The sequence below is a fragment of the Acinetobacter seifertii genome, from assembly GCF_016064815.1.
Lineage (GTDB): Bacteria > Pseudomonadota > Gammaproteobacteria > Pseudomonadales > Moraxellaceae > Acinetobacter > Acinetobacter seifertii.
In genome coordinates this window covers 3,690,972-3,921,657 of sequence record NZ_CP065820.1, presented here as the reverse complement: position 1 = coordinate 3,921,657, position 230,686 = coordinate 3,690,972, and the positions used below count along the sequence as shown (strand labels likewise).

Sequence of the window (230,686 nt, the reverse complement as noted above, 5' to 3'; positions counted from 1 at the left end):
AAAAATTTACAGGTTGCTAGGAGAAATTAGGGCTCAATTTAGACTTTGTTAATCTTGTATTGATTTGGGCATAAATGAACTGTTCCCAGAACAGGCTGTCGATTTTCTTCCCGATTAATGATCCAGTCACATCAAATCCAATATCTGTACCAGATACATCAACGATCATGATATTGCTTCTCGGCAGGCCAATTCGTTTTAAGCTAGCGGACCCATTTTGCTCAATGAATACCCAGTCCCATCCAGTACTTAAAGCAGGGGTCTTTAGTGTTGCCCATTCAGTAAAACCGTAATAGAAAATTTGTGAATCTTCGATTTGTATTGATTCAACAATGGATAAGATGTGTCGGAGAGGGTGGTTCATAAGCTGGTTTTCATTCATCCGAATAAAACCATCTGCTGAGATTGGAAAATGAGTGGGTATGCTGACCATGCTACCTGTTTAAGTAACCTAAAATGGAATTCTACTGATAAATAACATAAATTATTGCCAATGAAATACTGTCATATTTAACAGGTTAAAGATAGTTCCATGGCCTATATCGTTAAGCTGACCTTATTAGAGGGGTGCTTGGATATTAAGATTTACTTATATGAGAATAGAGTAACTTTAGTTCTTTAGTCGAAAATAACTTGTTGAAAACTACGAAATCATACGACCGATGATGAACTTTATATGGATTATCTATTCTCATTATTGAAAGATAATCATAAGCAATACAGATTATGATGTAATTATTTGATTTTTTAAATTATTGTAGATGTTTTTAGTTTCTATATATAATAAATGGTAAAATTTCATAATTTTAGGTGTTGTTGGAAGTTATTATTAAATTAAATTAATAAAAATATCTCGTTGATAATAAGTAGTAAAGTCTTAGTATTTATTTAAAAATAATTATTTTTTGGAATAAAATGCATCCTATAAAAATTTTTTTTCAAGCATAATCTGCACCTGAAATATAACAACCTTAAAAGCTTTTAGAAATTTAGTTTATCTGAAGAATTTGCACCCATTTAGGCTTAAAAGTGTTGTTAATTGAATGATGAATTCAAAATCTGCAATTGAGAAATCAATAAAAGAGGAATAGGTGTTCAAAATATTTTAGTACCTAAAAATCTTTTAGATTCTCGCAGAGCTTTATTGGAATAAGGGTAAAAGATAAGGCCTATACTTCAATTTGATTGCTTGAATTCATAAGATGAAACTGAACAAAAAATGATTTTTGGCCGGAGTCTAATGAGAGCAAATGGAAAGTTGGCAAGAGGATTTATTATCAGCATTTTTGATCGTGCAAGATGAATACCAATTATTTGAAGTCGTCAAATCGACAGCATCAAAGCTTGGATTTGATTATTGTGCTTATGGTATGCAGTCACCATTATCTATTGCTGAACCAAAAACAATTATGCTGAATAATTATCCTCAAGCATGGCAGCAACGCTATGTGGAACAGCAGTATGTTAAGGTCGACCCAACTGTTCAGCACTGTATGGTTTCACTGAAACCTCTTGTCTGGTCAAGTCAATACACTCATACACAAGCAGAGAAAGACTTCTGGGAGGAAGCGCGTTCTTATGGTTTAAATGTTGGTTGGGCACAGTCAAGTCGTGATTTCATTGGGACACGTGGAATGCTAACTTTGGCAAGATCCAGCGACCAATTATCTGAAAAAGAACAAAAGGCACAATATACAAATATGTATTGGCTAACTCAAACTGTACATTCCAGCATTGCTAAAATTGTAAATGATGTTGAGTTCTCTCAGTTTAATCTATATTTAACGAACCGAGAAAAAGAGGTTCTACGTTGGACGGCTGAGGGTAAAACGTCAGCTGAGATTGCACAGATTCTTGGAGTAAGTGAAAGAACCATAAATTTCCATCTGAGTAATTCAATGCAAAAACTAAATGTGAATAATAAAATTTCAGCAGCAATTCGTGCTGTAATGTTAGGACTATTGTAAAACTAAGTTTATAATAAAAATAATATTAAATTTAAATAGTTGTGATGTGTATTTTAAATTAAATTTAAAAAATTATTTATCTTTATTAAAATATAATAATTATCAAAATTAAAAATTTTCTTTTTAATATATTTAATTCTAATTTAACTTTTTATTTTTTATGGTCGGAAAGTAAGATGAATTTCACAACTTATGTATATATTTAGTTTTAAGTATTTAATCAAAGCTTAAGTATAATTAAATTAAGATTTTTATTAAAAAATAAAAGTTGTGGAGTTAAATATAATTTTTAGTTAGATTACATGTAACCATTAAAATCATAAATTTTATCTAAAATACGAACCTAAAGTTAAGAAAAAATGAAAATTCGAACTCAGTATGTTTTTGTGGTTTAGATAAAATTAACAATATTAGCTTGATATATTCTAAATCGAGGCTATTAGGATAGCTTTTTAAGTTTAATTAATTACAATAATTTGTAATCTTTAACTGAATAAAAATAATTATAAAAGAGAACTAAGCTCTTAATTTTAAATAAAAGTTGCCTAACCTGTTAACACTTACAGGTGTAATAAAAAACACCCGCACATAAAATATAATGTGAATTTATATTTTAAACAAAAGTATATTCATTTTTATTAAAACCCCCAGCTAGAAGTTGAATTTCTGAAACAACAGGTTTCTTTGAAGGGTTAATTATAATTAATCGGAGTAAGTTATGGCTGTAATGTGTACGGATAATATCATTGCAACTTTGGAATCCCACGCGAAATTAAATGGAGCTAAGACCGCTTTCGAGTATTTGGGACGCCAATCGGGTGGTATTCAAGCTTTGACGTATGCAGATCTGAACGAGCGAGTTCAATATCAAGCTCAGATATTACTAAACCTTGTAAATAGTGGCGATCGTGCAGTATTGCTATTTGAACCTGGTCTAGACTTTATCGTTTCGTTCTTTGCTTGTCTAAAAGCTAAAATCATCGCAGTACCAGTCAGCTTACCGTTTAATCGTAATGGTTTTTCTAATATTTTGAATATTATGAATGACTGTGAGCCAAAGATAGTACTCACAACAAAAAAGATTCTTGAGCTATCAGGTCTGATCACATTAAAGGCTCAAAATGAAAGCTTAATATTACATGCAGTTGATGCCCAATTGCAGCGTGATGTAGTGGAAAAAGATTTTCCGCTTATTGATGAAGATGATGTTTGTTTCCTTCAGTACACTTCAGGATCAACAGGTTGGCCTAAAGGGGTGATCGTTACCCATAAAAATATTATGGCAAATGAGGTCATGATTGCCGAAGCCTTTTGTACGCAGCCGGATGATATTGGCCTGACATGGTTGCCTGTTTATCACGACATGGGATTAATTGGCTCAGTTTTACAGACCGTTTATGTGGGACTGACCTGTTATGTTATGTCGCCGCTGGACTTCATTCGAAAACCCCTGAAATGGCTACAATTCATTAGCGAAAAAGGCGTCACGATCAGTGGTGGGCCAAACTTTGCTTATGAGTTGTGCTTGCATCGTATCTCTGATGAGGACGCTGCAGCACTTGATCTGAGTCGCGTTCGTGTAATGTTTAATGGTGCTGAGCCAATCAAAGCTCACGTTATGCAGCGCTTCATGGAGAAATTTAATACTCAGTCGAAATTGAAGCTGGATACTTTCTTGCCATGTTATGGCTTGGCAGAAGTCACGCTTTTAGTCAGTGGTGTAACTGGCCCTCTGAATGCTATTTCACTTGATCGTGACAAATTAAATGCCCACTTGGTAGAAATCAGTCAAGACCAGAATGCTGTACAAGTGGTGAGCTGTGGCAAGATCTCTGCACACATCGATTGCCGTATCGTCAATCCGCATACCCATCAAGAAGTAGCTGCTCATGAAGTTGGTGAAATCTGGTTGGCAGGTGAGAGTGTTACAGCCGGCTATTGGCAGAAGCCAGAGGTCAATCAGGAAACTTTTGCCGCGACTATTGTCGATGAAGCGGGTCAGCCTAGCCAATTGCATTACTTAAGAACGGGGGATATGGGCTTTGTCAAAGATGGAGACCTATATGTGACTGGTCGCCTTAAGGATGTGATTATCATTCGTGGCAAGAACTATTATCCACAAGATATCGAGTGCTCTGTTGAAATGGCGCATCCTGCTGTTCGTAAAGGTTGTGTTGCAGCAGTGAATGTTGCTGATTCTGACGGTGTTACGGTTGTACTTGAAATCAAGAAGAAGTCACTAGACAAGACTCTCAATTTTGAAGCTATTAGAACTCAGGTCAAGGAACAAGTGACATCTGAGATTGGCTTGCCTGTAGAAGGTGTCTTTTTACTGCATCAAGGCCGAATAAATAAGACCACGAGCGGCAAAATTAGAAGAAGAAAAATTAAAGAGCAGATCGAACGCGGTCAATTGGTCTGTTTAACCCATCCAAACCGTAGAACGGTGATTGCTCGAAACTATGTCAAGAACGGTTTAGAAGTCATCCGTGATCGTGAGCAGCGGGGGCAGCTGATTCGTTATAGCTCCAATCTACTCAACTCAATGATCAAGGAACGTGAAGTGCGCAAGCTGATTTTTAATCGTCTGAAAAGTGCTTTGTTTTAAACCCTTACCCTTTAATCATTTGAGTGAAAATTCATGTCACTTACGTCCAATTTGCGGCAGTTTCAATCTGCTGCTCGTCTGGAGCAAATTTTAGGCTCCGTACATGATACTAACAACGACTTTTCTTGGTCTGCTGCCATCGAACGTGATGAGAAAGAACAGTACCCTCAGCGTGCTGTTGATTTTCTGAATGCGGTAGGTATGAACCGTTTCTATGTACCTTCAGAGCTTGGAGGTCGTATGGAAATTGGTGAAGAATTGCTATATCTACATCGCGTGCTGGCACGACGTGATCTAACTATCAACTCGACCTATAGTACGAATGCTTGGTCTGTGATTGTCTGGATCGGCGGTAATGCGAATCAATGCCAAAACATTGCTAGTCGAATTTTGAGTGGTGCTGCTCCAGCGCTGGCTTATAGCGAGAAAGCCCATGGCGCCGACCTGCTATCGAGTGAAGTGACAGCGCAATCTACCGAGAGTAAATATGTTTTAAATGGCGAAAAATGGTCAATTAACCGTGCCACTTTAGGAGACTCTTTAAGTCTGATCGCTAAAACATCAGACGATCGTGGACCACGTAGCCTAAGCGCATTCTGGCTCGATAAGCGTCATATGGCCTCAAAAGAAACATATAGCCTGAACCGACTACCAACAGTGGGTATGCGTGGTCTAGATATCAGCGGTATTGGTTTTAACAACGCTGAAATTCACAAAGATGCCCTGATCGGTGAAGAAGGCCAAGGCCTAGAGCTTGGGCTTAAGACGCTACAGGTAACACGTGCATATTGCAGTAGCTTCTCTCTAGGTGCTGGCGATACGATGCTACGCATTGCGACCGAGTTTGCTATTGAACGCGAGTTATATAATAAAAAAGTAATCAGTATTCCGTTGGTACGTGAGCAGCTCGCTACAGCTTATGCCTACCTTTTAGCGGCTGAGGTGTTATCACTTGTTGGTGCGCGTGGTTTGCACGTATGTATCAATCAGTTCAGTACATGGTCACCAATCGTCAAGGTGCTGGTACCTGAGTATGTAGAATCACTTGCCAAGATCACTTCTTCAGTACTTGGGTCACGCTTTTTCTTAAGAAATGCGTATGCGGATGGAATGTATCAGAAAGCATTCAGAGACCATCTGATTGTTAGTGTGTTTGACGGTAGTAGCACCGTTTGCCTAGACAGTCTGAGTTTTCAGCTCAAATCTGCCAATAAAGGTCGTAGCAAAAAAGCCGACCATCTCAATCAATCAGAAGCTAAAGCACGCTATCGCCAGTTGTATGACTTGCAGGTAGAGACAGGCGCTATTGATTTCCGCGAGCTTGAGATTTTCAACCGAGATGGTGATTTGGTGATGGAATCACTCGAAACAATCATCGAAATGCTCAACGATGCCGATGTCACAGCAGGATTGTCTGCTAAGACACTTACTACGCTACGTGAACAAGCAGGCCAACTTCTGGTTGAACAACGTTCTTTAGATCAAAAAATTCAGGATTACTTCTCAAATTCTGAGCAGAGCAAAGAGTTTGAAACGTTGCGCTTTAATCTTGCTCGTAGCTACGCCGAGTTATTTGCTCGTATTGCCGTGTTGGGTTTCTGGGTTTTTAACCGTAAGGCCCTAAGACCAGCTTTACAGGATGGTGCATGGCTGATCATTTTCTTAAATGCCGCTGAAGGACAGACAGCTCCTCCTATGACGTCATTGCGTGAAAGTACATTGGCAGATTTGCTAGACCGAATTTCAACTAACCATATGTTATCCGTCATCGATTTTGCACTGGCACCACGTGATGCCAAACCGGTTAAAGAGGAGATTACCCCATGAATAAAGATAAAGCTTACTGGAGCGCAATTATTCGTACGCTAGTAGCCAAAGAAATGCGCGTAGAGCCTGAGACGATTGATCCAGATCAAAAATTTACCAGTTATGGTCTTGATTCGATCGTTGCTTTGTCTGTATCTGGGGACTTAGAAGATCTGACAAAACTGGAGCTTGAGCCGACCCTCTTATGGGATTACCCAACAATCAATGCGTTGGCCGAATATCTTGTTTCTGAGTTGCAACAGGGAGTTGCTTCATGAACAACCTTGCACGACTAGAACCGGAAGTTCTGTCGCGTCATGCGATTTCTGCGGAACAGCTTGGTATTTGGTACATCCAGCGTCTTGAGCCAACTTGCAGTGCCTACAATATGGTGGTGGCCTTTGATGTGAAGGTCAATCAACCATTAGGCAACAAGCCGATGGAGATTCTGGAAGCGATAATGCATGATTATCCGCTGTTGCGTGTCAGCATGCCTGCCAATGATCAGGGGATTGAGCAACTCATCTGGGATCGTGTCTATCCGAATATCATCTTTTCTGATGCTCGTCATATTGAAGCTTCTGATTTGACGCAATTGGTTGAGCAAGACACCAAGCAGCCGTTTGACCTGACTCAGCCACCATTGTGGCGTGTTCATTGTTATGAGCGTGGACAAAATCACTATGTGATTGCCGTTGTGATTCATCATGCGCTCATGGATTTTTGGTCAATTGGTCTGTTGCTGCGAGACGTCAGCAAACGTTTTGGACTCGTTGCAGAGGCGGATACAGTGAACGGAATTGAGTTTGCACAGTATGCCGATAAGCAGCAGAGCAGCGTAATCGATGATACTGATGAAAGTTTACTTTTCTGGAAAAATACACTGAAACATGCACCACATGTGCATAGCATTCCGCTTGATTATCCTCGTCCAGCTGTACAGCAGCATAAGGGTAGCTCACTGGCTTTCCGTGTACCTGAATCAGTGTCATCTGGTCTTGTAAACTTGGCGAAAGATTATGAGATCACATTGTTCGGACTTGTGCTATCTGGTTTCTATATCCTGCTGCACAAACTCTCTAATGAAAATAATCTAGTTATTGCCACACCTGTAGCTGGTCGACTTGAACGCTCTTTGCGTAATGCATTGGGGCAGTTCGTCAACACAATAGCTATCCAGATGGACATCGATGCTGATTTGACTTTACGTCAATTTACCCAGCAAGTTCAGGAACAATTAAGACAGAGCCTTAAGCATCAAAAAGTTGCTTTTTCTAGAGTAGTTGAGGCTGTTTCACCAAAGCGTGATGGCAGTATTAACCCATTGGCTCAGGTAGGAATGTTCTGGGAACGTCTAGGCGGTATGGATGAGTTTAAAGAACTACTTCTGCCAATCCAAACCCCAGCTACTTTGGTTGGTCAAGATTTAACTTTAGGAAGTTTTCCAGTTCGCCAGCAAGAAGGACAGTTGGATATTACGCTAGAAATGGGCGGTGAATATCAGGGTGAACTTGTTGGTGTATTGAAATATAACACTGAGTTATTTTTTGCACAGTCTGCTGAGAATATGGTGCAACTGCTGCAAGCTGTACTATCTGAGATAGTGGCTCATCCTGAACGTAAGATTGTTGAATTAAATATCGCACCTGATTATAAAGATGGCATTCAGTTCGAGGCTCTTCGTGGAAAGGCGACTGATTATGCTCAGCATGATCTATTCGCAATGATTTTAAAGCAGATTGATGAGCGCGGTGATCATTATGCTTTGACCTCGAACGATCATGCGGTTAGCTACCGTGAGTTAGGTCAACATATTGCTGGTATTGCTGAATATTTGCGTGCACACGGTATTACACGTGGCGATCGTGTAGGTCTCATGTTAGACCGCACAGCGTTATTGCCAGCAGCAATACTTGGAATCTGGGCGGCAGGGGCAGCTTATGTGCCACTGGATCCTAACTTCCCAACTGAACGTCTACAAAACATCATTGAAGATGCCGAACCTAAAGTCATCTTGACTCAAACCGAGTTAATGGATGCTCTTAACAGTTCTGTGCCTCACTTAGATATCAATCAAGCTGGTGTTGTGGCACTTGAGAAAGTGCGCGAGACGCTTGCCTTTGGTGACATAGCTTATGTGATGTACACATCAGGTTCGACAGGTAAGCCTAAAGGTGTTCGTATTGGGCATCCTTCAATTATCAATTTCTTGCTATCTATGAATGATAGACTGCAAGTAACGACTGAAACTCAGTTGTTAGCAATCACCACGTATGCATTTGATATTTCAATTCTTGAATTACTCATTCCGCTTATGTACGGCGGTGTGGTGCATGTATGCCCACGTGAAGTATCACAAGATGGTAATCAGCTCGTAGATTATCTAAATGCTAAGTCTATCAATGTGTTACAGGCTACACCGGCTTCTTGGAAAATGCTCTTAGATAGCGAGTGGAGCGGCAATGCAGGGTTGACTGCACTCTGTGGAGGTGAAGCGCTAGATACTATTCTTGCAGAAAAACTGCTGGATAAAGTTGGTTGTCTATGGAATGTCTATGGCCCGACTGAAACTACAGTGTGGTCTAGTGCAGCTCGTATCACCGATGCAAAGTATATTGATTTAGGTGAACCACTGGCGAATACCCAGCTTTATGTCCTTGATGAGCAGCAGCGTTTGGTTCCACCAGGCGTTATGGGTGAGCTTTGGATTGGTGGTGATGGTCTGGCAGTTGATTACTGGCATCGACCTGAACTCACAGATGCACAATTTAGAACATTGCCATCTCTACCAAATGCTGGTCGACTCTACCGAACAGGGGATAAAGTCTGCCTGCGTACAGATGGACGTTTGACTCATCATGGACGTCTAGATTTCCAAGTTAAAATCCGTGGATTCCGTATTGAACTAGGTGAAATCGAGAATGTTCTCAAACAGATCGACGGTATCACAGATGCAGTAGTGCTGGTTAAGACCACAGCTGACAGCGACCAGAAACTGGTGGCGTATGTAACTGGACAAGAGCTTGATATTGCTGGTTTAAAAAAGACCCTGCAAATCCATCTTCCAGCTTATATGGTGCCAAGTGCGTTTATCCGATTGGATGAATTTCCAATGACGGCCAACAATAAGTTGGATCGTAAGGCATTTCCTGAGCCGATCTTTGAGCAGAGCAATGATTATGTTGCACCGCGTGATCCGATCGAAATCGAATTGTGTACTACCTTTGAACAGATCTTGTCAGTCAAGCGAGTTGGTATACATGATGATTTCTTCGAACTAGGTGGGCATTCTTTATTAGCTGTGAAGCTTGTCAACCATCTCAAAAAGGCTTTCGGTACCGAACTGTCAGTTGCTTTGTTGGCTCAATATTCCACTGTGGCGAGTCTGAGTGAGATCATTCGCGAAAATAAAGAAATTAAGCCATCTATCGTAATTGAACTACGCCGTGGAACTTATGAACAACCGCTGTGGCTGTTCCATCCAATTGGTGGCAGTACCTTCTGTTATATGGAGCTTTCGCGTCACCTCAACCCGAATCGTACCTTACGTGCTATTCAATCTCCTGGACTGATTGAAGCCGATGCTGCGGAAGTGGCGATTGAAGAAATGGCGACGCTCTATATTGCTGAAATGCAAAAGATGCAGCCTCAAGGCCCTTATTTCCTCGGTGGCTGGTGTTTCGGTGGGGCGATTGCTTATGAGATCAGTCGTCAGTTGCGTCAAATGGGGCAACAGGTCACAGGTATTGTCATGATCGATACTCGTGCTCCAATTCCAGAAAATGTGCCTGAAGATGCCGACGATGCCATGCTTTTGTCTTGGTTCGCCCGTGATTTAGCTGCACCTTATGGCAAAAAGTTAACGATCCCAGCGCAATACTTGCGTGAATTGAGTCCAGATCAAATGTTTGATCATGTACTTAAAGAAGCTAAGGCCATCAATGTTCTACCGTTAGATGCTGATCCATCAGATTTCCGACTTTACTTTGATACCTATTTGGCGAATGGCATCGCACTCCAGACCTATTTCCCAGATCCTGAAGATTTTCCAATTCTATTGGTCAAGGCCAAAGATGAGCAGGAAGACTTCGGAGAAAGTCTAGGTTGGGATCAACTGGTCAAAGAAACATTTACACAAGTGGATTTGCCTGGTGACCATTCATCAATTATGTACGCTGAGAATGTCGTGGCTGTGGCCCAGACCATTGATCAGATGTATCCAATTCCTGCATAAGAAATACAAGAAGGTAGAACCACTATGGTGACCATAGAACATGCTTTCCTCATACCGGCCGAGATTGACAAGGTTTTTAACTACCTTGCAAACCCGGCCAATGATGCAGGTTGGCAATTGTCGTGTAAGCATTCTGAACTGCTAGACAGTACTCCGCGTGTGGGCAGTAAGTACGAGATTGGTTTTAGCTTTATTGGTCGTGAAATGTCCTTTAAAGGTGAAATTACACATCTAGTACCGAATGAATTGTATGCGTTTAAAGTAGTGGAAGGACCCTTTCACTACACAGGTACTTACCGTTTCAAACCACATCCGGAAGGTACGTGGATTGAATGGATGTTTGAGGCAGAACCGGGTAGCTTTTTTGGTGTATTGCCGCCAGCGCTGCTAAAAAAGATGGTACTCGCTCAGTTCAAAAAAGATGTTGATAATCTTCAAGCATTGGCTCAAAGGGGTGAAGCCTATGAGTCGGTTGGCAATGAAAATAAACCAACTATCGAGACCAGTAAACCACCTCGTAAGACTCAACAAGTAATGGAGAAATACGCGCGTTGGATTCTTAGCCATCGCCGTATTGTTTTGACTGTGGTGATGCTCTTAACACTTGCTCTAGCGTATCTGGCATCTGGTGTAAAAATTATTATTGACCCAGATGCACTTGCGCCTAAGGGGCATCCTTATATTACCTCGACCAAGCTGATTGAAAAGAAATTCGGCTCCAAATATATGGTCGTGATCGGTATTACACCGAAGCAGGGTGATATTTATCAGCCGCAGGTGTTGGAGAAAGTCAAACGCATTACCGAAGAAGTGGATAATGCACCTGGTGTAGTTCGCTCAACTATGATGAGTCTGGCTGCACGTCAGGCGAAAGGAATCGAGGCGAATGCAGAAGGCTTCGATGCCAAGAAACTATTACCAAGCAGTTCAGTGACTCAGGAGGATATCGATCACCTGAAAAAACTACTGGCACTGAATCCAACCTATATGAATTCAGTGGTATCGAAAGATCAAAGAACTGCTGCGATTTTGCTTGAGCTTGAGGAAAGTCCAGAGGGCTTCCAAAAGATGATGGGCCCAATCAACAAAATTGTAGAGAGTGAACAATCTAAAGATATGACCATCAGTGTCGGTGGTAATCCTGTGTATCTGGATAAAGCTGAAGATTACTCTAAACGTATCAATATCTTGTTCCCGATTGCCGTATTGGTGATTGGTTTATTGCACTTTGAAGCATTCCGCAGCAAGCAAGGTTTGATTCTGCCACTCGTTACAGCTTTGTTGGCTGTGGCATGGGGTATGGGCATGATGGGCTTGTTCAAACAGCCAATGGATATCTTTAACTCGCCTACGCCGATTCTGATTTTAGCTATTGCGGCAGGGCACGCCGTGCAGTTGCTCAAGCGCTACTATGAAGATTTTGATCGCCTGATTGCTCAAGGGATGGAACCTAAAGCTGCCAATAGCGAAGCTGTAGTGCAGTCTTTGGTTCGTGTGGGTCCAGTTATGGTATTGGCTGGTGGTATTGCAGCGGCTGGTTTCTTCTCATTGTTGACCTTCAACATTCCCACTATTCGTTCATTCGGTATTTTTACAGGAATCGGGATCATCAGTACGCTGGTGATTGAGATGACTTTTATTCCGGCACTTCGCTCAATGTTGCCACCGCCTTCAGTTGTGAAGGTCAAACGCAAAGGCTTGCCGATCTGGGATTGGATTCCAAACCGTATTGGTGATGTCATTTTATCAGTTCGTCCACGAATGATGTTAATGACTGCGATTGCGGCAATGGGCGTCTTTCTTGCTATTGGCACGAGCCGTATTGTGGTAGACAACGATAGCCGTAATTTCTTCGCTCGCGACTTACCAATGCAACAAGACGACAGATTCTTGAATCAGTCTCTTGGTGGCACAAACAGCCTTTATATTATGGTTGATACGAAGGTTCGTGATGGTATTGAAAACCCTGAAATCCTAAAAGCGATTGATAATACAGAAAAGTTCGCAAACTCAATTCCAGAGGTCGGTAAAACCATCTCTATCGTGGACTATATCAAACGAATGAATCAGGCAATGAATGCTGATCAGCCACAGGCATTTCAGGTTCCTGCAACCAAAGATGTCGTTGCTCAGTATCTGCTGTTGTATTCAATGTCTGGTGAGCCGACTGATTTTGATTCATACATTGATACCACTCAGCGTTATGCCAAGATCACTGTTCTTCTGAAAACAGGCAGTAATCATCGCATTAAAGAAATCCTTGAGTCGCTAAAAACCTATATGGCGGGTCAATTGGGTGATAAAGCTGTAGTAAGTTTTGGTGGTGATGTGACGCAGACCATTGCCTTAACTGAAACAATGGTTCACGGCAAGCTCATGAACATTTTACAAATTTCATTTGCCGTATTCTTTATTTCAGCATTGGTTTTCCGTTCGATTTCAGCTGGACTGATTGTTCTTACACCACTTCTGTTCTCAATTCTTGCCATATTTGGTGTGATGGGATGGCTCGACATTCCGCTCAATATTCCAAACTCACTCATCTCGGCCATGGCTGTAGGTATTGGTGCGGATTATGCCATTTACTTCCTCTACCGCTTGCGTGAAATCTTGCGCGAAGAAGGCGGCGATATCAAAGACGCTATTCGTAAAACTTTAAGTACTGCTGGTAAGGCATCTCTTTTTGTCGCGACTGCGGTTGCCGGTGGGTATGGCGTATTGTCCTTATCACAAGGCTTCCACGTTCATCAATGGCTCGCAATGTTTATTGTGATTGCGATGCTGTTCAGTGTATTTGCAACCTTAATTATGGTACCTACAATGATTCTGATGTTGAAACCTCGTTTTATCTTTTCTTCAAATAAGAAGAGCATTCCTGTTGCACAAACAGTTGTGACAAGCCTTTTGTTGGGTACAGCACTCACTTTTTCATTACCTAAAACATCTCATGCAGATGAGGTTCAAGACATTGTTAATCGTAGTGATGATGCCTCTAAGTTCTTGTCTTCAACCGCTAGCGCTAAATTTATTTTGACCTCTAAAAATGGCGAGCAACGTGTACGTTTAACTAAAAACATGACCAAGCTTGCTGGAAATACTCAGAACAACATGCGTTTGACTGAGTTCATCTCGCCAGCAGATGTTCAAGGAACCACGACGTTGTTAATTGAAAATGCGAAAGGCAGCGATAGCATGTTTGTCTATTTGCCTGCATTGAAAAAAGTACGCCGTCTTGCATCAGCGAATAAAGGTGATGCTTTTATTGGTACGGACTTTAGTTATGGTGATGTGCTTGGTTATAAGCTCAGTGACTGGAAGTATACGAAACTTGCAGATGGCAAATTTAATGGCAAAGATTGCTACATGATTGAAGCAACACCAATTAACAATACTGTGAAGAGTGACTTTGGTTATAGTAAACGTCGCATGTGCATACTCAAAGACAACTTTGTTACAGCAACCATCGACATTTGGGATACTGCAGGTAAGCCTTTAAAACACATTGAATTCACCGATATCCGTCCTTACGGCAAAGTGAAACCAAGATGGCAGGCCATGAAATCTATGGCGAAAAATCTGCAAACTCAACATATGACGCAAGTGATCGTCAATGATTTTGTGGCAGAAAAAACTTTATCCGATAAGCTTTTCTCACCGCAGAGCCTTGAAAAATGACGCAAGGTGCCTATTGGGTGTTTGCATGCTGCAGTAGCTTTATGCTACTGCAGCATGCTTATGCAGATGACAGTGAAATTAGTTTTGTGAGCCAGAACTCAGCCAGACTCGATGTATGGTCATCAGATCGTGATTTAAGTTCATTAAAAAACATTGGACAGGCAAGTTTCTGGTCCAATGGTACGCTCAAGTTTAACCCTGCATTTAAGCTGCATTACGACATAGTGGTTGGAGACGAAACGGACCATACTGTGAATCCAGATCAAGTGAGTAAGGTAAATCGTAACTTACGTGAGTTATATGCCTCTTATAACTGGGATCAGACCGTTTATGTTGATGTTGGTCGTCAGATTGTCATCTGGGGAAGGGCTGATGGGATTAACCCAACGGATAATCTCTCGCCTCGTGACTATACGCGTCTAGTACCAGATGAGACAGATCAACGTCTTGGAAATGATGCACTCAAATTGACGTATATTCCTGAATCTGGAACCAATAAATGGACCGCATTGTGGTATCCGCGTAGTCGTTCAGATGTGATTCCATTGCGTCAGATTGCTGGTGTTCAGTATGACATAGACCGTAAGAGCCGTCCTATGTTTGCAGTACGTTGGGATTATTCTGTAGATGGTCTAGATGTCGGGGCATCGTATTTTTCAGGTTTGGATCACATGCCTGATTTGTCACTACAGTCGTTATCTCCAGCAGGGGCAACATTACAGCTGAAAAATAATCCTATGTCTGTCTATGGAGTAGATTTCAGTTATAACCATAACGATATCGTATGGAGAGGTGAAGCTGCTTATATAAAGACTGACTCGGATGGCAGTGAAGATCTTACACACAAAAAAAATAATTTAACTGTTGTCGTGGGGCCAGAATTATCATTAAAAAATTCCACGCTGAGTTTAATGGGCGTGTACAAACATACGGAGGATGTAAGGTCTGCCGATAGCTTAACAGATCCATTATTGAGAGAAGTTTATCGTTATCAACAAACCATCAGTGACCAGTATCAACAGAATCAGTATGGGGCTATGCTGCGTTATGCACTTAACCTAATGAATGACAACCTAAAGCTAGAGTTTACAGGGTTTTATTTTGCACCAGAGCCGAATGAGTTATTGAGAGTGCGTATTAACTACAACCTCAATGATCACTGGCAGTTGAATGCAGGTGGAGATCGTTTCTGGGGCAAAAATGATACGGTGTTAGGACAATTTAGAGATAACAGTCTGGTATATGCCCAGATCCGATATAATTTTTAAGATAATTCGCTCCAAAACAATGCTGGATTGCCCAGCCCTAATAAGGTGACTTATGGATAATTTAAAGAAAGCAAAAAAAGATAATTTTTCACGGAAGACCATATTAGTAACAGGTGCAGCAGGTTTTATTGGCAGCAGACTAGTCGTTGATCTTTTGCGTGAGGGTCATCAGGTCATTGCTGCGCTACGTAATGCTGCAACTAAGAAAGATAAGCTGTTAGGTTTCATTGCAACAGAAGGGCTTGCTGATCCATCTATTTCATTTGTTGAATATGATTTGAGCCGTGATTTTAAGCTGGACTCTCTGCTAGCGGATGCTCAGGCAAAGATCCATGTAATTTATCATCTTGCAGCGTCATTTAATTGGGGGATTAGCAAAGCTGAAGCTGAGCGTACAAATGTTAAGTCAGGACTCGCCTTAATTGAATGGGCCGCAACATTGAAGCAGCTTGAGCGATTTATCTGGATTGGTGGATATCGTGTGGCTGCTCCGCCACAAGAGTCGGCTGATGAGTTGTATTGCAAACATGGTGGCTATGAAGCTTCAAAAATTTTGGGTTATCAAGCTTTCATTGAGGCTTGTAAGCGTTTAAATGTGCCATGGACTGCAATAAATCCAGCTACAGTTATTGATGGTTTCTATAAGTATGGCGATATGCAATATATCGGTATTGCGGACATGATTGATAAGCTCTATCAGGGACGTCTACTGGCATTGCCAGGTGGCCGTGACACATTCCTGCCACTATGTAATATGCAGTATATCGTGAGCTTTTTAATCCGAACGATGTCTTATCCTGAGACCATTGCTCAGGAGTATATGCTGCTTGATCCTAAGACACCGAAATTTCATCGCCTCGTTCACCTCGCTGCCGAGCATTTAGGGGTTAGCTCACCACATTTACAGCTACCTAAAGGTCTATTAGAAAAACTACCTGAAGTATTACTTGACGGTTCTAAAGAACAACTCTCTTTCATTTCTACTGAGCACTATCATGTTGATGGGGCAGAGGCGATGGCAGTGAAGATGGGCATCGCGGACTTGATTAATATCACTCCATATTTCTCTCGTTGGATTGATCGTCTGGTGCTTACACGCTTTGGTCGTATGCAAGTTTCAATACCTAATTCTTTTAGTTATCAAAACCGATATTGGACAGAAATTTATACTAAACAGTCGGTTGGTTCGGAAAAATCTTCTGCATTATTTTTACACGGTATTCCATTTGATAGTGCATGTTGGTCTCCAATTATCAATAAAATTACATACGATCAGGTCGCTATGATGGACTTACCCGGACTTGGGCGTTCGGGTAGTTATGAGGTGATTGAAGATAACAATCATCAGTTTATCGATACTGCTGCAAAGCTTTTAGCGCCAAATAGTGTTGTGATTGCCCACTCGTTAGGATGTCTCTTTGCATTGAACCTTGCAAAGAAACATCCAGATAAAGTTGCACGTCTTATTCTCATATCGCCTTATTTTGTTCAGGCACAGGCTGCTAAAATGTTTCAGATACAAGCGGTATCTAATCTGATTTTCCGTTTTGTGCCAAAAGATATGATTGCTAAAGACTTACATCCAGAGGGGCAAAAAAATCCATCTGTTGGTTATGCGATGGATTCATTACGCCGGGTGTCGGTAGCCAAGCATATTAGTGAGTATATGCACCGTATTAGTTTGCCTCAGCAGCGAGCATCTCAAACAGCTTTGTTAAACGAGCTTAGCTCTAAAGTTGAAATCATTGTTGGAGAGAAGGACCCACTTGTTACTACAATCAGTCCTAATATTCCTGTACATAGCATTGCTGGTGCAGGTCATAATCCGCATGTGACCCATGTAGAAGCAGTTTATGATTATCTCACACCAGTTCTAACTAAATACATCAGTACTACAGCACAGCTTAGTGATGTCTAATATAGCCCAAGTAAAAGTTTTTGTTTGCCCAGTTTCACGGGTACCACAAGATCATGTGATATTGAGTCATTATCTCAGCTTTCTCAATGCAGCAGAAAAGTTGAGATATGATCAATATCTTCCTCAAGCAGCGCTTCTTTTCTTGATTTCTCGTGTCTTAACGAAGTCTATTTTAGCAGATAAGCTGGGTATTTCACCCCATCAAGTCAATATTCAATTACAACCGAACGGCAAACCTTTTGTACAAGACGGTAAGACTATTTATTTTAATCTTAGCCACTCAGCGGATGTTATTGTCCTTGCTGTGACTGGAGAAGGAGAAATAGGCGTCGATGTTGAACGAGTGAATCGAGAGTTCGAATGGAGGCGTGTCGACAGTGTATTAGCGCTGAGTGAAATAGACTGGATTCAGGAAAATGAAAGTACTGATCCATTCAGTGTATATCAGCGGTTTTTTCAAATATGGACCTTAAAGGAATCCTATATTAAATGTACTGGTCATGGAATGAGCAGCCATTTAAAGAAGCTTAATTTCCATGTCTTTTCTGAACATATACAGTTTTTTGATGCAACTCATGATGCTCAAAACACAGAACAATATCATTTTCAAAGTTATATCTATGATTGCAATTTTATCTTTTCCATATGTTTACAGCAGAGCCACAATATAGAACGCTTTAATATGGAATGTTTCCAATTACTGCCGTGTATATCTATGCATCCAATGAAGCCGACACCTTGCGAATATACCTAAATTAAATGAAGACAACTGCAATTTAAAAAAGTGAATCTGGTAGAAGGTAGAAAATCTTTCTTTGGAGTTGAGTTCTTTTTCAGTAAGTTCTGCTGTGAATAGATTGAGTACAAAATAAGAATCGATAAAAAGAAAAAAGCCCCAGTCTTTCGACTAGGGCCTTTTAAATTTGGAGCGGGAAACGAGACTCGAACTCGCGACCCCAACCTTGGCAAGGTTATGCTCTACCAACTGAGCTATTCCCGCATATATGAGCAGTTTTTACTAAAACTTTCTCAAAAAAAACCAATTTGGAGCGGGAAACGAGACTCGAACTCGCGACCCCAACCTTGGCAAGGTTATGCTCTACCAACTGAGCTATTCCCGCGTGCCGCTTATAATACATTAAGCAAAACAAGGGTCAACAACTTTATGCAAATAATTATGCTGATTGCATAAAATAAAAACAGAAATGAGCATTTAGAGTTATTTTATTGATAAGTTGCCGAATAAATAGACATTTTATTCGAGGTCAAGGCATACAAGAGCAACTTTTGTTTGTCCGTAGACAGGGTATACTAGGTCCAAATATACGAATAATCGTAAAAGGAAAAGCTATGAGCCTTGAACAACAGTTGATTGAACGGTTACAAACCCTTGCACCTAGCCATTTGGAAGTTATTAATGAGTCTGCTGGACACGGTGGTTATTTCCCAGGTAAAGAATCACATTTTAAAGTGATTGTGGTAAGTGAAGAGTTTAACGGCTTGCGTTTGGTTCAACGTCATCAAAAAGTGTATGCGTTGGCTTCTGATTTAATGAATCCAGGTCAAATCCATGCTTTAGCAATTCATGCTTATTTGCCAAGTGAGTGGCAAGGTCAAGCGCCAGCAAGCCCAGAATGTGCACATGCACCTAAAAGCTAAGGGTTAACTTTCATGGATGCACATTTAATCACTAAGATTATTCATATGACTGCGGTGGCGGCTGCACTTATGGTATTTGTTTTACGCGCTTCTACACTATTCATTGGTGTTCAGGGGCAACAACCTAATCCAGCAGGCCGTAAAGTATTAGTTGCTTTGCAGCATTTGTCATTTACTGTGATTTTTATTACTGGTGCAATTTTACTGGTGATGAAGAATTTTCAGGTTCAACCATGGTTTTACGCGAAAATTATCTTATTTTTAGTGCTGTTATCATCACTAATGAAGGCTTTTAAAAAGGATGACACTATTTTATTGGCACAGCGCCGTGCAGGTTTAGCTATTAGTGCAGTCGCATTTATTGCCATTATTATTTTGGTGATTGTGAAACCAGTTTTTGCTTAATTGTTCTACATTCTTTGCCTTTTTGCTTAGGCTCTAGGTTAAACTGCATACAATAAAAAAATATGCAGAGGGAAACATGTTAACTCGTGTGGTATTTAACCAAAAAGGCGGTGTAGGGAAATCAAGTATTACTGTAAATTTGGCTGCGATTAGTGCCAAACATGGCTTTAGGACCTTGGTTATCGATCTGGATCCTCAAGCCAACTCTAGCCAATATCTTTTAGGCGAAGAAGCAACATACGCTGCTGATAAAGCCGTTTTAGAACCAAATATTGAAAACTTCTTTGAAGATGTGCTGGGGAACAATCAACAAAAAGGTCTAATTGGTAATGCATTAGGCTCAATTTTAAAAGCCCCTCGGAACAAAGACCTCGACAGTTTTGTGCACTCGACATCCTTTGATAAATTAGATGTACTTCCAGCAAGCCCTACGCTTGGTGCACTTGAGCATGCACTTGAAAGCAAGCATAAAATTTATAAATTGCGAGATTCTATTCAAAGCTTAATTGGGCGCTATGACCGTATTTATATCGATACACCACCGGCTTTTAACTTTTTCACGTTGTCTGCCTTAATTGCAGCAGATAAAGTCCTGATTCCTTTCGACTGTGATGTCTTTTCAAAGCGTGCGTTACAAACATTGATTGAAAATGTTCTCGAAACGCAAGATGATCATAATGATCGCTTGGAAATTGAAGGAATTGTGGTGAACCAGTTCCAATCCCAAGCAAAACTACCTCGGGAAGTGGTCCAGCAGTTGAAAGATGAAGGGTTACCTGTGCTCAATAGCATGTTACCGCCTTCAATTTTAATGAAAGAATCGCATCAGAAAAATTTACCTTTGGCCCATTTGGCACCAGAACATAAATTGACTCAGGCTTATGAGACATTATTTGGTGAGATTGAGCCAAAACGATAAGAGAAAAATGATGAAAGGCTTATATATTGCGCCTTTGGTGGCAGCCACGTTACTTCTTGGCGCTTGTGCTACAACGGTAAAACCGACTTATGTGTCTCCGACACAGTATCAATCTTTGAGTTGCCAACAACTGCAAAGTGAATATAACCGTATTCAACAATATATCGATAATGGCGTACAAACTCCGAAAAGTACAGGTATGGGTGTTGGGCTTGGACTTGGTGGTGGCTGGGGACGAGGCGGTTGGGGATTCGGTCCATCCATCTCTGTTAATATGGGGCAATCTTCTTCAACCAAGAACACCGAACTTTCACGTGTTTTAGGCCAACAAGAAGCAATTGTTCAGGCAGCTCAGTTTAAAAATTGTCCAATAATTGTCCGTAAAAAGGCGAATTAATAGTCATCTTTGCATCACAATATGCTAATAGAAGCATATTGTGATGATTAAAGTTTAGCAAAATGTTTCATAATAAAATAAATATAAATCAACATCTTAGTTTAATATGGTTAAAATGATACTTGTATTTTTTCTCGTCAAGTTATGCTCTTAACTTGCTATATTTTGTCTATTTCGTTTAAGGTGGCCCCATCTTTACCAATGTGGAAACTTTATGATTGAAAGCTGGTTTTTTGTATTAGCAATGTTGGCTGTTTTGCTTATCCCTGGGCCGACAAACGCACTACTTGCAACCGCCGCTCACTCACAAGGTTTATCTAAAACATTCTGGCTTATTCCAATGCAATGGTTAGGTTATGCCTATGGGATTAGCTTTTGGGCTGTCTTTATTCATTTAGCAGCTCCAGTTTGGCCTGCGTTACTGCTCATTTTGCATATTACGAGCGTGTTATATGTGTTCTGGATGGCATTTCGTTTATGGAAAACTACACATTTACAGCAGTTTAGTCAGAACCACCGTAATATTCGCCCACGTCAGTTATTCTTCTCTACTTTAAAAAATCCTAAGTCCTTACTGTTTGCAGCTGGTATTTTTCCTGCCGAAACATGGAATACGCCTGAAAATTTTCTCATGGTCTTTGCGACTTTTACATTGACGCTTATTCCTGCGGCGAGTTTCTGGATGGTTTTTGGACGTGCTTTATTAACAGGTTCAATGCAAAAAATAAAAGCCGATCATTTATATAAAGGATCGGCCATGTTGCTCATTTTATGTATGCTTCCGGTGGTATTTCGTTTCTTCTAAATGAAGCTTTAAACGTTGGCTTTACGGTTTTTTAACTTCTCACGTATAAAGCCGATAATACCCGGTAGAACACTAATAATAATGATGCCGAAAATAAGGTGGGTAAAGTTATCTTTAACGATTGGCATATTTCCAAATAGATAACCTAAGGTTACAAAAGAAGCTACCCAACAGAATGCTCCAATTAAGTTATATGTCAGGAAAAACTTATAATTCATGCTACCAGCACCTGCCACAAAAGGAGCGAATGTGCGGGCAAATGGAATGAATCGAGCAAAAATAATCGTTTTGCCACCATGGCGGGCAAAGAATTCTTGAGTTTTGGTTAAGTGCTGCTTATTAATGAATCTAGAGTTCATTTCAAACACACGTGGACCGATAAAACGTCCAATATGATAGTTAACTGTGTCACCTAGAACTGCAGCAATAAAGAGCAGAGTACCTAGCAACCATGGATCCATCTTACCTGTAGACGCAGCCAAAGCTCCTGCTGCAAATAATAAACTATCGCCCGGTAAGAACGGCATGACCACTAAACCGGTTTCGACAAAAATAATTAAAAATAATATGCCATAAATCCAGACTCCGTAATTTGTAATAAATTCGGCGAGATGCTGGTCAACGTGTAGAATAAAATCAAGAAGTTCCATGAGATAGCTAAGTGATAAACCGTGCTCAAATCCTAGCAGTGAGCCTATAGAAAGTCAGTATAGAACATCAAAAAGATACAAATTAATCATCCTATTTGTGCAACGATATATATGGATTTTGAGTATTTAATTATCAATGTCCCAAACCTAGAATGAGTTCATCAACAAATAAGCATTTAAATAAAGGTGGCTGTATGTTTAATCCAAATGTGGTGGTCAAAAATATCGTAACGCAAACAGGTGCGGACAGTTTTATTAGTCTGGTTGCTCGTGTACTTATTGCGTATATCTTCCTTGTTGCTGGCTGGGGAAAAATCACTGGTTACGCAGCAACAGCAGGTTATATGGAAGCTATGGGGGTTCCTGGTGGAATTCTACCATTAGTCATTTTGGTTGAGTTTGGTGGTGGTTTAGCTTTGTTATTTGGTTTCCAAGCACGTTTTGCAGCTTTTGGTCTTGGAATCTTTAGTATTTTGACTGCGTTCTTGTTCCACCAAGGTGGGGCTGATGCAGCAGCGCAATATAATAATAGCATCCACTTTATGAAAAATTTTGCAATGGCAGGGGGATTATTCTTCCTAATGCTTCACGGTGCTGGACGTATTAGCCTAGATCATGTAATTGAAAAATAATATTCAAGATAAAATAAAAAACCGGATGAGCAATTCATCCGGTTTTTTCATCTCTGGGTTTTTAAAGTTAGAGCATGAATTGGATTTGTAATTCCCCAACAACAAAACCAAGTACGGCGCCTACTGCAATGAGTGCCCACTCATCTTCTTTGAACGCTGGACGCAACATCCCTTCAAATTCGGATGGTGTTAATTTTTGCATACGTTCAATTAAAGTACTGCGAATATTCATCGCATCTTCTGCATAAGACTCAACATATTTCATGGTCTCTGGCAGCTGTTGCATAATACGTTCTGCAACTTGTGTTTTCATATTCTGGTATTTTTCTCCACCAATTGCGTATACAACAAGTGGACGAATGACACCTGCCTGCATATCAATTTCCTGTTTAACATGGCGGTTCACCAAATCAATCACGCGTGCAGAGTGAGTGCCGGAAAATAGCTCTTCCATCATATGACGTGAAGTTAAAAGCTGTTTGGAAATCAAGGCTGCATAGTCAGCTGCTACTTCATTTTGACGTTTAATAAATAAACCTTGCCATGTATAGCCCAATATCTTTTTAGGATAGAGTGGTCTAAACATCATTTGTAGCGCAATCCAGTCACTGAAAAATCCTACAAATCCGCCAAACATCGGCAACATCCAAGGATATTTACCTTGCGTGATAATCCAGCACAACATTTGGATTACACCAATACCAAAACCGAATACAAAGCCAACGTTACTGAAAAATTTAAATTCTTGTTTGCCGACACGTTTAAAAATATTGTTGAGTAAACGCTTATCTTTAAGCAAATTACTAATCACCAAATGCTTAATATCAAAATATCGATTTACGTCACGTTGCACTTCACTCATGATGTGCTCGACAATTTCAGGCGCTTTGGATTGAACTCTGCGGATCAGTCTTTGACGGGCAAACTCAGGCATGCCTTCCCATAAACCGGGTTGATACTCTTGCGCAACTTCACGCGTAATATCTTCTGCTGCTGCCATTAATGGTTTTTCAATTTCTTTGGCAATACGCTTTGGGTCAAGACGAGCAAAAATTTCTTCGGGCTTAATAAGCTTGGCTGTCATGAGTTCAACAGCAATGGTTGCCATTTTTTCAGCTTTACGAGGCACAATACCTTGCCAGCCAAAAAATGGTTTAATACCTTTAAATTCAAGTGGTGAGAACATCATTTGAATGGCAATCACTTTAGTGACATAGCCAATTAAACCACTCATGAAAGGAATAGAGACATACAACCAAAAATGTTGCTGGAAATCTGCAATCATAGTTTGAAGCATTGTTGTTCCTTAGATTTCTATTGATTTTGATATGGGGCAACAAGCCATAAAAAACGGATCACTGTTTAAGGACAGACAAATATCGCTTAATGGTATTTACCTTTCCATGGTAATGCCTGTTTTATCGGGTCATCTTAACATCAAATTCATGAGGATGTTGCATAGAATGTGATGAATTTATCAATGTGTATGAAGATTTTAAGCGGTATACAGTACATTGATAAATATCAATAAATTTGTATTTATATCAATCAATCTAAATATCAAAATGATTATGATATGAAAAAAACAAGATATATGATGATTTGCGGTGCGCCGAAGCGTGAAAAATGTTAAAATGGCGCGCTTAATTCTTTTGCCATTTAGTGGTTTGTCATGACTACCAATACTCAAATTACTGAAGATCGTATCCTGATTCTGGATTTCGGCTCTCAATATAGTCAGCTCATTGCACGTCGTGTACGTGAAGCTGGTGTTTACTCTGAAATGTATGCCTTTGATATGTCTGAAGAAGACATTCGTGCTTTTAATCCAAACGGTATTATTTTGTCAGGTGGACCTGAGAGTGTGCATGAAGAGGGCAGCCCACGAGCACCACAGGTGGTGTTTGAGTTAGGCGTTCCAGTATTGGGTATTTGCTATGGTTTACAAACCATGTCTGAACAGTTAGGCGGTAAAGTTGAGCCGGGTACTGTACATGAGTTTGGTTATGCCGAAGTTGATATCGTTAAACGTGACCAACTTATTGGTAACTTACAAGACCGTGAAAACCAACTTCATGTTTGGATGAGCCACGGCGATAAAGTGAGCCAGATTCCAGAAGGTTTTACGATTACTGCAAGCACACCAAGCTGTCCAGTTGCTGCTGTAAGTGATGAAGCGCGTCGTTTCTATGGCGTGCAGTTCCACCCAGAAGTAACGCACACGGCAAAAGGTGAAGAGTTACTTGCAAACTTCGTTCATAAAATTTGTGGATGTGGTGGCCTTTGGACACCTGAACACATTATCGATTTACGTGTAGAACAATTACGTCAGCAAATCGGTGATGAAAAAGTTCTTTTAGGTCTTTCTGGTGGTGTTGACTCATCTGTTGTTGCTGCGCTTTTACACAAAGCAATTGGCGACCAGTTAACATGTGTATTTGTTGATAATGGCTTACTTCGTTTAAACGAAGGTGACCAAGTAATGCAAATGTTTGCTGAAAACATGGGTATCCGTGTGATTCGTGCAGATGCTGAACAACGTTTCTTAACTGCATTGGCTGGTGAAGTTGATCCAGAGAAAAAACGTAAAATCATTGGTCGTGAATTCATCGAAGTATTTGCTGAAGAAGCACGTAAACTTGATGGCGTGAAATTCTTAGCACAAGGTACGATTTACCCAGACGTAATCGAATCTGCTGCAAGCAAACAAGGTAAAGCACACGTTATTAAATCTCACCACAACGTGGGTGGTTTACCTGACGATTTAGAGTTTGAATTGGTTGAACCTTTACGTGACTTGTTTAAAGACGAAGTACGTAAGTTAGGTACTACACTTGGCTTGCCACACAGCATGATTTACCGTCATCCATTCCCGGGCCCTGGTTTAGGTGTTCGTATTTTGGGTGAAGTTAAAAAAGAATATGCAGATATTCTTCGTCTTGCTGATGACATCTTTATGCAAGAGCTTCGCGACAGCGGTTGGTACGACAAAACTGCTCAAGCATTTGCTGTATTCCAACCAGTTAAGTCAGTTGGTGTAGTAGGTGATGGTCGTCGTTATGCATGGGTAATCGCACTTCGTGCAGTTGAAACGGTTGACTTTATGACAGCTCGTTTTGCGCATTTACCATATGAATTAGTTGATAAAATCTCAACGCGTATTATGAATGAAATTAAAGATGTATCACGTGTGGTATACGACGTGTCATCTAAACCACCAGCAACGATTGAGTGGGAATAAGCAAATGAAAAGGCAGGATTTAATCCTGCCTTTTTTATGTCTATTGATAAAAGCATTATTTATGTTTATCGATATACTGGTGACTAGTAATAAAAAAAATACTTTGATTTGAACCAAAACGTTTTACTGATTTCTCAAAAACCATTCCAACACGTTCTAGTAATTTGATTGATGCTTTGTTCTGTGTTTGAGTCTCAGCTGTTACTTTCTTAAGATTTAACTCATTAAATGAATAATTTAAAACAAATTCAAGTGCTTGAGTTGCATATCCATATCCCATATATTCTGGCAGCAATTCATATGATACTTCGATATCTGAACCGTCATGATGAGTATCCAGAGATATAATTCCTAAAAAATTATGATCAGTAGAAGATCGAATTGCCCAAATAGGTAATTTACTTGGAGTATTAATATCAGCATGTGCTCGCGTTTGAGCTAGAGATACTTCCAATGGGCCACCTAAATACTTTCTAGTCGTATCATTTGTATAAAGTCTAACTAAATTAGACGCATCTGCTAATGTTAAATCGCTTACATAACACAAGTGCATATTATTTATGATTAAAGAGAAAAATTAACATATTACATTTTATAAGAAATTCATCATAAATATTCTTTTCTTTCGTCAGCTTAAATTTCTTCTCAGGAAACTACCTAGTAAGGTGCTTAAGCACTCTTTTTTATTGCTTAACTTTTAAAGATAAAAATTAATCTTAATAACTATCAATACAATAGATCATATATTATTACTTATACTTGATAAAAGATATATTAAGATATATCTTAATATGCATAAATTAAACATGTTAGAGAATCTTCAAAGATGAAACAACAATCAGAACATCATCATACTGAGCACAATGAACATCACCACGGCCATCACCGTTCGGGGCGTCGTGGAAGACTTTTTGAAGCTGGACGAATGAAACTTTTAGTCCTTCACCTTATTCAGCAAAGTCCTAAGCATGGTTATGAAATTATTAAAGAAATAAGTGATTTAGTCGGTGATGGCTATACGCCTAGTGCAGGAACAATTTATCCGACTTTAACCAGTCTGGAAGAAATGAACCTAATTAACTTGTTAGATATAGAGCGTAAGCAATATCAAATTACGGAGTTTGGTGAGGCTTATTTAACTGAACAAAAAGATAAGTTAAGTGCACTGTTAGAAAAATTACGCTTAAGACGTGAAATTCACAGTAATGATCAATTAATTGAAATTCACCGCGCCATGGAAAATTTGAAAACAGCCTTACGTTTGAAATTGAATACTACTGACATAAAGCAAGAGCAGATCTATCAAATTGCCGAAAAAATTGATCAGGCTGCGGTTGCAATCGGGCGTCTATAAGTTGAGATACAACATGTTAGAGCTACAGCAAAAAATCAAAGAAGCGGGCCTAAAAGTCACTCATCCAAGACTTATAGTTCTGTCTTTAATTCAACAGCAAGCAGAAGATCTAACGGTTAAACAGATTTATCAAAAGCTATATACCCAAAAACAGAAGTTGAGTTTAGCAACAGTTTATCGGGTGGTCAGTGATTTGGTAGGAGCAGGCCTAATTTCAAATACTCAATTCCAACGAGGTGAAGCCAAATTTAACTTATCAGACTTAGCCAACAATCAACTTCTACAGATTCATTGTGCAGAACTGACTGAAGCTAAACAAGAACAATTTCAAGTTGATTTGAAGCAGGTTGAAATTATTCAAAATCATTAATTTTTAATAGAGAATTTATATATGAAACAACATCAATATCACGTTACTGTACAACATTTAAAAGATGCCAAAGGTGAAGTTTCTACCTATACGGAAAGACTTGAGTTCTATAGCGGTAACCATGACGATATTTTTGAGATTGTTGAAAAGCTAAAGAATGCGGAATTTTTCGATGATCAAACTACAAAGTCTTTTGCTGTTGGTCTAAAGTTATTTAGTGAAGTCATGCTGGAAAATCGAGATCATGCATTGTTTCAAGAGTTCTTTCCGCAGTTCGGACAATTTATGAAAAATCTAAAACAGCTCGTTAAAACTCAGTCATCTTAAGCTGCTGAATGCAGCTTTATTTATTTTTATAACTAAAAAAAGGATTGTCTCATTCATAACACCCTGTGTATTACTAAAAGACTATATTGAATAATGAGTGTATTGTTAAGATCAGTATAACAACTCATTGCAAAAGCATAGGTAAAAGAGAGTAATATCATGAGCAATAATAATGATTACGATATTTCTGATTCAAAAGATTGTGAGAAATTTGCCAATCAATTTATTCAGGAATTTCCAATTCGTTCTGCTGAAATTGGACAGGGGACAGTCATTAAGCGGGCTTTACCTAGCCGTCAAAAGCGAATGATTGGTGCGTGGTGTTTCCTAGATCATGCAGGCCCAGTAACTTTTCCAGCTGGTGATGGTCTAGATGTTGGTCCTCATCCTCACATTGGTTTGCAAACCTTCACGTGGATGATTGAAGGCACCATGATGCATACTGATAGTTTAGGTTCAAAGCAATTGATCCGTCCTAAACAAGTAAACCTGATGACAGCAGGTCATGGTATCTCTCATACAGAAGTTGCCCCTGATACAGAAACTCAAATGCATGCTGCCCAGCTTTGGATCGCATTGCCTGACCATAAGCGCAATATGGATCCTAAATTTGAACACTACCCAGAACTACCTGTTGTTGAAAAGGATGGTTTAGAGTTTACCGTCCTTGTGGGTGAATACTTGGCAACTACTTCCCCAGTTGCAGTGCATACGCCGTTAGTAGGTGTTGATTTAATTGCTACCGAAGATACTAAAACACGTATTCCACTAAATCCTGAGTTTGAATATGGTTTTATGGCATTAGATGGGGTTGCCCATGTGAATGGCCATGAACTCACTGCCGACAACATGGTTGTATTAGATACGGGTTTAAGTGAAATTGAAATTGAAGTAAAGAAAGGGAACCGTGTGCTGTTAGTAGGTGGTGAACCGTTTGAAACTCCAATTTTACTATGGTGGAACTTTGTTGCACGTACAATGGATGATTTAAAAGAAGCGCGGGAGCAGTGGATTAATCATGATGTGCGTTTTGGTGAAATTCCAGACTACGTGGGTGCGCGTTTAGAAGCGCCAGTTCTTCCAGATCAAATGAGAGCATCAAAATGACAGCAGTAATCGCAAGCAGTAAAGCAAAGCCTCTTGCTGAGCAGTGGAAGGGCGAAATCACCAGTGGTCGTCATCAATATTTTTGTGACGAACCAGAGAAGTTAGAAGGGCATGACCAAGGTCCAGCCCCTTATGATTTACTTACCGGGAGTCTGGCAGCTTGTACACTTATTACTTTAAGAATGTATGCAAAGCATAAAGATTATGACTTTGGTGAGTTCTCAGTTGAAATTGATTTTCATACCAATCGTGAGCATGAAGAACATATTGAACGTCGTATTGTTTTTAAAGAGTTACCAAGCGAAGAACTACAGCAAAAAATATTAACAGTGTGTGGTAAAACGCCTGTTACTAAAACTTTGTTACGTAGTTTAGACATTCATACTGTGCTTGTTACAGTGTAAAAATGCTATTTTGTTGAGGTGGATGATTTTATATCCATCCCACAAATGGAATAAAACAGCATGTTCACATGCTGTTTTTTATGTAAAAAAGAAAAATAAAAGTAGGCAATAGCATGATTAGTGTACACCACCTGGAATGTTCGCGATCGTTTCGGATTTTATGGGCTTTAGAAGAGTTAGGTTTGGATTATGATATTCATTATTATCAACGTCTTCCCAACTATTCTGCGCCAGAAACACTGAAATGTATTCATCCCCTCGGCAAAGCCCCAATTTTGACAGACGATGAACAAGTCATTGCAGAGTCAGCGGTCATTTTGGAGTATTTACAGCAGCGTTACGATCAAAATCAGCAATTTAAACCTAAGCAATCTCAGGATTTACAGCAATATATTTACTGGATGCACTATGCTGAAGGTTCACTTATGCCTTTATTGGTCATGACTTTAGTTATGAATAGTGTAAACAAACACGTGCCATGGTTAATCCAACCTGTAGCAAAAAAAATCACAGAAGGGGTTAAAGCAAGTTTTGTTCGTCCACGTATGAAAGATCATATTAGTTTTTTAGAAAACTACTTATCTGAACATGAATATTTTGCAGGGAATTTTTCATTTGCTGATATTCAAATGAGCTTTCCACTAGAAGCTCTTCAGTCGCGTTTACAAGGTAAATATCCGCATATTCAAGCCTTTTTACATCGTATTCAGCAACGGCCAGCTTTTCAAAAGGCAAAACAAAAGAGTTTGGGTTCAAACGAAAGAAATTGTGCTGACATATAAAAGAAAAGGAACAAATATTTGTTCCTTTTTTATCACTCTTGCTTTATTTGCGTTTAATTACGATAGAGTCAATACCACTATGTTGTAATGTTTGCTGGGCTGCAAGCGCAGCATCTTGAGTATCATATGGACCAGAAATAACTCGATACCAAGTCTTACCATTTTCAGAACTTTTGACTACATCGGCAGATAAGCCATTTAAAATAATTTCTGCACGACGAGCATCTGCTTGATCGGGATCTGTATAGCTACGGACTTGTAAAATGTAATTTGGTTGTTGAGGGGCAGCAGCTGTAGAGTCATCGCTATCAGTAGTAGCAACAGACTCAGATGCAGCAGGTTGTGCTGTACTAGGCGCCTCTACAATCATTGCTGTACCCTGATTTTTACTTTCAGGGATTGCTTGTTCCGGAATAGGGGTTACTTGTTGCTGAGGCAATAGATCATAAAAGCGATAGTCTTTATTGGTCTCTTCTTCTTTATAGTGATCAGACGTAATCTGATTTTTTGAAGAAACAGGTTGCCACGGTTTCCACAGCATGAGCATTACCGCAATGCATAAGACGACTAAAATAGCGACAAGTGTCCCTAGCCATTTAGGGATTAAAGGCTTTTTAGGCTTATTAGGTCTTTCAGATACACCGCGTTGCGTTTTGCCAAACACGTGGATTATTCCTCTGTCTTTTGATTGTTTTCTTTCGAGTTTACTTTAAAACATCGCTCTGTAAGGTTTATATCATCACAAAGCGATGTCTTTTACAGCATGGCTGAATATGTAGTTCTACCAAATATCCAGCATTTATTTACATGGCTTCAGGTGCAGAAACACCAAGTAATTCTAAGCCATTACGCAATACTTGTTGTACATTGATTGAAAGTAATAAGCGTGCTTGTGTAAGTTCAGCATCATCACTTAAAACTTTGTGTTCATTGTACCAACCGTGGAATAGCGCAGCTAATTCCTTTAAGTAGTTACCTACTTGGTGTGGTTCATACGCATTAGCAGCACGTAATACAACGTCTGGATATGCAGCAAGTTTAGCAAGAATTTCAGTTTCTGCATCAAGTGATAAACGTGCAGCATGCGAACGAGCAGCATCCACTTCAAACTGTAAGCCAGTGCTTGCTGCTTTTTCTAACATACGGCAGATACGTGCATGAGCGTATTGAATATAATAAACCGCATTGTCTTTGCTTTGTGATACAGCAAGATCTAAGTCAAAGTCAATGTGTTGTTCGCTTTTACGCATTACATAGTAAAAACGAGCAGCATCGTTCCCAACTTCTTTACGTAAGTCGCGTAAAGTCACGAATTGACCTGAACGAGATGACATTTGAACCATCTCACCACCGCGCCACAAACTTACGAACTGAACTAAAAGAACAGTCAATTTTTTCGAGTCATAACCCATCGCATCAATAGCAGCTTTTACGCGAGAGATATAGCCGTGGTGGTCAGAACCCCAAATATCAACAAGGTCAGTATAACCACGTTGTAATTTATTTAAGTGGTAAGCAATGTCAGAGGCAAAGTAAGTCGTTTGACCATTACGGCGCTTAACAACACGGTCTTTTTCATCGCCAAACTCAGTCGATTTAAACCAGATGTTGCCATCTTTTTCATAAAGGAAGCCACGTTGATCAAGTGTTTCTAAAGCTTCATCAATTTTTGCGCTAAGAGATGCTTCACTGAACCATTGATTGAAAGTTACGCCAAAGTCGGCAAGGTCATCTTTAATGTCATCTAAAATCGCATGAAGAGCTGCTTGATGGAAAACACGGTAGCCTTCACCTAATAATTGTTGTGAGTTGGCAATAAGACCATCAATGTGTTTTTCTTTGTCACCAGACAATACAACTTTATTGCCTTCGCTATCGAGTTCATCTGCATATTGCACGTCTTCTGGCACATCTTTATAGACGTCTGCTACATCACGAACATATGCATTGTTATCTTTGTCGATAATGCTTTGGGCAATCTCTTTAACGTAGTCGCCTTGATAAGCATTTTTTGGAAATACAAGGTCTTGGCCCAATAATTCTAAATAACGTAAATAGGTAGAAGTCGCCAAAATATCCATTTGACGGCCAGCATCATTTACATAGTATTCGCGATCAACTTTAGCACCTGTTGCTTCAAGCAAGTTCGCAACAGTCATACCATAAGCAGCACCACGGCCATGACCTACGTGTAGGCTAGATGTCGGGTTTGCAGAAACGAATTCAACTTGAATCTTTTTCGCTGCATTTGATTGGCTACGGCCAAAGATTTCTTTTTGAGCTTGAATTTGATCAAGAATCGCAAAACGTTGGTCTGCATTTAAGAAGAAATTGATAAAACCAGGACCTGCGATTTCAGCTTTACTGATATCTGCAACTTCTGGTAGAGCCGCAAGAATTTTTTCAGCTAAATCACGTGGTTTCATACCAGCAGCTTTAGAGCCGATCATGGCAATATTAGAAGCAAAGTCGCCATGGCTTCGGTCTTTGGTGCGCGTTAAATTGCTTGAATTATTCCAATCCGAAGGAAGCACGCCTTCTTGCTGAAGGGTTTGCACTGCATGGTCGAGAGCTGCTTGTATTGCCGTATTCATATCAATCGAAAATAGATGTCGCAGAAAAACGTCAAATATAGCAAATTTCCTATGAGTTGGGGGAGTGCATTTAACGCTTTCACTGAATTTCTTTCTTTTCGTTCCCTACAACTATTTTTTTTGTAAATATTGGAAAATAAGCCTAAGAAAACTCTCAAAGCACGTAAATATAGGCTTTTTAGACAATATTTTCTAAATTATAAGCTAGTAAAACACTTGGTATTTCTTGTAAAAATGTAAGAGGCTGAAAAACTATAAGCTTCTAAGCCAAGTATAGTGTTAATAAAGAATGATTTTAAAAAACTTGTAAATCATAAGTAATTAATTTTTAATATTTATTTTATATTATATATTTACTAAATAGTCTTCAATTTTAATATCACAGTTTAAAATACCTATTTCGTCTCAAATAGTCTTAAGCTTACGCATACAACGAGCTTTAGAGAGTGCTGAAACTGTACTTTTCTGAGTTCTAAGCTGGAAAATGAGATAGGCAATGATATCAGGACACCCAAGTAAACACCCACTTTATATCCCTTATGCAGGCTATACACTTTTAGAGTTACCCCTTTTAAATAAAGGATCTGCTTTCACTCAAGAAGAAAGAAGTAACTTTAACTTACACGGGTTACTTCCATATATTATTGAAACTATTGAAGAGCAAAGCCAACGCTCTTATCAGCAATATTGTGCTTTTAATGATGATATAAATAAGCATATCTATTTACGCAATATCCAAGATACCAACGAAACTCTTTTTTATCACTTAATCGAAAATCATCTTGAAGAAATGATGCCGATTATTTACACCCCAACTGTGGGTGAGGCGTGCCAGCGTTTTTCTGATATCTATCGCCGTCATCGTGGTATTTTTATTTCATATCCAGATCGTGATGTGATTGATGATATTTTACAAAACGTTAATAAAAACAATGTTAAAGTCATCGTAATTACTGATGGTGAGCGTATCTTGGGTCTTGGTGACCAAGGTATTGGTGGTATGGGTATTCCAATTGGGAAACTCTCACTTTATACCGCATGTGGTGGTATTAGTCCTGCTTACACATTGCCAATCACAATTGATGTAGGGACGAATAACCCTCAATTATTAAATGACCCGATTTATATGGGATGGCGTCAACCACGTATTAGTGGTGATGAGTATTATGACTTTGTAGATATGGTGATTGAAGCCGTAAAACGTCGTTGGCCAAAAGCACTCATTCAGTTTGAAGATTTCGCACAAAAAAATGCGATGCCATTATTAGAAAAATATCGCGACAAGATTTGTTGTTTTAACGATGATATTCAAGGAACAGCAGCGGTATCTGTCGGTAGTTTGATTGCTGCAAGCCGTGCAGCAGGTAAACAGTTAAAAGACCAAACAATTGCTTTCTTAGGTGCAGGTTCAGCTGGCTGTGGTATTGCAGAGCAAATCGTTGCACAAATGATTGCAGAAGGTCTAACCGATGCTGAAGCGCGTGCTCGCGTGTACATGGTAGACCGCTTTGGTTTGATCACTGAAAATCAGCCAAACCTATTAGACTTCCAACGTAAGTTAGCTCAAAAAGCTGAAGTGGTAGACCAATGGGGCAACATTGAAGAAGTGATTTCACTACTTGATGTTGTTAAGAATGCTAAACCTACAGTGTTAATTGGTGTTTCTGGCCAACCAGGTCTATTCACTGAAGAAATTATTAAGACTATGGCTGCTAATTGTGAGCGACCAATTGTGATGCCGTTATCTAACCCTACTTCACGTGTTGAAGCTGTACCAGCTGATATTGTGGAATGGACTGAAGGTAAAGCATTAATTGCAACGGGTAGTCCGTTTGCACCTGTAAATCATCATGGCAAACTTTACAATATTTCGCAGTGTAACAACTCATACATCTTCCCAGGTATTGGTTTGGGTGTAGTTGCATCAGGTGCTAAACGTGTTACAGAAAACATGCTTATGGCATCAAGTAGTGCATTAGCAGACTGTTCACCATTGTTGAAAGATCCACAAGCTGACTTGTTGCCACCTTTGGGCGAAATTCAACAAGTGTCTAAAGTGATTGCATTTGAAGTGGCAAAAGCTGCAATGGCAGATGGTGTGGCTGTAACTATTAGCGATGATTTACTTAAACAGAAGATTGAACAATCATTCTGGAAACCAGAATACCGTAAATATAAGCGAATTCCTTTCTAAAATATTAGACGTCTAAAAAAGGGAGTAAAGTACTCCCTTTTTTATTAACTTAATTTGGCTACAGAGGCTTTTAAATCTTCTAAAAATAAAATAGATGATTCACTTTTAGAAAATATTACTAATCTAAAATGATAAGTTATTTGTAAGTTTTGCTTCAGTTAATATTAGATATACTTGCTAGGTAATGGCTTTAATTAAGATCAGTTTTTAAATAACACATAATTATGAGCACTTTTTCATGAAAAATATTTATATTTTAATTTTTATAGGCGCTTTAATGGCTTGTAGCGATAAAAGTCCAGATAGAACCCAACATGATGCTGATCATAATTCGAATGTGGTGCAGATCGATAAAAATCAATCAGGTCCTGCTGTAAGTCAAAAGAAAGAGAGTACGGATAAAGCAGTTAAAGCCGCTGATCAAGTAGAGGAAATCTCTTGTTCAAATACAAATATTACGCGATGGTATGGTTTTAATGACAATATTATTGAGTCTAAATGTGAAGTCGTAAAAAACTTTCAACTGTCAGCTTATAAATGTGATATTTCTAAAAATGCCTTTGGTGAAAATAAAGATGCCATTTTGCTAGAAAATCAAGATAAACGAATTTTTGTTTATTCAACTTCTAAAGACTGTAATGAAGTGGTTGAAATAAGAAATGCGAATGGGCCTTAAGTTTATATTTAACAGTGATTTTTATTAATTTATAAAGGTAAAGATAATATCTTTGTAAAATATCAAAGTCCTTGTTTTTTGGTTTTAAATAAAAAAGTAGCTACCGTGGCGATAGCTACTTTTTAAAAAACTTAATCCTCTAAAACTTCTTCTAGTAACTCTTCACTTGGTGCAAAGTAATATGCGCCGTCTAGAGGTGTTACAAAATGCAATAGGCGGTCATGAATGCCATCGCCACTTGTGCCAAACATACGCTTCAACATAGCATCAATAATGTTCAGGTCTTTAGTGTAAGCAATGAAGAATAAGCCTTGATCACCTTTACCATCGCCATAAGGTAAGCTATGGCGTAAGATTTCCATTTCTTCGCCTTCATCATCTTCAACGACAGTACGAGCAACGTGAGCATTGTCTGGCTTAACGTCATCATCTAATTCAATAGATTCAAGTTTAGTACGTCCCATGACATTTTCTTGTGCATCGACTTTAAGTTTTTTCCATTTTTCCAAATCATGTGCATAGCGCTGTGCAAATATGAAACTACCATCTGCAAATACTCCAGCACTTTCTGGAAGCAGAGCTGTTTCTGCGCGGTCGTCTGGAAATTGAGGGTTTTCGGTACCATCTATAAAGCCAGTAATATCGCGACCATCGAAATAACGGAAGCAAACACGTTCATCCAGAACTTCAACTTTATCTTTAATACCTTCAAAAAATGCTTGGCTTAATGCAAAACAAATATCTGAACGCATACTGGCAATGTGAATAAGCACATCAGCTGGTACGACAGGCATATTGAATGCACCATTTTCTGGTTCAAGTTGTTTAAAGCCCGCAGGAGATTGACTGTAAAGCTGTTTCCAGAGTTCTGGACCAAAAGCGACTGCTGTTTTGATTTGCGCGTCTGAATGCTGAGTAATGAGACGGTCACGTGTTTCGAATAAAGCTTCGAGTTGTTCTTTTAATTCAGCAATTGTTAGATCTTTTAAGCGAAGAACAATAAAACGGGCATGATCAGATGGTAATGGCAAAATGACAGATTGAGCAGTCATTGGAAGGTATCTCCTCAATTATAATTTAGTATGAGCTTCAATTATTGTGCCTGATGCGAAGAGCTGTTAGTAGTCTATTTATTGATTTTATTGTTTGAATTATCGCCGCGATAGTTTTATAAAACGGTATAATTCCACTTTTATTGTTTATTTCACTATGTCTTTGCAAATTTGGTTTGCTTATATGCTGGCCTGTTGGGTTATTAGTATTTCTCCTGGAGCGGGCGCGATTGCTTCTATGTCGAGTGGTCTAAACTATGGTTTTAGACATGGTTACTGGAATGCGATTGGTTTGCAAATTGCCTTGTTAATTCAAATCATGATTGTAGCGGCGGGCGTAGGCGTTTTATTCGCGACAACACCGTTGGCTTTTCAGATGGTTAAATGGTTTGGGGTTGCTTATTTATTGTATTTGGCCTATTTGCAGTGGACTGCACCTATAAAAGACATTGAAATTCAGCATGAAAAAAAGAATAAATCTATTTCAGCGCTGCTGTTGAATGGCTTTGTGGTCAATATCAGTAACCCAAAAGCGATTGTATTTTTATTGGCGGTTTTGCCTCAGTTCTTAGATTTAAGCAAACCTCAATGGATACAATATCTGATTATGGCTGCTACTATGATTACCATTGATTTAATTGTAATGGCTGGATATACAGGGCTGGCGTCAAAGGTTTTAAGATTACTTCGCTCACCTAAACAACAAAAATATTTAAATCGTGGTTTTGCTGTCATGTTTAGTTGCGCGGCGTTATTACTCAGTACAGTTCATCAAGCAGCCTGATTTAGGCCGCTTGAGTTTGGTTTTTGATTTTTTGAACCATGAAAATAAGAGCAAAACCCAAAGCCATACATAAAACAATACTGAGGCCAGTTGAGATATTTAGTGCTGCGCTTGACCATAGGCCGACACTGACACCAAGTTGAGCTAAAACAAAAGCCCAAACAACCATTTGCTTTGGTGAATGAGCGAGTAGTCGAGCGCTCAATGCTGGAATAACCAGTAAAGCACCCATTAAAAGTGAACCTACTGCTCGTAAAGCTAACACTGTAAATAACGCTAGCAGTAACATAAAAATGAGACGCTGCCATTTCGCATTTACCCCTTCACTAATCGCAATGTCTGGATCAATGGCAATTTGGATTTGAGATTGCCAAAAGCGATAAAGAATTGCCAGTGATACGGCAATAATTAATGTGAAAACAGGTAAATCGTGCCAGTCGATACTGAGTAAATCACCGAATAAATAACTTAAAAGCTCTGGTCTTAAACTTGGAACATGTTGAATAAATAGAAGACCACTACATAGTAATGTTGCGGAGCATAAAGCTAGTAGAGCATCGTTTGGTAAACGATTGTCATGCAGTGCCCATAAAATAGCGACTAATAAAATGGCAGTACCTGCCACGCCAAGCCACAAAGGAAGGCTTAAAGCACCAGCAATTGCTACCCCAAGTAAGGTTCCGTGTGCCATGGTGTCTGCAAAAAAAGACATACGTCTCCATAACATGAGACAACCAAGTGGTGCGGTCAAAAAGACCAATAAGGTTCCCATAATCCATGCGGGCAACAATAATTGTAACCATTCCATCATGGCTTAAGCTTCCGGTTCTGGGTGAATGTGAGGTCGACTATTGTGAGGGCAGGGGTGTGCTGCATCACCATGCGCACAGTGGTCATGATGGTGTTGATAAAAAACTCGCTGGGTACCAAATATTGCCTGATACTCAGGATGCTGTTGAATATTTTCAGGTAAACCGCTGCAACATATATGTTTATTTAAACAAACAACTCTATGCGTCCCTTGCATAACCCACTGTAAATCGTGGGAAACAATTAAAATGGCACATCCATAACGCTCCGGCAGACTACGCACATACTCATAAAGCTCAGCTTCAGATTGAATATCTAGACCTTGCATCGGTTCATCAAGAACGAGAATGTCTGGCTTTCTAAGTAAAGCACGTGCGAGCAGCACACGTTGGCGCTCTCCACCAGAAAGCTGCTGTACTTTCGATTGTTGTAGCTTTGCAATGCCAGTGTCTTGAATAATTTCTTGGCGAAGGGCAGGGCTACATTTTTCAAGATCTAATAAATCTTGAACACGTAAAGGAAGACTATGAGAAGGGTTAAACTTTTGAGGGACATAAGCCATTTTTAGTTTTTTGTCGCTTATGACACGTCCGCTACTTGGTTTTAAAATTCCAAGTAGAACTTTAATTAAAGTCGACTTACCCGCACCATTTGGACCAATTAAGGTCACAATTTCATTTTGATGCAGATCAAAATCGACTTTTTTTAATATATCCCGATCATCACGGTGAACAGAAACCTGTTCAAGTTGAATCAATACAGGATTTAGCGAGCTGTGCGGCACTGCTGGCATTTCCCCGAAATTTCAATAATGCTGTGTTGTGCTGTGAAATCATCTAAAGCTGCAAGTTGGTCGAGTTGTTGAGTCAGACCTTGTGAAGATGCTTCTTTAACAGTGTGACATTCGGTGCAAATTAAGAATGCAGCTTGATGTCCTTCACGTGGATGACAGCATGGAATATAAGCATTAATAGATGTTAATCGATGAATTAGACCTTTTTCTAATAAGAAGTCTAAAGTTCTATAAACAGTAGGAGGAGCGGCAGGACGATCAGTTTGACTTTTAATACGTGCTAATAAGTCATACGCACCCATTGGACCTGAAGCATTTAAAATGAGTTCAAGAACTTCTTTACGTAAAGGCGTAAGACGTGCACCAACCGCAGAACATAAAGTTTCTGCTTCAGCTAAACGACTTGCGACATTATGGTGATCATGTACACCATGCAAAGAATCATGATGTTCATGCGTGCAAGAACTCATAGACATAACCTCAAATTTTTAATGGAATATTAGCATGAAGCGATGCTTCATTCGATTAATCTTAGGTATTTTTGTAACTTTGTTATATTATAACATGCTTCGAGCTATTACTAATTGATGGTCTGTCATGTTCCGCGTTTTTGTTTTCAGTATGTTCTCTCTAATGAGTACGCTAGGTTGGAGTCAGGGTTTGGTTGTCTCTACACACCCAATCTATTTGATTGCAAAAGAAATTACTAAAGGTGTTGAAGAACCTCAGTTATTGCTGCAAGGGCAAAGTGGGCATGACGTTCAATTGACCCCAGCACATCGTAAAGCAATCAATGATGCTTCTTTGGTAATTTGGTTAGGAAAAGCTCATGAAGCTCCTTTAAACAAATTGCTGAGTAACAATAAGAAAGCAATTTCTTTATTAGACAGTGGTATTCTTACTGTTTTGCCACAGCGTAATACGCGTGGCGTTGCTTTACCAAATACTGTAGATACACATGTCTGGTTAGAACCAAACAATGCAGTGCGGATTGGCTTTTTTATTGCGGCTTTGCGTTCGCAGCAGCATCCTGAAAGTAAAGCGAAATATTGGAATAATGCTAATGCATTTGCTCGGAATATGTTGCAGGCAGGTCAAGCTTACGATAGCTCAAGTAATGGTAAACCTTACTGGTCTTATCATGATGCTTATCAGTATTTGGAACGCTCGCTTAATTTAAAGTTTGCAGGTGCTTTAACGGATGACCCGCATGTTGCGCCTACAGCGGCTCAAATTAAGTATCTTAATGATAATCGACCAAAACCTCAGATGTGTTTACTTGCAGAAAGTTTCACAACAAAAGGTCAATATCAGAAACTGGGCAGTATTACCTTCCAACCCGTTGATGAAAGTATGAATAATGAGGACGATTTTGTAACAGCATGGAAGAAACTGGCTATAAAAACCGATAAATGCGTATTAAATACGCAAAAGTAAGATAAAAAGTAAACAAAGGCTGACTGTAGCGTCAGCACCACCTGTCACGAAAAACCCCGACTAAAGTCGGGAAAAGATTGCATGTTCAGGGGTGTAACTCTATAATGCCTGCGATTAAAAGCGATCATCAGCTAAACTTGTCAAGCATTTATGCTGTGAGTGGATAAATAATGAGCCAAACTAGTCGCTTGATTGACCGACGATTAGCAAAAGCTTTGGTCTTCTTACAAGCATGCATGATCCCTGTTTCCGCACTTGTGGCGTGGAGCATAAAAGACATGACAGCAGCATTAAGTGCGGCACTTGGTGCATTGGTCTGCTGGCTTGCTACCAGTTATTTTGCGTGGCAATCCTTCAGAACAGCAGGTGCGAGAGCATCGAAACAAGTGCTGTCTAACATGTATAGGGGCATGTTAGGCAAATTTGCAATCATGATCGTTGGATTTATTTTGATTTTGAGCAATGTTAAACCTTTATCACCGTTAGCATTGCTGTTTGGTTTTATCCTCGTTCAAATGATGTCGTGGGTTGCTCCTTTTTGGGTTTCACGTCTACAAAAACGAGTATAGAAACAAGAAGAATTGAAGATTTTTTGGAGGGTGGCGAGATATCGACAGTACGCCGATGTTCGTTTCCCTTCTTTTTAGTAATTGACATTGACCAGGTGTGATTTATGGCTGCTGAAGAACATGCCCTCACTTCGACAGAGTATATCAAGCATCACTTGACCAATATGACCTATGGCAAAATGCCAGATGGTACATGGAAATTGGCTGAGACTGCTGAAGAAGCTCATTCGATGGGGTTCACTGCAATTCACTTGGATTCAATGGGTTGGTCAATTGGCCTTGGTGTGATTTTCTGTTTGTTATTTTGGATGGTTGCGAAAACTGCGAAAGCTGGTGTTCCAACAAAATTCCAATCTGCAATTGAAATGATCATTGAGTTTGTTGACTCAAGTGTCCGTGATACTTTTCATGGCAAATCACGTTTAATCGCTCCACTTGCACTCACTATTTTCGTGTGGATTTTCCTCATGAACTTAATGGACTTGATCCCAGTTGACTGGATTCCTCAAGTAGCTGCATTTATTGGTGCTAACGTATTTGGTATGAACCCTCACCACGTTTACTTCAAGATCGTTCCATCTACAGATCCAAACATTACCCTTGGTATGTCTTTATCTGTATTTGTACTTATCTTGTTCTACAGCATCCGCGAGAAGGGTGTTGGCGGTTTCGTAGGCGAGTTGGCACTTAACCCATTTAACCCAAGTAATCCAGTTGCAAAAGCGTTGCTTATTCCAGTGAACTTGATTTTGGAATTGGTAACATTCCTTGCTCGTCCTATTTCATTGGCTCTCCGACTGTTCGGTAACATGTATGCCGGTGAGTTAATCTTTATCCTGATTGCATTATTGCCGTTTTGGATTCAATGGGCGTTATCTGTGCCTTGGGCGATCTTCCACATTCTTGTAATCACGTTGCAGGCATTCATCTTTATGATGCTTACCATCGTTTACTTGAGCATGGCAAGCGAAAAACATTAATGGTATTGCCTAACTATCAAATGATGGTTGGGCTGAATTTTTTTAATTTAATTTGGTAATAACCTAACCTCTGAGGAATTTTTCATGGAACTCACTTTAGGTCTAGTTGCAATTGCATCTGCTATCTTGATCGCTTTCGGTGCTTTGGGTACTGCGATTGGTTTTGGTCTTTTGGGTGGTCGCTTTTTAGAAGCTGTAGCTCGTCAACCAGAATTAGCTCCACAACTTCAAACTCGTATGTTCTTAATCGCGGGTCTTCTTGATGCTGTGCCTATGATCGGTGTTGGTATTGGCTTGTTCTTCATCTTCGCTAATCCATTTGTAGGTTAATCATCTTAATTCCTAAATCCACTATTTGAGGAATTGCAATGAATATCAACCTCACATTGATTGGTCAAGCGATTGCGTTTGCGTTTTTTGTCGCATTCTGCATGAAGTTTGTTTGGCCACCACTAATCAATGCGATTAGTGAGCGTCAGCGTAAAATCGCTGATGGCTTAAATGCAGCAGAAAAAGCGAAAGCTGACCTTGCCGATGCACAAGCGCAAGTGAAGCAAGAACTTGATGCAGCTAAAGCACAAGCGGCTCAATTGATCGAACAAGCGAACCGTCGTGCAGCGCAATTGATCGAAGAAGCTCGTACTCAAGCTGCGGCTGAAGGTGAGCGTATTCGTCAACAAGCTAAAGAAGTTGTTGATCAAGAGATCAATTCTGCTCGCGAAGAATTACGTCAACAAGTAGCTGCCTTGGCAGTAACTGGTGCAGAAAAGATCCTGAACCAACAAGTTGATGCAGAAGCTCATAACGCCATGCTGTCTCAGCTGGCTGCTAAACTTTAAGCGAGGCGAATTATGGCTGAACTCTTGACGTTGGCACGTCCGTATGCCAAAGCAGCATTTGCTTATGCTTCTGAGCAAGGTGCAACAGACAATTGGTCGAATGCGTTACAAGTGCTCAGTGCTGCGGTGCAAGACGAAGCATTTTCCGCTTATTTAAATCGCCCTGAACTTACTCCTGCGGAGCAAGTGAAGCTTTTTGCTAAAGTTTTAGGTGAAGATCAATCTCAAGCAGTGTCTAACTTTTTGACACTTCTTGCAGATAACGATCGATTAGTGTTGTTACCTGAAATTGCAGCAGAATATGAACAGCTTAAATCACAGAATAACAATACGGTTGATGTCGTGATTGAATCGGCGTTTCCGTTAACTTCTGTTCAGGAACAATTGCTTGCACACGCGTTAGAAAAACGCTTCAAGGCAGCAGTTAATGTTTCTGTAGAAGTTAATCCTGCTTTGATTGCAGGTGTGGTTATTCGTGCAGGCGATCAAGTGATAGATGATTCTGCGCTTAACAAGCTTGAAAAAATGCGTACTCGTCTTCTTGCATAATGCAAATGATGAAGACTGAACTAATAAAAGATTGAGGAATAGCGCAATGCAACAACTGAATCCATCCGAGATCAGTGCGCTCATTAAACAGCGTATCGGAGATCTGGACACCAGCGCGACCGCTAAAAACGAAGGTACCATTGTTATGGTATCCGACGGTATCGTGCGTATTCACGGTCTTGCTGATGCAATGTACGGTGAAATGATCGAATTCGACGGCGGCTTATTTGGTATGGCACTGAACCTAGAACAGGATTCAGTGGGTGCCGTTGTTTTAGGTAACTACCTAAGCCTTCAAGAAGGTCAAAAAGCTCGTTGTACAGGTCGTGTTTTAGAAGTTCCAGTTGGTCCTGAACTTCTTGGCCGTGTAGTAGATGCTTTGGGTAACCCAATTGATGGTAAAGGCCCAATTGATGCAAAATTAACTGATGCTGTTGAAAAAGTAGCACCAGGCGTAATTTGGCGTCAATCTGTAGACGAGCCTGTTCAAACTGGTTATAAATCAGTTGATACCATGATTCCTGTGGGTCGTGGTCAGCGTGAGTTGATTATTGGTGACCGTCAAACTGGTAAAACAGCAATGGCGATCGATGCGATCATCGCTCAGAAAAACTCTGGCATTAAATGTGTATACGTTGCGATTGGTCAAAAACAATCAACAATTGCAAACGTTGTACGTAAGCTAGAAGAAACTGGCGCTATGGCGTATACAACTGTTGTCGCTGCTGCGGCTGCTGATCCTGCTGCAATGCAGTATTTAGCTCCGTACTCTGGCTGTACAATGGGTGAATACTTCCGTGACCGCGGTGAAGACGCTCTTATCATTTATGATGATTTGTCTAAGCAAGCTGTTGCTTACCGTCAAATTTCATTGCTTTTACGTCGTCCACCAGGTCGTGAAGCGTATCCGGGTGACGTATTCTATCTTCACTCACGTCTTCTTGAACGTGCTTCACGTGTATCTGCTGACTACGTTGAGAAATTCACTAATGGCGCAGTAACTGGTCAAACTGGTTCTTTAACTGCATTGCCAATTATTGAAACTCAAGCGGGTGACGTATCTGCATTCGTACCAACGAACGTAATTTCGATTACTGACGGTCAGATCTTCTTAGAAACATCATTATTCAACGCAGGTATCCGTCCTGCTGTGAACGCGGGTATCTCTGTATCTCGTGTTGGTGGTTCTGCTCAAACTAAGATCATCAAAAAATTGTCTGGTGGTATCCGTACCGCTTTAGCACAATACCGTGAATTGGCTGCGTTTGCTCAGTTCGCTTCTGACCTTGATGAAGCAACTCGTAAGCAACTTGAACATGGTCAACGTGTAACTGAGTTAATGAAGCAAAAACAATATGCTCCTTACTCAATTGCTGACCAAGCTGTTTCTGTTTATGCATCTAACGAAGGCTATATGGCTGATGTAGAAGTTAAGAAAATCGTAGACTTTGATGCTGCGTTAATTGCTTACTTCCGTTCTGAATATGCTCCGTTGATGAAACAAATCGATGAAACTGGTGATTACAACAAAGACATCGAAGCAGCAATCAAAGCAGGTATTGAAAGCTTTAAAGCGACTCAAACTTACTAAGTTCAGTTTTAGTTAAGTTTGGTTCACGGATCAACCTTCGGAAGCTCGAAAGGGCTTTCGAATACTAGGTTAAGCGTATGGCAAATTTAAAAGAAATTCGCGCCAAAGTAGCTAGTATCAAGAGCACGCAAAAGATTACTCGCGCGATGCAAATGGTAGCTGCTTCTAAAATGCGTCGTGCGCAAGAGCGCATGGCTCAGGGCCGTCCGTATGCCGATAATATGCGCCGTGTAATTGCTCACTTGGTACAAGCAAACCCTGAATACAAACACCGTTATATGGTTGACCGCCCAGTTAAGCGTGTTGGCTATATCGTAGTGTCTTCAGATCGTGGTTTGGCAGGTGGCTTGAACATTAACTTGTTCAAGAAAGTTGTGCAGCATGTCAAAGCACAACAACAGCAGTCAATTGAAGTTGAATTTGCTTTAATTGGTCAAAAAGCGGTTTCGTTTTTTAAGAATTACGGCGGTAAAGTGCTTGGTGCAACTACCCAACTTGGCGATGCGCCGAGTTTGGAACAGTTAACTGGCTCAGTGCAAGTTATGCTTGATGCATTTGATAAAGGCGAATTAGATCGTATCTACCTCGTATCAAATGGCTTCGTTAATGCAATGACTCAGCAGCCTAAAGTAGAACAACTTGTTCCTTTAGCACCAGCAGAAGAAGGCGATGATCTCAACCGTACTTATGGTTGGGACTATATCTACGAACCAGAAGCAGAAGAATTGTTAAATGGTTTGTTGGTTCGCTATATCGAGTCTATGGTTTATCAAGGTGTGATTGAGAACGTTGCATGTGAGCAGTCAGCTCGTATGGTCGCGATGAAAGCAGCGACAGACAACGCAGGACAATTGATTAAAGACCTACAACTCATTTACAACAAGCTGCGTCAAGCCGCGATTACTCAGGAAATTTCCGAGATCGTTGGCGGTGCCGCTGCCGTTTAACATTATTAAGTTTGAATTGAGGAGACAGCAATGAGTAGCGGTCGTATCATTCAGATCATCGGCGCGGTTATCGACGTCGAGTTTGAGCGCACAAGCGTTCCTAAGATCTATGACGCTCTCCAAGTTGACGGTACTGAAACTACTTTAGAAGTTCAGCAACAACTTGGTGATGGTGTTGTTCGTACCATCGCAATGGGTTCTACAGAAGGTCTTAAACGTGGCCTTAATGTAACTAGCACAAACGCACCGATCTCTGTTCCAGTGGGTCCAGCTACGCTTGGCCGTATCATGGACGTTTTGGGTCGTCCTATCGATGAAGCAGGTCCTGTTGCGACTGAAGAACGTTTGCCGATTCACCGTCAAGCGCCTTCTTATGCTGAACAAGCAGCTTCTACTGACCTTTTAGAAACTGGTATTAAAGTAATTGACTTACTTTGCCCGTTTGCAAAAGGTGGTAAAGTTGGTTTATTCGGTGGTGCCGGTGTTGGTAAAACCGTTAACATGATGGAATTGATCAACAACATCGCAAAAGCACACTCAGGTTTATCTGTGTTTGCTGGTGTTGGTGAGCGTACTCGTGAAGGTAACGACTTCTATCACGAAATGAAAGATTCTAACGTTCTTGACAAAGTAGCAATGGTCTACGGTCAGATGAACGAGCCACCAGGTAACCGTTTACGCGTAGCGTTAACTGGTTTGACTATGGCTGAATACTTCCGTGATCAAAAAGACGAAAATGGTAAAGGTCGTGACGTATTATTATTCGTCGACAACATCTACCGTTATACACTTGCGGGTACTGAAGTATCAGCATTGTTAGGTCGTATGCCATCTGCGGTAGGTTACCAACCTACACTTGCAGAAGAAATGGGTGTTCTTCAAGAGCGTATTACATCTACTAAATCTGGTTCGATCACATCGATCCAAGCAGTATATGTACCTGCCGATGACTTAACAGACCCATCGCCTGCAACTACATTTGCTCACTTAGATGCAACAGTAGTATTGAGCCGTGACATCGCATCTTCTGGTATTTACCCAGCGATCGATCCACTTGACTCAACTTCACGTCAGTTAGACCCATTAGTTGTTGGTCAAGAGCACTATGAAATTGCGCGCGCAGTACAAAACGTATTGCAACGCTATAAAGAGCTTAAAGACATCATCGCAATCTTGGGTATGGATGAATTGGCAGAAGAAGATAAATTGGTTGTTTACCGTGCGCGTAAAATCCAACGTTTCTTCTCTCAACCATTCCACGTAGCTGAAGTATTTACTGGTGCTCCTGGTAAATTAGTACCACTTAAAGAAACGATTCGTGGCTTTAAAGGTCTATTAGCTGGTGAATACGATCACATCCCAGAACAAGCGTTCTATATGGTTGGTGGTATTGACGAAGTGATTGCTAAAGCTGAGAAACTCTAATTTAAGGAGATCATCTCATGGCGACTATGCAATGTGATATCGTAAGTGTTAAAGAGTCTATTTACTCTGGCGCAGTATCGATGTTAATCGCGAAAGGTGCAGGTGGTGAGCTTGGTATTTTGCCAGGACACGCTCCACTTGTTACTTTGCTTCAACCGGGCCCGATTCGTGTTCAGTTGGAAAATGGTACAGAAGAAATCGTCTATGTATCTGGCGGTGTTTTAGAAGTTCAACCTCATGTTGTAACGGTTCTTGCAGATACTGCTATCCGTGCTGACAATTTGGATGAAGCAGCAATTTTAGAAGCACGTAAAAATGCTGAACAATTGCTTGCAAACCAAAAGAGTGATTTGGACTCAGCTGCTGCTTTAGCATCTCTTTCAGAGATTGCAGGTCAGCTTGAAACAATCCGTAAAATCAAAAACCGCGCTCAATAAGACGCGGTTTGAGATTGAAAAAGCCACCTTACGGTGGCTTTTTTTATTGCTAAAAAGAAAATTAAGAATCAGTTTTTGAATCTGATTTGTCATCTCCTGCCACAATTAGTGCAGCAAGTTTGACCATATCCATTTGGATTGTATTGAGCTGTTTCTCAATTTGGTCGAAATCGATTTGTTCTAATTTTCCATTTAATAAAGGCATGCTTAAAACTTGTTGATTTGCTTGTAATAAGTTTTGACGAATATTTTCAACTTCCTGACTTTTAATATCTAAACTAAGTAGTGCTTGATTTAAGCCTTTTAACTGCTGTTTTAGTGTCGTTACAGTTGTTTTTAGCTCTTGCTGATCTTTATCTTGAATGGCTTGCTCAACATCAAGTTGAGTGTCCTTAAGCTTTTCAATATAGTCACCGGCTTTGAGCTGTAAGTTCGCAGCATCTCGAACAATATAAAAAACATTCCCATTTTTTAATTCATTTTTATTATTTTTAGGCAGAGTTTCTTCTTGAGAATTATCAGTTTGATCTAGTGTTTGTTCAGTAGCTTGAGCAGAGTCTTGATCTTTTGCACGATCTTGTGCCTGATCACATCCAAGTAATAGCATACCTGAAGCAAAAATCACAAAAGGAAGAAATGCACCTTGTAAAACTTTTTTCATAACTACAAACAATACCAACTAAAGCAAGTGCGTACTATATGCATAAAATATGTAGAAATAAGGTATTGTTGCAAATGAACAACATTTTGACCAGACAATAAAAAAGAGTGCTACAGCACTCTTTTTTATTAAATCGCTATAAAAATTATTTAGCGAGTTCTGCTTCAACTGCTTTTACAATTTGTTCGTCGTCTGCTGTTAAGTTTGGTGCAAAACGAGCAACAACTTCACCATTTTTATTCACTAAGAATTTTTCAAAGTTCCATAAAACTTCTGGTGCTGGGTTAGTTGGAATACCTAGGCCTTCTAAACGCTCGCGGAAAGGACCTTCACCAACGCGTTCTGGTTGAGCTGTTGTGAGTGCTTGATAAAGCGGGTGTTTATCTTCACCTGCTACAGAAATTTTAGAAAAAAGTGGGAAATGAACATCGTAGTTTAATGAACAGAATTGTTGAATTTCTTCATCTGAACCAGGTTCTTGTTCTTTAAAGTTGTTTGCAGGAAAACCTAAGATTTCAAGACCTTGATCTTTCTTTGCTTGATAAAGCTTCTCTAAGCCTTCGTATTGTGGAGTTAAACCACATTTAGATGCTGTGTTTACGATTAATAAAACCTTACCTTTATATTGGTCAAGGTCAACCGCTTCGCCTGAAATGGCTTTTACTGGAATGTGATATACAGATTGAGTCATGAGTCTTTCCTAAAGATTGTAATTGATATCAAGTAACGCATTTGTTTTAACTGCTATTCTTGAGGAGTGCAATAATATTCGTGTTCAAAAAATAAAAAGAGAAGAAAAAGCAGACTGTGAGCTAATTATTTCTGATTTGAACAGGTGTCTGGCCTGTATACCTTTTAAAAAATTCAATAAAACTAGAACTATGCTGATAACCTAAATCGTATGCTAAACGTTTAATCGGCATGCCTTGTCGAATTTGATGAATGGCGTAAACAATTTTGGCTCGATTACGCCATTCTGATAATGAAAGTTGTAACTCTTGTTGGCTTAGACGCAATAAATGACGATCACTGACTGAAAAATTCTGAAGTAATTGCTGTAAAGAGTGATTAAAAAACAATGGGTCTGAAAGCTTTTCCAAAATTGGTAGTAAAACTGGATGACGTGTTTGAGGTAAGTAATGAGAATATGCTGTGGCTTGTTGTAACTGATCAAATAGAACTTGCAAAAGATGTTCTAAATATTCAGGTTTTCCATTTTGTTTTTGCTGTTCCACAATTTGTAAAACGAGGATTCGAAAGAAAGGCTGAATACTAAAACATTTACAGACATCACCTAAAATAGAACAGAGGCTAGGGTGTAGTCGAATACAGATATAGTGAATTTCATGATCGATATGAGTAGATTGATGAACCGTTTGAGGTGGAATCCAAAGTCCATAGCTTGGAGGAGATAAGTAGATTTGTTCTTCTACCTGCATTTCCAAAATACCATTCAAACTGAAATTAAAATCTCCCCAAAGTGAAGCATGAGGACGAACAATATCTTCTTTTTCATATAGAAACTCATGAACTTCTATATGGTTCAATAAGGAAAATTGTTGGCCCTCATTTTTCATCTATTTACTCTAAGTAATATTTAATTTTCACAAGTTACTTTAGGATTATTTAAGCCTTTGGCAAAGGTAAATGTACTAATTAATGCTAAAGCAACGAAGCTTAATACACCATAAATTAAAGTATTTTCATTGAAATGATCAACTACATAACCACCTAATAATGAACCTGTAGCAATCATGACTTGGAACATGCCAACAAAAAGCGGCATACCTTTTTCTACAGCATGAGGCGCATGTACAAACATCCAAATATTGGCAGAGGTAGGAAAGGCACCGAATGCAAAGCCCCATAGTGCAGTAAGAACGATGGCACCAAATTCATGAATAGCAAAGATGGGAAAGCCGAAAAACACGATTGCAAAACATGTTCCAACGAAGGCTAGAGTGTAACGGACATTTAAGTTACCGCTATATCCTGCAAACGCGTTTCCAAAAATACCAGCAATTCCGTAAAGCAATAATAATGAACTAATGGTGGTACCGTTAAATCCTGCAATATTCTTAAAGAAAGGCGCCAAATAACTATAAGCGCAGAAGTGAGCAAGACCAATTAATAGGACAATTAGCATCCCGCTACGTGCTTTAGGTGTGCGCAATAACGCAGGTAAATCACGAATATGAATTGCTGAGTCTGGTATAAGTTTTGGTAGGAAAATCAGTTGAAGTATGAGTACAACAAGACCGATCGCAGCGGTAATACCAAATGCACTACGCCAGCCATAAAACTCACTTAACCAAGTTCCAATTGGTACCCCTAATACAGTCGCAAAGGTTACACCAGCCATAACTACGGCAGTGGCTTTAGCAATAGGCAAATGTGCAGGTGCGAGCTTACCGCTTAATGCAATAGCTGTGGCCCAAAAGCCACCGATTGAGATACCTAAAATTAAGCGGCTCAGTAATAAAACATGGAAGTTTTCTGCAAAAGCAGTAATGGTATTGGCAATGACCATAATTGCAGTGAGTAAAATAAGCACATAACGACGGTCAAGTTGTTTGACTGAAACAGGTAATAGCGGAGCTGCAATCGCTGCCATAATGCCGGGCACAGTAATGATAAGACCAGCTGTACCTACAGAAATATGCAAATCAGCCGCAACGCTATTTAAAACACCGACTGGTAAAAATTCACTTGTTACTAATGCAAATGCTGCAATTGCAACGGCCAAAATGGCAAACCAGCTCCCTTGAGTGGAGGTCGTGGGTCGCGCTTTAGAAGTAGTAGATTGTTCCATAAGAAATCCTGACTTGGCTAAATTCAAAGTGAAGAAAGACAAATTTTTAATTAACTAACGATCATTATGAAAATAAAATAGTTGATAAAAAATCGAACGTCAATTAATTTAATAACGATTGTTATAAAAATAGATGTGATCTTTATGACAAATAGGCATGAAACAGATCTTGTTGTTAATGAAGAAACGCTGAAAAAGAAGCGTGGACGCCCTAAATGCTTTGATGAGCAGCAAGTATTAGAGAAGTCAATGTTACTTTTTTGGGAACATGGCTATGAAGCAACGTCGATTAGTGACTTAACGCAGGCTTTAGAAATTACAGCACCAAGCTTATACAGTACTTTTGGTGATAAGGCAGGCTTGTTTTATAAGAGTATTGATTACTACTTAGCTCATGAAGCATGTCCTATAGAAACAATTTTTTTAGAAGCCAAAACAGCAAAAATTGCTTTTGAATTATATCTTTATGACAATGTAAAAAGATTGGTTCAACCTAATAAGCCAGCAGGTTGTATGTTGGTAGTTGCAGCTATGAATTGTTCTGATGCAACGCAAGACGTACAGCAAAATTTATTAGATAAGAGAATAAAGACCAAAGAAAAGTTATTAAAACGTCTAGAACAGGGTGTCGAACAGGGTGATTTAGCTGCCGATGCACCTCTTCAAGAAATGACAGATTTCTATGCCACAGTTATTCAAGGGCTGACGATTCAAGCGAGAGATGGCGCGAGTACCGAGCAACTACACAAAGTGGTAGAGCATGCCATGAAAGCTTGGGCATTATTTTAAAAAAATTAGTAATGTCCTAAGTTCAATATCAATGTCGGAAATGCGATATTTCAATTTATTAAGACATTCTCCAAAATAAAATCTCTTTTGTAGAGGGTGTATTACTATGAGTCAGGTCATGAAATATCACAGATGGGCATTTATTTTCCCCATTTTGGCAGTATTGATTTGGTCTTTAAATATTGTAGTCACTCGATACGTCTCGGATTATATCTCTCCGGTGAGCATTAGTTTTTATCGATGGCTAATTGCTTTTATCATTTTGACTCCATTTATGATTGTGTCAGTTTGGAGACAGAGACAGTTAGTAAAACCATATTTGCCTAAGCTTGCTGTGCTAAGTGCATTTGGAATGGTGCTCTATCAAGGTCTTGCTTACACAGCAGCTCACTATACCACTGCAACTAACATGGGGATTGTGAACGCATTCATTCCTATCTTTACTATTTTTGTTTCTCTTGCGATTTTAAAAGATGTGCCTAATCGATTTGCAGTTTTTGGCAGTATTTTATCTTTCGCAGGTTTGCTATATGTCATGTCCCAAGGAGATATTCATAAGCTGTTAAGTGATGGTGGACATCTTGGTGATGCATTAATGATTATTGCCGTGTTCTTCTACGCATTTTATGGAGTCTTCCTTAAAAAATGGCAGCTTCCACTTCCAATCATGACAAGCTTATATGTGCAGATTGGGTTTTCAGTGATATTTCATCTGCCTTTAATTTTCTGGTTTGGTCTTGATGGCTTGAATGCGGCAAATGCGCCAAGTGCAATTTATGCTGGAGTATTTGCCTCTTTAATTGCGCCGTTAGTTTGGATGCTGGCCGTACAACAACTTGGCCCAAATAGAACCAGCATCTTCATGAACTTGGTTCCTGTGTTTACGGCAGTCATTGCAAGCGTTTGGTTATCTGAACAGTGGACCATTTACCATACCTTAGGTGGCATCGTGATCTTAATTGGTATCATTATGGCTCAAAAAAAGGTCATTGTTAAAAAACCAGACTTAATCCAAGAGCAAAACTAAAGTCATTAAAAAAACTATGGCATATTTTAGAAAAAACTGATGAAAATATGCCATTTTTTTCTTAGTTAAAGTTTTTCTATATGATTTATAAATAGATTATAAAAACAAGTTGAAATATAAATATTAAAAAAGACGAGTAAAAATATTAATATAATTTTAACTTATAAGCGAAAAAATCTAAATTCCCTACACTTTTCATGCTTTTTTTAGAGAAATTATATATTTCTCTACTATAGTCTCTTACCACATAATAGCGTCCACTACGAAAGACGCTATTTTAAGCAATTTTTCTTTCGTTCCAGAGATATCCAAACCCTCTGGATGCGGTATATACCCATCCTTTTTTATGCTCAGTTATCCCTATATAACTGAGCTTTTTTTTGTCTACAATTAAGGACGAATGACTTCACCAGTTAATGCATTAATGATTCGGCTTGGTTGCTGACTTTGCCCTAAGTCGCCATTGAGATAGTTTAATTGTGAACCAAAGTATTGGCAGGCATCTTGTAGTGAATGAGCAGGTTCTTGTCCACTAGGATTGGCACTCGTCGACACAATAAAACCATGAAAAGCGTTGCACAATGCCACACATAAAGGATGTGTTGTTACTCGTACAGCTACAAGGGGATGTTCGCCCTTAATCCATGAAGGTATATGTTGATCAGCTGGCAATAACCAAGTCGTAGCTCTTTCTGATGGTTGATGATTAGACCAGCAGTCAATAATCTCTTGTTGAGTTGTTTGCGATAAAGAAGTCAGCAAATGCTCGACTTGACTAATGTGCCCAGCTAATAAAATGACACCTTTTTCGATAGGACGCTGCTTCAATTCAAGAATTTTTTGAAAAGCTTGCTCATTAAACGGGTCACAGCCTAGTCCCCAGACTGCCTCAGTTGGATATGCCAAAACTTGACCTTGTTGTAAACATTCGGCTGCTTCGGTCACTGAGGTCGTAATCATGGTAATACTTTCCTTTCAATCAAACAGAGTCGTTATTGTGCGCTCTAATATTAAGAACGACAACGTAAATACAATCCTGATTGTTGCATACATAAACCGAGTAGTTCTAGTTCCATCAATGATGAGGTGAGTTCAGAAACAGGTTGTGAATGATGCAAAACAAGCTGGTCAATATTTTGGCCTACCCAGTCTAAAGACTGATAAAGATTAATCAAATGCTCTGGAATTTCTGGGGTGCAAGAAACGATTGCCTCCTCTGTTGAGTTTTGTTGGCTCTGCCATTGGGTGGGTAGGGCGAGGTCTTCAATAATTTGTTCAGGGTGATCGACTAAAATTGCACCTTCACGAATAAGTTGATGGCAACCTTGATGAAATTCACTGTAAATATGACCGGGAATGGCAAATACGATTTTGCCTTGCTCAGCTGCTTTATTGGCAGTAATGAGGGAGCCACTTTTTAAAGTCGCTTCTACAACTAATACGCCTAAACTCAGACCGCTAACAATTCGGTTTCTACGTGGAAAATGCTGCTGTAGTGGTGGTGTTCCCGGTAAAAACTCACTAATGATGGCGCCGTTTTGAGCCAAAATATGTTCTGCCAATTTTTTATTTTGAGCTGGATAGGTACTGTCTAAACCTGTACCTGTCACCGCTATCGTACGTTGATGAACAGATGCACCTTGATGAGCTGCTTCATCAATGCCATATGCCAAGCCGCTACTTACATAAAAACCTTTTTCACTTAAATAATAGGCAAAATCATAAGCCACCTGACGACCATGTGGGCTAGGTTTTCGGCTACCGACAATCGCAATTTGCGGTTGTAATAATGCTTGTGCCTGACCTTTTCCAAAAATAACAGGTGGATGATCTGTATAAGGGAGTAATTGAGTTGGATAGCCAGCATCATCTGGCGTTAAAATAAAATCAGTATGTTGCTGAACTTGTTGTATAAGTCGTTCAAACTCGGTTTGACCTTGCGCCGTTTGAAACTCGTTTAGACGCTTTAAGTGATTAGCATGTAAGCCAAGAGATTGCCACTTTGCTAAACCATCAGGTTGAGTGGCTTTTTCACAGTCTCCAAAATAATCAATAATTTTTTTGAAGCTAACTAACGAGTGTTGCACCAAATACCACACTTTAAGTGTGTGGTAATGGTGTGAAGAAAGTTGGGTAAGCATTGTAAATGGTACATCCAGCACTAATCAGTAAAACGAGGTGGCTGAATGCTTGAACCGACTTTAATTGGTAAGTTGCTTTCTAGAACATAAGCATAGCTCAGCTGATCAAAAGTTCTAAAGACCATTAAACTACCAATTTGTTGACCAGGGAGCTGAATTGGTTCTTTTGTTTTTGGATCGCGAATGGTCTCGCCTTGTTGATCTATATCAAAAACTTGACCAACCTGAACACCTTGTGCTGTACCGCGGTCTAAAGTCACTACACTATTTTTTGCAGCTCTACCAATTGATCCCATGACCCGAATAATTTTGCCGCCATCAGTCACTTGTTTAGCATCTACGGGGTAAAATAATGTTGGTAAATTAGCTTGTTCTTCAGGCATAACACGGTCGCCACGACGTACTTCACCATCATAGCTATCGGTAAGTTCTAATGTGGTAATGTCTTTTTCAGTAGACATCGCAACACCAGAAGCAACCTGTGACAGCTCTATGCCTAAACTATGCTTTTTACCTTTACTGTCTGTGAAATAGTAAGGTTCGCCTTCGCGATAAACAGCATAGCGCTGACCTTCAACTAGACCTTTTCCTCTTGCATAAATAGTTTGGCCTTTTCCTGCAAGTACACGTTGATCTGCTGTCCCAACAATGTAAGGTGTGTTGGCAATTGAATCGGCTGGTAAAATAGTACTGTGCTCTAACCACTGTTTAATATGTTCAAGTGGAATAACCGGTACACTATTATTTAATGCTTCGACACGAACTTGTGGTTGCAAGTTTGTGGTTTGGCCTGTGTAACGACGAATAATACCTACACAGCCATCTCCTTCATCTTTACCTACCAATGGTCGTCCATCTAAGCTACACAGTAGTAATCTGTCACCTGGATAAATCCAGTGCGGATTTTTCACATGTTGATTGCTTGCCCAGATTTCAGGCCAACGCCATGGTTTATTTAGAAAATGACCGGAAATATCCCATAAGGTATCTCCACGTTTTACAACATACACATTGGGTGCATTGCTTTTAAGAGAAGGCGGATTATGATTCGGACTGGCAGCATGAACCTCTGCTACCGTACCAAATGCAACCCCTGTACAGAGTGCTAAAGCAAGTAAATGCTTTTTTATCCCCAAAGCATGAAATTGAACCATGCCGTCAAAAACCTTTTTCATTATGATAATTCCTAAAAATTATGCGTGCAGATGCGTTATAATAGGCGGCTAACACACAATTTTTCGATGAAGTATTTCCTTCATTTGGTTTTTTAATCAATGGCATAAGTGAGGACGTCAGTATGGCCTTATTACCTATTTTAAGTTTTCCTGATCCCCGTCTTCGTACCATTGCTAAGCCTGTTGAAGAAGTTACTGATGAAATTCGTCAACTTGCAGCAGATATGCTTGAAACCATGTATGCGGCACCAGGTATTGGTTTAGCAGCTTCTCAGGTCGATCGTCATATTCAGCTTATCGTCATAGATTTGTCTGAATCTAAAGATGAACCTTTGGTTTTCATTAACCCCAAAATAACTCCACTGACTGAAGAGACGCAGCCGTACGAAGAAGGCTGTCTATCAGTGCCACAAATATACGACAAAGTTGATCGCCCGTCACGTGTGAAAATCGAGGCAATTAACCTTGAAGGTCAAGCATTTGAGATAGAAGCTGACGGACTTCTCGCTGTTTGTATCCAACATGAAATGGATCACTTAAAAGGCAAATTGTTTGTGGATTATTTGTCGCCACTTAAACGTCAGCGCGCACGTGAAAAAGTCGAAAAGATTGTTCGTCAACGCGAGCGTGAAAAAGTTGCGGTGAAACGTTAAAAGTTTTTTCAAACATTATAGTGTGGATGTGATTTTTGGTTTTTCGTAGTGGTCTGTTGCTCGCATGTGCAGCAGTGTTTTTACAGATTGCGGTATTTCTACAGCCGCTATTACCGAAGCAATATCAAATTGCTCCGGTCTGTGAAACTATTACCCGTGCTTTGCTTAAACCCAAGGCACAGACGGAAACCATGTCACATACCATGCATCATTCACATCACGAACACCATATCGAACAGGCACAAGTACCTGAACATCATGACCACCATGATGCAAATCACCAGTGCCAATATTGTACCGTCTATGCCAATCTCGTTTTACCACCTGAATTTGGCGTAAAAGAGGTACTTGTTCGTATACAAGTTCGCTTAGTCGCCTATCAACAAGCATTTCGACATGTTTATTTTGCACTACAGCGACTCTTCTTACTCCCGCAAGGGCGTGCACCGCCTCTATTTGCATAAATAAAAGCAATTTTTTGTTGGGGTCTTCATTGATTTCAATATCACTTTATTTATGTTTTAGAGCGTATAAAAAATGCCACATTCTAAATTCTTATTACAGCCTTTATGGGTTGCGATGCTTGCTGTCTCTCATTCGGGTTTCGCTTTTGCCGATTCAGAAAAAAATGATGCCGACTCAAAATCGCTTCATTCATTAGCACCTATTGTTGTTACAGCACAGCAAGGCAATGATGCAAACGGTCTGATTGTACATGCCGACCCGAAACAACCAATTCAGCCAGTACCTGCTACAGATGGGGCAGACTATCTACAAAGTATTATGGGTTTCAACTCAATACAAAGTGGTGGAACAAATGGTGACGTGACATTCCGAGGCATGTTTGGTTCACGCATCAAAATTTTGACAGATGGAACGGAAAACCTAGGTGCATGTCCAAACCGTATGGATGCTCCAACTTCTTATATCTCTCCAGAAAGTTATGACCGTATTTCTGTCATTAAAGGTCCGCAAACTGTTCAATATGCCAATACAGGTTCGGCAGCAACAGTCCTGTTTGAACGTCAGCCTGAGAAACTCACCTCTGAAAAACCTTATCGTGGACAAGCGAGTGTCCTGCTAGGTTCATATGGACGTATTGACCATAATGTTGAAGCGGCAATTGGCGATGAAAAAAAATATATTCGTTTAAATGCCAACCGTTCAGAGTCTAATAGTTATCAAGATGGTGACGGCAATACCGTACCTTCAGCATGGAAGAAGTGGAATGCTGATGTAGCACTTGGCTTTACTCCAGATGAAAACACGTGGATCGAGCTCACGGGTGGGAAATCGGATGGTGAATCGCTTTATGCTGGGCGTTCTATGGATGGTTCTCAGTTTGCACGTGAAAGCTTAGGGCTACGTTTTGAAAAGAAAAATATCACTGATGTCATTAAGAAAATTGAAGGGCAGGTGAACTACAGCTATAACGACCATATCATGGATAACTTTAGCTTACGTACTCCGCCATTAGTTGAAATGAATCATGGTGGTATGACCATGCTCATGCCAAACGCGATGGCAATGGAAGTGACACGCCGTACACTAAACTCGCGCTTGGCCATGACCTCTGAATGGAATAAGTGGAGCCTAATCACAGGTGTAGATTCTCAATTTAATAAACATGGCGGTAGCATGTTATCGCCAAATATGCCTTCAATGAATATTCCATATCGTCAAGATATGCGTTTTCAATCATACGGTGCTTTTGGTGAACTTGGTTATCAATCGAACGATCTCAATAAACTAGTTACAGGTGTGCGTTTAGATCGAGTCACAGTTGAAGATGAACGTGCCGACTCTAAAGCACAAGGCTTTAATACAAAGCTTGAAAAGACGTTACCGAGTGCATTCGTCCGTTGGGAAAATCAACATCCTGAGCATGACTTAAAAAGCTATATTGGTTTAGGTTATGTAGAGCGTATGCCTGATTATTGGGAGCTTTTCTCCCCTAAACATGGTAACGCTGGCTCAACCAATACCTTTAACGGTGTCAACCCTGAGAAAACATTGCAGTTGGATCTAGGCTTCCAGCAACAACGTGGAGCTTTAAATACATGGGCTTCAGCTTATGCAGGTTTAGTAGATGACTACATCTTAATGAGTTACCACCATCACCCAAGTATGGGAATGGGTGGGCATGATATGAGCAATGATATTACTGCGGGTGCCAAAAATGTTGACGCGACTATTGCTGGTGCAGAGGCGGGTATTGGATACCAATTTACTGACCATATTCAAGCAGATTTGAGTGCGATGTATGCATGGGGTAAAAACACTACAGATGACAAGCCGCTACCTCAAATTTCACCTTTAGAAGGTCGCCTAAATATTCGCTATGTAGCTGATAAGTATAACTTGGGTCTGTTGTGGCGAGCGGTTGCTGAGCAAAACCGTGTGAGTCTACATCAAGGTAATATCGTGGGATATGATCTAAAACCAAGTAAAGGTTTCTCAACACTTTCTTTAAACGGAAGTTATAACCTTCGTAAAGATATTGATGTCTCTGTTGGCATCGATAACGTATTAGATAAGACCTACACAGAACACTTAAATAAAGCGGGTAGTGCAGGCTTTGGATTTGCGAGCGAAGAGCAGTTCAATAATATCGGAAGAAATTATTGGGTTCGTATGAGCATGAAGTTTTAATCAGCTTAAGAATTAAATGAACTGAAAGAATTAATTTAAAGAGAGAAATGAAATGACAAATAAATTATCGCCTGAACAATCTTGGTGGGGATGGAAGTTACTTATTGTAGCTTCTATCTTAGCCTTACTATTTATGCTTATTTTCTACTGGGCAATTAATAATGAGCCAGACTATATGCCAAGTCAAAAGAATAAGCAGATGATGGAGTCACATGAGCAAATGAATCACGCAGAAATGCACAGTTCATCAGCTCAATAGGCTCCTTAATATTTAAAAATGGAAGTCCGGATAACGGGCTTCCACTTTTTATTTTTAGGTTTTAAAAACTATTGATGCATATTCGCTAAGGTTTTTGCCTTGCCTTGATTTTCATAAAGACGTAGGCCAAGTTTCTGTAGATTACGACCTGATTGAGTTAAAAAATTTTCAACTTTTGGTGAAATTTTTGCGCCGTTAAAAAGTACTGAATTACGTAAAATCAGATAATAAGCAAACCATGGAGCAGACTGTTGAGGCAATCCAAGTAATTTCATCCGTTTCTTACCAATAAAAAATTGGGTAAGTTCTAAATGTTGTCGATAAGCAAGCTTCTGCTGCAAAGAACTCAGATGCAGATATTTTCTTTCAAAAGGTTCTCTTGATAAGCTTGATCCTAACTCAACACTGCTGTGATCGGAGTGAGGATGAGCAAACTGCATCCAGTAAAGTAATCGCCAGCCTTCAGTTTCAGATTGAATAAGCCATTTTTCATCAATACCCATTAACCATCCGACATAACGCCAAAAATGCAAAAAACTCTTGGCTTCTTGTTTGGTTGGCCAGATACCTAAAGCTCTCATACCAAGTAAAACTACACTGCTAAAAGCCAAATTAGTTATGGCTAAATCAAACTGATTAAGAGGAATTCCCCAAACGTCACTATTCCAACGATCAGACTTTTTTAATTGTCGGCGAACAAGAGCATGAATAAAACGAACATAAATCGTTGAAGTAAAACCTGAGCTTAAACGATCAAGTCCTTGAGGTTCAGTAATATCAACCCACCATTTTGTAGTTTCTGCTAAACGAGTACCTGCCTGTTTCTTTAGCGCGCCTGTTAAAATTAATGGTTGATTAAATCCAGGATATAAATATCCCGCCATTAAAGATAAATCTCTAAGAATAAAACCATTATTTATTCCTAAACGATGAGTAAATTTAACAGCCGCATCAATTTGGCGCTGATCTAACCACTCAGGCTTTTGTTCAGTGTAATTAAAGAAATTTTCTAACTCATTAGGTATAGGCTCGAATAGGTCATTACGGCCTTGAAATAATATCTTTTCAAAAATCATGCGATGATCTTTGGGATTTTGCATAACCCAATCAATCACCTTATCCATTACAACGTCCCCTTCACAAAGAGCACGTTGTAAAGATAGATATTCTGTATAGTTGGGTTGTACGGGTTTTTCACAACAGATATTTAAAAACTGAGTAAAGAAATTACTGTCTTGCATATCATTAAAAGAAGCAAGTCGAGTCGGGCTAATCATTTGCATATCGTTACTTACTTATTGATCTGAATAATAAATAGGCTAATATGAATAATTATTCGCATTCAATTCGCATTTAACGAATAAAAAAACGATGAGAAAAGTCCCACAGCAACAGCGTTCAAAAGTTATTGTTGACCATATCTTAGAGGCAACACAGCACTGTATTGCCCAATATGGATTGCTTCATACAACGACTCCTAAAATTGCAGAGAAATCTGGAGTGAGTGTAGGCTCGATTTACCAATACTTTGAGAATAAAGATCAAATCATAGAAGAACTATTACGCCGTAAAAGCGAACTATTAGGACAACAACTCAAAGAATTAGTTATGCATCAAGGAAATATTCCTTTAGATATTCTTATTCCCTTGGCGATAGAGCTAGGATTTAATGCATTAAAAGCCGATCACGGATTTTTTATAGAAGTACTGAAACATTGGCATGACTATAGTCATTCGCAAGCTGCTCAGATTTTAGAGAAGCATTTTTTTGAAGTGGGGCTATATACATTTAGTAGAAATCCTCATCAGTGGGACTTCGAACAAGTGAAACATAAATCCTTTGTAATTATTAATAGTACGCTTTTTACGATGATGCGTTACGTGAGTCAGAATAATTTTCTCATATCAGAACAACAACTTAAGCAAGAATTATCCATGATGATACTGGCTTATTTGGGTCAAAAATAAATATTTAAAATAATTATTAATATAAAACAACAACTTAATCTAATAATTGATTTAAAAGTGAACGCTCAAGTCATAAGTTTTTAATTTTCGCTTGCAACTGGTTCTTAATCCTCTATAATGCACATCCATCGGCGGTGATGCAGATAGAAACTTGTTGAAAAACAGTTACTTGTGATTAAGTTGGTTGCTTTAAGTGATGAATTTGATGATAAGTTGGTTTGGAAAATAAGTTTTAAAAAATATCAAAATTACCTGTTGACTTTTAAGAGATTAAGAGTAATATAGCCGACCTAGCTTGCTGGTGACGAACCAGGAAGAAGATCATTAAGAGAATTGAAGAACAACTTGTGTGGATTTTTACTGATTGATTAATCGAAATAATTTTCATTGATTGATTGGTTTAAATTACTCGAAGTTTATTTGAGCGAAATTTAAGTCAGTAATTGATGAGCCAGAATTGGCACCTTGTCTTTAAATAAGGTGCAAAATGATTTTAACTGAAGAGTTTGATCATGGCTCAGATTGAACGCTGGCGGCAGGCTTAACACATGCAAGTCGAGCGGAGAGAGGTAGCTTGCTACTGATCTTAGCGGCGGACGGGTGAGTAATGCTTAGGAATCTGCCTATTAGTGGGGGACAACATCTCGAAAGGGATGCTAATACCGCATACGTCCTACGGGAGAAAGCAGGGGATCTTCGGACCTTGCGCTAATAGATGAGCCTAAGTCGGATTAGCTAGTTGGTGGGGTAAAGGCCTACCAAGGCGACGATCTGTAGCGGGTCTGAGAGGATGATCCGCCACACTGGGACTGAGACACGGCCCAGACTCCTACGGGAGGCAGCAGTGGGGAATATTGGACAATGGGGGGAACCCTGATCCAGCCATGCCGCGTGTGTGAAGAAGGCCTTATGGTTGTAAAGCACTTTAAGCGAGGAGGAGGCTACTTTAGTTAATACCTAGAGATAGTGGACGTTACTCGCAGAATAAGCACCGGCTAACTCTGTGCCAGCAGCCGCGGTAATACAGAGGGTGCAAGCGTTAATCGGATTTACTGGGCGTAAAGCGCGCGTAGGCGGCTAATTAAGTCAAATGTGAAATCCCCGAGCTTAACTTGGGAATTGCATTCGATACTGGTTAGCTAGAGTGTGGGAGAGGATGGTAGAATTCCAGGTGTAGCGGTGAAATGCGTAGAGATCTGGAGGAATACCGATGGCGAAGGCAGCCATCTGGCCTAACACTGACGCTGAGGTGCGAAAGCATGGGGAGCAAACAGGATTAGATACCCTGGTAGTCCATGCCGTAAACGATGTCTACTAGCCGTTGGGGCCTTTGAGGCTTTAGTGGCGCAGCTAACGCGATAAGTAGACCGCCTGGGGAGTACGGTCGCAAGACTAAAACTCAAATGAATTGACGGGGGCCCGCACAAGCGGTGGAGCATGTGGTTTAATTCGATGCAACGCGAAGAACCTTACCTGGCCTTGACATAGTAAGAACTTTCCAGAGATGGATTGGTGCCTTCGGGAACTTACATACAGGTGCTGCATGGCTGTCGTCAGCTCGTGTCGTGAGATGTTGGGTTAAGTCCCGCAACGAGCGCAACCCTTTTCCTTATTTGCCAGCGAGTAATGTCGGGAACTTTAAGGATACTGCCAGTGACAAACTGGAGGAAGGCGGGGACGACGTCAAGTCATCATGGCCCTTACGGCCAGGGCTACACACGTGCTACAATGGTCGGTACAAAGGGTTGCTACACAGCGATGTGATGCTAATCTCAAAAAGCCGATCGTAGTCCGGATTGGAGTCTGCAACTCGACTCCATGAAGTCGGAATCGCTAGTAATCGCGGATCAGAATGCCGCGGTGAATACGTTCCCGGGCCTTGTACACACCGCCCGTCACACCATGGGAGTTTGTTGCACCAGAAGTAGCTAGCCTAACTGCAAAGAGGGCGGTTACCACGGTGTGGCCGATGACTGGGGTGAAGTCGTAACAAGGTAGCCGTAGGGGAACCTGCGGCTGGATCACCTCCTTAACGAAAGATTGACGATTGGTAAGAATCCACAACAAGTTGTTCTTCATAGATGTATCTGAGGGTCTGTAGCTCAGTTGGTTAGAGCACACGCTTGATAAGCGTGGGGTCACAAGTTCAAGTCTTGTCAGACCCACCATGACTTTGACTGGTTGAAGTTATAGATAAAAGATACATAACTGATGATGTAAGCTGGGGACTTAGCTTAGTTGGTAGAGCGCCTGCTTTGCACGCAGGAGGTCAGGAGTTCGACTCTCCTAGTCTCCACCAGAACTTAAGAGAAGTTCGGATTACAGAAATTAGTAAATAGAGATTTCGGTCTTAGTTTATTAACTTCTGTGATTTAAGTATCACGGTATTAAGCATGACCTGACGAAGGCGTGTTTATTCATTAACAGATTGGCAAAATTGAGTCTGAAATAAATTGTTCACTCAAGAGTTTAGATTAAGCAATTAATCTGAATGAATTGAGAACTAGCAAATTAACTGAATCAAGCGTTTTGGTATATGAATTTAGATTGAAGCTGTACAGTGTTTAAGTGCACAGTACTCTAAACTGAAATGTTGAAGTTACTAACTTGTAGGTAACATCGACTGTTTGGGGTTGTATAGTCAAGTAATTAAGTGCATGTGGTGGATGCCTTGGCAGTCAGAGGCGATGAAAGACGTGATAGCCTGCGAAAAGCTCCGGGGAGGCGGCAAATATCCTGTGATCCGGAGATTTCTGAATGGGGGAACCCACCTACTTTAAGGTAGGTATTGCAACATGAATACATAGTGTTGCAAAGCGAACGAGGGGAAGTGAAACATCTCAGTACCCTTAGGAAAAGAAATCAATTGAGATTCCCTCAGTAGCGGCGAGCGAACGGGGATCAGCCCATTAAGTTATGTGTGTTTTAGTGGAACGCTCTGGGAAGTGCGAACGTAGAGGGTGATATTCCCGTACACGAAAGGGCACACATAATGATGACGAGTAGGGCGAGGCACGTGAAACCTTGTCTGAATATGGGGGGACCATCCTCCAAGGCTAAATACTCCTGACTGACCGATAGTGAACCAGTACCGTGAGGGAAAGGCGAAAAGAACCCCTGTGAGGGGAGTGAAATAGATCCTGAAACCGCATGCATACAAGCAGTGGGAGCCGACTTGTTCGGTGACTGCGTACCTTTTGTATAATGGGTCAGCGACTTATATTCAGTAGCGAGGTTAACCGTATAGGGGAGCCGTAGAGAAATCGAGTCTTAATAGGGCGTTTAGTTGCTGGGTATAGACCCGAAACCAGGCGATCTATCCATGAGCAGGTTGAAGGTTGGGTAACACTAACTGGAGGACCGAACCCACTGTCGTTGAAAAGCCAGGGGATGACTTGTGGATAGGGGTGAAAGGCTAATCAAGCCTGGTGATAGCTGGTTCTCCCCGAAAGCTATTTAGGTAGCGCCTCGGACGAATACCATAGGGGGTAGAGCACTGTTTCGGCTAGGGGGTCATCCCGACTTACCAAACCGATGCAAACTCCGAATACCTATGAGTACTATCCGGGAGACAGACTGCGGGTGCTAACGTCCGTAGTCAAGAGGAAAACAATCCAGACCGCCAGCTAAGGCCCCAAAATCATAGTTAAGTGGGAAACGATGTGGGAAGGCATAGACAGCTAGGAGGTTGGCTTAGAAGCAGCCACCCTTTAAAGAAAGCGTAATAGCTCACTAGTCGAGTCGGCCTGCGCGGAAGATGTAACGGGGCTAAAACTATGTGCCGAAGCTGCGGATTTGACATTAGTCAAGTGGTAGGGGAGCGTTCTGTAAGCCGATGAAGGTGTATTGAGAAGTATGCTGGAGGTATCAGAAGTGCGAATGCTGACGTGAGTAACGACAAAACGGGTGAAAAACCCGTTCGCCGAAAGACCAAGGGTTCCAGTCCAACGTTAATCGGGGCTGGGTGAGTCGACCCCTAAGGCGAGGCCGAAAGGCGTAGTCGATGGGAAATTGGTTAATATTCCAATACTTCTGTGTAATGCGATGAGAGGACGGAGAAGGTTAAGTCAGCCTGGCGTTGGTTGTCCAGGTGGAAGGATGTAGGTATGTATCTTAGGCAAATCCGGGGTACTCTATACTGAGATCCGATAGCAAGCTGTACTTGTACAGTGAAGTGGCTGATACCATGCTTCCAGGAAAAGTCTCTAAGCTTCAGTTACACAGGAATCGTACCCGAAACCGACACAGGTGGTCAGGTCGAGTAGACCAAGGCGCTTGAGAGAACTCTGCTGAAGGAACTAGGCAAAATGGTACCGTAACTTCGGGAGAAGGTACGCTGTTGTTGGTGATGGAACTTGCTTCCTGAGCTGATGACAGCCGCAGAAACCAGGCCGCTGCAACTGTTTATTAAAAACATAGCACTCTGCAAACACGAAAGTGGACGTATAGGGTGTGATGCCTGCCCGGTGCTGGAAGGTTAATTGATGGGGTTAGCGTAAGCGAAGCTCTTGATCGAAGCCCCAGTAAACGGCGGCCGTAACTATAACGGTCCTAAGGTAGCGAAATTCCTTGTCGGGTAAGTTCCGACCTGCACGAATGGCATAATGATGGCGGCGCTGTCTCCAGCAGAGGCTCAGTGAAATCGAAATCGCTGTGAAGATGCAGTGTACCCGCGGCTAGACGGAAAGACCCCGTGAACCTTTACTGCAGCTTGACACTGAACTTTGACCTTACTTGTGTAGGATAGGTGGGAGGCTTTGAAGTTGGAACGCTAGTTCCAATGGAGCCGTCCTTGAAATACCACCCTGGTAATGTTGAGGTTCTAACTCTGTCCCGTTATCCGGGACGAGGACCGTGTCTGGTGGGTAGTTTGACTGGGGCGGTCTCCTCCTAAAGAGTAACGGAGGAGTACGAAGGTGCGCTCAGCGTGGTCGGAAATCACGCGTAGAGTATAAAGGCAAAAGCGCGCTTAACTGCGAGACCCACAAGTCGAGCAGGTACGAAAGTAGGTCTTAGTGATCCGGTGGTTCTGTATGGAAGGGCCATCGCTCAACGGATAAAAGGTACTCTGGGGATAACAGGCTGATACCGCCCAAGAGTTCATATCGACGGCGGTGTTTGGCACCTCGATGTCGGCTCATCTCATCCTGGGGCTGAAGCAGGTCCCAAGGGTATGGCTGTTCGCCATTTAAAGAGGTACGCGAGCTGGGTTTAGAACGTCGTGAGACAGTTCGGTCCCTATCTACCGTGGGCGCTGGAAATTTGAGAGGATCTGCTCCTAGTACGAGAGGACCAGAGTGGACGAACCTCTGGTGTACCGGTTGTGACGCCAGTCGCATCGCCGGGTAGCTATGTTCGGAAGGGATAACCGCTGAAAGCATCTAAGCGGGAAGCCTACCTCAAGATAAGATTTCCCTAGGAATTTATTCCTCTAAAGAGCCGTTCGAGACTAGGACGTTGATAGGTTGGATGTGGAAGCATAGTGATATGTGAAGCTGACCAATACTAATTGCTCGTGAGGCTTGACTATACAACACCCAAGCAGTTGTATATAAAGCATCAATCGATTCATAAATCGACAAACAAACTTGATTTAGTTATTCCTCTAGATAAAATGAACAACTAAAGTCAGATTCAATCAGCCCAATCTGTAAAGATTTGGAAAACGCTTCGGCAATCAATAAGACCAAAGCAAGTATCCATAAACAGTTGTGCTGGCGACCATAGCAAGAGTGAACCACCTGATCCCTTCCCGAACTCAGAAGTGAAACCTCTTAGCGCTGATGGTAGTGTGGGGTTACCCATGTGAGAGTAAGTCATCGCCAGCTCATTATTCCAAACACCCCGGTCTCGAAAGAAACCGGGGTGTTTTTTTATGGCTAAAATTAAAATGAAGATAAAAACTCTAAAAGAACATTTGTACAGCCGCTCTGATTCACAGATATAGTGTCTTAATTCAATTAAATTGCCTTGTAATAAAAAAACATTTCATAATATTCCAATATTTGCTTACTCTATAAATAGTTAAACTTGAGTTTTCATCTATGCAGTTCAAAATTATCGCAGCCCAAGATCTAGATAAAAATCAACGTCATCAGATTGCTGAGTTATGTTTTTCTGCTTTTGATGAAGATCCATGGAGCCAATATGCTTTCATGCAAAAAGCGATTCATGTCGTTGGTATATTGGACAATCAAATTGTCTCACATGCCTTATGGACGGATAGAGCTTTTACCATAAATGGTAGTTCCGATGTAAAAACAGCTTATGTAGAGTATGTGACCACTGATTACACGATGAGAGGTAAGGGGCTTGCATCACAATTACTAAAATATTTAGTTGAAGCATTAACTGATTTGGAATATGAACTTGCTGCATTACAACCAGAAGATGAAGCGTTTTATAAAAAATTAGGTTGGACTACTTGGTGGGGGGATTTGTACATCAAACAAGATACATCTACTTATCTAACCGATGACTATGAAATTATGCTATATCCTTTGAGTATCCATATGAAAGATCTACTCTCACACAGTTCAGAGGGCGATAGTATTTGCGCAGAATGGCGAGAGGGTGAAGTTTGGTAGTTCTAATGATCTAATAAATTCATTTTTTTATTCTGTCTAAAATAGATGTAGCTGTCATTTTTTCATATTACTTAACTTTTTCTACTTTCCTGTTTATTAGACAAGCCTATAATGATTCAGAATCATTCCAAATCTAATAAGGATATAACATGTCTACCGACCAGCAATTTCCAACTCCCAACAATTTAGGTATCGCGGTATATTCAAATAATGCCGAAGCCATTGGTAATACACCTTTAGTACGTATTAACCGATTGATTAAAACAGGTGCAACCGTATTAGCAAAAGTGGAAAGCCGTAACCCTGCATTTTCTGTGAAATGCCGCATCGGAGCGGCACTTATTGCAGATGCGGAAAAGCGTGGTGTATTAAAAGAAGGTATGCATATTGTTGAGCCAACCAGTGGTAATACTGGTATTGCATTGGCGTTTGTTGCTGCGGCAAAAGGTTATCCAATTATTCTAACTATGCCTGCAAGTATGAGCCTTGAGCGCAGAAAAGTACTAAAAGCTTTAGGTGCTAATTTGGTATTAACTGAACCCGCAAAAGGAATGAAAGGTGCAGTTGATGAGGCTGTACGATTAGCAACTGAACAGCCAGATCTTTATTTCTTGCCACAACAATTTGAAAACCCAGCGAATCCACAAATTCATGTAGACACAACTGGTCCTGAAATTTGGCAAGCTACAGGTGGGCAAGTCGATATTTTAGTTGCGGGCGTCGGTACTGGCGGTACGATTACGGGTATTTCTCGTTATTTTGAACAGGTTCAAAATAAACCTTTGTATTCAGTAGCAGTTGAACCTGCTGAGTCTCCAATTATTACTCAAACTAAAAATGGTGAGAACATTACACCTGCACCGCATAAAATTCAGGGAATTGGTGCGAACTTTATTCCAAAGAATCTTGATTTGGACCTTGTAGATGAAGTCTTACCCGTGACTAGCGAAGAAGCAATTCAATGGGCGAGAAACTGTGCAACTCAAGAAGGTATTTTAGTGGGTATTTCAAGTGGAGCTGCATTAGCAGCCGCTGCAAAAATTGCAGAGCGTCCTGAAAATGCTGGTAAAACCATCGTTGTTATTCTGCCAGATAGTGGGGAACGTTATCTGTCTTCTGTGTTATTTGAAGGTTTATTTGACGAATAAAATTAACCGCATAAAAAAGCCCATCGATTGATGGGCTTTTGTTTAAGCTTATTTATAAAGCACTTTTTAAATTTTTTTGATGGTGCTTAATAGATCGAGCATATTTTTTCGCTTTGTGACGGGTCCAGAAGCTTCGCTCATATCCTGTAGGCCCAACATTATAATAGGCCGTGGCTTTAAACCAGCTATCTGCGGTTTGATAGTAATGATTTAAAATATAAGCACCACATTGGATATTTGTAGATTCATCATACAAATTACCAGCACAAGTTTGTTGCCAATAGCTTGGAATAATTTGAGTTAAACCAACAGCCCCAGTCGGAGAGCGGGCATTACTATTATAGTTCGACTCTTGTCTGATAACTGCCGCGAGTAAAAGGGGAGGAACATTATATTTGTCAGCACTTTGAATAATCAAAGGAGACAATCGATTCGCTGTACTCGGTGGAACGGAATAAGCTTTTTGTAAACCAGATGATAGCTTATTTGAACGCCAAGTAAATGAGCCACTATTAGGGCCTAAGCTTGTACATCCTGTCATTATGATCATCAAGAAAATTATGAAAAATTTGAGACTAAGGATGTGTAATTGTGATGGTTCAAAACGATTTTGGGTTAAAGATGAGGTAAGCAAAATACAAAACCAATCATGAAGTTTCAAATGAAATAATCGTATTTAGCCGTACTTATCGGATCAATATTAGTTCTGTTGCTTAGCACATGTAAAAAGTAAGAATTTTGTATAATTGAAATGAAAAAACCTCGACATCCTGTCGAGGCTCCTTCGTATTCAGCTTTATGTAGCTAACTCCTGTCAACTACCGCTTCCTGCGTTCTTATTCTTCTTCAATGAGACATCCTGTCTCTCTATGATTCATATATTATGAAATAATACTAAAGCTGAATATCCGCAAATCACCGCAATTTTTGTACGTTTTAACTTACAGATCAACTTACTTAAATACAATGTCGACTAGTTTCTGGGCGATAGGAGCACAAATCAATACACTTGGAAAAGCTAATATTCATGCAATAATCCAAGCTGATACCCACAATGAAACGAAGTGATGATTTAGTCCTACTACTTTAAAAGTTGAAACACCTGAAACGATAAAAGACATCATTCCCGATAAAATGAAGAGGAATAAAAGTTTCTGTGCTTTCATGGATTTATATTCCTTGATAAGCACTTAAGGTCAATGCAAAATTTTCTCCAAATTGTTGAGCAGTTTTAACATCTCCTTTATCAAACCTATTGGCATTACTGCCATGTTCAGCCTGAGCCATTAAGCCTGACCATGAACCGAGACGGTTGGCTGCTTGAGTATAAGGAATACCTTGGTGTTGCTCAGGCATAATCGGGTTGCCGATCCATAACATGCCGTGTTGCATACAAAAGGTAAAAATTGAAATTAGTGTCGATTGTTTATCACCTGCGGGAAGAGAGGAAACGGTAAATCCAGCTGTTAGCTTTCCTTTAAAACTCTGTTTTTTCCATAATGGCCCCGTCGCATCCATGAGTTGTTTTAACTTGGAAGACACGCCACCTAAATAAGTAGGAGATCCCCAAATTAAACCATCATATTGGATAAGAATGTCTGGAGTGTTGATAAGATCTTCGGCATTGAGTAAATCTACTTCAATATCTTGATGGCGCAAAATACCAGTTTGAATTTGATGAGCGATAAATTGGGTATGCCCTTGGCGACTATAGTAAATAATGGCAACAGTTTTCATGGATAGTTTCCTTTTTATTTAAATTTGAAATAGTTTTGCAGTGAGATATAAACCACAGCCAAAAAAGCTATGGTTCAGTAAACTTTTTAGACAGTTCAAAAAAGGATGAGGTGTTTTTGATGAAGCAAAACCACTACCCATGGCCGGTTGCATAATAAAAAAGGGAATGAGAACAGTGACTACACCAAATACTAGTGCTGAGAAAAACTGAGGATGACTAAGCCAAGTTGAGCCAACAATGAAAAGAAAGCTAAATGAAAAGATTAGCCCGACACTATAGTGAGCAATCCAACCCAATAAATATTCACCCTTAATTTGAGGGCTTTTTGCAATAGATTGATGGATAAGTTTCCCTTGAAATATCCAACCAACCCAGCGGCCGAGGAAGGCAAAATTTAAGGTTGGGATCTTAAATATTTTTAATATGAACAGCCAGATATCCATAATAATTGTTGCGCCAATGCCAAGACATAAAGCTTGAAAGAACAACGTAGAGGTATTCATTTTTACACCTTGCTTTTATACGTATGAAACGTGATAAATTTATTGTGCAAGTTCAAGTTCACTTGAAGTCAAGAGGATGTTTATGGATATTGGTGAAGTTTCTAAGAAGGCAAAAGTCACAACCGCTACACTACGTTTTTATGAAGAGAAGGGGCTAATTAAATCGATAGGGCGGCAAGGTTTACGTCGGCAGTATGGTAAGCAGGTGCTTGATCAACTGGCACTTATTGCTTTAGGACGTGCTGCGGGTTTTTCTTTAAATGAGATCGCTACAATGTTTGGGCAAGATGGTAAGCCTGATCTTGATCGGCAAAAACTAAAAGATAAAGCTGAACAACTAGAGCAAATGGCAAAGCGATTACATTTTATTAGTCAAGGATTACAACATGCTGCTGTGTGTCCTGCTGAAAATCATATGGAATGCCCAACTTTTCAGAACTTTTTGAAAGCAGCCATTGCTGGAGAGTATCAGCCAACAAAACTTTAATTTTTTTGATGAAGTCATTTAGTTTGTGTCTGTATTGAACAGTTGGGTTTGTTATATTTTCGCCATAAAGATTTCATCTTTTTGAAGTAAAAACTTCATATAAGCTTGATTAAATTTGCTTAATTTTTTACCAAATGTATAAAACCATGAGCAAAAAAACTTTAGTCGCATTATTATGCTGTGCCAGTTTAGGATTGACGGCATGTAATGATAATAACGATCAAGATCAAACATCACCTACTGAAAATGTTACCGAACCAACTTTAATTTCTTTTGCCAAGTTGCCTGTAGAAACCTATGCTGCTGGCCCAGACTCTGGTGCATATGTAAAAGGTGCAAATGGAATTTATCCTCCATTTAAAGGCCAGCCTGTACAAGGTTTTTCTGCTGCATTAAAAAATGAAGATGGCAGCTATATGGCAATGGCCGATAATGGCTTTGGTACCCAAGATAATTCAGCAGACTTTTTACTTCGTATTTATAAATTAAAACCTGATTTCAAAACTAAAACCAAAGGTACAGGGCAGGTTACGGTACAAAGCTTTATTCAATTGCGTGATCCAAACAAGTTAATTCCTTTTAATATCGTGAACGGTAATACGCCTGAGCGTTTATTAACGGGTGCTGATTTTGACCCAGAGTCAATGCAACGTACTAGCGATGGCACTTATTGGATTGGGGATGAGTTTGGACCTTATTTACTTCATTTTTCAGCGGATGGTGTGTTGTTAGATGCACCGATTGCTTTACCAAATCCATTAAATCCGACTCAAGAGTTACGTTCACCACAAAATCAGTTTAATAAAGCACAAATTAATTTTGTGGAGCCTCTGGTTCAGCAAAGTGGTGGCTTTGAAGGAATGGCAATTTCACCAGATGGGCAATATCTTTATACGCTTATAGAAAAGCCAATTAAATCGATTCGGGAAACCGAAAGACAACTACTGATTTCTCAATTCGATATTAAGAAAAAAGCGTATACAGGGAAATATTATTGGTTCCAGCTAGACAGTAAAGCTACCAATATTGGTGACTTCCAACTCTTTAATGATAAAGAAGGTATTATTATTGAGCGTGATGCGACTCAGAATAATTTAGGCGGATATAAAAAATTAATTCGTATTAAATTGAATGAGTCATGCCAGCTAGTAAGCCGTGAAGATTTAGTCGATTTAATTAAAATTGCTAACCCGGATATGTTGTATGGCACAGCTAGAGCGGGGGATATTGGTACGGGACAAGTTTTTGCTTTCCCGTTTGAAACCATTGAAGATGTGATTATTGAAAATGGCACAACGCTCACGGTACTAAATGACAATAACTTTCCTGGTTCAACAGGACGCAACGCAAAACTGGCTGATGATAACGAGATTATTCAAATTCGTTTACCAAAAGCTTTGTTCTAATGCTTATAAATAAATTGTGTTAAGACTACGGCGGATTTTATTCCGCCGTATTTATTCCGAGAATAAAATATTGGATAAACTTTAATCAAATTAATTTCTATATTATTGTTTTCGTATGTTTTATAAACAGGGAAAATGAATGGAATTCATGTTAAAATGATCAGCTTTCATCTTTAGATGTCTCTCCTTCATCTGCTAGCCGAGATTCGCAAGCCATGTCTACCGCTTATACCATGCAAACTGCGCCAAAAGCGTTGTTTGATTACGACAAATATTGGGCGTCGTGTTTTGAACCAGCGCCATTTTTGCCGATGTCACGAGAAGAAATGGACCAACTCGGCTGGGATGCGTGTGACTTTATTTTAGTCTGTGGTGATGCTTATATTGACCACCCATCATTTGTATCGGGTGTGATTGGACGTGTACTTGAAGCACAAGGTTTCCGTGTCGGAATTATTGCGCAGCCCGACTGGACCAACGTTGAAAGCTTCCGTGTTTTAGGTAAGCCAACGATTGCTTGGGGTGTAACCGCAGGTAATATGGATTCGATGATTAACCGTTATACGGCAGATCGTAAAATCCGTTCGGATGATGCTTATTCCCCAAATAATGAACCGAACAAACGTCCTGACCGTGCTGCAACAGTATATTGCCAACGTTGTCGTGAAGCATTCCCAGATGTACCTGTACTATTAGGTGGTATTGAGGGCAGTTTACGTCGTATCGCGCACTATGATTATTGGTCAGATAAAGTGCGTCGTTCGATTCTGATGGACTCAAAAGCCGATTTGCTGATGTATGGTAATGGTGAGCGTGCCATTATTGATGTGATGCATCGTTTGGCTAAAGGTGAAAAAATCCACGAGATTACAGATGTTCGTGGTACGGCATTTATTATTAATAAACACAACAAAGCATCAAAAGCGAAGTTTGTTGAAGTTGCGAGTAATGATGTAGATACGGTTGGGCGTGTTGACCCAATTATTAACCCATATGTCATGACAGAAGATATTGATGGCTGTGAGGTTGAAAAAGAAAAGGGTAACTCTTTAGCTCAGTACCAAAATTTCCAAAAAGAGATTGTTGCAAATCCGATTGTACGTGAAGGCGACAAACTCGATGACGATACTCAAATTGTTCAATTAAAGCCAGCACCGTCAAAAGCAATTAAACACAAATTACCACCACGAGAGTTGGCAGTAATTCGCTTGCCTTCTTTTGAAGAAGTGGCAAATGATCAAGTGCTTTACGCACATGCAAACCGTATTTTGCACCTTGAAACCAACCCTGGTAATGCCCGTGCTTTGGTTCAACGCCATGGTGAGCGTGATGTGTGGATTAATCCACCTCCCATTCCTCTGACTACTGAGGAAATGGACTATGTGTTTGATTTACCATATGCACGTTTGCCACATCCTACTTATGGTGATGCGCGTTTCCCTGCATTTGATATGATCAAATTCTCGGTCAATATTATGCGTGGCTGTTTTGGCGGCTGTACATTCTGTTCAATTACAGAGCATGAAGGACGTATTATTCAAAACCGTTCGGAAGATTCGATCTTACGTGAGATTGAAAAAATTCGTGATACAGCACCAAATTTTACCGGCATTATTTCTGATTTAGGTGGTCCAACGGCAAACATGTACCGTTTGCATTGTAAGGACCCAGAAATTGAAAAGAACTGTCGTAAACCTTCTTGTGTTTATCCAGGCGTTTGTCAAAACTTGCATACCGATCATGCGCCATTAGTACAGCTTTACCGTAAAGCACGTGCAATTAAAGGTGTGAAGAAGATTCTGATTGGTTCAGGTTTACGTTATGACCTTGCAGTATTGAACCCTGAATATGTCAAAGAGCTGGTGCAACACCACGTGGGTGGTTATTTAAAAATTGCGCCTGAACATACCGAGCAAGGCCCGTTATCTAAGATGATGAAACCGGGTATTGGTACGTATGATCGTTTTAAACAAATGTTTGACCGTTTCAGTAAAGAAGCAGGAAAAGAGCAGTATCTCATTCCTTACTTTATTGCTGCGCATCCGGGTACTTCAGATTATGACATGATGCACCTTGCTATTTGGTTGAAAAAGAATGGTTTCCGTGCCGATCAGGTACAGACGTTCTATCCATCACCAATGGCAACTGCAACCACCATGTATTATTCGGGCAAAAACCCGCTTGCTAAAGTCGCTCGCTATACTGAAAAGGTTGATATTGTAAAAGGTGAAAAACGCCGTCGTTTACATAAAGCATTCTTGCGTTACCATGATCCAAACAACTGGCCATTACTTCGTGAAGCTTTAAAAGAAATGGGTCGTGCCGATTTGATTGGTAATTCAAAGCAGCATTTAATTCCGACTTATCAGCCAAAAGGGACTGAAGGGGAATATAAATCTGCCCGTAAGAAAAACTCGTCTACGGCAGGAGATTCGGTTAAACGAAATAACCAGCAAACAAGTAATCATTCAAATCAGAAGCGTCCACAAAAAGGTCAGGTACTAACGCAACATACTGGTTTGCCTCCTCGTGAAACAGGTGAGAAGAGACCGTTTGGTGGGAAAAGTAAAGCAAAGTCAAAAGCACGTGGATAATGATAAAAAAGGCTCTTAAACAGAGCCTTTTTTGTTTTTCATGAGGTTATTTAAATCGTATAGTGAGATTTTTGCAGATTTAAAGTACAAAAAACGTAACGAATAATGATAAATATCCAAAATCTGACGAGCTGCACTTGATTGTTGTTGACTCTATGATTATAAATAATGTTGAGGGTGGCTAAATTTAAGCCAAGCTTGATAACTACAAGTGAAATTACTAAGTGAACCTTTTAAAAAACGGCTGTGTCGTTATCAATTAAAACAAAGCGTGATCTAGCAAAATCATTATAAAAAACTTAAAGGATTAGACCCATGTACTATTTAATTACGATCTTACTACTCTTTTTGACTGTCATTATGGCGGCGAAGAGCCTCTCAAGAAAACACCAACAAGACAGTGCTTTAAAGCGCCGTGCTGTATTAAGTAGTCATGAGCAAATGACTCTTACTCGTTTACAAACAGTATTTCCTAAATTTACTGTATTAGCTCATGTCTCATTTGATGCTTTATTAACAACTAAATATGCTCACACCCGTCGAAAATATCAAAATATGACGGCTGACTTTGTGGTACTTGATCAAAATTACCAAGTTTTTGTGGTGGTTATGCTTGAAGAAAATGGTTTACGTCGTGCACATCAGCAGTATGAACGCCGTTTATTACAACTTGCTGGTTACCGTGTACTACGCTACAGCAGTGTGCCTGATTATAATGATTTAAGAAGAGATTTATTGACCCCTGAATCAGAGATGGCAACTTTACATGCCACACCGCAGTTAGAGCGAATCTCAAATGCTTTTGTGAAGTCTTAACAAGTAGACATTATAAAATTTTGATTTTAGGGTTTATTAAAGACGATTTGAATAAAATACTTATATTAGAATTTTTTGAACTATAAAAATGAGCAATATTACTATAAATATTGCTCATTTTTTTATTGATTAAAACCAATAAGAACTATGGAAGTACCGCAACGACAGTCATTTCTACTAGTACATTAGGTGCGTAAAGTTTAGACTCCACACAAGTACGAGCAGGTGGATTTTCTTTGCTAATCCATGCATCCCATACAGCATTCATGGCTGCATAGTCTGTTTCAATATCTTTTAGAAAAATCATGACTGAAAGAATATGATTTTTGTCTGTACCAGCTTCAGCAAGTAAGCGATCAATATTGTCTAAAGTTTGTTGAGTCTGTGCCGTAATGTCTACACTGGTGTCATCAGCGAGTTGGCCTGCTAAATGGACTAAATTACCTGAAATCGCAACTTCACAGTAGCGTGAAGTCACGTGTAAACGCTTTACAGACATAACCTTTACCTTATTTAGAAACAATAGAAATGATTGTACTTGATACAATTCTAACGCAGTATAAATTTGGTTAAATTAGGCAGAAAAAGATTCTATTTCCATTAATTTACGCTGTTTAAAAATAAGAATAGAGTGATATTGTGGGCAAATAATAATATTACCTAGATTTAAAAATTGGATTTGGGTTTGTCGAAGCTGATTCAAGCAAGTTGCAATTGAACTCTGGTTTGGACACAATTTTTTGAGTTGGCTTAAAGCTGATTTGGTCTGTTGGTGCATAGTACAATCCTCATTTTACTATAAAAATTGAGCGAGGATTTGATCTCGCCCGATAGATTTAGATGCGCTGTTGTTCGGACTGATACCAATTAACATGGCGTGTGATGTACATGACACATGCAATTAGTATGAACGAAAGAATAGAGCCAAAAAGGAAGGTCTTGCCGCTGGATTGTAGTAGTAAATACATCATTCCATAAAGGATGCTTAGTAAAACACCAAATAGCAGAGCAGCTTTAAAACCCTGAACAACGAAGTATAAATACCAAGTAATTAAACCAATACAGGCAACTGCTGCAGCGAGATAGGCTAGTACAAAAGCATAATATTCACTTATAGATAGGAGCAAAACAAAGAATATACCTTGTGCCATAGCTACCAGAGCGTACTGAACAGGATGAATTTTAAGATTTTTCAAAACCTCAAATAAGAAGAAGCAACCAAAGGTAATAATGATCACCATGATGCCATATTTGATGGCACGATCCGTTTGAGTATAAATATTTACAGGTTCTAAAAATTGCGTAGAAATACCTGAAATGTTGTTTGAAGTTGCATTTGAAACAGCATAGGCAGCTTCAGCACTTATCGGATTGTTTTGAGTATTTAAAGCTTGATAAAAGCATTGACTGTTTTCACAAGTCGAAAGTCGATCTAGATTGCGTTTACCTAAAGCAATATTTTTCCAGTCAGCTTCAAAAAATTGTTTTTTATTCAGTTTCTTAAAAGGCAAACTTTGACCATCGTATTTAACATCCCCCCAATTGCCTTTAGCTTGATAGGTCATCTCGTAACTAGTTGGAACAAAGGAAAATTCGCTTAAACCTTCTAAATCAAATTGCAGACTAAAACTAAAACCTTGTTGTAATTTTGGGATTAGATCTGGATATTGCTTGCTTGTGATATGAAGAAGATCAAAGCCATGTTGACCTTGGCTTTGAGTAGAAAAGTCAAATTTATAATTTTTTCCATCAATATTAAATATTGGTTTAGCATTTAGACCGCGTGCATCTTGAATAGGAAAAATGATTTCAGCTTGATCCCAAAGATAGTTGCGTTGTGATTCAAGCATTGTGCCTTTAAATACACCTTTACCTAACATGTGATTTTGATAGCTAATTGCTTTATACATATTGCGTTTGTAGGTGCTATCAGAAACTTTAAATTGAGCTTTCCAGTCAGTTGTTTCCGCACCTATGGTGACAAATAATGTTTGTATACATGCGTAAGTTTTCTTTTGCTCATCGGTACATATGGTTTGAACTTGATAAGGTAGTTTTAAATATGGTGCGACCACTTGTTGTGGGCGAATTTGTTCTTTTGCAATGTCTTGAATTACTTGTTGTTGATAGCTTTGGCGTTCATCTACCAAATTTGAAATAAAAAAGAGGCCAATATAAAAAATTAAAATTAAGAATAAGATCGCTCCTATTTTAAGATTAATAGAGTTTCTACGCATGATGGATTCCATTGTCATTCTGATATGACAAGTCTGTCGAATGGATATGCGTTCTAAATGAGTTGTAGTTGAAGCTTATGTGAAGTTTTGATGAAGTAAAATTTTTACCAATACTCCTGATCTGTGCTGTTCTAAAAAATCCAGATAATTTTCAGGGATATTTTGAATCGTGATGTGACCTTGGTGCTGTTGAATAATTTGCTGCACAATACTTAGACCGATACCTGTACTTCGTTGCTGGTTATGCGGACGTGGCAATGAAAAATAGGTTTCGTAGATACGATTTAAAGCATATTCAGGAATAGCTTCACCTTCATTGAATAGCAGAATTTCAAGACAATTCGTGATGCTGTTTTTCCGAAGTTGGATGGCGATAAGGCCATACTCAGAACAAAAGTCTCTTGCATTATCTAAGAGATTATTGATGGCTTGTTTAAGCCAAAAGGGATCAGCATAAATTGTGCAATCTTCAGGGAGATTCAGCTTTATTTGGATTTGTTTAATTTGAAAAGTACTGTGTTGTTGTATCAAACAATCTCGAATCAATTTTGATAAATCAATATTTTGAAACTCTAAAACATGCTGATTCTTCTCTAAACGTGTGAGCAGCAGCATACGTTCAATTAAAGATTGTAAGCGGTGACTTTGCTCAACAATATGTATAGCAAATTGTTGTTGATCTTCTAAGGGCAGATCATCTTGTAATAGTTCTGCACTGGCTTGAATCGCCGTGAGTGGACTTTTCAACTCATGGGTTAAAGTGTTGACATAATTTTCGACATAAGCACGATCTTCAAGTTGCTCGCGCATTTCACTTAATGCCTGTGTTACTTGGTTGAGCTCTTTGGCAGAATAGAAAAAAGGAGCTTGATTGACAGGTGCTAGTGCTTGAGCATAACGACGCACTTTATCAATACTGTGTCTTAACCAATACGCCACAATGCTTGCGAGTAATAAACTCAGTGTAGCGATCCATAATGCTTGATGAATCAGTTGACGTTCTGCACGTGTGATATACGGTTGCACGGATTGATTTGGTTTACCAATGCTGACTACACCTATTAATTGCTGATTGTAGATAATCGGCGCAGCAATATACATCACACTGCTGTTTCGGTCATAAGGAGTAGTTGAAGTAGAACGTGCACCGTACTTACCTTGTAGGGTTAAATAAACATCATTCCATTTTGAATAATCTTGTCCAATGGCTTGACCTTCTGAGTCATAGATTACTATGCCATGCTGATCTGTTATATAAAGTTGTTGATTAATTTCATCTTTTTTATGCTGCCAAATTGTGGCATTCAGTTGGCGAGATAATGCTGCTTGAATTTTTTGATCAAATTCGGGCGTACTAACTTGTTTTTGCGCTACATCTTCGGCAATCAGTTGGGCAATGATATTGGCATTTTCAGCAAGCGTATCTTCAACTACTTGACGGACATTTGGTTTGACCTGTTGATTCAACGTATAGGCAATAAAACTCAGACTCAGTACCACCACTAAGCTAAAGAAAAACCAAATACGGATGAAGATGGACATTGATTAATCCAACTTCACTAGACTATATCCAAATCCTCGATGAGTCCGAATGGGATCATCATTTTGGGTAATTTGTTTTAGTTTTTGCCTTAAACTTTTGATATGCGTATCGACTGTGCGTTCTAAACTATGTTCAGGATGTTCCCAAATATGATCCATTAATTGTTGACGGCTAAAGACTTGTTCAGGATGCTGAATTAGTAAAAATAACAATCGATATTCATAACGTGTCAGTTGTAGTAATTTTCCATGGTATTGGATTTGCAGAGATTGTGGATTGCACGACCATATCGAGGAGGAAGTAATTATTTCCGCCTGAGAGACTGGATTTTGATTTGAATTACTTGCTATAGGCACTTCCATTCTACGCCAAATGGCTTTAATTCTAGCCACAATTTCCCGCGCACTAAAAGGTTTTGTACAATAATCATCTGCGCCAATTTCTAGACCGACAACCCGGTCAATTTCATCATCTCGTGCAGTAAGAAATAATAAAGGTGTTTGAGATTTTTGGCGTAGTTGTTTGCAGACTTCGAAACCATTGAGATCAGGTAAACCTACATCCAAAATAATAAAATCAAAAACTTGTTCTGAAAGATATTGTAATGCTTGAGTCCCCGTATTTGCCCAACTGACTCTCCAGCCTTCACGTTCAAGTGCATAACGTAGAGGAAGGACAATAGCCGCTTCATCTTCAATACATAGAATTTGTTTTGGACTCATCATGATTAACTAATTAATATATTCTAATTTTATTGAGTTAGTTTAACGGAAGATGCTGTAGAGAAAAGCCATTATATTAATTTTTATAATTTTTTATAAGACAGAGGGCACATTTGTGCCCTGTAATATTCGGATTTGGTCGTCACGCCAATCACAGGACGATATGCCTAAAGTAAAGGTTGCTTTGGCATGTTGCAAATACATGGGTAATGAATATGCGCTAATTAGATTACTGTAATTTTTGATCAAAAGGTAACTGTTTTTGTCTAAAACTTGTTCTTTTGAATAAAAAAACATCAATTATAATAATGAAAGTTGGAAGTCGTCAGCTTTGGTCTGTAACTGATAAACACCAATCCCAATAAGACGAAATTGAAAATTTTCGGGAATATGCATTTCATTTAAAAGTAAGAATAAAACTTGAATCAAATCTTGTTGAGAATGGATTGGAGTTTTAAAACTTTTACTGTGTTGTAAAGTCTGAAAATTTTTAAGTTTGAGTTTAATATTTACACCACGCGCATGGAGTTGTTTTTTCTCTAAACTTTGCCAGACTTTTTCGGCTAAGCCATGCCAATAAGGTTGGCACTGAGTTAGGGTTAAATCACTATCAAATGTAGTTTCTTTCGAAATTTGTTGACGAGCACGTTCAGCTTGAACAGGGCGGTTATCAATACCTTTGGCGTATAAATAAAGCTGTTGCCCATATTTCCCAAAGTGATGAACTAAAACCGCTTCTTCAATTTTTTGCAAGTCGCCTAGTGTGTGCAATTCAAGCTGTTGGAGTTTTTCTTGGGTAACTTTGCCCACGCCAGGAATCTTTTTTAGCGGAAGGTCTTGAATAAAAGTAGCAACTTGAGATGGTTTTATTACACATAAACCATTCGGTTTATTCCAGTCAGACGCGACTTTTGCCAAAAATTTATTTGGTGCTACACCAGCCGAGGCAGTCAGTCCTGTTAGTCTAAAAATATCTTCCCGAATATGCATAGCCACTTCGGTTGCACTCGCGATTTGTTTTAAATTCTCAGTGACATCTAAATATGCTTCATCAAGCGATAAAGGTTCAATCAGAAGAGTATACTGCTGAAAGATTGAATGGATTTGAGCCGAGACTGTACGATATTTTTCAAAATTAGGTTCGATAATAACAACTTGAGGGCATAGTTTTCTTGCTTGGCTCATAGACATGGCAGAGCGTAAACCGAATTCACGGGCAGGATAAGAAGCTGCCGCAATTACAGCGCGCGGATGATGTGAAGAGATAACGACAGGAAGATGCTTTAGATCAGGACGCTCTCGCAATTCGACCGATGCATAAAAGGCATCCATATCGATATGAATGATTTTGCGCATATTATTGTGCTTTCACGACGCCTTGTTGCTGTAAAAATTGATGCCACTCTTTGACTGAACCCTCATAAACATTTAAGTCTACTGGCTTTGTCATGCCTTCAATTTTACCTTGATTACTATGCTGCCAAAAGAGCCATTTTCTTTTGTCTTTCAGTTCAGGTTTTCCTTCATAATCTCTAACCCAAAGCGGGGTATTAGGGAAATTTCCTATTAACACAATATGGTAAAAAGTTTTGGAGATATAAAAGATAGGTTGTTTGCCATAATGTTGTTTTAAGCGGTCATGCATAATGCCTATTTCTTTAAGTAATTGTTCTTTGGTGTGTGCATTAATACAGTTGCTGTCATATTCGAGATCGATAACAGGTGGAAGCGCATCGATTTTTTTTGGAACAGTTGCAATAAAATTTTCAGCTTGTGTTTTACCATCACGACATAGACGATAAAAATGATAAGCCCCTACATGAAATCCATGTTCGCGTGCTTTTAACCAGTTTTCTTGAAATTTTGGATCTTTATAATCACCACCTTCAGTCGCTTTTAAATAGACGAACTGGAATTTTTGGGGTGATATTTTTTTCCAGTTAATCTCTTCTTGATGATGAGAAACATCAAAGCCTTGAACTGGATAATCTTGAGCAATTGCTTTTTGTTGATAGAACAGACCGAAGTAAGTGAGAACCCCCATGACACAAGCTAAAACAATACCGATTACGGTGTTGTAGCGTGGTGCAGAAAAGGTTTTTGCCAGCTTGGTCATGCAAAACTCAGTATCAAGATGAAGCTCACATCATAGCGTGATTTACGAAAGAGAAACCATGCTAAAAATGCAACTGCTTACACAGGTGTATTTTTTGGAATTTGCCAAAAGATAAGCGCAGTAATGATGTTAATACAGCCTAAACAGACCAGAGTGACATGAAACGCTGTTGTGACATGGGCTGTACCATAGTAATTGGTAAATACATTAATGAGTGTACCTGCCAATGCAACACCGATACTCATAGACAGCATCATAATCATTGATAGGAAACTATTCCCACTACTTGCATCTTGTTGAGGCAAGTCTTTTAAAGTCAGCGTATTCATTCCAACAAACTGTAATGAGTTTAATGTACCAAACAAGAAAAAGTGTAGGGCCCTAAACCAAGTAGGCGTGTCGACAGTCATAATCGCAAAAGACGCAATACATAGACCCACTAATGTGGTGTTAATTAACAAAAAACGGCGATATCCCATTTTTTGAATAATAGGTCTAACAATTGGCTTAGAAAAAAGTGAACCTAGTACTAGTGGAATCATCATTAAACCCGCAATAAATGGTTCAAATCCAAAAGCCACTTGCAACATGAGTGGTATGACGAAAGGTAAAGCGTTACCACCAAAGCGAGCGAAGAAATTACCTAAAATCCCAATTGCGAAAATTTTATTTTTAAATAATCGGCTACGGAATAATGCATTTTGATGAGTATGGGAATGATAGGCATACCAAAGCGTTGCAATTACGCCGACTATTAATAAAGAAATACTGAACCATTTGGAATATTCAGGAGAGGCAAGATGTTCAATACCTAAAGACCAGCCAATCATTGCAATCACCAAGAGTACAAACCCCATAAGATCAAAGGTTTTAACTGTAGGTTCTTTTACATTTGGCATGACCTTTAATGTCATTAATATACCGAGTACACCCATAGGAATATTAATAAGAAAAATCCAGTGCCAAGTTGCCACTTCAACTAACCAGCCCCCTAATGTTGGGCCTGCGAGAGGGCCAAGTAAACCTGCCAGACTCATGAGGCTCATAGCAGCTAGGAATTGAGTTCGGGGAATAATTTTTAAAAGTGATAAACGGCCAACGGGGAGTAATAGTGCTCCTCCCACACCCTGAATGACACGGAAAAATAAAAGTTCATTCAGATTTTGAGACAGGCCACACCCCAAAGACGCTAAAGTAAAAATAATAATTGCTGATAAAAATGTATTTCTGACGCCAAACCGATCGGCTAACCATCCACTTAAAGGAATGCAGGCAGCAACCGACAAAACATAAGCCACCACTACGCTATGCATACGTAATGGGTCTTCATTTAAATGGTGTGCCATTGCAGGAATAGCAGTATTTACAATTGTGGTATCTAATGCCTGCATAAAAAAGCCAATAGACACCAAAAGTACGAGTAAGCGATATTCAGGTTGCAAGGCTTGGTGAGTCGGCGTGGCATTCATAACATTTGAAAGTTAACGTTTTGGTCTAGTTTAAAACAAATTGAAAGTAAAAAAAGTAAGACAATGTTGAGTACCCCTTTACTAAATCTAATTGCTCTTGCAGGCAACGGTGAAAATAGTGAAAACAAAAAAAGCGGAAGAACCGCTTTTTTATTGGGAGAGGAGAGTTTACACAACAAATCTCTTTGGCATTTTTAAGTTTCGGATGACGTTGTAAATTTGATCGATTTCTTCACATACAATTAATTTTGCTCGGTGTTGAAGGGGAAGGAAACCCTCTTGAACCGCATGATCTAGCTGGGCAATTAATGCATTATAAAAACCATTTACGTTATATAAAATCATGGGTTTTTGGTGCTGATTGAGTTGGCCCCAAGTCGCAATTTCCAAAATTTCTTCGAATGTTCCTAAACCACCAGGTAATGCAATAAATGCAGTTGCACGCTCTGCCATCATGGCTTTACGCTCATGCATGGTTTCGACCACATGCAATTCGGTTAGTCCTGCATGTGCGACTTCATAATCAAGCATAAATTCAGGAATGACTCCTACAGCTTCTCCACCATGTGCAAGTACACTTTCAGCGACTTGACCCATTAAACCAATGCTGGCACCGCCGTAGACTAAACCAAAACCTTGTTCAGCTATTCCGCTGGCTAATTCAATTGCCTTTTCTCGATAAATTGGCTTATTTCCTGCTCGTGAGCCACAATATAATGCAATAAGAGGTTGTGTTGTTTTTACAGATGTTATTGGTGAATCGTTTACTGCCATTGTTAATACGCTATTCATTGCTTTATTTTCACCTTATCACGTTCATATTTCTTGTCTACACTAAGCAAAAAATATGACAACTTTATAAGCAGTTTTATAGGAAAGACCCATGTTTTGTATGGGTTTGGTGAATACATATAATGATCAAATAAAAATGATGAATTTATGTTAAATCTTGCCTATACTGAAAATTCGTTTAACAACATATGAACAAATATGGGTAGTGGTTGTAGTCGCTCCGTTTTAATTTCTTGTCCTAAAAAAACATTATTCCCCCTTTGTCTAGGTACGCCTGTTGCGTTGCCCAATAAAGATAAAATCCACCCAGCACAGGAGCAGGATCAATGATCTTTGAATGGATGTCTGATCCGTCTGCTTGGGTAGGCTTAGCTACATTAATTGTTCTTGAAATCGTACTGGGGATCGATAACCTCGTCTTTATTGCTATTTTGGCCGAAAAACTGCCGCCAGAGCAGCGAGCTAAAGCACGTATAATTGGTTTAATACTCGCCTTAGGAATGCGGCTAATACTTTTAGCTTCGATTGCTTGGGTTGTGACACTCACCCAACCGCTTTTCCATATTTTTGATCATCCATTCTCTGGTCGTGATTTGATTTTATTATTCGGTGGTGTGTTCTTGCTTTTTAAAGGCACCATGGAATTGCATGAGCGAATGGAAGGTAAACAGCTTCATAAAGAAGATAACCCTGTCCATGCCGCGTTCTGGATGGTTATTGTCCAGATTGTTGTGCTTGATGCCGTATTCTCATTAGACAGCGTAATTACTGCGGTGGGTATGGTCAAAGAGCTGTCAGTGATGATGGTTGCTGTTGTGATTGCTGTGGGTATCATGTTGTGGGCTTCGAGACCACTCATGGACTTTGTAAATAAGCACCCAACAGTCGTTATTCTGTGTCTTGGCTTCTTAATGATGATTGGTTTCTCTTTGGTGGTGGAAGGTTTTGGTTTCCATATTCCGAAGGGTTACTTATATGCTGCGATTGGTTTCTCGATTTTAGTCGAAATGATCAACCAAACCATGCGCCGCAATCAAGAAAAGCTAGTCACTACTACAGATTTACGTTATCGCACAGCATCTGCAGTTTTACGCATGTTAGGCAGTAAAAATAGCAGTTCTACTTCCGATGCTCAAACGGCTGATAACGAAGATGTATTAGCTACACAAGCTTTTGCCGATGAAGTTTTTGACGAAGAAAACGGTGTTTACCATAGTGTGCTTGTACAAGGTGTACTTGGGTTATCTGAACGTCCAGTAAAGTCGGTGATGACTCCACGACCTGAACTTGAATGGATTGATTTAGACGACGAACCGGAAGTTTTGAAAGAACGTTTAATGTCGATGACACATTCACGTTTAATTGTCGCTCGTGGTGAGCTTGATAATATTGAAGGGATCGCGCTTACGCATAAAGTTTTAAATAACTTTATTGAAACGGGTGTTGTTGATTTCCAAAAGCACTTACGTGAACCAGTCATTGTGCATGAAAATGCTCAAGTGCTTATGGTGATGGAGCAGTTACGTCAGGCTCCTTTACAAATGGCGATTGTTTTAAATGAGTATGGTTCAATTGAAGGTATTGCGACACCAATTGATATTTTAGAAGCAATTGCAGGTGAGTTCCCTGATGAAGACGAACTAGATGCAGCAGCTGAAAGCTTAGAAGATGGTTCTTTAATACTTGAAGGTTCAACCGACATTCGCCACGTATCTCTTTTACTTGGTCGTGACTTAGTAGATGAAAGTGAACAATATTCTACTTTATCTGGTTATTTGTTATTCCATTTAGGTCGTTTACCTGAAAATGGTGAAACTGTGGAAGCGGATGGTTATCGCTTTGAAGTTGTAACTATGGAAGGTCACAAGATCGAGAAAGTTCATATTGTTTCTATCGAACAAGATGAATCAAAAGATTAATTTTTAATACAATTAAAGAGTTATTTTGCCATACAGCCTCATAAGGTGATTTAGACTCGATTAAGTTTGATTAGGCAAACCTCCTTACTTTTCAAAGATGAAAAGTAACAAAAATCTTTGTTGGTCAGAGGGTACATCCGTGTAACCCCTGACCAACAGGCGACATCCATGTCGCCGTCCATCTAGCCAAAATTTGGTAAATCTTTTTTCTGAGAAACTTAATGACAGAACAAATTTGTCCATGTGGAAAGGGCAGTTATGCAGAATGTTGTGAGCCTTTACATTTAGGTACAGCAAAAGCCCTGACTGCGGAGCAGCTTATGCGTTCCCGTTATAGTGCTTTTGCATTACAACAAATTGATTATATTGTTAAAACCACAGCACTAGGACAGCAATCTGCTCTTGATAAAGAAGCTATTGCAGATTGGAGTAAACAAAATCAATGGTTGGGTTTAGAAGTCATCCAAGCCAAAGAAAAGTTGGATAAGACTCATGCACAGGTGGAGTTCAAAGCTCATTATCATGATGGAAAAAGTGCTCAAATCCACCATGAAGTTTCACATTTTGTGTATCACCAGCAGCAATGGTTTTTCCTTGATCCAACGGTCGATATGCAAGTCACTATGAAACAGCCTTGTATCTGCGGTTCAGGAAAAAAATTTAAACAATGCTGTGCACAATTCCTATAAGTTTATCTTAAAATACGCCCACCGTTTGGCCTGAAGGAAAGGGCAATGTTACTCACCGTTATTTATATTATTGCGATTACTGCCGAAGCCATGACTGGAGCATTGTCTGCTGGGCGACGGAGTATGGACTGGTTCGGTGTTGTACTGATTGCCTGTGTAACGGCCTTAGGTGGTGGTTCTGTCCGTGATGTACTACTTGGGCACTATCCTTTAACGTGGGTGAAGCATCCTGAATATTTAGTTTTAACGTGTTGCGCTGCCTTTGTTACCATCATTATTGCCAAATGGATGCGCCATTTACATAACATTTTCTTGGTACTTGATGCTTTAGGTTTGATTGGCTTTACCATTATTGGTTGTCAGATTGCCTTACAAATGGGGCATGGCTTTGTCGTTTCAGCCGTAGCAGGTGTTTTGACTGGGGTTTCGGGTGGTATTTTACGTGATATTTTATGTAACGATGTGCCATTTGTTTTCCGCCGTGAACTCTACGCGAGCATTTCTTTTGTGGCAGTGATCTGTTATTGGGTCTGTCAGGATATAGGATTAAGTCTAGAGTTAACTGTTATTTCGACCCTAATTTTCGGCTTTACTTTACGTTTGATTGCCATTTATTTTGGTTTGGAAATGCCTAAATTTATTTATAAAGATGATGACGCAGAGTCGGCTTCTTCTACCGACGAACATTAATCATTCAGAACTTCATGTGGGCATGATATAACAATTCTATATATGGTCTTGCTCACTTAATCTTTCCAGTAGAGTTAATCCTATGGATCTGGTTTCACGTATACAAAATCTTCCAATTGGCAAATTTCACTACACGCTTTTATGGGTAGTAGGGCTGGGATGGATGTTTGATGCGATGGATACCGGCATTATTGCTTTTATTATGACAACCCTTGTTAAAGACTGGTTATTAACACCGGCTGAAAGTGGTTGGATTGTCAGTATCGGCTTTGTGGGCATGGCTATCGGTGCAGTTTGTTCTGGTGCCTTAGCAGATCGTTTTGGCCGTAAAACGGTATTTGCGATTACGATGGCCATTTATAGTATTGCTACAGCTTTATGTGCTTTTGCTCCTGATCTAAAGTGGCTATTAATTTTTCGGTTTATTGTTGGGCTAGGACTAGGTGGTCAGTTACCTGTAGCAGTCACACTGGTCAGTGAGTATGTGCCTGCCCATGTTCGTGGCCGATTTATTGTTCTGCTTGAAAGTTTTTGGGGACTAGGGTGGCTGGTTGCAGCGCTCATTTCTTATTTTATTATTCCTAAATTTGGCTGGCATATCGCCTTTCTTATGGGCGGCCTACCACTTCTTTATATTTTAGTGATTTGGAAAAAAGTCCCTGAGTCGATACCTTACCTGATTAACCGTGGACGTATTGAAGAAGCGCATGCACTGGTACAAAAACTAGAAGCCGAAGCATGCGTGCAAATAGTTCACCATATTGAAGTCGTGCCTGTGGCGATGCGACAAAAAGTTTCATTTAAACAGCTCTGGAGTGGTCAATTTGCTCGTAGAAGTTTAATGCTCTGGCTGATCTGGTTTGGAATTGTGTATTCCTATTACGGGATCTTTACTTGGTTACCAAGTCTATTGGTGAAACAAGGCTACGATGTTGTTAAATCATTTGAATATGTATTGCTTATGATTTTGGCGCAGCTACCGGGCTACTTAGCGGCTGCTTGGTTTGTTGAACGTTTAGGTCGAAAAATTACGCTCGCGGCATTTATCGGTTTTTGTGCCTTATCTGCATATTTCTTTGGACAAGCCGACAGCGTAAATAGCATTATGTTTTGGGGTTGTCTCATGTCATTCTTTAATTTGGGTGCATGGGGAGTGTTATATACCTATACACCAGAACAATATCCGGCCAACATTCGTGCCTTTGGTTCGGGTTGGGCATCGGCAATGGGGCGTATTGGTGGCATTGTCGCGCCAATCGTCGTGACTCATATGATGGTCGCTAAAAACGGGTTTAATCACGTTTTTATGATGTTTACTGTTGTTTTACTTGCTGTGGCATTGGTTATTTTGATATTAGGTGAAGAGACTCAAGGTAAAAGACTAGAGTCGATCGGGCTATAGTTTTGCCTAACTTTATAGCAAGTAACTAAAAATATTGAGAGATAAGACATAATTTGACGCTCAGGTGACAGAGTCCCTCTTGTGTCTGTAACATAGCCCACTTAGCATAATACACACTTAAAATAACGACTGATTTGGAAGATAAGCTGACTATGACCAGCCTTGCGCATCATGCGACAGAAAACCGCTCTGTAGCCGAATTTACTGAACAGGCTTACTTGAATTATGCCATGTACGTCATTATGGACCGTGCATTGCCGCATATCAGTGATGGCTTAAAGCCTGTACAGCGCCGTATTGTCTATGCCATGAGCGAACTAGGCTTAAAAAATAGTGGTAAGCCTAAAAAATCAGCGCGTACAGTGGGTGATGTACTTGGTAAATATCATCCACATGGTGACTCGGCTTGTTATGAAGCCATGGTCTTAATGGCTCAGCCTTTCAGTTATCGTTATCCCTTAATCGAAGGTCAAGGTAACTGGGGAGCACCAGATGATCCTAAGTCATTTGCTGCAATGCGTTATACAGAAGCCAAACTTTCGGCTTATAGTGAGTTGTTGTTAAATGAGTTAGGTCAGGGCACAACTGAATGGCAAGATAACTTTGATGGTTCACTAAAAGAACCGATTACATTGCCAGCGCGTATTCCGAATATTCTACTCAATGGTACAACTGGTATTGCTGTGGGTATGGCAACCGATATTCCACCGCATAATTTACGTGAAGTGATTAAAGGAACGATTGCCTTAATTCGTAACCCACAAACTTCAGATGAGAAATTAGCTGAATATATTCCAGCTCCAGATTTACCAACCAAAGCTGAAATTATTACTCCGCCAGAAGAGTTGCTTAAAATCCAGACAACTGGTCGTGGTAGTTATCGCATGCGTGCGGTTTATACCGTTGAAAAGCATGAAATCGTGATCACCGAGTTACCGTATCAAGTATCTGGCTCTAAAGTGATTACTCAAATTGCCGATCAGATGCAGGCTAAAAAGCTACCATTGGTAGTGGACATACGTGATGAGTCTGATCATGAAAACCCAACACGACTGGTGATTGTGCTGCGTTCTAACCGTATTGATGCGGAAGCAGTGATGAGCCACTTATTTGCGACCACTGATTTAGAGTCAAGCTATCGTGTCAATTTGAACATGATTGGTGAAGATGGTCGTCCTCAAGTTAAATCGATTCGCCGTATCTTGCTTGAATGGATCGAAATCCGTAAAAAAACGGTAACTCGCCGTTTGCAATATCATTTAAATCGTATTGAAAAGCGCCTGCATATTTTGGCGGGTTTGTTAATTGCTTATCTTGATATTGATACAGTGATTCGTATTATTCGTGAAGAAGATCAGCCTAAGCCAGTATTGATGGAACATTTCAATATTGATGAAATACAAGCAGAAGCGATTTTAGAGCTGAAATTACGTCATTTGGCAAAGCTTGAAGAGATGGAAATCCGTCACGAACAAGATGAGCTCGCTACAAAAGCTGCCATTATTCGTGAACAATTGGAAAATCCTGAGTCTTTGAAAAATCTAATTATTGGCGAATTAAAAGAAGACGCGAAAAAGTTTGGTGACGAACGTCGTTCTCCAATTGTTGCGCGTGCTGAAGCTGTTCAAATTAAAGAACAAGATTTAATGCCAGCTGAAGCAGTAACAGTCGTTTTATCAGAAGCGGGTTGGGTTCGTGCAGCAAAAGGAGCAGATGTTGATGCTGAAAACCTAAACTACCGTGCAGGGGATCAATATTTAAGCCATGCAGTAGGTAAAACCAATCAACGAGTTTACTTCCTTGATGAAACAGGGCGTAGTTATGCTTTACCAATTAGTAGCTTACCTTCAGCCAGAGGCTTAGGTGATCCATTAAGTTCGAAACTCTCTCCAGCAAGTGGGGTAGCATTTATTCAGGCTTATTTAGATGATGATGAATCTGAACTAATTGCTGCAAGTTCAGCGGGTTATGGTTTTAAAACTCAAGTTAAACAGTTAGATACAAATGCCAAAGCTGGTAAGACATTCTTAACAGTGCCTGATAAGGCAAAAGCTTTACCGCTTATCTCTGCACAAAACATGACACATTTGGCTGTGCTCAGCTCAGCAGGGCGTTTGTTAATTTTAGATTTGGCAGAATTACCAAATTTAAATAAAGGTAAAGGTAATAAGTTGATACAACTTGAAGCGAAAGAGCAGATTTTATCCATGACAACCTTGAACCTAGATGAAATAATTCAGGTGGTTGCAGGTCAACAACATCTGAAATTAAAAGGTGATGATCTACAAAAATACATGGGTAAACGTGCTTCGAAAGGTCAGCTCTTACCACGTGGATATCAAAAAGCAAATAAACTGTTGATTCAGAGATAAAGCTAGCGTCTGGCAACATAAATACGCTATATATGGCAACAAGTTCAAGCAGTGAACTGAACTTGTTGGTATTGAATAATGATTAAAAGGGCAGCAATTTGGAGTACGTAATTTGTACTCCATGCAAAAAATTTGACAGGGACAAATTGTCAAAACTTCTGTCTCATAATCTTGTTCGAAAGTGTCATGAATGTGCCAATAAGTTTTAAATATGTTCTGGCACCAAGAAGCTAAAGAATAGCTGGGGCATTGAATAACAGTTATTACTAAGGATTACGAATCGGAGATAATGGCATTATGGAAAAGATTTGGTTTGCAGAATACCAAAAGACAGGGATACCAGAAACAGTAGCATTGCCTGCAGAAAATACCTCAATTGTTGATATTTTTGAGCGTAATTTCCAGAAATTTGGTTCTCGTGATGCCTTTATCTTTATGGATAAAGCCATGTCATTTAACGAGTTGGAGCTTGCAAGCCGTAAATTCGCGACCTATTTGCAAAATTTGGGGTTAGCAAAAGGAACTCGCGTGGCAGTGATGATGCCAAACGTATTGCAGTATCCTGTAGTGGCTTTGGCGGTTTTCCGTGCTGGTTTAATTTTAGTGAATGTTAACCCACTATATACTGCACGTGAGCTTGAGCATCAGTTAAATGACTCAGGTGCTGAAGTTCTTGTCATTATCGAGAACTTTGCAAGCGTTTACCAAAGTATTTTAGGTAAAACTCCAGTCAAGCATGTTGTAGTTGCTTCTGTTGGAGACATGTTAGGTACACTTAAGGGTACTTTAGTCAATTTTGTTTTGCGTAAAGTGCGCAAACAAATTCCAGCTTGGAACATTCCGGGCCATGTTAAATTTAATAGCGCATTAAATAAAGAAAATCCAAGCAATTACAAACGTCCGAATTTAACTTTAAGCGATACAGCCGTGCTTCAATATACGGGTGGTACAACGGGCGTTTCAAAGGGTGCTGAGCTGACTCACCGTAATTTGGTTGCTAACCTTTTACAGTGTGATGGTATTTTCCAAAGTAAATTTGGTGCAAATGATGGGGCGAAAGGTGACCGTATTGTTTGTGCATTACCGCTTTACCATATTTTTGCATTCATGGTTTGTGCGATGTACGGTATGTACAAAGGACAGGCAAATATCTTAATTCCAAACCCTCGTGATTTACCTGCCGTAATTAATGAGTTGCGCAAATATCAACCATCATTTTTCCCAGCAGTAAATACATTATTTAATGCTTTAGTAAATAATGAAGAGTTTAAGCAACTCGACCATAGCAATTTAAAAATGGCGATGGGCGGTGGTATGGCAGTTTTACCTTCTACAGCAGAAGCTTGGAAGAAAATTACGGGTACAACCATTATCGAAGGTTATGGTTTATCAGAAACTTCGCCAGTTGCAACTGCGAATCCACCGACATCGACTGAATTTAGCGGTACGATTGGTATTCCATTACCGTTAACCGATGTTGCAATTTTGGATGATGATGGAAAAGAAGTACCTTTAGGTGAACAAGGCGAAATCTCAATCCGTGGTCCTCAGGTCATGAAAGGATATTGGAACCGTCCGGATGAGACCGCTAAAGTGATGACAGCCGACGGCTTCTTCCGTACTGGTGATATCGGTATTATGGACAGCCGCGGATATACAAAAATTGTAGACCGTAAAAAAGATATGATTTTGGTTTCTGGCTTTAACGTTTATCCGAGTGAAATTGAAGAAGTTATTGCTAAACATCCAAAAGTATTGGAAGTTGCAGCAATTGGTGTTCCAGATGAAAAATCAGGTGAAGTGCCAAAACTCTTTATTGTGAAAAAAGATCCAAGTTTAACAACTGAAGAAATTTTGAACTTTGCTAAAGAAAACTTAACAGGCTACAAACGCCCTCGTTATGTTGAGTTTATGGATGAATTACCAAAATCAAATGTAGGTAAAATTTTACGTAAAGATTTACGTAAGCCTGCATAATTCTTGAATCATAAAAAAGCGCCATAGGGCGCTTTTTTATGATTAACGGTTTTTCATAAACCAGCGGTCTACATAAGGGCGGCCGATTCCAACCATACCTACAAAAACAAGCATAGTGCCAAGTTGTAAACGTAGGTGAGTTAAATCAAGCTGACCATAACTCAGGTAATTATCTGCGAGGCAATATAAGCTAATTACAATCAGCCAATGCCATAAGGTAAGCCTTTTAATACCTACAGCAATAAAGGCAATCGTTAAAATCACAAAGGTACTCAGTGTCGACTGCCAATTTAAATTTGCACAAATTACACTCAGTAAAAAAGCGACGATAGGTAATACAATTTTAAATATGAGGTCTACCTGAAGCTGATTCTTCTTTTGCTTTTCTAAGACATCAAACAATTCTTTTTGATCAGGTTGTTGCATACATAGCCCTATAAATCAGTGATGACATGCGATTGCATAAAATTTCAGGTAAAAGCGATCAGTTATGATAGCATGATCAACAGTATTTTCAGTGATGGATGGCACTATGCACGGCATCAGCAGCATTATCTATATTATTTTAGTGGCATGTTTGCTGCCATACGCATTTACCGTAATTGCAAAATTTAAAGGCGGTTTTCAACCCGTCGATAATCAGAACCCAAGAGATTTTCTTGCTAATACAAAGGGTATCGCTGCTCGGGCAAATGCAGTACAACAAAATAGTTTTGAAAGTTTACCTTTATTTTTAACAGCTATTTTGATGGCTGAATATATGGTCGTTCCTGAATACTTTATTTTGAGATTGGGTTGGGCATATATTATTTTACGTGTCATTTATGGCATCTGTTATTTATGTAATTGGGCAACTTTACGTTCGATTGTCTGGTTTTTATCATTGTTATGTCCAATATTTTTGTTGATCGTGACAATTAAGCTGACTTGAGTGTCATTCTGTCACCATTCATATCAACTTTCGCGTGTGCGCATTGTATAATCGGCATCATTTTGATGATATCCACGTTATAATCGAGTGGATTTTACATCTGACTTCATAACGAAAGAGTATTGATATGAGTTACAGCAATATCCCAGCAGGTAAAGATGCCCCAAATGACATCTATGTCATCATTGAAATTCCTGCAAATGCAGCGCCAATTAAATATGAAATTGACAAAGATTCTGATGCATTGTTTGTAGACCGTTTCATGGGCACAGCAATGTTCTATCCAGCAAACTATGGTTATGTACCAAATACTTTATCTGAAGATGGCGACCCATTAGACGTACTTGTTGTAACTCCACATCCTGTTGCTGCTGGTTCTGTAATTCGTTGCCGTCCAGTTGGTAAATTAAACATGGAAGATGACGGTGGTATCGATGCGAAATTAATCGCAGTTCCACACGAGAAATTATCTCCACTTTACAAAGACGTGAAGGAATATACAGATCTTCCTCCATTGTTAATTAGTCAAGTTGAGCATTTCTTCAGCCACTACAAAGATTTAGAACCTGGCAAATGGGTAAAAATCAGCGGTTGGGAAGGTGCTGACGTTGCTAAAGCTGAAGTATTGAAAGCTATCGAAGCTGCTAAATAAACTCTGATTTTATGAGCCTAGAGTGTCTTAATTGATATTCTAGGCTCAATAAAAAACCTACCTGTAGACAGGTAGGTTTTTTTATGCTTGATAGATCTATGAATTAGAATAATTTCACAGGAATATCAAGGAAGATACGCCATTCGTTTGTATCACCGATGTACGCACCTTGGTAAGCATCGCTCGCACGGTAATAAGAGTTACGGACACGAAGACTTGCATCTTTAGCAAAACCACTTTGAACTGTGTATTTTACTTGGTTGAAGAATTCGCGCTCTTGAGCATCGTCAGTTACATTGCGAACTTTGATGTCCCAACCGTATACAAATGCAGTTGTCCAGTTCAAACCAGGTAATACACCTAATTTACCGAAATCAACATTGTATTGAATTTGTGCAGATTTCTCGTGGTTACCGATGAAATCAGACATATAAGAGTTTGGTAAATAAATACTTTGGAAGCCGTCAGCATTTTGACCATAGTCATAACCAACATTACCAGTATTTTGTTGGTAAGCAAGCATAACACTGTGTGGACCAGTGTTATAAGTGGTAGAGAATGCCCAAATGTTGTTGGTTTTTTCTTCGCCAGCTACACCAGTGTCACCATAATTAGGTGCTACTGTTCCAGTTGCTGAATAAGTATGTGCATTAGCATCAAACTTAGTGTGGTAGCCACTGAAGTCATAAGTTAATGAGCTGCCATTTGTTAAAGGCTGTTTAAAGTTCACATTAGCATAATGGCGTTCAAGCGCATTTTTGCTGTCTAAACCATAGTAAGAGGCATTTAAGTTATCATTGAACTTATATTTACCACCCCAAACGATTGCACGATCAAGGCCTCTGCCGTTTACATCAGCATCAGTATTGATTTGGTCAGACATTTGGTCTTTAGTGAATTTACCAGCAACTAATTCAAGATTTTTGATTTCATGGCTTGTTAATAAAGTACCTGTAAAATATTCAGGAACCATACGGCCAGTGTTACTTGCTAAAACTGGTAAATCAAGTACTTGAGTACCGTAGCGTACAGTCGTATTTGAGAAACGAGCTTTAACGCTACCGCCACCACGACCCCAATGGTCATAAGCTGAACCATCATTGTTTTTAGGAATCATTTGGTTGCCGGCATTTTTATTTTCACCGATTTTAAATGAACCATCACCAACAACGCCAACACCGAAACCAACGATACCAGGGGTAAAGCCAGATTCAAGATTTACAATTGCCGATTGAGCAACTGAGCTAGTATCTTTCGCGCCTTGTTTCTTGTCGCGAGTTAGATAACCTGTACGGAAGAGAATAGAACCGTTCGCATCTTCAACAAATCCTTTTGCCTCACTTTGCTCGCTTGCCTGAGCTGAGGAAATTATTGCCGCAGAAATGAGAACTGCTAATGTAAGTTTTTGTGCATTTAGCATATTTAAAGAACCTCATAAAAACGATAAATCCTGTGCCTTGTTATAATTCAGGGCCTAGGATTTCCATCAATTGTATAAGTAATCTATAAAAAAGATATATTTTTGTTGATTTTATTTTATATATGCTATGCAGAAATTGATTAATGTGGTACTAGATGTTTAGTAAATTTACTCATAGTGTTTTATACTTAATGTATTGTTTAAAATAAAAAAAGTAATTTATTTTTTAGTTGATTTTTACCATTTATTTTATATTCAAACTTTAAAAAATAGTTGATTCTTGTGTTCGTTTTTTGCTCTTTTTTGCTGGATATGTTTACTTTTTAACCTTGCTTTAAGTTGATTTTTTCGACGATTCATTTTAAACACTATTTGAATTGTTATAATGTAACGTTATTTTAAAAGTGCAATATATTAAGAATAGGTGTTATAAAAAGCCAATAATGATTTAGTTGAGCTGATCAAAAATAGTGCAATATTTTGCGTAAGTTTTGTGCAGTATCCTTTTTGTTTATATTGTCGCTTAAAAAAGATCCAAAATAGTTCATTGACTTTAACTCATAAATAAATAAATTAACCAAATATGCTCACTCACAGAACATTACTAGGATCGCCTTCAATAATTTACATACTTTTTATATCTGGTCTTTAAATCTAAATAGAAAATTTACGTGCATAAAATGAATACTTCCAACCTCGGTAATAATTTCCGACAAGGGGTTTTTCTATGTTGAGCATTTTTAGCTTTGTAATAATTTCTTTTTATTGGATTGTTTTTTATAAATATATTTCTATGAGCGTTAGGCGATATTTTCATTTTAAAAAGAAATTGATTTCAAAACTCATGCAGCGCAGCGATATCAAATATGAACTTGGCACAGCAATTGCTAAAGCTTAAGTAACAAAATTTGTTTAATTCAATTAAATCGTGCGTTCATTGTGGGGGAGATCAAAATGATGAAATTTGCACTTAAAGTAGTAACATTCGGCGTACTCACGGCAGGTTCAACCATGGTTATGGCTGAAAATGCTCCATCATCTTTTTACGGCATCACGACAACTGGAAGTGTAGCAGCGACCACAGACTATCGCTTCCGTGGTGTTACCCAATCCTCAAATAACCCTGCCATTCAAGGTGGTTTCACTTTTTCTCATAAATCAGGGGCTTATTTATCGCTTTGGGGCTCAAGTGTTGATTTTGGCGTAACAGGTAACTCAACTGAGACAGATGTGGCTTTGGGTTATACCAATACTTTAAAGTTATCCGATAAGCTTGCACCTACTTATGATGTTGGTGTAATTCATTATGGTTACATTGGTTCGGGCCATAGTTTCGACCGTAACGGTGTCGGTTATGATGGTAAAAATGGATTAGATTTTAATGAAGTTTACGGTAAATTAACGTTTGCTGATTCTTTACTTAAAGGTGATGCACTCAGTGTAGGCGTCAACTATTCAAATGACTATTGGGCAAACTCTAAACAGTTCTGGTATTTTAACGTTGGTTATTCTGCACCAATTGCAAACACTGGATTTACTGGACTTGCATCAGTTGGCTATAACAAATTTAAAAATAAAGAAGCTTTAGCTGTAGTTGCTGGTGGTCCTGGAACAGACGACAGCTATATCGATTACAAAGTTGGTATCAACCGTAATATTTTAGGTGTTTTGGCTGAGTTAGATGTAGTGGGTACTGATGTCAGTACTTCTGGTATGACTGATGCTCAGAAAAAACTTTACGACGCTGGCTTAGTATTTAGTTTAACTAAAACTTTCTAAGTTTATGCTGTAAAAAAGCGGGTTATTTACCCGCTTTTTTTATTAGTTTTCTATTTCAGAAAGTAGTTGTTTTAAATGGTTAAGCTCAGTATTTGTGGCCTTCGATAAAGGTTTACGTGGTGAGCCTGCAGAGACACCTTTTAGTTCTAAGCCTGCTTTAATCGTTTTGGGTAAACCACCATTTACAATAAAACGTAGTAAAGGAAGTTGTTGGTAAAATGACTTTTGTGCCTGACTTAAATCACTATTTTTTACATATTCAATGAGCTGTTGAGGTCGTTGGCCTAATAAGTTCGGTGCTGCTGTACACCAACCGCTTGCTCCTGCACATAAAGCTTCTAAAGCTAGAGGGTTACAGCCGTTATAAAATGGAAGTTCACCTTTTGAGAGTTCCTGAATTTTATGCATGCGCTGAATATCACCGCTACTTTCTTTCACCATCGTAATATTTGCAATGTTATTAAACATACGCACAATTAACTCTGGAGACATATCAACACCACTGGTTGCAGGGTTGTTATACACCATAATCGGTAAAGTCGTTGCCTGGGCAATCGCTTGGTAATATTCAAAAATCTCTTGGTCTGTGAGCTTCCAGTACGATACAGGAATCACCATAAGTGCATCTGCACCATAGCTTTGCGCGATTTGCGCCTTTTTGATGGCTTGCTCAGTGGTGAGTTCTGAAATCCCAATAATGACAGGTAAGCGTTTATTAATGCTTTCAATTGAAGTTTTAGCGACTAAACACCACTCATCCCATTCAAGATAAGCGCTTTCACCTGTACTGCCTAAAGGTGCAATCGCATCGCAGCCATTTTCAATAAGCAAGTCGAGCATTTGTTTTAAAACAGGAATGTTAATGGTGTTGTCATCAGAAAATGGCGTAACAGGGTAGCCAATAATGCCGTGTAGTTTCATGGTCGAAATCTCTTTTTAAATACAGTCAGAATGTTTTTTCAAAGCTTTACGTGCGTAGTAAGCAAAGTTCACTTTGTTACGTTTATCGGTCGATACCCAGTTATGTGCTTCTGTGGCTAAATCGTGTGGGATCGGCTGAATTTGCCCAGCAGACATGGCTAGTAGTTGCAGTTGAGCTGCGCGTTCAATTAAAAGAGCCAAGTTACATGCTTCTTCAATGTTTTTTCCTGTAACCAGTTGACCGTGGTGAGACAACAAAACAGCGCGGTTTTTACCAAGAGCAGAGGAAATCAAAATACCTTCTTCATTACCCACAGGAACACCCGGCCAATGGCCTACAAATGAGCAATCTTCGTAAAGTGCACAGACATCCATTTGAGAAATCATGAGCGGAATTTGAAGCATGGAAAGAGCCGCGACATGCGTAGGATGTGTATGGATAATGCAGTTCACCTCTGGGTGTTCTTTATAAATCCATGTGTGAAAACGGTTGGCTGGGTTTGCCATTCCTTCTTGATGGATGGGTTCTAAATCTTGGTTCACTTCAAGTAAGTTTGAAGCAGTAATTTCATCAAAACCTAAACCGAAACGTTGGGTAATAAAGGTTTCTTTATTTTCACTACGGCATGTAATTTGACCTGCCAAACCAGCATCATGGCCATGGTCAAATAAAATACGACAAGTGAGTGCAAGCTTTTGGCGGTCAGTTAAATCTGAGTCGCTAATCCACTTTTGCATGTCTTGCTGTGCGTGTTGCATCAGGTCTTGTTTATTTACAGAAGCAGTCTTCATCTCTTCTCCAGTCCAAGTTGACCAAATTAAGTAGGTGAAGGCAGAATAGAAAACAACTGGATCAATAAATACATCCAGTTTTCATAAGTTATATGGTCCAGATGGGGCGAATATGCTAAGACCTTGGCAAGTACATTTTCGTATCGATGAAAGAGAAGAAAAAACGGTTTTCCTAAAACTGACTAACTTGATTAGTCAGGAAATTTTAAGTGGCCGTTTAGGGCAGGGGACTATGTTGCCGGGGTCTCGTAGCTTGTCAAAAGAACTAGGAATTAATCGGAAAACCGTGCAGGCAGTTTATGAAGAACTAGAGGCACAAGGATGGTTGGTGACTCGTCCCCGAAAAGGCACATTTGTGGCAGATATTTTGCCTGAAAGTTCAATTGAGATAGAGCCAGCCTTTGAGCAAATAGAACAAGAGAAATCTCTAATTCAAAGCACTGCTGTCTATCCACATAACGATGGTGTGCCAGATCCACGACTTATTCCCTACGAACTATTTTCACGCGCCTATCGCCATGCACTGATTAAAATTACGCAAAACCAGTACATGGGCTATGGCGACCCGCGGGGAATGATCGAGCTAAGACAAGCCTTACAACAAATGCTCTCGATGGAACGCTTTATGAATGTTGCCGCAGATGAGATTTGTATTGTACGTGGTAGCCAGATGGGAATTTTTCTTGCCTCTCGGACATTACCTAATCGGCAGGGTGTTATTGTCGTTGAAGAGCTTTACTACCCATCTGCTGTTAAAGCATTCCAATCAAATGATTTTCAGGTCGTTTCTGTCAAACTAGATGAACAAGGTATTATTATTGAAGATCTAGAACGAATTTTAAAAGAACACTCGGTTGCTGCCATTTATACAACTCCGCATCATCAATATCCTACCACTGTCACGATGCCAATGAATCGCCGTCTTCAACTCTTAGAGCTTTCAAAAAAATGGGGCTTTTATATTATTGAAGATGACTATGACCATGAATTTCACTATGACAGTCGACCTATGCCGCCCTTAGCAAGTTTGCCTCATTCTGAATTGGTTATTCATGTGGGTTCATTGTCTAAAGTTTTTGCACCCGGTATTCGTTTGGGTTACATCGTGGCATCTTCACCAGTTATTCAATCGATTACTGAAGATATTTTACTGATTGATCGTCAAGGTAATAGTATTACTGAACTTGCCTTAGCAGATTTAATGCATCGAGGGGAGATCAAACGGCATATCCGTAAAATGAAAAAAATATATCAACTACGCCGTGACCATGCCTTAGCTGAGTTTCAACGAGTTTTTGCTGAGACTGTTCAGATACAACCACCTGCGGGCGGAATGGCCTTATGGGCGAAATTCCAGAAACCATTTACTCAAGATCAGCTTATACAGTTAAAAGATCTTAACATTGATACAGAGCATAAGTTTAAACAAAACGAGTCTTCTAATCGTTGTATTCGCTTGGGTTTTGCCGCTTTATCAGAGAAAGAAATCACTGCTTTAATCGAGAAGCTAAATGAGATTCTTAATAAAAGAACAGTGAACTCATAATCTGTTATTTCATTTTAAGAAAGCTCACTCTAATTGGTCTTTATACTTTTGAATTTCTGAGACAAAGCTAAGCAGGAACGGTGTGATTTGTGACTTATATTCTTCAGTATGTAGCATTTCAAAAATTTGTTCGGGAGATTTACTGAGAAGAGAGAAGCGTAAAAATAAATCTTCAAAAAAGTTGCTGCTCACTGTCGAAAGTACTCTTCTTAAAGAAACTAGCATGTCGTCACCGCGACTAGATGCATGAACTAGAATAATCGGCTTGTCTATAATTTCGGTACGGGAAACCATCCAATCAATTGCATTTTTAAGACCGCCCGGAATACAACGAATATATTCAGGACTTGAAATAATAATTCCATCTGCATCAGAAACAGATTTGATGAAATCTTCCACTACAGTAGGCGTTTTTTCTCCTTCATTATCTGGAGAAAAGATAGGCAGATTATTAATTTGATCAAAAACTGTAAACTCAATACTGGACGGTGCTATATCCCTCATTGCTTTTAATAGCGCCGTATTGGTAGATACTTTTCTTGCACTACCCGATATAGCCAAAATTTTCATAGCGTCCTCTTTTGTGCCTTTTTATATAGGCTTTAACAAATTCTCTAATGAACAACTCATATACATATTAAAAAAGCGGATACACGATCCGCTGTTTTATCTTAAGAATGATTGCCTCGATAAGAGAGCGCTTCTGTAAGATGAGGACTTTGAATCATCTCACTTTGAGCTAAATCGGCAATGGTCCGCGCTACTCGTAAAACACGATGATAAGCACGAGCCGATAAATTTAAACGTTGCTGAGCCATTTCAATCATTCGCTGTGATGTTTCATCTAAGACAGCGAATTGTTCTAATTGTTTCGGTGAAAGCGCTTGATTTAAACAATTTTGTCTTTGTATTTGTTGTTCATAAGCATAAATCACACGTTGTCGCACAGTTGTAGAATCTTCAGCAGGCGTTGGGTCTTGCAGTTCATGAGCTTTTAAAGGTGGCACATCAATATGTAAATCGATGCGGTCAAGTAACGGGCCCGATATACGGTTCTGATAACGTTTAATACTCTCGGGTGAACACTGACAACGACTGTCTTGATTAAATGCATAACCACATGGGCAGGGGTTCATGGCTGCAATCAGTTGGAAGTTGGCAGGATAGGTAATTTGCCGTGCTGCCCGTGAAATAATAATTTCTTTTGACTCAAGTGGCTGGCGTAAAACTTCTAATACTTTACGATCAAACTCGGGCAATTCATCTAAGAATAGAACACCTAAATGAGATAAGGTAATTTCACCCGGTTTAGGATGTGAGCCGCCCCCAACTAGTGCAATTGCGGATGCAGTATGATGTGGTGCACGAAAAGGACGCTGTCCAAAAGTATGTGGCGTATTTGAAATAGAATAAATACTAGCAACTTCAAGCGTTTCTTGAGTAGATAGTGGCGGTAAAATTGAAGGAAGGCGTGAGGCGAGTAAAGTCTTACCTGTACCAGGTGGTCCTTTAAAGAGCAAGGAGTGCCCTCCAGCGGCAGCGATTTCTAGTGCACGGCGCGGGCGTAGCTGGCCTTTTACATCTGCAAGGTCAAATTTATACGGCATGGCATTTGAGCGGGAAGATGATTGCACCTGAGATAGCTTAGTATTTCCTAAAAAGTGTTCACAAACTTCTTTTAAATGGCTCACCGGATAACACTCAAGATTTGGTAAGTGACTAATATCCTGACTATTATCTTGGGGTAAAACAATTTTATGCTGAGCTTGCTGGCATGCCATTGCCAAAGTTAAAGCGCCTGAAACTGGTCTTACATGACCATCTAGTGCTAACTCTCCAATAAATTCAAAGTCTTCAGTGCAGTTCTCTGGAAGCTGACCTGAGGCAATTAATATCCCTAATGCAATCGGTAAATCTAAACGTGAACCATCTTTGGGCAAATCTGCGGGAGCAAGATTAATAGTCAGCCGTTTAGTCGGAAACTGAAATCCACTATTAATAATGGCTGAGCGAACCCTGTCCTTACTCTCCCTAACTGCTGCTTCAGCAAGCCCTACAATCGTTAGAGAAGGTAAGCCTTGACTCACGTGCACCTCTACTTCTATGAGAGGTGCATGCAATCCTAAAAGTCCCCGAGTATAAATTTTAGAAAAAGACATCTTATTGTTCCATTATGGTGCTTCATTTTTAATCGTTGTAAAGTATAAGTGCGCTACGTTGGTGCTTATTTTTTATTCTTTAAAGTTTCTTCTAACAGACTTACTTGTTTTTGTAGCTCTTCTAAACGTTGGTTGGCTAAATGAAGGGCGGTTTTCTGTCTTTCGATTTCTTGTTTCGATACGAGGTCTAATTTCTCGACAGTTTCATTTAATAATGCACGTAAATTTTTTTCTAAATCTTTTTTAGGCTCGTCAATTTGTTCCAAAATGGCCTGTAATAGAGTTTCTAACATGAGATATCCAAAATGTTGTATTCACTTTACTTGTCAGTTTAACACTGCTTGAAGCTCGGATATAGGCTTCTTGGCTTTCCGATATTGCATAACAATAAATTGAAATAAAAACAGGACTGCAAATTCATTTTATTTTTAGTAGCTCATCTACATCTTGATAACTAAATAGGTTATAAAGAAAGCTCATGCAAAAGATTCATCTCCTCCAACCTTTGAAATATTGGCATGAAAATTGAACATAAAACCTTACTGGTGAAAAGAAGCCGAAGGAAACAAACATGAAGCTTGTAACTGCAATTGTAAAACCGTTTAAATTGGATGATGTGCGAGAAGCACTCTCTGACATTGGTGTACAAGGGATTACCGTAACTGAAGTTAAAGGTTTTGGTCGTCAAAAAGGGCATACAGAACTTTACCGCGGCGCGGAGTATGTGGTTGATTTCTTACCTAAAGTAAAAATCGAAATTGCGATTAGCGATGAAATGGTCGACGCAGTAATTGAGTCAATTACTCGTGTGGCAAGTACTGGGAAAATCGGCGACGGTAAGATTTTTGTGACTAACCTGGAACAAGTCATCCGTATCCGTACGGGTGAAACAGGACCAGATGCTGTCTAAATTGGCACAAAGCTTGCTGAGCAATAAATAGCTCGCAAATGAGGTTGGGGGACACGAATGAAAAAAATGCTTATGGCGCTGAGTCTAACAGGCGCACTTTTGGGTGGTACTGCCGCTTGGGCAGAAGAGACTGTAACAACACCGACATCTGAGGTTACAGCAACATCAACATCTGCAGCTCCTGCAACAACTGCAGCAGCACCAGCCGCCGCAGCAACTCCGGCAGCTCCAGCACCGACACCAAAACTCGATACAGGCGATACATCTTGGATTTTAGTTTCAACAGCTTTAGTACTGTTGATGACGATTCCTGGCTTGGCATTGTTCTACGGCGGTATGGTCCGTAAGAAAAACGTCTTAAGCACCATGATGTTCAGCCTTTCTGCTGCAATTTTGGTAAGTTTAATTTGGGTGATTGCTGGTTATTCACTCGCGTTCTCTGGCACAGGTGCATACTTTGGTGACTTGTCTAAAGCGATGCTCAACGGCGTAGGCTTTAATGCACTAAGTGGAACAATTCCTGAAAGCTTGTTTGTTATTTTCCAAATGACTTTTGCCATCATTACTGTCGCAATTTTGAGTGGTTCGATTGCTGACCGTATGAAATATTCAGCTTTCATGGCCTTTATTACTATTTGGGTACTCGTAGTTTATGCGCCAATTACTCACTGGGTGTGGGCAACAGATGGTTGGTTATTTAAAGCAGGCGCGTTAGATTTTGCTGGTGGTACAGTTGTACATATCAACTCTGGTGTTGCAGGTTTAGTCGCAGCTTACATGCTTGGTAAACGTATTGGCCTTGGCCGTGAATCTATGGCACCGCATAACCTAACTTTAACTGTAATCGGTGCAAGCTTGCTTTGGGTGGGTTGGTTTGGCTTCAACGGTGGTAGTGCGTTAGGCGCTGGTGCTCGTGCAAGTATGGCAATTTTAGTAACTCAAGTTGCTGCCGCTGCTGCTGCGTTCTCTTGGTTAGTTGTAGAGCGTATGATTCGTGGTAAAGCTTCTGTATTAGGTGGTGCATCTGGTGCTGTAGCTGGTTTGGTTGTGATTACACCAGCAGCAGGTTTCGTCGGTGTAGGCGGAGCTCTAGTGATGGGCTTAATCGGTGGTGTTGTTTGCTTCTGGGGTATTACAGCACTTAAACGCTTACTTAAAGCAGATGATGCATTGGATGCCTTTGGTTTACATGCAGTAGGTGGTATTGTCGGCGCAATTTTAACTGGCGTGTTTTACAGCGATGAAATCATCAAAGCGGCTAGTGTGACTTTAGCACCAACATTTGCGGGCCAATTGTGGGTACAAGTTGAAGGTGTACTTGCAACTATGGTTTACAGTGGTATTGCAACCTTCATTATCCTTAAAGTGATTGATGTGGTGATTGGTCTGCGTGTTAATGCTGATGATGAACGCATGGGTCTGGATTTAAGCCAACATGGCGAACGTATTGAATAATTCGTAATATATCTGCTGTATTAAAAACAGTCTTGCGCTGTGATCAAAGTGATGCTTTGATCTGGCTCAGGACTGTTTTTTTGTCTCATAGAATGCTGGTTCAGTAAGTGTAGAAATTTTGCTACACTAGGTCAAAGTAATTGATCCTATTAAGTCCGCTATGCATTGTCCATTTTGCAACGCCGCAGATAGTAAAGTCATCGATTCTCGGCTAGCCGCAGAAGGCTGTCAGATTCGTCGACGTCGTGAGTGTGTAGTTTGCGGTGAACGTTTTACCACTTTTGAAAGCTATGAAGTGGTGATGCCCCGTGTGATCAAATCGAATGGAAAAAATGAACCGTTCGATGAAGCTAAGCTACGTCGTTCGCTTATGCATGCTTTACAAAAGCGTCCAGTGACACAAGAGCAGATCGAAACGGTTCTAAGCGATATTCAATTGCAGATTCGCCGTTTAGGTGAGCGTGATGTTAAGTCTAGAACAATTGGTGAAATTGTCATGCAATCTTTATTTGCACTTGACCACGTTGCCTATGTTCGTTTTGCTTCGGTTTATCAGGACTTTCAGGATGTTGAAGCATTTCGTCGTCAAATTGAGCAAATGCAACAACGTGAGCAATAATCATTTGAGATGTATATGTCTGAGTTGAAACAAGATCAGTACTGGATGCAGCAAGCGATTGAACTTGCTAAACGAGGACTTTATTCGACAAAACCAAATCCAAATGTTGGGTGTGTGATTGTCAAAGATAATCAGGTCATTGGTGAAGGCTTTCACCCAAAAGCTGGTCAACCCCATGCTGAAGTTTTTGCATTACGTGAAGCTGGTGAGCAAGCACAAGGTGCAACCGCTTATGTAACACTTGAACCATGTGCTCATTATGGACGAACACCTCCGTGTGCTGAGGCACTCGTGAAGGCGCAGGTCAAAAAAGTGGTTGTGGCATGTCCCGATCCAAACCCGCTTGTTGCGGGTAAAGGGGTTCAGATTTTAAAAAATGCTGGTATTGAAGTAGAAATCGGTATTTGTGAAGATTCAGCAGCCAAACTTAATCAAGGCTTTTTAAAAGCGATGTCTACGGGCATGCCATATGTACGTTTAAAAGTTGCCTCTAGCTTAGATGGGCGTACTGCAATGGCATCTGGTGAGTCAAAGTGGATTACGGGTTCTGCTGCTCGTCAAGATGTGCAGCATTGGCGTGCGATTTCAGGTGCCGTGATTACAGGTATTGATACTGTGATTGCTGATGACTGTCAGCTTAATGTACGCTCACTCAATAATATTGATATCGAGACAGTTGCTCAACCAAAACGGGTAATTCTAGATCGGAGAGGGCGCTTACCGCTCACCGCTAAAATTTTAGAAAATCCTCAAACTGTCATGGTGATGGGGCCATATCGTCAGGAACTCGCTGACTTAGGCGTGATACAATTAGAAATTCAGCCTTTAAAAACACTATTACAGACCTTATCTAAGCAATACCAAATTTATGATGTGTTGGTTGAAGCTGGCGCAACTTTGTCTACCGTCTTTTTACAAGAAGGTTTGGTAGATGAAATGATTAGTTATATTGCCCCGACTTTATTGGGGCAAAGTGCCAGAGCCATGTTCAATGCAGAATTTGAATATATGGTGCAGCAACTTCGTTTTAAACTTCTTGATGTAGTACAACTTGATCAAGATATACGCTTAAGGTTAATCCCTACGCAAGAGAAAGTATGAATTCAGAGCCTTCGGTTTACCACAAACGTCGCCATGCAGCCCGCACGACCGACGAATATCTTTTTCATCAGCTTGTACCCTACTTGGGCAACAAGCGCCGATTGCTCCACTTGATTTTAGAAGCCCTAGAAATTACAGGGACGCTGAACAGCAAGAAAAAGAATCCTCCGATTTTTGCCGACTTTTTTGCGGGTAGTGGTGTGGTATCTCGTTTGGCACGTCAAAATGGTTACCGTGTCATTGCCAATGATTGGGAACCTTATAGCCATGCCCTAAATCATGCGATTTTAGCCTGTGTCGATGCGCCTGCTTTTAAAGAGCTTGGCGGATATCAAAAAGCCATCGATTATTTAAATAGATTGCCTGAGGTTAAGGGTTGGGTTACACATAACCTTTGTCCTCGTAACGATGATGTATACGATCCAACCCGTGACCGTTTGTTCTTTAAACGCCGTAATGGTATGCGCATCGATGCGATTCGCCAGCAAATTGCAACATGGCAGGCACAAGGTGCAATTAATGATGTAGAGATGAGTGCTTTACTTGCACCATTGCTCTATTCAGCTAGCTTCGTGAGCAATACAAGTGGCGTATTTAAAAGCTTTCACCAAGGGTGGGGCGGACGTACACAAACGGCTTTAGAGCGTATTGAATCATTACTTTGGTTAACACCGAGCCGTTTCTGTGAGATTGGTGATCGTAAACGTCCAGCCGCTGAAATGTGGTGTGTAGATTCACAACATTTAGCAAATCAGATGAGTGGTTTTGAAGTAGATGTTGCTTATCTTGACCCACCATATAACCAGCATGCTTATAGTAGTAATTACCATGTTTTAAATGCATTAACTTTATGGGATCAGGTTGATTTACCTTCACCAGATACCAAAGGTTATAAGAGCGGTATTGATCGTGCATGGCGTAAAGAGCGTCCAAGTCCATATAACTCTTCTAAACATGCAAAAGATGCGTATGAAAAATTACTTTCAACTATCAATGCACGTTATATTCTGACCAGTTATTCGACCGATGGTAACATTGAGCCAAAGGATTTACTTATGGCCAATCTGGAGCGCGGAAAAGTCACTTTACTGACTCAAGATGTTCCACGTTATCGTGTAAGTAAACAACGTCAGTCAGAACGTGCACGCGTGCTCGAGTTTATTGTGATTACAGATACACATGCCAAACCAGGACCACCGTTACGCCAATTGTTAGGCCAGCTTTACCACTTTGCCGAGCTAGGTGGTGTAGATACTTCAGGTAATAGTACGCAACTTGCACTTTGGTAAGCGCTGCAACTTAAGCAGTGTGAAAGATTTGGAGATTGAGCCATGTTTACAGGCATTATTGAAAGTTTAGGTAAAGTAGAAAGCCTGCAAAGTGTAGGTGGCGATGTGCGTTTACGTATTCAAACCGATTTGGATATGTCGGATGTACATTTGGGTGACTCAATTGCAACCAATGGAATCTGTCTCACCGTCATTGAGTGGGGTGATAACTGGTATGCGGCTGATGTGTCTCGCGAAAGTTTAAACCGTACCACTTTGGGTAACTGGAAAGTTGGTCAACGTGTCAATGTTGAAAAAGCGATGCTACCAACAACTCGTTTTGGTGGTCATATTGTAAGTGGTCACGTTGATGGTGTAGGTGAAATTACCGTAGTGCGTGAAGATGCTCGTTCCGTCTATTATGAAGTGACAGCACCTGTAGAACTTGCTAAATATTTAGCAGAGAAAGGCTCTGTAACTGTAGATGGTATTAGTTTAACCATTAACCATTTGCGCGGTAATATTTTAAGTTTGAATTTGATTCCGCATACCGCAGAACGTACCAATATTGGAACGTGGCAAGTAGGTAGCAAAGTTAACCTTGAGGTAGATGTCTTAGCGCGTTATATCGAGCGTTTATTGCTAGGTGATAAAGCTGCTGAACAGAAAACTGAGTCAAATATTAGTATGGCTTTTTTAGCTGAAAATGGTTTTTTAAAATAAATTTTAAATCGCCAAAATAAAAAAACCGGACATATGTTCCGGTTTTTTTATTTTAAAAAATTAATGCTTGGTGAGAGTAACCGAATGTGTGCCAACCCATGGTTTATTATGCTGGGTGCGTGTAATTGAAAATTGCCCTTTTTCTGACGCTCGTGTCAGCAAAATAGAAAGTGAATTAAAGTCGTTATGACTCATATAAAGTTCTTGTGCTGAAAATGTCCATTGCTCACCCTGATTAAGCTGCTCAAGTTGCGTTGAAATCTGATGCGGAATGTCCATTTTTTACTCTCTTTAATTTTGATAAATAACCATGCGTTATTCTAATAATTATTTGAACTAAAAGAATATTATGCATGACTATTTTGTGACAATTAAATGTCATTTTGATGACAAAGAGCATTTTACAAACTTTACTTTTCTATTTTTTCATCAGAAAACTTAGAATTATTTAATATGTATTCAATTTCTTCTTGAGCTGCCGCCTCTAGTTTGGCACGGAAAGCCGTTACAGAATGTTCAATTAAGTTTTCAGCTTCAAGTTCTAAACGAATTCGTAAACTTTCAAGCTCCGATAAGATTTGATCATCGGTAATGCTAAGTTTTACACCAGAAGAATAGTCTACAGCAGGTGTTTCAGGGTTTTTTTGATAACGCGCAGTTTGTTCAGCAACTTCCTGTTCTAAATGACTGCAGAAAGCTTGTAGAGCTTGGGTTTGTTCATCAAACTTACGAGTTTCATCGGCTTGCAATTCAGCAGCATAGGCTGCTTCAACTGCACGCTTATCTGCAAGAGATTTTTCTAAAGCAAGCTGACGGCGAATGCGTGCTTGTTCGATTAACTCTGCTTTGAGGTCTGCATAAGCCTGTTCAATGTTTTTTTGCGATTCTAGTTGGGCTTTCTCGTCATTGAGTACCCAAAGTTGAATAGGCGTCTGAGGCTCTAATAAATCGCAAATACGTGCCAAATCCTGTTGATAGGCATGACGGACAGCTTCAGGCGCATTTAACCATCTTTTTTTAAAATCTTGCCCGACATTTAATGCCACCACAGTTCTCCTTTACTCAACAGTCTCAACATTTTAGCGCGTTATAATTTAAAGGTTCGAGGTTCTATACCCAAACGACGATACATTTTAAATTTTTCTCGGCCAATTTGCTTGGCTGCTTCATTATTTTCAACAATTTCTATAATGTGGCTAAAATGATTCACTTGTTCAAGTGCATGATTGTTAAAATTAAATGCCAACCAACCCTGTTCAGTAGGTTGTTTAGCCGAAATACATACTGCTGCGTCTGCCTGATCAATACCATGAGCAATGAAGCTGGCCGGATCAAAGCTCCAAAGTTTTTCATCAAGTGTTTGTTGTAACTGCACATCTGTGCAGTACCACCAGATGTGTGAGTGCTTCAGTAGAATCTTTCGGCACAAACGGCAAGCACTATCGACTTGCCGTTCTTCACTCGTTTCAAACAAATAAAAGCTAACTTTAGCCATTCGTATTTACACGGTTGGCTAAGAATTGCATAAGTAACGGTACTGGACGACCAGTTGCACCTTTTGCTGCACCTGATAACCAAGCTGTACCGGCTACATCTAAGTGAGCCCAGCGATAATCACGTGTGAAACGTTCAAGGAAGCAGGCCGCTGTAATCGCACCGCCATGTGGACCACCAATGTTGGCTATATCTGCAAAAGGTGAGTCTAGTAGTTCTTGATAGTCATCAATCACTGGCATACGCCATACTCGGTCAAATGATTGTTCACCCGCTTGTTGAAGCTCAGTTGCCAAAGCATCGTCAGGAGAGAATAAGCCGCTTAACACTTTACCTAGTGCAACTACACAAGCACCGGTTAAAGTTGCGATATCAATGACCACTGACGGATTGAAGCGTTTGATATACGTTAACGTATCGCAAAGAACCAAACGGCCTTCTGCATCAGTATTTAAAATTTCAACAGTTTGACCACTCATAGTCGTTACGATATCGCCCGGTCGAGTTGCTTTTCCTGAAGGCATATTTTCTGCTGCAGCAATCGCACCCACCACATGGATTGGAAGGCGTGCTTCACATAATGCGCGGATTGTACCAAGCACAGAAGCTGCACCACACATATCGAATTTCATTTCATCCATGCCAAGGCCTGGTTTTAAAGAAATACCACCTGTGTCAAAAGTAACGCCTTTACCTACAAGTACCACAGGAGCTTGTTCAAGGTTTGCTTGGTATTCAAGAGTGACAATACGACCCGGACGCTCAGATCCTTTACTTACAGCTAGGAATGCATACATGCCTAAATCAGCCATTTGCTGCTCATTTAAGACAGTCACTTTAAGTAAGTCTGGGAATTCTGCAGCTAAAGCTAATGCCTGTTCAGCTAAATATTCAGGGAAACAGATATTACCTGGACGGTTTCCTAAGTCACGAGCATAAGACTGACCAGATTGTACGGCATGCACCAAGGCAAGTTGGCTTTCATCAAGATTGGTTTGTGAACTAATTAAATCAACTTGTTGTAACACAAATTCATTTTTTTTCGATTTAAACTCATCATAACCATAAGCTGCTTGAGTTAAGCTTAATGCAAATAAATAATGATATTCGACAGGTAACGCAGCAATATCAATTGCGATATGCTTAAATTTATTTTGTGTCGATTTGATAATGGTTTGTGCCAATTTTGCTAACTTAACTGCTTGAAGTTCAGCTGCTTTTCCTAAACCAAGTAATTGGGTATGAGCTTGATGAGTAAGCTGACCAAACAATGGCAATGTTTCGTTGAAGTTAGCTTTAAATTGAGTCGCTGTAAGAATGTTTTCTATGTTATTGATTTGATATGTGTTGAGGTTGGTTTGTAGCTGTTCTGAATCAACTAAAACCCACAAAGATTCATTAGATGTTTGTTCAGGGAAAGTTGTATAAGTTGTAAATTTCATGGCTGCCGTGATTGCCTATAGAAAGTTATGTTGGATTAAAACATTGAAACACTTTCAAGCATAGCGTTGCAATGTGCGGTTTTATATTTTTAACATTCGGGTAAACTAGCGTTCGTCCCGTTTAGCCTTTTGGAAGTATTAATTTGATTATTCGGCGTTATCTCGTCAAGCAAGTTGTCTCTACCTCATTGGTGGTCATTGCATTATTGACCTTAATCATGATGGGTGGTCGTCTGATCAAATACTTTGGTGTGGCGGCGCAGGGACGTTTAGATGCTAGTATTTTATTTAGCATCGTAGGATATCGTTTACCCGAATTCCTTACCCTTATTTTACCACTAGGTTTTTTTATTGGCTTAATGCTGGTGTTTGGTCGCTTATATGTTGACCATGAAATGGCCGTACTCAATGGTAGTGGAGTAAGTCGTCATCAGTTAGCACGCTTACTCATTCCAATGACACTGGTTTACATGGTTTGTCAGTCTGTGCTCATGTTATGGATGACGCCGTGGGGACTACGTGAATTTGAAAAACTAACGACAACCCAAGCTGTACGGACTGGTTTTGATTTGGTTCGGCCAAGAGAGTTTATTTCTTCAGGGCCTTATACGATTTATGCAGGCTCACTGTCGGAAGACCGTAAAAACCTCAAGGATATTTTCTTTTATCAACGCGCTACTAAAGAAGATAAGCCAGATGTCATGATTTTGGCAAAAGAGGCAACACGTGTTGAGATGGCTAATGATACAGCCAATGTTGTCGATCTGGTTCAAGGTCGCCGTTATGAAATATATCCGGGACAACCGAAATATACGCAAGCAGAGTTCCAGTCTTATCGTCTGCGCTTAGAAAATGATAAGGATGTTAAGTTTGAGAGTAGTGATGTAGGAGCACTTCCAACCTCTAAACTATTGGATAAAAGTAATGATCCTGTCATTAGAAGTGAGTTGGGTTGGCGTTTATTTGGTCCGTTTACAATCATTGTTGCCCTCATGATGTCAGTTGCATTGTCTGAGGTAAATCCACGACAGGGCCGTTATTATCGTCTTATTCCATCTATTTTTATTTTCGCGAGTCTGATTGTACTTATGATTGCGATTAAGACTCGTATCAGTAGAGGAGAGCTGGACATTTGGGCTTATCCAGCAGCTTTATTGGTTTATGCAATTGCAGCTGCCTTATTTTCACGTAAACAGAAATTAGGGCCGAAAATCAAGAAACAGATCAAGCGGGTGAAATTATAATGTTAGCACGTCGAATAGTCGCCAAATATGTGACGAAAACCACTGCGCTTGCAATGTTTGGTACCACCATTGTTTTATCTGTTTTACAGGTCTTGTTTACTTATTTGGGTGAATTGGGTGAGTTAAAACCTGACTATAATGCATGGCAAGCTTTCATCTATGTGTTATGGGGTGCCCCTCGCTATCTATATGAGATTTTACCTATTTCGGCCTTAATTGGGGCTGTGATTGGATTAGGGGCTTTAGCATCCAACAGCGAGCTGATTGTAATGCGGTCAGTTGGTATTAGCTTATGGCGTATTGTAGGTTGGGTAATGCGCTCAGCTTTGCTGCTTATTGTTTTATCTTTTGCGCTCAGTGAGTGGGTTGTTCCTTATACAAATGAGCAAGCACAAAGTGTCAAAAGTCACCGTTCAGCAGCTGCTTTAGGTGAAGTGAAAGGCTATTGGTCACGAGAAGGACAGCGTTTTATCTATATTGACTATGCAAACTCGCAAGGAAATTTAAGAGACATTCAAGTTGTAGACTTTGACAAAGATTACCGTTTGCAATCTCTAATTAATGCAGAGCAAGGTAAGTTTATCAAAGATGGTCAATGGTCTTTACAGAAAGCTAGCCAGACCGACATTCTTACAGATGGTAATTCAATACAAAACAATCATGAACAGCAGTCTTTAGGATTGGCTTTACAACCTAAATACGTACACATGGTGACTTTAGATCCTGAAGACTTATCTCCAAGTCAGTTGGTTAGCTTCATGCGTTATATGGATGAATATAGCCAAGTCCCTAAAACCTACCAATTAGCTTTTTGGCAAAAAGTTGCCTCTCCATTTTCTCTCATTACCTTGGTGTTAGTCGCTTGTTCTTTTATTTTTGGGCCACTACGTCAACAGTCAATGGGTTTCAGATTGGTGATCGCACTCTTTATTGGTTTGGGTTTTTATTACTTACAAGATTTCTTGGGTTACGCAAGTTTGGTATACGCACCTTCACCTGCTTGGTTTGTACTTGCACCTATTGCTTTGTTATTCGGTGCAGGTAGTTATTTACTTTACCGCGCCCGTTAATTCAAAAGAATATGAATGGCTTTCTCAATGATAGGCATTGGTGAAAGCTATAGGAAAAATTAGAGTCTTCACCGAAAATTCGGTAAGATATTGCGATGAAATTGTAGACAAAAGAGAAATTGATTATGACGGATGCAACTGCTGGCAAAATCCCTCACGTTCTGGTCATTATGGATGGTGTTGGACACCGTGAAGCGATTGAAGATAATGCTTTTCTTGCAGCAAAAACCCCGAATTTAACTGCAATGAAAGCAAAGCATCCAAATAGTCTCATTTCTGGTTCTGGTGAAGATGTAGGTTTGCCTGATGGACAAATGGGTAACTCTGAAGTTGGCCATATGAACCTTGGTGCAGGCCGTGTGTTGTATCAAGATTTTACCCGTATTACTAAAGACATTCGTACTGGCGATTTTTTCAAACATGAAGTATTGATTGACGCTGTTGAAAAAGCCAAAGCTGCTGGTGGTGCAGTTCATATTATGGGCTTACTTTCTGAAGGTGGTGTTCATTCACACGAAGATCATATTGTGGCGATGTGTGAGCTTGCATTAAAACGTGGTGCAAAAGTTTATCTTCATGCATTCCTTGATGGTCGTGATACTCCTCCACGTAGTGCGCAACCTTCATTAGAAAAATTAGATGCTCTATTTGCTCAATATCCGGGTCAAGGTCGTATAGCAACTATGATTGGCCGTTACTTTGCAATGGATCGTGATAACCGTTGGGACCGTGTAGAACAGGCTTACCGTTTATTGACTGAAGGTGAAGCACTTCGTACTGCACAAACGGCAGTAGAAGGTTTAGAGCTTGCGTATGCTGCAAATGAAAATGACGAGTTTGTAAAAGCAACTCGTATTGGTGATGTGGCTAAAGTTCAAGATGGCGATAGCGTTGTTTTCATGAACTTCCGTGCTGACCGTGCTCGTGAAATTACTCGTGCGTTTGTTGAAAAAGACTTCGCTGGTTTTGAGCGTAAAGTTGTGCCGAACCTTTCTAAATTTGTCATGTTGACGCGTTATCAAGCAAGTATTGATGCACCTGTGGCATATATGCCTGAAGAGTTGAAAAACTCACTTGGTGAATATTTATCTTCTCTTGGCAAAACGCAATTACGTATTGCTGAAACAGAAAAATATGCCCATGTGACATTCTTCTTTAGTGGTGGTCGTGAAGATGAATACCCAGGTGAGAAGCGTATTCTCATTCCATCACCAAACGTTGCAACATATGACCTAAAGCCGGAAATGAGTGCTTATGAAGTAACTGATGAGCTCGTTAAGGCAATTAACTCAGGTGAGTATGATTTATTGGTTGTGAACTTTGCCAATGGTGATATGGTAGGTCATACAGGCGTATTTGATGCTGCGGTTAAGGCTGTTGAAGCAGTTGATAGATGTTTAGGTCGTGTATACGAAGCTGTGATGGCGAAAAAAGGCCACATGCTGATTACTGCTGACCATGGTAATGTCGAGCAAATGCAGGACTATGAAAGTGGTCAGGTTCATACTCAACATACAACAGAGCTTGTACCATTTATTTATGTTGGTCCAACTCAAGCGACAATTGCAGAAGGTGGTGTACTTGCAGATGTTGCACCGACCATCCTTAATCTAATGCAGATTCCAGTTCCTGCTGAAATGCAAGGTCGTAATCTGATTACATTATCTGCATAAGCAATAGGTGACTAAATGCTGCAACACAATATATATAAAGCTTTTTTGGGTAGTGTATTAATGTGTTGCAGCTACCTCGCTCTTGCTGCTCCTGTTGTAAAAGAAAAATTATCGCCGCAGCATGCTGATCCAGCAGAATCAGAAGAAAGTTATGCAGAAGTCCCTATTGATTCGATTCAGCAGTTTGTACAAATTTATGGGATTGTTCGGGATAACTATGTCGATGAAAAGTCGGACGATGCTTTATTTTTACAAGCAATTAAAGGATTAGTCAGCGGTTTAGATCGTTATTCACGCTATTTGTCTCCTGAAGAATACCGTCAACTCATTCAATATACCGAAGGTGATCTAGCCTCGGTTGATTTTGCATTAAGTCCAGAAGCACATATTCATAAATGGATGATTCGCGACCTTAAGACAGGTTCAGATTCATATAAACTAGGCTTAAGAAATGGCCAGACAATTCTAAAAATTGATAATCAAGAACTTAAGAATCTGACGCAAGATCAAATATCTGGTTTGCTGTATGGTTCAATAGGATCAACACTTCAAGTACAGACCGAGGAGTCAAATACTCCAATCAGTTTAGTTCGTAATAAAAAGATTGAAACTGACATCGAACCTGTCATGTTACACAATCAGGTATTGGTACTAAAAATTAGAGTGTTCCAGCAAGATACTGCTAATGAAATTAAGCGTTTGATTGAAGAAAATAGTTCTTCGCGTTTAAAAGCGGTATTAATTGATTTACGAAATAACCCAGGTGGGTTGCTATCTGCTGCTGTTGAGTCAGCCGATTTATTTTTAAATCATGGCATTATTGTTTCTACAAAAAGTCGTTCAGAAGGTAATCAGCAATTTCAGGCTTTACCGGGCAATGATTTTCAAAATATAAAGGTCGGTATTTTAATTAATCACCGATCTGCGTCAGCAGCAGAAGTTTTTACTGCAGCAATGAAAGAGCATCAGCGTGCTTGGGTCATTGGCGAAAAAAGTTATGGAAAAGGCGTTGTACAAAAGCTTTTCCCTCTGCCTAGTGGGGCAGCCTTGCAAATGACGGTCTCACATTACTACACACCAAATGGTAATATGATTGAAGGGCAAGGTATTCAACCTAATCAGACCTATCCCTTACCGCCAGAAATGAAAGAAGATATTTATTTGGAGCGTGTTGCCGATTTACTTCTAAAAAGGAAGTAAGGTTTATACTTCCTGTTCAGTCTCGGTGTCTAAGCCAAATTTTTTCAAACGATAACGTAAAGAACGAAACGTCATTCCTAGTTTTTTTGCTGCTAAAGTTCTGTTCCAATGGGTCATATTGAGTGCATTGAGCAGAATATCTTTTTCAATGTTCTCTAAATAACGCTCCAATCCTTCAGTTGGCAATTTTTTTACAACTTGAGGCGTTGTAACGTTATTTTGTATAGTCTGAGATACCAATGGTACTGAGCTAGAGATATTTGCTCTTAATGGCGCTGGATGTAAGTGTGGTACATCAATTTGAGCATCGTCACTTAGGGTGATTGCTCGCTCAATCATGTTTCTTAATTCGCGAACATTGCCAGGAAAGTGTTGCTGTAAGAGATAAGTCTCGGCTGCGTCGCTTAATTGTTTGGGTGGTGTTTCCCACTCCATACAAATTTTTTGAATAAAGTGATTTGCAAGTAAAAGGACATCTTCGCCACGTTCTCGTAGCGGTGGTAACATCAAATCCATAACATGGATACGGAAAAACAGATCTTGACGGAATTTGCCTTGTCTAACCAATAAATCCAAGTCTTGATGGCTCGCACTAATTACACGGAAATCAACATCAATTTCCTGATCGGAACCGAGAGGACGGATCTTTTTTTCCTGTACCGCACGCAGTAGTTTGACTTGCATGCTGAGTGGTAATTCGGCAATTTCATCTAAAAATAAACTACCGCCGTGAGCCGATAAAATCAGACCCTGTTTATCTTGAGTTGCTCCAGTAAAACTGCCTTTTTTATGTCCAAACAGCTCACTTTCCATGAGTTCAGTTGGAATGGCACCGCAGTTAATTGCAATAAAAGGACCTTCACTACGGTTACTCAACCGATGAACTAGGTTGGCAACTACTTCTTTACCTGTTCCTGACTCACCTGTAACAAATACAGGTGCTTGAGAGCGAGCAATTTTTTTAATTGCAATGCGTAATTGTTGAATGGGTAGAGAACGGCCGATTAATAATTTATTTTCTAGCGCTGTTTCTGCAAAGTCTTGATCTGTTTGTTGCCGATTGAGCGCCTTTTGCAATAACTGATCTAAATGGACTTGGTTAATAGGTTTATTCACAAAATCAAAAGCACCTGCTTTTAATGCAGCAATTGCAATATCCATATTGCCGTATGCAGTTAAAACTGCAATTGGGGTGTTGGGGTAGTTTTGATAGACATGTTTGACTAAGTCTAACCCGCTACCATCAGGTAGATTCAAATCGGTTAAGCATGCGTCATAATGAAACTGAGTGAAGAGTTGTTTGGCCTGTTCAACCCGATAAGCAAGATGTGTTTTAATCCCCATTCGTGCAAGTGTCATTTGCATTAAAAGGCACAAATCTTCTTCATCGTCTACAAGCAAAACTAGTGGTTGCTGTTCTGCCATTTCCCCAAAAACCTAATAAAAAAAATCAATATATTATTGGGCACTCTATTCTGAAGCATGCCCCTTGTTTTTGCTCTACATAAGTGAGCTTTGCATGGTTTGCCTCACAGAAACTATGAGACAAGTATAATCCTAAACCAGTTCCATTAATTTCGGTACTAAAAAATGGTTTAAATAGTTGAGATATATCACGTTTTGAGACACCTTCACCGTAATCGATCACATCAATATAAATTTTATTTGCTTGTGAATGAATATTGATCGTGACATCAGGTGAATCAGGTGCATTATGCCGTAAAGCATTTCGCACCAAATTGATCATAACTTGTCGTAATTGTTTTTCGTCAAATAAAAATTTTAGATAATTATCAGATATTTCGAGTCTGATAGAGTGCTTAACGTCTGATAAATCTTCTTCGAATAAACTTGTTATAAAATGACTTAAGTCAATCTGAATAGGATGAGTTCTTTCACTACGTGCAAGCCCCAAAGTATCTTGAACAATACTGTCAATACGTTTGGCTTGTTTACCAATCATATGTCGCAAAGTATTTTGTTGTTCTGGATCGCTATCTTTAAGTAGCTCATTTGCTTGTACAATTGCAGCCAAAGGGTTGCGGATTTCATGTGCAATACTTGCTGAAAGTTGTCCTAAAGCAGCAAGTTTGAGCTGTTGTGCTTGCTGATTAATTTGCTGAGCATCTTGTAAAATGAGCAGTGTCAGTGCTTGTTGTGGGACCAAAAGGTGCTGCACTTTAATATTAATGGAATAAGTCGATAGGCGAGACTCAAAAATAAATCGGTCACCTTCTTGTAAGTCACCAAACTTAAGAATCTCATATAAGTCGGTATGCCACTTGGCTAAAGGATATTTTTCGTTGGCAAATTGAGGTGGAATACCGAGCAGTGAGCAAGCAGCTGGATTGCTGAGCACAATGTCGTAGTCTTCATCTAAGACTAAATAGCCTTCTTCAATTTGTTCTAAAATATAACGGTTAATATTTTGAAGTTGATAAAGTTCAACTGACTGGTGAAAGGTCAAAGCTTCAAGTAATTTAAAGCGTTGAACCGCAATTTGACCAATACCATGAACGACAAAAAATAAGAAAGCGAGTAGGGCACTATTCCCGATCGTGTTTAGATTGTTGTAGTCGAACAAACTACCCACGAAGCGTTGGTAAATTACTGCAATGATCGCAAGCAAGGTAATGATTAAAGACATTCTTGCGCTGAGTAAAATTGCCGAGGTAAAGATTGCAATTACATAAAGTAGACTAAGCTGTAAATTTGGTTCACCAACAGAAAAAGTCAGTAAACTCAAACAAATAACATCGACAATAAAAAATAAAGCAAGCTGGCGTGTTGCCTGAGTTGCGATAAATTTAAAGCCTAACAATTGAACAAGACTGACAATTGAGTAGCCTAGCAGCGTATAAAAATATAAAGATGGTTGCTGCAAACTATTGTCGGCTTGAGCATTGGTTGAAACCAAAATAATAGTCAGGCTAACCGCAATAATAAGACGGTATAAACCATACCAAGTGCCCAAACGAAAAATCGTATGGGACAGGGATGAATTTAAAGGAGAGTGCATGTAAGCCTGATTATGGTTTAATCAGACCGTAGCGAATCGCAAGATGTGTAAGTTTTACATCGCTATCAATTGCTAACTTTTCAAAAATACGATAACGGTAAGTATTTACAGTTTTCACGCTCACAAAAAGTTTATCGGCAATTTCTTGTGCGCTAATACAGTTGACAACCATCATGGCAACTTGCATTTCACGTTCCGATAACGAATCAAAAGGGGATTGTTGGGTGTCGGATAAATATGAGCTTGCTAGTTGTTCGGCAATATCAGCACTAAAATATTTACCACCTTGCATCACTTTATTAATTGCACGAACCATCTCGGCAATTGGTGCACCCTTGGTGATATAACCTTTTGCACCGGCTTTTAGCAATAAAGACGGGTAGGGTTCTTCGGCAAGGCCGCTCACAGCAATGACTTTAGTCTCTGGAGCTGTTTGTAATAAACGACGAGTTGTTTCTACGCCACCGATGCCCGGCATGTTGACATCAAGTAGTACGACTTGCGGATGTTGTTGGCGAACGATAGCAATTGCTTCTTCCCCAGATTCGGCTTGTCCAATTACCTCAACATCTGCATGATCTTCTAACATACGGCAAATACCCGTACGTACCAGTTCATGGTCATCGACAACTAAAACTGTAATCAAGAAGACCTCCTTTCTTTCAAAAAACAAGTTTTTTGTTACATAAAGCAAAATAAGCTTGCAATGGAATGACAAAATTAGCAATCCTATTCTTCTATAGTGAGCGAATAGTTGTGCACAATTGTGTCGGTAAACCTTTATACCTTATATCTCAAATGTAAGGCATAATGATATTAAGCGCAAATGTGTGTCACCCTGAGTCGAGTATTGTGCCGTGAAAAATTCTAAAAAGTCTTTAATGCATGTGCTAAGCATGTCTATTTTGCTTAGTTTGAGTTCAACAAGCTTTGCAGAACTCGTCAATAACCCGTCCTCAGGGAGTACTGGTACTGCAAGTTTAAATTGGTCGGCAGCGGATGCTAGTCAACTTTTAAATGATGAAGATGATGAACCAACTCCGCAAGGTTCAACATCTGTAACTACAACTTTGCGTGGCAGTAATGCACCGAAAGTTATTAGTTCTACACCTAGAGTTGCTCCAATTCGCGATACTGGGGGTTTTAATGCCCAGCCGAGTGTAAGTGCACGTGCTGCACTTGTCATGGATGCGCAAACAGGTGAGGTTCTTTATAGTAAAAATACCAATGCATCGGTACCGATTGCGTCTATTACCAAATTAATGACAGCAGTTGTAACGGCAGATGCGCGTTTAAACATGTCAGAAGAAATTACACTTGAGCAAATTGATTTTGCTGGTGCAAATGGTAAAAACTCAAGCTCAACCTTACGTGTTGGCGACAAGATGAACCGTGCAGAAGTTCTTCTGTTTGCTTTAATGAAATCTGAAAACCCAGCGGCAGCAGCTTTAGCGCGTACTTATCCGGGTGGTCGTCCTGCATTCGTAGCAGCGATGAATGCTAAAGCACGTTCTTTGGGTATGAGTGCAACTCATTATTATGAATCGACTGGTTTAGACCCACGCAATGTCTCTTCTGCACGTGATTTAGGAATTTTGGCGAGTACAGCATCTCAGTATGGCTTGATCCGTCAATTCTCAACTACACCGACTTATGATTTTAACTTGGGTTATCGCGTGTTGAAATCTAACAATACTAATGCGCTAGTGCGTAATGGTGGTTGGAATATCAACTTGTCAAAAACTGGTTATATCAATGAAGCCGGTCGCTGTGTCGTGATGCATACGACTGTAAACTCACGTCCAGCAGTGATTGTATTGCTTGGTGAGCCAAGTACACAGGCACGTAATAACGATGCAACTAACTTATTGGGTTGGTTGAGTAATTTGCCAAAACGTATTTAAGTTCAATATTTAAAAAACGCTTCTATCAAGAAGCGTTTTTTTATGGATATAAAAAAGACATAAAAAACGGCCGTATTAAACAGCCGTTTCTTATAAAAACTCAGATCTTACATATTAGATAAAATCGAATCTTTTACTTGGTCCATTGTTGCATCAATTGACAACATCACTGCATCAGCACATTGTTTGATTGCAGTGTCAGGATCTTTCAAGCCATTACCAGTTACTGTACATACGATGACAGAACCTTCAGCAATTTTACCCGCTTTAATGTCACGGATTGCACCGCCGATAGAAGCAGCAGATGCTGGTTCAACAAATACACCTTCATACATAGAAAGTAAGCGTTGAGCTTCTAAAATCTCACTGTCTTGAAGTTCATCAAACCAGCCTTTAGAGTCACGTACCACAGCTTTTGCATGGTTCCAGCTTTGTGGATTACCAATACGAATTGCAGTTGCAACAGTTTCAGGGCTTTCAACAGGAGCACCACGTAAGAATGGAGCTGCGCCAGAAGCTTGGTAACCTACCATTGTTGGTAAGCCTTCTGGTTTAGGGCCAGTGAATTGATCAGTCGCAGCATCGTAAACAACTTGTTCGAACTGATCAGCAGGTTGGTTTGCTACAGCTTCTGTATAACCCATCCAGTGAGCGGTGATGTTACCTGCGTTACCTACTGGCAAGCAATGATAATCAGGCGCACGGCCTAATGCTTCAACGATTTCATAAGCAATGGTTTTTTGACCTTGCAAACGGTAAGGGTTGATTGAGTTTACAATCGTTACAGGAGCTTGATCAGCCACTTCTTTTACTAGACGCATACCATCATCGAAGTTACCACGAATTTGCATAGTGATCGCACCATACATCATCGCTTGCGCCATTTTACCCATCGCAATTTTGCCTTCCGGAATCAAAACAAATGCTTTGATACCAGCGCGAGCAGCGTATGCAGCAGCAGCAGCAGAAGTGTTACCAGTAGATGCACAGATAATCGCTTTAGAGCCTTCTTCAACCGCTTTGGTTACAGCCATGGTCATACCACGGTCTTTAAATGAACCAGTTGGGTTTAAACCCTCATATTTCACATAAATTTCAACATCTTTGCCAATAATACGTGGAATATTCTCAAGTTTAATGAGTGGGGTGTTGCCCTCACCCAAAGAGATAGCACGAGTAGTTGCCGAAACTGGCAAACGGTCACGATAACGATCTACAAGACCAGTATAACGATTGGCATTAGACATGATGGTGTTCCAATTAGAGGTGAAGCGGGAGAGGGAATCTTTCCCTCAACCTGATTAACTATCGAGCGATTCTAAACGAATTCTTACGATTTCGCCACGAATAGCAGGTAATGCTTGAATTTGCGCAAGAGCGTCATCCATTTTTGATTCAACGATTGGATCGGTCAAAATCACGATTGGAATAAGGTCTTTTAAGCGGGATTGTTGCATGATGGCATCAATACTGATTCCAGCACGGCTTAAGATGGTCGTTACATCAGCAAGTACACCAGTCTGATCTTCAGCATTTAAGCGGATGTAATAACCTGTAGTCATTTCTTCGCGGCTTAAAATTGGCACATTTGTTAATGCTTCAAAAGCCAGCTGAGGAATTGTTCCTGCGCCATCTTCGGTATAAGAGATGTCACGAACAATATCAATCACGTCGGCAACAACAGCGGAAGCTGTTGGGCCAGCACCAGCACCAGCGCCGTAATAAAGCGTTGGACCTACTGCATTTGCTTGAACTAATACAGCATTTTTAACACCGTTCACATTGGCAATAAGCTGCTCATCTGGAATAAGTGTTGGGTGAACACGTAGCTCAATCCCTTTTTCAGCACGGCGTGCAATACCTAAATGCTTGATGCGGAAACCAAGCTCTTCAGCATATTTCACATCTTGTGCAGTGATTTTGCTGATACCTTCGGTATAGACTTTATCGAACTGAAGAGGGATACCAAACGCACAAGACGCTAAAATTGTAAGCTTGTGCGCAGCATCAATACCTTCAACGTCAAAAGTTGGGTCTGCTTCTGCATAACCGAGTTCTTGAGCTTCTTTTAATACATTATCAAATGCACGACCTTTCTCACGCATTTCAGTCAGAATAAAGTTACCTGTACCATTAATAATGCCTGCTAACCATTCAATATGGTTTGCAGCAAGGCCTTCACGAATCACTTTAATAATTGGAATACCGCCAGCTACTGCTGCTTCATAAGCAATTTGCACGGCATTGTCTTCAGCTGCTTTAAATAATTCATTTCCATGTTCAGCGAGTAAGGCTTTATTTGCAGTCACGACTTGTTTGCCGTGTTTAATCGCTTCCATGATGACTTCGTAAGCAGGGTGGATCCCACCCATCACTTCTACAACCACATCAACGTCTGGTTGACGAACGATGTCAAGTAAGTCCGCGCTTTGTTTAATCCCTTCCAATTCAAGATCTGGACGAGGGCGGCGTGTTCCAACGTGGGTAATTTGAATTTCTCGACCGGTGCGACGTTTAATTTCAGCGGCATTTTCTTGTAGTAGTTTAAGGGCTCCTCCACCTACGGTTCCTAAACCGAGTATTGCCAGGCGAACTGGTTTCACGTCACACTCCATATCATCATTTAATCATTTAGTTGAAGCTAGATCATAGCTAAAAAAAACGCCAGACTCTAGCGCTTTTCGTGCCTGTTCAATCAATTAGAGTGCGATGTTCGGAAAAGCAGAGTAGATCAGTCTTTAAACACTGGCATGTAAAGAACTATTTATTGAAAAAACAAAGCGCTGCAATAAGAGCAGCGCTTTGTGTACAAGATAACTGGTGAACTATTCATCAAAATTGAGAATATTATTTATCCAGACGTTTAACTAACTCATCTGGTGTTAAGTAGCCACCGAGATATTGTCCGTCAACGTTGTAGATGGCTGGAGTACCATTCACACCCATGTTTAAACCAAGTTGATATTGTTCGCGAACAGGGTTTTTGCATTGAGCAGGTGGAATACTAATGCCTTGTACAGCTTGATTAAATGCAGCTTTACGGTCTGCACTACACCAAACGGCTTCCATCGTTGGCATAAATTGTTCGCCGCGCGGCCACGCAATGTAACGAACCTCAATGCCTTTCTCATTAATCTCGGCTAAATGCTCATGTAGTTTGTGGCAATAAGGACAACTTGCATCGGTAAACACATAAATTACATGTTTAGCTTTACCACCCTTAGCTGGGTAAACAATCAAATCTTCATTTTTTAAAGCAGCAAGATGCTTTTTATTTTCTGAAGCTTGCAGGTTATCACCAATATTATGCAGCTCTTTGCCACCTAAACGAATGACATCACCCTGAATCAGGTATTTACCATCACTGGTTGTATAAATTGATGTCATTCCTTCGAGATTTACCCAATATAAATTAGGAACTTCTGTCGGCTTGATATCTAAAATTTTGGCGTTGATATTTGCATTCTTAAATTGTTTTTGCAAAGTTTCAATTAAACGCTGTTTAGCATTACGTTCAATGATGGTTGACGCTTCCCCAGTAGCAGGTGCAGTCGCTGTGAGCGCATCTTCTTTTTGTGGTTTGTTTTCTTTAGAACAAGCACTGAACAGCAAGCTAGAAGCCAAAGCACAGGCAAGAAAAAGTTGAGATCGGGTAAAAGACATAGATAACCCTTATTTCATCAGTATTTATAGTCAGAAGCTGCTAAGCATAACAAAAAATCTAGTGTGTATTGTTAAAACTTTCTTAACCTTTGTGAACGAAATCAAACGATTGTTTGATGAATTTCAAATCATTCGCTTAAAAACTTTTATCCTCTAGGATGATGTTTTTCATGTAATTGTTGCATTCTCACTTGTGCCACATGGGTATAGATTTGGGTGGTAGATAAGTCGCTATGACCCAATAACATTTGTACTACGCGTAAGTCAGCACCGTGATTGAGCAAATGTGTTGCAAAGGCGTGGCGTAAGGTATGAGGCGATAGTTCAGCTTGAATATTGGCTTGCAAGGCGTAACGTTTAATCGCATACCAAAAATTCTGACGGCTCATGATTCCGCCATGTTGAGTTAAAAATAAATAGTCAGTCGAGCTTTTATAAAGTTGAGGGCGTGCATCACTTAAGTAGCGCTCTACCCAATCACAAGCATATTGGCCTAACGGTACCAAACGTTCTTTATTGCCTTTACCCGTAATACGTAAATAGCCTTGTTTTAAATTGATTAGCTCCAAGCGTAGGTTGATTAGCTCAGAAACGCGTAAACCACATGCATAAAGCACTTCAAACATCGCTCGGTCACGTAACCCCAAAGCTGTTGTAATGTCAGGCGCTTGAATAAGTGCTTCTACATCTTCTTCTGATAAATCTTTGGGTAAAGCTCGGCCAATTTTGGGTGAGTGATGTGTCGCTACTGGGTTATCACTTCGTAATTTTTGTTCACGTAAAAATTTGTAAAACTGGCGTAGGGCAGATAAGCAGCGTGCGATTGAGCGTGGACTTTTTCCTATTTTGGTAAGTTCAATTAAGACATCAGAAATGTCATCACTCGACCATTTCGGCAAGCTATTTTTTTTATGAAGTTCAGCACATTGAATCAGGTCAGATAAATAAGCATTACGAGTATGTGGACTCACTGTTTGAGCAACCAAATAGTCACGAAAACCTTGTAAAAAGCTCAAATGTTCAGGAATTTGAACAGGGCTTGGAATACGCGGTTTTTTACTTATCATAAACAATATCCTCTAAACCACTGTACTTTAAAAGAAACTTTAAGATTTGTCGATTAAAGTAGGTGAGAATTGAAATTTAACCTTATTTGGTAATTATTCTCATTTATATGTATACTAGAAAAAAAGGTTTTAGGATCGGATGCGGTGCGTTTATCAGCGTTGAAAGTGAAGCAAGCGGCTACCATCACCAAAGTAGATCGGATGACACAAACGTCCGAGCAAGAAGATTTGGTCGCAATTCGTTTGGAAAGTCTGGGCTTTGTGCCAGGTACTCGAATAGAAGTGATTACCAAGGGTATTTTTGGTGGTGATCCGATCTTAATCCAAATTGGCTTTACTCGTTTCGCTTTACGTAAGGCGGAAGCGGAAAAAATCGAGATCCAGTTAGAAGGAGTACCCGCATGAGTGATGCGCTACGTATTGCCCTTGTTGGGAATCCAAACTGTGGTAAAACTTCGCTGTTTAACCACCTAACTGGAACACGACAAAAAGTTGCTAACTATGCGGGTGTAACCGTAGAGCGTAAAGTCGGTAACTTTCAGTTACCTTCTGGCCGTGCCGTTCGTGTACTAGATTTGCCGGGTACCTATAGTCTGCAGGCAACTAGTCCCGATGAAGAAATTACTCGTGATGTCTGCCAAGGTAAAATTGCCGAAGAAGGGCAGCAAGATGCTTTTTTATGTATTGTTGATGCGACAAACTTAAAACTGCACTTGGGTTTGGTGCTTGAAATTATTGAATTAGGGCGCCCAATTCTGGTTGTATTGAATATGATGGATGAAGCGCGTCGTCGCGGTATTCAAATCAATACACAGAAGTTGTCTGAGCGTTTAGGTGTTCCAGTTGTTGAAACGGTTGCCGTACGTAACTCAGGCATTGAAAACTTATTGCATGCGCTTGACCAAGAAAAATATACCGTACCGCATACAGAGCTAAGTGGTTTAAGTGGTGGACATCATCAAAAAATCGAAATGATTTTTAAAGATGTGGTTCATTTTGTTGATCATGATGATAAACGTACTGATTTTCTAGATCGAATTTTCTTACATCCTGTGTTGGGTTTACTCAGCTTGGCAGTGATGATGTTTATTGTCTTTCAGGCAGTATTTGCTTGGGCTGAACCGTTTAAAGCTTTAATCGAAGATGGTGTCATTCCATGGTTAGGTGAATGGTTAAATGGAGCTATTCATCAACCTGTGCTACGCAGTTTGGTCGTAGATGGTGTTCTGGCGGGAGCGGGCACAGTATTGGCATTCTTGCCACAAATTTTGATTCTCTTCTTCTTTATTTTGGTACTCGAAGAATCAGGTTATTTACCGCGTGCAGCGTTCTTGCTCGATAAATTAATGTTTAAGGCGGGCTTAAGTGGCCGTTCTTTCATTCCATTATTATCGAGTTTTGCATGTGCCATTCCCGGCATTATGGCAACTCGAAGTATCAGTGATTCGCGTGATCGTTTTACCACGATCATGGTTGCACCTCTCATGACATGTTCGGCACGTTTGCCTGTCTATGCCTTGTTAATTGGTGCATTTATTCCAAGTCAAACTGTTTTAGGGATCTTTAACTTACAAGGTCTGGTGCTGTTTGGTTTATACATGGCGGGTATTTTAAGTGCGCTTTGTGTTGCCTTTGTGATGAAGTTCTTGCGTAAAGACAAATCACAACATGCTCTGTTAATGGAGTTACCAAGTTATCGTTTTCCTGACCCAAAAAGTATTGCTATTGGGCTGATGGAACGCGCAAAGATTTTCTTACGTCGTGTTGGTGGGATTATTGTTGCATTAACCATTATTCTTTGGTTCTTGTGTACTTTCCCTCAAGCGCCAGAAGGCGCAACGCTACCAGCAATTGATTATAGTTTTGCGGGTATGGCAGGGCACTTTATTCAGCCTTTATTTGCACCGCTTGGCTTTAACTGGCAAATCGTGGTGGCATTAATTCCTGCGATGGCTGCTCGAGAAGTTGTGGTTGCAGCATTAGGTACGGTATATGCGTTATCTGGTGCTGATGATAATGCGGTTGCACAAGGGCTTGCTCATTTGATTAGTGCAAACGGCACAGGTTGGTCATTGGCTACAGGCTTGTCTTTATTGGTGTGGTTTGTTTATGCACCACATTGTTTAGCAACCTTGGCAACGGTACGCCGTGAGACAGGTTCATGGAAACATGTGGCAGTCATGACGGCTTATCTCTTTGGTTTGGCTTATCTCATGTCATTTTTAACCTACCAAATTGCATCACGCATTTGGGGTTAATAGGAGGCGCTTATGTTTGATTACCTTATTGTTGCTGTATTGGTGTTGTGGAGTGCCATTGTTGTCTTTAAAAAGGTATTTCCTCAAACGTCCGCTTCAGTATTTCGTGTGCTATCAACCCAGTGTCAAAAGTTGGGCTGGCAGCGTTTGGCGGCATGGCTGAAGCCTAAACAGGCTGCTGGTTGTGGCGGCAATTGTGGCTGTTCTACGGATGATGCCCCTGCACAAAAGTCCGCTCCTGTGCAAACGGTGAAGTGGCGCTAATTTTTCTGTATAAAAAGCCATCGAATGATGGCTTTTTTACGCACTGACACAAAAAAAGTAGAATAAAAGTCAAACTGAAAAAGTATTCAAAACAGCAAAGTGCTAACATTTTTGCCATTCTGTCGATTGATAAATTGTGGGGCAAAAATGTTAATACAACGTGGTGGGTTAAAAGTTGTAGCAGGCTTGGGTATATCAGGTGTTTCTGCTGTAAATTTCCTGCATGAACAAGGCTACCAAGTTGCAGTAACAGACTCTCGTCCCACACCTCCCGGCCATGATCAAATTCCTGCAGAAGTAAAGACCAGTTTTGGTCAGCTTGATCAAGAATTATTATTACAAGCAGAAGAAATTATTTTAAGCCCGGGCCTTGCACCACAATTACCAGAGATTCAGGCAGCCATTGCTCAAGGTATTTCTGTAGTAGGTGATATTCAGCTACTTCGCCGTGCAACAGATGTGCCGATTGTCGCGATTACAGGCTCTAATGCGAAGAGTACTGTTACTACTCTAATGGGCTTAATGGCCAAAGATGCAGGTAAGAAAGTTGCTGTTGGTGGCAATCTTGGTCGTCCAGCTCTAGATTTATTAAAAGATCAACCAGAGTTATTGGTACTTGAGTTATCAAGCTTCCAGTTAGAAACCACATCTCACTTAAATGCTGAGGTCGCTGTAGTCCTTAACATGAGTGAAGATCACTTGGATCGTCACGGAAACATGTTGGGTTATCACAAGGCAAAACACCGTATTTTCCAAGGTACCAAGAAAGTTGTATTTAACCGTGATGATGCTTTAAGCCGTCCTCTTGTACCTGATACAACCCCTATGCAAAGCTTTGGACTAAATGCACCTGACTTAAACCAGTATGGCGTTTTAAGAGATGCTGACGGGACACTTTGGCTTGCTCGTGGCTTGCAGCGTTTAATTAAAAGCTCAGACTTATATATTCAAGGTATGCATAACGTAGCCAATGCTTTAGCGTGTTTAGCATTAGGTGAAGCAATTGGCCTACCTATGGAGTCTATGCTTGAAACTTTAAAACATTTTAAAGGCTTAGAGCATCGCTGTGAGTATGTAAAAACCGTGCATGATGTACGTTATTACAATGACTCTAAAGGAACCAATGTTGGCGCTACACTTGCAGCAATTGATGGTTTAGGTGCTGCGATTGAAGTGAAGAAAGGTAAGGTAGCCCTAATTTTGGGTGGGCAAGGTAAAGGCCAAGACTTTGCTCCGTTACGTTCTTCTATCGAAAAGTATGCCAAAGTTGTGGTATTGATTGGTGAAGATGCTCCAGTCATTGAGCAGTCTATTCAAGGTGCAACTAAAATTTTACATGCAGCAACGCTTAAAGAAGCTGTAGAGCTGTGTCAACGTGAAACGCATGCTGAAGACGTGGTGTTGCTATCACCAGCGTGTGCAAGTTTTGATATGTTTAAAAGTTATAATGACCGTGGTCAGCAGTTTGTTGCCTGCGTCAATTCGTTGGTTTAAAGAAGTATTATGATTAGGAATGTAGTATGGCAGGCTTAGCTCAGACCACAATCCAGAAAATCAATCAGTGGTATGAACGGATATTGCCTAAATGGCCAGCGGAAGTGACACCACGTAATGTTCTGATTTTCTGTGTCGTTGCATTGTTATGTATCGGATCGGTGATGGTTGCGTCTGCTTCCATGCCTTATGCTGAATATATGCATGAGAACCCGTTTCACTATGTCATCCGCCATGCAATTTCTATTGCGGTTGCTGGGGTAGTGGCGTATTTGACTTACCGAATCTCACTGAATACATGGTTTAAAAACACTTTCCCGCTGTGGTTATTAACCATGGTGCTGTTACTTGCTGCTCTGGCGGTAGGTTCGGAAGTCAATGGTTCTACTCGTTGGATTAAAATCGGTGGTTTTACCTTGCAGCCTACAGAGGTTGCTAAAGTCATGATGGCAATCTTTACAGCAGACTATGTGGTACGCCGTGCTAAAGAGGTTCGTACGCACTGGAAAGGCTTGCTACGTCTAAGTGGTGTGATGGCAATTACGGTTGGTTTGATTATTGCTGAGCCTGACTTGGGGGCAACGATCGTTATTGTCATGATGATGGTTGGGGTATTCTTTTTAGCTGGTGCACCACCAACACAGTTCTTAATCATGCTAGGTGCGATTGTCACCGGTATTGTGTTCTTAATCTTATTTGAGCCTTACCGTTTTCAACGTTTGATTTCATTTACTGACCCATGGGCAGACCCATTAGGTGTGGGTTATCAGTTATCAAACGCACTCATGGCATTTGGTCGTGGTGAATGGTTTGGAACAGGTTTGGGACATAGTGTTCAAAAACTATCTTATTTACCTGAAGCACATACTGACTTTATGTTGGCCGTGTTAGGTGAAGAGTTTGGCTTCTTTGGTATTTCGATTGTCATTGGCTTGTCTTTCTTGATGTTGGCTTGTTGTATCAAAATTGGTCACCGTGCTTTGAAACATCATTATCTTCGCGCGGGCTATTTAGCTTATGGCATTAGTATTATTTTCTTACTCCAGATTTTGGTAAATGCGGGTATGAATATGGGCTTAATGCCAACCAAAGGTTTGACTCTGCCATTTATTAGTTATGGTGGTACGTCTTTAATGATGTGTGCAGCCATGATTAGTTTGATCTTAAAGATTGATGCATCAACTCAAGAAGTGAATCCTGAAAGAGAAGAATCAAATTTCTAAATCATTTCAATCGTTATAAAAAAGCCCGATATCAAATCGGGCTTTTTTATTTATAAATATGTTCCGCTGAGCTCTTGTTTATGAGGAATTAAATCTACATTCCACTGCGCTAAAGCTTGCTTGAGCATCACTTCAGGGCGATCTAAATCAACCTTTGGTTGGCCTAGTGCTTGTATAGCTTGTTGTAGTAATTGAGGTGCCTTGGTTAAATCAAGCGCATGAGCAAGGTTTTGTTTAGAAAGTTTTTGCCCTTGGTCATTCATAGCTAAAGGAAGATGCATATAGCTGAGGTTAGGATAACCGAGCAGTTGACCTAGCCAGATTTGACGTTCGGTATTATCTAAGAGGTCTGCACCACGAACAACGTGAGTAATGCCTTGTAGATAATCATCTACAACTACAGCAAGTTGATAGTTAATAATGCCATCGCGCCGTTTAAGAACAAAGTCTCCAAGGTCATATTGCAGATTAGAGCAATGGTATCCTTGTAGGCGGTCATCGAAACAAATTTGCTGATCTTGAACTTTTACCCGAATTGCTTGATCTTGAAAGTCGAGATGTAAATCACGGCAAGTGCCTGCATAGATTGCATTTGAACCGAGCATTTTACGGGTACACTGACAAGCATAAACCAGACCTTCTTTTTTAAGCTGGTCTAATACGCTTTCATAAATGTCTAGGCGGTCTTTTTGAAAGATAATCTCGGCATCGGGATCGAACTGAAAAGCTTCAATTGATGCAAGTATATGGTCTTCACTACCGGGATAGATACGTGGAATGTCGGTGTCTTCAACACGAACGAACCATCGCCCTTGATGAGCTCTGGCATCACAATAACTGGCAACAGCAGTAATTAGTGATCCGAAATGTAAAGGGCCGGTTGGCGAGGGCGCAAACCGACCTGAGTACGAAAAGCTGGGCTTTTCTTGAGTAGCTACAGCGGTCATATTAACCGTTATTTTGCTTCTCTTTAATTTCTGCCAAAGTTTTGCAGTCAATACATAACGTTGCAGTTGGACGTGCTTCTAAGCGACGTAAACCGATTTCGATACCACAAGTTTCACAGAAACCGTAGTCTTCGTTTTTAATCGCTTCCATAGATTGTTCAATTTTACGAATTAATTTACGTTCACGGTCGCGTGTACGTAATTCAATTGCAAATTCTTCTTCTTGGGTAGCACGGTCGTTTACATCTGGCAGTGCAGTTGATTCGTCTTGCATCGTATTTAAAGTACGATCAACTTCAGACATTAATTCAGCTTTCCATGCTTGCAGAATTTGTCGGAAATGCTCGAGCTGTCCTTCAGACATGTACTCTTCATTTTTCTTAGGTTGATAAGGTGCAATACCAAATAAACTTGCAGTTGTGCCTATGTCAGAAGTTTTAGGTTTCACTTTACGTGCACGTTTTGCAGAAGCTTTATCACCTTCTACTACAACTTCTGTATGTTCATCCAAAACTTGGTTGTGGTTGTCATTCGCCATAATAGGGCATTCCTCATCATACACGTATTATCTATACGCAAAAAATATGGTGATATGCAAGTGTTTTTATAGAAAACCATCGATGGGATTTTCCCATCGGGTCGTCATCATATAGATTTTTCCTGCAAGATGATAGTCATTCTGACCCGTAAATATTTTCAAAACGTGTTTACCCCAGTCATAATTCTATATAAGCATATAAAAAATAGGTTTAATAGCCTGAAATATCAGTATTTATAAGGGTTTTAAAATTTTCAAGTCGAAATACTTTTGTTTCAAAAGTGCCGTCATTATTCAGACGAATGTAACGATAACCCGGTGCATTTTGGTCGAGCGCAAAATCTTTACTAAACGGTTTAAATTGCACACTAGTTGAAGGTGTGGAGAAAAACTCGATACCTTGCCAAATATTAAGAGAGTCTTGATGGACATGTCCGCAGACCAATGCCTTTACATTTTTAAACGGGCTTAACGTATCTAGAAGGGCATTTGAGTTTTGAAGCTTATGATGATCAATCCATTTTGATTTCATGGCAAATGGATGATGATGACAAGCCAGCAAAACTGGGTGATCTGCGAATTGTTCAAGCAAGTTCGCTAGATTTTTTAATTGTTCTGAAGACAAATGACCATCTATTTTTCCTTTTACGGCACTGTTGAGCATAATGATGCGCCAGTTGCCTAAACCTACAACCACAGGTTCCTGATGATTTTCGTTATGCAATGGAAAGTGGTCCACATTGTCATGGTTACCTAGCGTATGAAAAAAAGGTAAACCCAAGGTTTGCATAAAGTTTATATAACGCTTGTAGGTAAGCGGTGTCGGTGCTTGTGCGAGGTCTCCAGTATGAATAATCGCGTCTGCTTCAGGATGTTGCTTTAATATCTGTTTGATAATGGCATGGAAACTTTCTTCAGGATTCATCCCGACAAATTCTAGCTGTGGATACTCCAATAAATGTGTATCGGTAATTTGTATGATGACATGATTTTTTTGTGAAAGTGTTGAGACTTGAAAAGTCACCGTCCTACCTCTTCGGATTTATTATCGTTTTGCTGTGTTGAGCCAGCCATTGCAATGCCATAATAACAGGGGCATTTCTTAAACGTCCGCTGTCGAGTAGTGTTTGAATTTCACTATAACTAAACAAATGTAGCTGAATATTTTCACCCTCATCATCTACCCCAAAAATACCGCCTTCATCGGGTAAATTGGTTTCGGCAACATACAGGTGAAATAGCTCGGAACATGCGCCTGCTGATGGGTAAAAACTAAATAGATGTTCTAAATCCTGAACTTCACAACCTGATTCTTCAAGGCTTTCACGTCGAATACAGTTTTCTGGTGATTCATTGCCATCTAATACCCCAGCAATAACTTCAAGCTGCCATGGTGATTGTGAATCACCTAAAGCACCCACACGAAACTGTTCAATCAGTGCAAACTGTTGTTTTTGGTCATTGTAGAGAAGAACACCAGCCGCTTCAGGCCGATGTACAAGTTCGCGCTGCAATACAGGAGTATATTCAGACTGATTAAATAGACGATGTCGAAGGCTAACTTTTTCAACTTGAATAAAACCACGGAACAGAGATTCACGTGATGTTACTTCGACATCTTTAGATGTATAACTTGGACGCTCGACAATACTCATGATTCGATCAGGACGAAATCTATTTATTTCATCCTAACCGAGAATCATGTCTAGGCAAGTGTTTTTTTTGAATATTTACACTTTGTGATACAGTTTTTGACCTTGCTCTTGATAAACCTCTTTCATCGCTTTGAGGCCTTCTTCAACCTCTGAATCGTTATTGGTGAGATTGTTGGCATAGTCACGTACATTCTGGGTGATTTTCATTGAACAGAATTTCGGACCACACATTGAACAAAAGTGAGCAGATTTATGAGCCTCTTTTGGTAAGGTTTCATCATGCATGCTACGTGCTGTGTCAGGGTCTAAACTTAAGTTGAACTGATCATCCCAACGGAATTCAAAACGAGCTTTTGACAAGGCATTATCGCGAACTTGAGCACCCGGATGTCCTTTAGCAAGGTCAGCAGCATGTGCCGCAAGCTTGTAGGTAATAATTCCGTCTTTAACATCTTTTTTGTTTGGTAAGCCCAAATGCTCTTTTGGCGTCACATAACAAAGCATTGCTGTACCGTACCAACCAATCATAGCTGCGCCAATTGCAGAAGTAATGTGGTCATAACCCGGTGCGATGTCAGTTGTTAATGGCCCAAGCGTATAGAATGGCGCTTCTTTACATACTTCTAACTGCAAGTCCATGTTCTCTTTAATCATGTGCATCGGTACATGGCCTGGTCCTTCAATCATGACTTGAACATCATGTTCCCACGCACGGTGAGTCAGTTCACCTAATGTTTTAAGTTCGCTGAACTGTGCTTCGTCATTGGCATCTTGAATACAACCCGGACGTAAGCCATCACCTAAGCTAAATGAAACATCATAAGCTTTCATAATTTCACAGATTTCATCGAAATGTGTGTATAAGAAGTTTTCTTCATGGTGTGCTAGACACCACTGAGCCATGATTGAACCACCACGAGACACAATACCCGTTAAACGGTTTGCTGTAAGCGGCACATAGCGAAGCAATACACCTGCGTGAATCGTGAAATAGTCAACACCTTGTTCTGCTTGTTCAATCAGTGTGTCTTTAAAGATTTCCCAAGTTAGGTCTTCTGCAACACCATCCACTTTTTCAAGGGCTTGATAGATTGGCACGGTACCGATTGGAACAGGTGAGTTACGAATAATCCATTCACGTGTTTCATGGATGTTCTTACCTGTCGACAAATCCATAATCGTATCAGCACCCCAACGAGTTGCCCAAGTCATTTTTGCAACTTCTTCATCAATTGAAGAGCCAAGAGCTGAGTTACCAATGTTGGCATTAATTTTAACCAAGAAGTTACGACCAATAATCATTGGTTCAAGTTCTGGATGGTTAATGTTGGCAGGAATAATTGCGCGACCTTCAGCAACTTCTTGGCGAACAAACTCAGGTGTAATTTCTTTTAAGTTTTTTGCACCAAAATTCTGTCCAGCATGCTGGCGCATATCAACACCTTCACGCTGGCGTTGATTTTCACGAATTGCAATATATTCCATTTCAGGTGTGATAATACCTTGCTTGGCATAGTGCATTTGAGTGACATTTTTACCTGCTTTAGCGCGGCGTGGGTTTTGAATATGAGCAAAACGAATGTCAGCGGTACGAATGTCTTTTAAACGTTCCTGACCAAACTTTGAAGTTAAGCCATCAAGTACATCGGTATCATTACGTTCTTCAATCCAGTTTTGGCGAATTGAAGGTAAACCTTTGTTTAAATCAATTTGAACATTCGGATCTGTATAAACACCTGACGTGTCATAGACCATAACAGGTGGATTATGTTCACCACCAAGTCCAGTAGGGGTATCTGTTAAAGAAATTTCCCGCATTGGAACCTGAATATCAGGGCGAGAGCCTTCAATATAAACTTTTTTTGAAGCGGGCAAGATGCGGGTTAAATCTTTTGCATCTTGTTCATGTTGTGCTGAAATTTCAGCAGAAGAAAGATTCGTTAACTGGTTCATCACATGATCCTTATGAATAACATCAACGAATCAAGCACGACCAAAAACGATGGCGGATTTATCTTTAGTAGATAAATTTAAGGCTGTAAGTTTTTAGATGGCTTGATTCCTACGCAGGTCTTAACCTGATCAGGTTCAACGGTACTTGTGATCAAACTTGTGTTGCGATAACACGGAATTTACACAATCTCAGCGAGCTATTACTCGCGCTCCGTCAAGCAATTTAAAGACTAACATGTTTTAGGTTGGCTGGCATTGTCAATTTGTATCTATACAAACTGCATCCATGTGGCAGTCACGGTAGCTTTGAGTATTCCATGGTGACTCTAGTTTTAATAACTGCTCAAGCTGTTCATGGACAAGCTGATAGTTTGATTTTTCCTGTCCATTTTCATCCATTAAATCTAGGTTAAATTGCTTATTTCGCTCTTCAACTGGAGTGGCAATAAATTTAAGAAACTCTTGCGCAGGTTTCGCTAAACTCGACTGTTTTTGTGTAGATAAAAATTGAATTTGTTGTAAAGCATCTTTATCAATCCATGTGTTTGGAGCAAACTCATCGGACACAGGCGTATTATCTAAGCCAAAGAAAATAAAGTATCGGTACTCATTAAATAATAATTTTACATCGCTAATAAAATAACTCTTTGGATATTTTTGAATAAATTTCTCCCAAAATAATGCACGCTCAGTAAGCTCTTTCCATGAGATAGCCAAAGCGCCGTCGTCATAGAAAATCTCTTTATTGTCTTTTGCCATACGCGTTAAGAACTCTTTTTGGTCCGCGGGTAGGGCTTTAGCAAAAACATCAACTAAATAGTTTGGCTGACGTCGATACGTAAACATGCCTTCACCTTGATAGAGAAGTTCGATATAGGCTTGGCCCTCATGTTGAATCAGATATTGATCACGAGCACTAAGCTGATCGAATAACTTTTTCTTGGTTTTCATTGTTTTTTTAGCATCTAATGGTTCTTTTTCTAAAATGGCATAGCCAAATGCCTCAAAAGCTTTCGCTGTTTTTTCATTATCGTCTTGTTTAAGGAAACGTTGATACATGGCGGTTGAAGCATTCATTAGCTTAATTTGTTCCTCATTTTTTAATGATGAAACACAGGTTTTGAGTTTTTCATTAATTTGGTTTAAGTCTTCTATTTTGCTGTTTTGATTAATTTTTTGCATTGCAGTCATGATTTGTGTGCAGCTACTTTCTTTTTTTTTGGTAGCTTCTTGTTCAGTAGGTTTTTGTTTTTTAGATACAACTTGATCTTGCTGTGAGGTTTTATTGCAACCAGCTAAAAGTAGTGCACTGCACATACTCATCATTAAAACTTTTTTCATGATTGTATTTTTATCAAAGTAAATATTGCTCAAATTATAACTCGGAAAAAGATTGCATCATTGTTAGAAATCTTTATTATTAGGTAGGTCGGTCTACTTAAATTAAAGCTATGAATGATAAAACAGCAAGACAGAAAATTCTCGATGCCGCTTCAACTTTGTTTTATAACGATGGCATTACTGCAACTGGTATTAACTCAGTTACGACTAAAGCAGATGTAGCCAAGATGTCGCTTTATAATAATTTTTCTTCAAAAGGTGAGTTGGTCGATGCCTATATTGCTGCACGGCATCAAGAGTGGCTTGATCTTTATCAAAACCGTTTAGCAACAACAAAAACAGCTAAAGAAGCTATTTTGGCCGTATTTGATGCCTATCAAGACCATGCAGAATTTGCCTATGAAAAAGGCTTTCGAGGATGTGGGCTTTTAAATGCTGCCGCAGAGTTCCCTGCGAATAGTTCAGGTCGAAGTTCGGTAAGACAACATAAAGAAGAAGTTGAGGCTATTGTTGTCGAGCATTTAAAAAAATTAATACCAGACTCACAGCGTGTTAACTATGTGGCTACACAGCTTTCATTTCTTTTAGAAGGCTCTATGGCACGAGCAGGGTTGGAAGGCAACAGTCGTCAACTTCTATTAGCAAAGCAAATGGCAGAAGACATTTTAAATAGAGAATGTTCAAATGATTAGCCTCATTAAAAATAGTAGCTATGGAGGCACAATTGCGATTTTAGTTGCCTCTGTTTTGTGGGGAACAACAGGTACTGCGGCGGCATTTGCACCGACACTTGGCCCACTTGCTATTGGTGCCGCAGCGATGGGTGGAGGAGGTCTTTTACAAGCTTTAGTTGCATCCCGAGCGATACGTGAAAACCGACAATTTATAAGGGAAAATCTTTTAATACTGCTTTTGGGTGTAGCGGCGGTTGGTATTTACCCTTTGGCTTTTTATTCCTCAATGCATTATGCCGGCATTACGATTGGTACTGTGGTTTCAATTGGTTCTGCTCCACTGATCGCAGCAATTTTAGAGCGATTCTTTGATCGCAAAGCTTTGTCTGCCATCTGGTTTCTAAGTTTTATTTGCGGTGTACTTGGCGTAACGATGTTGTCGATGGGTGAAAGTCATGCAGTTCAAGATAGTATAAATCAATGGAATAAATACTTCGGTATTTTTCTTGGTCTTGTCGCAGCTACAACTTATTCGCTTTATTCATGGGCTGCAAAAAGATTAATAGATCGCGGTGTTGCCTCTAAAGCTGCAATGGGCATGATTATGGGCGGTGGGGCAGTTATTTTGCTTCCTACCTTGTTGGTTACAGGTGGAGGGTTATTAGAAAGCTCAACCAATTTACTCGTAGCTGGCTATATGATGCTGATTCCTATGTTTTTGGGTTATTTACTTTTTGGCTTCGGATTAAAAACGGTCAATGCAAGCAAAGCGACCACCTTAACTTTATTTGAACCTTTAGTTGCTGCGATTTTTGCAATTGTATTGGTAGGTGAGCATGTTTCATGGTTGGGTTGGATCGGCATGTTTTTGATTTTTATTTGTATTTTAATATTATCAAAAACTCGGAACACTTAAAAAAACTAAAACTTTTAATGGCTTGAGTTTGATTCGAATTTTTCTTAGTCTTAAAGCCAAGTTTTATCGTTGATTTAAACAATGAAAATAAAATTAATGCTTGTGGCGGGTTTATGGAGTTTTACCTCGTCGAGTTTTGCTCTGGATTTAGTTGAAACTTATGAGCGCGCGAAACAAAATGATCCGACATGGCAAGCAAATCAACAACAATTTGAAGCAGATCAGCTCAATTTAGGTTTAGCAACGGGTGCTTTACTACCGACAGTTACCTTGTCTGGAAAAATTAATCGTAATAGCCAAACCGTAAAACGTTCAAATTTTCCAGGTGTTGATCAAGAAGGGTTGTCAGATGCTTTGGTGAGTAATACATCGACCACCAAACAAGCAACTTTATCTGCTCGTCAGCCTCTTTTTCGTATGGATGCATGGGAAGGTTATAAGCAAGTTAAAACCTCAGTTGCTCTTAGTGAAATCACTTTAAGACTGCAAAAACAAGATCATGTTTTAAATGTCGCAGAAGCTTATTTTAATGTACTTCGTCAGCAAGCACTTACAGCTGCATATTTACAAGAAGAAAAAGCATTACTTGAACAGCTCAACATGATGAATGCCAAGCTTAAAGAAGGTTTGGTAGCGCGTAGTGATGTGAGTGAGGCAAATGCTCAGTATCAAAGTGCCAGAGCCAATCGTATTGCGACCAATGTACAGATTCTATTGGCTCAAGAGCAACTGTCGGAATATATTGGCCCTTATCAAGATAAGCTTGCAGTACTGCGAAGTGATTTTACTTTTCAAAAACCTTATCCAGCCCAGCTTGATGATTGGTTAAGTTTAGCCCAGCAACAAAATTTAAAAATTCAGCAAGCGCGTTTACAACGACAATATGCTGAAGATCAACGCCGTGTGGAAAAAGCTGCACTTTATCCACAGATAGACGCAGTTGCCAGCTATGGCTATACCAAACAAACACCAGAAACACTCATTTCAACTGATGGGAAGTTTGACCAAATTGGTGTGGAGATGAACTGGAATTTATTTAATGGAGGACAGACCCGAACTTCTATTAAAAAAGCCACTATAGAGTTAAATAAAGCGCAATCCCAACTCGATGCGGCCATTCGCCGTGCCAATGTTGATGTAAAAAGCGCTTTTATGCAGGTAGATACCGACCGTGCAAAACTTGAAGCAAGAAAAGCAGCAATGGATTCTTCGGCACTTGTGTCGCAAGCTTCAAAAGCCAGTTATAACGAGGGCTTAAAAAGTATGGTTGATGTTTTATTGGCGCAGCGTAATGCTTTTTCTGCAAAACAGGATTATCTTAATGCTCAATATGACTATTTATTAAATGTACTGCGTTTAAAAGCTGCTGTAGGCCAATTAGGTGAAAAAGATCTGGTCGAATTAAACAGTTGGTTAACGTATCAGTAATAAAAAACGCTTTTATCTGAATTTTAATTTTGTCATAAAAATTTAATGATTGATGTGTTTTAATGCTCAATCATTTTATCCCTGCACCATCATGTTGGAGGCTTCCTTGAGTCCAAGTAATCCGGTGTTAAGCCATCATATTTCTTCTCAATTTAATGAAGATTTGCAAGATGTGAACACAAAGTTTATGACCATGGGTGGCTTGGTCGAACAACAGGTTGCCAATGCAATTCATTCTTTACTTGATACAGATGCGAATTTAGCAATTGATGTTCAATTTAAAGATAATGCAGTCAATCAATATGAGCGTGATATTGATGAGGGTTTGACACTCATCTTGGCGCGTCGTCATCCAGCCGCAATTGACTTGCGTATGGTGATTGCGATGAGCAAAGCTAATACTGACCTTGAGCGTATTGGTGACGAAGCTGCAAAAATTGCTCGTATTGCGCAGAACCTCTGTGAAGAGGGTGGATCACCTCGTGGTTACATGGAAACCCGTCATATTGGTAACCAAGTACGTGTCATGATTCACGATGCCCTTGATGCTTTTGCACGTTTAGATGCCGATCAGGCATTACGTGTACTTTTAGCAGACGCTGACATTGACCGTGAATATCAATCAGCAACGCGTACTTTAATGACTTATATGATTGAAGACCCGCGTCATATTGCTCGCGTAATTAACGTGATGTGGGTTTTGCGTTCTTTAGAGCGTATTGGTGACCATGCGCGTAACATTGCTGAACAAGTGATTTATATGGCGAAAGGCTTTGATGCTCGTCATACAAAAATTGAAGAAATTGAAGCAAAAGTCCACGAAAAATAATGCTTTAATTGAGAAAATAAAAGCCTTGTTTCAAACAAGGCTTTTTTATAACTAAAAATAATACATAAAAAAATGTCCCGAACTTTGGGGGGAAGTTCAGGACAGAAAATCAAGTGCATTAAGAGAAAACACGACAGGGATCGTGTCTCACTTGCTATGGATTCATAATAAGGTTTCATTGAATTTATGTCATGTAGAGTCCTGTGCGCTCTATGTAAGGCTTTATATGTTTGTGTAAGTTTCACGTAAAAAAAGGCAGATCTATGTATATAGATCCGCCTTCTTAATGACGATAAGGTTAGAGCAAGCTAATTATTCAGGTTTCCAACCTTCTGCTTTTTCAACACTTTCATCATTATTGAAGAACTTCTCACGTTGTTCTTCAAGGAATTTTTTTGCATCTGGTTCAAACACATTTAAACGCTTTTCATTAATCAGCGTAGTTTGGTGCTGTAACCATTCTTGCCATGCTTGCTTAGAAACATTTTCAAAGAAATCTTGGCCTTTAGCACCAGGAAAAGGAGCGAAGTCTAGACCTTCCATTTCCTTTTGATATTTACGACAAAATACTTGGCGACTCATGATTTATCCTTAAGCGTATAACTGTTCTAAACGTGTATGGGCACGAGTAATTGCAGCTTCAACCTGTTTTGGTGAAGTTCCGCCAATATGATCACGTGCATTTACAGAAGCTTCTAGTGTTAAAGCTTTATCAAATACGTCTGCTGTGATTAAGTCAGAGAATTGTTGTAATTGCTCAAGTGTTAACTCAGATAAATCTTTTTCTTCAGCTACACCTAGTGCAACAGCTTTACCTACAATTTCATGCGCATCACGGAACGCAACGCCTTTTTTCACTAAGTAGTCAGCAAGGTCAGTTGCAGTCGAGAATCCTCGAAGCGCAGCTTCACGCATGATTTCAATATTTGGAACCAATGCAGGAATCATGTCTGCAAATGCCATGAGTGAACCACGAACCGTATCGATAGCATCGAACAAAGGTTCTTTATCTTCTTGGTTGTCTTTGTTGTACGCTAAAGGTTGACCTTTCATGAGCGTAAGTAAGCTAATTAAGTCACCAAATACACGGCCAGATTTACCACGAATCAGTTCTGGAACGTCCGGATTTTTCTTCTGCGGCATGATTGATGAGCCAGTACAGAAGCGGTCAGGAATATTCACAAATTTGAACTGTGCAGAAGTCCAAAGAATCAGTTCTTCTGACATACGTGATAAATGCATCATGATAAGCGCAGCTGCTGCATTAAATTCAATGGCAAAGTCACGGTCAGAAACAGCATCAAGAGAGTTTTCAGATACAGCTTCAAAACCTAAAAGTTCTGCTGTATAAGCACGATCGATCGGGTAAGTAGTACCTGCAAGAGCCGCGGAACCAAGAGGCATACGGTTAACACGCTTACGGCAGTCTTGGAGACGTTCTGTATCGCGAACTAACATTTCAAACCATGCCAATAAGTGATGGCCGAAAGTTACTGGTTGAGCTGTTTGTAAATGAGTGAAGCCAGGCATAATGGTATTTACATTTTTAGCAGCCAAGCCTAACAAGCCTTTTTGTAAACGCTCTAATAAACCTAAAATGTCATCAATTTCGTCACGTAGATAAAGACGAATATCAGTTGCAACTTGGTCATTACGGCTACGACCAGTGTGGAGTTTTTTACCTGTAATGCCAATACGCTGAGTCAAACGTGATTCAATGTTCATGTGAACATCTTCAAGATCGATACGCCATTCAAAGTTTCCAGCTTCAATTTCTGCACGAATGGTGCTTAAACCTTCAATAATGTCGTCTCGTTCTGCTTCTGTGAGTACGCCAACTTTTGCAAGCATGGTAGCATGCGCAATTGAACCTGCGATGTCTTGCTTATAAAAACGTTGGTCAAACTGAACAGAGGCAGTAAATTCTGCTACAAAAGCGTCTGTCGCTTCAGAAAAACGACCACCCCACATACCTGAGGTTTGGTCTGGGGCTGCTGAATTAGGGGGATTTGAAGATGTGGTCATGGTGGCTCAGTAAAATAAAAAAGAGTATATCACTTGCCGAAGCTCAACAAACAAAGTTGTTTTCTACAGCATATCGAAATCAAAATTCCTCCTATTTTTTTACGAAAATTGATCGTTGGCAACATTTATTCGAATTAATTATCGCAAGTAATGTTTTGGCGCTGGTTTTAGCTTTGGCTGAAGCGCAATCGTGGCATGCCTTAAGCGGGTCGCGCCTTTTACAATATATGATTTTTATTAACTGGGTGATTTTGTCTTTTTTTGCCTTAGTTGAATATTTTCAAAATTTTTTTAGTCAACTGCAGCAAAAATATGCTTTGGCAATTGGCTTTGTTATGCTGCAAGCGATTGTGGTAGTGACCACCCTAATAAGTAATTTTTTTCAATTCGGAATCTTGAAAAGAACGAGTGATATAGCGCATGACTGGAGCATTTATTTTACCAATGTCCCTTTATATTTAAGCTATGGAATACTACTCGGCGCATTTTGTTTGCGCTATTTATATGTCAGAGAACAGTGGTTACATCAACAATATGCAGAATTAAATGCGCGTATTCAGGCCATGCAAGCGCGTATTCATCCTCACTTTTTATTTAATAGTTTAAATAATGTGGTGAGTTTAATTACGATAGACCCAGATAAAGCCGAAAGTATGCTGATTAGTCTGTCGCGTTTATTTAGAGCGAGTTTCCAAGAATTAAAATTGGTAAGCTTGTATGAAGAAATTGAACTCAGTAAACAATACTTAATGATTGAACAAATACGTTTAGGTGAGCGTTTACAAGTCGACTGGAAAGTGGAGCTTGAACCTTTGCAATTAAAGCAGGTCACGATTCCTTTATTGACATTACAACCTTTGTTAGAGAATAGTATTTTTCATGGGGTGGAACCAATGATGGGTAAGGCAACCATAGGGGTATTGGTTGAAATATTGCAAAATCAGGTCAGTATAGTCATTACCAACCCTTATACAGACGATACAATAAAATCACGGAAAGGGCATGGAATCGCTCTTGAAAACGTTAAACAACGCTTGAAAGCGTATTATGGGAACTCAGTTAGGTTCCAGGTATATAAGGGTGAAACTTTATATACCACTATTATGAGCTATCAATACCAATCAAAATAATAAGCCAGTCAGAGTTAACCATAAAAAAATGGACCAAGTTAACGGTGACAAGGAGGATGAATGAAGGTGCTAATTTGTGATGACGAGCCACTTGCAGTGGAACGATTGTCACGTTTAGTTTCAAAGATGGGACATGAGGTTGTCGCAACAGCTCATCATGGCCAAGATGCCTTGGAACAGGCACGGCTTCATCAACCAGATGTGATTTTACTTGATATCCAAATGCCGGGTATGAATGGTCTCGTCTGTGCGGAACAATTAAGCCAGCTTAACCCTCGACCTGCTATTGTCTTTTGTACAGCTTATGATCAGCATGCTTTGGAGGCGTTTAAATCACAAGCACAAGCTTATCTTCTTAAACCGATTGATCCAGCAGAACTTGAACAAGCTTTAAAGCAGTTAACGCAACTTACCCAAGCACAGCTCAATGCCTTGCCAAACCCTGAACTTTTACAGGGTTTAAAAACACAAAGACATCAAATTGCTGCCAAAACCTACCGTGGGGTTGAACTGATTCCTGTTGAAAATATCTATTATTTTTTGGCAGATCAAAAATATGTCACGATACGTCATAAAAATGGCAGTGTATTAATTGATGAAACACTGAAAGAGCTTGAAACTGAATTTGCAGATCAATTTATTCGTATTCATCGAAATGCCTTGGTCTCAATTGCTTATTTAGATGGTTTAGAGCTTGTGAGCTCAGGCCAGTATCAGGTTCGTTTACGAGGTCTTGATGAAAGACTTTCCGTCAGCCGTCGTCATTTGTCTACGCTCAGAGAGCGGATACATCAGCTTTAACTTGCGCCTGTCTTATTTTTGCTGGTGAGATTTTACTTGCAATTTTAAGGGATCAAGTTAAGTTTAGGGTGTATTGTTTGACCAGCCCATGCTTGAATTTATGAAAACCTTGAAAATTGCTACACGACAAAGCCCACTTGCTCTTTGGCAGGCAGAACATATTCGTGCCCGTTTGCAGGAGCTTCACCCAGATTTAACGGTAGAGTTGGTCAAGTTTGTCACGCAGGGCGATAAAATTTTAGATACGCCTTTAGCAAAAATTGGTGGCAAAGGTTTGTTTGTTAAAGAATTAGAAGCTGCTCTTTTAGATGGTCGCGCGGACCTTGCTGTACATTCAATGAAAGATGTGCCAATGGCATTACCAGAAGGTTTAACCTTGGCAGTCATTTGCGAACGTGAAGATCCATTAGATGCTTTTGTTTCAAATACTTTTGAAAAATTTGCTGACTTACCGCAAGGAGCGAGAGTTGGCACATCAAGCTTACGTCGTAAATCACAAATTTTAAAACAACGCCCAGACCTAAAAATTATTGATTTACGCGGAAATGTTGGTACTCGTCTAGGTAAATTAGATGATGGTCAATACGATGCGATTATTTTGGCAAGCGCTGGTTTAAAACGTTTAGGATTAGAAAATCGCATTCGTCATACTATCGAGCCAAATGTAAGTCTGCCTGCTGTTGGACAGGGTGCTCTTGGTTTGGAATGTCGTGCAGATGATCAAGACGTATTGGCTTTAATACAACCTCTTTTACACATAGAGACTGACGTATGTGTACGTGCTGAGCGTGCGTTTAATGCCTATCTTGAAGGTGGTTGTCAGGTACCTATTGCGGGCTATGCAACCTTGCAAGATGGCAAAATTCATATTGAAGGCCGTGTAGGTAGTGTCGATGGGCAAACATTACTGCGTGCTGAACTGAACGATGAAATTCATAATGCTCAGCAATTAGGTGAGAACCTCGCTCGAAACTTACTTGAACAAGGTGCTGGCGATTTATTAAAGGCTCTTTACTAAAACTATGCTGTTCATTAATACTCGACCTGACTCACGTGCAGCTGAATTAACAGAAGCTTTGCAAAATAAGGGGTATCAGGTCGAGTCTTTACCGCTTTTAGAGCTGGTTGCTCAGCCTTTTTCAGATTCACTCTTTCAACTCTATCAGCAGTTAGTCGAGGCGCAAGCTATAGTGGCTGTAAGTCCCACTGCGGTTGATGTGGGGATGCAGTACTTAACGCAAAGTGGTTTAAAGCTAGATAACTTAAAACATATTCAGTGGATTGCGGTTGGGCAGGCCACGGCGAATCGTCTCCATGAATATGGAATTGAAGCACATGTTCCAGATGTTGAAACTTCTGAAGGTATGCTCAGACTACCTATTCTCTATAATATGCAACAGAAGGGTAGTGTGGCTTTTTGGAGAGGGGAAGGCGGCCGCCAATTTATGATGGACACTTTGCAGCAGCAAGGTATCCAGATTTTAAATTTTGTTTTATATCATCGGCAGTGTCCACAAGACTCATATTCAACATTTAAGCATCTGACACAGAATTCAAATTATAATTTAGAAAAATGGCTTGTCTTAATTACCAGTGAGGCAAGCTGGAAATATTGGTTGGAGCTTTGTTTAAATAATAATGTACAACCTGATTGTGTATATTTGGTTTTAGGACCACGTCTTTTTCAACTTGTAAAAAAATATCGCGATCAGCAACAGGCTCATTTTCACATTATTCAACTTGAAAATTTATCGCCTTCGGGGATGATTCATCACATTCAGGCATTATAAGGATTCGTATGAGAAAACTTGTTTCTATTATCATTTTGCTGGGCATCGCTTGGTTGGCTAAGCTTAGCTACGATATGTGGCAAATTTCTCGTACGGTTCCTGAGCTTCAGCAAAGCTTAATGCAATCGGAACAGCAATATGCCAATCTGAATGATCAGTTGGTTGCACTAAAGAGACAAGTTCAAACCCAGCCGGGTAGTGATGTTCAGTCGGCACCATCGACAAATAGCGAAATCATTCATGCAGGCATTGAGCCAACGGTATTAATTAAACAAAAATTAGACTTAATTCAGTTTGCGATTGATCAACAACAGTTTATTTATGCAGTAGATCATTTAACTCAGTTACAACAAGCATTGCCTCAATATGAAATTGCTCCAGCATTAAAACACAGCCTAAATCAGGCGCTTGAACAAGATAAACAAGCAATACAACAATACGTAATTGCTCAAAATCAGCGTCATCAAATGATTGACGATCTACTGCAAACTATCGATAAAAATATTCAGCAAGCATTGGCTCGACCTAAACTTGAGATGGATCAATCTGAGTCAGTGTCTTGGTGGAAGAAATGGTTCCGTATTGAAAAAGTAGAAACACCATCTATTAATTTAATGAATCGAAGTGTGGTGCTGAAAGAAGTGCAACTAAGGTTATTAATTGCCGAGCAGGCATTAAACCAAGGAAAAATGGCTGAATATCAAAATGAGCTGCAATCAGTAATGCAGAAATTAAATGAAATGCCAGATGCGACCAGTCAGCAATTGAAAAATCGTATTGCTAAAGTATCTCATTTATCTATCGTACCTGTACCTAAATTATCGACTCTTGGCCTACTAGGCTCATAAGGAGGGCATATGAAACATCTCCTATGGGTTTATCTTCTTATTAGTTTAGTACTTTTTGCAGCTTTGGCTTTACTTAGCTATGGCTACGGCATGGGATATGTTTATATCTACTGGCGACAGCTGCAATTGCAAACAAACGTGTGGGGATTAGTCCTTACTTTTGTCCTAATGAGTTTTATTGCTCAGTTAATATGGCTTTGGATTAAACGTTATTCTTCTCGTGAACAACGTAAAAGAGAGAATATTTTTCAGTTTAAAAACCTTCATCCCTATGAGCAATTGGGTATTGTCTGGCTATTAGAAGCCGCCGAAGATCAACGTGTCTTTATCGAACGGGTTTTTACCCAGTCAGGGCTTTTAAAAAATATTATTGATGCCAAGTTCTTAGTATTAAATGAAGATTACCCTAAAGCTCTAGATGCTTTAGATCAATCGCCACCGATGGCTTTTGAATTGGCAGAGTTACAGCGGATTGAAATATTTTTAGCTCAAAATGAAGCTGAACGTGCATTAACACATCTTGAGTTCCTATATCAGCATCAATTATCGCCATGGCTTGAAGAAATCGAGACAGCCTATCAACAGCGATTAACTGCGTTATGGGGGCAGCTTGCTTTACAGCAACCATGGTTATATTTACGTTCAATGAAATATGGATTATTGGACGCTGAGCATCGTGATTTATGGTTGCAGCAGCTTCTCCAACAATTTGATCAAGCTTCAATTGATGACTTACATGCATTGCAACAGCGCTATCTAGATTTAGAGTCTGAGATTCAAACCAGACCCTATAGTAGTAAATTGCTGTGGCTAAAACTTTTGGCACGTATGCCAGAAATGAGTATTCAGCATGAAACATTAACTTTGCATCTGCTCAAAGAGCAATTTGATCCAGAAGTATTTTATTTGTGGTTTCAGCAGCAACTGCTTAAGCAGGTTCCTGACTATGCCGACGTTGAAGAAAAGATAAATCAACTTGAAACTCAATATATGAATTTGCCAGTTTTAACATTTGCAAAATGGCATGTTTACATGGCAACGAATCGTCAAGCTGAAGCTGAAATATTATTAAGTTTATACCCTGATAATATTTTAATGAACTATTTACGTATTAAATCCACCTTAAAAGAAGATGATGAGTTAATCAAACAGTTAAACCTAATCTTTGAAAATGATGCAAATTTTTTAAAATTTAAAATCTGAGGTAAAAATGAAAGAACTGTCTGTCTACCCTGTAATATACGACCAGAAAGTTGCATGGGGAGATATGGATGCTTTTGGTCATGTCAATAATGTACAATATTATAGATATATTGAAAGCTCACGTATTTTATATATGGAGAATGTAAATATATTGATCCCCAATATATATACTGTTGTTGCTTCAAGTCAGTGCAGATATTTAAAACCCGTTTTTTATCCTGATGTATTGAAAGTAGGGGTTCGTGTAGAAGAAATACGCAATAGCGCATTCCGTATGGCTTATATATTATGGAGTGAAGCACAGCAGCAAATCGTTGCTACGGGTGAAGCCATAATGGTCTGTCTAGATAAAACGACAGGGTTAAAATGTGAAATACCAAATGAAGTAAAAAGTAAAATAATTGAATTAGAAAAATCAGTAGGACATGACTTAATACATTTAGCTTAAATAAATATTAAGAAAATATATTGCAATTATAATTATTAATGTAATTAAAAAGTAAATTTATAGCATTATTCTGATGAACTTGTCTTTTGAACTATTGCTTATTTAATAGATTATAAATACTATTGGTTATGATTTAATGTTTTAAATTTTGTCTGTATTATTTGAATTGTCAGTAAGACTGGAGTATTTATTAATGAAACCGGATATTAGTGAATTATCTGTTGAAGAGTTAAAACGCTTACAAGAAGAAGCAGAAGCTTTAATTGCAAGCAAAAAAGATCAAGCAATCGAAGATGCTTATAATCAAATTATCGAGATTGCTGAAAATGTAGGTTTCAGTGTTGAACAACTTCTTGAGTTTGGTGCTCAAAAACGTAAGAAAACTACACGTAAATCTGTAGAACCACGTTACCGTAACAAAAACAATTCTGAAGAGACTTGGACTGGTCGCGGTAAACAACCACGTTGGTTAGTTGCTGAAATTGAAAAAGGTGCAAAACTTGAAGATTTCTTAATCTAATTGTTTTTGCTTCTTAAAAAGCCAAGCGATTTTGCTTGGCTTTTTTATTTTAAAAAATAAAAATTCTTATTTTAAATATCAAGTCATCAATAAAGTGTTTAAATTCCTAATTAAATGTATTGTTGAGACTAAATTTACATTTAGAAAGATCATCTTAAATTTTCATGATTCTGTCATACGTTCAACTTATAGTCTTTAAGAAGATGCCAAGCTTGATTGCTTGGTTTTTTTATATGAAGTCAATTGGCGATGTTGAAAAAGTATGCATAATGTCAGACTAGAGAGGAACTCTCATATAAGGACGATAATTTGCATGTTGGTAAGGCTGAATGAAGAAAAAGTCTAAGCAATGGAAGTGGTGGTTTTTTGCCCTCATTGCATTTTTAATTTTTATTATTTTACAGATTCCAGCGACTTGGCTTATCTCTAAATTTTCAAAGAATAATCAAACTGTCCATAATGTGAGTGGGAATATCTGGCAGGGGCAAGCGGACTGGCATCGTGGTGCTTTGCGTGGAACTATTCACTGGAAAACAAGACCTCTAGATTTACTTTTATTACGCTTCGCCGCAGATGTTGATATTCATAGTGGTAATACGCAGTTAACGGGGATTATGGCGTATGGTTTTGGCAAAAAAGTCATTGTAAGGAATATGACTGGGCAAGTTGCGCCAGAAACACTGAAGCAGATTGTGAATTGGCAATGGCCTGTAAATAGTATTCAACTTAAAGATATCCAATTTAATTATAAAAAAGAGCAAGGTTTTGCTGCGGTTGATGGTCAATTGCATTGGGGTGGTGGAGCACTCGTTTACACGATTGGTGATCGTCAAGATCGTATGAATATGCCTTCTTTAAGTGGACAGTTGACCGACCATAATGGGCAGCTACAAATTGATATTCGAGATCAACGCAATCAAAAAATGGCGAATCTTTTACTGGATGCCAATATGATGCTTGATGTTCAACTTACACAGCGTTTATTGCTTAATGTTCCATCTTATGACGGAAAAGCTGGTTTAGATACTTTTGTCATTAGTTCTCGTCAACCATTATTACAAGGTGGTAACTGATGAAAACATGGATTGATAAATTACAGCAGTTACAGTGGCAAAAGTTAGATCGACTCAGTGTAGTTGTCCTTATTATTTTAATTTTGTGGTTATGTTGGAAGCTGGCTTCATTTTTTTGGTTGGTGGTAGCACCCCCTCAAATGATGCAGTTTGATCGTGTAGAGCTCGGTTCTCAACAACCTCAAATACCAAACATTAGTACTTTTTCAATTTTTAATGAACCTTCTGCCAATGCGGCTCAAGAAAATGTGAATCTAGAATTACAAGGCGTAATGGTTGGGTATCCAAACCAGTTTTCTTCTGCTGTTATTAAGGTTGATAATACTGCTGAACGTTATCGAGTTGGTGAAACCATAGGTTCTACCTCTTATCAACTGTCAGAGGTTTATTGGGATCATGTGGTATTGCGTCAAGGAAATGGTAGTACTCGCGAACTTCAGTTCAAAGGTCTGCCAAATGGTTTATATCAGCCTATGACTCCAAATGCATCACCGCAAGCTGTCACGCCATCTCAGCCTACGGCACCTGTGAATACGACCCAAGAAGCTTTGGGGCAAGCGATTCAGCAGATGCAAGGCAATCGAGATCAGTACCTCAAAGATATGGGGGTTAGTGGAGGCTCTGGTGAGGGATATGAAGTTACAGAACGTACACCAACCGCGCTTAGAAATAAGCTAGGTTTAAGGCCTGGCGATCGAATTGTCTCTTTAAATGGTCAAACGGTTGGGCAAGGGCAAACGGATGTGCAATTACTTGAACAGGCTCGGCGAGCAGGACAAGTAAAAATAGAAATAAAACGTGGTGATCAAGTGATGACCATACAACAAAGTTTTTAGTGATAACACGTCACCATAAGAGTTAGGAAATATCGCGAGTTATGGCTTTATTGAATCATCAACGTCCACTTTGGGCATTACTTGCAGCAGCCCCATTGATTGCGACAGTAAGTAGCAGTGCCTATGCCCAAACATGGAAGATCAATTTACGTGATGCTGACTTAACTGCCTTTATTAATGAAGTTGCAGACATTACTGGTAAGAACTTTGCTGTTGATCCGAGAGTGCGTGGGAATGTCACTGTTATTTCGAATAAACCTTTAAATAAAGATGAGGTTTATGATTTATTTCTTGGGGTCTTAAATGTAAATGGGGTAGTTGCGATCCCATCTGGTAATACAATTAAACTTGTGCCAGATAGCAACGTTAAAAACTCGGGAATTCCTTATGATTCTCGAAATAAGGTTCGTGGTGATCAAATTGTTACACGAGTGATTTGGCTTGAAAACACCAATCCAAATGACTTAATTCCAGCACTTCGCCCTTTAATGCCACAGTTTGCGCATATGGCTGCGATTGCAGGGACCAATGCGCTTATTGTCTCTGATCGAGCTGCGAACATTTATCAGCTTGAAAATATTATCCGTAATTTAGATGGAACTGGGCAAAACGACATTGAAGCGATTAACCTTCAGTCGAGCCAAGCTGAAGAAATTATTACTCAACTTGAAGCGATGAGTGCAACTGGAGCATCAAAAGATTTTAATGGTGCCCGTATTCGTATTATTGCCGATAATCGAACGAATCGTATTTTGGTAAAAGGTGATCCGGGAACGCGCAAGCGCATTCGCCACATGATTGAAATGCTGGATGTACCTTCTGCTGACCGTTTAGGTGGTTTAAAAGTTTTCCGTTTGAAATACGCAAGTGCTAAAAGCCTGTCAGAAATTTTACAAGGTTTGGTCACTGGTCAGGCAGTATCGTCGTCTGGTAACAATAACAATAACAATAACAATTCATCAAACTCATCAAATTCGATGAATAATTTGATTGGGAATAACCAGAACTCGAGTTCAAATACATCAGGTTCAAATGGAAGTTCGATTTCGACTCCATCAATCAATCTAAATGGCAATTCAAACAATAGTAATCGGAACAATATTTCCAGCTTTAGCCAAAATGGCGTAAGCATTATTGCAGATAATGCTCAAAACTCTTTGGTCGTTAAGGCTGATCCGCAATTAATGCGTGAAATTGAGTCTGCGATTCAACAGCTGGATGTTCGCCGTCAACAAGTACTGATTGAGGCTGCAATTATTGAAGTTTCGGGTGATGATGCAGATCAACTTGGAATTCAATGGGCACTCGGTGATTTATCTAGTGGAATTGGCTTACTCAGCTTTAGTAATGTAGGTGCTAGCTTATCTTCTATTGCTGCTGGTTATTTGTCGGGTGGTTCGGCTGGAGCTGCATCCGCTATTGCTAGTGGTGCTAATAAAGGTAATGGTGCAACTTTAGCTTTGGGTAATTTTGAGAATTCCCGTAAGGCATATGGTGCATTAATTCAGGCCCTTAAAACCAATACCAAATCAAACTTGCTTTCAACACCATCCATTGTAACGATGGATAATGAAGAGGCTTATATTGTTGTAGGTCAGAACGTTCCATTTGTAACAGGCTCAGTGACTACAAACAGTACTGGTATCAACCCATATACAACTGTAGAACGAAAGGATGTCGGTGTGACTTTAAAAGTCATTCCGCATATTGGTGAGAGTGGTACGGTTCGTCTAGAAGTAGAACAAGAAGTCTCTGCTGTTCAAGATAATCGTGGCCAAGCGGCTGATTTGGTGACAAGTAAACGTGCCATTAAAACTGCTGTTTTGGCTGAACACGGACAGACGGTCGTGCTTGGTGGCTTGGTGTCGGATGACACTTCACTTTCAAGACAAGGCATACCCGGCTTAAGTAGTATTCCTTATGTTGGACGATTGTTCCGTTCGGACAATAGAAGTAATGTAAAACGTAACCTTCTTGTCTTTATTCATCCAACAATTGTGGGTGATGCAAATGATGTTCGTCGTTTATCTCAGCAGCGCTATAACCAGCTTTATAGCTTGCAATTAGCTATGGATAAAAATGGTAATTTTGCAAAGCTGCCTGAACAGGTTGATGACGTCTATAATCAAAAGATGACTGCCCCAAGTATTGCTCCGCAGTCAAAAAATTATCAGCAAGTTCCTTCGGGTGGTAAAAGTTCGACCATAATCACACCTGTAGCAGTCGAACCAACGGTTCAAAAGCAAACTTTGCAGTTGCCTGAACCGGAAGTGAATCGTACTAAAAATACAGTAACAACTACCACACTGCGACCAAACACAGCGCAGTAGTAGCATGTTATGATTGATAAAAAATGAATAGGACATATGCATGACTTGGAAACTACAAGCAATTACTGGTGAAATTACTGGACAAGAAATTACAGTTGATCGTGATATGTTGGTAGGGCGTCATCAGGACGCTGATTTGTTGTTACAAGCTGCTGAAATTTCACGTCGCCATGCTGCATTGCTTTTAAAAGATCAATTGCTATGGGTTCAAGACCTTAATTCATCGAATGGTACATTTGTAAACGATATTCGTATTGAACAAGAAAAGCAGCTACATGATGGTGATATTGTTCAATTTGCGAGTTTCAAATTCTCAGTTTTAGCACCTGCTCAAAAAATTACTGATTTACCTGAAGTTGAGGCAGAACCAGTGCAAGCTGCATCAATACAGGATTTAAGTGATCAAGGCATGCCAAGCCTTGCAGAGCGTGCTGCAGAGGTAGAAGTTCGCCACGATGGTATGCCGCAGAATATTTCTATTCCAAAACCTGCGCCTATTCCCGAAGGTGTAGATGTCAATGTAAAACAACCATCACCTGTGACTTTTGATGAGCCTGTTTCTCGTGTTGCCGAAGAAAAAGAGCAACAGAAGAATGCTTCAGTTGGTTTAATCACTATTATTATTTTAGTAATTTTAGCTGTATTAGCATGGTTATTCTTTAAATAATCCGTTGCTGCTTTTACAATCAAGGCATGCCAAACGCATGCCTTTTTAATTTTGAGTAGAAGAAAATGTCTGTTGCACAACTAAGTAAGCGCGATTTAATTTTATTTGATCTGGATGGAACACTTGTTGACTCCGCTGCCGATTTATATCGGTCTATGAATTTAAGTCTGCAATCACTCGGTTGGCCATTGGTGACAGAACTACAAATACGAGAATGGGTGGGTAAAGGTGCCTCAAAACTCTGTGAAAGTGTTTTGCTTCATCTATTTGGTAAATTAGACGCTGAACAACATAAGGTTTTATTACACACATTTGTAGAGACATATGGTGCAGAACTTTGTGTAAATACTCAAATTTACTCTGGTGTACCTGAGTTTTTAAAACATTGCCAAACTCTAAATATAAAAATGGCTTGTGTTACTAATAAGCCTGTCAAACTTGCTCAAGGACTATTAGATGCATTAGAGCTTTCCTCTTATTTCCAAGTTGTACTTGGGGGAGATAGCTTGCCTGAAAGAAAACCACATCCATTACCATTGCTGCATTGCATGCAAAGTCTAAATACGTCTGCTTCACAATCGTTAATGATTGGTGATTCAAGCAATGATGTAGAAGCTGCGCGCCGTGCTGGAATTGATTGTATTGTGGTTAGCTATGGCTATAATCATGGAGAAAGCATCTATGATTGCCAACCTCAGCAAGTTGTTGATAGTCTTGCTGAGTTAATTGTTTAATGAAGAAAATGGAGATAAGAATGAATAAGCGTATGGTTTTTCGATGGCGTGTCTAAAACGAATCTAGAAAAACACACTTTTAAATCGAAACCATATTAGAGAAGATTCATGACAACATTAGCGCAATTCGAGCAACTTAAGGCTGCTGGTTATAACACTATTCCTGTTTATCGTCAGCGGTTAGCAGATACAGAAACCCCATTATCGGTTTTTGCTCGTTTTAAAGACCAAACACAAGCTTATTTATTTGAGTCGGTTGAGGGTGGGGAAAACTGGGCGCGCTACTCTATGATTGGATTAGGCGAATCAACCGTTTTTTCATGCAATGCTGGGGTTTTGTCTATACAGCATGCTGATGGCTCAATCACACAACAAGATTGCCAAGATCCTTTTGAATATATTCGTAACTTCCAAAAACAATTTAAAGTGCCATCAGCAGAGCTCTTGCCAGACTTACCAAGCTTTACAGGCGGATTGGTGGGATATTTGGGTTATGATGCTGTCCGTTATATTGAACCACGCTTAAAGAATGTACCTACAGCTGACCCAATCACGTTACCTGATTTGTGGTTAATGTTGTCAAAAACAGTTATTGTCTTTGATAACCTTAAAGATACACTATTTTTAATTGTTCACGCTGATGCAACACAGGCAAATGCTTATCAAGATGCCCAGCAAAAATTAGATCAATTAGAACAGTTACTCGCTATTCCTGTTAGCTTGCAAGCCAAACCACATACTCCTCCTCATTTTGAATCAATTACGGGTAAAGCAAAGTTCTTAGAAACAGTAGAAAAAGTTAAAGAATATATCCGTGCTGGTGATGTAATGCAGGTTGTTCCAGGGCAGCGCATGGTTTCTGATTTTGATGGTGAAGCCTTACAGGTTTACCGTGCATTACGTCATTTAAATCCTTCGCCTTATTTATTTTTGGTACAAGGGCAAACGATTGCTGATAAAAAACCATTTCATATTGTTGGTTCTTCACCAGAAATTCTTTCTCGTTTAGAAAATGGTATTGCGACAGTTCGTCCACTTGCAGGTACGAGGCCGCGCGGAAAAACTAAAGAGGAAGATGTTGCTTTAGAAAAAGACTTACTTTCAGATGAAAAAGAAATTGCTGAGCACTTAATGCTGATTGATCTTGGTCGAAACGATGTTGGGCGAGTTTCTAAAATAGGTAAGGTTCAAGTAACCGATCAAATGGTGATTGAGCGCTATTCACATGTCATGCACATTGTTTCAAACGTACAAGGCGAAGTTCGTGATGATATAGATGCTTTAGATGTGTTTAAAGCGACTTTCCCTGCTGGTACCTTATCTGGTGCCCCAAAAATTCGTGCAATGGAAATCATTGATGAAGTAGAACCAGTGAAACGAGGTGTCTTTGGTGGAGCAGTGGGGTATTTGGGATGGCATGGTGAAATGGATATGTCGATTGCAATCCGTACATGCGTTATTCGTGACAAAAAAGTCTATGTACAGGCTGGAGCAGGCTTGGTAGCTGACTCAAATCCTGAATCTGAATGGAATGAAACCCAAATAAAAGCTCGCGCAGTGATCAAAGCGGTTGAATTATCATCAAACGGATTGATTTTATGAGTTTTTAGCGATTTTTTTTAAAAAACCGCTTGCATCGTTTGGAAGTTTTGCTAAACTGCACACCGTTCCGATACGAAACGTACGAAACACTAAGAAGAGCCGGCATAGCTCAGTTGGTAGAGCAACTGACTTGTAATCAGTAGGTCCACAGTTCGAATCCGTGTGCCGGCACCATCTTAAAGGTGTGCAGTTGTGAAGTAAAGGACAACACTGAAATAAGTGTGATATGGTGAGATTCCCGAGCGGTCAAAGGGGGCGGACTGTAACTCCGCTACGAAAGTTTCGAAGGTTCGAATCCTTCTCTCACCACCATTAACTTCGATTGAAGTGGTATATATACCAACACAGTGCGGGAGTAGCTCAGTTGGTAGAGCGGCAGCCTTCCAAGCTGCATGTCGCGAGTTCGATCCTCGTCTCCCGCTCCATCGAAGGACAATCGCTCTTATAGCTCAGTGGTAGAGCACTCCCTTGGTAAGGGAGAGGTCTCGAGTTCAAATCTCGATAAGAGCTCCAGATATACAGTTTGGTAGATTTTCTACAAAGATTTAAAAAGCAGGCTTATTAGTCTGCTTTTCAAGTATTGGGTGTTTGATTTTTTAGGCGACATGTCGATGCTGGGTGTTTGCTCAGAATTGTGTTCGACGTAAACGAGGATTATAAACATGGCTAAGGCTAAGTTTGAACGTAATAAGCCACACGTAAACGTGGGCACAATCGGTCACGTTGACCATGGTAAAACAACTTTAACTGCTGCGATTGCAACTATTTGTGCAAAAACTTACGGCGGTGAAGCGAAAGATTACTCACAAATCGACTCAGCACCTGAAGAAAAAGCACGTGGTATTACAATTAATACTTCACACGTAGAATACGATTCTCCAATTCGTCACTACGCACACGTTGACTGCCCGGGCCACGCCGATTACGTTAAAAACATGATCACTGGTGCTGCTCAGATGGACGGCGCGATCCTTGTATGTGCTGCGACTGACGGTCCAATGCCACAAACTCGTGAACACATCCTTCTTTCTCGTCAGGTTGGTGTACCTTACATCATCGTATTCTTAAACAAATGCGACCTTGTTGATGACGAAGAATTACTTGAATTAGTAGAAATGGAAGTTCGTGAACTTCTTTCTACTTATGACTTCCCAGGTGATGACACTCCAGTAATCCGTGGTTCAGCTCTTGCTGCTCTTAACGGTGAAGCAGGTCCTTACGGTGAAGAATCAGTTCTTGCTCTTGTAGCAGCTCTTGACTCTTACATCCCAGAACCAGAACGTGCTATCGACAAAGCATTCTTAATGCCAATCGAAGACGTATTCTCAATTTCTGGTCGTGGTACTGTAGTAACAGGCCGTGTAGAATCAGGTATTGTTAAAGTTGGTGAAGAAGTAGAGATCGTTGGTATTAAAGATACAGTTAAAACAACTGTAACTGGCGTAGAAATGTTCCGTAAACTTCTTGACGAAGGCCGTGCAGGCGAGAACTGTGGTGTATTACTTCGTGGTACTAAGCGTGAAGACGTACAACGTGGTCAAGTACTTGCTAAACCAGGTACAATCAAGCCGCACACTAAATTCGACGCAGAAGTATACGTACTTTCTAAAGAAGAAGGTGGTCGTCACACTCCATTCTTAAATGGTTACCGTCCACAGTTCTACTTCCGTACAACTGACGTAACTGGTGCAATCCAGTTGAAAGAAGGCGTTGAAATGGTTATGCCAGGTGACAACGTTGAAATGTCAGTAGAATTAATCCACCCAATCGCAATGGACCCAGGTCTACGTTTTGCGATCCGTGAAGGTGGTCGTACTGTAGGTGCTGGTGTTGTTGCGAAAGTAACTGCATAAGCATAATATAGTGACGGATTACGTCTCAAGTTGAGGGCTTTGGCTCTCAACTTGCATTATAGGTCAGTAGTTCAATTGGTAGAGCGTCGGTCTCCAAAACCGAATGTTGGGGGTTCGAGTCCCTCCTGACCTGCCATATTTTGAAATAAAAAGCTTGATGCTGGCTTAGTTGTTCATATAATAAGTCGCGAGTTCTACGACGAGTACAAAAATGTCGAATGATAAATCGCGTGACGCATTGAGCGACGCGCCAATTCCTCAAAGAAATAATTCTGCTGAAGTTGTTCGTTCTGGTTCGCCTCTAGATATTGTTCTATGGGTGATTGCAATTGCATTGTTGCTTTCGGCTACTATGGTGAATCAGCACTTGCCAGCGTATTGGGCACCTGCAAATAATGTTTGGGTCCGCGTTGGTGCAATTTTAGCTTGTATCGTTGTGGCTTTAGGTTTATTATACGCCACCCATCAAGGTAAAGGCTTCGTTCGTTTGCTAAAAGATGCACGAGTCGAATTGCGTCGAGTAACTTGGCCAACAAAACAAGAAACAGTCACTACATCGTGGCAGGTTCTATTGGTTGTAGTTGTTGCATCATTGGTTTTATGGTGCTTTGACTATGGTTTGGGTTGGTTAATTAAGTTGATTATCGGGTAAAAGAGCTATGAAACGTTGGTACATTATTCATGCCTACTCTGGCTATGAAAAACAAGTGTTGCGTTCGCTTACAGAACGAATCCAGCGTAGCGCTGTTGCTGATAGCTTTGGTGATGTCCTTGTTCCTACCGAAGAAGTGGTAGAAATGAAGGATGGCAAGAAACGTAAGTCTGAGCGTAAATTCTTTCCTGGCTATGTGTTAGTTGAAATGGAAATGAATGACGATACTTGGCATATTGTTAAAGAATGTCCGAAAGTATTAGGTTTTATCGGTGGTACACCTGAAAAACCTGCGCCAATCACTCAGCGTGAAGCAGATGCGATTCTTGCGCGTGTACGTAATACTGGTGAAGCTCCACGTCCTAAGACGATGTTTGAACCAGGTGAAGAATTACTCGTTATTGATGGCCCATTCACTGACTTTAAGGGTGTGGTGGAAGAGGTTCAATACGAAAAGTCACGTTTAACGTTGACGATTAATGTATTTAATCGACCAACTCAGGTTGAACTCGAATTTCGTCAAGTCGAAAAAACGATTTAATCTCAATTGGTTGAAAAGCGCCCGATTTTATCGGGCATTGTTGTTGTAACAGTAGTGTTGCGTAAAGATTGGGGAGCCTAGCGGCGTTTGTACCCAGAGGTATTTTAAAATGGCTAAGAAGATTGACGGCTATATCAAGCTGCAAGTTCCAGCTGGTAAAGCAAATCCATCTCCACCAATTGGTCCTGCATTAGGTCAACGTGGTGTAAACATCATGGCATTCTGTAAAGAATTCAATGCTGCTACACAAAAAGTTGAACCAGGTCTTCCAATTCCTGTAGTGATTACTGTGTACAACGACAAGTCGTTCACATTCATCATGAAAACTCCTCCAGCTTCTATTCTTCTTAAGAAAGCTGCTGGTATCCAAAAGGGTTCATCTGTACCAAACAAAACTAAAGTTGGTAAGTTGACTCGTGCTCAGTTAGAAGAAATTGCGACTACTAAAGAGCCAGATTTAACTGGTGCTGATTTAGACGCACGTGTTCGTACCATCGCTGGTTCTGCACGTTCTATGGGCTTGGAAGTGGAGCTATAAGACATGGCAAAGTTAACTAAACGTCAAAAAGCCATTGCTGCTGCTGTTGAAGCAAACAAAGTTTACACTTTGGAAGAAGCGGTAGAAGTTCTTAACAGCCTACCTGCTGCAAAATTCAAAGAATCTTTGGATGTTGCTGTAAATCTTGGTGTAGACCCACGTAAATCTGATCAGGTTGTTCGTGGTGCTACTACATTACCTGCAGGTACTGGTAAAACTGTACGTGTAGCTGTATTTGCTCAAGGCGCTCAAGCAGAAGCTGCTAAAGAAGCTGGTGCTGATGTTGTAGGTTTTGATGACCTTGCTGAAAGCATCCAAGGTGGAAACCTTGACTTTGATGTTGTGATCGCTGCTCCAGACGCTATGCGTGTTGTTGGTAAGCTCGGTACAATTCTTGGTCCACGTGGTTTAATGCCAAACCCTAAAGTAGGTACTGTAACTCCTGATGTTGCGAATGCTGTTAAAAACGCAAAATCTGGTCAGGCTCGTTACCGTGTAGACAAAGCGGGTATTATCCACGCTGCGATTGGTCAAGTTGGCTTTGATGCTGCTGCAATCCGCCAAAACGTTGAAACTTTAGTTGCTGACTTGAAAAAGTTAAAACCTGCAACCTCTAAAGGTGTATACATCAAAAAGATCACTTTGAGCTCAACTATGGGTCCTGGTCTTACTGTTGATGTAAACAACGTTTCTAACTAAGTTTTAACTTAGTTCTGTACAGAATTTTAAAGTCCTGATTGAGTAGGTAGCAAAAATAGAAATAAATTTCTATTTTTGCGCAGTTAAAGCAACGTTTTGACTCTTGCTTATCAGGCGGACTTTGAATTGATGAATGAGAATTTATCAGCGTCAAAGACCTCAGGCGAGAAGGCGTTATTTTCGGATAGCGGCTTTTCTTAATAATCCAGCCTGCGTAGACGCGGTGGTGTGATTTGTTCCTCCTCCGCGTGTAAGTCGAAAGGCTTACGAATTGGGAGTGTGCCCATTGGGTGCATAAATCACCTTAGGAGGTTTTACAATGGCTCTTCTTATCGAAGACAAAAAACAGATCGTTTCAGAAGTAAGTGAAGTTGCTTCTAAAGCGTTTGCAGCCGTTGTTGCTGACTATCAAGGTTTAAGCGTAGAGCAATTAACAACACTTCGTGTTGAAGCTCGTAAGTTAGGTGTAACTACACGTATCGTACGTAACACTTTGGCTAAGCGCGCATTCCAAGGTACTCAATTTGATATCTTGAACGACAACCTTGTTGGTCCAACAATTCTAGGTTTTTCAACTTCTGAAGATGACATGGGTGCAGCTGCACGCTTGTTTGAAGAATTTGCAAAAACTAACAAAGCATTTGAATTAAAAGCTGCTGCATTTGACGGCAAAGTTTATCAAGGTGCTGATGTTAGCGTAATTGCTAATCTTCCAAACCAAGAGAAAGCGCTTACTATGCTTGCCTCTGTTCTTCAAGCTCCTATTTCGAAATTGGGTCGCCTCATTACAGCGCTCAAAGAGAAAAACGAGTCAGAAGCTGCTTAATCAATTTTACACACCATTCAATATCCATTTGGAGTTATTCTCATGGCTTTAACTAACGAAGAAATCTTAAACGCAGTTGCTGAAAAAACTGTTCTTGAACTTGTTGAATTAATTTCTGCTTTCGAAGAGAAATTCAACGTTTCTGCTGCTGCTGTTGCTGTTGCTGCTCCAGCTGGTGGCGCTGCTGCAGCTGCTGAAGAACAATCTGAATTCAACGTTGAGTTGACTTCTTTCGGTGCTAACAAAGTAGCTGTTATTAAAGCAGTTCGTGAAGCAACTGGCCTTGGTCTTAAAGAAGCTAAAGACCTAGTTGAAGGTGCTCCTCAAGTTCTTAAAGAAGGCGTTTCTAAAGAAGAAGGCGAAGAACTTAAGAAGAAACTTGAAGAAGCTGGTGCTACAGTTACACTTAAGTAATTGTAAAAGGAGTCGGTTTTTAAATCGGCTCCATAAAATGGCTGATGGCTCTTGGGTCATCAGCCTTTTTGCGTTACAATAATCGGCTCGATTTTTGTTAGTTTTGTTTATTTTTTAGAAAAAACTAAATAAATCAATTAATTTCAAATGCTTACCAATATTTTTCTTTTTAAAAAATATTGTTAAGTGTTTTAGTACCACTAAAAGTTGCAGCATTTGTAAGCAGTGGTGGCCATATCGGCCTGTGTAATTCCTTCTGAGCCCGTTCTGCAGGCGGGCTTGGTTTACTTTCCGAGGACTCCAGATGGCATACTCATATACCGAAAAGAAACGGATCCGTAAGAATTTTGGTAAGTTGCCCCAAGTAATGGAAGCACCGTACTTACTCTCGATTCAGGTCGATTCGTATAGAACGTTCTTGCAAGGTGGCAAATCTCCAAAAAACCGTGAAGATATCGGTCTCCAGGCCGCATTTCGTTCAGTTTTTCCTATAGAAAGTTATTCTGGCAATGCTGCTTTAGAATTTGTTGAGTATAGCCTTGGTAAGCCTGAGTTTGATGTGCGTGAATGTATTTTACGTGGTTCGACTTATGCGGCACCAATGCGCGTAAAAATTCGTTTGATTATTAAAGATCGCGAAACTAAATCAATTAAAGACGTACGTGAACAAGAAGTCTACATGGGTGAAATGCCACTCATGACTGAAAATGGTACCTTTGTAATCAATGGTACTGAGCGTGTAATCGTATCTCAATTACACCGTTCACCAGGTGTGTTCTTCGACCATGATAAAGGTAAGACTCACTCAAGTGGTAAAGTGTTGTATTCAGCACGTATCATTCCTTACCGTGGTTCATGGTTAGACTTCGAGTTCGATGCAAAAGATCTAGTTTACGTACGTATTGACCGTCGTCGTAAATTACTTGCTACTGTTGTGTTACGTGCACTAGGTTATAACAATGAACAAATCTTGAATTTGTTCTACGAAAAAGTACCTGTGTACCTAGACATGGGCAGTTATCAAATTGACCTTGTTCCTGAGCGTTTACGTGGTGAAATGGCTCAATTTGATATTACTGACAATGAAGGTAAAGTCATTGTTGAGCAAGGTAAACGTATTAACGCGCGCCATGTACGTCAAATGGAAGCTTCAGGTTTAACTAAGCTTTCAGTTCCTGATGAATACTTATATGAGCGTATTACTGCTGAAGATATTACTTTACGTGATGGTGAAGTAATTGCTGCGAATACGTTATTAAGCCATGAAGTGATGGTGAAGTTAGCGGAAGGTGGTGTTAAGCAATTTAACATCCTGTTCACAAACGACATCGATCGTGGTTCTTTTGTTGCTGATACATTGCGTGCAGACACAACAGCAGGACGTGAAGAAGCTTTAGTTGAAATTTATAAAGTAATGCGTCCAGGCGAGCCGCCAACAAAAGAAGCTGCTGAAAACTTATTCAATAACTTATTCTTCTCTTCTGAGCGTTATGACTTATCTCCAGTAGGTCGTATGAAGTTCAACCGTCGTTTAGGTCGTCCTTACGAAGTTGGTACTGATCAGAAGTCTCGTGAAGTTGAAGGTATTTTGTCGCACGAAGATATCATCGATGTATTACGTACATTAGTTGAAATCCGTAACGGTAAAGGCGAAGTAGACGATATCGACCATTTAGGTAACCGTCGTGTACGTTCTGTTGGTGAAATGACAGAGAACCAATTCCGTGTTGGTTTAGTTCGTGTTGAGCGTGCTGTTAAAGAACGTTTAAGCCAAGCAGAAACAGATAACTTGTCTCCACAAGACTTGATTAACGCTAAGCCAGTTGCTGCTGCAATCAAAGAATTCTTTGGTTCAAGCCAGTTATCTCAGTTCATGGACCAAAACAACCCATTATCTGAGATTACACATAAGCGTCGTGTATCTGCGCTTGGTCCTGGTGGTTTAACACGTGAGCGTGCTGGCTTCGAAGTACGTGACGTACATCAAACTCACTATGGTCGTGTTTGTCCAATTGAAACTCCTGAAGGTCCAAACATTGGTTTGATCAACTCGCTTTCTGTATATGCAAAAGCGAATGATTTCGGTTTCTTGGAAACACCTTACCGCCGAGTTGTAGATGGTCGTGTAACTGATGCGGTTGAATATTTATCTGCTATTGAGGAAGTAGGCACTGTGATCGCACAGGCCGATTCTGCTGTAGATAAAGATGGCAACTTAACAGAAGACTTCGTTTCTGTTCGTCACCAAGGTGAATTCGTACGTATGCCACCTGAAAAAGTGACGCATATGGACGTTTCTGCACAGCAGGTTGTATCTGTTGCTGCATCACTTATTCCATTCCTTGAACACGATGACGCGAACCGTGCATTGATGGGTTCGAACATGCAACGTCAGGCTGTTCCTACTTTACGTGCTGACAAGCCACTTGTTGGTACTGGTATGGAAGCGAACGTAGCACGTGACTCTGGTGTATGTGTAATCGCAAACCGTGGTGGTGCAATTGAATTTGTAGATGCTTCTCGTATCGTTATTCGTGTAAACGAAGATGAAATGGTTGCTGGTGAGGCGGGTGTAGATATCTATAACCTCATCAAATATACACGTTCGAACCAAAATACTTGTATTAACCAAAATGTTATCGTGAATTTGGGCGACAAAGTTGCTCGTGGTGACATCTTGGCAGACGGTCCGTCTACAGACATGGGTGAACTTGCGCTTGGTCAAAACATGCGTGTAGCGTTCATGACATGGAATGGTTACAACTATGAAGACTCGATCTTGTTATCTGAGCGTGTTCTTCAAGAAGACCGTTTAACTTCTATTCATATTCAAGAATTGTCATGTGTAGCACGTGATACTAAGTTAGGTGCAGAAGAAATTACTGCCGATATTCCTAACGTAGGTGAAGCTGCGCTTTCTAAACTTGATGAATCAGGTATCGTTTATATCGGTGCTGAAGTTACTGCTGGTGACATCTTAGTTGGTAAAGTAACGCCTAAAGGCGAAACTCAGTTAACTCCTGAAGAAAAATTGCTTCGCGCAATCTTTGGTGAAAAAGCTGCTGATGTTAAAGATTCATCTTTACGTGTTCCATCTGGTACTAAAGGTACAGTTATCGATGTTCAAGTCTTCACTCGTGATGGCTTAGAGAAAGATGACCGTGCTTTAGCGATTGAAAAAGCACAACTTGATTCTTACCGTAAAGACTTGAAAGAAGAGTATAAAATCTTCGAAGAAGCGGCTCGTGAACGTGTAATTCGTTTACTTAAAGGCCAAGAGTCTAATGGCGGTGGTTCAACTAAACGCGGTGATAAACTTTCTGAAGATTTATTATCTGGTTTAGAGCTTGTTGATTTACTTGAAATCCAGCCAACAGATGAAGCAATCGCTGAGCGTTTAACTCAAATTCAAGTATTCTTGAAAGAGAAGAGCGCAGAAATCGATGAGAAATTTGCTGAGAAGAAACGTAAGCTTGCAACAGGTGACGAGTTAACAACTGGTGTATTGAAAGTTGTTAAGGTTTACCTAGCTGTTAAACGTCGTATTCAGCCTGGTGATAAGATGGCTGGTCGTCACGGTAACAAGGGTGTTGTTTCTAACATCTTACCTGTTGAAGACATGCCACACGATGCTAACGGTGTACCAGTAGATATCGTATTGAACCCACTGGGTGTACCATCTCGTATGAACGTGGGTCAGATTCTTGAGACTCACTTGGGTATGGCGGCTAGAGGGCTTGGTGACAAAATCGAAAAAATGTTGAAAGAACAACGTACAGTTTTAGAGCTACGTGAATTCTTAGACAAGATTTATAACAAAGTCGGTGGCGAGCAAGAAGATCTTGATAGCTTAACGGATGACGAAATCCTTGCACTTTCAGGCAACTTGCGCGCTGGTGTGCCTTTGGCTACTCCGGTATTTGATGGTGCTGAAGAAAGTCAAATTAAAGATTTACTTGAATTAGCTGACATTTCACGTACAGGTCAAACAGTATTGTTTGACGGACGTACAGGTGAACAGTTCGATCGTCCAGTAACTGTTGGTTACATGTACATGCTTAAGTTGAACCACTTGGTTGATGACAAGATGCATGCGCGTTCAACTGGTTCTTACTCACTTGTTACACAACAGCCGCTTGGTGGTAAAGCACAATTCGGTGGTCAGCGTTTCGGTGAGATGGAAGTATGGGCACTTGAAGCATACGGTGCAGCATATACCCTTCAAGAAATGCTTACAGTGAAGTCGGATGACGTTGAAGGACGTACTCGCATCTATAAGAATATTGTAGATGGTAACCATTATATGGATCCGGGTATGCCTGAATCGTTCAACGTATTGACCAAAGAGATCCGTTCTTTAGGTATCAACATTGAACTGAAAAATGGTGACTAAGTCGTAAGACTCACGATTTTTTAGGAAAAAACAATATTTGTGACCCAGTCGGGTAAGCGAGGCTTCCCGACACACGGAGAAAAAAATTGAAAGACTTGCTCGATATCATGCGTAAGAAAACGGATTCAGATGGTCATGCACCAATTGAGTTCGACCGTATCCGTATTGGTCTTGCGTCACCAGAAATGATTAAGTCATGGTCTCATGGTGAAGTTAAAAAACCTGAGACAATCAACTACCGTACGTTCAAACCAGAACGTGATGGTTTATTCTGTGCCAAAATCTTTGGTCCAGTAAAAGATTACGAATGCTTGTGTGGTAAATACAAGCGTATGAAATATAAAGGCGTCATTTGTGAAAAATGTGGCGTTGAAGTAACTACAGCGAAAGTTCGTCGTGAACGTATGGGTCACATCGAACTTGCTTCACCAGTTGCGCATATCTGGTTCTTAAAATCGTTACCAAGCCGTATCGGTTTATTACTTGATATGACTCTTCGTGATATCGAACGCGTGTTGTATTTTGAATCATACGTTGTTACTGATCCTGGCATGACGCCATTTGAAAAGTATCAACTTCTTAATGATGAAGAATACTTTACAGCTCTAGAAGAGCACGGTGACGAATTTGTTGCAAAAATGGGTGCGGAAGCTGTTCAGGACTTGTTGAAAGACATCGATCTTGAAGCTGAAATTTCACGTTTACGTGAAGAAATTCCTCAAACAACTTCTGAAACGAAGTTGAAAAAAGCGTCTAAACGCTTGAAATTGATGGAAGCATTCAAAGATTCAAACAACAAGCCTGAATGGATGGTAATGAATGTACTTCCGGTGCTTCCACCAGATTTACGTCCATTAGTTCCACTTGAAGGTGGTCGTTTCGCGACTTCTGACTTGAACGATTTATATCGTCGTGTGATTAACCGTAACAACCGTTTGAAGCGTCTTCTTGACCTTGCAGCACCAGACATTATCGTACGTAACGAAAAACGTATGTTACAAGAGTCTGTAGATGCATTGCTTGATAACGGTCGTCGTGGTCGTGCAATCACTGGTTCTAACAAACGTCCATTAAAATCTTTGGCAGATATGATCAAAGGTAAGCAAGGTCGTTTCCGTCAGAACTTGTTAGGTAAGCGTGTTGACTATTCTGGTCGTTCGGTAATTACTGTAGGTCCTACTTTACGTCTTCACCAATGTGGTCTTCCGAAGAAAATGGCACTTGAATTATTCAAACCATTTATTTTCGCGAAACTACAAGCTTCAGGTCAGGCAACAACCATTAAAGCTGCGAAGAAAATGGTTGAGCGTGAAACTCCAGAAGTTTGGGACGTACTTGCATCTGTAATTCGTCAACATCCAGTGATGTTGAACCGTGCGCCAACACTTCACCGTTTAGGTCTTCAAGCATTTGAACCTATTCTTATTGAAGGTAAGGCAATCCGTCTTCACCCACTCGTTTGTGCTGCGTTTAACGCCGACTTCGACGGTGACCAAATGGCGGTACACGTTCCATTGACACTTGAAGCACAGTTAGAAGCTCGTGCATTGATGATGTCTACAAACAACATCTTGTCACCAGCAAACGGTGAGCCAATCATCGTTCCTTCTCAGGACGTTGTCTTGGGTCTTTACTACATCACTCGTGATGCAGTAAATGCCAAAGGTGAAGGCATGGTGTTTGCCGATACTCACGAAGTAAACCGTGCACTTGCAACTGGTCAAGTTGCGATTCATGCGCGTGTTAAAGTGCGTGTGCATCAAACTGTTATCAATGAAAATGGTGAGCGTGAACACCAAACGATTATCGTTGATACAACACCAGGTCGTTGTTTGCTTTGGGAAGTTGTTCCACAAGGTTTAAGTTTTGACATGATCAACCTTGAGATGACTAAAAAGAACATCTCTAAGTTAATCAACTCTTGCTACCGTAAACTTGGTTTGAAAGATACAGTTATCTTTGCTGACCAGTTAATGTACTTGGGCTTCCGTCAAGCGACTCGTTCAGGTGTATCTGTAGGTATGGAAGACATGTTAATTCCACCTACTAAGCACACCATTATTGATAAAGCGGAAACAGAAGTTCGTGAAATCGAACAACAGTTCGAACAAGGTTTCGTAACTGCTGGTGAACGTTATAACAAAGTTGTCGATATCTGGGCGCGTACAAACGACCAAGTTGCGAAAGCGATGATGGATAACTTGTCTTACACTGTTGTTAAAAACAAACAAGGTGAAGACGAGAAGCAAAAATCATTCAACAGCATTTACATGATGTCTGACTCTGGTGCCCGTGGTAGTGCGGCACAGATTCGTCAGCTTGCTGGTATGCGTGGTTTGATGGCAAAACCGGATGGCTCGATTATTGAGACACCGATTAAAGCGAACTTCCGTGAAGGTTTGACAGTACTTCAGTACTTTATTTCTACACACGGTGCGCGTAAAGGTTTGGCCGATACAGCATTAAAAACTGCGAACTCTGGTTACTTGACTCGTCGTCTTGTAGACGTAGCGCAAGATTTAGTAATTACCGAACCTGACTGTGGTACAGCGGGTGGTTTGGTGATGACTCCATTCATTCAAGGTGGTGATGTTATCGAGCCATTACGTGACCGCGTATTAGGTCGTGTAACTGCTGAAGATGTACGTCGTGCATCTGATGATGAAGTTGTATTACCTCGTGGTACGTTAATTGACGAGAAAATCGCAGCTCAGCTTGAAGAAGCTGGTGTCGATGAAGTTAAAGTACGTTCAGTAATCGCATGTGAATCTACATTCGGTGTATGTGCTCGTTGTTATGGTCGTGACCTTGCACGTGGTCACTTGGTGAACCCGGGTGAATCAGTAGGTGTAATGGCTGCACAGTCAATTGGTGAACCAGGTACACAGTTAACGATGCGTACGTTCCACGTTGGTGGTGCTGCGAGTCGAACTTCTGCTGCAAACAGTGTTCAAGTACGTAACAAAGGTACTGTACGTTTCCACAACGTGAAAACTGTACAACATGCGAAAGGTCATTTAGTTTCAGTTTCACGTTCAGGTGAAATTGGTATTGCTGATGAGCTAGGTCGTGAGCGCGAACGTTATAAACTTCCTTACGGTGCAAGCATCTTGTTGAAAGATGGTGAAATGGTTGAGGCTGGTGGTATCGTTGCAACTTGGGATCCGCATACACATCCATTAGTGACAGAAGTTGCTGGTAAAGCACGTTTCAGCCAAATTGCTGATGGTGTAACTGCAACATCGAAAACTGATGATGCAACCGGTATGACAACTGTTGAAATCTTACCTGTAACAGCACGTCCTGCTTCTGGTAAAGATTTACGTCCAGCAATCGTATTAGATATGACTGATGGCACTGAACAGTTCTACTTCTTACCACAAAATACAATTGTAACTGTCCGTGATGGCGAAACGATTGGTGTGGGTGACGTTATCGGTCGTGTACCACAAGAAACATCGCGTACTCGTGATATTACCGGTGGTCTTCCGCGTGTTGCAGACTTGTTCGAAGCGCGTAAACCTAAAGAGCATGCAATCTTGGCGGAAGTGTCTGGTATCGTAAGCTTTGGTAAAGAGACTAAAGGTAAGAACCGTTTAGTGATTACACCAGATGACGGCTCTGAAATTTATGAAGAGTTGATTCCAAAATGGCGTCAAATCAACGTGTTTGAAGGCGAGCATGTGAACCGTGGTGAAACTATTTCTGATGGTCCACAAAACCCGCATGACATCTTACGTTTGAAAGGTGAAGTTGCTTTAACAAACTACATCGTGAACGAAGTTCAAGACGTTTACCGTCTCCAAGGTGTAAAAATCAACGATAAGCATATTGAAGTTATCGTACGTCAAATGTTGCGTAAAGTTGATATTACTGATGGTGGCGATACAAGCTTTATCAAAGGCGAGCAAGTGGATTACATCCGCGTTGTTCAAGAGAACCAAGCTGTATTGGCTCAGAATAAGTTCCCAGCTAAGTTTGAACGTCAATTGATGGGTATTACGAAAGCATCGCTTTCTACTGATTCGTTCATCTCTGCTGCATCGTTCCAGGAAACAACTCGTGTGTTAACTGAAGCTGCTGTAACAGGTAAAGAAGATGATTTACGTGGCTTGAAAGAAAACGTTGTTGTTGGTCGCTTGATTCCAGCTGGTACTGGTCTTGCTTACCACTTAGAGCGTCGTCGTCAAGAAGCAGAAGCTGCAGAACATGAGCTTCATAATGACTTCAGTGAAGTAGACCAAGCATTTAGCCAAGCATTAAACTCAGAACAATTCTAAGTTTAGATTGGCATTAAAAAAGGCACCTCAGGGTGCCTTTTTTATTTAAAGTTATTTAACAATTTTAAGTTGTAATTACATAAGAATATTAAAGAGCAAATATTTTATTACTTAAGCGAGATAAAGACTCCACATAAGCAAATTAGGCTACCTACTTATGAAAACTGGAGTAAATCGAATGAAAAAAATGATGATGATTGCAGGTGTGGGTTTAATGTCGAGCACTTTGTTTGTAGGTTGTCAAAACGCAAGTCCAGAAAGTAAGCGTATTGGTTCTGCTGCGATTGGTGGTGGTGCTGGTGGTGCAGTGGGTAAAAGCTTGGGTGGTAACCTTGGCGCAGGCTTAGGAGCTGCATTAGGTGCAGGTGTAGCTGCAAATGCAAAAGGTTCGAATAGTAAAACTACGCGTAATAGTGCAATTGGCGCAGGTGTAGGGGCACTTTTAGGGGGAGCAGTCATTGGTGGTGAGGCGGGTGCCGCCGCTGGTGGCGCACTTGGCGGTAGTGCTGGAGCTGCTTATGAGGAAAAAAAAGGGAAGTACTAAGTTACGTTGATCGTATCTAAATTAGAAGCTCTTAAGTTTTTAAGGGCTTCTTTTCTTGCTTAATTTATGCGCGTTAAGATGAATTAATTATCGATTCTATAAGGCTTTTACAAAATATCAATCGTCCACAACAGTGTGTTAACACAAACTCATAAAATTCCCCATAAAAGAAGATTATGCTTGGAATAGAGCACAATGGAGTGAGTATGGTCATGAAGAAAACAATTGGTTTAGTGTCTACTTTAGTATTATCTGCGGTTATGTTTACTGGATGTCAAAATATGAGCCCATCTGATCAGCGTATTGGTGCTGCTGCATTAGGCGGTGCTGTGGGTGGTGGCGTAGGTAACCATGTAGGTGGTGGTCTAGGTGCTGGTGTAGGTGCAGCAGCTGGTGCGGGTGTAGGTGCGAATGCTAAAGGTAGTGATAGAAGTTCGACAACAAGCAGCGCAATTGGTGCTGGTATTGGCTCTGTCGTAGGTAAAGCAATTTTTGGTGGTGATACGGGCGCTGCAATTGGTGGTGCACTCGGCGGTGGTGCTGGCGCAGCCTATGAAGAGAAAAGATAGAATTTATTGACATAAAATAAGCGCTTTTGAGCGCTTATTTTATTGGTGGAAAGCTTTAGCTTTTTTGCGGCGGATGTAAAGAGTCTTTTGTACTTCAGCAATTCTTACTCCAGATTCATCAAAAATATTGAGATGATATGTTCTAAGAACTGGCGCATAGTTCTCGGCGAGTTCTCGAATCTGCTCAATCTCTGCTAAGTCGACTCGAATATCAGCGTAAACGGTACTTCGTCCAGGTGATAAAAAGTTAATTTCAGCTGCTTTATCCCAAACAATATATTTTGGTCCTAGATGGTGCATAAGAATAAGCATATAGAATGGGTCTACCATTGAATAAAGACTACCGCCAAAATGTGTTCCCACTAAATTTTGATTTTTCCAGCTAAGGGGCATTTTTACCCGAACGTGGCAAAGTTCTAAATTCATGATTTCAATATGAATCCCTGCACCACGGTAGGGAGGATAATAATTAAATAAGAATTTAGAGATAGAAGGAATGTTCTGAAGTTTTTTTAAAATAGCCATAATAGTCAATTTTTTTTATTGCAACACTGGTCATACTAGATAAGTATCATCTTTTTTATATTGATGGCAATGCTTTATCCGATTAACGACATGATCAATTGAAAAACAAAATAGGAAATGATTATGCAGCCAAAGATTTATACAGTAACAACAACTGATCAACAAACCCTATGTGCCAAGGCTTGGGGCGATGAGAAAAAGACTCCATTAGTTTTAGTGCATGGTTATCCTGATAATCAGGAAGTATGGGAATCTGTCATTGAATATTTAATTAATGATTTTTATATCGTTACTTATGATGTCCGTGGAGCGGGTTTGTCATCTATTCCTAAACGGATACGCGATTATCGTTTAGAGCGCTTATCTTTAGATTTAAAAGAAGTCGTCGATGAAGTGCTGCCAAATCGACAGTTCCATATGGCTGCACATGATTGGGGTTCGATTCAGTCGTGGGAGTCTGCAACTGAACCTAAATTTAAAGGCCGCTTGTTATCTTATACAACCATTTCTGGTCCTTGTTTAGATCACGCTGCGTTGTTCTTAAGAGATAAACTTAAAACGTCTCCTGCAAAGATCTTAAAAATTTTAACAAAATCATGGTATATCGGTGCCTTCCATTTACCATTTGTCGCGCCAACAGTATGGTCTCTTTTTAGCCCAGAAAAGTGGGGTAAAATATTAAAAGACTTAGAGCGAAAAGATAATTTACCGTTAAATAATAATATTTCTGCTGATGGTAAATACGGGATTAATTTATATCGTGCTAATTTTATTCCTCGCTTAACAGCACCTCGTCAGCGTTATGCACAGTGTCCAGTTAAAGCAATTATTTTAAAATATGATACTTTTGTGAGCCCTGAATATATTACGGAAGCGATGCCAAAATGGGTTGAAAACTTTGAGTATGTTGAGCTTGAAGCAAACCATTGGGCTATTTTAAGTCAAGCTGAGAAAGTAGCAGCTCATATTCGTCAGTTTATTCAATCACAAAGCAAATAACTGATTGTTTAATATACAAAACTGCTAATTTGGCGATATTTTCGGCTTCGTAGATGCGAATCTGATAGAATATCGCCTTTTATTTTGTTCTGAATTTGTTGATGAATGCTGTTGTTGTGGCGATTGCTGTGATGTTTTTACTCTCACTAGCACGTGTTTCTGTCGTATTGACATTAGTGGTTTCTGCCATTGTTGGTGGTCTTGTCTCGGGTTTAAGTCTTTCTCAAACTGTTGATGCTTTTAATGCAGGCCTTGGTGATGGTGCTGAAGTTGCGCTCGCTTATGCCGTATTAGGTGCATTTGCACTTGCTCTTTCTAAATCGGGTTTACCTGACCTACTTGCCCATAAGCTGATTGGTTTATTAGGAATGGAAGCGGGGAAAAGCCGTGAAACCAAAGTAAAATATTTACTCTTAGGCATTCTACTTATTTCTGCAATTTTCTCTCAAAACCTGATTCCGGTTCATATCGCATTTATTCCTGTACTCGTACCGCCATTATTACGAGTCATGAATCACTTGAAACTAGACCGTCGCGCAGCAGCTTGTATTCTGACTTTGGGCTTGGTAGGTACCTATATTTTTCTACCTGTTGGTTTTGGTGCGATTTTCCTTGAACAAATTTTGATGGGGAATATCAACAAAATCGGTGCTGCTTATGGTTTACATGTAGAACGAGGCATGATGCCAATTGGCATGGCAATTCCAGTTTTAGGTATGGTGTTAGGCACTTTAGTTGCGGTGTTTATTAGTTACCGTAAACCAAGAATTTATGCTGATCGAGCTATTACTCCTGTAACCACGATTGATTTAGATAAACCTTTACGTGCAACAGTACAAGATGAAACAGCAGATCTAAAAGCAGATGCAGAAGAACTTAAACATGAAGCAGAACAAGCTCCTGTCATTGCGAAAAAAACAATTTTCATGGCTTTACTGGCGATAGGTCTCACTTTAGTTGCACAGCTTTATTCTGGCTCAATGATTTTAGGTGGTCTAGTGGGCTTCGCAATTTTGTCTACAGCAGGCATTTTTAAATGGCAAGATGCAGATGATGTGTTCGTACAAGGTATGCGAATGATGGCTCTAGTCGGCTTTATTATGATCTCTGCTGCGGGTTTTGCATCAGTCATGACGCATACGGGTGATATTAATCAACTAGTAAAAGGTGTGGTTGAAATTATTGGTGATAATCGTGCCCTTGCGGCTTTCTTAATGCTTTGTATTGGTTTGTTTGTCACGATTGGTATTGGTTCATCTTTCTCTAGTGTTCCTGTCTTGGCAGTGATTTACGTTCCTTTATGCGTACAGTTTGGTTTTTCACCATTAGCAACGATTGCACTGATAGGTACAGCTGCGGCTTTAGGTGATGCAGGCTCTCCAGCTTCTGATTCAACGCTAGGGCCTACAGCTGGTTTAGGTGTTGATGGGCAACATGACCATATTTGGGATACTGTTATTCCAACATTTATTCATTTTAATATCCCTCTACTCGTTTTTGGCTGGATTGCAGCTATGATTTTATAATTTTTCATAATATATTAAATTTAAAGCCTTCTTAATAATTATCCAAAGGTAATCATTAAGAAGGCTTTTTTATGGAGTAAATAAAACATGTATTCAAAATAAATTATATTAAAATGCTCGGATTTAAAAGTATATTAAAAAGGTTGGTTATATAAAATAATTCTGATTAATAAGGTTGGAATAAAAACCAATTAAAATAGTTGGTTAATATATAATTTTATTTAAAACAGTTATTTAAAAATAAATATAAAAATAATTTTATAATAGGTGTTGCATCAATTTAAAATAAATGTTTATTATAAATATAAATAAGGTTGGAGATATTAAAGTGTTCAAAAAAGCGTTGGTTATTGCATTAATGGGGATGTCTTCATTTACTTTTGCTGGTAATTGGCAAGTAAAATTTGGTGGTAGTGTTATTGCTCCATCTGACGATACAACAACTGCTTTAGGTGTAGTAAAAGCTGATCATGAATATGCATTTACACCATCAGTTGAATACTTTTTTGGCGAATCTCCTTTTTCGGCTGAATTATTATTAGCAGCGCCAGTCAATCATGATGTTTTATTAGATGGTAAGAATGTCGCGCGTATTAAACAATTACCACCAACAATTACTGCAAAATATCATTTTAAAAACTCAACTCGTTTCACACCGTATATTGGTATCGGGGCGACAGCATTTATTCCTTGGGATGAGCAAGGCGTTGCTGATAAAGTAAAAGAAGATTTTGGTGTAGCAGGGCAAGTTGGTTTTAACTTTCAGCCTGCTGATGCGAAAAACTGGGGAGTATTTGTAGATGTTCGTTATGCCGATATTAGTCCAGAAGTTACTTTAACAAATGGTGCTAAGTTCGATTTAAATATTAATCCGTTTGTTTACACTTTAGGTTATAGCTATAGATTTTAAGCATAATAATAAATAGAAAGAATATAATAACAAACCTAGACTCAGGCACCTCACATAGATTTTATGTGAGGTTTTTTATTTTTAATATCACTAAAAAAAGCATAAAACAGACAGTTTTCTACATATTCTTTCACCTTTTATTTTTAAACTATTTTTATATATCTTTAAAGGAATAATCTCATGAATAGAAAATTTGCCATAGCTCTAGCACTTTTTAGTGGTATGGCTTTTGCCCATAATGTACAGGCTGCTAGTTTTTCGTGTAATGCTGCAAAAACTAAGACAGAACTGAGTATTTGTAAAAACCGTTCTTTAAATGATGCAGATGTGAAAATGGCAACGACCTATCAAATTGTTTTACATGCGTTACCGATGGGAGGCAGAGATAATCAAAAAGATACTCAACAACAATGGTTGAAAAAAAGAAATGCCTGCGCTGCCAACGTTAGTTGTATTTCCAAAGCTTATCAGCAGAGACAACAACAGTTGGATTCTATTCTGCAAGATAGAGTGTTAAGCCATGGCCCATTTTAATTAAAGTAAAATTTTTTAATATTCAGGATTGAAAAATTCTAGAAATACTCCATTCATAAAGCATTCGAGAACAAACAGACTTCAAAATTTAAGGAGTGATTTATGAGTGAACAAGCATCACAAAATTATAGTTTCCAAGCAGAAGTAGCACAGCTTTTACATTTAGTGACGCATTCTCTCTATTCTAACCCTGAAATTTTCTTGCGTGAGCTGATCTCTAATGCATCTGATGCATGTGATAAGTTACGTTTTGAAGGAATCAATCATCCTGAATATTATGAAAATGATCCAGATTTACATGTACGAATCAGCTTAAATAAAGAAGAGAAAACCTTAACGATCTCTGATAACGGTATTGGTTTAAGCCAACAAGAAGCAATTGATAACTTGGGTACCATTGCAAAATCTGGTACTAAAGACTTCATGTCAAAATTGACGGGTGACCAGAAAGCAGATGCTCAGTTGATTGGTCAGTTTGGTGTTGGTTTCTACTCAGGTTTTATTGTTGCCGATAAAATTACGGTTGAATCACGTCGTGCAGGCTCAGATGCATCTGAAGGTGTGCGTTGGATTAGTGGTGGTACTGGCGAGTTTGAAGTTCAGCAAATTGATAAAGCTTCACGTGGTACTGACATTATTCTTCACTTGCGTGATGACGCGCTTGATTATTTAGAATCTTATAAAGTTAAGCAGATTGTTAACAAATACTCTGACCACATTAGTTTGCCAATTGAAATGCAAAAAGAAGTTTGGCAAGAAGAGGAAGTCGCTGAGGGTGAAGAGCCTAAAGGTGGTCAAATGGTCAAAACTGACGAGTGGGAAGCGATTAACTCTGCAAGTGCTTTATGGACTCGTAACAAAAGTGAAGTGACAGATGAACAATATGTTGAGTTTTATAAAAACTTAACGCATGACTTTGATGCACCACTCGCTTGGGCGCATAACCGAGTTGAGGGTAGCACTGAATATACCCAATTACTTTATATTCCAAGCAAAGCTCCTCATGACATTTTTACACGTGAAGCAAAAGCGGGAATTAAGCTATATGTAAAACGTGTCTTCATTATGGATGATGCAGATAACTTAATTCCAAACTATTTACGCTTTGTACAAGGTGTGGTGGATAGTGCAGATTTACCGCTTAATGTGAGCCGTGAGTTGTTGCAAGAAAGCCGCGATGTCAAAACAATTCGTGAAGGTAATGCACGCCGTGTATTGACTGTACTTGATGGTTTGGCTAAATCAGAAGATGAAAAAGACCAAGAAAAGTTCAAAGCGTTCTACACTGAGTTTGGCTCAGTACTTAAAGAAGGTTTGGGTGAAGACTTTGGTAATCGCGAACGTATTTTAAAATTATTACGTTATGCAACTTCAACAAATGATGAAGTCGTAACTTCTTTTGCAGACTATAAAGCTCGCATGAAAGAAGGCCAAAAAGCTATTTATTATGTGACTGCTGACAGCTTAGCTGCTGCTAAAAACTCACCACAGCTTGAGTTGTTTAAGAAAAAAGGCATTGAAGTATTGTTAATGGCAGAGCGTGTTGACGAATGGGCAATGAACTTTGTTCAAGAGTTTGACGGTACACCATTGAAGAATGTCTCTAAAGGTGCAGTTGATTTAGGTGACTTGCAAGATGCAGAAGAGAAAAAGGCACTTGAGCAAGCGGCTGAACAATTTAAGCCTGTTGTTGAAAAGCTAACTGACTCATTGAAAGCCAAGACTAAAGAAGTACGTGTAACAACCCGTTTGGTCGACTCTCCAGCGTGTTTAGTAACAAGTGAAGGTGAATTGTCTCCTCAACTTATTCGTATGCTGAAACAAGCAGGTCAAGCTGTTCCTGAAATCAAGCCAATTTTAGAAATTAATCCTGAGCATCCTTTGGTGAAAAAACTTGAAGGTTCAGAACAATTTGATGACTTGGCAAACGTGATTTTTGATCAGGCTGTGATTGCAGAAGGTGGTTTACCAGAAGACCCTGCAGCTTATGTGAAGCGTATTAATAGCTTATTGTTGAAATAATTTTTTGATATAAAAAAAGCCTCTGAACTGTCAGGGGCTTTTTTGTGGATAAAGAAAGAGTTATCCACAACTTGATGATTTTTGGTTAAAAATTAGCTTCCAGATTCATTTGTACACTAAGTTGATGCTTAGGATCATCATCAATATGATTAAAAAAATTAAGATCATTTTGCATAAAAATCCAATCTCGCCATATAGGCTGACGCCATGAAAGATAGGGTCCCCAGCTATTTACTCGAATGTCATTTTTAGCATATACGCCCCCACTATAAACGCCGTAAGTGAGACGATTATCTTTTACAAACTCGTATTGCTGAAAAGTCCAATTGCCCCAGTTGTATTCTTCATTTTCGCTCTTATTCACATTAAATTTGTTAGCGAACAGGGTGTTGTCTTGCATCTTTTGCGTTAAGTTTAGCGTTGTTTCAGTATAGTTTCGGCTGGTTGAACCGTAGCGAAAGACCTGTTCGGTATCTATACTTATGTTATGTCTTAAATTCCATTTTTTCTTCGCAAGAAATTGGACGTAAACATCACTGTCTGAGTTTGAGCCTAAATCAAGATTATTTTCAAAAGGTATCCATGTTGAAATCGTATCCCAGCTTGCGGTAAGTGGATTACTAACCGAAATACGAGGGGTTGAAGCTTTCTTCTTTTTCTTACCCAAGGTTTTATAAGGATCTTTATGCTGGCTTACACGATTCCATAACGTATCATTTCCAAATACGGCCATTAAGTCCTGAATCAGTGCGGCATCTGAATCATTATTTGTTTCTGCTTCACAGGGTAAGTGGTCAGAAAATGCTGAGAATCTTGGAGTTTTGATAAATAGCGCAGAAGAATGTAGAGATCGTCTTGTAGAGCGTGGATGCTTGAAAGAATTAGAGAAAAGTTGCGTATGGGGAATTAAAACCAGCATACCTAAACTATAAATACAAAGTAAGGCTTTAGATTTATATTCAAATGAAAAAGGAGAGAATTGATTCATTTTTCTGAAAATCAGGAATCAAAAGTTAGCTCAGTATTGTAAGGGAAAAAGCTTAAATTTTTATTTAAAAGTATTTTATTTTTCACCACCTTGGAGACAACCTCCAAGGTGGTCCGTAGCAATTAGAACAGCGCTTCTAAACGCAAGAAAGTACTCACGAAATGATTACGATCTTCACGATGGTCATTAAAGTAATTGACGTCGCCTTGTACAAAGAACCATTCACGTAAAAGAGGTTGGCGCCATGAGACAAATGGTCCCCAACTATTTAAACGTAAATCGTTACTGTTGTAATAACCGCCGGTATAAATACCGTAGTTAAAACGGTTGTTTGCAAAGAAACTATGTTCACGGAAAAGTCGGTTCTCCCATGTTAAATCATCGTCTTGATCATCGGCATACGTTAAGCTGAACTGATTTGATAATATTGGTTGATTTGGACGAGCATGGGTGACTTCTAGGTTGGTACGTAAATAATTTTCGCTATGAATACCATATCGATAAATTTCTTCTGCATAAAATTTAAAGTCATTACGGAGTTGCCAATCTCTTGATGCTTTTAAACGGACATACACGTCGTCTCCAGAACGTATACCCAAGTCGGCATCTGTTTCAAACGGCAATTTTTTAGAGAAATTTGACCATCGTAACGCGATTGAACTATTGTCATCTCGTGTGCGTTTAGCATCAATTTTCTTGTTTGAATCTTGATTTGGATTCTGGTTGATATTGGCCGGACTGTTATTAAATTCATTATCTAATGAGTCATCACCAAATACCACGCTCAAACGTTTCTCTAGTGTAGGAAGCTTGATCTTACCGCGAATTCTGGGCTTTATTTCAAAGTTATCGTACTCATTCCAATAGTTATCAACCATCACACGGATCGTTGCTGTTGCTGGTTTTTGAGGGTCGACTTCACCAAACCAGTTGTCAATTTTTTCAGATGTATGATCGGCCCAATTGCGGATTTTCTTTTGCTTGCGATCAAACCAAGTCTGGTCTTCAGTTTGTTCCATGGGTGGAACAATAGGGTGATTGGACTGCTCAGGAAAAATCGTTGGAGTTGCATCAATCCACCTTGGGATCTGATCTAAAAGATTTTCATCTTTATTTTCTTGAGTTTGAGCTCCAGATGGCAAATTCTCTACTTGCTGAGTTGACGAAGAATTTATTTCTGCATGAGCCATGCATATTGAACCAAATCCTAATGTTACAAGTGCAAAAAGCTGCCGATACGTAATAACGTGAAATGTTTTCATATCTATCTTTATGTTTTGTTGTTATTGTCACTTTTGTTGATTTTTCTAATAAAATCAAGAGGACGACACAAAAGTTAAGTAAATTTAACTTTTTTTACATATTTGAATTAAATGAAAAAGTTTAAGCTAGTAGCGAGAATTTTTAAGCAAAAAAAATCCCCCAAACTAGGGGGATTTTAGATCAGGGAAACTTCAAATTCCGATCATTAAACACATAAAAAACAGAACATTACAGCGCGAATATTCTAAGTGGCAATCATAAACGCATTTTAAACAATTGAATAGTTCTTTTTTTAGAACGCTCTATTGCTAAAACGGTGATAAAACATACGATTTGTTCACATTTTACAGTTAAGACTGTTTATTTTGTGGAATATCACATGTTTCATCATTACAAACAGCCGCATCATCTTGCTCGATTTCTTGAGTATTTGCCTTGAGCTGTGCTTGTTCTAACACTTGTAAAAACACTTCACGAGGCTGTGCACCTGCAAGCGCAACTCTTTGATCAAATACAAAGAATGGTACGCCAGTTACGTTGAGTTGCTCGTGCGCAATTTTTTCGTCATGACGAACGAAATCAGCCAATTCATCTGTATCGAGTACATATTCAACTTCAGCATTATCAAGGCCAATACGAGAAGCAATTTCTTCTACCACTTCACGTTCACCAATCGCTAAACCTTCAGTCATATAAGCCTGGAAAAAGGCTTCTTTTGCTTGGTTACCTAAGCCTTTACTTTGGGCTAAGTGAATAATGCGGTGAGCGTTAAAGCTATTGCCCGAGTTGGCTTTTTGCCATTGGAAGTCGATTCCTTCAGAGGCAGCCATGGCCGCAATGTTGCGCTCCATTTCTTCCATCTCTTCATAGGTACGGCCATATTTTTTCGCTAAACGCTCAGTATTTGAAGTGTCGTGTGTTGCTGGCGCATTTGGATCTAGTTCGAAACTATGCCAATGAATATCAAGTTCAATACCAGCTTCAGCCGCGACATGTTCAAGGCGTTTTTTGCCGATGTAACAGAAAGGACAAACTACATCAGACCAGACATCAACACGCATGGGAGAATCTCATAAATTTTAATTACCCATCATAATAGGGGTGATGTATCAGGATTTAAAGCATTGAATAGCGAATAGAGTGTTGCGTATTGTGAAATAAATGACATATAAAGAACGAAGAGCTCTATTTTATAACTATAAAGAGCAAAACTATAAGAATGGAAATAGGAGGTGCGTATGCGCCGAATTTTGATTGCGATTGCAGGTCTGGTCGTCATTGCAGCTATTGTCTTTTTTTCCTATCAACACATTAAACAGCAACAAGCTAAAGACAGTAGCGAAATGTTCGATGTGGTGATGAGTGAAAAAATGAGTGAACTTTATGAACAGGCTCAAGATTGGTCCAAACCTGTACAACTCGATATTCATGATAAACGGCTTGCAGGACACTACAAGCAAGTCTCCGAGTTTCTTTTAAATTATTGGGTTCAAAACGTAAATGCGCGCAATGAATATTTAAGAGAACTAAAAGCTGCGAAATGGGACACTTTTTTAAATGTTGACCGTTTGGATATTGATAAAAAGCAAAAATATGCTGAAACAGAAAAGATGTTGGCGGATGTTCGAAAAGCTTCAGATAAATATCAATCTGAATATGAATCAATTCATAAGACTTTTCTCGCTAAAATTCAGGAATTATCTGTTGATGCAGATACGAGACAACTTCTTGAAATGAAATTGGGAACTCAGCAAAAGGCTGATCAGGATCATGCAATTTTTGTGATTGAGCTACAAATTTTAGATGACGCAGAAGAAATGTTTAAACTTCTAAAAAATTATTCGTGGCAAAAGAAAGATCATATGATTCTTTTTCATGAAAATGCCCAAGTTAAAAAATTTAACGAGCTTTACCAGCATGTTTTAAAGCTTAATGCAAAAATTGAAAGTATTAAGAAAAAGAACGTGGCTGCTTTAGAAAATGAGCTAGAAGAATAATGACAGAATGAGCATCAACTACTATGTATTGATGCTCTCAGCTTTGCCTTTTACCAAGAAAGATTGTAATAAACTTTGAGAAGTTTGTAGTTTGTTTAACTGCTCAGATACATGCATCAGTTCTGTTTGTAGCTTTTCTTGAACAATAGGGCAGAGCGTAAATACCCTTTCATCTAAATCAAAACACGGTAATAACACTTGGATATCTTTTAACGTCATACCAGCATCATTTAATATTTTAATTTTCTTAATATTTTCAATGTCTTTTTGCGTATAACTGCGATAGTTATTACTTGCGCGATGCGGTTGTATTAGCCCTAAACTTTCATAATAACGCAGCATACGCGGACTAACTTTTGTAAGTTCGGCGACTTTAGCTAGGTTCATAAAATAGGCTTGACCTTAACAGTGGTGTCATAGTTTAGCATGCTTTTATCTTTCAAAATGGTACTTGTTCAATGATCAGAAAACTCATTTTATTGGTGTTATTCGGATTGATGTCATTTGTTGCAAATGCCAAAACACTGGAACTTCAGGAGAAGAACATGCGTCAAATATTTGTACTTCATGGTTATTCAGCTTCTATAAATGATCACTGGTTCTTGGACCTAAAACATCAAATAGAAGATGAACATACGGCTGTGACCCTAATACCATTTCCAGATTCTGAGCATCCCGATGTAGATGCTTGGCAGAAGGTACTAGATGAACAGATTCCTAACGTTAATGAAAATACCTATTTTGTGGCACATAGTTTGGGTGTGATTACTTTGCTGCACTTTTTGCAAAGACATGGTTATCAACATATTGGAGGAATGATTTTAGTATCAGGGTTCTCTGGGCCACTGTCAGACATTTCTCCACTCGATACTTATATAGCAAAAAGCAAAGTCGACACCAATTACTTTAAGGACATAAAGAAAAAGCTGGTGTATTTATCTGATAATGATGATTTGGTTCCACCAAAACTGACAGTTCAATTAGCTAAGGATATTGATGCGCCGTACATTACTGTTCCTAATGGCGGGCATTTTTTAGGTCGGGAAGGTTATACGACATTTCCGCAATTAGTCGATTCTTTAAAAGAAATGTTAGAGAGCGAATAGAATCTATAAAATAAAAACCACCCTATAAATAGTTATAACTCATTTATAGGGTGGTTTTTCTATTCAGCTTTTTATTAAAAAAATCCCTTACTATTACATTAAAAATTTTAATTATATTTACCGTTTATCCGAGCTTTACTGAATCAAAAAGTAGTTTGTTGTAGCCTATTTATAGAGACCTTTATTTGAATCTTCATCTTTTGATTGAAATAGGATGACTGATTTTTTGGAGCAAGTTATGAGCTTTTTAAAACAATCAGCTTTAATCGCTGCATTTGCTTTTATGGGTTTGCCAACTGTTCAGGCAGAAGAGGTAACGACTTTACCCACTATTCGCGTTATGGCTGAATCTGAGCTACGTGATGAGGTGGGCTTTGTACCTTTTCAAGAAGATAAAAGTGTACGCCAAGCACTACAACACCATGAATATAAAATACATAACGATATACAGAATGCTTTAGTCCCTGAAGGTATGACGACCGTAGATTATCAGCCCGTTATTGCGCAGCCTGATCTCTCACAACTTTCTCCATTTTTACGAGAATATATTTTAGCTGTAGCGGGTGGGATTCAGTCTTCTGACCCAACCAATGGTCTTTTTGAAATGTTAAAGCCGTTGAACATTAATCGAGGTAATGTCGATGCTTATCGTGAAGGTACGATGAAAGTAAATTTAGATGATATTTTGAAATTACAGCAACAAATCCAAGACGATTTAAAAGGCCGATAAAATAAAAATCCCCGCATTGAGCGGGGATTTTTTATCTTGGTGTTAATTAAACACGTTCGATAATCGTTGCAATACCTTGACCAAGGCCGATACACATAGTCGCAAGACCAATTTGAGTATCTTGTTGCTCCATTACGTTCAACAACGTAGTGGTGATACGTGCACCAGAACAGCCTAGTGGGTGACCCAAAGCAATCGCACCACCATTTAAGTTAATGATGTCTTGCTTGTCATAAACGCCTAAGCCTTTCATTACTGACAAGCCTTGAGCAGCAAATGCTTCGTTTAATTCGATAGTTTGAATATCAGCCATCGTTAAACCAGCACGTTTAAGCGCTTTTTGAGTTGCTGGAACTGGACCGTAACCCATGATTGCTGCATCACAGCCTGCAACTGCCATAGAGCGAATGACAGCACGTGGTTTTAAACCTAATGCTTGAGCACGTTCAGCAGACATAAGCAACATTGCAGAAGCACCGTCAGAAAGAGCAGAAGATGTTGCTGCAGTTACTGAACCACCTTTAGGATCAAATACAGGTTTTAATGCTTTGAACGCTTCAAGGTTTGCATCTGGACGAATAACTTCGTCGATGTCGCAAAGGATTTTAAAGCCATTTGCATCGTGTCCTTCAACACCAACGATTTCGTTTTTGAAACGACCTTCTTGAGTTGCAGCCCAAGCACGGCGGTGAGATTCAACACCAAACGCATCTTGTTCTTCACGAGTAATGCCGTTCATACGACCTAACATTTCAGCAGTTAAGCCCATCATGTTAGATGCTTTCGCATAGTGTTTAGATGCTTCTGGGTTAAGGTCGATGCCGTGCATCATACCTACGTGGCCCATATGCTCTACACCACCAATAATGAAAATATCACCTTGGTTAGTCGCAATTTGTGCTGCCGCTGTATGGATTGCCTGCATAGACGAACCACAAAGACGGTTCACTGTTTGACCAGCAACAGTTTTAGGCAAGTCAGCCAATAAACCGATGTTACGGCCAATGTTCATACCTTGTTCTAGAGTCTGGTTTACACAGCCCCAGATCAGATCTTCAACTTCATTTACATCAAACTGGTTACGGGCAACGAGCGCACGTACAAGTTCAGCAGATAAACTGTCGGCACGTACATTACGGAACATACCGTTTTTAGATTTGCCCATGGCAGAACGAACGCCATCAACAATCACAACGTCACGTGGATTTAAAGTAGCCATTCACGTCGCTCCTTAACCGTAGAATTTTTTGTTGTTAGCAGCCATGTCGCGCAACATTTGCGGCGCTTCATAAGCCTTACCTAAGTGTGCATATTTGTCGCAAAGCGCAACGTATTCAGCAACACCTGTTTGGTCGATGTAACGGCATGGACCACCACGGAATGGAGGGAAACCTACACCCATAATCATTGCCATGTCTGCTTCAGCGGCAGTTACAACGATGTTGTCTTCTAAGCAACGAACTGTTTCGTTACAGAAAGCAAGCATCATACGGTCAATGATTTCTTGGTTATCAAACTCACGTTTCTCGCCAGTCACGAAAGGAGCAATGATTTCATATGCTGTTGAATCAACAGTTTTTGCTTTCTTGCCTTTCTTGTCGAGTACGTACTTGTAGAAACCAACGTCATTCTTTTGACCAAGACGTTTAGCTTCGTACATTGCTTGAATTGAACCTTTGTAGTCTGGCTTCATACGGTCTGGGAAACCTTCTGCCATGACTTCTGCACCATGTACACCTGTGTCGATACCAACAACGTCGATGAGGTAAGCAGGACCCATTGGCCAGCCAAACTTAGACATTACATTGTCAACTTGTTGGAAGTCTGCGCCGTCTTTTACAAGAAGGTCAAACGCACCAAAGTAAGGGAACAATACACGGTTAACCAAGAACCCTGGGCAGTCGTTTACAACGATTGGTGTTTTACCCATTTTTTGAGCAAGCACTACAGTCGTTGCAATCGCTTCTTCAGAAGTTTTTTCACCACGAATAACTTCTACAAGCGGCATCATGTGAACTGGGTTGAAGAAGTGCATACCAACGAAGTTTTCAGGACGTTGTAATGCTTTCGCTAAACGCGTGATTGAAATCGTAGACGTATTAGAAGCAATGATCGTATTTTCACGAACATTCTTTTCAGTATCCGCAAGTACCATTTCTTTAACTTTTGGATTTTCAGTTACTGCTTCGATTACGATATCAACCTCTTTAAACTCGTCGTAGCTTAAAGTAGGGCGGATACGTGCAAGAGTTTCACCCATTTGCGCAGGTTTCATTTTCTTACGTTCAACTTGTTTAGTTAACAAGCTGTTCGCTTCTGACATACCTAATGCAAGTTGTGGGTTACCAATATCTTTCATGATAATTGGTGTGCCTTTGCTTGCCGCTTGGTAAGCAATACCACCACCCATAATACCAGCGCCAAGTACTGCTGCTTGGTTTACAGGGTGTGCACCTTTTTCATGTTTTTTAGCAGTTTTCTTAACAACTTGGTCATTGAGGAATAAACCAATCAATGCACCAGCTTGTGGAGTAATCGCTGCTTTCGCAAAGCCTTCAGCTTCAACTTTTAACGCTTCATCACGTGCAAGGCTTGCACCTGCTTGTAATGAATCAAGTAATAATTTTGGAGCAGGGTATTGAGCAGGGTTTGCTTTAGCAAGTACTGCACCTTTTGCTGTGTTGAACGCCATCATTTGTTCAAGCGGGTTCAATTTTACAGCATCAAGTTTTTCTTGGCGTTTTGCTTTCCAGTTTAAACGACCAGAAATTGCTTGTTTAACCAGGTCAGTTGCAGCATCAAGTAATTTATCAGCAGCCACTACAGCATCAACAGCACCATCTTTAAGTGCAGCAGCCGGTTTTTTAGGAACAGCCATTGCCATCCATTCAACTGCGTTATCGATACCGATAACACGGCTTAAACGAACGCTACCACCGAAACCAGGATAAATACCGAGTTTGATTTCAGGTAAGCCCACTTGTGCAGCTTCTGACATCACACGATAGTCACACACTAAGCACATTTCAAAACCGCCACCTAAAGCCATGCCATTAATAGCAGCAACTTTTGGAAGGTCTAAATCTTCAAAGCTATTGAAGATCTCGTGAACAGGCATAAGCCAGTCAACAATTGCTTTTTCGCCTTGGGCGAAGTTTTCGCCAAATTCAGTAATATCTGCACCAACAATAAATGTAGATTTACCCGAAGTTACAACTAAGCCTTTAATATCGTTATTGGCTTTTACAGCAGCAATCGCTGCTTGGAAATCTTCAATTGTTGCACGGTTAAATTTATTGACCGACTCACCTTGTAAGTCAAAGCGGAATTCTGCAATTCCGTCCGAAAGCATTTGGACGGTAATGGCATTGCCAGCGTGGATCATGCCTGATCTCCTTAGTTTTGGAGGACTTCTAAGTTGATGTTATGAAGCGTGTGCACAGCTTAGGTACACATTTATGCTTCGCTAATCTTACGATAACTATATCTAAAAAAAACCTGACAAGTTGTATCAAGCCGTGACGCAAGGGTCATCTTATTTATTATTCAATTCATCTTTATTAAATGCATAAAAGAAATCATAAAGATAGGTTCTAATCAAAGATATTTGTTTTAATTTAAATTTTTGTTTATAAAGCATTAGGATTATGAAATTTTTATATAAAAATGAGTAATTTTTAAAAGTTAATTTTCTGTCAAAAATGTCAATTGTTCGTAGAATCGTCTATAAATAACAGTAACAATTGTGATGAATTTTAACCTTCTGGATGTTATGGAAAAATACAGTATATTTTAAATTTTTATTACATTAGTGCTGTCTACTATTTAACTTAATTTTTTGACATTCGCTTTTTATAAGTCAATTTTGTTAAAATTTGCGCCAATTAATAATCTTCCGGCTGCGATTACCTTTAAAAATTAAGGTAAGGTTGCCCTAAACTTTTGAAAGAGTAGCAATATGATTAAGTGGATCGTATTAGCGATTTTTGTAATATCTGCATTGTATATCCAACATCGCGGCAAAGTGCGTCACTCGTTTTATCGTCAATTTTTTGACCATTCAACCTTGCTCGCACCGATTAACTTTTTAATGTACATCTTTTCAAAGGTACCGAATCAGCCTTATATCGATACTCAACACTTCAAAGATTTAAAAGTGTTAGATGAAAATTGGGAAATGATTCGAGACGAAGCGAAAGCTTTATATGACCAAGGTGGGATTAAAGCATCAAGTACCTACAATGACTTGGGTTTCAACTCGTTCTTTAAAACAGGATGGAAACGTTTTTACCTGAAATGGTATGAGTCAAGCCATCCTTCGGCTGCTGAACTTTGTCCGAAAACAACGGCTTTACTCAAAACATTACCGACTATTAAAGCAGCAATGTTTACCGAACTTGCTCCTGATAGCCGTTTGGTTAGACACCGTGACCCATACGCAGGTTCACTTCGTTATCACTTGGGTTTAATTACACCAAATGATGATCGCTGTTTTATTGATGTCGATGGTGAAAGATACTCTTGGCGTGACGGTCAAAGCGTTGTGTTTGATGAAACGTATATTCACTATGCTGAAAATAAGACCGATCAAAACCGTATCATTTTCTTCGCGGACGTTGAGCGTCCAATGAAAGTGAAATGGATGGAACGTTTCAACTATTGGTTTGGCCGTAACGTGATGACTGCAGCAAGCTCACCGAATGAAACAGGTGACCAAACGGGTGGTTTAAATAAAGCTTTTGGTTATGTGTACCAAATTCGTATTAAAGCTAAAGCGTTAAAAGCGAAAAACCGTAAATTATATTACTTTTTAAAATGGTTCCTCATGCTTGGGATTTTTTTCCTGATTTTTGTGCGACCATATGTATTTTAATTAAAACGCCCGAAAGGGCGTTTTTTTATTTTAATTAAATTTATATTAAATTAAGTTTTTATTGCGTGTTAACTAATAAAAGGTCACATTGTTCCATTCAGCAGGTTTCTTACTGTTTAGAAAGTTAATAAGTCGAGATGGTTTTATTTCAAGTGTTGCTTTACCGTAGTCAGAGCTAAAAAGAGTATTAATGTAATTAGTAGGTGCCTGATCAATGTCAATCACATTAGGTAAAACCCATTTTCCTGTTGGATTTTCTGGAGTCTCATTAACAACTTGAATATTATTTGATGTTTTTGATGCAGCTAAACGCAGAGCATGTGTCAATACACCATCTTTATGATAAACCACTGCATAGGCATTATTACCATATTCTTTTGCTAATGGAGATAGATTGGCTGCTGTATTTGTTAATTCTCCATGTGCGCTTACCCCTATATGCGTTACCTTACCGTCTTTCATCCAGACTACGGCGTGTTCTAGGTCATGTCGATGTCCTATAAAGTCTAAGTTACCATTTACGGCTTTATCTTTAACTGTATAAAGTGCAAAAATACGACCGCAGTAAATAGAATTCTGATAAGTCGTACATTTCTCCTTGTAAATAATATTTGCTTTGCTTAACTGATCCCTATAACTACATTGACCTTCTAAAGTACCTGAGGTGCTCAAACCATTATTCGGGTAATAGTTTTCACCTTGTTTTTGTACTGGTGCTGAAGCTAAACATCCATCTGTGTCAAAATCAAAGACAATTTTTCCGTTTTCCAAGTTTATGGGTTGCAACGTAGAAAGACCTGTAACACATGCTGGTTGGTCTGCACTGCATAGAGGAACTTGGCTCCAGTCTTTTGAAAAACCTTGAGTTGAGTAGATCAGGCTACCGATTAGAGTAAAGATTAAGATATGTATTTTCATATATTATGGATATTTTAAGAGTTGAATCCAAATATTAAAAAAGTTAAATGACATTATTTTTTCAGTTTTATTAAAATATTATTTTATGTGTATTTTAATAATATTTTGTTTTTAATAAATTTTTTATAAAAAATAACTTTATGTAAATTTTCATTAAGTAGATAATTTAAAAAATAATTAATTATTGATCTAAATGATTAATTTTGTGATCCATTTCACAGTGCTAGGAATTTGTTACAACTATTAAAAGCCAACGCATAATTTTGATTCTACAATTGCTCCGTTTTTTCGAAGACTGGTTAGCGGAAGTAGGTTTCAAAATGGCTCATGCTCATCACGTAGCTCATGCACATGTTCACCACATTAAATTGAGAAAAGAAGAAAGTTCTCAGGGTGACTTAAAAACGAAAGCGATGTTAAACAAAGCTTCTGCTGAGACTAAAAAGCATAGCCGATCGGCTTCTAAAAGACATAAGGTAGAAGACCAAAATATCGATCTGCATAAGTTCTCAAGCAAACTTGAAAGCATGTCAGCAAAACACAGTAAAGAAAAATGTGCCAAGAATATCCGTATTGCTTTACAAGCGGCTGGTGCAGACGTTTCAAAGCATCCAGTGGCTGCATCTGACTGGGGGCATACTCTAGAAAAGAATGGCTATAAGAAAATCAAACCGGCATTCAACCGTCCTCAAGAAGGCGATATTTATATTATTGAACGTACCAGTGGCCATACCTACGGGCATATTGCTGGCTATACGGGCAATGGCTGGTTCTCAGATTTTCGTCAAAAAACCTATGCGGTGTATAAAGAAAAAGACGTGAAATATAGTTACTATCGTCTCGATTCTTAAGACCTACGACACACTTTGTCGGTCTACTTCGTCATCGCTTGTCAAATTTAGGTTCTGGCACAGTAAAGCACTTGAAAAGTAAGGATGAAAACATCACATTAGGTATTCAGTATTAAGCCATGCATGCCAATAGTGAATCAAAACGCTCGTCCTCATATTGAAAAAATTTTAGCCCATATGACCCAGCTTCCAGGCGTTTATAAAATGCTAGGGAAAGATGGTGAGTTGTTATATGTGGGCAAAGCAAAAAACCTAAAAAATCGGGTATCGAGTTATTTTGTCAAAACCATTGAGCATCCAAAAACTCAGGCTTTAGTTGCCAGAATTTATGATATTGAAACGCTTGTCACGCGTTCAGAAACAGAAGCGCTGCTTTTAGAACAAAACCTAATTAAACAACATCGTCCGCCTTATAACATCATGCTGCGAGACGACAAATCATATGTCTATATTTTTGTTTCCGCAGATAAGCCGTATCCGCGAATTGCCAGTGGTCGTGGCAAGGGTAAACATCAAATTGGTAAGTTCTTTGGGCCTTATCCAAGCGCTTATAGTGCCCGAGATACCTTGCTAGTTTTACAAAAACTTTTTAATGTGCGCCAGTGTGAAAACAGTTACTTCTCACAGCGCAAACGTCCATGTTTGCAATATCAAATCAAACGCTGTTCGGCCCCATGTGTAGGCTTGGTTTCACCAGAAGATTACAAAGAAGATGTGAATAACAGTATTCGTTTCTTACAAGGTGACACCAAAGAATTAAACCAAGAGCTGATTGCGAAAATGGAGCAGGCTGCGGCAGATCTTGAATTTGAAAAAGCCGTTTTTTATCGAGACCGATTGTCTTTACTTCGTGAAGTACAAGCACAGCAAGCTGTTTTCAAAGTGAAAGGTGAAGCTGATATTTTGGCCATTGCCTATCAGGCTGGTGTGACATGTGTACAGATTATGCATGTACGTAACGGACGTATGCTAGGTGGTAAAAGTTATTTCCCTGATATGTTGGGTGATGACCTCGGACAAATGCTAAGTGACTTTATGGCAAACTTTTACTTTCAGGTTGCTGATGAAGTACCAAGTGAACTGATTGTAAATACTGCTTTGTCTGACCATAAAGAGCTGGAAGAAGCCTTAGCACAGCAGTTTGGAAAGAAAGTCCAGATTAAGAGCAATGTGCGAGAAACACGTGCTGAATGGTTAGAGCTTGGTGAAATGAACGTTCAGCATGCAATTAAAGGTCAGTTGAGTAACCACTTAGAACTCAATGAGCGTTTCCACCAGCTTGAGCAGGTGGTTGGCCGTCCAATTGATCGTATCGAATGTTTCGATATTAGTCATACCATGGGCGAAGCACCGATCGCATCATGCGTGGTATTTGACCAAGGTGGTGCGCGTAAACGTGACTACCGACAATTTGCCATTCAAGATATTACTGCGGGCGATGATTATGCTGCAATGCGACAAGCTTTAACGCGTCGCTATAAAAAGGCGATGCTGCCTGATTTGCTTTTAATTGATGGTGGTAAAGGCCAGCTTCATATGGCAATGGAAGTTATGCAAGAACTTGGACTTGAAGCTTTCATGATTGGTGTCTCAAAGGGTGAAGGGCGTAAACCGGGACTTGAAACGCTTCATTTTACTGACGGCACAAAGATTCAGTTACCTGAAGATCATAAAGCCCTACATTTGATTCAACAGGTACGTGATGAAGCTCACCGTTTTGCGATTACCAAACACCGAGCTAAACGTGATAAACGTCGTAGCACCTCAGTTTTAGAAGCAATTCCGGGCTTAGGACCTAAACGCCGTCGAGATTTATTAACACATTTTGGTGGGATTCAAGGCGTGTTAAAAGCATCGGAAAAAGAACTGACAGTCGTGCCGGGCTTAGGGGAAGTGATGGCAAGAACAATTTATAAAATTTTGCATGAGTAGCCACGTATTTAAAATTTGAGTGACAAAAGCACTCATAAATTAATAGCATCATGACCATTCACATGATGGTCAAAATAATGAAAGATACTTTCTAATCACGCACATGACTTAGGGATATGCATGTCATTATTACAGCTATTTGAAGATGTAAAACAAAATGAATGGATTGATATACCCGCAGGGTGGTTACAGGGCCGTACGGTTTTTGGTGGCCTTGTTGCTGGGCTATTAATGCAAAAAGCATGCTCCCATATTCAAGATCCAAATAAAAGATTATTAAGTTGTAGTGTTACTTTTGTGGGTCCTGTACAGCAAGGTTCTGCCCGATTGACTATTGAAGTTTTAAGAGAGGGGAAGTCAGTCAGTACGCTTGAGGCACGTTTATGGCAAGATGACGCAGTGCAAACCATTTTGGTTGCAAGTTTTGGGGCATCTCGTGCATCGAGTATTGAGGTTAAACAAGAACCCGTTGCTCCTGCATATGTACAACCTGAAAATTTATCTGTCATTCCTTTTGGTCAGCATATGCCTGAATGCTTTCAGCACTTTGAAGTGTGTTGGGCTGAGGGTAATTATCCGGTGACAGCAAGTGAGCATCCAGACTTTGGTGGTTGGTCAAGGTTCTCGCCAGAGCAACATGAAAATCGTCAACTAACATTGCCTGATTTGATTGTTCTCATGGACATTTGGCCGCCAGGTGTTTTGCCCATGTTTAAGCAAGTTGCGCCTGCAAGTTCTTTAACGTGGCACATTACGTATGTGAACCCAGTCCAGCATCAATTGTGTGACTGGTTTAAATATAAAGTCGCCACAGAATATGCAAGTGAAGGTTACTCGACAGAATATGCATATCTCTGGGATCAAAGTGATCATTTAATTGCAATTTTGAGGCAAACTGTTACGGTATTTACCTAAGCAATCTACTTTCTCGATTCACATATTTCGTATAAAGTGGCTGTTACAGATAGATACAATATTGAAGTATGTGTCTTTGTCTGTTAAAAGATGCGTGAAGACTAAATTGGCGGTGTTTATGACCACAGGGCGAATCCTGAATATCCCAAATATCCTAACTTTGGCGCGTATCGCGCTTATTCCAGTATTTTTGGTGATTGCATATTGGCCGCCTGCAATAGGTATTGGTGAGCACGTAGGAAGTATGACTCGTCATATTATCTTGACTGCAATCTTTGTGCTGGCTGCTATAACCGACTGGTTTGATGGCTATTTGGCACGATCTTTAAACCAGACTTCAGCATTTGGCCGATTTCTAGACCCAGTTGCAGACAAACTCATGGTAGCAGCTGCACTTATTGTTTTAGTACAGTGGAAACCTACCATTGCGATGGCTTTTGCAGCAATTGTTATTATTTCACGGGAAATTACTGTTTCTGCTCTACGTGAGTGGATGGCAGAACTGGGTGCGCGAACCAGTGTAGCAGTGTCAACTGTAGGTAAATATAAAACTGCATTTCAAATGATTGCCATTAGTGTGTTCTTACTCAACTGGCAGCCTTTAGAAATGTTGGCTTATGCTTTGTTATATACCGCAGTCATTCTTACTTTGTGGTCAATGTTTATTTATTTAAAAGCCGCGTGGCCATATCTAAAGCAGCCATAAAACCAAATAAGATTCTAAAAAGCCTTTCCTTGAGAAAGGCTTTTTTATTGCAAAGCGCAAAAATAGCGTAACTCACGTAATTGGTATGATAAGCAAATACCATTGGCAAAACGGCTCTTAACTGGCATTGTTAGCTTGAGAGATAGCTAAGCAGCAAGGGGAGATTGCATGACTCTAGATTTATTTTCTCCGGAACCTTGTGAAAATTTATTACCTTATGATGGTGAAGTTCAGGACTATGGATGTATTTTAGGTGCTGAAGAGGCCGAGCAATATTTTCAGTATTTGTATCAACATCTGGCATGGCGACATGATGAAGCGAAGTTATACGGCAAGCACTTCATTACTCCCCGCAAAGTTGCTTGGTATGGTGACGAGCATTATAGATATAAGTATTCTGGTGTTTTTCGGGATTCTTTGCCGTGGGACAAAGCGCTTGCTAAGTTGAAACAGCAGGTAGAACAAATTCTTTCAGAAAAATTTAATTCTTGCTTAGCCAATCTTTATGAAGATGGAACGCAAGGTATGGCTTGGCATAGCGACTCAGATGTTTCTTTAGCTAGAACAACCACCATTGCTTCTTTAAGTTTTGGAGCGACCAGAAAGTTCTCTTTTAGGCATATTCACACTAAAGAAAAAGTTGAAATGTGGTTACAGCCGGGCCAACTTATTGTGATGCGCAGTGAAACTCAACAATATTGGCAACACCATTTAAATCGTTTGACAAAAATTTTACAGCCACGTATTAATCTGACATTTCGTCAGTTCAAATTTTCATAAGTTTTTGCTAAAAATTAGGCAAGAAAAAAGCCCATGATGGCTGCATGAGCTTATTCCTCTGAGGGAGAGCCTTCTATTGATGAGCTGCTGATGAAAAGAATCATCAATAGGTGCTAAAATCATAATATGAGAATATTTTGATATTTTCAATGCTTAAAAATGTAAAAAAACTTTAAATTATCAAAAATACTATTTTATATCTCGCCTTTTTCTGAGAGTTCCATAAAGCGCTGCTCAATCAATCCAGCATTTTCTTGCAAAATTTCAATCAGTTTTTGAATATTTAAAAAGTCAAAACGATTCTTTGATGCGACTAATGTTAAAGCCAAAGGAACTTCTTTACTCGAAAAACGAACGGGAACGGCAAGGCCTGAAACATTAGGGTCAATCTCACCTTGTGAGAAATAGAAGCCTTGTTTTTTTATTTTACGCATGCGTTGAATAAAGCTTGTTTCGTCTAGAGCAAAACCTGACTGCGATAGCTCATTCTGAAAACGTTCATAGTAGTCATGCATGCGCTGCTTACTTAAATGTGACACCATTGTTTTTGGTGAAGCTCCAACATAGATCGGACGCGGGCAGCCTCGACCATATGAAAGTAATTCAGTATCTTTGAAAATCTCATGATGAATATCAATACAATAGTCATCATTTAAATAGGTGAGTAAACAGCAAAGTTCAGTGCGCTCAACAATATTACGCATAAACGGCGTACTGATTTGGACGAGTGGATCTGTTGTTCTTGATACATAGTCAAGAACTGCTATTTTTGAGCCTAAAGTGTAATCGCCAGAAGTACCATTAATACGTTTTAATAAGTCGGCTGATACGAGTTCTTTCAGATAACGATAGCTGGTCGGTTTAGACAAGCCAAGTTCTTCGCAAATAATATCGACATTAATCACTGGTCGTGAAACTGAAAATAAATCCAGTACGGTTAAAATTTTGCCAAAACTTGAAATTGCCATGATGTCTTATTCGTATCCTTAATAAAGTGTCACACTTGAGTTCTTATAACAGAAAAATTGAAGCTTTGTCTCAATTGCAAGATAACTACCTGATTTAAATATTTTACGCTCAGAATCAGAAAAGTTCTCTTGATTCGTACATCATATATGATTAACTAAAAACATATCAAATTATCAAATAAAGATATTTTAGTTGACTAAATCACTTTAATTTGAAAAAATTGTGCAACAAAATATCTAATTGAGAAATTGGTTTACTCTGCCAGCTTTCTCGATGTCTCTCCTTTCCTAAGCTTGGTCGCCTAAATAGCGGTCAAACTGAAATCATCTGGGCATATCATGCAAAGATGTAGGAAAAATCATTGTATTGAAGGATGCTCTCATTAACTCATTTGTCTATACGGCAAATGACAAAGTCGTGTTGTCTTTTTAAAAAGGCAAGGGCACGCTGAGGAGCATGCTCATCAGTTCAAATCTGTATTTGAGATGAGTTCATGTTATTAAAGCAAATACTGGCTTTTCGCCCGAGTAAGCTTGATCTAATTTTTGCAATAAAGACATTTATTGCCGGCATGTTGGCATTATTTGTCTCGTTTGAATTAGACCTGATTAATCCAATGTGGTCGATCGGTACTGTCTTGATTATCGCCAACCCTTATTCGGGTATGGTGTCGTCTAAGTGTGTCTATCGTGTTTTAGGGACGGTGGGTGGCGCTATTGTTGCATTAACAATCACGCCTCATCTGATTAATACGCCGTGGATCTTTACGGTGGTGTTATCACTATGGGTGGGCTTTGCGCTTTATGTATCCTTACTCGACCGGACGCCTCGTAGTTATGCATTTATGCTGGCGGGTTATTCAACTGCAATGATTGCGTACAACGCGATTACTTATATTGATCAGTACAATATTTTTGATATTGCTTTGGCGCGTGTACTTGAGATTTCAATTGGTGTGATTTCAAGTGCAGTGGTTTCCGCAACTATTTTGCCTATGCATATTGGTTCAGCCATTAAGCAGCGTGTAACTAAAACACTTAAAGATACCGAGAGCCTGTTTGCAAACTTATTAAATGCAGATCAACAGCAAAACAATACACAGCTTTTAGCCGCAATTACTCGTGATACAACTGATATTCATGCTTTGGCAGTTCACTTGAGCTATGAAAAAGGTGAATTGCATGGCATGACCAAGCCTTTGCAAGAAATGCTCCATCAAATGTCGATGGTAGTTGCAAACTTAGTTGCTTTGTCCGAGCGAATTAAACAGTTACAAGAACTTAATTTTATTGAAAGTCATGCGGACAAATTAAAACAGCTTTCAGGTCATGTGATTCATTTTCTCGAACAAAAAGACCAGATGACTGATGAAAATGTTTTGCAGTTACCTGACGAGTTTGAAAATGACTTTTTGAACTTAAATGACTCGGCTTCTGAACATCAGCAAGTTTTATTGGCTGCCATGAAAATGGATGTCCGCCACTTTATTAGTAATGTATTGGCTGTAAAAGTTTTATGGCAACGCATCAAACAGGGTAATAAAGAGATACCAGATAACATTACTCCAATGACGACTAAATATCCAAGTTTGCACCGAGATCATGGCGTAGCCGTCAGAGGCGGTATTAGTGCGGTACTCATTACATTTATTGTGACAGGTGTGTGGATTCTGTCTGGCTGGAAGGCTGGATTTATGATGGCACAGATTGGGGCCGTAACTGCCTGTATTTTAACAGCCTTAGATAACCCTGTCCCTGTCTTACGTATTTTTATATGGGGCAGTGTGGCATCGGCCGTTTTAGTGTTTATTTATGCTTTTGGTGTTTTCCCTCATGTCACTACATTTTGGGAGCTTGGACTCGTTTTACTACCGATGTTCTTATTTGCGGTTTCTATGATGGCAAATCAGGCACTCATGCCTGTGGGCATGGTGCTGGGTATTAATACCATGATGGGCCTGAACTTGCACAATGCTTATAGCATGGATGCAGTGTCTTACTTAGACAGTTCATTCGGTATGGTGATGGGCGTGTTGGTATCTCTCATTGTGATAGATGTGGTACGTGCCATGTCACCCGATACCAGTGCAAATCGTATTCTGGCTTTACATTATCGTGCGATGCGCCAAGCGATTTATATTCCTTATGGTATTGAATTCAAAGTTCATTTGCGTGCGATGTTAGACCGTGTAGGTGTTTTAAATACCAAAATGGTTCAGTCAGAAGAGATTAAAAAATCAATTCATCAGGCACTTGTTGAATCAAGTGCAATTGTTGATTTAACCCGTTTGCAAGAGTTAGCAAATCAGGTTCAGTCATCTTCAGAACTGGCTCATCATATTGGGCGTTTGCAACAAGATTTAGATGAGCTATTTAGAGCTAAAGAGAATGAAAAAGATGAAGCAGATGTATTAATACAACATATTCATCAGACTTTGTTTGAACTAAAACAGCTTGCTTCAAATATAGAAGATATGGCTATTCGCCAAAGATTATTTATTTCACTAAATAATATTGCTTATAGCATGTGTCATGTTTCATCAAACCAAATGAATGCAGATCGTACGCTTACAGGAGCCACAGCGCATGGGTGAGTTTAATGTCTACGGTATTTACGTGCCCGCTTTGCTCGTCCAAGCCTTATTTGCATATATATGTTTCCGCTTGTTAAGTCCTTTAACTAACAAATGGATTGCACAAGGCTGGATTGCATTGCCCAGCATTTTCAATTTGTGTTTTTACCTTTTATTACTTTTGGTGATACACCAAGTTTTTGTTGGGTTAGGTGCTTAAAGATGATTGCCAGATTAAAGATTGAGTTAGGTGAGTGAAATGAATCAATTGGAGTTGAAAAAAGTCATCCGTCCAGTGATTTTGATTGTCGCATTAATGATTGCGGTCTATACCATTGTGCATTTATGGAATTACTATAATGCAGCGCCGTGGACACGTGATGGTCGCGTTCGTGGGGACGTCATTCAAGTTTCTTCAGATGTAGCAGGACTTGTAACTGAAGTATTGGTTCAAGATAACCAGACTGTCAAAAAAGGTCAGGTACTTTTTAAAATTGATGTCTCTCGCCGAGCTTTAGATGTAGAGCAAGCAAAGTCTGATTTGGCAAAAGCAAAAGCGGCATATGCTCAGGCGCAAGCAGGTTTAGCACAAGCCAAAGCAAACTTAATTAAATCGAGTACGAACATTAAGTTAGCCGAGAAAAACGCAAACCGTTATTCAAACTTAATGGATGGCGCTATTTCTAAACAAGAACAAGATCAAGTCTTTGCAACTCGCGATCAATCCCTTGCAGAGCATGAACAACTTCAAGCTGCGATTGAACAAGCAGAAGCAACTATTAAGCAGCAACAGGCACTCGTTGAAGCTGCGACAAGTAACTTGCATTTAGCTGAACTTAATATGCATCGTGCTGCTGTGGTGGCACCCGCAGATGGAACACTCTCTAACTTTGATATGCGCCCTGGTAATTATGTTCAAGTTGGACAAGCAGTTGCAGCATTACTAGACCGTAAACAACTCTATGTTGTAGGGTATTTTGAAGAGACAAAATTAGACCGTATTCATATTGGCGATGAAGCGAGTGTACAGTTAATGGGTGATAGTCAAAAAATTAAAGGTCATGTACAAGGTATTGCATCGGGTATTGAAGACCGTGAGCGTTCAAGCAGTTCTAAATTGCTTGCAAACGTAAACCCAACCTTTAGCTGGGTTCGTTTAGCGCAGCGCGTACCTGTGAAAATTGTGTTAGACGAAGCGCCAAAAAATCAGCTTGCTTTTGTTTCTGGCCGTACTGCGACAGTACATATTATTGAAAAATAAAAAGCTTAAGTTTTTAAACTCAATAAAAAAGCATGTGTAAAACATGCTTTTTTTACTTTTATGGCGTTAAGCCGACTGGATTTCGATACCAACTCTGGATCAGCAAGGCTGCTGCAAAACTATCTGCTGATAATTTCTTTGCGCGTCCTTGTTCTTGGTAGAAGCCGAGCTCTTCTCTTGCTTCACGCGTCGTTAAGCGCTCATCCACCATCCAAGTTTCAATGTTGGTTTGATGGCGTAAACGTCTTGCAAATTTGCGGGCACGTGTAGAAAGTTCCGACTCACTATCATCCATATTTAATGGAAGACCAACAATAAACAAATCAGGTTGCCACTCTTTCACAATTTTTAAAAGCTGGTCCCAGTTAGGAATTCCATCTTTCATCACAAATAACGGTAGTGGGTTAGCACTTTCAATTGCAGATTGACCTATAGCCATCCCCATTTTTTGAGTGCCAAAATCGAAAGCCATAATTGATTTGGATTGTGTCACAGTCATTAAGCATGTCCGATTTCAGAAGCCAGCCATGTGCGATCTACACCAATCTTTTTATAGGCTGCATCCCAACGGTCATCGTACGGTAAGTTAAAAATCAGATCCATATCGGCATCACAGATAAGCCAGTCACCGCGAGCGATTTCATCTTCTAACTGGTTTTTACCCCAACTCGCATAACCCAGTGCGATTTGATAGCGACCCACACCTTCGTTATGTGCAATTGCATCAAGAATATCTTTACTGGTGGTAATACAGACATTTTCACCCACAGCGATAGAAGAGTGCCAAGTTGGTTGGCCAGTATGAAGGACAAAGCCTGCTTCTGGGCGTAAAGGCCCACCTTGTAAAACCTCATGTGGATTTACATTGTCTGCATCAATATCTAAATCATTCAGGAGTTCTTTAATTTGAATGCCAGCAGGACGATTAATGATAATGCCTTGAGCACCTTCTTCATCGTGACGGGCAAGATAAATTACTGTATTTGCAAAAAAGTCATCTGCCAGTTCTGGCGGGGCAATCAGACAACGGTGAGTCATGTATTGTTTGGTCACCTAAGCGGTTCTCCCTCAAAAAATGTCGCTAGAGGGTCTCACGACCCTATTATCTATATAGGTTCTTTTTATCAACATACAAGAGTTAATCGGATTTCGCCAATCTTTTTCTCTCATTTTCTTTATTAATTTGAAGAAGCCTGAAATTTAAGTTGTCGTAATTGTTTAGCATGCTGTAAGGTCGTTTCATTAATTTCAACACCGCCAGACATACGTGCTAATTCAGAAATAATCTGATTTTCATCAAGTTGTACAATGGTACTGCTGGCTGGGTCAGTTTGCTGCTTTTTAACTAACAAATGTTGATCAGATTGCGCAGCGACCTGTGCTTGGTGAGTAATACATAAAAGTTGGACATGTTGAGCTAAGTCGGCAAGTAAACGCCCAACCACTTCAGCCGTACCACCGCTAATCCCCACATCAATTTCATCAAACACTAAAACTTCGGCTTCCGTTTTTTCCGCGTTCATGACTTGCATGACGAGTGCAATACGTGAAAGCTCACCACCCGAAGCGACGCGTGCTAATGGTTGTGGTGGAATACCTTTATTAGCCGTAAATAAAAGTTGAATAAAGCTTAAGCCTTCTGCACCTGGTTGTTCTAGGGGTTCAAACTTAAACTCAAAGTGGGCTTCTGGTAGTGCTAAAGGTTTCACTTGTTCGGTTAACTGTTTGGCAAGTGGGGCAGCAGCTTCACGACGAATATTGTCTAAATGCTGAGCTTTCTCTAAAAATTCCTCATGTGACTTTTCTACTTGCTCTGCCAGAGTCTCCGGGTCTTCAAGTTGATGTAACTGTTCAAGCTCATTTTGCCAAGTTTCGTATTCTTCTTTGAGCGTCTCTGGCTGAGTACGGTACTTACGTGCCAGACGATGAAAAACTTCAAGCTTGGAATTTAGTTCTTCCATTCGTTCAGGATCAAAACTTTGACGATCAATGAACTGACGTAAATTTGATGTGGCATCATCAATTTCACTTTGCGCATTTAATAATGAGTTATAAATTTCAGAAAGCTGTTCACTACGTCCTGCATGAGATTCTAAACGACGAATAATCGACGACATTTCTTGAGTAATGTTTTGCTCAGCTTCATCAAGCGCATTCAGGCTATAGCTACAATCTTGCATGATATGTTCATGATGACTGAGGCGATCGAACTCTTGCTCGATTTCTTTGTAATCAGTTTGAATAACCTCTTCAAGCTCTTCAATTTGCAGCTCTAAAGTCGCAATACGTTGTAGACGGGTTGCTTGAGCATCTAAAGCTGCTTGGTGTAAACGAATTGTGCGTTGCCATGTGCTATAGGCCTCACGAACATCATGCACTTCTACATAAAAATTGTTATAACGGTCTAACCAATGCTTTGGATAAGGTGGCTCAAGTAGCTGTTGTTGGCTGTGCTGGCTATATAACTGAACCAGTAAACGTCCTAATTCTTTAAGCTCAGAGAGGCTGCTCGGACGTCCATTGACCCATGCTTTACTGCGACCAGTTGCGAAAATAACACGTCGTAAATGAATTTCCCCAGAATCATCATCTAGTTCATGGTCTTGTAGCCATTTCGCTTCAGGACTATTGTCCTGATAAGTAAAAACAGCGGTTACATCCGCTTTGTCCGAACCATAGCGGACATAATTTGTATCTGTACGTTCACCTAAGCAGGCAGAAAGTGCATCCAGTAATAATGATTTTCCGGCACCTGTCTCACCTGTTAGAACATTAAATCCTTGTTCTATATCAATAGCTAAATGATCAGCTAATGCAAAATTAATTAAAGTTAAATGTGTGAGCATAAACGCATCCAACGCGCCAAATTATGGGTTAAAGATAGAGAAGTTTTGAATTTGCTACAAGTGATCTATTATTCTAACTGAAATTATAGAACTCCAAGATTCTTGTTCGTTTATTATTTGGCAATAATCGTCGATATCAAAAATTATCAGAATTATTCATGGATACATTTATTTAATTGTGTAGAAAGATATTTTTTACTTGCCAGTTTATTTTGAAGAGTAAAAAAATATATCAGTATTTTCATAATATTGAAGTACATATTGGTGATTATGTTGCCACTGGAAAGTATGTGGAAAATAGAGTTATAGACCAACATTATCTGCGTTATTGTATTTGACCGATTTTAAAATAAAGTGTGCTTGTACATGCTAGTCGGCATTTTGATGGAAATAACGTCGATTTCCCAGCTTGTGAGGCCGCTTCAATGCGAAATAACCCAGACAACTTTAATGTTGGCATAGAAGTTGATTCATCATTAATTACAGCTCCTAGTTGATTATTCAAAAGCGCAGAAAGTTTACTGAGTTTTTCTGGATGAAATTTACGATGAAGTTTGCAGATAAGGTGAAATTATGTTGACCAATCGAAATATTGAAGTAAATTTACCCCACGCTTTTACTAAAAAAATTCAGCTACAGCAGTAGAAATTACAAGTCTATGCGTATGAAAACTGATTGATTAGTTATTTAGGCACAATTAAACTACATTCAACATAAGTTATATAAATGCGGCATTATCTGGAGAATGTGCATGAGTTCAACCCAATTTGATCATGTAACGGTCATCAAAAAGTCAAATGTTTATTTTGGTGGAGCATGTATCAGCCATACCGTGCAATTTGAAGATGGAACGAAAAAAACATTAGGTGTTATTTTGCCGACTGAGCAGCCTTTAACATTTGAAACACATGTTCCTGAGCGTATGGAAATTATTTCAGGTGAATGTCGCGTGAAAATTGCAGACAGTAATGAAAGTGAATTGTTCCGTGCTGGTCAATCATTTTATGTTCCTGGAAATAGTGTTTTTAAAATTGAGACTGATGAAGTGCTCGATTATGTGTGCCATTTAGAAGGCTAAGAAATTCCTGTTTAAATCGGGTACACTATGCCCAAAGAAATCCTGTGAAGTTGGCTTTGCAGGATTTTTATTTTTTTGCTCAAACGTTGTTAGAGGTCAAGCATGGCAAAACCGGAATATTATTATGGCGTTCACTCAGTGGAGTCATTGTTAGAACTTGAGCCGGAACGTGTGCTAACCCTGTTTACTTTAAAAGGGCGGGATGACCAACGTTTGCAAAAGATTTTGCACTTGGCAGAGCCTTTTGGAATTAGTGTACAAAAGGCAAGCCGTGATAGTCTTGAAAAACTTGCAGGTTTGCCATTTCATCAGGGTGTAGTAGCAGCAGTACGTCCTCATCCGATTTTAAATGAAAAAGATCTAGATCAGATCTTGGCTGAAACTCCAGATGCTTTATTGCTCGCATTAGATCAGGTAACAGATCCACATAACTTAGGTGCTTGTATCCGTACCGCTGCTGCAATGGGCGTGCAAGCTGTGATTGTGCCGCGTGATCGCTCGGCAAGCTTAACCCCAACAGCTCGTAAAGTTGCGGCGGGTGGAGCTGAAAAAGTTAAATTTATTCAAGTCACAAATTTAGCTCGTACATTGGCTCATCTGAAAGAAACCACTCATGTACGTGTAATTGGTACTATGCTTGATGAAAGTGCACTGCCAATCCAAAAGTGTGATTTCTCTGGCCCAGTCGTGATTGTGATGGGAGCTGAAGATACAGGTTTGCGCCCAATTACTCAGGCACAGTGTGATCACAAAGTTTATATTCCGATGTCTGGGAATTTACAGAGTTTGAACGTAAGTGTGGCAACAGGTATGGCACTTTATGAGGCTTGTCGTCAGCGTTCTGAGGTATAATTGAGCTGCCTTTCTAGTTTTTAAGCAGTCTTCATATGTCTCCCCGTAAACAAGGTTATTTCTTTGTATTGGTGACCATGTGCATTTGGGGCGGGTTTACACTTTTTGCTCGTTTAAATGCACAATGGCACATCAGTGCTTGGGACATTGCCGCACTGCGCTTCGCTATCGCCTTTCTAATTTTAATGCCTATCTTAATTTATAAAAAAGATCTCGCTTTTTTATGGAGTAAGCATGCGGTTATTTTGGCGCTCATTGGCGGTGTTATCTATTGTCTGACTGTTTATACAGCTTTTCTTTATGCTCCAGCCGCACATGCTGCAATATTTTTAAATGGATGCATACCAATCTGCACAGCTCTAGCTGCCTATATTTTATTTAGACAGCCGTTTGATAAACACACATGGGCGAGTCTCGCAATCATGATCGCTGCCTTAGCACTCATGAGTATTTTGATGCTACGTACAAGTACCTCTGCGTTTGGAATTGGAGACTTACTCCTTTTTATTAGTGCGATTTGGTGGGGAATTTTTACTGTATTACTTAAACAGTGGAAACTTTCTGCATGGCACTCTATGGCAAGTGTCGCGATTTGGTCTGCAATTATTTACTTGCCCATCTATGCTCTATTTTTACCAAAGCATTTCATGGAAGTTAGTCCTGTTCATTTAGCGATACAGGGCATTTTCCATGGTGTATTTGTCGTTATTATCGCAACTTTGACTTATGTTGCTGCCATTCAACGTCTTGGTGCTTTTAAAACTGGAAGTATTGTAACTTTGGCGCCGTTCATTGCCGCTATTTTAGCTGTACCTTTACTTGGTGAGTCATTAAGCCCATCAATTATTGTGGGCTTGGTAGGTATGGGAATAGGAGCTTTACAGCCTTGGCGTTGGTTTAGGCAAGATAGCCTGACACAAAAGATTAAGCAGCAAAATATGTAAGATTAGTTGGTGCGCTTCAAATAGCTTTGATGTAAAGGCTCTAGTTGCTGATATAAATGTTCGAGTAATCCGTCATTAAACACAATGTCATTAGCAAGTTCGCGTTTACGCTCGCGTGGCATTTGTGCGGCAATAATTTTCTGAATTTGTTCTTGATTTTGCCCGTCACGTTGACTTGCACGCTGAATTTGAGTTTGTTCACTCGCATCCACTAATAAAGTGTGATTAACCAATTCATGTTGGTTGGTTTCAAAGAGTAATGGTGAAACTAAAATCACATAAGGACTTTTTGGATTTTGTAGTTGTTGAATAATCGATTGGCGAATCGCAGGATGGGTAATGCTCTCGAGTATGTGTCTTGCTTCAGGGGTCTGAAAAATATGTTCGCGTAGGGCACGCCGATCTAAATTACCATCGGGCTGAAGTACCCAGTCTCCAAAAGTTTGCTGAATTTTTTGGAGAGTAGGTTGGCCTTTTTCAACGACTTCACGCGCAACGATGTCGGCATCGACGACTTGAATTCCTTGGGACTCGAACCATTGTGTTGCAGCAGATTTTCCACTGCCAATACCACCTGTGATTCCCAGAATAAAAGCCATCTTAACCTCCTAAATAAATCTTCATAATCTGATCACCCCATAAAAAGGCAACCCAGCCCGCAATGGCAATATATGGTCCAAAAGCAAAAGGCTGATTGTCATTTCTTAACTTTAATAAAATGATGCCAATGATTGCACCTAATAAAGATGACAATAACACAATTAATGGCAGCATCAATGGTCCCATCCATGCGCCTAATGCGGCAAGCAATTTAAAGTCACCGTAGCCCATACCTTCTTTGCCAGTAATCACTTTAAATAAGTAATACACAATCCATAGGCATAAAAAGCCGATTAAATAACCCCAAATAGCTGAGTTAGGCGCGGTATAAATATTAAAGGTGTTAATGCCTAAGCCGAGTGCTGCTAAAGGCAGGGTAAAGCGATCAGGCAAAAGTTGTGTATCAAAGTCTATAAAGGTGAGGGTAATTAAAACCCAAGTCAGGACGAGTCCCCAAAGCATTTGTATGGTCGGGCCAAACACCATAACCACCACCAATGAACATAACATGGTGAGTAGTTCAATTGCTGGATAACGAATGCTAATCGGATGTTGGCAATGACCACATTTTCCTCTTAACATCAACCAGCTTATGACTGGGATATTTTGATACCAACGAATCGGTTGATGGCACTTTGGACATGATGAAGCAGGTTTGCTTAATGTTAGCTTTTCATGATCAATGATTGGTTGTTCAGGATTGAGTAACATTTGACATTCTTGCTGCCAATCTTGTTCCATCATTTTGGGGGTGCGATAAATCACCACATTCAAAAAGCTACCAATACACAGGCTCAATAGTGCAACTGCAATATAAAGTGCAGTTAAGTTTTGAATAAAATAAGCAATGATGTCTTGCATTATACCACTGAACCCATTTTGAAAATTGGAAGATACATGGCAACAACTAGACCACCTACCAGAATCCCTAAAATTGCCATGATTAAAGGTTCCATCATTGCAGTTAAGCCATCAACAGCATTATCCACTTCATTTTCATAGTAGGTTGCAACTTTGTCGAGCATACTGTCTAGTGCGCCCGATTCTTCACCAATTGCAACCATTTGTATAGCCATAGAAGGGAAACGGTTAGAGACACGCATAGAAAACTGAAGCTGTTGACCTGTTGCAACATCTTCACGAATTTTCATAACAGCTTGTTCATAGATGACATTGTTGGTTGCACCAGCAGTTGACTCAAGTGCATCAATCAAGGGAACCCCTGCTGCAAATGTAGTGGCAAGTGTACGACTATAGCGGGCAATAATTGCTTTATAAACCAAATCCCCAAAAATAGGTAATTTAAGTGCCAGTTTATCTAAGCCATCACGAAACTTTTTACTACGTTTTTTAGCCTCAATAAAGGCGACAATAATTGCACCAATCACCATAATCATAATGAACCAGTATGATTGCATCCATTTCGACATATTCACGACCATTTGTGTGAATGCCGGTAATTCTGCTCCGAAAGAAGAAAACAGATCTTGGAAAACAGGGACCACCCAAATCATCAAAACAATAGTTACCACAATGGCTACTACAATAACCATTGCAGGATATTTCATTGCTTTCTTAATTTTTTGCTTGAGCAACTCACTTTTCTCTTTGTAAATTGCCACACGGTCTAGCATAGTTTCGAGTGCACCTGATTGTTCACCAGACTCAACAAGTGAACAAAACAAATTATCAAAATATTGAGGATACTTTCTTAAAGCTGAGGCAAAAGTGCTGCCACCTTCAACTTCACCTTTAATACCAAGTACCACCTCCCGCATTGCTGGATTTTCTAAGCCTTCAGCTACAATTTCAAAGCCTTGTACCAGAGGTACACCAGCTTTCATCATGGTCGCCAGTTGTCGGGTAAAAATCGTAATATCAAGCGTTGATACTTTTTTCTTGAATAAACCTTCAAGAATATTTTTACGTTTCTCACGTATGGTTCGAACAGTAACTCCTTGTTTGCGTAAGGTCACTTTAGCTAAAGCCATATTTTTGGCTGGAAGTTCCCCCTTAATTTTTACGCCCTTACGGTCAACCCCTTCATAAGCAAAAGTCGGCATCATTTGTGCCTTTTTGACAGCCATTAGATTATCCTTATTTTAAATAGTGTCTTATTCACTGGTCACACGGTTGACTTCTTGTAGAGAGGTCACCCCTTGCATTACCTTTTTTAAACCTGAACGACGTAGATTATTAAACCCCAATTTTTCAGAAGCAGCCGCGATTTCTAGAGCATTACCATCTTCCATAATAATCTTGGAAATTTCAGGTGTAACTTTCATTACTTCATAAATACCGACACGGCCTTTATAGCCTTCACGACATTCAGGACAACCCACAGGTTGAAAAACGCGAAAGTCTGGATGTGCTAGATCCTGTTCGGTAAAGCCCATTTCCAATAGGCTTTGTTTTGGAACATCTGTAGGTATTTTACATTGAGAGCAAAGGCGGCGTGCTAACCGCTGAGCAATAACCAAGTTGACTGATGTTGCAATATTGAAAGAAGGAACCCCCATATTGCGTAAGCGAGTCAGTGTTTCTGGTGCACTGTTGGTATGCAGTGTTGACATCACCATGTGACCCGTTTGTGCAGCTTTAATCGCGATTTCTGCTGTTTCCAAATCACGAATCTCACCAACCATAATAATGTCAGGGTCTTGTCGTAAAAATGATTTAAGTGCAGCAGCAAACGTAAGACCTACTTTCGGGTTCACGTTAACCTGATTAATCCCTTCAAGGTTAATTTCTACAGGGTCTTCGGCAGTAGAAATATTAGAGCTCTCAGTATTTAAAATGTTTAAGCCTGTATATAAAGATACAGTTTTACCGGAACCTGTTGGTCCAGTAATTAAAAGCATACCTTGTGGTTTATCTAAAGCTTCCATAAACAAAGCTTTTTGTTCTTCTTCGTATCCTAGGGCGTCAATCCCTAGCATTGCGCTTGATGGATCAAGAATACGTAGAACTAGCTTTTCACCAAACAACGTCGGAAGTGAGTTCACACGAAAATCAATTGCTTTAGTTTTTGAGAGCTTAAGTTTGATACGACCATCTTGTGGGACACGTTTTTCGGAAATATCCATTTGAGACATTACTTTTAAACGTGAAGCCAAACGGTTTGCCAATTGTAAAGGCGGATTAGCAATTTGACGTAACACGCCGTCGACACGATATCGAACCCGATATGACTTTTCATACGGTTCAAAATGTAAATCTGAAGCGCCCATACGAATGGCATCAATGAGCAACTTATTAATATATTTAACAATGGGTGCTTCATCACCTTGAGGTGTTTCGTCTTCATCCTCTTGAGTGGCAGGGCTATCAAGGCTGACGTCAAGATCAAACTCTTCATCATTAAAATCAAAACTGCTTTCTTCTGCGAAATGCTGGTTTAAAACTTTTTCGAGTTTATGGTGCTCAACAATGACAGGCTCAACCATCAGTTTGCTATTAAAACGAATCGCATCAATCGCTTCAATATTGCTTGGATTGCTGGTCGCAACATATAAAATTTGGCCTCTTTGAATAAGTGGCAAAATTCGATGTTTTAAAATCAGTTTTTGATCGACCAGATCTTTAGGAATCTGAGATGTGTCATAAACATCAAGATCAAAATATGGTTCAGCAAACTCAGCGGAAATTGTTTCAGCCAGTAAAGAAGGAGAGAGATGCGCCTCTTCAATTAAATAGGCAACTGTATCCCGCTTAGCTCTTTTTGCTGCATCTAATGCAGTTTGCATGGTCGTTGCTGACACATGTTCTTCTTCGACTAAACGCCGAAAAAACCCCGTAAATTTTGGAGATGTATGTAATGCTGACATCTGCCTGCCTATGCTCATATGTTTATAATTGGTATATGAAAAATTATACTTTTGTTATGTAAAATTACTACCTTAGAAAGTGTTGCTCTTGTCCTACTCAGGCTGTTAAAGCTTGAACTAGTCGAAGTTTTTATAGATTAATTTTTAGAATATTTAAGTTTGAACCCTTAGAAAGTTTTTTTAATTTCAAAGAGTAGAAAAGATATAAGTAATCCCATTAAAGAAAAGTATCTGAAATTTGTATAAATGCGTGTAGAATGTGCTGCATTTTTGATGAAAGGTGAGCAGTATGTCGGGTTCGACGATTACGCCTTGGGTAGTTGGCAACTGGAAAATGAATCCAATGCGTGCTAACGCCAACCAACTTATAGAAGAATTTAAACAATTATTGCAACAAAACCAAATTGCAGATGAAAGCTGCCATGTGGGCGTTGCCCCTGTTTCTATTGCACTTACAACAGTACAGGCGCAATTGCAGGATGCTGCAAGAACAGTATATACAGTTGCGCAGGATGTATCGCGTATTGCAGGTACAGGTGCTTATACTGGTGAAGTTAGTGCAGAATTATTAAAAGATAGCCAAATTAATTTCGTATTGGTCGGGCATTCTGAACGCCGTGATATTTTTGGCGACAACGTTGAAATTTTGAAGGCGAAACTCCAAAATGCATTAAGTGCGGGCTTAACTGTCATTTATTGTGTCGGTGAAAGTCTTGAACAGCGTGAGCAAGGCCATGCAGAGCAAGTTGTTTTACAGCAAATTTGCGATATTGCACCTGTGGTTACTGCTGAACAATGGCAAAACCAAGTCGTGATTGCTTATGAACCTATCTGGGCAATTGGTACAGGTAAAACAGCTTCTCCACAAGATGCACAAGCGATTCACGCTAAAATTCGTGAAGGCTTATGTCAGCTTACTTCAGCGGGTTCAGATATTGCTATTTTATATGGTGGTAGTGTAAAAGCTGAAAATGCTGTTGAATTAGCTGCATGTCCAGACATTAATGGTGCGTTGGTCGGCGGTGCTTCATTAAATGCAGCATCTTTTTATCAAATTGTACAAGCCTTCGCGCAAAGCAAATAACGAGGATAGGGTATGCACTCTTTTGTACTTGTTGTACATATTATTTTAGCTGTACTGATGATTGCATTGATTTTAGTGCAACACGGTAAAGGCGCAGATGCTGGTGCTTCTTTTGGCGGCGGCGGTGCAGCAACTGTATTTGGTGCATCGGGTTCGGGTAATTTCCTGACTCGTCTAACTGCTGTTTTAACTGCATTGTTCTTTGTAACGAGTTTAACTCTTGCTGTTTTTGCGAAAAAACAGACGACGGAAGCATATAGCTTGAAAACTGTACAAACAACAGCACCAGCTCAAACCACATCGCCTGAAACTTCACCAAATGCACCAAAAACGGGTCAATAATTCGAAATAGGGCTTTCCTTTTGCAGTTGGAAGGACTAGAATGCGTCCCACAAGCTGCGGTGGTGGTGGAATTGGTAGACACGCTACCTTGAGGTGGTAGTGCCTTCGGGCGTGGGGGTTCAAGTCCCCCCTTCCGCACCAACTTTGAACCAGAAAGTTGAGTGCAAGCAGTTTATTGATGCGGGATGGAGCAGTCTGGTAGCTCGTCGGGCTCATAACCCGAAGGTCGTTGGTTCAAATCCAGCTCCCGCTACCAATTTGATTAAGGTGCAACTTAATCAAGCGAATATTAGATAAGTTTACATTGACTTTTTTTGATATTTGTATATAATTTTTGCACGTTGATGCGGGATGGAGCAGTCTGGTAGCTCGTCGGGCTCATAACCCGAAGGTCGTTGGTTCAAATCCAGCTCCCGCTACCAAGTTTCTTAAAAGAGGCTCACAGACAAGTGGGCCTTTTTGCACAGTGGACTATTGTTTTCTGTGCTACATAGGGGCGATTAACGCCCTTTTTTATTGGTTATCGTATCGCTATCGTGTAGTGTCGACATCAATTGGTCAAATAGTCATGCTTCACTATAGTAGGTCTGTGTCGGTTAAAACAACCGATTGAATCGCACGAGAATGACGAGAGTAAATGAAATTATCAAATAAATCCCAAGCATTGTATGACATGATTGCCCCAGCAGTGCAAGCATGTGGTGTTGACCTGTGGGGAATCGAATTCCTTCCACAAGGTAAACGTTCATTATTGCGTATTTATATCGATAGACCAGTTGATGAAAATGCTGAACCAGTGATTAATGAAGATGGTGAAGTAGAACAAGGTCGTGGTATTGGTGTGCAAGATTGTGTACGAGTTACACAACAAGTCGGCGCAATGTTAGATGTTCATGACCCGATTTCAGGTGAGTATTCATTAGAAGTTTCTTCACCAGGTTGGGATCGCCCATTTTTTCAACTCGAACAATTGCAAAGCTACATTGGACAACAGGTTGCTTTGCGTTTAATTGCAGCAGTAGAAAATCGCCGTAAATTTCAAGCAAAACTCCTTGCTGTAGACCTTGAAAATGAAGAGATTAAGGTTGAAGTTGAAGGAAAGCATGTGCTTGATATCGACAGCAACAATATCGATAAAGCAAACTTGATCTATCAAGATTAAATTTATTTAAATTATATAAGAAATCGGTAGGTGACTTATGGGCCGCGAAATTCTTACCGTTGTAGAAACGGTTAGTAATGAAAAAGGTGTTAGTCGTGAAGCGATCTTCGAGGCTTTAGAACAAGCTCTAGTTGCTGCAACGAAGAAAAGATTTTACGAAGGTACACATGCTGAAGAAGCTCAACTTCGTGTAGAAATTGATCGTAAAACAGGTGATTACCGTACATTCCGTCAATGGATTGTTGTGGCAGATGAAGATCATGAAATGCCAGCTTGCCAAGACGCGATTTCTGATCTTGACCCATCTAAATGGTCAATTGGTGATGTACGTGAGCTCGAAGTGGAATCTATCGAGTTTGGTCGTATTGCTGCACAAATTGCAAAACAAGTTATCGTACAAAAAATTCGTGAAGCTGAGCGTGCTTTAGTTGCGGATGCATACGAGTCTAAAGTTGGTGAGTTGATTTACGGTGAAGTGAAAAAACAAACCAAAGATGGCTTTATTATCGACTTAGGCGACAACGCAGAAGCTTATCTTGCACGTGAAGAAATGATTCCTAAAGAAATTCTTCGTCCAAAGCAACGTGTAAACGCTATTTTATATAATGTTAACCGTGAAGGTCGTGGCGCTCAGTTGTTGTTATCACGCGCTAAGCCTGAAATGTTAATTGCTTTAATGAAAAAAGAAATTCCTGAAATTTCTGAAGAAATCATTGAAATTAAAGCAGCAGCACGTCAACCCGGCGTTCGTGCTAAAATTGCAGTGAAAACAAATGATCACCGTATTGACCCTGTAGGTGCGTGTATTGGTATGCGTGGTACGCGTATCCAAGCTGTGCAACAAGAGTTAAATGGTGAACGTATTGATGTAGTGGTTTGGTCTGATGATCCAGCTCAATACATTGCAAGTGCATTAGAACCAGCTGATGTTTCAGGCATCGTGCTTGATGAAGATGCAAGAAGTGCTGACATTATTTTTGCAACCAGCGATCAATTGGCTCGTGCGATTGGCTCACAAGGTCAAAACGTTCGTTTGGCTTCTGATTTAACTGGCTATAAACTCGACATGATGCTTGAAGAAGAGTATCGTGCTCGTCAGCAAAATGAAGCTCAGCAGTATCTTGACATGTTTGTATCACGTTTAGATATTGAAGAAGATTTAGCAATGGCATTGGTAGAAATGGGCTTCACTTCTTTAGAAGAGATTGCTTATGTGCCTGCTGAAACTTTTGACGAAATTGAGCTTGACGCTGAATTGGTTGAGTTATTGCAAAGTCGTGCAAAAGAAGCAGCTCTTACTGATGCTTTGAAACAGCAAGAAAATATTCAAGAACCGAGCGCAGACCTCCTCACTATGGAAGGCATGACTTCTGAGATCGCTTACTCGCTTGCCGCTCGCGGTATTATTACCGTTGATGATTTGGCAGATCAGGCTACTGACGATATCTCTGATATTGAAGGTCTTGATCATGAAAAAGCTGGTCAATTGATCATGAAAGCTCGCGAATCATGGTTTAACTAGGAGATGAAATATGACGGACAAGTCGATTAAAGAGTTAGCTCTCACTGTAGGACGTCCTGTTGAGAAGCTCCTAGAACAGGCTCGTGAAGCAGGTTTGCCTCAACGTACAGCAGACGACATTATTACCACTGAACAACAGGATACTTTGGTCAATCATTTGAAAAAAGTACATGGTCAGGAAAGTGGTAACACAGGAAAAATTGCGTTGAAACGTAAAACAACCAGTACCGCTAAAGTTGCAAGTACTTCAGGTAAAGCAAAAACAATTAACGTAGAAGTACGTAAAAAACAGGTTTTTGCTAAGCCAAACCCAGAACAAATTGCAGCAGAAGCTAAAGCGCGTGCAGAAGCAGAAGCTAAAACACGTGCAGATCAACAAGCGCGTGATACTGCAGAGCAAAAAGCGCGCCTTCAAACAGAGCAAAAAGCAAAAGCAACTTTAGATGCGATGCGTGCTGCTCACCAACAAGATAGCGCTGCACAGTCAGCACCTAAAGCTGCTGTTGTAGTGAAAAAACGTGGTGGTGGTACAGTAAAACCTGCACCAAAACCAGCAGAAACTTTAGAGCAAAAGAAAGCGCGCGAAGCACAAACAGCTCAGTTAAAAGCAACTGAAGAAGCTGCACGTCGTAAAGCGGCTGAAGAAGCTCAACAACGTACACTTGAACAAATGCGCAAAATGGCGTCTAAGTATTCAAATGATGATACAACGACAACAATTCGCGTAATTGATGATTCTCCACTTGCTTCAGGTCTTGTTGGCCAAGCTTATGAAGATTCATTCAAGCAAGAAGACCGTGAAATTAAACGCGGTGGTGCAACTACTAACCCACGTGCTGGTAAGAAAGGCGGTCGTCGTGGTCAAGAAGAGCAAAGCTTCGTTAACCATAACAAACGTGGTTTAAAATCAAGCCAAGCAAACAAACATGGTTTTGAAAAGCCAGTTAAAAAGCAAGTTTATGATGTAGAAATCGGTTCAAGTATTGTTGTTGCCGATCTTGCTCAGAAAATGGCGATTAAAGTACGTGAAGTTATCAAAACACTTATGAAAATGGGTGAGTTGGTTAATCAAGATCAAGCGATTGATCAAGATACAGCAGCACTTGTTGTAGAAGAAATGGGCCATAACCCTGTTCTAGTTTCTGATACACAAGCGGAAGATAACTTGCTTGAAGCGGCTGAAGAAGCGCGTGGTGAGCAAACAACTCGTCCACCAGTTGTTACGATTATGGGGCACGTTGACCATGGTAAGACATCATTGCTTGACCGTATCCGTCGTTCGAAAGTGGCGGCTGGTGAAGCAGGTGGTATTACCCAGCATATTGGTGCGTATCACGTTGAAACGGACAAAGGAATCATTACATTCCTTGATACACCGGGACATGCTGCGTTTACTTCAATGCGTGCACGTGGTGCTAAAGCGACAGATATCGTGGTATTGGTTGTTGCGGCAGATGATGGTGTAATGCCACAAACTGCAGAAGCAATTGACCATGCACGTGCAGCAGGTACTCCAATTATTGTTGCAATCAACAAAATGGATAAAGAATCTGCTGATCCAGACCGTGTGTTAAACGAATTAACAACGAAACAAATCGTTCCAGAAGAATGGGGCGGTGATGTTCCGATTGCTAAGGTTTCTGCACATACTGGACAAGGTATTGATGAACTCCTTGATTTAATTCTTATTCAATCAGAATTGATGGAATTAAAAGCATCTGCTGAAGGTGCTGCGCAAGGTGTTGTTATTGAAGCACGTGTTGATAAAGGCCGTGGTGCAGTAACTTCTATTCTTGTTCAAAACGGTACATTAAATATTGGTGACCTTGTTCTTGCAGGTTCATCTTATGGTCGTGTCCGTGCAATGTCTGATGAAAACGGTAAGCCAATTAAATCAGCAGGACCATCTATTCCAGTAGAAATTCTGGGTCTTCCAGATGCTCCAATGGCAGGTGATGAAGTTCTTGTTGTAAATGACGAGAAGAAAGCACGTGAAGTTGCCGATGCTCGTGCTGACCGTGAACGTCAAAAACGTATTGACCGTCAAAGCGCAATGCGTCTTGAAAATATTATGTCGTCAATGGGCAAAAAAGACGTTCCTACAGTGAACGTTGTTTTAAGAACTGACGTACGTGGTACTTTAGAAGCATTAAATGCAGCTTTATATGAACTATCTACTGATGAAGTAAAAGTTCGTGTAATTAGTTCAGGTGTTGGTGCGATTACTGAGTCTGATGTGATTCTTGCTGAATCTTCAGAAGCTGTATTGTTAGGCTTTAACGTTCGTGCTGATACAGCTGCTCGTCAACGCAGTGACCAAGATGGTATCGATATTCGTTACTACAGCATCATTTATGAATTAATTGATGATGTGAAAGATGCCATGAGCGGTAAACTTGCTCCTGAACACCGTGAAACAATCTTGGGTGTTGCTGAAGTACGTGAAGTATTCCACTCAAGTAAGTTTGGTGCAGCAGCAGGCTGTATGGTACTTGAAGGTACATTGCATCGTAATAAACCGATTCGCGTATTACGCGATGATGTGGTTGTGTTCCAAGGTGAACTTGAATCATTACGTCGTTATAAAGATGTGGTTGAGGAAGTTCGTGCCGGTATGGAATGTGGTCTTGCGGTGAAAGGTTATAAAGACATCAAAGTACAAGACAAGATTGAAGTATACGATGTTCAATTGATTAAACGGAGTCTTTAATGGCGGGTAGCCAACGCTTAAAGCGCATGGCGGATTCAGTACAACGCGAGTTGTCTGAGCTAATCCGTCAAGAGCTTAAAGATCCTCGCTTAGGTGGTCTAGTGACCATCTCTGCGGTGAAAGTCAGTGCGGATATGGGATATGCTGAAGTTTACGTTACTGTTATGGGGCGTGAGCTAGGTGATGAACAAAGTGAAGCAGCAAATAAAGAAACTTTAGATGTATTAAATAAAGCTTCTGGTTTCTTGCGTCATGAGTTAAGCCGTCGTATTAAAACTCGTATTACGCCTCGTTTACGTTTCCATTACGATAAGACGAACGCATATGGTAACTATATGTTTGGTCTTATTGAAAAAGCGGTACAAGATTTACCGGAACGTAAGTCAGATGACCAAGAGTAATTAAAACTCAAAATAAAAAAGCCACCTTGGGGTGGCTTTTTTATTATTTAACATTTTACTTAATGTTTAGGTGGATCCATCGGAGGTTTGTTCTGTGAAAAGCGTTGTCCGATTTTATAACGATCCCATGGTAATGGACGTTCTATTGCTTCAGGAACCTCACCACTGAGTGAGCGTAAGCGTAGATGTAGTGCCGCTTGTGCTATTAAATTGGCTGAAACAGGAGCTGTAATAAAAGCCAAAAGCGTGATCAATAGTTCGGCAAAACCAAAGCGGCCTTGGAAAGCAAAAAAGATCATTGAAGCAATTAAAAAGCTACCTAAACCCAACGTGCTCGATTTGGTAGGTGCATGTAAGCGCATAAATAGATCGGGTAGGCGTACCATTCCGATCGACCCGACTAACATAAAGAATGCACCGAAAACCAGAAAGATCGAAACAATAATTTCCATTGTAAATTGCATTTTGACCTCCCTTTAATCGATCACATGACCAGTTGTGAAATAACGTGCCAAAGCAGCTGTCGAAACAAACCCTAGCATGGCAACCAATAATGCCGCTTCAAATAAAGAGGTGGTTGTCCAATAGATACCTAATACAACAATCAGACAAGTTGCATTTAGAAAAAGCGTATCGAGTGCCAAAAGACGATCTACAATTGATGGCCCCATCACCATTCGAAACAAGCAAAGCAACATAGAGATTGTGATAGCAATCATGCTAATACCAAGAGCATAAGGTAGGATGGTCATATGTTGTCCTCCGATTTGCTTTTTACATCAAAAATCTCCATGAGCGGAGCTTCATAACGTTGTTTGATGTCTTGCACATCACTTTCGGTATTTTCTGTACTGAGTGAGTGCACCAGAATATCACCACGTTCTTGATCAATACCAGCTGAGACAGTTCCCGGTGTTGTGGTAATAATCATTGCCAGTAACGAATTTACCTGTTCATGTTCCGTTTCTAAAGGCACACGATACCACTTAGGATGTAATTTTTTAGGAGGCCCTAATACCAGTTTTGCAACACGAAAATTGGAAATAACAATATCCCAAAGTACAACAAAAAATAGTTTTATTGCTGGTTGCCAATGGATGTGCGGTGTTCTGGTAATAAAAGGTCGAACTAAACGCGGAATCACAAGACCCAAAATTACAGCCATAAGTAGGTCGCTGGCATCAAGACTATGCGAGAGCATTAACCAGAAAATAATAATCAAAAAAGAAACAAATGGATGTGGGAACCAACGTTCAAGCAATTTAGATAGCTGCATTGTTAAGGCTCCATAGGTTTCAGTTGACTTTCATCAGCAATCGTTGGTGTTAGCAATTTTTCCTGCTGCTGAATTTGGCGGCGCTTATATTCGGAAATATGCTCACCGTTAAAAGTGTCTTTAGAAATAATGTCAGGAACGAGATATGCATTATGATCTTCAACTTCTCCACCATATTTTGTTTCTGGTAAATAAGATGAGTCATAAGGCTGAACACTAATAGTTTCACCATTTTGGTCAGTCTTAAGAATAGACTGCTGATAGAGTGCATGGTTTTGAATTTGTTGAGCCGTACCAGTGGTGTAGTGCAATACGGGTGAAGCAAACACTACATAAGTGATCAAGCCTGCAAGCAGAATATAAATGACCGAATCATTACGTGGTGGTGCTTGTACAGGTAGAGCTTGATAACTTACATAAGCAGGATTTTTTGGGTCTTCTTCTGGTACTGAAGCTCTCCAAAATAAAATAAACCCGACACGTGTTAACGCAATAATGCTTAATAGACTTACAACAAGCACGACTCCAATGATCCAGCCTTGATATGCAGTTTCAACAGTCGCTTGTAGAATAAATACTTTCCCAAAGAAGCCACTAAAAGGCGGTAACCCGGCAAGCATCATTGCAATTAAAAAATAAGTCAGCATCGCTGCTTTTTCTTGCTTGATTCTTGGAGCAATCTTTAAGTGATCTTTAAAGTCACCACGTTGTGAAGTCATCCAGCCACAGAACAGGTAAAACGCAGCACCAATCAGTGTACTATGTACGAGATAGAACAAAGCTCCTGACCATGCTTGCGTGTTTGACATTGCTATTGCGGTCAATAGAGTACCAATCGAAGACAGCACCATAAAACCAACAAAACGTCTGAGACGATCTGCCCCAATTGCTGCAATCACACCATATAAAGAAGTGACTAAACCAATTGGAAGGAGCCAACCTTTAAAGATTTCCTGACTGATTACATCGTTAAATACTGTTCCATTGACACGTAGAATGGCATAAATCCCCACTTTGGTCATAATGGTAAAAATTGCTGCAACGGGCGTACTTGCAACGGCATAAGTTTTTGGTAGCCAAAAACCAACTGGTAACATGGCAGCTTTAATACCAAATACAACAAATAAGAGTAGGGCGCCAGCAACTGCTAATTTATGCTGGTCTGCATCTAAAGTTGGTAAAAGGCGTGAAACATCAGTCATATTTAGACTGCCTACACTGCCATAAATCATACCAAGGCCAATTAAGAATAGGGCAGAGGCTAAAAGATTGATAATGACATAGTGTACGCCAAGTTGAAATCGTGGCTTCCCTTGTCCATGTAGTAGCAGGACATAAGACGCCATAAGCAAAATTTCAAAGAAAACGAACAGGTTGAATAAGTCACCTGTGAGAAATGCTCCGCATAACCCCATTAAAAGAAAATGGAATATGGCGTGGAAATAGCGTCCACGTGTATCCCAATTTGCGCTGGCATACCATAGAATTGGAACTGCTAATGCATAGGTTAAAACCAGCATAAATGCAGAGAGTCGGTCGAGTACCAAGACAATACCAAAAGGAGCTGACCACTCACTCAACTGATAAACCGTAATTTGTCCGGTATTTGCAACAATAAGATAATTAACAGCAGTGGCTAAGCCTGCAACTGCTGAGACTAAACTAATGCCACGACGCCAAGGTTGTCGCCAATCTTCTTTCAATGCGCCAGCGCCAGGATTACCTAAAAGTAATAAGATAAAACCAGTAAAAGCAGGAATGAGGATGCTGAAAATAGGTGTATTTGCTTGCCAAAAAGATAAAAAATCAAACATCACGGCTCATCCTCACGTGGGTCGTATGTTGGGGAAATATCTTCTTTAGCATCAACATGATCACTACCTGATTCATAACGGCTTCGTAATGCTAGTTGCACAATAAAAGCTGTAGTCGCAAAGCCGATAACAATCGCAGTTAAAACAAGTGCTTGAGGAAGTGGGTCTGTAATATTCATCGTTTCAGTTAAAATTGCAGGTGAACTCACTTGTAAGCGGCCCATCGCAAACAAAAATAGGTTAACTGCATAACCGAGTACGGCTAATCCCAATACAACAGGGAATGTACGTGCACGTAAAATGAGATAAATGCCTGTCGCAACAAGTAGCCCAATGGCAGAGGCCAGTAAGAATTCTAAACTGATCATGATGATTTCTCCCCATGAGGTACAGGACCAGACATACTCGAGTGGCGAGAGTCCCCTAATACAGAAATGAGTAGCATCGTGGCACCTACCACTGTGATATACACACCCAAATCGAAGCTTGCTGCTGAAGCCAGATGTAGTTTTCCTAAAACTGGTAACTCAACATAGACATGAGCACTAGTTAAGAATGGGCGTGCCCAGAACCATGCGGCAATACCAGTTAAGCCTGCAATTGTTAAACCCGAACCAATCCAGACTTCGTATAGACGACCAGATTGTGCTTTTAGCATTTGTTCCGCTTGATCTTGACCTAAAGCAATGTACTGAATAATGAGTGCCATTGAGGTAATTAGACCTGCAATAAAGCCACCGCCAGGATAATTATGTCCGCGCATAAAGATGTAGACACTTACGACAAGTGCTAAAGGCAGTACCCATGATGCCGTAATACGGAACATAAGCGGAGATGGGTTAAAGCGATATGTGAGGCCTTGTGTCATGGTGGTACCATGTACCCGCATACCATCCATTAAGCAAAGTGCTCCAATCGCAGCAATGCCGAGTACAGTAATTTCACCGAAGGTATCGAAGCCACGGAAGTCGACTAAAATGACATTTACAATGTTTGAACCACCACCTAGTGGTAAAGACTGCTGCGCAAAGAACCATGAAATTGAATTGTGATCACGAGTTAAAATGAGCCACGTAATCCAGCCAATGCCTAAACCACCAATAATTGCTAAAGCTGCATCTCTTAAACGTCGAGAACGAAGAGATTCATACGGTGTGAGTTGGGGAAGTAGAGATAAACTCATTAACAGCAATACAGTAGTAACTACATCGACTGTAATTTGAGTCAGCGCTAAGTCTGGTGCCGACATGGTGACAAATACCATGGTAACCACAAGACCAATTGCACCGCTAATCAGTACTGCTTTGATACGCTCATGATGAAACCATAACATCATCCAGCAACCAGAGAATAATGTTAGCCAAAGAACAATAGCAATCCATGGTGCATGTGTCAGTTCACGGGTACCTGTTGTAAGCCCTTGATTGATTAAAGGCAGGGTAACCATGATGATGCTAAAAGCAATGATGAGGAACAGGTAACTTTGTAGAGAACCATTCTCAGTTTTTTGTTTGATTTTGCGGCTAGTTAATAATAAATGTTTTAAAAATAAATCAAACAAAATACGACCTTGTAAGCGACCAAGTCTTGGATCGAGGTCGATTTTACGAATCATGCCGTCTTTTGCTAAAGCAAAATAGAAAAGTGTACCGCCCACTAAGGCAATAATACTCATGATTAAAGGTGCATTGAATCCATGCCAGATCGCAAGATGAGTTCCTGCAAAATCAGGCTGCATGAGACTTGCGCGTGTCACACTGTTAACTAAAGGCTCGACCAGTAAGGATGGGAAAATACCCACTAAAATACAGAGTGCTGCAAGTAGTATGGCTGGTGCTCGCATGCCAATTGGTGGTTCATGCGCATTTTTATTTGGCACTTGTTTACCAATTGGACCGTCAAAGAACACGCCGTGTACTAATCGGATTGAATAACTCACTGCAAAAATACCTGCAAGAGTCGCAATAATACTGGCAAAGATAACCGTTGAACCTGAAAGGTTTGCTAACAGTTCGGTAAAGAACATTTCTTTCGAAATAAAGCCATTGGTGAGCGGAACACCTGCCATTGATGCTGCAGTAATCATGGTAAGTGTTGCGGTAAACGGCAGTAATTGCCATACCCCACTTAACTTTCTAAGATCACGTGTACCAGTTTCATGGTCAATAATCCCTGCAATCATAAACAGCGCAGCTTTAAATGTTGCATGGTTAATAATATGAAAAACCGCAGCTGCAACAGCTAAAGGTGAGCCAATACCAAGCAAGCAAACGATAAGACCTAAATGACTAATGGTTGAATAGGCTAACAGTCCTTTTAAATCTTCTTTAAAGATTGCAAAGCATGCGGCCATACAGAGCGTAAATAGGCCTACAAAAGTAACAATGTTGTGATAAAGCGCGGCACCAATAAAGATAGGTGCAAGACGAGCTAATAAGAAAATACCAGCCTTAACCATGGTTGCTGAGTGCAAATAAGCCGACACTGGAGTGGGTGCAGCCATTGCATTGGGTAACCAAAAATGGAAAGGGAACTGCGCACTTTTTGTAAAAGCACCGAGTAAAATAAGCAAAAGCGCTGGAACGAAAAGATGATGACTTTGAATCAGATCTTTCATTCCGACAATGTCATTAATTTCGTAGGTACCTGTGATTTGTCCTAATAAGACAAATCCACCTAGCATAGCGAGTCCACCCATTCCTGTGATGGTAAGTGCCATACGTGAGCCACGCTGAGCTGCTTCGTAATGACTCCAGTAACCTACTAATAAGAAGGATGAAATACTGGTAAGTTCCCAAAAGACTAATAAAATAATTAAATTATTGGAAAGAGAAATACCCAACATAGCTGCCATAAACAGCATGAGTAATAAATATAGTTTACTTAGTGAATTTTTAGGGCCTAAATAGTAATAGGCATAAATATAAATGAGTGTACCGATACCGGTAATAAGAAGAGAAAATAATAAACCAAGGGCATCAAGTCTAAAGCTCAGATTAATCCCAAGTTGTGGTAACCAATCCCAACTTTGTTGAATGCTTGCACCACTAAGCACTGTTTTAGCTTGAGTCAGTAATAAACCAAAACTGGTTAAACTGACTCCGATTGCCCCTAAAGCCGTTACTCCACGTGAAAACCGTTGAAGCAATGAAACAAGGGTGGTGCCTAATATTAACGGTAATAAGATAATTATCGGTAGCACACTCGTATCCATATATAATTTAGACCGAAGCCTAAAGGTGAAATTTTCATTTCAGAATAGATAGGAATTCAAAGAGATTTCCAAAGCTTATATTCTGAAAACCCGACCAAATTAGAAAAATAAAGCGAGAAACAAGTTGTATTGCGCAACTTGAATAATAAAAACGCAAAATGAAATTTATTGTACACTAAAAAATCATTAAAAATCTGATGTTATTACATGCGGTAACAACATCTAGTGATTTTTCAGCTTAAAAACCAGATTTCATCGTATATTTAGCGAATGAGGTTTTTATTATGAAAATTGCACTAAATGAATAATAACGTTTTAAAGAGAAGAAGTTTCTTCTGAAGTATCTCCTGTATGAATCATACGTAATAATTCAATTTTTTGCTGTTCATTTAAGCCTTGGATTTGTTGGTACAAACTGTCGATTTGAGTTATTGAAGGTTGAGTATCAAGCGGTAGTGTATCGACATGAGGAACTGTTTCGTCTCTTTGCAAGAGCGTATAAAGGTGCTCAAGCTGCTGTTGAGTGGTATTTAAATCAAGTTGAGTAACCTTGCCATGTTCTAATTTAAGACATTGGTAGGTAACTGCATGTTCAAGTAATTCTTCACGGCTTCCAGTCACTATAATTTGTAAACGCGGAAAGGCTTGATGCATACGATTTAAAATTTCAGAACAATGCAGAGCATCTAATTGCGAATCAATCTGGTCAATTAACAAAACTCCTTCGCCTTCAAGGCAAGGGTTTAGACTTAATGGATTGAGTAAACAAAGTCTACGAACAATATCACCTACCAAAGCAATCCATGTTTTTGTGGTATTTGAAAGTTGTTGAAATGTTAAAACCTCACCTTGGTAATGGGCCATGAGTTGAAGCTTTGGGTGATATTGTAAATAGAGCTCAGAAAGCTCAGGAAAAACAATTTTTAACGCTGATTTGAGTGCATATAAATTTGGAGAGGGAAGTTGCTTTGGTTGTCCTGCCAATTCGATTTGAAGTCGGCGTAAAAGTTCGTCCTGATCTTCTGGATTTGATTGTTGTGAAATAATTTTTTGTACAACATGGGCTGCTTGCGCATTTTCAATATCACTAATTTCACGTAGCCATTCAAAAAAGCGAGTAAACGTTGTAAATGGAATTAAACTAATATCGTAAGCAGAAATAGATTGGGTAATGCCCGGTAGGTTTTTGTTGAGCAAACTTATATCGTTAACAAAGCGCTCAGATGGATAATAGGCAAGTAAGGGCAGACCTTGAAGTGGGTCTTTCCTCGTCACTTGATGATAAAGTGCAATGGCTTGATCGAGTTGTTGGGTTTCGACTTGACTCATGCCTATTCCACTCGAATTTAAGGTCTTAAACAGTTTCCAGCTACAAAGTGATGTGTCAGTCTGCTGTGCTGAAGTTGTTTCAGGGAGTTGACCAAACTCTGAAGGAATATGAATACTGACTTCTATTTTAGACTGCAAACGAGAAAGGGTAATGTCTTGATCAGGCATAACGACGCCTGGAGTACGGACATCTTTCAAGCGAGCAGGAAACCATGTTAAGGCATTATAAATATGCTTAAGCAGCATACTTTTTCCGGTTGCCTGTTCACCTAAAATTAAAGTAATTGGTTGTTTATCATATTCAAACTGGATCTTTAGATCATGAAACAGAGCAATATGTTTAAATTGGATAGATTCAAGTCTCATAGGCTCACCTAATTATGAGCGCTTCAACCAACCGACTTTCGAAGACTTAAAGGCGCCCTTACTTTTAATTGTTGTATCAGATCATAAAGATGATGGATGTTTAGACTTACTTTAGCACGAGTACAGGCCACGTAAAGTAATCTTAATTCTTCATCTGTAATCTTGTGCTCTAAGCCATTAATTTTAAATTGATAGTCATCTTCAATATGAACACGATTCCACTCTAGTCCTTTTGCTTTATGGGCAGTAGAGATGACATAGTCAGCCTGCTCAAGTGGAGTGATCTTTGCAAGCGCTTTTTTCAGTGGATCAGTACCGTGATCATCTACCAGTTTAACCAATGGTTTAATGTCACTTCCTTCATTGGTTTCACAATATTCATGAACATCATGCCATGAGTTAAACCATGCCAACTCGGGAACGTCAGTAACTCGTTTTCCTTGTTTCAAAAGGCTTGCGGCATCTACAAAACGGTTTAGTTTTTGATGGTCTGCCTGCAAACTTA

At 39.9% G+C, this 230,686-nt stretch carries 208 protein-coding genes, 12 tRNA genes, 3 rRNA genes, 4 pseudogenes and 1 riboswitch (1 of these 228 running past the window's edge); of the genes and pseudogenes, 144 read left to right on the top strand and 83 right to left on the bottom strand.

The annotated features are described in order from the left end of the window. Window positions 1–16 precede the first annotated feature (16 nt). Entirely contained in the window at window positions 17–433 is a 417-nt protein-coding gene (locus I8T81_RS18145) for a DUF4902 domain-containing protein (protein ID WP_198071783.1), read from the bottom strand. A gap of 817 nt (window positions 434–1,250) precedes the next feature. Between I8T81_RS18145 and abaR the strand changes: the two genes are divergently transcribed. From abaR to I8T81_RS18100, 9 genes are all read left to right on the top strand, one after another. Beyond that, window positions 1,251–1,967: a LuxR family transcriptional regulator AbaR gene (gene abaR, locus I8T81_RS18140; protein WP_004705982.1), complete on the top strand. Its 717-nt coding sequence runs from the start codon at window positions 1,251–1,253 to the stop codon at window positions 1,965–1,967. Window positions 1,968–2,685: 718 nt separating this feature from the next. Beyond that, entirely contained in the window at window positions 2,686–4,575 is a 1,890-nt protein-coding gene (locus I8T81_RS18135) for a fatty acyl-AMP ligase (protein WP_198071782.1), read from the top strand. Window positions 4,576–4,626: 51 nt separating this feature from the next. Then, the gene (locus tag I8T81_RS18130) at window positions 4,627–6,402 is read left to right on the top strand and encodes an acyl-CoA dehydrogenase (protein WP_081400359.1); all 1,776 of its coding nucleotides are present in this window, start codon (window positions 4,627–4,629) and stop codon (window positions 6,400–6,402) included. After that, a complete protein-coding gene (locus I8T81_RS18125) occupies window positions 6,399–6,659 on the top strand; it encodes an acyl carrier protein (RefSeq protein ID WP_001030690.1) in 261 nt (86 codons plus the stop codon). Before I8T81_RS18130 ends, I8T81_RS18125 begins: the two co-directional genes overlap by 4 nt. Continuing rightward, entirely contained in the window at window positions 6,656–10,615 is a 3,960-nt protein-coding gene (locus I8T81_RS18120) for a non-ribosomal peptide synthetase (protein WP_198071781.1), read from the top strand. Before I8T81_RS18125 ends, I8T81_RS18120 begins: the two co-directional genes overlap by 4 nt. Window positions 10,616–10,639: 24 nt before the next feature. Continuing rightward, window positions 10,640–14,290: an outer membrane lipoprotein-sorting protein gene (locus tag I8T81_RS18115; protein WP_198071780.1), complete on the top strand. Its 3,651-nt coding sequence runs from the start codon at window positions 10,640–10,642 to the stop codon at window positions 14,288–14,290. Beyond that, on the top strand, window positions 14,287–15,558 hold the full coding sequence (locus tag I8T81_RS18110; protein WP_198071779.1) for a porin: 1,272 nt from the start codon (window positions 14,287–14,289) through the stop codon (window positions 15,556–15,558). Before I8T81_RS18115 ends, I8T81_RS18110 begins: the two co-directional genes overlap by 4 nt. A 52-nt stretch (window positions 15,559–15,610) precedes the next feature. Then, window positions 15,611–17,476, top strand: a complete 1,866-nt coding sequence (locus tag I8T81_RS18105; RefSeq protein ID WP_198071778.1) for an alpha/beta fold hydrolase — start codon at window positions 15,611–15,613, stop codon at window positions 17,474–17,476. Further along, a complete protein-coding gene (locus tag I8T81_RS18100) occupies window positions 17,469–18,230 on the top strand; it encodes a 4'-phosphopantetheinyl transferase family protein (RefSeq protein ID WP_198071777.1) in 762 nt (253 codons plus the stop codon). The genes I8T81_RS18105 and I8T81_RS18100 overlap by 8 nt, the downstream gene beginning before the upstream one ends. 170 nt (window positions 18,231–18,400) lie before the next feature. Here the strand turns inward: I8T81_RS18100 and I8T81_RS18095 are convergent. Then, a tRNA-Gly gene (locus tag I8T81_RS18095) sits at window positions 18,401–18,476 on the bottom strand. A 45-nt stretch (window positions 18,477–18,521) separates the two neighbouring features. Beyond that, window positions 18,522–18,597: transfer RNA gene (locus I8T81_RS18090), tRNA-Gly, on the bottom strand. Between the two features lie 229 nt (window positions 18,598–18,826). Between I8T81_RS18090 and I8T81_RS18085 the strand changes: the two genes are divergently transcribed. The 5 genes from I8T81_RS18085 (at window position 18,827) to I8T81_RS18065 (ending at window position 21,661) form a co-directional block, all read left to right on the top strand. Beyond that, window positions 18,827–19,135 (top strand): BolA family protein, encoded by a 309-nt coding sequence (locus tag I8T81_RS18085; RefSeq protein WP_000051228.1) that lies wholly within the window; start codon window positions 18,827–18,829, stop codon window positions 19,133–19,135. 12 nt (window positions 19,136–19,147) lie between these two features. Continuing rightward, entirely contained in the window at window positions 19,148–19,540 is a 393-nt protein-coding gene (locus I8T81_RS18080; RefSeq protein WP_198071776.1) for a SirB2 family protein, read from the top strand. A gap of 76 nt (window positions 19,541–19,616) precedes the next feature. Then, window positions 19,617–20,459: a ParA family protein gene (locus I8T81_RS18075; protein WP_019457983.1), complete on the top strand. Its 843-nt coding sequence runs from the start codon at window positions 19,617–19,619 to the stop codon at window positions 20,457–20,459. A 10-nt stretch (window positions 20,460–20,469) separates the two neighbouring features. Beyond that, on the top strand, window positions 20,470–20,856 hold the full coding sequence (locus I8T81_RS18070; protein ID WP_005071968.1) for a hypothetical protein: 387 nt from the start codon (window positions 20,470–20,472) through the stop codon (window positions 20,854–20,856). A 214-nt stretch (window positions 20,857–21,070) separates the two neighbouring features. Then, entirely contained in the window at window positions 21,071–21,661 is a 591-nt protein-coding gene (locus I8T81_RS18065) for a LysE family translocator (RefSeq protein WP_198071775.1), read from the top strand. Between the two features lie 8 nt (window positions 21,662–21,669). Here I8T81_RS18065 and I8T81_RS18060 read toward each other — a convergent pair whose 3' ends face one another. Further along, window positions 21,670–22,311: a DedA family protein gene (locus I8T81_RS18060; RefSeq protein ID WP_025465185.1), complete on the bottom strand. Its 642-nt coding sequence runs from the start codon at window positions 22,309–22,311 to the stop codon at window positions 21,670–21,672. 194 nt (window positions 22,312–22,505) lie between these two features. Between I8T81_RS18060 and I8T81_RS18055 the strand changes: the two genes are divergently transcribed. Further along, window positions 22,506–22,943 (top strand): DoxX family protein, encoded by a 438-nt coding sequence (locus tag I8T81_RS18055; RefSeq protein ID WP_198071774.1) that lies wholly within the window; start codon window positions 22,506–22,508, stop codon window positions 22,941–22,943. A gap of 67 nt (window positions 22,944–23,010) precedes the next feature. On the opposite strand, the gene I8T81_RS18050 is transcribed toward I8T81_RS18055, so the two are convergent. Then, window positions 23,011–24,228, bottom strand: coding sequence for a DUF445 domain-containing protein (locus I8T81_RS18050; protein WP_171057791.1), 1,218 nt, complete (start codon window positions 24,226–24,228; stop codon window positions 23,011–23,013). Between the two features lie 387 nt (window positions 24,229–24,615). On the opposite strand from I8T81_RS18050, the gene guaA reads away from it, so the two are divergent. Further along, complete coding sequence (gene guaA / locus I8T81_RS18045) at window positions 24,616–26,184, top strand: glutamine-hydrolyzing GMP synthase (RefSeq protein ID WP_004705956.1); 1,569 nt, start codon at window positions 24,616–24,618, stop codon at window positions 26,182–26,184. A 55-nt stretch (window positions 26,185–26,239) separates the two neighbouring features. Here guaA and I8T81_RS18040 read toward each other — a convergent pair whose 3' ends face one another. Next, a complete protein-coding gene (locus I8T81_RS18040; protein WP_198071773.1) occupies window positions 26,240–26,737 on the bottom strand; it encodes a GNAT family N-acetyltransferase in 498 nt (165 codons plus the stop codon). A 273-nt stretch (window positions 26,738–27,010) separates the two neighbouring features. Here I8T81_RS18040 and I8T81_RS18035 point away from each other — a divergent pair, with 273 nt between their 5' ends. The 6 genes from I8T81_RS18035 (at window position 27,011) to I8T81_RS18010 (ending at window position 30,528) form a co-directional block, all read left to right on the top strand. Then, window positions 27,011–27,538: a PadR family transcriptional regulator gene (locus I8T81_RS18035; RefSeq protein ID WP_198071772.1), complete on the top strand. Its 528-nt coding sequence runs from the start codon at window positions 27,011–27,013 to the stop codon at window positions 27,536–27,538. 13 nt (window positions 27,539–27,551) lie between these two features. Beyond that, window positions 27,552–27,908, top strand: coding sequence for a Fur family transcriptional regulator (locus I8T81_RS18030; protein ID WP_198071771.1), 357 nt, complete (start codon window positions 27,552–27,554; stop codon window positions 27,906–27,908). Between the two features lie 21 nt (window positions 27,909–27,929). After that, window positions 27,930–28,235 carry a DUF3861 domain-containing protein gene (locus I8T81_RS18025; RefSeq protein ID WP_198071770.1) on the top strand — a complete coding sequence of 102 codons (306 nt, stop codon included), beginning with the start codon at window positions 27,930–27,932 and terminating at the stop codon, window positions 28,233–28,235. Window positions 28,236–28,394: 159 nt separating this feature from the next. Then, on the top strand, window positions 28,395–29,342 hold the full coding sequence (locus I8T81_RS18020; RefSeq protein WP_004705952.1) for a pirin family protein: 948 nt from the start codon (window positions 28,395–28,397) through the stop codon (window positions 29,340–29,342). Further along, entirely contained in the window at window positions 29,339–29,746 is a 408-nt protein-coding gene (locus I8T81_RS18015; RefSeq protein ID WP_191103151.1) for an OsmC family protein, read from the top strand. The genes I8T81_RS18020 and I8T81_RS18015 overlap by 4 nt, the downstream gene beginning before the upstream one ends. Before the next feature lie 113 nt (window positions 29,747–29,859). After that, window positions 29,860–30,528: a glutathione S-transferase gene (locus I8T81_RS18010; RefSeq protein WP_004705950.1), complete on the top strand. Its 669-nt coding sequence runs from the start codon at window positions 29,860–29,862 to the stop codon at window positions 30,526–30,528. 43 nt (window positions 30,529–30,571) lie between these two features. Here I8T81_RS18010 and I8T81_RS18005 read toward each other — a convergent pair whose 3' ends face one another. Both I8T81_RS18005 and argS read right to left on the bottom strand, forming a co-directional pair. Further along, window positions 30,572–31,192 carry an SPOR domain-containing protein gene (locus tag I8T81_RS18005; RefSeq protein ID WP_004705949.1) on the bottom strand — a complete coding sequence of 207 codons (621 nt, stop codon included), beginning with the start codon at window positions 31,190–31,192 and terminating at the stop codon, window positions 30,572–30,574. 139 nt (window positions 31,193–31,331) lie between these two features. Beyond that, window positions 31,332–33,122, bottom strand: a complete 1,791-nt coding sequence (gene argS / locus I8T81_RS18000; RefSeq protein ID WP_004705948.1) for an arginine--tRNA ligase — start codon at window positions 33,120–33,122, stop codon at window positions 31,332–31,334. A gap of 496 nt (window positions 33,123–33,618) precedes the next feature. Here argS and I8T81_RS17995 point away from each other — a divergent pair, with 496 nt between their 5' ends. Continuing rightward, window positions 33,619–35,316, top strand: a complete 1,698-nt coding sequence (locus I8T81_RS17995) for an NAD-dependent malic enzyme (protein ID WP_198071769.1) — start codon at window positions 33,619–33,621, stop codon at window positions 35,314–35,316. Between the two features lie 238 nt (window positions 35,317–35,554). Next, a complete protein-coding gene (locus tag I8T81_RS17990; RefSeq protein ID WP_198071768.1) occupies window positions 35,555–35,992 on the top strand; it encodes a hypothetical protein in 438 nt (145 codons plus the stop codon). 131 nt (window positions 35,993–36,123) lie between these two features. On the opposite strand, the gene I8T81_RS17985 is transcribed toward I8T81_RS17990, so the two are convergent. Further along, the gene (locus I8T81_RS17985) at window positions 36,124–37,044 is read right to left on the bottom strand and encodes a Dyp-type peroxidase (protein WP_039252912.1); all 921 of its coding nucleotides are present in this window, start codon (window positions 37,042–37,044) and stop codon (window positions 36,124–36,126) included. 157 nt (window positions 37,045–37,201) lie between these two features. Between I8T81_RS17985 and I8T81_RS17980 the strand changes: the two genes are divergently transcribed. Next, complete coding sequence (locus I8T81_RS17980) at window positions 37,202–37,828, top strand: LysE family transporter (protein ID WP_004705944.1); 627 nt, start codon at window positions 37,202–37,204, stop codon at window positions 37,826–37,828. A gap of 1 nt (window position 37,829) precedes the next feature. Here the strand turns inward: I8T81_RS17980 and znuB are convergent, their stop codons facing one another. Genes znuB through I8T81_RS17965 form a run of 3 tightly spaced genes read right to left on the bottom strand, consistent with a single transcriptional unit; the run spans window position 37,830 to window position 39,901 of the window. After that, on the bottom strand, window positions 37,830–38,639 hold the full coding sequence (znuB, locus tag I8T81_RS17975) for a zinc ABC transporter permease subunit ZnuB (protein ID WP_004705943.1): 810 nt from the start codon (window positions 38,637–38,639) through the stop codon (window positions 37,830–37,832). Between the two features lie 3 nt (window positions 38,640–38,642). Continuing rightward, window positions 38,643–39,431, bottom strand: a complete 789-nt coding sequence (znuC, locus tag I8T81_RS17970; protein ID WP_004705942.1) for a zinc ABC transporter ATP-binding protein ZnuC — start codon at window positions 39,429–39,431, stop codon at window positions 38,643–38,645. Further along, window positions 39,404–39,901 (bottom strand): transcriptional repressor, encoded by a 498-nt coding sequence (locus I8T81_RS17965; RefSeq protein ID WP_002054239.1) that lies wholly within the window; start codon window positions 39,899–39,901, stop codon window positions 39,404–39,406. The genes znuC and I8T81_RS17965 overlap by 28 nt, the downstream gene beginning before the upstream one ends. 127 nt (window positions 39,902–40,028) lie before the next feature. Here I8T81_RS17965 and I8T81_RS17960 point away from each other — a divergent pair, with 127 nt between their 5' ends. From I8T81_RS17960 to I8T81_RS17915, 10 genes are all read left to right on the top strand, one after another. Further along, window positions 40,029–40,868, top strand: coding sequence for a metal ABC transporter solute-binding protein, Zn/Mn family (locus tag I8T81_RS17960; RefSeq protein ID WP_198071767.1), 840 nt, complete (start codon window positions 40,029–40,031; stop codon window positions 40,866–40,868). A gap of 170 nt (window positions 40,869–41,038) precedes the next feature. After that, window positions 41,039–41,437 (top strand): ATP synthase subunit I, encoded by a 399-nt coding sequence (locus I8T81_RS17955; RefSeq protein WP_004705940.1) that lies wholly within the window; start codon window positions 41,039–41,041, stop codon window positions 41,435–41,437. Window positions 41,438–41,541: 104 nt separating this feature from the next. Next, the gene (gene atpB, locus I8T81_RS17950; protein ID WP_004705939.1) at window positions 41,542–42,417 is read left to right on the top strand and encodes a F0F1 ATP synthase subunit A; all 876 of its coding nucleotides are present in this window, start codon (window positions 41,542–41,544) and stop codon (window positions 42,415–42,417) included. An 84-nt stretch (window positions 42,418–42,501) separates the two neighbouring features. Then, window positions 42,502–42,747 carry a F0F1 ATP synthase subunit C gene (gene atpE / locus I8T81_RS17945; protein WP_000424060.1) on the top strand — a complete coding sequence of 82 codons (246 nt, stop codon included), beginning with the start codon at window positions 42,502–42,504 and terminating at the stop codon, window positions 42,745–42,747. Between the two features lie 38 nt (window positions 42,748–42,785). Continuing rightward, window positions 42,786–43,256 carry a F0F1 ATP synthase subunit B gene (locus tag I8T81_RS17940; RefSeq protein ID WP_002054137.1) on the top strand — a complete coding sequence of 157 codons (471 nt, stop codon included), beginning with the start codon at window positions 42,786–42,788 and terminating at the stop codon, window positions 43,254–43,256. Window positions 43,257–43,268: 12 nt separating this feature from the next. Continuing rightward, window positions 43,269–43,805 carry a F0F1 ATP synthase subunit delta gene (locus tag I8T81_RS17935; protein ID WP_004705938.1) on the top strand — a complete coding sequence of 179 codons (537 nt, stop codon included), beginning with the start codon at window positions 43,269–43,271 and terminating at the stop codon, window positions 43,803–43,805. A gap of 46 nt (window positions 43,806–43,851) precedes the next feature. Next, a complete protein-coding gene (gene atpA, locus I8T81_RS17930; RefSeq protein WP_004705937.1) occupies window positions 43,852–45,396 on the top strand; it encodes a F0F1 ATP synthase subunit alpha in 1,545 nt (514 codons plus the stop codon). A 77-nt stretch (window positions 45,397–45,473) separates the two neighbouring features. Continuing rightward, a complete protein-coding gene (atpG, locus tag I8T81_RS17925; protein ID WP_002114131.1) occupies window positions 45,474–46,343 on the top strand; it encodes a F0F1 ATP synthase subunit gamma in 870 nt (289 codons plus the stop codon). A 30-nt stretch (window positions 46,344–46,373) separates the two neighbouring features. Next, on the top strand, window positions 46,374–47,768 hold the full coding sequence (gene atpD, locus I8T81_RS17920) for a F0F1 ATP synthase subunit beta (protein WP_004705936.1): 1,395 nt from the start codon (window positions 46,374–46,376) through the stop codon (window positions 47,766–47,768). A gap of 17 nt (window positions 47,769–47,785) precedes the next feature. Continuing rightward, on the top strand, window positions 47,786–48,205 hold the full coding sequence (locus I8T81_RS17915) for a F0F1 ATP synthase subunit epsilon (protein WP_004705935.1): 420 nt from the start codon (window positions 47,786–47,788) through the stop codon (window positions 48,203–48,205). 61 nt (window positions 48,206–48,266) lie between these two features. On the opposite strand, the gene I8T81_RS17910 is transcribed toward I8T81_RS17915, so the two are convergent. From I8T81_RS17910 to I8T81_RS17895, 4 genes are all read right to left on the bottom strand, one after another. Further along, window positions 48,267–48,866, bottom strand: a complete 600-nt coding sequence (locus I8T81_RS17910) for a hypothetical protein (RefSeq protein ID WP_004705934.1) — start codon at window positions 48,864–48,866, stop codon at window positions 48,267–48,269. Between the two features lie 145 nt (window positions 48,867–49,011). Next, a complete protein-coding gene (locus I8T81_RS17905; RefSeq protein WP_004705933.1) occupies window positions 49,012–49,557 on the bottom strand; it encodes a glutathione peroxidase in 546 nt (181 codons plus the stop codon). Window positions 49,558–49,678: 121 nt separating this feature from the next. Further along, the gene (locus tag I8T81_RS17900; RefSeq protein WP_191107146.1) at window positions 49,679–50,443 is read right to left on the bottom strand and encodes an AraC family transcriptional regulator; all 765 of its coding nucleotides are present in this window, start codon (window positions 50,441–50,443) and stop codon (window positions 49,679–49,681) included. 20 nt (window positions 50,444–50,463) lie between these two features. Next, window positions 50,464–51,678 (bottom strand): MFS transporter, encoded by a 1,215-nt coding sequence (locus tag I8T81_RS17895; protein ID WP_191107145.1) that lies wholly within the window; start codon window positions 51,676–51,678, stop codon window positions 50,464–50,466. A gap of 135 nt (window positions 51,679–51,813) precedes the next feature. Between I8T81_RS17895 and I8T81_RS17890 the strand changes: the two genes are divergently transcribed. Together I8T81_RS17890 and I8T81_RS17885 are read left to right on the top strand one after the other, a co-directional pair. Continuing rightward, window positions 51,814–52,467, top strand: coding sequence for a TetR/AcrR family transcriptional regulator (locus tag I8T81_RS17890; protein WP_077164355.1), 654 nt, complete (start codon window positions 51,814–51,816; stop codon window positions 52,465–52,467). A gap of 106 nt (window positions 52,468–52,573) precedes the next feature. Further along, the gene (locus tag I8T81_RS17885) at window positions 52,574–53,494 is read left to right on the top strand and encodes a DMT family transporter (RefSeq protein WP_191107144.1); all 921 of its coding nucleotides are present in this window, start codon (window positions 52,574–52,576) and stop codon (window positions 53,492–53,494) included. A gap of 390 nt (window positions 53,495–53,884) precedes the next feature. On the opposite strand, the gene I8T81_RS17880 is transcribed toward I8T81_RS17885, so the two are convergent. From I8T81_RS17880 to I8T81_RS17870, 3 genes are read right to left on the bottom strand one after another with little or no spacing between them, the layout of a single operon-like run. Then, window positions 53,885–54,454: an L-threonylcarbamoyladenylate synthase gene (locus I8T81_RS17880; RefSeq protein ID WP_174741068.1), complete on the bottom strand. Its 570-nt coding sequence runs from the start codon at window positions 54,452–54,454 to the stop codon at window positions 53,885–53,887. A gap of 50 nt (window positions 54,455–54,504) precedes the next feature. Beyond that, complete coding sequence (gene dprA / locus I8T81_RS17875; protein ID WP_077164353.1) at window positions 54,505–55,635, bottom strand: DNA-processing protein DprA; 1,131 nt, start codon at window positions 55,633–55,635, stop codon at window positions 54,505–54,507. A 20-nt stretch (window positions 55,636–55,655) separates the two neighbouring features. Beyond that, window positions 55,656–56,810, bottom strand: coding sequence for a LysM peptidoglycan-binding domain-containing protein (locus I8T81_RS17870; RefSeq protein ID WP_077166210.1), 1,155 nt, complete (start codon window positions 56,808–56,810; stop codon window positions 55,656–55,658). A 122-nt stretch (window positions 56,811–56,932) separates the two neighbouring features. On the opposite strand from I8T81_RS17870, the gene def reads away from it, so the two are divergent. The 4 genes from def (at window position 56,933) to I8T81_RS17850 (ending at window position 60,374) form a co-directional block, all read left to right on the top strand. Beyond that, the gene (def, locus tag I8T81_RS17865; RefSeq protein ID WP_004705924.1) at window positions 56,933–57,463 is read left to right on the top strand and encodes a peptide deformylase; all 531 of its coding nucleotides are present in this window, start codon (window positions 56,933–56,935) and stop codon (window positions 57,461–57,463) included. Between the two features lie 35 nt (window positions 57,464–57,498). Further along, window positions 57,499–57,927, top strand: coding sequence for a DUF2946 family protein (locus I8T81_RS17860; protein WP_191107143.1), 429 nt, complete (start codon window positions 57,499–57,501; stop codon window positions 57,925–57,927). A gap of 73 nt (window positions 57,928–58,000) precedes the next feature. Beyond that, window positions 58,001–60,115, top strand: coding sequence for a TonB-dependent copper receptor (locus tag I8T81_RS17855; protein ID WP_198071766.1), 2,115 nt, complete (start codon window positions 58,001–58,003; stop codon window positions 60,113–60,115). Between the two features lie 52 nt (window positions 60,116–60,167). Next, entirely contained in the window at window positions 60,168–60,374 is a 207-nt protein-coding gene (locus I8T81_RS17850) for a hypothetical protein (RefSeq protein ID WP_039252952.1), read from the top strand. Between the two features lie 68 nt (window positions 60,375–60,442). Here I8T81_RS17850 and I8T81_RS17845 read toward each other — a convergent pair whose 3' ends face one another. Beyond that, window positions 60,443–61,657 (bottom strand): oxygenase MpaB family protein, encoded by a 1,215-nt coding sequence (locus I8T81_RS17845; protein WP_191107141.1) that lies wholly within the window; start codon window positions 61,655–61,657, stop codon window positions 60,443–60,445. Window positions 61,658–61,745: 88 nt separating this feature from the next. Between I8T81_RS17845 and I8T81_RS17840 the strand changes: the two are divergent. The 8 genes and pseudogenes from I8T81_RS17840 (at window position 61,746) to cysK (ending at window position 70,077) form a co-directional block, all read left to right on the top strand. Continuing rightward, window positions 61,746–62,313 (top strand): annotated as a pseudogene (locus I8T81_RS17840) (TetR/AcrR family transcriptional regulator). Window positions 62,314–62,836: 523 nt separating this feature from the next. After that, window positions 62,837–64,374, top strand: a 16S ribosomal RNA gene (locus I8T81_RS17835). A 59-nt stretch (window positions 64,375–64,433) separates the two neighbouring features. Continuing rightward, window positions 64,434–64,510, top strand: a tRNA-Ile gene (locus I8T81_RS17830). A 55-nt stretch (window positions 64,511–64,565) separates the two neighbouring features. Next, window positions 64,566–64,641: transfer RNA gene (locus I8T81_RS17825), tRNA-Ala, on the top strand. Window positions 64,642–64,981: 340 nt separating this feature from the next. Beyond that, window positions 64,982–67,872 (top strand): 23S ribosomal RNA (locus I8T81_RS17820). A gap of 183 nt (window positions 67,873–68,055) precedes the next feature. Further along, window positions 68,056–68,170, top strand: a 5S ribosomal RNA gene (rrf, locus tag I8T81_RS17815). The 16S, 23S and 5S rRNA genes sit together here with 2 tRNA genes alongside, the layout of an rRNA operon. A gap of 216 nt (window positions 68,171–68,386) precedes the next feature. Then, window positions 68,387–68,929, top strand: a complete 543-nt coding sequence (locus I8T81_RS17810; protein ID WP_198071765.1) for a GNAT family N-acetyltransferase — start codon at window positions 68,387–68,389, stop codon at window positions 68,927–68,929. Window positions 68,930–69,078: 149 nt separating this feature from the next. Further along, a complete protein-coding gene (gene cysK, locus I8T81_RS17805; protein ID WP_198071764.1) occupies window positions 69,079–70,077 on the top strand; it encodes a cysteine synthase A in 999 nt (332 codons plus the stop codon). Window positions 70,078–70,129: 52 nt separating this feature from the next. Here cysK and I8T81_RS17800 read toward each other — a convergent pair whose 3' ends face one another. The 4 genes and pseudogenes from I8T81_RS17800 to I8T81_RS17785 form a co-directional block, all read right to left on the bottom strand. After that, entirely contained in the window at window positions 70,130–70,738 is a 609-nt protein-coding gene (locus I8T81_RS17800) for a lytic transglycosylase domain-containing protein (RefSeq protein ID WP_198071763.1), read from the bottom strand. Between the two features lie 292 nt (window positions 70,739–71,030). After that, window positions 71,031–71,243, bottom strand: a pseudogene (locus tag I8T81_RS17795) (DUF2798 domain-containing protein). Between the two features lie 4 nt (window positions 71,244–71,247). Further along, window positions 71,248–71,814: a flavodoxin family protein gene (locus tag I8T81_RS17790; protein ID WP_198071762.1), complete on the bottom strand. Its 567-nt coding sequence runs from the start codon at window positions 71,812–71,814 to the stop codon at window positions 71,248–71,250. Between the two features lie 18 nt (window positions 71,815–71,832). Further along, window positions 71,833–72,318, bottom strand: coding sequence for a DUF2938 domain-containing protein (locus I8T81_RS17785; RefSeq protein WP_198071761.1), 486 nt, complete (start codon window positions 72,316–72,318; stop codon window positions 71,833–71,835). 82 nt (window positions 72,319–72,400) lie between these two features. Here I8T81_RS17785 and I8T81_RS17780 point away from each other — a divergent pair, with 82 nt between their 5' ends. The 4 genes from I8T81_RS17780 (at window position 72,401) to I8T81_RS17765 (ending at window position 77,621) form a co-directional block, all read left to right on the top strand. Further along, window positions 72,401–72,805: a helix-turn-helix domain-containing protein gene (locus I8T81_RS17780; RefSeq protein ID WP_000351005.1), complete on the top strand. Its 405-nt coding sequence runs from the start codon at window positions 72,401–72,403 to the stop codon at window positions 72,803–72,805. Window positions 72,806–72,951: 146 nt separating this feature from the next. Beyond that, a complete protein-coding gene (locus I8T81_RS17775) occupies window positions 72,952–74,211 on the top strand; it encodes an esterase-like activity of phytase family protein (protein WP_198071760.1) in 1,260 nt (419 codons plus the stop codon). 215 nt (window positions 74,212–74,426) lie between these two features. Beyond that, window positions 74,427–76,805: a YgiQ family radical SAM protein gene (locus I8T81_RS17770; protein WP_107973096.1), complete on the top strand. Its 2,379-nt coding sequence runs from the start codon at window positions 74,427–74,429 to the stop codon at window positions 76,803–76,805. Between the two features lie 315 nt (window positions 76,806–77,120). Continuing rightward, window positions 77,121–77,621, top strand: a complete 501-nt coding sequence (locus tag I8T81_RS17765; protein ID WP_004699315.1) for a DUF2726 domain-containing protein — start codon at window positions 77,121–77,123, stop codon at window positions 77,619–77,621. Window positions 77,622–77,766: 145 nt separating this feature from the next. On the opposite strand, the gene I8T81_RS17760 is transcribed toward I8T81_RS17765, so the two are convergent. The 5 genes from I8T81_RS17760 to creB all read right to left on the bottom strand — a co-directional run bounded on the left by I8T81_RS17760 (window position 77,767) and on the right by creB (window position 82,126). Next, a complete protein-coding gene (locus I8T81_RS17760) occupies window positions 77,767–78,120 on the bottom strand; it encodes a RidA family protein (protein ID WP_198071759.1) in 354 nt (117 codons plus the stop codon). A 75-nt stretch (window positions 78,121–78,195) separates the two neighbouring features. Then, entirely contained in the window at window positions 78,196–78,399 is a 204-nt protein-coding gene (locus I8T81_RS17755; RefSeq protein ID WP_077165265.1) for a hypothetical protein, read from the bottom strand. A 58-nt stretch (window positions 78,400–78,457) separates the two neighbouring features. Next, entirely contained in the window at window positions 78,458–79,858 is a 1,401-nt protein-coding gene (gene creD / locus I8T81_RS17750; protein ID WP_134263487.1) for a cell envelope integrity protein CreD, read from the bottom strand. Window positions 79,859–79,933: 75 nt separating this feature from the next. Beyond that, window positions 79,934–81,361, bottom strand: coding sequence for a two-component system sensor histidine kinase CreC (gene creC / locus I8T81_RS17745; RefSeq protein ID WP_244937317.1), 1,428 nt, complete (start codon window positions 81,359–81,361; stop codon window positions 79,934–79,936). Between the two features lie 42 nt (window positions 81,362–81,403). Then, window positions 81,404–82,126 (bottom strand): two-component system response regulator CreB, encoded by a 723-nt coding sequence (creB, locus tag I8T81_RS17740; RefSeq protein WP_134263485.1) that lies wholly within the window; start codon window positions 82,124–82,126, stop codon window positions 81,404–81,406. Between the two features lie 176 nt (window positions 82,127–82,302). Here creB and I8T81_RS18995 point away from each other — a divergent pair. Then, a pseudogene (locus tag I8T81_RS18995) lies at window positions 82,303–82,365 on the top strand (hypothetical protein); the annotation flags it as partial. A gap of 58 nt (window positions 82,366–82,423) precedes the next feature. Here the strand turns inward: I8T81_RS18995 and dinB are convergent. The 4 genes from dinB to I8T81_RS17720 all read right to left on the bottom strand — a co-directional run bounded on the left by dinB (window position 82,424) and on the right by I8T81_RS17720 (window position 86,500). After that, window positions 82,424–83,479, bottom strand: coding sequence for a DNA polymerase IV (gene dinB / locus I8T81_RS17735; RefSeq protein WP_198071758.1), 1,056 nt, complete (start codon window positions 83,477–83,479; stop codon window positions 82,424–82,426). A 1-nt stretch (window position 83,480) separates the two neighbouring features. Next, the gene (locus I8T81_RS17730; RefSeq protein WP_019456984.1) at window positions 83,481–84,239 is read right to left on the bottom strand and encodes a glycoside hydrolase family 25 protein; all 759 of its coding nucleotides are present in this window, start codon (window positions 84,237–84,239) and stop codon (window positions 83,481–83,483) included. Window positions 84,240–84,316: 77 nt separating this feature from the next. Then, window positions 84,317–85,708: a multidrug transporter subunit MdtD gene (gene mdtD / locus I8T81_RS17725; protein ID WP_198071757.1), complete on the bottom strand. Its 1,392-nt coding sequence runs from the start codon at window positions 85,706–85,708 to the stop codon at window positions 84,317–84,319. Window positions 85,709–85,876: 168 nt separating this feature from the next. After that, complete coding sequence (locus I8T81_RS17720) at window positions 85,877–86,500, bottom strand: LOG family protein (protein WP_198071756.1); 624 nt, start codon at window positions 86,498–86,500, stop codon at window positions 85,877–85,879. 326 nt (window positions 86,501–86,826) lie between these two features. On the opposite strand from I8T81_RS17720, the gene I8T81_RS17715 reads away from it, so the two are divergent. From I8T81_RS17715 to I8T81_RS17690, 6 genes are all read left to right on the top strand, one after another. After that, window positions 86,827–88,419: a TerC family protein gene (locus tag I8T81_RS17715; RefSeq protein ID WP_077164297.1), complete on the top strand. Its 1,593-nt coding sequence runs from the start codon at window positions 86,827–86,829 to the stop codon at window positions 88,417–88,419. Window positions 88,420–88,640: 221 nt separating this feature from the next. Further along, window positions 88,641–89,108 carry a YchJ family protein gene (locus tag I8T81_RS17710; protein ID WP_198071755.1) on the top strand — a complete coding sequence of 156 codons (468 nt, stop codon included), beginning with the start codon at window positions 88,641–88,643 and terminating at the stop codon, window positions 89,106–89,108. A 45-nt stretch (window positions 89,109–89,153) separates the two neighbouring features. After that, window positions 89,154–89,798 (top strand): trimeric intracellular cation channel family protein, encoded by a 645-nt coding sequence (locus I8T81_RS17705; RefSeq protein ID WP_004699296.1) that lies wholly within the window; start codon window positions 89,154–89,156, stop codon window positions 89,796–89,798. A gap of 82 nt (window positions 89,799–89,880) precedes the next feature. Continuing rightward, a complete protein-coding gene (gene niaP / locus I8T81_RS17700; protein WP_191102371.1) occupies window positions 89,881–91,200 on the top strand; it encodes a niacin transporter NiaP in 1,320 nt (439 codons plus the stop codon). Window positions 91,201–91,352: 152 nt separating this feature from the next. Next, complete coding sequence (gene parC / locus I8T81_RS17695) at window positions 91,353–93,572, top strand: DNA topoisomerase IV subunit A (protein WP_191107131.1); 2,220 nt, start codon at window positions 91,353–91,355, stop codon at window positions 93,570–93,572. A 297-nt stretch (window positions 93,573–93,869) separates the two neighbouring features. Next, the gene (locus I8T81_RS17690; RefSeq protein WP_004699291.1) at window positions 93,870–95,549 is read left to right on the top strand and encodes a long-chain-fatty-acid--CoA ligase; all 1,680 of its coding nucleotides are present in this window, start codon (window positions 93,870–93,872) and stop codon (window positions 95,547–95,549) included. Between the two features lie 42 nt (window positions 95,550–95,591). Here I8T81_RS17690 and I8T81_RS17685 read toward each other — a convergent pair whose 3' ends face one another. Continuing rightward, window positions 95,592–95,975, bottom strand: coding sequence for a hypothetical protein (locus I8T81_RS17685; RefSeq protein WP_191107130.1), 384 nt, complete (start codon window positions 95,973–95,975; stop codon window positions 95,592–95,594). A 106-nt stretch (window positions 95,976–96,081) separates the two neighbouring features. Between I8T81_RS17685 and I8T81_RS17680 the strand changes: the two genes are divergently transcribed. Both I8T81_RS17680 and ppa read left to right on the top strand, forming a co-directional pair. Further along, on the top strand, window positions 96,082–96,480 hold the full coding sequence (locus tag I8T81_RS17680; protein ID WP_004699287.1) for an MAPEG family protein: 399 nt from the start codon (window positions 96,082–96,084) through the stop codon (window positions 96,478–96,480). A gap of 127 nt (window positions 96,481–96,607) precedes the next feature. Continuing rightward, a complete protein-coding gene (gene ppa / locus I8T81_RS17675; protein ID WP_002121243.1) occupies window positions 96,608–97,132 on the top strand; it encodes an inorganic diphosphatase in 525 nt (174 codons plus the stop codon). Between the two features lie 103 nt (window positions 97,133–97,235). Here the strand turns inward: ppa and I8T81_RS17670 are convergent, their stop codons facing one another. Beyond that, entirely contained in the window at window positions 97,236–98,552 is a 1,317-nt protein-coding gene (locus tag I8T81_RS17670) for an OprD family outer membrane porin (protein ID WP_039254264.1), read from the bottom strand. Between the two features lie 954 nt (window positions 98,553–99,506). Between I8T81_RS17670 and I8T81_RS17665 the strand changes: the two genes are divergently transcribed. Next, window positions 99,507–100,331: a TorF family putative porin gene (locus tag I8T81_RS17665; RefSeq protein ID WP_198071754.1), complete on the top strand. Its 825-nt coding sequence runs from the start codon at window positions 99,507–99,509 to the stop codon at window positions 100,329–100,331. A 42-nt stretch (window positions 100,332–100,373) separates the two neighbouring features. On the opposite strand, the gene I8T81_RS17660 is transcribed toward I8T81_RS17665, so the two are convergent. Together I8T81_RS17660 and I8T81_RS17655 are read right to left on the bottom strand one after the other, a co-directional pair. Then, the gene (locus I8T81_RS17660; RefSeq protein ID WP_198071753.1) at window positions 100,374–101,252 is read right to left on the bottom strand and encodes a dihydrodipicolinate synthase family protein; all 879 of its coding nucleotides are present in this window, start codon (window positions 101,250–101,252) and stop codon (window positions 100,374–100,376) included. Window positions 101,253–101,267: 15 nt separating this feature from the next. Further along, on the bottom strand, window positions 101,268–102,044 hold the full coding sequence (locus tag I8T81_RS17655; RefSeq protein WP_086497468.1) for an aldolase: 777 nt from the start codon (window positions 102,042–102,044) through the stop codon (window positions 101,268–101,270). A 112-nt stretch (window positions 102,045–102,156) separates the two neighbouring features. Here I8T81_RS17655 and pdxR point away from each other — a divergent pair, with 112 nt between their 5' ends. Then, the gene (gene pdxR / locus I8T81_RS17650; protein ID WP_198071752.1) at window positions 102,157–103,590 is read left to right on the top strand and encodes a MocR-like pyridoxine biosynthesis transcription factor PdxR; all 1,434 of its coding nucleotides are present in this window, start codon (window positions 102,157–102,159) and stop codon (window positions 103,588–103,590) included. Between the two features lie 24 nt (window positions 103,591–103,614). Here the strand turns inward: pdxR and I8T81_RS17645 are convergent, their stop codons facing one another. From I8T81_RS17645 to I8T81_RS17635, 3 genes are all read right to left on the bottom strand, one after another. Beyond that, on the bottom strand, window positions 103,615–104,160 hold the full coding sequence (locus tag I8T81_RS17645; RefSeq protein ID WP_077165250.1) for an NADPH-dependent FMN reductase: 546 nt from the start codon (window positions 104,158–104,160) through the stop codon (window positions 103,615–103,617). Between the two features lie 101 nt (window positions 104,161–104,261). Beyond that, window positions 104,262–105,749 (bottom strand): YifB family Mg chelatase-like AAA ATPase, encoded by a 1,488-nt coding sequence (locus I8T81_RS17640; RefSeq protein WP_198071751.1) that lies wholly within the window; start codon window positions 105,747–105,749, stop codon window positions 104,262–104,264. Window positions 105,750–105,814: 65 nt separating this feature from the next. Continuing rightward, window positions 105,815–106,042 carry an accessory factor UbiK family protein gene (locus I8T81_RS17635; RefSeq protein ID WP_002048939.1) on the bottom strand — a complete coding sequence of 76 codons (228 nt, stop codon included), beginning with the start codon at window positions 106,040–106,042 and terminating at the stop codon, window positions 105,815–105,817. Window positions 106,043–106,320: 278 nt separating this feature from the next. Here I8T81_RS17635 and glnK point away from each other — a divergent pair, with 278 nt between their 5' ends. From glnK to I8T81_RS17605, 6 genes are all read left to right on the top strand, one after another. Continuing rightward, window positions 106,321–106,659 (top strand): P-II family nitrogen regulator, encoded by a 339-nt coding sequence (glnK, locus tag I8T81_RS17630; RefSeq protein ID WP_000780326.1) that lies wholly within the window; start codon window positions 106,321–106,323, stop codon window positions 106,657–106,659. A 57-nt stretch (window positions 106,660–106,716) separates the two neighbouring features. Continuing rightward, window positions 106,717–108,114: an ammonium transporter gene (locus I8T81_RS17625; protein WP_077169920.1), complete on the top strand. Its 1,398-nt coding sequence runs from the start codon at window positions 106,717–106,719 to the stop codon at window positions 108,112–108,114. Window positions 108,115–108,274: 160 nt separating this feature from the next. Beyond that, window positions 108,275–108,733, top strand: coding sequence for a transcriptional regulator NrdR (gene nrdR, locus I8T81_RS17620; RefSeq protein WP_004699275.1), 459 nt, complete (start codon window positions 108,275–108,277; stop codon window positions 108,731–108,733). 15 nt (window positions 108,734–108,748) lie between these two features. Further along, window positions 108,749–109,834 (top strand): bifunctional diaminohydroxyphosphoribosylaminopyrimidine deaminase/5-amino-6-(5-phosphoribosylamino)uracil reductase RibD, encoded by a 1,086-nt coding sequence (gene ribD / locus I8T81_RS17615; RefSeq protein ID WP_198071750.1) that lies wholly within the window; start codon window positions 108,749–108,751, stop codon window positions 109,832–109,834. Beyond that, window positions 109,831–111,123, top strand: coding sequence for a DNA adenine methylase (locus tag I8T81_RS17610; RefSeq protein ID WP_004699273.1), 1,293 nt, complete (start codon window positions 109,831–109,833; stop codon window positions 111,121–111,123). The genes ribD and I8T81_RS17610 overlap by 4 nt, the downstream gene beginning before the upstream one ends. 42 nt (window positions 111,124–111,165) lie before the next feature. Continuing rightward, on the top strand, window positions 111,166–111,825 hold the full coding sequence (locus I8T81_RS17605) for a riboflavin synthase (protein ID WP_004699272.1): 660 nt from the start codon (window positions 111,166–111,168) through the stop codon (window positions 111,823–111,825). A 60-nt stretch (window positions 111,826–111,885) separates the two neighbouring features. On the opposite strand, the gene I8T81_RS17600 is transcribed toward I8T81_RS17605, so the two are convergent. The 4 genes from I8T81_RS17600 to I8T81_RS17585 form a co-directional block, all read right to left on the bottom strand. Beyond that, window positions 111,886–112,104, bottom strand: a complete 219-nt coding sequence (locus I8T81_RS17600; RefSeq protein ID WP_004699271.1) for a hypothetical protein — start codon at window positions 112,102–112,104, stop codon at window positions 111,886–111,888. 131 nt (window positions 112,105–112,235) lie between these two features. After that, the gene (gene blhA, locus I8T81_RS17595) at window positions 112,236–112,874 is read right to left on the bottom strand and encodes a cell division protein BlhA (protein ID WP_134263473.1); all 639 of its coding nucleotides are present in this window, start codon (window positions 112,872–112,874) and stop codon (window positions 112,236–112,238) included. Window positions 112,875–112,912: 38 nt separating this feature from the next. After that, window positions 112,913–113,320 (bottom strand): DNA polymerase III subunit chi, encoded by a 408-nt coding sequence (locus I8T81_RS17590; protein WP_198071749.1) that lies wholly within the window; start codon window positions 113,318–113,320, stop codon window positions 112,913–112,915. Beyond that, window positions 113,313–114,761 (bottom strand): leucyl aminopeptidase, encoded by a 1,449-nt coding sequence (locus I8T81_RS17585; RefSeq protein WP_198071748.1) that lies wholly within the window; start codon window positions 114,759–114,761, stop codon window positions 113,313–113,315. Before I8T81_RS17585 ends, I8T81_RS17590 begins: the two co-directional genes overlap by 8 nt. A 143-nt stretch (window positions 114,762–114,904) precedes the next feature. Between I8T81_RS17585 and lptF the strand changes: the two genes are divergently transcribed. From lptF to I8T81_RS17565, 4 genes are all read left to right on the top strand, one after another. Continuing rightward, window positions 114,905–116,005 carry an LPS export ABC transporter permease LptF gene (gene lptF / locus I8T81_RS17580; RefSeq protein WP_004699267.1) on the top strand — a complete coding sequence of 367 codons (1,101 nt, stop codon included), beginning with the start codon at window positions 114,905–114,907 and terminating at the stop codon, window positions 116,003–116,005. Further along, complete coding sequence (gene lptG / locus I8T81_RS17575; protein WP_198071747.1) at window positions 116,005–117,075, top strand: LPS export ABC transporter permease LptG; 1,071 nt, start codon at window positions 116,005–116,007, stop codon at window positions 117,073–117,075. Before lptF ends, lptG begins: the two co-directional genes overlap by 1 nt. Before the next feature lie 125 nt (window positions 117,076–117,200). Continuing rightward, window positions 117,201–118,748, top strand: coding sequence for a 2,3-bisphosphoglycerate-independent phosphoglycerate mutase (gpmI, locus tag I8T81_RS17570; RefSeq protein WP_198071746.1), 1,548 nt, complete (start codon window positions 117,201–117,203; stop codon window positions 118,746–118,748). 15 nt (window positions 118,749–118,763) lie between these two features. Then, window positions 118,764–119,948: a S41 family peptidase gene (locus I8T81_RS17565; protein ID WP_198071745.1), complete on the top strand. Its 1,185-nt coding sequence runs from the start codon at window positions 118,764–118,766 to the stop codon at window positions 119,946–119,948. A 3-nt stretch (window positions 119,949–119,951) separates the two neighbouring features. On the opposite strand, the gene I8T81_RS17560 is transcribed toward I8T81_RS17565, so the two are convergent. From I8T81_RS17560 to gacA, 3 genes are read right to left on the bottom strand one after another with little or no spacing between them, the layout of a single operon-like run. Beyond that, window positions 119,952–121,373 carry a sigma-54-dependent transcriptional regulator gene (locus I8T81_RS17560; RefSeq protein WP_151749463.1) on the bottom strand — a complete coding sequence of 474 codons (1,422 nt, stop codon included), beginning with the start codon at window positions 121,371–121,373 and terminating at the stop codon, window positions 119,952–119,954. Window positions 121,374–121,398: 25 nt separating this feature from the next. Next, window positions 121,399–122,967, bottom strand: coding sequence for a sensor histidine kinase (locus I8T81_RS17555; RefSeq protein WP_198071744.1), 1,569 nt, complete (start codon window positions 122,965–122,967; stop codon window positions 121,399–121,401). A 10-nt stretch (window positions 122,968–122,977) separates the two neighbouring features. After that, window positions 122,978–123,613: a response regulator transcription factor GacA gene (gene gacA / locus I8T81_RS17550; RefSeq protein WP_019457005.1), complete on the bottom strand. Its 636-nt coding sequence runs from the start codon at window positions 123,611–123,613 to the stop codon at window positions 122,978–122,980. Between the two features lie 211 nt (window positions 123,614–123,824). Between gacA and pbpG the strand changes: the two genes are divergently transcribed. Beyond that, the gene (gene pbpG / locus I8T81_RS17545) at window positions 123,825–124,871 is read left to right on the top strand and encodes a D-alanyl-D-alanine endopeptidase PBP7/8 (RefSeq protein ID WP_134263468.1); all 1,047 of its coding nucleotides are present in this window, start codon (window positions 123,825–123,827) and stop codon (window positions 124,869–124,871) included. A 107-nt stretch (window positions 124,872–124,978) separates the two neighbouring features. Here pbpG and thrC read toward each other — a convergent pair whose 3' ends face one another. The 4 genes from thrC to xerD all read right to left on the bottom strand — a co-directional run bounded on the left by thrC (window position 124,979) and on the right by xerD (window position 129,601). Continuing rightward, window positions 124,979–126,118: a threonine synthase gene (gene thrC, locus I8T81_RS17540; RefSeq protein ID WP_019457006.1), complete on the bottom strand. Its 1,140-nt coding sequence runs from the start codon at window positions 126,116–126,118 to the stop codon at window positions 124,979–124,981. A 54-nt stretch (window positions 126,119–126,172) separates the two neighbouring features. Continuing rightward, a complete protein-coding gene (locus I8T81_RS17535) occupies window positions 126,173–127,474 on the bottom strand; it encodes a homoserine dehydrogenase (protein ID WP_198071743.1) in 1,302 nt (433 codons plus the stop codon). A 244-nt stretch (window positions 127,475–127,718) separates the two neighbouring features. Beyond that, window positions 127,719–128,534 carry a DsbC family protein gene (locus I8T81_RS17530; RefSeq protein WP_198071742.1) on the bottom strand — a complete coding sequence of 272 codons (816 nt, stop codon included), beginning with the start codon at window positions 128,532–128,534 and terminating at the stop codon, window positions 127,719–127,721. A 146-nt stretch (window positions 128,535–128,680) separates the two neighbouring features. Continuing rightward, window positions 128,681–129,601 (bottom strand): site-specific tyrosine recombinase XerD, encoded by a 921-nt coding sequence (gene xerD / locus I8T81_RS17525; RefSeq protein ID WP_039254226.1) that lies wholly within the window; start codon window positions 129,599–129,601, stop codon window positions 128,681–128,683. Between the two features lie 144 nt (window positions 129,602–129,745). Here xerD and I8T81_RS17520 point away from each other — a divergent pair, with 144 nt between their 5' ends. From I8T81_RS17520 to ftsW, 5 genes are all read left to right on the top strand, one after another. Then, a complete protein-coding gene (locus tag I8T81_RS17520) occupies window positions 129,746–130,006 on the top strand; it encodes a FeoA family protein (protein ID WP_039254224.1) in 261 nt (86 codons plus the stop codon). Then, a complete protein-coding gene (gene feoB, locus I8T81_RS17515) occupies window positions 130,003–131,859 on the top strand; it encodes a ferrous iron transporter B (protein WP_019457011.1) in 1,857 nt (618 codons plus the stop codon). Before I8T81_RS17520 ends, feoB begins: the two co-directional genes overlap by 4 nt. Window positions 131,860–131,871: 12 nt before the next feature. Next, entirely contained in the window at window positions 131,872–132,123 is a 252-nt protein-coding gene (locus I8T81_RS17510; protein WP_019457012.1) for a DUF6587 family protein, read from the top strand. Window positions 132,124–132,270: 147 nt separating this feature from the next. Beyond that, window positions 132,271–133,617, top strand: a complete 1,347-nt coding sequence (gene murD, locus I8T81_RS17505; RefSeq protein WP_004699236.1) for a UDP-N-acetylmuramoyl-L-alanine--D-glutamate ligase — start codon at window positions 132,271–132,273, stop codon at window positions 133,615–133,617. A 26-nt stretch (window positions 133,618–133,643) separates the two neighbouring features. Then, window positions 133,644–134,840: a putative lipid II flippase FtsW gene (ftsW, locus tag I8T81_RS17500; RefSeq protein WP_004699234.1), complete on the top strand. Its 1,197-nt coding sequence runs from the start codon at window positions 133,644–133,646 to the stop codon at window positions 134,838–134,840. Between the two features lie 50 nt (window positions 134,841–134,890). Here ftsW and gluQRS read toward each other — a convergent pair whose 3' ends face one another. From gluQRS to I8T81_RS17470, 6 genes are all read right to left on the bottom strand, one after another. Continuing rightward, window positions 134,891–135,787: a tRNA glutamyl-Q(34) synthetase GluQRS gene (gene gluQRS, locus I8T81_RS17495; protein ID WP_198071741.1), complete on the bottom strand. Its 897-nt coding sequence runs from the start codon at window positions 135,785–135,787 to the stop codon at window positions 134,891–134,893. A gap of 1 nt (window position 135,788) precedes the next feature. Then, window positions 135,789–136,325 carry an RNA polymerase-binding protein DksA gene (gene dksA, locus I8T81_RS17490; protein ID WP_002121205.1) on the bottom strand — a complete coding sequence of 179 codons (537 nt, stop codon included), beginning with the start codon at window positions 136,323–136,325 and terminating at the stop codon, window positions 135,789–135,791. A 211-nt stretch (window positions 136,326–136,536) separates the two neighbouring features. After that, window positions 136,537–137,349 carry a 3',5'-cyclic-AMP phosphodiesterase gene (gene cpdA / locus I8T81_RS17485; RefSeq protein WP_019457015.1) on the bottom strand — a complete coding sequence of 271 codons (813 nt, stop codon included), beginning with the start codon at window positions 137,347–137,349 and terminating at the stop codon, window positions 136,537–136,539. A 4-nt stretch (window positions 137,350–137,353) separates the two neighbouring features. Continuing rightward, window positions 137,354–137,980: an NUDIX domain-containing protein gene (locus tag I8T81_RS17480; protein WP_025465070.1), complete on the bottom strand. Its 627-nt coding sequence runs from the start codon at window positions 137,978–137,980 to the stop codon at window positions 137,354–137,356. Window positions 137,981–138,055: 75 nt separating this feature from the next. Beyond that, entirely contained in the window at window positions 138,056–139,933 is a 1,878-nt protein-coding gene (gene thiC, locus I8T81_RS17475) for a phosphomethylpyrimidine synthase ThiC (RefSeq protein ID WP_198071740.1), read from the bottom strand. Window positions 139,934–140,022: 89 nt separating this feature from the next. Beyond that, a riboswitch (TPP riboswitch) is annotated at window positions 140,023–140,157 on the bottom strand. A 34-nt stretch (window positions 140,158–140,191) separates the two neighbouring features. Continuing rightward, window positions 140,192–141,274 (bottom strand): hypothetical protein, encoded by a 1,083-nt coding sequence (locus I8T81_RS17470; protein WP_198071739.1) that lies wholly within the window; start codon window positions 141,272–141,274, stop codon window positions 140,192–140,194. Window positions 141,275–141,384: 110 nt separating this feature from the next. On the opposite strand from I8T81_RS17470, the gene I8T81_RS17465 reads away from it, so the two are divergent. The 4 genes from I8T81_RS17465 to phoU all read left to right on the top strand — a co-directional run bounded on the left by I8T81_RS17465 (window position 141,385) and on the right by phoU (window position 145,121). Then, complete coding sequence (locus I8T81_RS17465; protein ID WP_198071738.1) at window positions 141,385–141,966, top strand: TetR/AcrR family transcriptional regulator; 582 nt, start codon at window positions 141,385–141,387, stop codon at window positions 141,964–141,966. Next, complete coding sequence (locus I8T81_RS17460; RefSeq protein WP_198071737.1) at window positions 141,959–142,864, top strand: DMT family transporter; 906 nt, start codon at window positions 141,959–141,961, stop codon at window positions 142,862–142,864. Before I8T81_RS17465 ends, I8T81_RS17460 begins: the two co-directional genes overlap by 8 nt. A gap of 81 nt (window positions 142,865–142,945) precedes the next feature. Then, window positions 142,946–144,292 carry a multidrug efflux outer membrane protein AbuO gene (abuO, locus tag I8T81_RS17455; protein ID WP_455168454.1) on the top strand — a complete coding sequence of 449 codons (1,347 nt, stop codon included), beginning with the start codon at window positions 142,946–142,948 and terminating at the stop codon, window positions 144,290–144,292. Window positions 144,293–144,398: 106 nt separating this feature from the next. Further along, on the top strand, window positions 144,399–145,121 hold the full coding sequence (phoU, locus tag I8T81_RS17450) for a phosphate signaling complex protein PhoU (protein WP_000075183.1): 723 nt from the start codon (window positions 144,399–144,401) through the stop codon (window positions 145,119–145,121). Between the two features lie 312 nt (window positions 145,122–145,433). Here the strand turns inward: phoU and I8T81_RS17445 are convergent, their stop codons facing one another. After that, window positions 145,434–145,703: an oxidative damage protection protein gene (locus tag I8T81_RS17445; protein WP_004699209.1), complete on the bottom strand. Its 270-nt coding sequence runs from the start codon at window positions 145,701–145,703 to the stop codon at window positions 145,434–145,436. A 9-nt stretch (window positions 145,704–145,712) separates the two neighbouring features. Next, window positions 145,713–147,146, bottom strand: a complete 1,434-nt coding sequence (gene argH / locus I8T81_RS17440; RefSeq protein WP_019457019.1) for an argininosuccinate lyase — start codon at window positions 147,144–147,146, stop codon at window positions 145,713–145,715. Here argH and I8T81_RS17435 point away from each other — a divergent pair. The 30 genes from I8T81_RS17435 to I8T81_RS17290 all read left to right on the top strand — a co-directional run bounded on the left by I8T81_RS17435 (window position 147,137) and on the right by I8T81_RS17290 (window position 176,437). Beyond that, on the top strand, window positions 147,137–148,276 hold the full coding sequence (locus I8T81_RS17435; RefSeq protein ID WP_100290217.1) for a sensor histidine kinase: 1,140 nt from the start codon (window positions 147,137–147,139) through the stop codon (window positions 148,274–148,276). The genes argH and I8T81_RS17435 overlap by 10 nt on opposite strands. A gap of 60 nt (window positions 148,277–148,336) precedes the next feature. After that, window positions 148,337–149,077 (top strand): LytR/AlgR family response regulator transcription factor, encoded by a 741-nt coding sequence (locus I8T81_RS17430; protein WP_100192209.1) that lies wholly within the window; start codon window positions 148,337–148,339, stop codon window positions 149,075–149,077. A 100-nt stretch (window positions 149,078–149,177) separates the two neighbouring features. Continuing rightward, the gene (hemC, locus tag I8T81_RS17425; protein WP_198071736.1) at window positions 149,178–150,095 is read left to right on the top strand and encodes a hydroxymethylbilane synthase; all 918 of its coding nucleotides are present in this window, start codon (window positions 149,178–149,180) and stop codon (window positions 150,093–150,095) included. Window positions 150,096–150,099: 4 nt separating this feature from the next. Continuing rightward, window positions 150,100–150,867: a uroporphyrinogen-III synthase gene (locus I8T81_RS17420; protein WP_198071735.1), complete on the top strand. Its 768-nt coding sequence runs from the start codon at window positions 150,100–150,102 to the stop codon at window positions 150,865–150,867. An 8-nt stretch (window positions 150,868–150,875) separates the two neighbouring features. After that, window positions 150,876–151,715 (top strand): hypothetical protein, encoded by an 840-nt coding sequence (locus tag I8T81_RS17415; protein WP_004699197.1) that lies wholly within the window; start codon window positions 150,876–150,878, stop codon window positions 151,713–151,715. Window positions 151,716–151,724: 9 nt separating this feature from the next. Next, entirely contained in the window at window positions 151,725–152,918 is a 1,194-nt protein-coding gene (locus tag I8T81_RS17410; protein WP_019457025.1) for a hypothetical protein, read from the top strand. Between the two features lie 7 nt (window positions 152,919–152,925). After that, window positions 152,926–153,366 carry an acyl-CoA thioesterase gene (locus tag I8T81_RS17405; RefSeq protein WP_004699193.1) on the top strand — a complete coding sequence of 147 codons (441 nt, stop codon included), beginning with the start codon at window positions 152,926–152,928 and terminating at the stop codon, window positions 153,364–153,366. Between the two features lie 193 nt (window positions 153,367–153,559). Further along, window positions 153,560–153,886 (top strand): H-NS histone family protein, encoded by a 327-nt coding sequence (locus tag I8T81_RS17400; RefSeq protein ID WP_002053185.1) that lies wholly within the window; start codon window positions 153,560–153,562, stop codon window positions 153,884–153,886. Between the two features lie 329 nt (window positions 153,887–154,215). After that, window positions 154,216–154,959, top strand: a complete 744-nt coding sequence (gspN, locus tag I8T81_RS17395) for a type II secretion system protein N (protein WP_004699190.1) — start codon at window positions 154,216–154,218, stop codon at window positions 154,957–154,959. Then, the gene (locus I8T81_RS17390; RefSeq protein ID WP_174722725.1) at window positions 154,959–155,795 is read left to right on the top strand and encodes a type II secretion system protein N; all 837 of its coding nucleotides are present in this window, start codon (window positions 154,959–154,961) and stop codon (window positions 155,793–155,795) included. Before gspN ends, I8T81_RS17390 begins: the two co-directional genes overlap by 1 nt. 41 nt (window positions 155,796–155,836) lie before the next feature. After that, entirely contained in the window at window positions 155,837–158,125 is a 2,289-nt protein-coding gene (gene gspD, locus I8T81_RS17385; protein WP_198071734.1) for a type II secretion system secretin GspD, read from the top strand. A 40-nt stretch (window positions 158,126–158,165) separates the two neighbouring features. Further along, on the top strand, window positions 158,166–158,792 hold the full coding sequence (locus I8T81_RS17380) for an FHA domain-containing protein (RefSeq protein WP_198071733.1): 627 nt from the start codon (window positions 158,166–158,168) through the stop codon (window positions 158,790–158,792). Window positions 158,793–158,857: 65 nt separating this feature from the next. Then, window positions 158,858–159,526: a phosphoglycolate phosphatase gene (locus I8T81_RS17375; protein WP_068932620.1), complete on the top strand. Its 669-nt coding sequence runs from the start codon at window positions 158,858–158,860 to the stop codon at window positions 159,524–159,526. Window positions 159,527–159,634: 108 nt separating this feature from the next. Next, entirely contained in the window at window positions 159,635–161,128 is a 1,494-nt protein-coding gene (trpE, locus tag I8T81_RS17370) for an anthranilate synthase component I (protein ID WP_198071732.1), read from the top strand. Window positions 161,129–161,226: 98 nt separating this feature from the next. Then, window positions 161,227–161,302, top strand: a tRNA-Thr gene (locus I8T81_RS17365). Window positions 161,303–161,356: 54 nt separating this feature from the next. Continuing rightward, window positions 161,357–161,440: transfer RNA gene (locus tag I8T81_RS17360), tRNA-Tyr, on the top strand. A gap of 37 nt (window positions 161,441–161,477) precedes the next feature. After that, window positions 161,478–161,553 (top strand) — tRNA-Gly (locus tag I8T81_RS17355). A 13-nt stretch (window positions 161,554–161,566) separates the two neighbouring features. Beyond that, window positions 161,567–161,641 (top strand) — tRNA-Thr (locus tag I8T81_RS17350). Between the two features lie 149 nt (window positions 161,642–161,790). Then, entirely contained in the window at window positions 161,791–162,981 is a 1,191-nt protein-coding gene (tuf, locus tag I8T81_RS17345) for an elongation factor Tu (RefSeq protein ID WP_002157016.1), read from the top strand. A 60-nt stretch (window positions 162,982–163,041) separates the two neighbouring features. After that, a tRNA-Trp gene (locus I8T81_RS17340) sits at window positions 163,042–163,117 on the top strand. Between the two features lie 75 nt (window positions 163,118–163,192). After that, entirely contained in the window at window positions 163,193–163,633 is a 441-nt protein-coding gene (secE, locus tag I8T81_RS17335; RefSeq protein ID WP_004699177.1) for a preprotein translocase subunit SecE, read from the top strand. A 7-nt stretch (window positions 163,634–163,640) separates the two neighbouring features. After that, a complete protein-coding gene (nusG, locus tag I8T81_RS17330) occupies window positions 163,641–164,174 on the top strand; it encodes a transcription termination/antitermination protein NusG (protein ID WP_003654499.1) in 534 nt (177 codons plus the stop codon). A gap of 109 nt (window positions 164,175–164,283) precedes the next feature. After that, window positions 164,284–164,712: a 50S ribosomal protein L11 gene (gene rplK, locus I8T81_RS17325; protein ID WP_001074682.1), complete on the top strand. Its 429-nt coding sequence runs from the start codon at window positions 164,284–164,286 to the stop codon at window positions 164,710–164,712. Window positions 164,713–164,715: 3 nt separating this feature from the next. After that, entirely contained in the window at window positions 164,716–165,411 is a 696-nt protein-coding gene (rplA, locus tag I8T81_RS17320; protein WP_019456806.1) for a 50S ribosomal protein L1, read from the top strand. Between the two features lie 319 nt (window positions 165,412–165,730). Then, window positions 165,731–166,237 carry a 50S ribosomal protein L10 gene (rplJ, locus tag I8T81_RS17315; protein ID WP_002157004.1) on the top strand — a complete coding sequence of 169 codons (507 nt, stop codon included), beginning with the start codon at window positions 165,731–165,733 and terminating at the stop codon, window positions 166,235–166,237. 42 nt (window positions 166,238–166,279) lie between these two features. Continuing rightward, window positions 166,280–166,651, top strand: coding sequence for a 50S ribosomal protein L7/L12 (gene rplL, locus I8T81_RS17310; protein WP_001229360.1), 372 nt, complete (start codon window positions 166,280–166,282; stop codon window positions 166,649–166,651). Window positions 166,652–166,955: 304 nt separating this feature from the next. After that, window positions 166,956–171,044, top strand: coding sequence for a DNA-directed RNA polymerase subunit beta (gene rpoB, locus I8T81_RS17305; RefSeq protein ID WP_004699165.1), 4,089 nt, complete (start codon window positions 166,956–166,958; stop codon window positions 171,042–171,044). An 86-nt stretch (window positions 171,045–171,130) separates the two neighbouring features. Next, window positions 171,131–175,324: a DNA-directed RNA polymerase subunit beta' gene (gene rpoC, locus I8T81_RS17300; RefSeq protein ID WP_004699163.1), complete on the top strand. Its 4,194-nt coding sequence runs from the start codon at window positions 171,131–171,133 to the stop codon at window positions 175,322–175,324. A gap of 178 nt (window positions 175,325–175,502) precedes the next feature. After that, complete coding sequence (locus tag I8T81_RS17295) at window positions 175,503–175,868, top strand: hypothetical protein (RefSeq protein ID WP_004699161.1); 366 nt, start codon at window positions 175,503–175,505, stop codon at window positions 175,866–175,868. A 212-nt stretch (window positions 175,869–176,080) separates the two neighbouring features. Continuing rightward, a complete protein-coding gene (locus tag I8T81_RS17290; RefSeq protein WP_025465051.1) occupies window positions 176,081–176,437 on the top strand; it encodes a hypothetical protein in 357 nt (118 codons plus the stop codon). A 39-nt stretch (window positions 176,438–176,476) separates the two neighbouring features. On the opposite strand, the gene I8T81_RS17285 is transcribed toward I8T81_RS17290, so the two are convergent. Next, on the bottom strand, window positions 176,477–176,962 hold the full coding sequence (locus I8T81_RS17285; RefSeq protein ID WP_077162854.1) for a DUF4442 domain-containing protein: 486 nt from the start codon (window positions 176,960–176,962) through the stop codon (window positions 176,477–176,479). Window positions 176,963–177,079: 117 nt separating this feature from the next. Here I8T81_RS17285 and I8T81_RS17280 point away from each other — a divergent pair, with 117 nt between their 5' ends. From I8T81_RS17280 to htpG, 5 genes are all read left to right on the top strand, one after another. Next, window positions 177,080–177,961 carry an alpha/beta fold hydrolase gene (locus I8T81_RS17280; RefSeq protein ID WP_191000807.1) on the top strand — a complete coding sequence of 294 codons (882 nt, stop codon included), beginning with the start codon at window positions 177,080–177,082 and terminating at the stop codon, window positions 177,959–177,961. 101 nt (window positions 177,962–178,062) lie between these two features. Continuing rightward, window positions 178,063–179,487, top strand: a complete 1,425-nt coding sequence (locus I8T81_RS17275) for a Na+/H+ antiporter family protein (protein WP_004699154.1) — start codon at window positions 178,063–178,065, stop codon at window positions 179,485–179,487. A 328-nt stretch (window positions 179,488–179,815) separates the two neighbouring features. Next, the gene (locus I8T81_RS17270) at window positions 179,816–180,397 is read left to right on the top strand and encodes an OmpW/AlkL family protein (RefSeq protein WP_068935824.1); all 582 of its coding nucleotides are present in this window, start codon (window positions 179,816–179,818) and stop codon (window positions 180,395–180,397) included. Window positions 180,398–180,577: 180 nt separating this feature from the next. Beyond that, window positions 180,578–180,931: a lysozyme inhibitor LprI family protein gene (locus I8T81_RS17265; RefSeq protein ID WP_004699150.1), complete on the top strand. Its 354-nt coding sequence runs from the start codon at window positions 180,578–180,580 to the stop codon at window positions 180,929–180,931. 102 nt (window positions 180,932–181,033) lie between these two features. After that, complete coding sequence (htpG, locus tag I8T81_RS17260; protein ID WP_198071731.1) at window positions 181,034–182,953, top strand: molecular chaperone HtpG; 1,920 nt, start codon at window positions 181,034–181,036, stop codon at window positions 182,951–182,953. 85 nt (window positions 182,954–183,038) lie between these two features. Here htpG and I8T81_RS17255 read toward each other — a convergent pair whose 3' ends face one another. The 3 genes from I8T81_RS17255 to I8T81_RS17245 form a co-directional block, all read right to left on the bottom strand. Further along, complete coding sequence (locus tag I8T81_RS17255; protein ID WP_198071730.1) at window positions 183,039–183,941, bottom strand: selenocysteine synthase; 903 nt, start codon at window positions 183,939–183,941, stop codon at window positions 183,039–183,041. A 122-nt stretch (window positions 183,942–184,063) separates the two neighbouring features. Continuing rightward, window positions 184,064–185,203, bottom strand: a complete 1,140-nt coding sequence (locus I8T81_RS17250) for a hypothetical protein (protein ID WP_198071729.1) — start codon at window positions 185,201–185,203, stop codon at window positions 184,064–184,066. A gap of 351 nt (window positions 185,204–185,554) precedes the next feature. Next, window positions 185,555–186,265 (bottom strand): DsbA family oxidoreductase, encoded by a 711-nt coding sequence (locus I8T81_RS17245; RefSeq protein WP_198071728.1) that lies wholly within the window; start codon window positions 186,263–186,265, stop codon window positions 185,555–185,557. A gap of 177 nt (window positions 186,266–186,442) precedes the next feature. Here I8T81_RS17245 and I8T81_RS17240 point away from each other — a divergent pair, with 177 nt between their 5' ends. Beyond that, entirely contained in the window at window positions 186,443–187,201 is a 759-nt protein-coding gene (locus I8T81_RS17240) for a hypothetical protein (RefSeq protein ID WP_004699140.1), read from the top strand. A gap of 21 nt (window positions 187,202–187,222) precedes the next feature. Here I8T81_RS17240 and I8T81_RS17235 read toward each other — a convergent pair whose 3' ends face one another. After that, window positions 187,223–187,588 (bottom strand): MerR family transcriptional regulator, encoded by a 366-nt coding sequence (locus tag I8T81_RS17235; RefSeq protein WP_191107103.1) that lies wholly within the window; start codon window positions 187,586–187,588, stop codon window positions 187,223–187,225. 71 nt (window positions 187,589–187,659) lie between these two features. Here I8T81_RS17235 and I8T81_RS17230 point away from each other — a divergent pair, with 71 nt between their 5' ends. Beyond that, window positions 187,660–188,307 carry an RBBP9/YdeN family alpha/beta hydrolase gene (locus I8T81_RS17230; RefSeq protein ID WP_198071727.1) on the top strand — a complete coding sequence of 216 codons (648 nt, stop codon included), beginning with the start codon at window positions 187,660–187,662 and terminating at the stop codon, window positions 188,305–188,307. Between the two features lie 238 nt (window positions 188,308–188,545). After that, a complete protein-coding gene (locus tag I8T81_RS17225; protein WP_198071726.1) occupies window positions 188,546–189,037 on the top strand; it encodes a hypothetical protein in 492 nt (163 codons plus the stop codon). Window positions 189,038–189,083: 46 nt separating this feature from the next. On the opposite strand, the gene fadA is transcribed toward I8T81_RS17225, so the two are convergent. Together fadA and fadB are read right to left on the bottom strand one after the other, a co-directional pair. Continuing rightward, a complete protein-coding gene (fadA, locus tag I8T81_RS17220) occupies window positions 189,084–190,256 on the bottom strand; it encodes an acetyl-CoA C-acyltransferase FadA (RefSeq protein ID WP_019456791.1) in 1,173 nt (390 codons plus the stop codon). Window positions 190,257–190,268: 12 nt separating this feature from the next. Then, the gene (gene fadB / locus I8T81_RS17215; protein WP_198071725.1) at window positions 190,269–192,422 is read right to left on the bottom strand and encodes a fatty acid oxidation complex subunit alpha FadB; all 2,154 of its coding nucleotides are present in this window, start codon (window positions 192,420–192,422) and stop codon (window positions 190,269–190,271) included. Between the two features lie 573 nt (window positions 192,423–192,995). Here fadB and lpxO point away from each other — a divergent pair. After that, entirely contained in the window at window positions 192,996–193,910 is a 915-nt protein-coding gene (gene lpxO, locus I8T81_RS17210) for a lipid A hydroxylase LpxO (RefSeq protein WP_198071724.1), read from the top strand. A gap of 72 nt (window positions 193,911–193,982) precedes the next feature. Here the strand turns inward: lpxO and I8T81_RS17205 are convergent, their stop codons facing one another. Beyond that, on the bottom strand, window positions 193,983–194,828 hold the full coding sequence (locus I8T81_RS17205; RefSeq protein ID WP_227602142.1) for an NPP1 family protein: 846 nt from the start codon (window positions 194,826–194,828) through the stop codon (window positions 193,983–193,985). 320 nt (window positions 194,829–195,148) lie between these two features. Here I8T81_RS17205 and I8T81_RS17200 point away from each other — a divergent pair, with 320 nt between their 5' ends. The 5 genes from I8T81_RS17200 (at window position 195,149) to I8T81_RS17180 (ending at window position 200,012) form a co-directional block, all read left to right on the top strand. Next, a complete protein-coding gene (locus tag I8T81_RS17200; protein ID WP_004699114.1) occupies window positions 195,149–195,679 on the top strand; it encodes a CHAP domain-containing protein in 531 nt (176 codons plus the stop codon). A gap of 132 nt (window positions 195,680–195,811) precedes the next feature. Further along, entirely contained in the window at window positions 195,812–197,611 is a 1,800-nt protein-coding gene (uvrC, locus tag I8T81_RS17195; RefSeq protein ID WP_198072787.1) for an excinuclease ABC subunit UvrC, read from the top strand. Window positions 197,612–197,731: 120 nt separating this feature from the next. After that, window positions 197,732–198,526, top strand: coding sequence for a thioesterase family protein (locus I8T81_RS17190; protein WP_198071723.1), 795 nt, complete (start codon window positions 197,732–197,734; stop codon window positions 198,524–198,526). A 118-nt stretch (window positions 198,527–198,644) separates the two neighbouring features. Next, window positions 198,645–199,232 (top strand): CDP-diacylglycerol--glycerol-3-phosphate 3-phosphatidyltransferase, encoded by a 588-nt coding sequence (gene pgsA / locus I8T81_RS17185; protein WP_004699108.1) that lies wholly within the window; start codon window positions 198,645–198,647, stop codon window positions 199,230–199,232. Between the two features lie 168 nt (window positions 199,233–199,400). Beyond that, window positions 199,401–200,012, top strand: coding sequence for an alpha-ketoglutarate-dependent dioxygenase AlkB family protein (locus I8T81_RS17180; protein WP_198071722.1), 612 nt, complete (start codon window positions 199,401–199,403; stop codon window positions 200,010–200,012). Between the two features lie 194 nt (window positions 200,013–200,206). On the opposite strand, the gene I8T81_RS17175 is transcribed toward I8T81_RS17180, so the two are convergent. Then, window positions 200,207–200,980, bottom strand: coding sequence for an IclR family transcriptional regulator (locus tag I8T81_RS17175; RefSeq protein WP_004699103.1), 774 nt, complete (start codon window positions 200,978–200,980; stop codon window positions 200,207–200,209). Between the two features lie 494 nt (window positions 200,981–201,474). Here I8T81_RS17175 and I8T81_RS17170 point away from each other — a divergent pair, with 494 nt between their 5' ends. From I8T81_RS17170 to I8T81_RS17160, 3 genes are read left to right on the top strand one after another with little or no spacing between them, the layout of a single operon-like run. After that, window positions 201,475–203,574, top strand: a complete 2,100-nt coding sequence (locus I8T81_RS17170) for an FUSC family protein (protein ID WP_198071721.1) — start codon at window positions 201,475–201,477, stop codon at window positions 203,572–203,574. Continuing rightward, window positions 203,567–203,773, top strand: coding sequence for a DUF1656 domain-containing protein (locus I8T81_RS17165; protein ID WP_004699097.1), 207 nt, complete (start codon window positions 203,567–203,569; stop codon window positions 203,771–203,773). The genes I8T81_RS17170 and I8T81_RS17165 overlap by 8 nt, the downstream gene beginning before the upstream one ends. A gap of 39 nt (window positions 203,774–203,812) precedes the next feature. Further along, entirely contained in the window at window positions 203,813–204,814 is a 1,002-nt protein-coding gene (locus I8T81_RS17160) for an HlyD family secretion protein (RefSeq protein WP_049064939.1), read from the top strand. 58 nt (window positions 204,815–204,872) lie between these two features. On the opposite strand, the gene ruvX is transcribed toward I8T81_RS17160, so the two are convergent. From ruvX to recN, 3 genes are all read right to left on the bottom strand, one after another. Continuing rightward, window positions 204,873–205,313 carry a Holliday junction resolvase RuvX gene (ruvX, locus tag I8T81_RS17155; protein WP_004699093.1) on the bottom strand — a complete coding sequence of 147 codons (441 nt, stop codon included), beginning with the start codon at window positions 205,311–205,313 and terminating at the stop codon, window positions 204,873–204,875. After that, entirely contained in the window at window positions 205,313–205,867 is a 555-nt protein-coding gene (locus tag I8T81_RS17150; RefSeq protein ID WP_004699090.1) for a YqgE/AlgH family protein, read from the bottom strand. Before I8T81_RS17150 ends, ruvX begins: the two co-directional genes overlap by 1 nt. A 125-nt stretch (window positions 205,868–205,992) precedes the next feature. Continuing rightward, complete coding sequence (recN, locus tag I8T81_RS17145; RefSeq protein WP_198071720.1) at window positions 205,993–207,660, bottom strand: DNA repair protein RecN; 1,668 nt, start codon at window positions 207,658–207,660, stop codon at window positions 205,993–205,995. Between the two features lie 239 nt (window positions 207,661–207,899). Between recN and I8T81_RS19065 the strand changes: the two are divergent. The 4 genes and pseudogenes from I8T81_RS19065 to I8T81_RS17130 all read left to right on the top strand — a co-directional run. Further along, window positions 207,900–208,305, top strand: a pseudogene (locus tag I8T81_RS19065) (tetratricopeptide repeat protein); the annotation flags it as partial. Between the two features lie 106 nt (window positions 208,306–208,411). After that, complete coding sequence (gene ppnP, locus I8T81_RS17140; protein WP_000099685.1) at window positions 208,412–208,738, top strand: pyrimidine/purine nucleoside phosphorylase; 327 nt, start codon at window positions 208,412–208,414, stop codon at window positions 208,736–208,738. Window positions 208,739–208,840: 102 nt separating this feature from the next. Beyond that, on the top strand, window positions 208,841–209,590 hold the full coding sequence (gene rlmB / locus I8T81_RS17135) for a 23S rRNA (guanosine(2251)-2'-O)-methyltransferase RlmB (protein ID WP_198071719.1): 750 nt from the start codon (window positions 208,841–208,843) through the stop codon (window positions 209,588–209,590). A 35-nt stretch (window positions 209,591–209,625) separates the two neighbouring features. Next, window positions 209,626–210,534, top strand: a complete 909-nt coding sequence (locus I8T81_RS17130; RefSeq protein ID WP_198071718.1) for a DMT family transporter — start codon at window positions 209,626–209,628, stop codon at window positions 210,532–210,534. A 2-nt stretch (window positions 210,535–210,536) separates the two neighbouring features. Here the strand turns inward: I8T81_RS17130 and coaE are convergent, their stop codons facing one another. From coaE to pilB, 4 genes are read right to left on the bottom strand one after another with little or no spacing between them, the layout of a single operon-like run. Beyond that, the gene (gene coaE / locus I8T81_RS17125; protein WP_198071717.1) at window positions 210,537–211,133 is read right to left on the bottom strand and encodes a dephospho-CoA kinase; all 597 of its coding nucleotides are present in this window, start codon (window positions 211,131–211,133) and stop codon (window positions 210,537–210,539) included. Window position 211,134: 1 nt separating this feature from the next. Continuing rightward, window positions 211,135–211,995, bottom strand: a complete 861-nt coding sequence (locus I8T81_RS19035; RefSeq protein ID WP_198071716.1) for a prepilin peptidase — start codon at window positions 211,993–211,995, stop codon at window positions 211,135–211,137. After that, window positions 211,995–213,221: a type II secretion system F family protein gene (locus tag I8T81_RS17115; protein WP_086496648.1), complete on the bottom strand. Its 1,227-nt coding sequence runs from the start codon at window positions 213,219–213,221 to the stop codon at window positions 211,995–211,997. The genes I8T81_RS19035 and I8T81_RS17115 overlap by 1 nt, the downstream gene beginning before the upstream one ends. A 27-nt stretch (window positions 213,222–213,248) precedes the next feature. Next, on the bottom strand, window positions 213,249–214,961 hold the full coding sequence (gene pilB / locus I8T81_RS17110; RefSeq protein WP_198071715.1) for a type IV-A pilus assembly ATPase PilB: 1,713 nt from the start codon (window positions 214,959–214,961) through the stop codon (window positions 213,249–213,251). A gap of 289 nt (window positions 214,962–215,250) precedes the next feature. Between pilB and tpiA the strand changes: the two genes are divergently transcribed. From tpiA to I8T81_RS17065, 9 genes are all read left to right on the top strand, one after another. Continuing rightward, the gene (gene tpiA / locus I8T81_RS17105; RefSeq protein WP_198071714.1) at window positions 215,251–216,045 is read left to right on the top strand and encodes a triose-phosphate isomerase; all 795 of its coding nucleotides are present in this window, start codon (window positions 215,251–215,253) and stop codon (window positions 216,043–216,045) included. Window positions 216,046–216,057: 12 nt separating this feature from the next. Beyond that, window positions 216,058–216,387, top strand: coding sequence for a preprotein translocase subunit SecG (gene secG, locus I8T81_RS17100; RefSeq protein ID WP_002156913.1), 330 nt, complete (start codon window positions 216,058–216,060; stop codon window positions 216,385–216,387). A gap of 56 nt (window positions 216,388–216,443) precedes the next feature. Continuing rightward, window positions 216,444–216,528 (top strand) — tRNA-Leu (locus I8T81_RS17095). A 38-nt stretch (window positions 216,529–216,566) separates the two neighbouring features. After that, window positions 216,567–216,643: transfer RNA gene (locus tag I8T81_RS17090), tRNA-Met, on the top strand. A gap of 89 nt (window positions 216,644–216,732) precedes the next feature. Beyond that, window positions 216,733–216,809: transfer RNA gene (locus tag I8T81_RS17085), tRNA-Met, on the top strand. A gap of 215 nt (window positions 216,810–217,024) precedes the next feature. Beyond that, window positions 217,025–217,549 carry a ribosome maturation factor RimP gene (gene rimP, locus I8T81_RS17080; RefSeq protein WP_002157009.1) on the top strand — a complete coding sequence of 175 codons (525 nt, stop codon included), beginning with the start codon at window positions 217,025–217,027 and terminating at the stop codon, window positions 217,547–217,549. A gap of 37 nt (window positions 217,550–217,586) precedes the next feature. Then, window positions 217,587–219,071: a transcription termination factor NusA gene (nusA, locus tag I8T81_RS17075; protein WP_198071713.1), complete on the top strand. Its 1,485-nt coding sequence runs from the start codon at window positions 217,587–217,589 to the stop codon at window positions 219,069–219,071. Window positions 219,072–219,081: 10 nt separating this feature from the next. After that, a complete protein-coding gene (gene infB, locus I8T81_RS17070; protein ID WP_004699066.1) occupies window positions 219,082–221,781 on the top strand; it encodes a translation initiation factor IF-2 in 2,700 nt (899 codons plus the stop codon). Next, entirely contained in the window at window positions 221,781–222,182 is a 402-nt protein-coding gene (locus I8T81_RS17065; RefSeq protein WP_002114836.1) for a ribosome-binding factor A, read from the top strand. Before infB ends, I8T81_RS17065 begins: the two co-directional genes overlap by 1 nt. 59 nt (window positions 222,183–222,241) lie before the next feature. Here the strand turns inward: I8T81_RS17065 and I8T81_RS17060 are convergent, their stop codons facing one another. The 8 genes from I8T81_RS17060 to I8T81_RS17025 all read right to left on the bottom strand — a co-directional run. After that, window positions 222,242–222,646, bottom strand: coding sequence for a Na+/H+ antiporter subunit G (locus I8T81_RS17060; protein WP_004699064.1), 405 nt, complete (start codon window positions 222,644–222,646; stop codon window positions 222,242–222,244). Window positions 222,647–222,658: 12 nt separating this feature from the next. Continuing rightward, on the bottom strand, window positions 222,659–222,934 hold the full coding sequence (locus I8T81_RS17055; RefSeq protein ID WP_198071712.1) for a monovalent cation/H+ antiporter subunit F: 276 nt from the start codon (window positions 222,932–222,934) through the stop codon (window positions 222,659–222,661). Then, window positions 222,931–223,458: a Na+/H+ antiporter subunit E gene (locus I8T81_RS17050; protein ID WP_039251201.1), complete on the bottom strand. Its 528-nt coding sequence runs from the start codon at window positions 223,456–223,458 to the stop codon at window positions 222,931–222,933. The genes I8T81_RS17055 and I8T81_RS17050 overlap by 4 nt, the downstream gene beginning before the upstream one ends. 2 nt (window positions 223,459–223,460) lie before the next feature. Then, a complete protein-coding gene (locus I8T81_RS17045) occupies window positions 223,461–225,272 on the bottom strand; it encodes a monovalent cation/H+ antiporter subunit D (RefSeq protein ID WP_198071711.1) in 1,812 nt (603 codons plus the stop codon). Further along, window positions 225,272–225,640 (bottom strand): Na+/H+ antiporter subunit C, encoded by a 369-nt coding sequence (locus I8T81_RS17040; protein ID WP_198071710.1) that lies wholly within the window; start codon window positions 225,638–225,640, stop codon window positions 225,272–225,274. The genes I8T81_RS17045 and I8T81_RS17040 overlap by 1 nt, the downstream gene beginning before the upstream one ends. After that, complete coding sequence (locus I8T81_RS17035; RefSeq protein ID WP_107972881.1) at window positions 225,637–228,486, bottom strand: monovalent cation/H+ antiporter subunit A; 2,850 nt, start codon at window positions 228,484–228,486, stop codon at window positions 225,637–225,639. Before I8T81_RS17035 ends, I8T81_RS17040 begins: the two co-directional genes overlap by 4 nt. A 315-nt stretch (window positions 228,487–228,801) precedes the next feature. After that, window positions 228,802–230,181 carry an AAA family ATPase gene (locus tag I8T81_RS17030; RefSeq protein WP_198071709.1) on the bottom strand — a complete coding sequence of 460 codons (1,380 nt, stop codon included), beginning with the start codon at window positions 230,179–230,181 and terminating at the stop codon, window positions 228,802–228,804. 23 nt (window positions 230,182–230,204) lie between these two features. Then, window positions 230,205–230,686: the 3' end of a UvrD-helicase domain-containing protein gene (locus I8T81_RS17025; RefSeq protein WP_016803971.1), read on the bottom strand. Its footprint extends 1,021 nt past the window's final position; only the last 482 of its 1,503 coding nucleotides appear in the window; its start codon lies beyond the right edge, outside the window; the stop codon is at window positions 230,205–230,207.

What these genes read in the sequence shown, in the direction of transcription:
- I8T81_RS17415 (WP_004699197.1), top strand. Translation starts at nt 150,876, where the DNA reads ATGAGAAAACTTGTTTCTATTATCATTTTGCTGGGCATCGCTTGGTTG.
- rplL (WP_001229360.1), top strand. Translation starts at nt 166,280, where the DNA reads ATGGCTTTAACTAACGAAGAAATCTTAAACGCAGTTGCTGAAAAAACT.
- pgsA (WP_004699108.1), top strand. Translation starts at nt 198,645, where the DNA reads ATGACCACAGGGCGAATCCTGAATATCCCAAATATCCTAACTTTGGCG.
- I8T81_RS17555 (WP_198071744.1), bottom strand. Translation starts at nt 122,967, where the DNA reads ATGCACTCTCCTTTAAATTCATCCCTGTCCCATACGATTTTTCGTTTG.
- I8T81_RS17880 (WP_174741068.1), bottom strand. Translation starts at nt 54,454, where the DNA reads ATGATTACGACCTCAGTGACCGAAGCAGCCGAATGTTTACAACAAGGT.
- I8T81_RS17960 (WP_198071767.1), top strand. Translation starts at nt 40,029, where the DNA reads ATGTTCCGCGTTTTTGTTTTCAGTATGTTCTCTCTAATGAGTACGCTA.
- I8T81_RS18010 (WP_004705950.1), top strand. Translation starts at nt 29,860, where the DNA reads ATGATTAGTGTACACCACCTGGAATGTTCGCGATCGTTTCGGATTTTA.
- znuC (WP_004705942.1), bottom strand. Translation starts at nt 39,431, where the DNA reads ATGCCAGCAGTGCCGCACAGCTCGCTAAATCCTGTATTGATTCAACTT.
- I8T81_RS18145 (WP_198071783.1), bottom strand. Translation starts at nt 433, where the DNA reads ATGGTCAGCATACCCACTCATTTTCCAATCTCAGCAGATGGTTTTATT.
- murD (WP_004699236.1), top strand. Translation starts at nt 132,271, where the DNA reads ATGTTAATACAACGTGGTGGGTTAAAAGTTGTAGCAGGCTTGGGTATA.
- abuO (WP_455168454.1), top strand. Translation starts at nt 142,946, where the DNA reads ATGAAAATAAAATTAATGCTTGTGGCGGGTTTATGGAGTTTTACCTCG.
- gspN (WP_004699190.1), top strand. Translation starts at nt 154,216, where the DNA reads ATGAAGAAAAAGTCTAAGCAATGGAAGTGGTGGTTTTTTGCCCTCATT.
- I8T81_RS17400 (WP_002053185.1), top strand. Translation starts at nt 153,560, where the DNA reads ATGAAACCGGATATTAGTGAATTATCTGTTGAAGAGTTAAAACGCTTA.
- pilB (WP_198071715.1), bottom strand. Translation starts at nt 214,961, where the DNA reads ATGTCAGCATTACATACATCTCCAAAATTTACGGGGTTTTTTCGGCGT.
- I8T81_RS17885 (WP_191107144.1), top strand. Translation starts at nt 52,574, where the DNA reads ATGAGTCAGGTCATGAAATATCACAGATGGGCATTTATTTTCCCCATT.
- I8T81_RS17435 (WP_100290217.1), top strand. Translation starts at nt 147,137, where the DNA reads ATGTGGTCATGGTGGCTCAGTAAAATAAAAAAGAGTATATCACTTGCC.
- atpE (WP_000424060.1), top strand. Translation starts at nt 42,502, where the DNA reads ATGGAACTCACTTTAGGTCTAGTTGCAATTGCATCTGCTATCTTGATC.
- I8T81_RS18080 (WP_198071776.1), top strand. Translation starts at nt 19,148, where the DNA reads ATGGATGCACATTTAATCACTAAGATTATTCATATGACTGCGGTGGCG.
- I8T81_RS17980 (WP_004705944.1), top strand. Translation starts at nt 37,202, where the DNA reads ATGTCTTTGCAAATTTGGTTTGCTTATATGCTGGCCTGTTGGGTTATT.
- I8T81_RS17405 (WP_004699193.1), top strand. Translation starts at nt 152,926, where the DNA reads ATGAAAGAACTGTCTGTCTACCCTGTAATATACGACCAGAAAGTTGCA.
- trpE (WP_198071732.1), top strand. Translation starts at nt 159,635, where the DNA reads ATGACAACATTAGCGCAATTCGAGCAACTTAAGGCTGCTGGTTATAAC.
- I8T81_RS17660 (WP_198071753.1), bottom strand. Translation starts at nt 101,252, where the DNA reads ATGAAACTACACGGCATTATTGGCTACCCTGTTACGCCATTTTCTGAT.
- I8T81_RS18060 (WP_025465185.1), bottom strand. Translation starts at nt 22,311, where the DNA reads ATGGAACTTCTTGATTTTATTCTACACGTTGACCAGCATCTCGCCGAA.
- I8T81_RS18100 (WP_198071777.1), top strand. Translation starts at nt 17,469, where the DNA reads ATGTCTAATATAGCCCAAGTAAAAGTTTTTGTTTGCCCAGTTTCACGG.
- dksA (WP_002121205.1), bottom strand. Translation starts at nt 136,325, where the DNA reads ATGGCGAATGACAACCACAACCAAGTTTTGGATGAACATACAGAAGTT.
- I8T81_RS18025 (WP_198071770.1), top strand. Translation starts at nt 27,930, where the DNA reads ATGAAACAACATCAATATCACGTTACTGTACAACATTTAAAAGATGCC.
- I8T81_RS17130 (WP_198071718.1), top strand. Translation starts at nt 209,626, where the DNA reads ATGTCTCCCCGTAAACAAGGTTATTTCTTTGTATTGGTGACCATGTGC.
- I8T81_RS18115 (WP_198071780.1), top strand. Translation starts at nt 10,640, where the DNA reads ATGGTGACCATAGAACATGCTTTCCTCATACCGGCCGAGATTGACAAG.
- rplJ (WP_002157004.1), top strand. Translation starts at nt 165,731, where the DNA reads ATGGCTCTTCTTATCGAAGACAAAAAACAGATCGTTTCAGAAGTAAGT.
- I8T81_RS18050 (WP_171057791.1), bottom strand. Translation starts at nt 24,228, where the DNA reads ATGATTGCAGATTTCCAGCAACATTTTTGGTTGTATGTCTCTATTCCT.
- nusA (WP_198071713.1), top strand. Translation starts at nt 217,587, where the DNA reads ATGGGCCGCGAAATTCTTACCGTTGTAGAAACGGTTAGTAATGAAAAA.
- I8T81_RS17770 (WP_107973096.1), top strand. Translation starts at nt 74,427, where the DNA reads ATGTCTACCGCTTATACCATGCAAACTGCGCCAAAAGCGTTGTTTGAT.
- I8T81_RS17265 (WP_004699150.1), top strand. Translation starts at nt 180,578, where the DNA reads ATGAATAGAAAATTTGCCATAGCTCTAGCACTTTTTAGTGGTATGGCT.
- I8T81_RS17765 (WP_004699315.1), top strand. Translation starts at nt 77,121, where the DNA reads ATGTACTATTTAATTACGATCTTACTACTCTTTTTGACTGTCATTATG.
- tpiA (WP_198071714.1), top strand. Translation starts at nt 215,251, where the DNA reads ATGTCGGGTTCGACGATTACGCCTTGGGTAGTTGGCAACTGGAAAATG.
- abaR (WP_004705982.1), top strand. Translation starts at nt 1,251, where the DNA reads ATGGAAAGTTGGCAAGAGGATTTATTATCAGCATTTTTGATCGTGCAA.
- I8T81_RS17200 (WP_004699114.1), top strand. Translation starts at nt 195,149, where the DNA reads ATGGCTCATGCTCATCACGTAGCTCATGCACATGTTCACCACATTAAA.
- glnK (WP_000780326.1), top strand. Translation starts at nt 106,321, where the DNA reads ATGAAGCTTGTAACTGCAATTGTAAAACCGTTTAAATTGGATGATGTG.
- creD (WP_134263487.1), bottom strand. Translation starts at nt 79,858, where the DNA reads ATGCGTAGAAACTCTATTAATCTTAAAATAGGAGCGATCTTATTCTTA.
- I8T81_RS17050 (WP_039251201.1), bottom strand. Translation starts at nt 223,458, where the DNA reads ATGCAGCTATCTAAATTGCTTGAACGTTGGTTCCCACATCCATTTGTT.
- rplA (WP_019456806.1), top strand. Translation starts at nt 164,716, where the DNA reads ATGGCAAAGTTAACTAAACGTCAAAAAGCCATTGCTGCTGCTGTTGAA.
- cysK (WP_198071764.1), top strand. Translation starts at nt 69,079, where the DNA reads ATGTCTACCGACCAGCAATTTCCAACTCCCAACAATTTAGGTATCGCG.
- I8T81_RS17410 (WP_019457025.1), top strand. Translation starts at nt 151,725, where the DNA reads ATGAAACATCTCCTATGGGTTTATCTTCTTATTAGTTTAGTACTTTTT.
- infB (WP_004699066.1), top strand. Translation starts at nt 219,082, where the DNA reads ATGACGGACAAGTCGATTAAAGAGTTAGCTCTCACTGTAGGACGTCCT.
- fadA (WP_019456791.1), bottom strand. Translation starts at nt 190,256, where the DNA reads ATGGCTACTTTAAATCCACGTGACGTTGTGATTGTTGATGGCGTTCGT.
- feoB (WP_019457011.1), top strand. Translation starts at nt 130,003, where the DNA reads ATGAGTGATGCGCTACGTATTGCCCTTGTTGGGAATCCAAACTGTGGT.
- lpxO (WP_198071724.1), top strand. Translation starts at nt 192,996, where the DNA reads ATGATTAAGTGGATCGTATTAGCGATTTTTGTAATATCTGCATTGTAT.
- I8T81_RS17680 (WP_004699287.1), top strand. Translation starts at nt 96,082, where the DNA reads ATGCACGGCATCAGCAGCATTATCTATATTATTTTAGTGGCATGTTTG.
- ppnP (WP_000099685.1), top strand. Translation starts at nt 208,412, where the DNA reads ATGAGTTCAACCCAATTTGATCATGTAACGGTCATCAAAAAGTCAAAT.
- I8T81_RS17380 (WP_198071733.1), top strand. Translation starts at nt 158,166, where the DNA reads ATGACTTGGAAACTACAAGCAATTACTGGTGAAATTACTGGACAAGAA.
- I8T81_RS17510 (WP_019457012.1), top strand. Translation starts at nt 131,872, where the DNA reads ATGTTTGATTACCTTATTGTTGCTGTATTGGTGTTGTGGAGTGCCATT.
- I8T81_RS17240 (WP_004699140.1), top strand. Translation starts at nt 186,443, where the DNA reads ATGCGCCGAATTTTGATTGCGATTGCAGGTCTGGTCGTCATTGCAGCT.
- I8T81_RS17955 (WP_004705940.1), top strand. Translation starts at nt 41,039, where the DNA reads ATGAGCCAAACTAGTCGCTTGATTGACCGACGATTAGCAAAAGCTTTG.
- I8T81_RS17790 (WP_198071762.1), bottom strand. Translation starts at nt 71,814, where the DNA reads ATGAAAACTGTTGCCATTATTTACTATAGTCGCCAAGGGCATACCCAA.
- I8T81_RS18030 (WP_198071771.1), top strand. Translation starts at nt 27,552, where the DNA reads ATGTTAGAGCTACAGCAAAAAATCAAAGAAGCGGGCCTAAAAGTCACT.
- I8T81_RS17665 (WP_198071754.1), top strand. Translation starts at nt 99,507, where the DNA reads ATGATGAAATTTGCACTTAAAGTAGTAACATTCGGCGTACTCACGGCA.
- I8T81_RS18110 (WP_198071779.1), top strand. Translation starts at nt 14,287, where the DNA reads ATGACGCAAGGTGCCTATTGGGTGTTTGCATGCTGCAGTAGCTTTATG.
- I8T81_RS18125 (WP_001030690.1), top strand. Translation starts at nt 6,399, where the DNA reads ATGAATAAAGATAAAGCTTACTGGAGCGCAATTATTCGTACGCTAGTA.
- I8T81_RS17060 (WP_004699064.1), bottom strand. Translation starts at nt 222,646, where the DNA reads ATGCAATTTACAATGGAAATTATTGTTTCGATCTTTCTGGTTTTCGGT.
- gspD (WP_198071734.1), top strand. Translation starts at nt 155,837, where the DNA reads ATGGCTTTATTGAATCATCAACGTCCACTTTGGGCATTACTTGCAGCA.
- I8T81_RS17285 (WP_077162854.1), bottom strand. Translation starts at nt 176,962, where the DNA reads ATGGCTATTTTAAAAAAACTTCAGAACATTCCTTCTATCTCTAAATTC.
- I8T81_RS17995 (WP_198071769.1), top strand. Translation starts at nt 33,619, where the DNA reads ATGATATCAGGACACCCAAGTAAACACCCACTTTATATCCCTTATGCA.
- I8T81_RS18075 (WP_019457983.1), top strand. Translation starts at nt 19,617, where the DNA reads ATGTTAACTCGTGTGGTATTTAACCAAAAAGGCGGTGTAGGGAAATCA.
- thrC (WP_019457006.1), bottom strand. Translation starts at nt 126,118, where the DNA reads ATGTCTAATGCCAATCGTTATACTGGTCTTGTAGATCGTTATCGTGAC.
- I8T81_RS17190 (WP_198071723.1), top strand. Translation starts at nt 197,732, where the DNA reads ATGTCATTATTACAGCTATTTGAAGATGTAAAACAAAATGAATGGATT.
- rpoB (WP_004699165.1), top strand. Translation starts at nt 166,956, where the DNA reads ATGGCATACTCATATACCGAAAAGAAACGGATCCGTAAGAATTTTGGT.
- nrdR (WP_004699275.1), top strand. Translation starts at nt 108,275, where the DNA reads ATGCATTGTCCATTTTGCAACGCCGCAGATAGTAAAGTCATCGATTCT.
- I8T81_RS17205 (WP_227602142.1), bottom strand. Translation starts at nt 194,828, where the DNA reads ATGAAAATACATATCTTAATCTTTACTCTAATCGGTAGCCTGATCTAC.
- I8T81_RS17470 (WP_198071739.1), bottom strand. Translation starts at nt 141,274, where the DNA reads ATGAAAAAAGTTTTAATGATGAGTATGTGCAGTGCACTACTTTTAGCT.
- I8T81_RS17375 (WP_068932620.1), top strand. Translation starts at nt 158,858, where the DNA reads ATGTCTGTTGCACAACTAAGTAAGCGCGATTTAATTTTATTTGATCTG.
- I8T81_RS17645 (WP_077165250.1), bottom strand. Translation starts at nt 104,160, where the DNA reads ATGAAAATTTTGGCTATATCGGGTAGTGCAAGAAAAGTATCTACCAAT.
- I8T81_RS17225 (WP_198071726.1), top strand. Translation starts at nt 188,546, where the DNA reads ATGAGCTTTTTAAAACAATCAGCTTTAATCGCTGCATTTGCTTTTATG.
- I8T81_RS17165 (WP_004699097.1), top strand. Translation starts at nt 203,567, where the DNA reads ATGGGTGAGTTTAATGTCTACGGTATTTACGTGCCCGCTTTGCTCGTC.
- I8T81_RS17035 (WP_107972881.1), bottom strand. Translation starts at nt 228,486, where the DNA reads ATGGATACGAGTGTGCTACCGATAATTATCTTATTACCGTTAATATTA.
- I8T81_RS17985 (WP_039252912.1), bottom strand. Translation starts at nt 37,044, where the DNA reads ATGACTGCTCAATCTGTCATTTTGCCATTACCATCTGATCATGCCCGT.
- I8T81_RS17055 (WP_198071712.1), bottom strand. Translation starts at nt 222,934, where the DNA reads ATGACCATCCTACCTTATGCTCTTGGTATTAGCATGATTGCTATCACA.
- xerD (WP_039254226.1), bottom strand. Translation starts at nt 129,601, where the DNA reads ATGATAAGTAAAAAACCGCGTATTCCAAGCCCTGTTCAAATTCCTGAA.
- I8T81_RS17640 (WP_198071751.1), bottom strand. Translation starts at nt 105,749, where the DNA reads ATGTCTTTTTCTAAAATTTATACTCGGGGACTTTTAGGATTGCATGCA.
- I8T81_RS17605 (WP_004699272.1), top strand. Translation starts at nt 111,166, where the DNA reads ATGTTTACAGGCATTATTGAAAGTTTAGGTAAAGTAGAAAGCCTGCAA.
- I8T81_RS17965 (WP_002054239.1), bottom strand. Translation starts at nt 39,901, where the DNA reads ATGAGTTCTTGCACGCATGAACATCATGATTCTTTGCATGGTGTACAT.
- argS (WP_004705948.1), bottom strand. Translation starts at nt 33,122, where the DNA reads ATGAATACGGCAATACAAGCAGCTCTCGACCATGCAGTGCAAACCCTT.
- guaA (WP_004705956.1), top strand. Translation starts at nt 24,616, where the DNA reads ATGACTACCAATACTCAAATTACTGAAGATCGTATCCTGATTCTGGAT.
- dinB (WP_198071758.1), bottom strand. Translation starts at nt 83,479, where the DNA reads ATGCGCAAAATCATTCATATCGATATGGATGCCTTTTATGCATCGGTC.
- I8T81_RS18035 (WP_198071772.1), top strand. Translation starts at nt 27,011, where the DNA reads ATGAAACAACAATCAGAACATCATCATACTGAGCACAATGAACATCAC.
- nusG (WP_003654499.1), top strand. Translation starts at nt 163,641, where the DNA reads ATGAAACGTTGGTACATTATTCATGCCTACTCTGGCTATGAAAAACAA.
- I8T81_RS17460 (WP_198071737.1), top strand. Translation starts at nt 141,959, where the DNA reads ATGATTAGCCTCATTAAAAATAGTAGCTATGGAGGCACAATTGCGATT.
- I8T81_RS17160 (WP_049064939.1), top strand. Translation starts at nt 203,813, where the DNA reads ATGAATCAATTGGAGTTGAAAAAAGTCATCCGTCCAGTGATTTTGATT.
- tuf (WP_002157016.1), top strand. Translation starts at nt 161,791, where the DNA reads ATGGCTAAGGCTAAGTTTGAACGTAATAAGCCACACGTAAACGTGGGC.
- rimP (WP_002157009.1), top strand. Translation starts at nt 217,025, where the DNA reads ATGAAATTATCAAATAAATCCCAAGCATTGTATGACATGATTGCCCCA.
- I8T81_RS17720 (WP_198071756.1), bottom strand. Translation starts at nt 86,500, where the DNA reads ATGAATAGCGTATTAACAATGGCAGTAAACGATTCACCAATAACATCT.
- I8T81_RS17870 (WP_077166210.1), bottom strand. Translation starts at nt 56,810, where the DNA reads ATGAAAAAGGTTTTTGACGGCATGGTTCAATTTCATGCTTTGGGGATA.
- I8T81_RS17115 (WP_086496648.1), bottom strand. Translation starts at nt 213,221, where the DNA reads ATGGCTGTCAAAAAGGCACAAATGATGCCGACTTTTGCTTATGAAGGG.
- pdxR (WP_198071752.1), top strand. Translation starts at nt 102,157, where the DNA reads ATGCTAAGACCTTGGCAAGTACATTTTCGTATCGATGAAAGAGAAGAA.
- I8T81_RS19035 (WP_198071716.1), bottom strand. Translation starts at nt 211,995, where the DNA reads ATGCAAGACATCATTGCTTATTTTATTCAAAACTTAACTGCACTTTAT.
- I8T81_RS18065 (WP_198071775.1), top strand. Translation starts at nt 21,071, where the DNA reads ATGATTGAAAGCTGGTTTTTTGTATTAGCAATGTTGGCTGTTTTGCTT.
- I8T81_RS17705 (WP_004699296.1), top strand. Translation starts at nt 89,154, where the DNA reads ATGTTACTCACCGTTATTTATATTATTGCGATTACTGCCGAAGCCATG.
- atpB (WP_004705939.1), top strand. Translation starts at nt 41,542, where the DNA reads ATGGCTGCTGAAGAACATGCCCTCACTTCGACAGAGTATATCAAGCAT.
- I8T81_RS17710 (WP_198071755.1), top strand. Translation starts at nt 88,641, where the DNA reads ATGACAGAACAAATTTGTCCATGTGGAAAGGGCAGTTATGCAGAATGT.
- thiC (WP_198071740.1), bottom strand. Translation starts at nt 139,933, where the DNA reads ATGAACCAGTTAACGAATCTTTCTTCTGCTGAAATTTCAGCACAACAT.
- rlmB (WP_198071719.1), top strand. Translation starts at nt 208,841, where the DNA reads ATGGCAAAACCGGAATATTATTATGGCGTTCACTCAGTGGAGTCATTG.
- I8T81_RS17845 (WP_191107141.1), bottom strand. Translation starts at nt 61,657, where the DNA reads ATGCAAATGATTAGCCCGACTCGACTTGCTTCTTTTAATGATATGCAA.
- I8T81_RS17030 (WP_198071709.1), bottom strand. Translation starts at nt 230,181, where the DNA reads ATGAGACTTGAATCTATCCAATTTAAACATATTGCTCTGTTTCATGAT.
- znuB (WP_004705943.1), bottom strand. Translation starts at nt 38,639, where the DNA reads ATGATGGAATGGTTACAATTATTGTTGCCCGCATGGATTATGGGAACC.
- I8T81_RS17715 (WP_077164297.1), top strand. Translation starts at nt 86,827, where the DNA reads ATGATCTTTGAATGGATGTCTGATCCGTCTGCTTGGGTAGGCTTAGCT.
- I8T81_RS17990 (WP_198071768.1), top strand. Translation starts at nt 35,555, where the DNA reads ATGAAAAATATTTATATTTTAATTTTTATAGGCGCTTTAATGGCTTGT.
- atpG (WP_002114131.1), top strand. Translation starts at nt 45,474, where the DNA reads ATGGCAAATTTAAAAGAAATTCGCGCCAAAGTAGCTAGTATCAAGAGC.
- I8T81_RS17295 (WP_004699161.1), top strand. Translation starts at nt 175,503, where the DNA reads ATGAAAAAAATGATGATGATTGCAGGTGTGGGTTTAATGTCGAGCACT.
- I8T81_RS17255 (WP_198071730.1), bottom strand. Translation starts at nt 183,941, where the DNA reads ATGAATCAATTCTCTCCTTTTTCATTTGAATATAAATCTAAAGCCTTA.
- fadB (WP_198071725.1), bottom strand. Translation starts at nt 192,422, where the DNA reads ATGATCCACGCTGGCAATGCCATTACCGTCCAAATGCTTTCGGACGGA.
- I8T81_RS17280 (WP_191000807.1), top strand. Translation starts at nt 177,080, where the DNA reads ATGATTATGCAGCCAAAGATTTATACAGTAACAACAACTGATCAACAA.
- I8T81_RS17670 (WP_039254264.1), bottom strand. Translation starts at nt 98,552, where the DNA reads ATGCTAAATGCACAAAAACTTACATTAGCAGTTCTCATTTCTGCGGCA.
- I8T81_RS17625 (WP_077169920.1), top strand. Translation starts at nt 106,717, where the DNA reads ATGAAAAAAATGCTTATGGCGCTGAGTCTAACAGGCGCACTTTTGGGT.
- I8T81_RS17915 (WP_004705935.1), top strand. Translation starts at nt 47,786, where the DNA reads ATGGCGACTATGCAATGTGATATCGTAAGTGTTAAAGAGTCTATTTAC.
- I8T81_RS17900 (WP_191107146.1), bottom strand. Translation starts at nt 50,443, where the DNA reads ATGAAAAATGAGGGCCAACAATTTTCCTTATTGAACCATATAGAAGTT.
- I8T81_RS17760 (WP_198071759.1), bottom strand. Translation starts at nt 78,120, where the DNA reads ATGTCTGTAAAGCGTTTACACGTGACTTCACGCTACTGTGAAGTTGCG.
- I8T81_RS17910 (WP_004705934.1), bottom strand. Translation starts at nt 48,866, where the DNA reads ATGAAAAAAGTTTTACAAGGTGCATTTCTTCCTTTTGTGATTTTTGCT.
- I8T81_RS17850 (WP_039252952.1), top strand. Translation starts at nt 60,168, where the DNA reads ATGACAAATAAATTATCGCCTGAACAATCTTGGTGGGGATGGAAGTTA.
- I8T81_RS18120 (WP_198071781.1), top strand. Translation starts at nt 6,656, where the DNA reads ATGAACAACCTTGCACGACTAGAACCGGAAGTTCTGTCGCGTCATGCG.
- I8T81_RS18085 (WP_000051228.1), top strand. Translation starts at nt 18,827, where the DNA reads ATGAGCCTTGAACAACAGTTGATTGAACGGTTACAAACCCTTGCACCT.
- ftsW (WP_004699234.1), top strand. Translation starts at nt 133,644, where the DNA reads ATGGCAGGCTTAGCTCAGACCACAATCCAGAAAATCAATCAGTGGTAT.
- I8T81_RS17065 (WP_002114836.1), top strand. Translation starts at nt 221,781, where the DNA reads ATGGCGGGTAGCCAACGCTTAAAGCGCATGGCGGATTCAGTACAACGC.
- gluQRS (WP_198071741.1), bottom strand. Translation starts at nt 135,787, where the DNA reads ATGACCGCTGTAGCTACTCAAGAAAAGCCCAGCTTTTCGTACTCAGGT.
- htpG (WP_198071731.1), top strand. Translation starts at nt 181,034, where the DNA reads ATGAGTGAACAAGCATCACAAAATTATAGTTTCCAAGCAGAAGTAGCA.
- I8T81_RS17755 (WP_077165265.1), bottom strand. Translation starts at nt 78,399, where the DNA reads ATGCACCAACAGACCAAATCAGCTTTAAGCCAACTCAAAAAATTGTGT.
- I8T81_RS17290 (WP_025465051.1), top strand. Translation starts at nt 176,081, where the DNA reads ATGAAGAAAACAATTGGTTTAGTGTCTACTTTAGTATTATCTGCGGTT.
- I8T81_RS17560 (WP_151749463.1), bottom strand. Translation starts at nt 121,373, where the DNA reads ATGGCAGAACAGCAACCACTAGTTTTGCTTGTAGACGATGAAGAAGAT.
- parC (WP_191107131.1), top strand. Translation starts at nt 91,353, where the DNA reads ATGACCAGCCTTGCGCATCATGCGACAGAAAACCGCTCTGTAGCCGAA.
- mdtD (WP_198071757.1), bottom strand. Translation starts at nt 85,708, where the DNA reads ATGAATGCCACGCCGACTCACCAAGCCTTGCAACCTGAATATCGCTTA.
- I8T81_RS17275 (WP_004699154.1), top strand. Translation starts at nt 178,063, where the DNA reads ATGAATGCTGTTGTTGTGGCGATTGCTGTGATGTTTTTACTCTCACTA.
- gpmI (WP_198071746.1), top strand. Translation starts at nt 117,201, where the DNA reads ATGACGGATGCAACTGCTGGCAAAATCCCTCACGTTCTGGTCATTATG.
- I8T81_RS17445 (WP_004699209.1), bottom strand. Translation starts at nt 145,703, where the DNA reads ATGAGTCGCCAAGTATTTTGTCGTAAATATCAAAAGGAAATGGAAGGT.
- I8T81_RS17040 (WP_198071710.1), bottom strand. Translation starts at nt 225,640, where the DNA reads ATGATCAGTTTAGAATTCTTACTGGCCTCTGCCATTGGGCTACTTGTT.
- I8T81_RS17610 (WP_004699273.1), top strand. Translation starts at nt 109,831, where the DNA reads ATGAATTCAGAGCCTTCGGTTTACCACAAACGTCGCCATGCAGCCCGC.
- I8T81_RS17905 (WP_004705933.1), bottom strand. Translation starts at nt 49,557, where the DNA reads ATGACTCAATCTGTATATCACATTCCAGTAAAAGCCATTTCAGGCGAA.
- hemC (WP_198071736.1), top strand. Translation starts at nt 149,178, where the DNA reads ATGAAAACCTTGAAAATTGCTACACGACAAAGCCCACTTGCTCTTTGG.
- I8T81_RS17690 (WP_004699291.1), top strand. Translation starts at nt 93,870, where the DNA reads ATGGAAAAGATTTGGTTTGCAGAATACCAAAAGACAGGGATACCAGAA.
- atpD (WP_004705936.1), top strand. Translation starts at nt 46,374, where the DNA reads ATGAGTAGCGGTCGTATCATTCAGATCATCGGCGCGGTTATCGACGTC.
- I8T81_RS17655 (WP_086497468.1), bottom strand. Translation starts at nt 102,044, where the DNA reads ATGAAGACTGCTTCTGTAAATAAACAAGACCTGATGCAACACGCACAG.
- I8T81_RS17245 (WP_198071728.1), bottom strand. Translation starts at nt 186,265, where the DNA reads ATGCGTGTTGATGTCTGGTCTGATGTAGTTTGTCCTTTCTGTTACATC.
- I8T81_RS17775 (WP_198071760.1), top strand. Translation starts at nt 72,952, where the DNA reads ATGAGCAAAAAAACTTTAGTCGCATTATTATGCTGTGCCAGTTTAGGA.
- I8T81_RS17810 (WP_198071765.1), top strand. Translation starts at nt 68,387, where the DNA reads ATGCAGTTCAAAATTATCGCAGCCCAAGATCTAGATAAAAATCAACGT.
- I8T81_RS17530 (WP_198071742.1), bottom strand. Translation starts at nt 128,534, where the DNA reads ATGTCTTTTACCCGATCTCAACTTTTTCTTGCCTGTGCTTTGGCTTCT.
- I8T81_RS17430 (WP_100192209.1), top strand. Translation starts at nt 148,337, where the DNA reads ATGAAGGTGCTAATTTGTGATGACGAGCCACTTGCAGTGGAACGATTG.
- I8T81_RS17565 (WP_198071745.1), top strand. Translation starts at nt 118,764, where the DNA reads ATGCTGCAACACAATATATATAAAGCTTTTTTGGGTAGTGTATTAATG.
- I8T81_RS18055 (WP_198071774.1), top strand. Translation starts at nt 22,506, where the DNA reads ATGTTTAATCCAAATGTGGTGGTCAAAAATATCGTAACGCAAACAGGT.
- dprA (WP_077164353.1), bottom strand. Translation starts at nt 55,635, where the DNA reads ATGCTTACCCAACTTTCTTCACACCATTACCACACACTTAAAGTGTGG.
- I8T81_RS17590 (WP_198071749.1), bottom strand. Translation starts at nt 113,320, where the DNA reads ATGGCTAAAGTTAGCTTTTATTTGTTTGAAACGAGTGAAGAACGGCAA.
- I8T81_RS18020 (WP_004705952.1), top strand. Translation starts at nt 28,395, where the DNA reads ATGAGCAATAATAATGATTACGATATTTCTGATTCAAAAGATTGTGAG.
- I8T81_RS18015 (WP_191103151.1), top strand. Translation starts at nt 29,339, where the DNA reads ATGACAGCAGTAATCGCAAGCAGTAAAGCAAAGCCTCTTGCTGAGCAG.
- lptG (WP_198071747.1), top strand. Translation starts at nt 116,005, where the DNA reads ATGTTAGCACGTCGAATAGTCGCCAAATATGTGACGAAAACCACTGCG.
- I8T81_RS17600 (WP_004699271.1), bottom strand. Translation starts at nt 112,104, where the DNA reads ATGGACATTCCGCATCAGATTTCAACGCAACTTGAGCAGCTTAATCAG.
- I8T81_RS17895 (WP_191107145.1), bottom strand. Translation starts at nt 51,678, where the DNA reads ATGGAACAATCTACTACTTCTAAAGCGCGACCCACGACCTCCACTCAA.
- I8T81_RS17685 (WP_191107130.1), bottom strand. Translation starts at nt 95,975, where the DNA reads ATGCAACAACCTGATCAAAAAGAATTGTTTGATGTCTTAGAAAAGCAA.
- I8T81_RS17250 (WP_198071729.1), bottom strand. Translation starts at nt 185,203, where the DNA reads ATGAAAACATTTCACGTTATTACGTATCGGCAGCTTTTTGCACTTGTA.
- I8T81_RS17855 (WP_198071766.1), top strand. Translation starts at nt 58,001, where the DNA reads ATGCCACATTCTAAATTCTTATTACAGCCTTTATGGGTTGCGATGCTT.
- secG (WP_002156913.1), top strand. Translation starts at nt 216,058, where the DNA reads ATGCACTCTTTTGTACTTGTTGTACATATTATTTTAGCTGTACTGATG.
- def (WP_004705924.1), top strand. Translation starts at nt 56,933, where the DNA reads ATGGCCTTATTACCTATTTTAAGTTTTCCTGATCCCCGTCTTCGTACC.
- I8T81_RS17935 (WP_004705938.1), top strand. Translation starts at nt 43,269, where the DNA reads ATGGCTGAACTCTTGACGTTGGCACGTCCGTATGCCAAAGCAGCATTT.
- I8T81_RS17230 (WP_198071727.1), top strand. Translation starts at nt 187,660, where the DNA reads ATGATCAGAAAACTCATTTTATTGGTGTTATTCGGATTGATGTCATTT.
- I8T81_RS17420 (WP_198071735.1), top strand. Translation starts at nt 150,100, where the DNA reads ATGCTGTTCATTAATACTCGACCTGACTCACGTGCAGCTGAATTAACA.
- I8T81_RS17940 (WP_002054137.1), top strand. Translation starts at nt 42,786, where the DNA reads ATGAATATCAACCTCACATTGATTGGTCAAGCGATTGCGTTTGCGTTT.
- atpA (WP_004705937.1), top strand. Translation starts at nt 43,852, where the DNA reads ATGCAACAACTGAATCCATCCGAGATCAGTGCGCTCATTAAACAGCGT.
- I8T81_RS17170 (WP_198071721.1), top strand. Translation starts at nt 201,475, where the DNA reads ATGTTATTAAAGCAAATACTGGCTTTTCGCCCGAGTAAGCTTGATCTA.
- I8T81_RS17480 (WP_025465070.1), bottom strand. Translation starts at nt 137,980, where the DNA reads ATGAGTATTGTCGAGCGTCCAAGTTATACATCTAAAGATGTCGAAGTA.
- I8T81_RS18135 (WP_198071782.1), top strand. Translation starts at nt 2,686, where the DNA reads ATGGCTGTAATGTGTACGGATAATATCATTGCAACTTTGGAATCCCAC.
- I8T81_RS17585 (WP_198071748.1), bottom strand. Translation starts at nt 114,761, where the DNA reads ATGAAATTTACAACTTATACAACTTTCCCTGAACAAACATCTAATGAA.
- I8T81_RS17635 (WP_002048939.1), bottom strand. Translation starts at nt 106,042, where the DNA reads ATGTTAGAAACTCTATTACAGGCCATTTTGGAACAAATTGACGAGCCT.
- I8T81_RS17235 (WP_191107103.1), bottom strand. Translation starts at nt 187,588, where the DNA reads ATGAACCTAGCTAAAGTCGCCGAACTTACAAAAGTTAGTCCGCGTATG.
- coaE (WP_198071717.1), bottom strand. Translation starts at nt 211,133, where the DNA reads ATGGCTTTTATTCTGGGAATCACAGGTGGTATTGGCAGTGGAAAATCT.
- I8T81_RS17180 (WP_198071722.1), top strand. Translation starts at nt 199,401, where the DNA reads ATGACTCTAGATTTATTTTCTCCGGAACCTTGTGAAAATTTATTACCT.
- I8T81_RS18105 (WP_198071778.1), top strand. Translation starts at nt 15,611, where the DNA reads ATGGATAATTTAAAGAAAGCAAAAAAAGATAATTTTTCACGGAAGACC.
- I8T81_RS17390 (WP_174722725.1), top strand. Translation starts at nt 154,959, where the DNA reads ATGAAAACATGGATTGATAAATTACAGCAGTTACAGTGGCAAAAGTTA.
- ribD (WP_198071750.1), top strand. Translation starts at nt 108,749, where the DNA reads ATGTCTGAGTTGAAACAAGATCAGTACTGGATGCAGCAAGCGATTGAA.
- I8T81_RS17045 (WP_198071711.1), bottom strand. Translation starts at nt 225,272, where the DNA reads ATGTTTGATTTTTTATCTTTTTGGCAAGCAAATACACCTATTTTCAGC.
- argH (WP_019457019.1), bottom strand. Translation starts at nt 147,146, where the DNA reads ATGACCACATCTTCAAATCCCCCTAATTCAGCAGCCCCAGACCAAACC.
- I8T81_RS17175 (WP_004699103.1), bottom strand. Translation starts at nt 200,980, where the DNA reads ATGGCAATTTCAAGTTTTGGCAAAATTTTAACCGTACTGGATTTATTT.
- I8T81_RS17780 (WP_000351005.1), top strand. Translation starts at nt 72,401, where the DNA reads ATGGATATTGGTGAAGTTTCTAAGAAGGCAAAAGTCACAACCGCTACA.
- ruvX (WP_004699093.1), bottom strand. Translation starts at nt 205,313, where the DNA reads ATGACTGTGACACAATCCAAATCAATTATGGCTTTCGATTTTGGCACT.
- I8T81_RS18040 (WP_198071773.1), bottom strand. Translation starts at nt 26,737, where the DNA reads ATGCACTTGTGTTATGTAAGCGATTTAACATTAGCAGATGCGTCTAAT.
- I8T81_RS18070 (WP_005071968.1), top strand. Translation starts at nt 20,470, where the DNA reads ATGAAAGGCTTATATATTGCGCCTTTGGTGGCAGCCACGTTACTTCTT.
- I8T81_RS17785 (WP_198071761.1), bottom strand. Translation starts at nt 72,318, where the DNA reads ATGAATACCTCTACGTTGTTCTTTCAAGCTTTATGTCTTGGCATTGGC.
- secE (WP_004699177.1), top strand. Translation starts at nt 163,193, where the DNA reads ATGTCGAATGATAAATCGCGTGACGCATTGAGCGACGCGCCAATTCCT.
- rplK (WP_001074682.1), top strand. Translation starts at nt 164,284, where the DNA reads ATGGCTAAGAAGATTGACGGCTATATCAAGCTGCAAGTTCCAGCTGGT.
- ppa (WP_002121243.1), top strand. Translation starts at nt 96,608, where the DNA reads ATGAGTTACAGCAATATCCCAGCAGGTAAAGATGCCCCAAATGACATC.
- creB (WP_134263485.1), bottom strand. Translation starts at nt 82,126, where the DNA reads ATGATGAGTCCAAAACAAATTCTATGTATTGAAGATGAAGCGGCTATT.
- I8T81_RS17730 (WP_019456984.1), bottom strand. Translation starts at nt 84,239, where the DNA reads ATGACCAAGCTGGCAAAAACCTTTTCTGCACCACGCTACAACACCGTA.
- I8T81_RS17465 (WP_198071738.1), top strand. Translation starts at nt 141,385, where the DNA reads ATGAATGATAAAACAGCAAGACAGAAAATTCTCGATGCCGCTTCAACT.
- recN (WP_198071720.1), bottom strand. Translation starts at nt 207,660, where the DNA reads ATGCTCACACATTTAACTTTAATTAATTTTGCATTAGCTGATCATTTA.
- niaP (WP_191102371.1), top strand. Translation starts at nt 89,881, where the DNA reads ATGGATCTGGTTTCACGTATACAAAATCTTCCAATTGGCAAATTTCAC.